We start from the raw sequence: 230,686 nt of genomic DNA on the forward strand, positions 1-230,686 counted from the left end.
AGGCCGCGACCGGCGTGCCGGGAGCTCACCCACGCGGCGGCGAACGCCTCGTCGTCGATGAGCCCGACCTCGGAGAACCGCTCCAGCACGGCGTCGGCCGCCTCCTCGGGCACGTCCCGCTTGCGCAACGCCTCCGCGAGCTGGGCCCGGGTCTTGGGCGCCATCGTCAGCAGCCGCAGGCAGATGGCCCTGGCCACCGCCTCCGGGTCGGCCGGCGGCCCCTCGCTCGCCGCGGTGCCCTCCTGCGGCCCGTCGGGCAGCCACCCTCCGGACCGCTGGCGCGGCTCACCCCTGTCTCCCCGGCTGTCTCCCCGGCGCCGCCTGCCGCGCCCCTGACGCCGGCGTCCGGGCCCGGGATCCTCCCGGCCCGATGCGTCACGCTCCCAGAGACCGCCCCCGCCGGAGCCCGCGGTGTCGTCCCCGGCACCGCCGAAGCCCTCGGCACCGCCCAAACCCCCGGTGTCGCCGAAGCCCTCGGCGCCATCACCACCGCGCCGGCCCGAAGCACCACCGGAGCGCCTGCGGATCTCCGCCCGCAGGGCGGCGATCGTCGCGGACGCGTCCTCGGCGGATCCGGGCGGCTCTTCGGCTGGTCCCCAGGGTCCGGAGTTCCAGTCCCCCGGCCCGATCTCGCCCTCCGGGCGGGGGGACTCCTCACGCCTCATGCCTGCGCTCAGACGTCACCCGGCTTGGGCGTGGCGGCCGCCTTGCCGCCCCGGCCGGCCGCAGCTGCGGGCGCCCGGCCGGACGCGGGAGCGGGCGGCGCCGCCGGAGCGGCGGCGGGCTCGCCCGGCGTGTCGAGCCGCGGCCCGACTCCGAGCTTCTCCTTGATCTTCTTCTCGATCTCGTTGGCGATGTCGGGGTTGTTCTTCAGGAAGTTGCGGGCGTTCTCCTTGCCCTGCCCGAGCTGGTCGCCCTCGTACGTGTACCAGGCGCCGGCCTTGCGCACGAACCCGTGCTCGACGCCCATGTCGATCAGGCCGCCCTCGCGGGAGATGCCGATGCCGTAGAGGATGTCGAAGTCGGCCTGGCGGAAGGGCGGGGCCATCTTGTTCTTGACGACCTTCACCCGGGTCCGGTTGCCGACCGGCTCGGTGCCGTCCTTGAGCGTCTCGATCCTGCGCACGTCGAGCCGCACCGACGCGTAGAACTTCAGCGCCTTACCACCCGTGGTGGTCTCGGGGCTTCCGAACATGACGCCGATCTTCTCGCGGAGCTGGTTGATGAAGATGGCGGTCGTCCGGGTCTGGTTCAGGGCGCCGGCGACCTTGCGCAGGGCCTGCGACATGAGCCGGGCCTGGAGGCCGACGTGGCTGTCGCCCATCTCGCCCTCGATCTCGGCCTTCGGCACGAGGGCCGCCACCGAGTCGATCACGATGATGTCGACGGCGCCGGAGCGGATCAGCATGTCCGCGATCTCGAGCGCCTGCTCACCGGTGTCCGGCTGGGACACGAGCAACGCGTCGACGTCGACCCCCAGCTTCTTCGCGTACTCGGGGTCGAGGGCGTGCTCGGCGTCGATGAAGGCGGCGATGCCGCCGCCCTTCTGGGCGTTGGCCACGGCGTGCAGGGCGACCGTCGTCTTACCGGAGGACTCGGGGCCGTACACCTCGACGATCCGGCCACGGGGGAAGCCGCCGATGCCGAGGGCGACGTCGAGGGCGATCGCACCGGTGGGGATGACCTCGATCGGGGCACGCGCGTCGTCTCCGAGGCGCATGACGGTGCCCTTGCCGAACTGCCGCTCGATTTGCGCGAGGGCGGTCTCAAGGGCCTTCTCGCGGTCGTTGATTGCCATTGGGTGCCCCCTGGAGGGTGGTCGTCTGCTCGGTCACCGAAAAGCTACGGGGTGCCACCGACATTTTCCGGAGCTTCCCGCACACCGCCAGGGAGGCGGGCCGGGAGTCTGCCGCGCCCCGGCGACCTGACGGCGCGCACCCCGGAGGCGACCAGTCCAATATAGCCGAACGACTGTTCGATCACCGGATCATCCGGAGGAAATCCGATCCTTCAGCTTCAGGGGAGGAGTCCGGACCCTGCGAGTGGCGGCCCGGCGAAGCCGGGACAGCCCAGAGCGCCAAGCGCTCATGATTTGCTCCTTCCACTGACAGCCAGGCAAAGCGCTCGTAAAATGCGAACATGCGTACGGCCTACAAGGTGCGGATCTACCCCACCGCCGAACAAGCGACGGCGCTGAACCGCACCTTCGGCTGCCTGCGCCTGGTCTGGACCACCGTCCTGGCGTGGCGGCAGGGCCCGCTACCGCACCGAGGGAGTGAAGACCTCCTATGCGCACACCGACCGGTACCTGACCGAGCTGAAACGCGACGGCGGCCACGACTTCCTGTACGAGGTCTCCAGCGTCCCGTTGCAGCAGGCTTTGCGGCACCAGCACAGGGCGTTCGTGAACTTCTTCGCCGGACGCGCCAAGTATCCGCGGTTCAAGTCACGGCATGGCCGCCAGTGCGCGACCTACACACGCAGCGCGTTCCGCTGGCGCGACGGGCGACTGCACCTGGCGAAGATGGACGGCCCGCTGGAGTTCGTGTGGTCCTGGCCGGAGGTCGACCCCGCCACGATCAACCCGACCACGGTAACCGTCTCCCGCGACAACGACGGCCGCTGGTACGCCTCCCTGACGGTGGAGGCTGCAACCGGACCCGAGCCGCTGCCCGCCGTTGGCGGCCAGATCGGGGTCGACCTCGGCGTGAGCGACTTCGCCGTGCTGTCCACCGGTGAGAAGATTTCCAACCCGCGCCATTTGGAGCGCAAGGCCAAAAACCTGGCCCGCTACCAGCGCAGAATGGCCCGCAAGCAGCGCGGATCGGCCAACCGGGCCAAGGCCAGGGCGAAGGTCGCCCGCGCCCACACCACCCGCGCCGACTTCCTGCACCGAACCTCCACACGGCTGGTCCGCGACCACGACCTGATCGTGATGAAGACCTCAACGTCAAAGGCATGGTCCGCAACCGGCACCTCGCCCGGGCGATCTCCGACTGCGGGTGGGGCGAGTTCCGCCGCCAACTCGAATACAAAACCCAGCGGTACGGGCGGCGCCTGGTCGTGATCGACCGCTGGTTTCCCAGCTCGAAGACGTGCAGCGCGTGCGGGCACCTGCTCGCCGAACTCTCTCTGTCCACACGGCACTGGACGTGCCCGGACTGCGGCACCCGGCACGACCGGGACGTCAACGCCGCCAAGAACATCCTGGCCGCTGGTCGAGCGGTGTCTGCCTGTGGAGCTGACGTAAGTCCGCAAGGGTCCTCCCTCGGCGGTCGGCGGTGAAGCAGGAAGCCCAGCCCGTGAGGGCGGGAATCCAGGTCCTTCAGGGCCGGGAGGAAGTCAAATTCCTGGGCGTTACCTCCCCATGGTTGCCAGCTCGCTGACCTGGGACGATCCTTGTAGCCAAAGCTGGATCTCCCGCTGGAGGGGCCACGTGACGGGCACCGGCGACTACAGCGGACAGCGCCTGATCCACCTCGCGGCGCTCGCGGCGCGGCTCCCCGAACACGGTCTCGCCGCGCGCCTGCTCGGCACGGACGATCCGGTCCTGTCCGTCCGGCACCCGGGCACCGGCAGGCGGACGATCGTCTTCGCGACGCCCGCCAGGGAAGGATGGATGTTCCTGTGGGCCCCGGGCGGCCAGGAGAGCGCCGACGACCCCGGCCGTGCGGCCGAGATGATCAGCCGGACGCTCTCCGGGCACCCCTGACCCTCCCGGGCCCGGCCCGTCAGCGGACGACTTCGCCCAGCTTGACCCGGGCGCCGGTGCGGAGCACCGCCCGCCGGTAGACGCGGGCCGCGCCCAGCAGGACGGCGGCCACGGCCACGACCATGAGCACTCCGGCGATGAGGATCTCCCCCAGCGGCACGTCCGCGGCCGCCGTACGCACCGGCATGACCATCGAGGAGAACGGCGGCACGAGCGACAGGACGCGCGCGAGTGTGCCGGTGGGCTCGAGGGCGGCGAAGTAGGCCGTCACGTAGGTGAGCATCATCAGCGTGGTCATCGGCGTCAGGACGCTGTTGAGCTCCTCCTGCCGCGAGACCAGCGAGCCGAAGGCGGCGGCGAGCGCCGAGAAGAAGGCGTAGCCGAGCACGAACCAGACGATCGCGCTGACCAGGATTCCCGCCATTCCGGGCGGCAGGTCGGCCGTGAAGCCGGTCGCGAAGGACACCGCGAGGCCGACGACGATGATCACGGCGAGATTGATCAGTCCCAGCGCGCCCAGCCCGACGATCTTGCCGCCGAGGAGCTGCCAGGGACGCACCGAGGTGAGCAGGATCTCGACGATCCGGCTGCCCTTCTCCTCCACCACGCCCATGGCGACGTACATCGCGCTGTAGATGAGCAGGAAGAACAGCACCATCACGAGGAGCGTGGCGAGCCCGGTGCGCACGCTCTGGTATTCGGCGTCGGCGCCGACCGACTCCACCTGCAACGGCGTGATCGTGACGCCGGCCGCCTTGATCTGGGCGTCCCGGTGTGCGGCTTCGAGGATCAGCCCGAGCCGCTGGTCGAGTTCGCCGTTCGCGAGGACCTTGCCGCCGTCGATCAGGGCCGCGTCGACGTCCCCGTCGATCACGGCCTTGCGCGCCGCCGCCTCGTCCGGCAACCGGGAGTACGCCAGCTGGGCGACGGGCGCGGGCGCGTTCCCCACGACGCCCACGTCGTAGGTGTCGCCACCGCCCAGGACCTTCGGCAGGAACGCGAGCGCGGCCACCAGGACCGCGCTGACCGCCAGGCTGATCAGGAACGACTTCGTCCTGACGCGCGTGCGGATCTCCCGCTGGGCCACCAGCATCAGCCCGTTCATGCCACCGCCTCCCTGAAGATCTCGGCCAGCGTGGGCTGCCTGCGGCCGAAGTGCTCCACCTTGCCCGCGCCGACGGCCGTACGGAGGATGACCTGGTCGTCGCCCTCCTCGCACAGCAGGACGTCGCGGTCGCCCTCCCGGGTCAGCTCACCGGGCAGCCCGTCGGCCCAGCCGGGCGCGGCGTCCCTGACCACGACACGCAGCACCCCGCGGCCCTCCCGCTCCCGCAGCTCGGCCACCGGGCCGTGTGCCACCATGCGGCCCGCGGAGATGATGCCGACCGAGTCGCAGAGCCGTTCGACCACGTCGAGCTGGTGACTGGAGAAGATCACCGGCACGCCCGCGGCGGCGCGGTCCTTCAGCACCTCCGCGAGCGCGTCGACCGCCAGCGGATCCAGGCCCGAGAACGGCTCGTCGAGGATCAGGACCGCCGGCTCGTGGACGAGCGCGACCGCGAGCTGCACCCTCTGCTGGTTGCCGAGCGACAGCGCCTCGACGGCGTCGTCGCGCCGCTCCACCAGCCCGAGCCGCTCGAGCAGGGCGGCCGTGGCCGCGCGCGCGGCGGACGGGGCGAGCCCGTGCAGCCTGCCGAAGTATTCGACCTGCTCGGCGACCTTCATCTTCTGGTAGAGGCCGCGCTCCTCCGGCATGTAGCCGAAGCCGCGGCGGTCGTCGTACGTCACCGGGTGGCCGTCGACGCGCACCTCGCCGGAGTCGGCGTCGAGCACACCCATGACGATCCGCATCGTCGTGGTCTTGCCCGCGCCGTTGGCGCCGACGAACCCGAACATCTCGCCGGGCCGTACGGTGAAGCCCACCCCGTCGAGTGCGGTCTTGTCTCCGTAGCGTTTACGCAGGCCGTCGAGTTCAAGCACGGGGGGTTGCCTCCACAATTCGTCGCAGGACATTCATGTAGGTCTCGAAGGCCGTACGCCCCCGATCGGTCAGCGAGAGCCACGTGCGCGCCCGCTTGCCGACGAAGGTCTTCTCCACGCGGACGTAGCCGGCCTCTTCGAGCGTGAGGATGTGCTTGCTGAGCAGCGAGTCGCTGACCTCGATGGTGTCGCGGAGGAAGCGGAAGTCGGCCTTCTCGGCCGCGGCCAGGGCCGCCATGATGGACAGCCGCACCGGCGCGTGGATGATCTCGTCGAGCTCGTGGCGCGGGTGGGTGGTCATCGGTTCCTCATCAGGCGGAGCCCGCCGTACACCAGGGGCAGCCCGGCGAGCACCGACAGAGCGACGAGCGCCGCCGTCCAGCCCGCCGTGGGCCTGTCGGGCAGCATCCAGACGCCGGCGACGAACGGCAGCATCATCGTCAGCACGTACGCCGCCGAGACCGGCCCGTTGATCCGTTTCATCAGCCGGTCGTGGACCCGCAGCCGGGCCATGTACACGCACAGGGCGATCGTCAGGACGATCCATCCGATTCCGGCGATCAACGGCAACGGATGGAAGCCGAGGAACATCGCCGGCCAGTAGACCATCGTGGCCAGTCCCACCAGCAGGTACGCCCGTCCGGGCCCGCGCGAGGAATGCCGGACCCGCAGATCCACGCGCCCGATCTCCCGGAGCGCCTCATCCGGGGTGAGGTGGTCTCCGCCCATGTGCTTCCTCCGTATTCATCTGTTCAACACGTTAGCAAGCACTCAACCGTCGTTCAAGTGGATGCCGTCGACGACGAGAGAAGACAAGAATCCGGCGCGAGCAGTGGAGATCACATGCTCCGCTCGGCCCTCTCGTTCCAGAGAGCAAGGCTGGTCCGGGTCTTCACCGTGTTGGGATGCCGTGGGCCGGATACCCGTTCACGTATCGGCAGCAGCGCCGCGAACAGATCGCGGGCCAGGGCCGGATCCCCCGCCTCCCCCGTCCAGTGGGCGAGGTTGGCCCGGACGGTCAACGTGTTGGGATGCTCCGAGCCCGACACCCGCTCACGCACCGGCAGCAGCGCCGCGAACAAGCCGAGCGCCCCGGCCGCGTCCCCCGCCTTCCCCATCCAGTAGGCCAGGTTGGTCCGGGCGATCAACGTGCCCGGATGGTGCGGGCCGAGGGTGTCGTGGAGGGCGGAGACGCGCTGCTGTTGGAAGGCCGTGGCGGCGCGGTAGTCACCGCTGGCCCGCAGGTACTCGATGACGGCGCGCATGCCGGAGGAGCCGGGGTGGAGGACGGCGCGGGCGTGCGGCAGCAGCCGGGCATAGGCGGGCCAGGAGGAGATGTTCCCGGGGTTCGACGGGAGCGCGGCGCACAGCAGGCCGGCCGCGGTGCGGCGAAGTTCCGCCTGCTCCTCGTCGGGCAGGCCGGCGAGCGTGATGGTCTGAACCAGGAGGTGGACGCTTACGGCCAGACGATCGGGAGACCGGCTGATCATGCTGTAGGAGGCCAGCAGGCCCAGGGCGTCGGCCACGCCGGGCGCGTCCGCGCCGTCCAGCCCGGCGAGCACGGTGGGGCAGGTCGTCGGGGGCGTAGCAGGCCAGCACTTGCAGCGCCCTCATGGCCAGGGCGTCGAGCCGGCCGATGCGGTCGCACGTGATGGCCCAGACGCGGCGACGACGTCCTCACCGGCTTGTACGGAGGCACGGCGGCGCGAGTCGGCACTCAGCGCCCTCAGTGGAGCGGTCCGTAGCAACGTCAGGTAAGCGGCGACGGTCATGCCGGGAGTGAGGGCGATGTAGGCGCCGGCCTGCTTGAGCGCCAGCGGCAACCCGCCCAGCTCGTGGGCGAGTTCCCCCACCGCCTCCGTCTCGCCGGCCGCCCCCGGCCCCATCAGGTGGAGAAGGAGCGTGATCGCCGCCGTGTGCGGCAGCGCGTCAAGGCGGATCACCGTGGGGGCCAGTTCCTCCCACCCGACGTCGCGGCGCGTGGTCAGCAGCACGTGCCCCGCGCCCAGCCGACCGGCCACCCGGTGGGCATCGTCGATGTCCTCGACGTTGTCGAACACCACCAGCCACCGGGCCGTGGTGCCGGACAACCAGGCCAGCGCCCACTCCGCGGCCTCCTCCGCCGGTGCCTGCCCGGCAGCCGTCGCGGCGTGCCCGCCGTGCCTGCGGCAGAGCTCGCGGCACAGGCCGGCCATGCCTGCCTGGATCCGCTCGGCGTCCTCGGCCCTCGTCCACCACACCAGGTCGTAGGCGTGCCGACGGGTCTGGGCGTACTGCAGCGCACAGCAGCATGCCGATCACGCTGGCCCGCTTGTCGAGCACGTCCACAACGCCGGTGCCGAGGTGGAGCGGATCGGCGATCAACTCCACCACCCCGGCCGCTGCCAGCAGCGCGGAGAAGACCACCCCCGCTCTCCACCATCCACGCCCACGGCGCTCTCCGGCGGGGCGGGCTGGGGAACCGGGCGCCGGCGAGGGAGTCGGGGAGGGCACGCTCCAAGAGTGCCGTCCGTGGGCGACGCCTCACCGCACCGTCATGAACCCGTTACCGCGAAACACAGCCGTGCGGCGTGCCGCGCCCCGGCGTCGACCCGGATCGCCGCCGCCTGGCGTTCGGCCCGGCGCGGCTTCGCCAGGCGGCGTGGTACGGCGGCGGGGACGAGAGGGGGCGGGGGCGCGGAGAGAGGGGTCAGCGCAGTCTGGGGTCCACGTCGACCTCCTGGCAGACGGCCTGCCAGACCTGCTTGGCCCCCACGCCCTCCGCGAGGGCCTGCTCGACCGTGCGCCCGCCGAGCCCGGCGATCACGTAGTCCTTCGCCCACGACTCCGCGTACGCCTCGCCGAAGTGGCGGCGCATCCTGTTCCAGAAGTCCGTGAGACGCATTCGTTCAGTATGACGCCGCGGCCGGGATGAGCCGTCCCGGCCGCGGCGGCGTCCCCGCGGGAGACGGCTACATCACGCGGCTGCCGTACATCTCGCCGAGCGGGTCGGCGAGCAGCTCCAGCCGGGCTCCGTCCGGGTCCCGGAAGTAGATCGAGCTGCCGCTCTCCACCTGGTACGGCACACCGGCGGCGTCGAGCTTGCCGCGCAGGCGCTCCCACGTCTCCCGCTCCACCGAGATCGCGATGTGGTGGAGCCCCCCGAGGACCTCCTTGTACGGCTCCAGGTCGAGGCCCGGCAGATCGAAGAACGCCAGCAGGTTGCCGTTGCCGATGTCGAAGAAGAAGTGGTTGGACCCGCGGTAGTCGCGGTTCTCGAAGATCTCGGTCAGCGGGAACTCGAGGAGCTCGTGGTAGAAGCGGATCGTCCGCTCGACGTCTGACGAGATCAGTGCGAAGTGGTGCAGGCCCCTCGCGCTGCTGGCGGCGCGGCGCTCGCTCAGGTAGCGCTCGCGGATCCGCGAGCGCTCCGCCTCTATGGCCGCGTAGTCGATTCTCATACTGGGGAAGATTGTCCCGAGCGTGGCGTGTCATGCCAGTCCGGCGTCAGGGAAGCAGCCATTTTCGCCAGCCGATCCACTCCGCACGCTCCGCACGCAGCGCCTCGTACCGGACCCGGCGGGCCTGGCGGGCCTGATAAGCCTGATGGGCGAGGTCCTGCCGGTCGGTGCGGATTCTCCTGGCGAACATGTCGTGTTCCCTCCGTCGTGAATAGGGTCGCGTCGTACGGGGATCAGCCTGGCGGGGCCGGCTTGCCCCGCACTTGCCTCTCACCTGGCGGTGGGATGACTCGCGGCGTTTTCTGTCGGTGGCGCGATGCATGATGGGCAGGTGGGTTCGCTCGACGGCTTCAGCCCGGTGACCAGGCATTGGTTCACCGGCGCCTTCGCGACGCCGACCGCCGCTCAGGAGGGCGCGTGGTCGTCGATCGCGCGGGGCGACAACACGCTCGTGGTCGCACCCACCGGGTCGGGAAAGACGCTCGCGGCCTTCCTGTGGGCCATCGACCGCCTCGCCGTCGAGCACACGGCGAGCCCTTCCGCGCCGGCGGACACGGCGGCGGACGCCGCGACGAGCACGGCGGCGGGCACGGCGGCGGACATGGCGGCGCGGCAGGAGCGCCACGGCGGGTCCGATGCGGGGCGGCCAGGCGAGCGGCACAGCGAGCGGCCGGGTGGCCGACGTGGCGCACGACGCGGCCGGAAGGCGGACGGGGAGCCGCCCCGGCCGTGCCGGGTCGTGTACGTCTCACCGTTGAAGGCGCTCGCGGTCGACGTCGAGCGGAACCTGCGGGCCCCGCTCACCGGCATCCGGCAGACGGCGCTGCGGATGGGGCTGCCCGCGCCCGACATCTCGGTGGCCATCCGCTCCGGAGACACCGCGGCCGAGGACCGGCGCCGGTTCGCCGCGCGGCCCTCCGACATCCTGATCACGACGCCCGAGTCCCTGTTCCTGATCCTCACCTCGCAGGCGCGCGAGGCGCTGCGCGGCGTGCAGACCGTGATCGTGGACGAGGTCCACGCCGTCGCGGGGACCAAGCGCGGGGCACACCTCGCGCTGACGCTGGAGCGGCTCGACGCCCTGCTGCCCGCTCCGGCCCAGCGCATCGGGCTGTCGGCGACCGTACGGCCGGTGGAGGAGGTGGCGACGTTCCTCGGCGGGACCCGCACGGCCACGGTCGTGCAGCCGCCCTCCGAGAAGGTCATCGAGGTCGACGTCGTGGTCCCGGTGGAGGACATGACCGAGCTCGCGCCGCCTCCGCCCGGCGCGGACGGCGAGTCGCCGGAGCACCGCAGGAGCATTTGGCCGCATGTGGAGGAGCACCTTCTCGACCTGATCGAGGCCCATCGGTCCACGATCGTCTTCGCCAATTCGCGGCGGCTGTCGGAGCGCCTGTGCACCCGGCTCAACGAGCTCGCCTGGGAGCGACGGTCCGCACCCGCGCGGAGCGAGGATCAGGGCGCGGGGGATCCGGCCCACTGGTCGGAGGCCTTCGAGGAGTTGCACGCGCAGTGGTCGGACCGGCGCGACCTGCTCGACGCCCCGCGCACGGACACCGGACAGACCGACGCCTCGCCGCCGGATTCGCGGCTCACGGACACCGAGCGCGTGACCACCTCGCCGCCGGACGGCCGGCGCCTGGACGACGAGCATGACGAGCAGGACAAGGCCGGGCGGCCGGACGAGCCACGGCCGGATGCCCGGCTCGCGCAGGTCCAGCGCGGGGACGGACGCGCGGAGGCCTGGCGGGGCGGCCCGGCCGCCATGCCGTCGGAGTACATGGCGCAGGCGGGGGTCTCGGGCGGCGCGATGCCCGAGGTGGTGCGGGCGCACCACGGCTCCGTCTCGAAGGAGGAGCGGTCCCAGATCGAGGAGGCGCTGAAGTCGGGCCGCCTGCCCGCGGTGGTCGCGACCTCCAGCCTGGAACTCGGCATCGACATGGGCTCGGTCGACCTGGTCGCCTGCGTCGAGGCGCCGCCCAGCGTGGCCAGCGGGCTGCAGCGCATCGGCCGCGCCGGGCACCAGGTCGGGGCCGTGTCCCGGGGCGTCATCTTCCCGAAGTACCGGGGAGACCTGGTCCAGACGGCCGTCGTGGCCGAGCGCATGCGGGCGGGGCGGATCGAGGAGATCCGCTATCCGCGCAACCCCCTCGACGTGCTGGCCCAGCAGATCGTCGCGATGACCGCGCTCGACGAGTGGACGGTCGACTCGCTGGAGGCGGTGGTGCGCAGGGCCGCGCCGTACGCCACGCTGCCGCGCGGCGCGCTGGAGGCGACGCTCGACATGCTCGCCGGGCGCTACCCGAGCGAGGAGTTCGCCGAGCTGCGGCCGCGGATCGTGTGGGACCGGGTGACCGGCACCCTCCAGGGCCGCCCCGGGGCCCAGCGCCTGGCGGTGACGAACGGGGGCACCATCCCCGACCGCGGACTGTTCGGCGTGTTCCTGGTGGGCGACAAGGCGTCGCGCGTGGGCGAGCTGGACGAGGAGATGGTCTACGAGTCCCGCGTCGGCGACGTGTTCGTGCTGGGCGCGACCTCGTGGCGCATCGAGGACATCACCGCCGACCGGGTCCTGGTCTCCCCCGCGCCCGGGCAGCCGGGCAAGCTGCCCTTCTGGCACGGAGACGCGCCGGGCCGCCCAGCCGAGCTGGGCCGCGCGATCGGCGCGTTCCTCCGCGAGCTGTCGGCGGCGGGGGCGGGCGGCCGGGGCGACGCGGCGAAGGCGCTCGGGCGGATCCGCGCGGCGGGTCTCGACGACTACGCCGCAGGCAACCTGCTCGCCTACCTGACCGAGCAGCGGGAGGCGACGGGCTATGTGCCCGACGACCGCACGCTCGTGGTCGAGCGGTTCCGCGACGAGCTGGGCGACTGGCGCGTGGTGATCCACTCCCCCTTCGGCGCGCGGGTCCACGCCCCCTGGGCGTTCGCCATCGGGCGGCGGCTGCGCGAGCGGTACGGCGTCGACGTCCAGGCCGTCCACTCCGACGACGGCATCGTGCTGCGCGTGCCCGACACCTTCGAGGAGGCGCCGACCGACGTCGCGGTCTTCGACGCCGAGGAGATCGAGCAGGTCGTGGTCGAGGAGCTGGGCGGCTCGGCCCTGTTCGCCTCCCGGTTCCGTGAGTGCGCCGGGCGGGCCCTCCTGCTGCCCCGCCGTTCACCCGGCAGGCGCAGCCCGCTGTGGCAGCAGCGCCAGCGGGCGGCCCACCTGCTCGGCGTCGCGAGCAAGTACGCCGGGTTCCCGGTGGTGCTGGAGACGATGCGCGAGTGCCTGCAGGACGTCTTCGACGTGCCCGGCCTCGTGGACCTCATGCGGGACGTGGCAGCCCGCCGGGTGCGGGTGGTCGAGGTCGAGACCGCGCAGGCGTCCCCGTTCGCGGCGTCGCTGCTGTTCAACTACATCGGCGCGTTCATGTACGAGGGTGACGCGCCGCTGGCCGAGCGGCGGGCGCAGGCGCTCGCCCTCGACACCGCGCTCCTCGCCGAGCTCATGGGACAGGCCGACCTGCGGGAGTTGCTCGACCCGGATGTCGTGGCCGAGACCGAGCGGGAGCTGGCACGGCTGGACAGGCCGTTGCGTGACGCCGAGGACCTCGCCGACCTGCTGCGCTCGCACGGCCCGCTGCTCGCCCAGGACGTCTCGATCCGCGAGGGCGACCCCTCCTGGCTCGCCGGTCTGGAGCGGGCGCGCCGGGCCATCCGGGTGCGCGTGGCGGGTCTCGAGCAATGGGCCGCCGTCGAGGACGCCTGGCGCCTGCGCGACGCGCTCGGAGTGCCGCTGCCGGTGGGCGTTCCCCACGAGTTCCTCGAAGCGCCGCTCGCAGGCGGGCCCGGCGGACCGGGCGGCACGCACGCCGCCCCCGATCCGCTCGGCGACCTGGTCGCACGGCACGCGCGCACCCGTGGGCCGTTCTCCTCCGGCACGGCCGCCGCGCGCTTCGGCGTAGGCGTCGCGGTGGTGAACGACGCGCTGCGCCGTCTCTCGGCGGCGGGCAGGGTGGTCTCGGGCGAGTTCCGCCCCGGAGGCCGGGGCGAGGAGTGGTGCGACGCCGGAGTGCTGCGGCTGCTGCGGCGCCGGTCGCTGGCGCGGCTCCGCAAGGAGGTCGAACCGGTCCCCCCGGAGACGCTGGCGGCGTTCCTGCCCGCGTGGCACGGCATCGCCTCGCAGAGCGTCAGGCCGACCGGCGGCGGGCCGGGCGGGAACGGCGGCAGGCCCGGGCTCGCGGGGTCCGAGGGGGGGCACGCGGGTCCTGCGCGACAGGAGGGCCACGGCTCCGCGCGAGCCATGGACGCTCTGATCACGGCGATCGAACGATTGCAGGGTGCGGCGGTTCCCGCTTCCGCGCTGGAGTCGCTGGTGCTGCCGGCGCGGGTGCCCGGATACAGCGCCGCCCTGCTCGACGAGCTGACCTCGTCCGGCGAGGTCGTCTGGGCGGGCCAGGGTTCGCTGCCCGGCGGCGACGGATGGGTCGGCCTCTACTTCGCCGACACCGCGCCCCTGCTGCTTCCCACGCCATCGGAGATCACCATGACTCCGCTGCACGAGCAGATCCTGGAGATCCTCGGCGGGGGCGGTGCGCTGTTCTTCCGTGAGCTGTCCAACCGCATCGCGGCGGCGGCGCTCGGCGAGGGCACGGCGCCGTCGGGCCCGGACGCCGCCGCGGCCCGCCGGGCCAGGATCCTCGGCCGCGTCACCGGCCCCACGGGGACGACCGCCGCGCAGCCCGGCACCACGACGCAACCCGGCACCACGACGCAACCCGGCACCACGACGCAACCCGGCACCACGACGCAACCCGGCACCACGACGCAACCCGGCACCACGACGCAACCCGGCACCACGACGCAACCCGGCGCCGCCGGCACGGCGGTGAGCGCCGCCGCCGCGGTGCCGGACGACATGACGCTCGCGGCGGCGCTGTGGGACCTCGTCTGGTCGGGCCGGGTCACCGGCGACACGCTCGCCCCGCTGCGCTCGACGCTGGGCACCGGACGGCCCGCGCATCGCCCGGCCGCGACCAGGCGCCGGCGCGCCGTGCTGCCGACGAGAAGCGGCCCGCCGACCGTGAGCGGCCGATGGTGGCTGCTGCCCGCGCCGTCGGCCGACGCCACCCAGCGGGCCCACGCGCAGGCCGAAGTCCTGCTGGAACGGCACGGCGTGCTGACCAGGGGCGGCATCACCGCCGAGCGCCTGCCCGGCGGGTTCTCCGCCGTCTACCAGGTGCTGCGCGCCTTCGAGGAGAGCGGCCGGTGCCGGCGGGGCTACTTCGTCGAGGGTCTGGGCGCCGCCCAGTTCGCCCTCCCGGGCGCGGTCGACCGCATGCGCGCCATGTCGTCCACACGTCCCGCTCCGGCCGAGGACCTGTGGTCGGTCCCCGCCCCGCCGCCGCCCCGCCGTGCGGTCGTGCTCGCGGCGACCGACCCCGCCAACCCGTACGGCGCGGCCCTGCCCTGGCCGGACCGTACGGACGACGTGAGCCACAAACCGGGCCGCAAGGCCGGTGCGCTGGTGGTGCTCGTGGAGGGCGCACTGATCCTCTACGTCGAACGCGGCGGGAAGACCCTGCTCTCGTTCGGGTCCGAGGAGGACCTGCGGCCCGCCGTGCAGGCCCTGGCCGTGGCGGTGAAGGGGGGAGCTCTGGGGAAGCTGACGGTAGAGCGGGCCGACGGCACCGCCATCACCGACTCCCCGCTCGCGGCGGCGCTCGAAGCCGCCGGCTTCCACCCCACTCCCCGCGGCCTGCGCATCCGCACCTGAGCAGTTCGCGTCCAGCGGGGCGGAGCCGCGGCCACACCTACGCGTGCGCCGGTCATCCACGCGCCGTGTCCCGCACCACTCGGCAGGCGTGCCCCTCGGAGCCTGGAGCGCCGCGCTCACCAAGCAGCGCTCACCCCGCAGCGCTGACCCGTCCGCGCCGCGCTCACCAGGCCGCACTCACCCCGCTGCACCGCACTCACCCCGCAGCGCTGACCCGCCCGCGCCGCACTCACCCCGCAGCGCTTGCCCCGCAGCGCTTGCCCGCCGCGCCGCGCAGGCCGAATCATGGAGAGCGCCGGAGCGCCGGAGCGCCGGCCGACGTCTGACTAGCGCCGGGCCTCCAGCGTCAGTACGACTTTTCCGCGGACGAGGCCGCGCTCGGCTTCGCGGTGCAGGTCCGCCAGGGACTCCAGCGGGCGGACGTCCGCCTCGACGTCCACCAGGCCCTTGTCGATCAGCGCCACGAGCTCGGTCAATTGGTCCGGGTCGTTGCGGGCCACGAACTGGACGGCGCGCGGATGCACGATCGGCTGGGTGATCGAGACGAATTCCTCGGCCAGCTCCGTCACCGAGGAGGGCAGGTCGGGCACCAGGTTGATCAGCACGTCGTTGCCGCCCGGCAGGGCGGCGGTGGTGTAGTCGACGACCTCGTCGGCGCCCAGCGCCCGCACGGCGGCGGCGCTGCGCGGGCTCGCGGTGGCCACCACATGCGCACCCGCGACCTTGGCCAGTTGCACGGCGAACAGCCCGACACCGCCACCGGCGCCGTTGATCAGCACCCGGCTGCCGCGGCCGATGCGGGCATGCTCGAAGACCGCCTGCCACGCGGTGAGCCCGGCCACGGGCACGGCGGCCGCGTGCGCCAGCGGAATCCGCTCCGGCGCCCTGGCCAGCACGCTCGCCCTCGCGACCGCGTACTCGGCCGCGGCCCCGTCGATGAGCCCGATCACCCGGTCGCCGGGGGCGAGGTCACCCGCCCCGGTGACCACCGTGCCCGCCACGTCCCAGCCGAGCGTGTGCGGCAGCGTGACGCCGAGCACGTCCTTCAGCAGGCCCATCCGCAGGCCGGCCTCCGACGGGTTGAACGACGTGGCGGTCACCCTGATGAGCACCTCGCCCGGCCCGGGCTTAGGCACCGGCACCTCCTCCAGCGAGATCACCGAGGCGTCGCCGTACTCGTGGATGCGGGCGGCCCGCATGGTGCCGAGGAAGTCCGCGGCGTGCTCGCTCGCCCACGTCTCGAATGTGCCGGCGGGCGCTCCGGTGACCTCCTCCACGGTCCCGGTGACCGGGCCGGGCTCGGCCATACCGCGCAGCATCGCGTCCACGGCCGGCGCGGGCCACCCGAGCCCGAGCAGCCGTGGTCTGGCCTCCTCCGGAGACTCCTCCTCCCAGCGCACCGGCCGGCCGATCGCGGCGCCGATCGTCCGCGCCTGCTCCCGTCGGGTCAGCGGCCGGGGTCCGGTCAGCGTGTAAACCGCGCCGTGGTGTCCTTCGCCGAGCAGCGCGCGCACCGCGACGGCCGCCACGTCCCGTTCGTGGACGGGTGCGGAGGCCACGTCGCCGTACGGCTGCCGCACGACGCCCGCACGGACCTGGTCGGCCCACCGCAGGGTGTTGGCCGCGAACGCGTGCGGGCGCAGCACCGTCCACTCCCCGGCGGTCGCGGCGATCAGGCGCTCGATCTCGACCTCGTGCGGGCGCGCGGCGGCCGAGGACAGGTAGACCACCCGCCGCGCCCCGATCAGCTCCAGCACCTCGCGGATGCCCTCGGCCGAGGCGAACGGCCACAGCAGGAACACCGCGTCGACACCGTCGAGAGCCGATTCCAGCGCGACCGGATCGGTCAGCTGCCTCGTCACCGTGCGGACGTCGGCGCCCGCCTCTTCGAGTTGGCTCACCAGGGGACGGCCGATCGTGCCGGTCGCCCCGCTGACCAGTACTTTTGTCATACCGTCGACCTTAGGAGCCATAAGTGAGGCGTCCAATGCGCTTCTGTCTGCGATTCATACGCGATCATCTTCCGCAGTAGACTCACACTGTGGACGTGCTGAGCGACGTCGTCGCCTTCATGCGCATGGGCGTGCCCCGTTCGGCGCGTGTCGAGTGGCCCGTGCCGTGGGGGCAGCGGTTCCCGTCGGCGCCCGGCTCGGCGGGTTTCCAGGTCGTGCTGCAGGGCTCGTGCTGGGCGATCCCGCCGGAGGGCGAACCGATCCCGGTCGGGACGGGCGACGTGCTGTTCTTCCCTCACGGGCACGGCTACGCGCTCGCCGACTCGCCCGCCGGCCCCATCGCGGAGCCCGACTGCGACCCCTATGCCCACGCCGAGCTGTTCGCCTCGGCCTCCGTGGAAGGCGCCGGGCCCGTCACCGTGACGCTCTGCGGCGGCTACCAGCTCGACTCCACCCGGGCGCATCCGCTGCTCGCAGGGCTGCCCGCGATGATCCACCTGCCCGCCAGGCTGGGCCACAACACCGAGCTGCGCGCCGCCGTCGAGCTGCTCGGCAGAGAGATCGCCGATCCACGGCCAGGCGCGGACCTGGTGGTCCCGGCGCTGCTGGACACGCTGCTGCTGTACATCCTGCGCGCCTGGTTCGACGTCTCGATGGAGCACTGCAGGGGCGATGGCTGGGCCGCGGCGCTGGCCGATCCGGCCATCAGCGCCGCACTCGAGGGCATCCACCGCGACCCGGCTCACCCGTGGACGGTGGAGTCCCTCGGCCGTCGCGCGGGGCTGTCCCGCGCGGCGTTCTCCCGCCGGTTCACCCAGCTCGTCGGGCAGCCGCCGCTGACCTATCTGACGTGGTGGCGGCTCGGCACGGCCGCGCGCATGCTGCGCGACTCCGACGCCACGCTGAGCGAAATCGCCGGCGCGGTCGGCTACGGCTCGGAGTTCGCCTTCGCCAATGCGTTCAAGCGCGAGTACGGCACGGCCCCCGGCAGATACCGCCGCCTGGGCTGCCCCTCTTCAGGACGACCAGGGCAGGGCAGCTCGCCGTAGGCGGCCTCGTGCTCGGCGCGGGATGGCGAGGCGCGCACGGCGGCCGCGCTGGACCGGGGCCGCACGATCGGCTCATCGTCAAACCGTGTCCGAGAAGACCTCTTCACGCGCTCGGTCCAGTGCCGCGACGATCGCACCCATGAGAACGGGATTGCCCTCCACTCCGGTCGCCACCACTGTGGGGCGGCTCGGGCACACCCGGGCCACCGCCTCCTCGACGCGCTCCGCGAGGTGGACCCCGCCGGCCCTGCCCACGTCACCGCCGAGCACGACGAGTCCCGGGTCGAGGACCACGGCGACCGCCGCGACCCCGACCGCGAGCCGCCCGGCCAGGTCCTCGACGAAAGCCTCGTTGCCGGCGTCGATGGCCGCATGGACCAGACCGGCCACCCCGGGGTCCCGGACGTCCGCGGCGGCGACGCCGTGCGCGCGGGCCAGGTTCCGCAGCGCCTCTCCTCCGACGAGGCGCTGGAAGGAGCCGGTCTGCGGCGCGGTGACCGCGCTCGGCAGCGGCTCCCCGGGGACGGGCAGCCAGCCGATCTCGCCCGCGCCGCCGGTGATGCCGCGGTGCAGCCGGCCGCCGAGCATGACGCCGAGGCCCTGGCCCACGCCCGTCCAGAGGATCACGAAGTCGTCGGCGCCCCGCGCGGCGCCGTACGTCTGCTCGGCGAGGGCCGCCAGGTTGACGTCGTTCTCGATGATCACGCATTCGCCGAGCAGGGTGCGCAGCCCGGCCAGGATGCCGACGTGCCAGGTGGGCAGGTCGACCGAGTAACGCACGTCGCCGGTGACCGGGTCGACCACTCCGCGCGTGCCGATGACGAAGCAGCGCAGCCGGGCCAGTTCTATCCCGGCGGTCCCGCAGGCACGCTGGACGGCCTCGTGGACGATGCGCACGGGATCGCGGGCCTCGGTCGGGTCCACGGTCACCTGGGCGACGACCATGCCGGTGATGTCGGCGACCGCGGCCGTGACGCTGTCCGGCAGCACCTCCAGGCCGGCGACGTACGCACTGGAGGGGTTGACCCCGTACAGCGCGGCGTTGGGGCCGCGTCCGCCGGGGCGCTCCCCCGCGGCCGCGACCAGCCCGCGCGTCTCCAGCCGGGCCAGAAGCTGGCCGGATGTGACCTTGGACAGCCCGGTAAGCTCTCCCAACTCGGCCCTGGTGAGCGGGCCCCTGGAGATGAGGAGTTCCAGTGCCGCGCGGTCGTTGATCTGCCGAAGCAGCCGAGGCGTACCCGGTCGTTGAGGCACCGGCAGGTTCCCCTCTCGTCACGATCCGCTAACGCGGTCTTTTTTATAAGAAAGTTTCTTGTTAGTTTATCGCCTGCCAGCCCGGAGGCAACCGATCAGCCTCGGGACGCCATGAGCGCCGACCGAAAGGAGAGCGCCTTCCAGCAGGTGAGCGGCCCGCCGACACCCCCCATGAGGCGCACCCCCGACGCGAAGCCGGGAAGGGAGAGACCCACCGTGAAGATCGCTAAGATCGCGGCCGCGACCACCGCGACCGCCGCCCTGGCCCTGGGACTTGCCGCTTGCGGAAGCGACGACTCCGGAAGCACGACCGCTCCGGCGGCCTCCGCGGCCGCCAGCGGCCCCAAGTTCGCCGGCCAGACTCTTACCGTGTGGCGACTCGGTGCCCCCACCGACGTCTTCACCAAGTACATGGACGACCTGAACGCCGCGTTCAAGGAGAAGACGGGCGCCGAGGCGAAGGTCCAGTGGGTTCCCTGGCCCGACGCCCAGAAGAAGTGGACCACCGCGCTCGCCGGCGGCGAGGGCCCGGACGTGACCGAGTTCGGCAACGACCAGGTCGCCGCGTGGGTGGCGCAGGACGCGCTCGCGGACATCACCGACGCCGTCAAGAACGACTCCGAGCTCCAGCAGATCCCGCAGAACCTGTGGAGCTACGAGACGATCGACGACAAGGTCTACGCCGTGCCGTGGGGCGGCGGCACCCGCGCGGTGCTGTACCGCAAGGACTGGTTCGACAAGCTCGGCATCGAGGTCCCGAAGACCTGGGACGACCTGCGGGCCGCGGCCAAGAAGATCGTGGACGGGCAGGGCAAGGACGTGGACGGCTTCGCCTTCAACGGCGGCTCCGACGCGAACATGTCCCTGTCGCCGTTCGTCTGGTCCGCCGGCGGCGACTTCGCCACGTTCGAGGGCGGCAAGTGGGTGGGCCAGCTCACCCAGCCGGGCTTCAAGGAGGGCTTCCAGTTCTACACGGACCTGGTCGCCAAGGACGGCGTGTCCGGCAAGGGCCGCCTGACCCAGAACTCGGTCGACATCGCCCAGCGCTTCGCCGCCGGCAAGGTCGGCATGTACGTCACCGGCGGATGGGACATCGCCGCCATCAAGGAGCAGAGCAAGGGCAAGGTCGACGAGTCGAAGATGGGCTTCTTCTCGCTGCCCGCCAAGGACGGCTCCGGCCCGGCCCCGGCCTTCCAGGGCGGCAACGACATCGCCGTCTGGAAGGACGCCAAGAACCCCGAGCTCGCCCTCGAGTACGTCAAGCTCGCCGCGGGCAAGGAGTTCGGCGTCCGGTACGCCAAGGAGGGCGGCCTGCTCCCGCTCTACCCCGACGCGCTCGCGGAGATGGGCGGCGACCCCGCCCAGAAGCCGTTCACGGACACCTTCAAGGTCGCCAAGGGCTTCCCGGCCAGCCCCAACTGGGCGGAGGCCAACGACACCAAGGCCGTGCTGCAGAACGCGGCGCGTGAGGTGATCGAGGGTAAGAAGAGCGTCGACCAGGCTCTCACGGACGCGAACACCGAGCTTGAGACGATCCTCAACCAGTAGATCATGACTCAGACGTCAACCCTCGCCCGGGGCGGAGCCGACACCTCCGCCCCGTCGCGGCGCAGTCGCAAGCGGACGCGCCGATCGGGGCTCTCCCCGAAGGCCGTTCCGTACGTCCTGCTCCTGCCGGGCTTCCTGGTCATCGCGGTGCTGCTGCTCTACCCGATGTACCAGATGGTCGAGATGTCCTTCCACAAGGTCGGGCTCCGGCAGATCAAGGCCATCAATCCCGCGCCGGCCGAGTTCGTCGGCCTGGACAACTACGAGAGCGTCCTCGGCTCGCCGCTGTTCTGGTCGTCGCTGCGCAACACGGTGATCTTCGCCCTCGTCACCGTCGCGCTGACACTCGTCCTCGGCACGCTGGTCGGCCTGCTGCTGAACAAGCTCGGCCGCAAGATGTCCACGTTCGTGGTCGTCGGCATCATGGCCGCCTGGGCGACCCCGCCCACCGCGCAGGCCATCGTCTGGAAGTGGCTGTTCGACTCGGACGCCGGCGTCGCCAACTGGATGCTGAACCTGCTGCCCGACTGGCTGTCGCAGCTGCTGTTCGGCCGCTCGGACTGGAGCGGCCAGCCCTGGTTCAACGACACCTCCACGCTCTACTTCGTGCTCATCGTCGCCGTGGTGTGGGCGTCGTTCCCGTTCATCGCGGTGTCGGTCCTCGCCGGTCTGAAGAGCATCCCGTCGGAGCTGTACGAGGCGGCGAAGATGGACGGCTCGAGCGCGGTCAGCACGTTCAGGAGGATCACCTTCCCGCTGCTCAAGCCGGTGTTCTCGGTGCTGGTCGTGCTGTCGATCATCTGGGACTTCAAGGTCTTCACCCAGCTCTACCTGCTGGCGGGCGGCACCACGAACCGGGACGCGTTCAACCTGTCGCTGTGGAGCTACGCCGAGGCGTTCGGCGGCAGTGCGCCGAAGCTGGGGCTCGGGGCCGCCATCGCGGTCGTGCTGACCGTGATCCTGCTGCTGATCACCCTCGTCTACGTCCGGCAGATCGTGAAGACGGAGGACGACATCCGATGAGCCCGCTGACCCGCAACAAGCCCGGCCGGGTCCCGCCCAACGCGCCCAGAGTCGTGGTGCTCCTCTTCGCGGTCCTCCCGGTTCGCTGGAGGATCACGCCTTTCAAGCCCTGGCTCGCCCGGGTCTCGCTGAACGCGGCCGGGGTCGCGGTGTTCCTCTTCGCGGTCTTCCCCGTCTACTGGATGGTCGCCACGGCCTTCAAGCCGAACGACCAGATCTTCACCACGAGCTTCATCCCGTTCCCCAGCCCGCCGTCGATGGACCACGTGCAGCGGGTCTTCACCAAGGGCGTGGGCGAGCTTCCCATCTGGCAGTACCTGCTCAACAGCGCGATCGTGGCGCTCAGCGCCGTCGTGCTCGGCGCGGTCTTCGCGCTGCTGGCGGCGACCGCGGTGGCGCGGTTCCGCTTCCGCTTCCGCACCTCGTTCCTGATCCTGCTGCTGATCGTGCAGATGGTGCCGGCCGAGGCGCTGCTGATCCCGCTGTTCACCATGGTCAAGCGGATCGGCCTGTACGACCAGCTGCTCGGCCTGATCGTCATCAACGTCGGCCTGACGCTGCCGTTCTCCGTCTGGATGCTGCGCACGTTCGTCGCGGCCGTCCCGAAGGAGCTGGAGGAGGCGTCCTGGATCGACGGCGCCGGCCGGTTCACCACCTTCTGGAGGGTGCTGTTCCCGCTGGTCGCGCCGGGCCTGGTGGCGACGAGCATCTTCGCCTTCATCACCACCTGGAACGAGTTCGTGTTCGCCCTGACCCTGATCAACGACCAGGGCAAGTACACGATGCCGGTCGCCCTGAAGTTCTTCGTCGGCCAGCGGTCGACCGACTGGGGCGGCATCATGGCCGCCTCGACCTTGATGACCATCCCGGTCCTCGTCTTCTTCCTGCTGGTCCAGCGACGGATGGTCTCCGGTCTCGTCGCGGGCGCGGTCAAGGGATAACCCCGCCGCCACTGGCACCTCCCCCTCGTACGGCCGCCTGTACGCCACCGCGCCCGGTGGCCGTACAGGCCGTGCCCGCGCGCCCTCACCCTCACTGTCACCTAAGGAGCCGAGACACCATGTCCGCCACCCGCGACCCCCTTGCGGGGGCCGCCGACCTGTCCACGCGTACCGGCGACCCGGGCCTGCACCGGCTCGCGGCGGGCGCACTGCTGATCTCGTTCCGGGGCACGACCGCGCCGGACTGGGTCACGCGCGGCCTGGAGGACGGCCTGGGCGGCGTCTGCCTCTTCGGATCCAATGTCGCCGGCGGCGAGCAGGTCGCCGCGCTCGTCGCCCGCCTGAACCAGGCGGGACGCCCGATCGTCTCCCTGGACGAGGAGGGCGGCGACGTCACCCGGCTGGCCTACCACACCGGGAGCGCCTACCCGGGCAACGCGGCGCTCGGCGCGGTCGACGACGTGAACCTGACCGAGCGGGTCTACCGCGCGATGGCCGCCGACCTCGTGCGCTGCGGGGTGAACCTCGACATGGGCCCCGTGGCCGACGTCAACACCGCCGACGACAATCCGATCATCGGCACCCGGTCGTTCGGCTCCTCGCCCGGCCTCGTGGCGCGGCACACGGTCGCCGCCGTACGCGGCCTGCAGTCGGCGGGGATCGCCGCCTGCGTCAAGCACTTCCCCGGCCACGGCGCCACCCATCAGGACTCCCACCTGGAGATCCCGATCGTGGACGCCTCCCTCGACCTGCTCAGGGAGCGTGAGCTCGTCCCCTTCCGCGCGGCCATCGAGGCCGGAGCAAAGTCGATCATGACGGCCCACGTGGCGGTCCCCGCGCTGACCGGAGAGCAGCCCGCCACACTCAGCGGGGAGGCGCTCACCCGGCTGCTGCGCCGCGAGCTGGGCTACGACGGTGTCGTGCTGACCGACGCCCTCGACATGCACGCGATCAGCCGGAGCGTGGGGCTCGCGGAGGGCGCGGTGCTGGCCCTGGCGGCGGGCGCCGACATGCTGTGCCTCGGGCCGCTGCCCACGCCCGAGGACGTGCGGCACATGGTGGCCCACATCGTGGACGCCGTCGCCGAGGGCAGGCTCGCGGCCGAGCGGCTGGAGGAGGCGGCCGCGCGGGTGGAACGGCTGCGCGACTGGTTCGAGGCCTCACGCACCAAGGTGGCGGAGGACGACGTCGCCGGTCTCGACGCCGCCCGCCGCGCCGTGTCGCTCACGGGCTCGGCGGGGCCGCTGGTCGATCCGTTCGTGGTCGAGGTCGACACGCCGCCGACGATCGCGGTGGGCGAGGTGCCCTGGGGCGTCGCGCCGTGGCTGCCGCAGGCCGAGATCGTCCGGGTCACGCCGGCGGAGGCCGACGCCGGGGCGCTGCTCGGCCGGGCCCGCGACCGCTCGCTGATCGTGATCGTCAAGGACGCCCACCGGCACCCGGCCAGCCGGGACCTGGTCTCCGCGCTGCTCGCCGCCCGCCCGGACGCCGTCGTGGTGGAGATGGGCCTGCCGATCTGGCGGCCCGGCGCCGGGGCCTACATCGCGACGTACGGCGCGGCCCGCGCCAACGCCCAGGCCGCGGTGGAACTGCTGAGCGGTGGTCCCTTGGCGGTCGGGTAGCCGTCGCCGGCGTCGATCGCGGGTGGCCGTCCGGGACGCGCGCCAGACTCGCACACGTCCCGGACGTCCACACCGGGCGATGGGTTCCTGCCGCCGGTTCAGGACTGGTTGAACAGCGAAAGGGTCAGGGTGGAGTGGTATTCGCCGGCGGCGACGTCGACGGAGGTGCGCAGGGCGAGGTCGGCGTTGACCTGCGAGGTGCCGATCTCGTCGGCGGAGTTGGCGGTCGAGACCAGCAGCTCCTGGCCCTCCAGACCCACGGCGGGGGCTCCGGTGCCGTCGGAGACGACACTGGAGACCGGCTCACCGGCCGACACCGCGCCGGTGGAGGAGTCGCTCAGCAGACGCGGCTTCCAGCCCAGGTATTCGGGGCCGATGGTCTTGGCCGGGTCGTCGGAGGCGACGAACCGGCTCGCCTGGCCCACGACCGCCCAGTACTCGCCGGCGGGGATCTCCTCGGGGGTGCGGGTGTCGGTCACCGTGACCGTCGGCAGGGTGCCGGTGAACTGGCGGGCGGCGGCGTCGGAGCCGTTCTCCTGCAGGGACACCCCGTTGTTGTCGGCCACGGTCATCGACAGCTGACCGGGAGTGGTCGTGGGCTCGATGTTCACCGACACGTCGATGCCGCTGCCGGGGTCGTCGGCCAGCGCGGGAGTGGCCACGCCGACACCGGCGAGCGCGAAGCCGAGCACCGACGCGGCGAGCGCGGTCCTGGGGATTCTCATGTGATCGCTCCATGCATGGGGGGCGGGGCCGACCGGCTCACCGGCCGGCCCCTGTTCACTGCGTTCCTGCGGCGGCGTCCTTAGCGCGTACATCGCGGTCACCGCCGGTGCGGTCAGCGGCAGCTGACCGCCGTTGAACAGCTCAGCCGCAGCTGATCGCGTTGTAGTCGGCCTCGTAGGACGAGGTGACCTTCTTGCCGTCGATGAACGAGGTCCCCGTGACAGTCACCTTGCCCGCGTCGATCTGCTTGGCCCGGGTGTTGAAGGACTGGTAGGCCTGCTTGCCCGGGGCCACGTCGGCCACCGTCTTGGTGCCGAACGGGGTGTTCAGCTCGATCGTGGCCGGGACGTCGCCGTCGTTGACGGCCGTGACCGCCAGGTACGCCGACGTGCCGATGCAGCGGGACGCGGCGGTGACGGTCAGCGGCGTCTTGGCGGTCGGCGGCGCCACGACGACCGTGAACGTGGCGGTGGCGACGTCGGAGGTGTTGCCCGCCTTGTCGGTGGCCCGGTAGCTGACGGTGTGCTCTCCGGGCTGGTCGATCACGAGCGGCTTGGTGTACAGCGCGAACGGCTGCCCGTCGGCCGAGTATTCGATCGTGTCCACGCCGGAGCCGGAGTCGGTCGCGGTGATCGTCAGCGTGGCGGAGCCGACGTAGTTCCAGGCCCAGTCCATGCTGCCGGTGAGCTGCGCCGACACCGTCGGCGGGGTGGTGTCGTCCTGCTTCGGCGCCACCACGGTGAAGGTCACCGACCCCGCCTCCGAGGCATTGCCGGCCTTGTCGGCGGCCCGGTACCGCACCGTGTGCTTGCCGAGCTGGTTCACCGACACCGGAGCCGTGTAGGCCTGGAACGCCCCATCGTCCAGCGAGTACTCCACCTTGTCCACACCGGACTCGGTGTCGGCCGCCGTGATCGTCACCGTGGCGGAGCTCACGTAGTTGCCGTCGGCGTCCTTGGTGCCCGACACCGACGCCGACACCGTCGGCGGAGTGGTGTCCTTCGGCCCCGAGTCCGCGACCGTGAAGGTCACCGATTCGACGTTGGAGGTGTTGCCGGCCTTGTCGGTGGCCCGGTAGCTCACGGTGTGCTTGCCCGGCTGGTTCACCTCGAGCGCCTTGGTGTACAGCGCGAACGGCTGCCCGTCGATCGAGTACTCGGTCGTGTCCACCCCGGACTCGCTGTCGGTCGCCGTGATCGTGACGGTGGCGGAGCCGACGTAGTTGCCGTCGGTGTCCTTGTCACCCGTCACCTGCGCCGACACCTGCGGCGCGGTCTTGTCCTGGGCCGGCGGCGCGACCACCTTGAACGACACCGACGCCACGGCCGAGGCGTTGCCCGCCTTGTCGGTCGCCCGGTACTGCACCGTGTGGGAGCCCACCTGGTTCACCGACACGGGAGCCGAGTACGTCGTGAACGCCCCGCCGTCCAGGGCGTACTCCACCTTGTCCACACCCGACTCGCTGTCGGTCGCCGATACCGTGACCGTCGCGGAACCGACGTAGTTGCCGTCGACGTCCTTCTCGCCCGACACGTTGGCCGACACCTGCGGTGCGGTCGTGTCGGTGGGGCCGCCGGCGGTGACCACGAGCTCGCCGACCATCTCCCCATGACCGGGGATGGCACAGAAGTACCGGTACTTTCCGGGGGTGAGGTTCACCTGAACCTCGTGCCTGCCCCCGTTCGTGTCGAAGGGGCTGGCGATGATGTTGACGTTGACGTCGTGGTTGTAGCCGGGGGTGGAGGCGTCGAACGTCAGCGTGTGAGTCATCCCGAAGGTGTTGCCGGTCGCCGGACTGGTCTCGAAGATGATCGTCGCAGGGCCGGCCGTCGCGGTGGTCGGCGCGGACTTGAACGCGGTGTAGCTGTTGTCGGCGGTCCAGAGAAGCACCTGCGCCGCCGCCTGGTTGATCTTCTGGCTCTGGCTCTGGCTCTGGTTCTGGCTCTGGCTCTGGGCTGAGGCACCGACCGGCAGCCACAACATCGGCAGTGCCACAGCCAACATCACCACGGCCATGCGTCGCACCGTGGCGGGGGTTCTGATTGCCCTCCGCAAACTCCTGAGGAGGGCGGGAAGAGATCCTATGTGCATTAATCTGCACCTCTCATGATCTGAGGCGTAGGTCGACGGAGGTCGCGCTCCGGCCGGAGTTATTCGAGCTGGAGTCACTTTGAGCTGGGGTCACTCGGATGGGGGTGCCGGGCTAGGGGGTTTCCCTCGCCCGGCACCGACCGAATTATCGACCTTGGTCGTGTTCGGCGAACAGTCTCTAGAGCTCCCGGACCCGGATGTCGCGGAACTCGGCCAGGTCGTTGTTGCCGTGGTTCTGCAACCCGACGAACCCGCTGATGAACTGGCGCAGGTCCGTGTCCGGGTCGCCGCTACGGGACGACTTCTTGCCCGGAACGTTGTCGAACTCGTTGATCACCACGCCGTTGCGGATGATCGTGTAGTGCTGTCCGACCGCGCGGATCTCGTAGTCGTTCCACACGTTCTTCGGCGTCGGCTTGGCCTTGTCCAGGCCGACCGGCGCGAAGTTGTAGACCGAGCCGGTCTTCTGGACCTCGCCCGTGTCACCGTCGTAGATCTGGATCTCGTGGCCACAGTAGATCGCGACCCATGCGAGGGACGTACGAGCCGACCCGACCGTGCCGCAACTGCCGGTGGGACGCTTGTCCAGCGGAGTCGTCAGGTTGGGGAACCGAACGAAGACACCAGTGTTGGCGCGGCCCGTCCCGGGCGCGATGTCACGGAACTTCAGCCTCAGCGAGAAGTCGGCGTACGCCTTCTTCGAGTACCACAGCATGCCCAGACCGCCGGACGTACGCATCGAACCGTCGGGCTGCAGGTTGAACTGCCCGGACGGCGCCATACTCCAGCCCTGGAAGGACTGCGGGGTCCCGTCGAAGATGGTCTCGTAGCCGTTGATCTTGCCGATGTCGGACTGGCCCGCCGCCTTGCTGATCGCGGAGGACTCCTTGTCGTCGATGATCCCGTCCGTGCGGAGCTGGCTCAGCACATCGTTGAGGCTGGCCACGAACTTGTCGTGGCTCGGCCACTGGCGCTCGTCGTCGATCAGGTCGTTGATCGTGCAGCCGCCGCCGACCGCACGGTTGGCCACACCGGTGTCGGTGTCCAGCAGCATGACCGTCGGCCGGGCGTCGGGCGCCGGGCAACCGATGGTGACGTCGATCTGCCCGGTCGTCACCTCGCCGTCGGCGTAGGTGACCTTCAGCTTCGCCTTGTAGTCACCGAACTTGGCGTAGGTGTGCGTCGGGTTGGCCTCCGTCGACGTGGCACCGTCGCCGAAGTCCCACTCCCACTTCACGCCGCCGGCCTTGGTGTTGGAGAACGCGATCGTCTTCGGGGTGCTCTCCCGGACCGGCCGCCAGGCGGCCTTGCTCGGGTTCGGCGTCGCCGGGCCACCCTGGTAGGTGATCCGGATCAGCTTCTGGTTGTTGTGGAGGCTGAAGAAGCCGCCGGCGTAGTCGAGCATGTAGAGCGCGCCGTCCGGACCGAACTTGGCGTCCATCCAGGACTGGAGCTGGGTGCCGCCGCTGCCGCCCCTGATGATCTGCCGCAGGTCCTCGGCGAAGGCCGGCGGGCCCTGCTCCGGGACCGTCTTCGGGTCGACGGTCACGGCGATGCGGTTGTTGGCGTTGGACTGGTCACCGATGAGCCACTTGTTGTCCCAGTACGCCGGCCACGCGACGCCGCTGTCGGTGTCGACCTCGGAGCGGTGGTAGGTCGGTCCGGACATGATCGCCTGGCCGCCGCCGCTGAGGTAGGGCTGGGTGAGGGTCTCGTCGCCCAGCTTGTAGGTCGGCAGGCCGCTGTCGTCGGTCCGCTTCGGGTAGACCGGGCCACCGCCCTGCGGCGAGTACCAGATCATGTTGGTGCTGGCCGGCGGGATGTCGACCAGACCGGTGTTGCGCGGCGACTCGTTCTTCAGGTTGTCGCAGTCGTACCAGCCGGCGGGCTGGCTGGCGTCGACGTTGCTGCGGTCCCGGTAGGGCTGCTTGTTGCCCATGCAGTACGGCCAGCCCTGGTTGCTCGCCTTGGTGAGGATCGTCGCGGTCTCGTACTTCGCGGGCCCCCAGGTCTCACTCGGGGCACCGGCGTCCGGACCGACCCATCCGGCGGTCAACCAGTCGTTCTTGTTGTCCCACTGGAGCCGCGCGATGTTGCGGACACCCATGGTGAAGATCTCGGGACGGGTCTTGCCGCCGCCCTCTTCCTTGCCCGTGAACAGGTTGCCCTCGGGGATCGTGTACGTCCCGTCCGGCTCCGGGTGGATCCGGATGATCTTACCGTTCAGGTCGTTGGTGTTGCCGGAGGTCCGGCGGGCGTCCTGGAACGAGATGCCCTTGTAGTCCTGGGTCCAGTTGTTCCCGGAGTAACCGCTCGAGCCACCCGATGAGTTGCTGTCACCGGAACCGACGTAGAGGTTGCCCTCCTTGTCGAAGGCCATGCCGCCACCCGCGTGGCAGCAGCTGTGGATCTGGGTGTCCCACTGCAGCAGGTCCTTGCGGGTGCCCTGGTCGATCGTCTCGTTCTCGAGGTCGTAGGTGAACCGAGAGATCGTCCGCTTGCCGATCCGCTTGTCCCTGTCGATCGACTCGTGCGGCATCCAGTAGACGTAGATCCAGCCGTTCTGCTGGAACTTGGGGTCGGGGACGATGCCGAGGAGGCCTTCCTCGTTCTTGACCAGCTCGTCACCGCTGCCGCGGTTTCCCATCACGGCGAGCGTGGTGAGGAGCTTGACCTGCTTGGTCTTCGGGTCCCACTGGTGGATCGTGCCACAGCCGAGGCCGACCTTGGGGTCGTTCCAGTTGGGGATCGGGCCGGTGGGGCAGGCCGCCTTGCCGACGTAGAAGACCTTGCCGTCGGGGGCGACGGTCAGGCCGTGCGGCTCACCGATCTGGTCGAGCTGGCCCGACTTGTTCTGCTGGGTCAGCCGCTCGGTCACGTAGTTCGACCCGATGGTCGCCTGGCAGTCACCGCGGACCAGGCCGGCTGCCCACTTGATGGCGCCGCCGAGGTGGCTCTGGAACTGCTTGTCGCCGGTGTAGCTCGCCTCGGTGCCACCCATGCCGGTGTAGAACGACCGGCCACCGTCGTAGTCACGGCACCAGGAGATCGGGTGGAACGGGCCGTTGCCGTTCAGGCCGGCCTTGTAGAACCGCTCCTCGACCTGCGCGACCGTGTGGACCTTGCCGAGCGGGTTGGGGGCCCAGTTCATCCACTGGTCGGAGCGCTTGACGGTGACCGGCAGCCCCTCGTTGGCCGGGTGCCGGCGGTCGGTGAAGTCGACCTGCGCCTCCTGCACCTGGGTCTCCGGCGGCGGACCGGCCTCGGGGCCGAACAGCCGCAGCTCGGCCAGCTGGGTCAGCGGCTCACCGCTGTTCGCGGTGATGTCCAGCTTGTACCACAGGTAGGCCGTGCTGTTCTCGAACTTGTATTCCTTGGTCTGGAACCGCTGCGGGAAGGTCTCATTGGACCGCCTGTCCAGGTCGACCCAGGTCTGCCCGTCCTGCGAGCCCTTCAGCGTCCAGTTCTTCGGGTCACGGCCGTCGAAGTCGTTCGCCGAGGTCAGCGCGTAGTGCCCGACCACGACCGGCTTCTCCAGCCGCACCTCGACCCACCCGGTGTTCGCGCGGGTCAGCCACTTGGTGTTGTTGTTTCCGTCGACCAGCTGGGCCTTGCCCTCGTTCGGCGCGTTCTCCCCGCTGGCCCTGATCTCGACGACCTTCTCCGCCGGGGGGATGCTTCCGGCGGCGCGGGTGCCGACCAGCTCGGTGAACCAGGCCGAGTCCGCCTGCGCGCGAACGGCATCGTGGACGCCGACGAAACCGCCGCCGTTCCTGATGAAGGTCTGGAACGCGCCCTCCTGCGCGGCGTTCAGCGTCACGCCCTTGGCCGACAGGAACACCACACCGCGGTAACGCGCGAGGTTGCTGGAGGTGAAGACGGCCGGGTCCTCGGACACCTCGACGGAGAAGCCGTTGTCCTTGCCCAGCTCCTTGACGGCCTCCGCGGCCTTGTCGACCGGATCGTCCTGTTGCTTGGCCGGACCGTGGAACACCAGAACGGTGACCGACTTGTCGGCGTCCTGCTCAGAAGGGGTGGAGTCGGCCTGCGCCTGCAGGGCGGGGAACGCCAGGGCGGATGCGGTCTGCGCCTGCGCGGCGGGGACCGTCGCCAGTCCCAGCGTCAGGGCGGCGGTGGTCGCCGTGATCAGTGCACGGCGCCAGGCTGGTGGTCGAGGGTGTACGAGCAGGTCTCTGCGACCCATCGTTCGCTCCTTCGGGTTGGGGGGTTGGATCAGCACCTTGCGGAGGTCGCTCGGTCGACCGTGGCGGCGACCGGGCACGCGGATGCCGGAGGTCACGGGGTTTCACCGATCCCCTTCTCCTCTCGCTTGCCAATCGGCCCCGACCGGGAGTTCGGGGGAGGCCGCGCGATCACCGCGGCGCTCGTAGGCCGTGCGGCATCGCCGTTCGTCGCACTGTCGCCGCGGGTTTCGCCGCGGGTGTCGTCTCACTGCCGGCGGGTGAGCGCCGCGGAGCACGTCGCGGACGCCCGGCTGATCGCGTGCAGCGGTCGGCGGCCGTCCCGTCGGACGGCGACCGAGATGGGGGTTCGTCTTGCCGGGTTCAGGGCGGGGAGACGTCATGCCGACGACACCCGGCGGCGGTGCCGCCGGGGCGTGTTCCGGCATGTGTGAGCCGCAGGCCCGCCACAGCGGATGGGGGCGGGCCGTGCAGGGCGGATGTCGGCCGTGGGGGGTGTCGCCGAAGCACCGCTGAGCCTTTCGGGAGAGTCTCGGAGGGTTGCGTGGGCGGGACTGGTGATGCTCAAGACGCCGTGGAACGCGGCGATTCGGTTACGTCAAATTGGTGGTTTGTGCTCAACGTAGCAGCCCCACAGAACTTCTTCCAGTCCCGAGACAAAGTTCTCTCGTCCACAACGATAGTTCTTGACTTCACTAAAGAACTATCGCCTACTTCAATCAAAAGCTTTAAACTACGGCGTCGAAAGCCTCCGCTGGCTGGCTCCAACGGTCGGTCCCGGCCGGGTCGCTCCCTCTAGGGCGGGCCGGCATCGAGACGTCACGCCGTTGCGACCGGCCCGCCAGGGCCTGGATCATGAGCAGTTACCGCCTCACGGCTGCGAGGCGTCACGACCGGATTGGGGAACCATGACCGAGGTAGGTAGGGGTACGACGCGAGGCCTGTTCTCCCGGCGCGCCTTCACCACGGCCGCGACGACCGTCGCGGTCGCACCGCTGGTCGGGACGAGCCAGGCCAACGCGGCATTGGGCGACAAGGTCACGGGCGAGCCCCAGAAAAGCGACGTCCGCCGCATGACCCTTTATGTTGAGAAGCTTCCGGGCAACGAGTTGGGCTACGGCCTGGAGCCCGGGAAGGCGACCATCCCCGGGCCGCTCATCGAGATGATCGAGGGTGAGACCCTCGAGATCGAGCTGGTCAACAACACGGACGTGACCGCCAGCCTGCACGTGCACGGCGTCGACTACGAGACAAGCAGCGACGGCACGCGGATGAACGACAGCGTGGTGGAGCCGGGAGGGCGGCGCACCTACGTCTGGCGCACCCACGCCCAGATCGACCGCCCGGACGGCACCTTCCTGCCCGGCAGCGCGGGCTACTGGCATTACCACGACCACGTCGTGGGCACCGACCACGGCACCGGCGGCATCCTGCGCGGACTCTACGGGCCGCTGGTGGTACGCCGGACGGGCGACGTGCTGCCGGACAAGACCTTCACCGTCGTCTTCAACGACATGAAGACCAACAACCTCACGCAGGCACCCGACTTCACCGCCAAGCTCGGCGAGCGAGTGGAGTTCATCGTGATCACCCACGGGAACTTCTTCCACACGTTCCACATCCACGGACACCGCTGGGCCGACAACCGCACCGGACTCCTGGAGGACCCGCAGGACGAGAGCCGGATCATCGACACCAAAACCACCGGACCCGCCGAGTCGTTCGGCTTCCAGGTGATCGCCGGCGAGCGCGTCGGCCCCGGGAAGTGGATGTACCACTGCCACGTGCAGAGCCACTCCGACATGGGGATGGCCGGCGTGTTCACGGTGACCGACGCGGATAAGAAGGTCCCGCTGACCGTCACCGCCTCGTCCCGCTGCGTGGGCACGTCGGCGTACGTGGCGGTGACGGCGGTCAACGACGGCGACGTGCCGGTGACCGTGACGCTGTCGACCCCCTACGGTTCCAAGACGGTGGCCGACGTGGCCCCGGGCAAGCAGGCCTACCAGTCCTTCAACACCCGGACCGGCCGTATCGACGCCGGCACGGTGACCGTGAAGGGGACCGCCACGATCGACGGCAAGCAGGTCACCTCGACCTACGAGGCCGCCTACACCGCGATCAGCTGCGGCTGATCCGGCCTTCGACAGTCCCTTCCACCTGAGCGAATTCCTCCGGACCGACATGCCCAAGCTCCGCAGGCCGGTCTCGAGATCCCAACACCACGCCGTGCCGCCGATTCGCCGCCGGCATCACGGACCCCCCTCAGCTCGCCGCACCCAGGCGAGCGCCGTCACCGATTGGGAACCATGACCGAGAAAAGCACTGATGTGACGCGACGCCTGTTCTCCCGGCGCGCCTTCACCACCACCGCCACCGCCGCGGCGGCCGCCGCCACGATCGCGCCGTTCGTCTTGGCGACTCAGGTCGACGCGGCGTCGGCGGACAAGACCGCGGACAAGACCGCGCGCGAGACCGCGGGCAAGACCGCGGGCGAGCCGGGCGAGGTCCGCCGCATCACCCTCTACGCCGAGAAGCTGCCGGACGGTCAGCTGGCTTACGGCCTGGAGCCCGGGAAGGCCACGATCCCCGGGCCGCTCATCGAGATGATCGAGGGTGAGACCCTCGAGATCGAGCTGGTCAACAACACGGACGTGACCGCCAGCCTGCACGTGCACGGCGTCGACTACGAGACAAGCAGCGACGGCACGCGGATGAACGACAGCGTGGTGGAGCCGGGAGGGCGGTACGTCTATACCTGGCGCACCCACGCTCAGACCAGTCGCCCGGACGGCACCATCGAGCCCGGCAGCGCGGGCTACTGGCATTACCACGACCACGTCGTGGGCACCGACCACGGCACCGGCGGCATCCTGCGCGGACTCTACGGGCCGCTGGTGGTACGCCGGACGGGCGACGTGCTGCCGGACAAGACCTTCACCGTCGTCTTCAACGACATGAAGACCAACAACCTCACGCAGGCGCCCGACTTCACCGCCAAGCTCGGCGAGCGAGTGGAGTTCGTCGTGATCACCCACGGGAACTTCTTCCACACGTTCCACATCCACGGACACCGCTGGGCCGACAACCGCACCGGCATGCTGAAAGACCGGCAGGACCAGAGCCGGATCATCGACACCAAGACCACCGGACCCGCCGAGTCGTTCGGCTTCCAGGTGATCGCCGGCGAGCGCGTCGGCCCCGGGATGTGGATGTACCACTGCCACGTACAGAGCCACTCCGACATGGGGATGGCCGGGATGTTCTACGTGACCGACGCGGACGGGAACGTGCCCGGCCACTCCATGGACGACATGCCGGGCCACTCGATGAGCGGCACCTCGGGCCAGTCGATGGACGGCATGTCGGGCCACTCCATGCACGGCATGTGACGGCGACGCCGTCGTACGTCCGAACCGAGGTTTCGGCGCCTGCCCCGGCCGCAACGACCGACGCCGTGCGGGCTCGGAGAACGTACTTCGCCGGCGGCCGCAGAGGCGAGATCGACCAGATGTCACCCCTTCGGTCAGGACCTGCGGACTTTCACCGCCGGTCCTGACCGATGACATCGTTGGAGCGAGCGTCGACGAACCACGACAACTCCATGCCACCTGGGGTCAGTCCTGCGCCGGTCCGATGCCCGAGGCCGCCTTGGTCACTGCGATCCCGCCCGTGAGGGAGACACTCCCCTATGCCGTGAAGATCTCCTCGCGGGCCTGGTCGAGCGCGGCGAGGACGGCGCCGCGCAGCACCGGGTTGCCCTCCACCCCGCTCGTGACGACCTGCGGCGGAACGGGGCAGATGCGTGCGACCGCGTCCTCCACGCGGGCGGTCAGCGCCGCCCCGCCGGCCCGGCAGACCTCCCCGGCGAGCACCACGAGGCCGGGGTCGAGCACCACGCACACCGACGCCACGCCGAGGGCGAGCCTGGAGGCGACCTCGTCGAGCAGCGACTCGCCCGCGGCCCCGGCCGCGACGGCCGCGGTCACGCAGTCGGCGGCGGTGTCCCCGGCGAAGCCGTGCTGACGGGCCAGCTCGGTGACGGCCTCGGAGCTGACCAGCGACTGCAGGCCGCCCCCGAGCGACGGCAGGCGTCCGGGAACCGCTCTGACGTCGTCGGCGAGCGGCACCCCGGGCACCGGGAGGTAACCGATCTCCCCCGCGCTGCCCGACCGGCCGCGGTGCAGCCGTCCGCCCAGCACGACGGCGAGGCCGATGCCCCGGCCCACCCATACGAGCACGAAGTCGTCCGCCTCCTGTGCGGCGCCCTTCGCGCGTTCGGCGATCGCGGCGAGGTTGACGTCGTTCTCGATCGTGACGTCCCGGCGCAGGTCGCGCGCGAGCGCCTCGTGGATGCCCTCGTGCCACTGCGGAAGGTCGAAGGAAAACCGCACGTCCCCGGTGCGGGGGTCCACGACGCCGGGCGTGCCGATCACGACCCCGCGCAGCCGCGACAGCGCGACCTTCGCGCTCCTGCAGGCCTTCACCACAGCCGTGTGCACGAGCGACACGGGGTCGTCCTGCCCCTCGGGGGAGGCCGTCACCTCGGCCACCACGTCGCCGTGGATGTCGGCGATCGCCGCCGACACCCGGTCGGGGCCCACGTCGAGCCCGGCGACGTACGCGCAGGAGGCGATCACGCCGTACAACGCGGCGTTGGGACCCCGGTTGCCCGCCTGCTCCCCCACGACCTCCACCAGGCCGCGCTCCTCCAGACGCGCCAGCGTCTGGGACGCGGTGACCTTGGACAGGCCGGTGAGCTCGCCGATCTGGCCGCGCGTCAGGGGACCCGAGGCGAGCAGCAGTTCGAGGGCGGCCCGGTCGTTGATCTCCCGGAGCAGCCGGGGCACGCCAGGACGTCGCTCCATGCTCCTGCTTCCCATCGTCTGAGTCTCCGGCTCGCCGTCGTGCGCCCACCCACGCCCCGCCGGTTCGATCGGCCCCCGGTGGCGCTTCGACCATGTGCGCCCGTGAATGAACAACAAGGTTTCCAGCAAGCTTAGCGAGCCGAAGAGCACGGGGAACGACCCAGGTCGAACGTATTGGTAACGCTCCCACTGTTCATGAGGATGCCTCATATGAGGCCCGGAGGGAGCGCCATGACCGAGACGGCCCCGCAGACACACGCCACACCGCGCCGGAGACTGCCCGACCCTCCGTGGGCGCCGGTGGTCATGCTCGTGACGGGCGTCGTGCTGCTGTTCGACGTGGTGCGAGTGTTCCTGCCGTCCCTCATCACCCTGTACGGCAGGGCGGGCGAGACCGACCCCGCGAGCATGGGCGCGTACGCCGCGCTGTGGTTCGTCCTGCCGTTCGCCGCCGTCCCCGCGGCGCGGCTCGCGTCGCCCCGGCTGGTCAGCACGGCGGGCGCGGTGGCGCTCGCCGCGGCCCGGCTCGGTCTGCAGGCCGCCGACGGGGGGACGCCCCAGCTCCTGCTCGCCTCCGCCGGGGTCACGGCGGGCCTGGTCTTCCTGTACGGCTGCGCACGGACGACGGCGGGCACGTGGGTGCCGGCCGGGCTGACCGGCGGCCTGGCCGGCGCGTCGATCGTCCATCTGGCCCTCGACCGGATGGACCTCGTCTGGCGGGACGGGCCGCTGCCCTGGCTCGCCGTCGCCGCGCTCTGCGTCGCCTTCCTGTGGTCCGTACGGCTCTCGCCCATATCGCCCGCCCCCGCACCGGCGGCCGTGTGGTTCGCCTTCGGCCCGATGCTCCTGCTCGCGGGCATGTACTGCGGCGGCCCGGCCATGCTCGCGCAGGACACCGGGCAGCACAGCGCGCCCTTCACCGCCCTGGCCGTCGCGCTCCAGGTCGCGGCGCTGTGCGCGGCCGTCGTGTACACCTGGACGACGTCGTGGGGCTGGACGGCGGGGCTCTTCCTGGTCGCCGGGGTGGCTGCGGCGGAGGCCGGCGTGCAGGGCCTGCCGGCCCTCGTGACGACGGTCGCCCTCGGAGCCTGCGCCGGCGCCGCCGGACTGCAGGCGGCCGACACGGAGAGCGCGGGCCGGCGCGGGGGCGTCGCCGTGCTGGGCGGGATGCTCGTGTTCCTGGTCGCGGCGTTCCTCTACTACGCGGCCTTCGACACCGACCTGGGGTTCCCCAACGCGCTGGTCCCGGTGGCGGCTGCCGCCCTGGTCGCCGCCGTCGCCGTACGCCGGGGCCTGCGGCACCGGACCACCCCGGTACGGCGGGCACCGCGCCGATGGGGCTCGATGGCGCTGTCGATCGCGCTGCTGACCGGCCTCGTCACGTGGCAGCCGCTCCCCGCCGAGCGGCCGATCGACCGGAACGAGTTCACGCTCGTGGCGTACAACATCCGGATGGGCTTCGGGCTGAGCGGGCGGCTCGACCTCGACCGGATCGCCGCGTGGGCCGCGACGCGGCGTCCCGACGTGGTGCTGCTCAGCGAGGTGGACCGGGGCTGGCTGCTGAACGGCGGGCACGACGACCTGGCGAGGATCACCCGCGGCCTGGGCATGCGTTACCACTTCGCCCCCGCCGCCGACCGGCTCTGGGGCGATGCGCTGCTCACCAATCTGCCCGTCGCCGAGATCGGCTCCACCCGGCTGAACCGGCACGGCTATCCGACCGGCGCCCAGGCCCAGTCGATCGTGCTGGAGGTCGGCGACCACGAGGTGGGGATCGTCAACACCCATCTGCAGGAACCGCATGGGCAGGCGCCCGAGGTCGCGGCGATCGCCCGGCGGCTCGCGGCGGCCGCCCTCCCGCCCGGCGTCGGCGTGGCCGACCCGCGACCGGTGATCGTGGCGGGCGACCTCAACACGACGCCGTCCGACCCCCAGATGCGCGTGCTGGAGGCCGCGGGCCTGTCCGACCCGCTGCGGGCCTTCGGCGATCCGCCGACCTCGCCCGCCGAGGCTCCCGTGCGGCGCATCGACCACGTCCTGATCTCGGCGGGGATCACGGCGGTGGCCGCGGACGCGCCCCGCGTGCCGTTCTCCGACCACCTCCCCGTCGTCGTACGGCTGCGCCTGGATCAGGCCCGGCCGGGGCCTTGATGGTGGGTGGGCGTCCTACCGAGGTCAACCAGGCGGGATAATCGACTACATGCGACTTTCTGCCCGTGTCGACTACGCCCTCCGTGCCGCCGCCGAACTCGCCGCGGCGGGTGAGGGCCCCACCACGGTGGGCGAGCTGGCCAAGGAGCAGGAGATGCCCCCCAAATACCTGGAGAACATCCTGCTGCAGATGCGGCGCGCCGGGCTGGTGCGCGGTCAGCGGGGCCCAGAGGGGGGTTATGTCCTGGCACGGCCGGCCAGTCAGATCTCGCTCGCCGACGTGATCCGGGCGGTGGACGGGCCGCTGGCCAACGTGCGGGGCGAGCGGCCCGAGCACGTCGGCTACCAGGGCGCCGCCCAGGCGCTGCAGCAGGTGTGGATCGCACTGCGGGCGAGTGAGCGGGCCATCCTCGAAGAGGTCAACCTGGAGCAGATCGCCAAGGGCGAGCTGCCGCCGCGGGTGACCGAGCTCGCCGCCGACCCGGCGGCGTGGGACTCGCACATGCCCGTGTGAGCCGCCCGTCCCGATCCTCACGGGAGGAGAGCCGTGCCGGAGGGTGACGCCGTCTACCGGACCGCCAAGCGGCTCAGGCAGGCCCTCGACGGCCGGAGGCTGACCCGCAGCGACTTCCGGGTGCCCCGGTACGCCACCGCCGACCTGCGCGGCCGGACCGTGATGACGACGATCTCGCGCGGTAAGCACCTCCTGACCCGGGTGGAGGGCGGGCTCACGGTCCACACCCACCTGCGCATGGAGGGAAGCTGGCGGGTGGGCCCGGCGGGCCGCCCGGCGCCAGGGGGCGACGTGGTCCGGCTGATCCTCGCCAACGCCGAGTGGCAGGCGGTCGGCACGCGGCTGGGGATGGTCGATCTCGTGCCCACCGACCGTGAGGAGCGGGTCGTGGGGCACCTCGGCCCGGACCTGCTCGGTCCGGACTGGGACGCGGCCCTGGCCGTACGGAACCTGCTGCGCGCCCCGGAGCGGACGATCGGGGAGGCGCTGCTCGACCAGCGCGACCTGGCGGGCATCGGGACGATCTGGCGGGCCGAGACGCTGTACGCCGCGCGGGTGTCGCCGTGGCGTCCGGTGGGGTCGATCCCGCCGGACGAACTGGAGGCGCTGGTCTCGATCGCCCACCGTCTGATGGACGCGAGCAAGGACGCGCCGCTTCCGGTGACGACAGGAGACCCGCGCCCGGGGCGGTCGCTGCTCGTGTACGGCAGGGCGCGCCGCCCCTGCCGCCGCTGCGGCGCCCCGATCGGCCGCGGGGAGATGGGACCTCAGCCGTCCGAGCGGCTGATCTACTGGTGCCCCGCCTGCCAGCGGGACTGACCGGCCCCACGGTCCCTCCGCCGCGGTGGCAGGTCAGGTCGCGCGAGCGGGGGTGGAGGCGGAGGCCCCGGACGGGCGTCGGCCGGCGAGCACACGCGTTGGGGCCGCTCGGACCGGGACGGAGGCGGGGCCGCAGTGAAAGGAATCACGGCGCGAACCGCGAACACCGGGACCGCGAACACTGGGACCACGAGCCGGGACCGCGGGCGTGGAGACACCGGGCGGGACGGACGCGACCAGCGGGAAACAATGAGAAAGAGAACGGGAAAGGGCCTGCGAGGGCCAGGCGCCCGCCCGTGGGATCGGGACAGAGCACCCGGGTCCGGGTCGATCCGGACTGCGAGCGCGGGCCACACCTGACCATCAGCCGCCGTGGGCGGACCGGCCAGGCGAAGTCGCGGGGACGCCTCCGCCGGCGGGCGGGGCGGGAAACACGCCGCCTAGGCGGCGACCATGTCCTTGACCTCGGGGAAGCCCTCGAACTCCGGCCCCGCGGGCACGGTCTCGGGGATGGGCAGGCGCTCGTGCTCGGGCACTTCGGCAAGCACGGGGGCGGCCTGCAGTTCGGCCAGCGCGAACTGGTCGGACACCTCACGCAACACCTGGGACAGCGGGACCCCGAGCGCGCCGCAGATCGAGGCGAGCAACTCGGAGGAGGCCTCCTTCTGACCGCGCTCGACCTCGGACAGATAGCCGAGTGAGACACGCGCCAACGTGGAGACCTCGCGAAGGGTGCGATTCTGCCGCACCCTCAGCCGCCGCAGCACGTCACCGAGCAGCTGACGCAGCAGGATCATCTGTCGCTCCCTCCCCAGGGGGGGCGCCTTCACGACGCCTCGCGCGGTGGGCTCATGCCGCCCCTTCTTCATCTGCCCTTCGTACATACGCCTCGCCGTCATCATCGGTTCGCTCGGCCCCTTCGCCGGGCGTGTGCCTGTCTTGCTCCTCGCCGATGGCTCACGGACCTCACTCACAGCTCCACCGTACCTGTAGAGGGCGACACCGCGGCAGACCGAGGCGAGCATGTTCGCTGGGGACGTAACGCGGTAATCACCCTGAATGTTCCCCCAGATTTGCCTTCAGCACACCTTCCAGCAGCTTCAACGCCTCCTGACACGTGGTGTTTCTGATCGAGTCCCTGTCTCCGGTCAAACGCAGGTCTCGATGCCAGACGCGCTCGCCCGGTCCCGACAGCGCGATGTGGACCGTGCCGACCGGCTTGCCGTCCTGCGGGTCGGGGCCCGCGACCCCGGTCACCGCCAGGCCGTAGTCGGCGTCCGTGAGTTTCCGCACTCCGGCGGCCATGGCCGCGGCCACGGCGGGATGCACCGCCCCCTCCCTGTCGAGGAGGCCGGAGGGGACGTCGAGGAGGCTCGCCTTCAGATCCGTGGCGTAGGCGATCACCCCGCCCCGGAACGCGGCCGAGGCCCCCATCGGGCCGGTCATCGTGGCCCCGATCAGGCCGCCCGTGAGCGACTCCGCCACGGCGGCCGTCGCGCCCTGCCGGACCAGCAGGGACAGCACCTCGCTCGCCAGGCCCATCATCAGGTCCGCGCGCTCCTCGCCACCTGCCGCAGCCGCACCGCCCGCACCACGTAGTCGGCTCCGGTCCCCACCGTGACCAGCAGGGCGAGACCCATCGCCGCCCACCTGACCAGGTCGGGCACGCCCGGCACGATGTAGAGGGCGATGGCCGCGATCTGCAACACGGTCTTCACCTTGCCCCCGTAACTGGCCGGGATAACCCCGTGCCGGATCACGAGGAAGCGCAGCAGCGTCACCCCCGCCTCGCGGGCGATGATCACCAGGGTGACCCACCACGGGATCTCGCCGAGGTACGAAAGGCTGAGCAGCGCGGCGCCGATGAGCGCCTTGTCCGCGATCGGGTCGGCGATCTTCCCGAAGTCCGTGATCAGCGCGTACTTCCTGGCGAGCCAGCCGTCGAGCTGGTCGGTGAGGGACGCGAGCAGGAAGACGCCGAGGGCCGCCAGGCGCCAGGCCTCCCCCTCGACGAACAGGAAGACGGTGAAGACGGGGACGATCGCCAGCCGAGCGATGGTCAGGGCGTTCGCGATGTTCCAGGTGCTGACTCGGCGCACCGGGCCCTCTCCGGCGACTCCCGCGGACGGCGGCTCCGGCGCGGTGAGGCCGTCGGCCCGCGGGCCTCCCGCCTGCTCCCCCGTGCCCTCCGGGCGGCCGGCGGGCACGGCGTCAGGCTCCTGGGGAAGGCCGGACCCCGCCTGCGGGGCGGGCGCCGGGGTCGCCACCGGCGCGGCGGCGGGCAGGGCGGCGGGCACGGCGGCGACCGGCGGCGCCGCGGGCTCAGGTGTCACCTCTCCCGGCCCCGCCACGTCCACCGGCGGCTCACCGCGCTCCGTCATGTGCCTGCCTTGATCCGGGCGATGAGGTCGACCCCCTCGGAGTCGACGGCGACCGCCTGGACGATCTGGCCGGGGACCAGGCCGATGCCCTGGACCGTGACCGCCCCGTCCACCTCGGGCCCCTGGTGCGCCGCACGGCCCTCGTAGCCGCCGTCGCCGAGGTCCTCCTCGATCAGGACCTCCAGCTCGGTGCCTATGCGCTCCTCGGCCCGCTGGGCGGTCAGCTCCTCGGCGAGCTCGGTCAGCGTCGCGACCCGCTCGTCGACCACGTCCTGGTCGAGCTTGCCCTCGAAGCCGTACGCCTCGGTGCCCTCCTCGTCGGAGTAGCCGAAGACGCCGATGACGTCCAGCCTGGCCTCCTCGAGGAAGCTCACCAGCTCGTCGAACTCCTCCTGCGTCTCCCCCGGGAACCCCACGATGAAGTTGGACCTGACGCCCGCCTCGGGCGCGCGGTCGCGGATCTGCGCCAGCAGGTCGAGGAACCTCCTGGGGTCGCCGAAGCGCCGCATCCGCCGCAGCAGGGTCCCGCTCGCGTGCTGGAAGGACAGGTCGAAGTAGGGCACGACCCCCTCGGTGGAGGCGATCACGTCGAGCAACCCGGGCCGCAGCTCGGCGGGCTGCAGGTAGCTGACGCGGACCCGCTCGATGCCCTCGGTCGCGGCCAGCGGGGGCAGCAGCTTCTCCAGGGCGCGCAGATCGCCCAGGTCCTTGCCGTACGACGTGGAGTTCTCGCTGACCAGCACGAGCTCCTTGACGCCCTGTCCGGCCAGCCAGGCGGCCTCGGCCAGCAGGTCCTCCGGGCGGCGCGAGACGTACGAGCCGCGGAAGGCCGGGATCGCGCAGAACGTGCAGCGCCGGTCGCAGCCCGACGCGAGCTTGAGGGAGGCGACCGGGCCGCCGGTGAGCCGCTTACGCAGTGTGCGCGGGCCGCTGGCGGGGGCCACGCCCGCGGGGAGCGCGTCGTCCTGGCCGTGGCCGGGGATGTGCGCCCGGGCGGCCGAGCGCTCCACCGGCGTGATCGGCAGGAGCGTGCGGCGGTCCCGGGGCGAGTGCGGGACCAGCGGCCTGCCCGCGAGCACGTCGTCGAGACGCTCCCCGATCTCCGCGTAGTCGTCGAAGGAGATCACGGTCGCCTCGGGCAGGGCGTCGGCGAGCTGCGCGCCGTATCGCTCGGCCATGCAGCCCGCCGCCACCACCTTCGCGCCCGAGTCGGCCGCGGCGAGCAGGGTGTCGATCGAGTCCTTCTTCGCCGAATCGATGAAGCCGCACGTGTTGACGACGACGACGTCGGGATCGTCGTCGCCGGTGTGCCAGCCGGCGGCCTCCAGGCGCGCGGCCAGCTCCTCGGAGTCGACCTCGTTGCGGGCGCAGCCCAGCGTGATCAGCGATACGGTTCGGCGAGAAGACATGATGCGAACTACGGTATCGGCAGTCGGCGATTAACGGGGACTCGGGCCGCCCGCCTCGAAGGTGCGGCGGATCATCTGACCGTCCCTGCCCGGGGTTCCCAGGTCCCTTCCGTTGACCTCCAGGCGGACCGCCCCCGCGTCACCGATGACCATCCGCACCTTGTCCTTGGCCGAATAGGCCGTGGTCTTCCCCTCCGGCAGCGTCCCCCGGAAGATCTCCTTGCCCTTGGCGTCCTTCACGTCGACGTAGGCCGGTTTGCGCGTGGTGACCTTCACGACCACGCGGCCGGGCCCGAAGGCCTCCTCGAGGGTCTTCCTGTCGTGGCCCTTCGCCTGCCTCTCGTGCGCGTGCGGCGCGGTCACCGGAAGCTGGGCGGCCGTCGGGCCCGCCTTCTCGCCGGAGCCTCCGAGCATCCGCGCGACGACGACGACCACGACGATGGCCAGGGCGACCGCGGCGGCCTTCGTCCAGCCGGGGGCCCGGCGGGCCCGCTCGCCCACGTCGCCCCTGAACACGGCCGACGCCCTGACCGGCGACGCGCCGTCGGCGTTCTCCTGCTCGTACTGCCGCAGGACCTCGTCCGGGTCCAGGCCGAGATCGGAGGCGATGGTCCGGATGTGCCCGCGCGCGTAGAAGTCACCCACCGAGAAGTCGTCCCGCTCGAAGCGTTCGATGACGGTCTCGCGGATCCGCGTGCGCTCGCCGAGCTGACGCACGGTCAGCCCGGCGCGCTCACGGGCTTCGGCCAAAACAGCACCTACGCTCATCGTTCCGCCCCCCTGTCTCCAAGCGCACCGTCGTCCAGCTCGCCCCACGATGCGTAGTTAGTCACATTCAATCAGTAACTGACTACGGAGGGTACCCATGGGTGGACCCTGAGCAACTACCCTGTCACCTCCCGGTGTCCACGGTGGTGTCCACGCTGCGCGCGGACAGCGGTGTCGTACGTCGCGCTCGCGGCATGGCGGAACGCGCGACTGGCCCCGGAAGAGCGGTCGATGAATCCTCGTGGACGCGCGGACCGGCCGGGAGGTCGAGCCCGTGGTCGTCGACGCCCACACGGGCGAGCGCGTCGACGGTCCCGGCCATTTCTTCGCCGCCGGGCCCGCCGCCGGGCCGATCATTGGGCAGCGGTACGAGGGCGTGGCGCGCCGGCCTGCCCCCGCGCCGGCGGCCGGATCGGCCTGACGACGGGCGGCGGCCCTACGACTCCCCGCGCAGATCGGCGAGCAGGCCGGGCAGCTCGTCGGGCTTGACCAGCACCTCCCTGGCCTTGGACCCCTCGCTCGGGCCGACCACGTTGCGGCTCTCCAGCAGGTCCATCAGGCGGCCGGCCTTGGCGAAGCCGACCCGCAGCTTGCGCTGGAGCATGGACGTGGAGCCGAACTGGGTCGACACGATCAGCTCGGCCGCCTGGACCAGCAGGTCGAGGTCGTCGCCGATCTCCTCGTCGATCTCCCGCTTCGCGGTGGCGGGCGCGGCGACGTCCTCCCGGTACTCGGCCTGCATCTGGGCCTTGCAGTGGCCGACGACCTCCGCGATCTCCTTCTCGGAGATGAAGGCGTTCTGCAGCCGCATCGGCTTGCTCGCGCCCATCGGCAGGAACAGCGCGTCGCCCTGCCCGACGAGCTTCTCGGCTCCGGGCTGGTCGAGGATGACCCGCGAGTCGGCGAGCGAGGAGGTCGCGAACGCCAGCCGCGAGGGCACGTTCGCCTTGATCAGGCCGGTGACGACGTCCACGGACGGCCGCTGGGTGGCGATGACCAGGTGGATGCCGGCGGCCCGGGCGAGCTGCGTGATGCGGACGATCGAGTCCTCCACGTCGCGCGGCGCGACCATCATCAGGTCGGCCAGCTCGTCCACGATCACCAGCAGGTAGGGGTACGGCTGGTAGACGCGCTCGCTGCCCGGCGGCGGCACCAGCTTGCCCGCGCGCACGGCCTTGTTGAAGTCGTCGACGTGCCGGAAGCCGCTGGCCGCGAGGTCGTCGTACCTCCGGTCCATCTCGCCCACCACCCATTCGAGGGCCTCGGCGGCCTTCTTCGGGTTGGTGATGATGGGCGTGATGAGGTGGGGAATGCCCTCGTACGAGCTGAGCTCCACCCGTTTGGGGTCGACCAGCACCATGCGGACCTCGTCGGGCGTGGCCCGCATCAGGATCGAGGAGATGAGCCCGTTGATGCAGGTCGACTTGCCCGCGCCGGTGGCGCCCGCGATGAGGATGTGCGGCATCTTGGCCAGGTTGGCCACGATCGTGTGGCCCTCGACGTCCTTGCCGAGGCCGACGATCATCGGATGATGTTCCTCCTGGGCCACCTGCGAGCGCAGCACGTCGCCGAGCGAAACCAGGTCCTTGTCGGTGTTGGGGATCTCCACGCCGATCGCCGACTTGCCCGGAATCGGGGACAGGATCCGCACGTCGGCCGACTTCACGGCGTACGCGATGTTCTTGGTCAGCGCGGTGATCTTCTCGACCTTGACCGCAGGGCCCAGCTCGATCTCGTACCGGGTCACCGTCGGGCCGCGGGTGAACCCCACCACCTGGGCGTCGATGCCGAACTGCTCCAGCACGCTGGTCAGCGCGTCCACCACGATCTTGTTGGCCCTGGTCTGCGGCTTGGGCGCGCTGCCCGGCCGCAGCAGCGCGAGGTCCGGCAGCGTGTAGGGCCCCTCCTGGGTGGACAGGAGGAGCTGCTCCACCTTGCGCGGCGCGGGCGTGGGCAGCGGCGGCTGCGGCGCCGTCTTGGGGAGCCGCATCTCCGGCTCGGTCGGCTCGGCCGACTCCACGACCTCGTCCACCAGGCCGGGGACGATCTCCGGCGCGTGGTCCTTCTCCGACAGCACGGGCGTGTCGTACGGCTTGACGCCGTCGCCGCCCTCGGCGGCGTCGCGCCCGCCGCCCTGCTGCTTGCGTGTGCGCTTCCTGGCCGACGCCGGGCTCTTGCGGGGCTCCCCGGTCTCGTCCGGCCGCTGGAAGAGCATGTGCTGGATCTCGGCGAGGCGCTCGGGGATGCGGTGGACCGGCGTCGCGGTGATCACCAGCAGGCCGAAGCCGGACAGCATCAGCAGCAGCGGGATCGTGATGAACGCCGGCAGGATGCTCGACGGCGGAGCCGACACGATGAAACCGATCATGCCGCCCGCCGCCGACACGTTGTCCATGCCGTCGTCGGGCCCGCCCGAGGGGTACGGCGTGCCGTGGGCGACGTGCACGATTCCGAGGATCCCGGCCAGCAGCGCCGTCCAGCCGATGCCCATCCTGCCGGTCTCGGCGTTCTGGTCGGGGTGGCGCAGCAGCCGCCAGGCGAGCAGCGCGAGCAGCACGGGCACCCCCCAGGCGAGCGCCCCCACTGTCCCGCGCACCACGGCGTCGACGAACGCGGCGAAACCCGTCTTGGTGTCCCGCCAGGTCAGGGCGGCGAGCACGATGGCGCCCGCGAGCACCGACAGGCCCTGCCCGTCGCGGCGGTGCACGGGATCGAGGTCGCGGGCGCCCTGGCCGAGCCCTCGCGCCGCCTTGCCCACGCCGTTCGCCACCAGCATCCACATGCTGATGAAGATCTTGCCGATGATGAGGAAGAACCAGCTGACCGGGTCCTGGCCGGTCGCGACCGGCCGCTTGGGCGCGGGCCTGGGCGCCGCCCTGCCTCGGGAACCCGCCGGGGATCGCTTCGGGGAAGCCGTACGGGATCCGGAGCGCGACGCGGGGCGCTTGCCGGACCCCTGTCCGGACGTACGGGTGGCCATGATGCCGAAGTTACCCCGGATGCGGGCGATTACCGGGGCGGCGCGCCGGGCCGCCCCCTACTAGGCGCGCCCGGCGATCCGGTGCAGGAGCAGGGCGAGCCGCCCGGGCGCCGAGATCATGGGCCAGTGCCCGGTCGGCAACGTGTGGAAGCGCCAGTTCGGGGCGGCGCGCAGGGCGTCGACGTCGGCGGCGACGCGTCCGCCGAAGTGTTCCATGGAGCAGACGACGTACGTGGCGCGCTGCTGCGTCAGGGGGCGGGTCAGGACGGCGGGCTCGGCGATGGTGCGGCCGGGATGTCCGACGAGGCGCTCGGCCAGCCACCGCGCCTGCCGCCGGGTCAGGCCCTGCCCCTCGCCCACGACGGCGGCGTCGGGCGCGGGCCAGCGGCCGCCGTTGTCCTCGATGAGCCGCAGCTCCGCGGCGTGCTGGCGCTCGGGGAACGCGTGCAGCATCGACTTGCCGTCGTGCGGCAGGAACGCCTCGACGAACACGGTGTGCGCCACCCGGTCGGCCGCGCGGTCGGCGACCTGGCCGGCCACGATGCCGGAGTAGCTGTGCGCCACGAGGACGACGTCGCGCAGGTCCTCCTCCTCCAGCAGCGACAGCACGGTGCCGACGTGCGTCTCCAGGCCGACGCCCGCGACGTCCCCGTCGGGATCGGCCAGGCCGGGGAGTGTGATCGCGCGGGCGGCATGACCGTAGCCGCGCAGGCGCCGCGCCACCGGCCCCCACGCCCAGGCGCCCATCCAGGGGCCCGGGATCAGGATGAAGCCCTTGTTCACGAGAATCAGCCTTCTTCTGGTCGGCCCGGTGCGGATTCACGCGGCGAGCTGGTCTTCACCCGCCATTGAGCGGCCTCGCACCGGGCGTCGTCAACGCCGCTCACGCGGCCTGGCGTGCCGTCTCGAAGCCGGCGCGCCGGCGCAGGAGCGCGGCGTCCGCCTCGCGGACCGTGATGCCGTGGTCGCCGCCGAGCACCGCGACGACGGCGACGTACCCGGGGCCGGGGTCGAGGGGGTGGATCCGCACCGCCGCGGGCGGCACGTCCAGCGGCCAGCTCAGCAGCGCGGGGCTCTCCCCCGGGCCGGTCACCTCGACCCGGTCCGGGGAGATTCGCAGACCGTGCCCGGTGGCCTTGAGCGCGGCCTCCTTGCGCACCCAGATCCGGGCGAAGCCTTCGTACCGCGCGTGCTCGGGAAGGGCCACGAGGGCGCGGCGCTCGGTCTCGGTCAGCGCGCAGCGCGCGAGGTCGTCCACCGGCGTCGCGGGCACCGCCTCCACGTCTACGCCCAGCGGCCCCACGGCCGTCAGCGCCACCGCGACCCGGTCACCCGAATGGGAGATGGAGACGTGCAGGGTCTCCCCCTCCGTCAGGATGCGGGGCTTGCCGTGGTACCTGTCGCAGTCGGGGCACGTCCGGTCCACCACCACGTCCGCGGGACGGACGCCCAGCCGCTCGGCCGCGGCCTCCCGCAGCAGGCGCGCCCCGGTCAGGAAGCGGCGGCGGTCGGGCTCGCGGCGGAAGCGGGCCGCACGGCGCAACTCGTTCGCGCTGAGGTCCCGCACCAGGGTGTCGATCGTTTCCAGCCGCGGGTCCGCCCACCACACATGGCACTCACCCGCCGCCACAACCGAGGCGATCATCGGTTCGTCTCCTTCGTTAGCGTCCTACTGCCGGGGACCCTCCAGGGGACGGCAGGCGACCAGTTCGAGGTGGCTGACCTCGGGGCTGGTGAGGATCCTCGCCACCTCGGCGCGGACTCCTCCCGCCGTCGTCCCTTCCGCGCGGATTCTGATGACGATGTCGCCGGCGACCTGTTCGAGGTGCTTGTGCCAGCTACCGGGAAGAAGCGCGAGCACCCGGATCCCGTCCACCGGCGAGCCCGGAGCCGCCTGCCCGTCCGTCCGGCGCATCGTCAGCTGAACCAGCATGGCCTCGGCTCCCTCTCCGGCCGCCGGCCTGGCGGCCTCGCGCGCCGCGGCGGCCGGGCCCCGCACGCGGCTCCTCCGGGGAGGCGGGCGCCCGCGGGCCACCGCCTCCGTCCGCTGCCTGTTGTCGTCACACCTTCAATGTGCGGCCGTGGGGGGCGTGGAACCAGGGCTTGCCCAGGCAGCAAGCTGCAGCGGGGTTACCGCATCCTGCCAGCGGAGGCGTCCGGGCACGCGAACGCCCGCCGCCGCCCGGACGGGCGGGGCGGGCGCGGGAATGGGCATCCGAGGGTGGGACGCTTACAGGGGCACGTTCCCGTGCTTGCGCTGCGCCCCCGGCTTGCGCTTGTCGCGCAGCATGGCGAGGCCGCGGGCGACGGCGGAGCGCGTCTGCACCGGGTCGATCACGTCGTCGACCAGGCCGCGCTCGGCTGCGTACTGCGGGTGGACCAGCTCACCGGCGTACCGGGCGAGCAGCTCCGCGCGCAGGCCCGCCGGGTCGGCCGCGGCGGCGAGCTCACGGCGGAAGACGACGTTGACCGCGCCCTCGGCGCCCATCACCGCGATCTCGTTGGTCGGCCACGCAAGCGACAGGTCCGCGCCGATCGACCGGGAGTCCATCACGATGTAGGCCCCGCCGTACGCCTTGCGCAGGATGACCTGGATGCGGGGCACGGTCGCCTCGCAGTACGCGTAGAGCAGTTTGGCGCCGTGCCGAATGATGCCGGCGTACTCCTGGTCGGTGCCGGGGAGGAAGCCCGGCACGTCGACGAGGGTCACCAGCGGGATGTTGAAGGCGTCGCAGAACCGCACGAACCTGGCCGCCTTCTGCGCCGCGTCGGCGTCCAGCACGCCCGCGAGCACCAAGGGCTGGTTGCCGACCACTCCGACCACCGCGCCGTCGACGCGGGCCAGCGCGCAGATCACGTTGCGCGCCCAGCCCTCGTGCAGTTCGAGGAAGTCGCCGTCGTCGACCAGCTCCGCGATCACCTCGCGCATGTCGTACGGCTTGCTGGGCTCGGCCGGAACGATCTCCGCCAGGCGCGGGCGCGTGTCGCGGGACGCGTCGCACGGCGGCGCCGCGGGCGGCGGTTCGAGGTTGTTGCCCGGCAGCATCGAGAGGAGGTAGCGCACCTCCGCCAGGCAGGCCTCCTCGTCGTCGTGCACGAACGCCGCCACGCCCGAGCGGGTGCCGTGGACCTGGGCGCCGCCCAGCTCGGCGTGGGTGACCCGCTGGCCGGTCACCGCCTCGACGACGTCCGGCCCGGTCAGGTAGAGCTGCGAGGTGCCCTGCACCATGAAGGTGAAGTCGGCCAGCGCGGCGGAGTAGGCCGCGCCTCCGGCGCAGGGCCCGAGCACGACGCTGATCTGCGGGATCACGCCGGACGCCTGGACGTTGCGCCGGAAGATGCCGCCGTAGCCGTTGAGGGACATCACCCCCTCCTGGATCCGCGCGCCGCCGCTGTCGTTCAGGCCGATGAACGGCGAGCCGGTGGACATGGCGAGGTCCATCACTTTGTGGATCTTCTCGGCGTGCGCCTCCCCCAGGGAGCCGCCGAAGACCGTGAAGTCCTGGGCGTAGACGAACACCCGCCGGCCGTGGACGGTGCCGGAGCCGGCGACGACGCCGTCGGTGTGCGGGCGCCGCCCGTCCATGCCCAGCCCCTGCGCCCGGTGCCGCCGGTAGATGTCGATCTCCACGAACGAGCCCTCGTCGAGCAGCAGGTCCAGCCGCTCGCGGGCGGTCCGCTTGCCCAGCGCGTGCTGCCGGGCCACGCCGTCGGGACGGCCGGCGACGGTCCGGGCGCGCAGCCGGGCCAGCTCCTCGCGCAGCGCGCCCATCGAACGGGCCGGCCGCTCCGGGGGCGTCCGCGGCGGCAGGTCCGCCGGTGCGACGTCGAGTTCCGAGATGCTCATCAGCGCTCCTCCCCCCGCGGTGCGCGTTGTGCGCGCGCCGGCGTTCCGGGTCACGTGGCCTCAGTCAAAATCTCGCGGGCCCGCGCTGTCACCTCCTCCTTTGCCATGCGGCGCCGGGATGGCAGGAAGCGGTAACGCCGGTGCAGCTTGCTGCACGCCGGACGCCTGGTTCCGGGTCCTGTGGCGCCGCACAGTAGGTAGTGCGAGAACAACCCCTCCGGCAGCGAGAGAAGGCACCGAGATGAAGACCCTGGTCTCCTCCCCCACCGCTTCGTGGAGCACCCTCAAGTGGGCCATCGCCCTGGCGTCCGGCGCCCTCGCGTGCGGGCTCGCGGCGGGCACGGCCGGCATGGCGAGCACGGCGGGAGGCGCAGGCGTCGTGGACGACGGGCCGCGGATCACCGTGCTCGCCGACGGCAACGACGGGAACACCTGGGGCAGCCCGGTGCAGTACGGCAACACGTGGGGGTGAGCGCCGCGCCCCCGCGTGGGCCCCGCACCGAGCTCAGATCCAGTTCTCCTCCTTGGCCCGCAGGGCCGCCTGGAACCGGTTGACGGCGCCGAGCCTGGCCATCAGATCGGCCACGTAGCGCCGGTAGGTCCGCACCGAGACGTCCAGCTCCCTGGCCGCGATCTCGTCCTTGTCCGCCGTGGCCATCACCGCGAGCACCCGCTGCTCCATCTCCGACAGCGCGGGCTCCAAGGTCGTGGGCTCCATGATGTCGCGGAAGTCGGTGGCCGACTTCCACACCCCGTCGAAGTAGATGACGAGCTGGGAGACCAGCCCGGGCTCCCTGACCAGCAACGCGCCCTTCGCGCTCTCCTTGGGGTCGATGGGCACGACGGCGGCGCTCCGGTCGTAGATGAGCATGCGGTCCATCGGCTGATCGGTGACGCGCACCTCGGCGCCGAGGCTGACCAGCTCGCGCAGGTAGGACACCATGAACGGGTCGTCGAGCGCGGCCGGGTGGTAGACGCCCTTGATCGCCAGGCCCCGGCGCAGCGAGCGGGTGTCCAGCGGCAGCGCCGACTCGATCATCACCCGGCTGAACGGGCCGCCCGGATGCAGGCAGAGCGTCTCCTTGTAGGAGAAGAAGGCGAGGTCGTCGATGCGCTGGCGAACCCGCTCGACGCCTTCCACCCGTTCGATGTCGAGGACCGTCGCCGCGCGGTCGCCCTCGTGCTTGTCCTCCATGAAGACGGCGATCGCGTCGCGCGCCGCCAGGACCCGCCGGATCTCGGCGTTGAGCTCGTTGAGGCGCTTTTCCACCAGCCGCTCGATGCCGATGCGCGGCTCCGTCGCCACGACCCTGTGCCGGTCGGCGATGTCGAGCAGGGACAGCCGGCTGAGCGTCTCCACGGCGGCCTCGACGGTGTCCGCGGACAGGCCCAGCGCCTCCGGCACCGAACCGACTCCCTCGCCCTTGCACCGGAGGAAATACCGGTAGATCTCGGCCGCCTCGGGTGAGATGCCGATCACGGAGACGTCCACGGCTCACCTCCCGCGTCTTCGTGGTGCGATCCGCGTGACGGGGTGTGCGACGGGGCGGGGACTAGCGAACCGGACACGGCACCTCGATCCCCGGCCGCTCTCGCCGGTAGCAGGAGGCGCCCGGGCAGACCACCTTGACGGCCTCGCGGGACTCCCCCGCCTCGACGAGGATCGGCTCGTGCCCGAACCGGCGGTAGGCGACGCCCGCCCAGCCGGACGGGACGGGCCCGGCGGGCTCGTCGACGATCCCGGGATCGGCGTCGACGGCCGTGCGCTCCAGGTCCGCCGGGTGACCGTCCTCGTGGCGCCACGCGACGAGGCGGCTCGGCGCGCCCAGGTCCGGGACGGCCTGCCCCGGCTGCGCCCCGGCCGCGACCGCGAGCAGGAAAGCCTCGCGCACCGCCGCGCCGAGCGTGCGCCCGCAGGCGGCGGCCGTGGTCGTGGCCGCGCCGCGCACGCGTACGAGCACGGTCCTGACCTCGCCGGCCGGCAGCACGTACGCCGAGATCGACAGGCCGAGCCCGGAGGCCGCCTCCGCGACCCCGGGTGGCAGCAGTCCGCCGAGGTACGGCGTGATCCGCAGCGGCGGGCGGCGGGACGCGGCCCGCCACCGGAGGACCGCGTCGTGGGCGAGCACGTCGGCGACGCCGGCGGGGGCGCAGTCGTCCACCACGCCGATCGCGGTGGGCTCGACCGGGCCACCGTGCTCCCGCAGCCACACGACCTCGCCCGGCAGCCGGTAACCGGCACCGGTCAGCAGCCCCCTGCCCGCGACGAGCGGGCCGCCGCTCCCGGTGGGGTGCGGCACGGTGGCGTGCGGCACGGCGGCGTGCGGCGCGGCGGCGTGCGGCGCGATGAGCTGCGGCACGGTGGGGTGCGGCACGGTGGGGTGCGGCACGAAATCGGACAGGCGCAGTGCCCTGCCGCCCCCGCCGGGCGTCGCCCGCGGTGCGGGTCCTTCACGCAGCAGGCCCAGGGCCCGGGCGCGGGCCCGTGCCCTGGACAGTGCCGCCTCGGCGGAGAAACCGGCGGCGACCACCGGAAGATCGGCCGCCGACGCCCGCGCGTACGCGAGGTGGACCGTGCCGTCCAGGCAGCCGGCCACCTCTCCCGCCGTCCCCGGCGTCTCCCCCGCCGTCCGGAAGCCCGCGGGTGTGGGCCTCATCGGTTCCTCCTTACTCCGCCTCCCGCTACACGCGCGCGGGAGCGAACTGGCCCGGCCTGCGGCCCTGTCCGGCCGGGCCGCGGTAGGCCTGGGCGATGTCCAGCCAGCGGTCGGCCTCGGCGCCGACGGCCGTGACCGCGAGGTCGTCCCGGTGCCGGCGCCGGGTCACCAGCAGGCAGAAGTCGGCGGCGGGGCCGGAGACCCGCTGCTCGGCGTCCTCGGGCCCGTACGCCCACACCTGACCGGAGGGCGCGGTGATCTCGAAGCGGAACTGCTCGGCCGGCGGCGTGAGGCCGCGCGACAGGTAGCCGAAGTCGCGGGTGAGCACGGCGAACACGACGAGGTGGCCCAGGCGGTCGGTGCGCTCGAGTTCCACTCCCAGCGTGTCGGCGATGTCCTGCCCGTGGGCGAACTGCTCCATGATCCCGGCGCACGCGAGCACGACCGGCGGCAGCGGGTTGACCAGCCAGGGCACGGTCGCGTCCGCGGGCACGGCGGCGAGCGCCTCGACCACCTCCGCGCGCACGGACCGCCACTTGGCGAGCAGTTCGGCCGGCGTGTCGTTCTCGAACATCTTGAGCGCGGCGTTCACCGCCGCGTCGAAGTTCCCCTTGGCCGGGGCGGTCATCGCCTCGAACGCCGCGGGGTCGCTCGCCGCCGTCGCGGCCAGCCGGAAGACGAAGGTGAGGTGGGCGATCTGGTCCCTGACCGTCCATCCGGGCGCGGGGGTGGGCAGGTTCCACTGGTCCGGGTCGAGGCCGGCCACGATGCGGTCGAGCTGCTCGCCCTCCGCGGTGAGGTCCCTGAGCACGGTCTCCAGCTGGGTCATCGGGCAGTCCTCTCACTAGAAGTCGTCGCGGTGTCACGGTCACCAACATGCGGGCGGGCCTCGTGGGCCCAGGCGCCGGCGCGGCGCGCGGCGGACATGGCGGCCCACGCCGTCAGTTCGACGAGCGTCCGGTCGTCCGGCTCCGCGCGCCTGAATTCGTCCACGACTCCCTCGTCCACCTGGTAGGAGGCGAGGGCGGTGAGCAGCGCCAGGCGTCCGGCCGGTCGGTGCCGGTCGGGCAGGACGGACACGGCGCCGGCGACCCACGCGCGGCCCAGGCCGGGAGGCTCGCCGTTCCAGCCGTCGAGCACGTCCGTGACCAGGTCGCGCACCGGTTCCGGCACCGAGCGGCGCCCGGCCTCCTCCACGGCCGCCGCAGCCCGGGCGAATGCCCCGGCGACGTGCGGAACGTCCCGCGCCCAGGACAGGTCGGGCGGCAGCGGCGCGTCCGGCAGCAGGCTCAGCGAGTCGCCCGGGGTCGCCGCCCTGCTCGCCGCCGGGGCCATGAGCAGCCCGAACAGCCGCATGAGTCCCTTGCGGGCCCGTACGGGCACTCCGGGGGGCAGCGGGGAGTCGCCGAGGAAGACGTTGACCATCCGGTTCAGGTACTGGAACGTCACGGCCACCGCGATCAGCTCGGCGGCCTGGTCCGGCGGCACCGGGAGGGCGTGCGAGGCGGCCTCCCCGCGCCGCGCGGCCGCCCGCGCCCACTCCTCGATCCGCGAGGTCCGGGGGTCGGTGGCAGCGCCGCCACGTCTGACGAGGGCGTCCAGCGTGGCCCGGTGCACGTCCACGCAGTACGGGCAGGAGTTGCCCCGCGAGACGGCCGTCGCGACGGCCTCCTTGACCTGCCGGGCGACCGCGCCCCGCGCGAGCAGCGACTCACGCAGCGCCAGCCAGCACGCGGCCAGGACGGGCGGGGCGGGCGAGTGCAGGATCACGGGCGGCGCCAGCATGCCGAAGTCCCGCTCGACCTGCGCGTACACCCGGCGGACGAGGTCCGGCGCCGCGTTCGGGCGCACCGGGGCGACGTGGCGGACCTGCGCCAGCGTGCCCGGCAGCGTGGCGCGGGCGAGGACGGCCCCCATCTCGGCTCCCCCTTACCTTCTCGTCAGGCTCGGCAGCAGGTCGGCGACCCCGCGGCGGCCGCTGGTCCCGCCGTCGGGGGCCGGCGCGCCGTAGGTGACGTCCACGCCCCGGTCCTGCGCGGCCCGGACGATGCCGGGGATCGCGCGCTCGGCGAGCGCCGCGATGGTCATGGCCGGGTTGACGGTCAGCGCGCCCGGCACGGCGGAGCCGTCGGTGACGAAGATGCCCGGGTGCCCGCGCAGCTCGTTCCGGTCGTCGAGGGCGGAGGTCGCGGGGTCGTCGCCGATGCGGCAGGACGACAGCGGGTGCACGGTGTACGCGCCGATCACGTCGTTGGTCCAGGCGGTGACGGTGGCCAGGCCGTCGCGCTCCAGGATCTCCTTGACCTCGGCGTCCGCCATGGCCCAGGCGCGCAGCGTGGTCTCCGCGGGGTCGTACTTGAGGCGCCCGACGCCGAGCATCTGCTGGGACACCCGGTCGGCGTTGCCCTTGGCCGGCGGCGGGCCGAAGACGCCCTCGTTGGCGTCCTCGATCATCTGGAAGATGATCAGCCAGGACTGCCAGCGCCGCAGCATCTCCTTCTTCTTCACGCCGAACCAGGTCGACTCACCCGGGGCGGCGTCGGCGACCTGCGCGAGGATGGTGCCGAGGCCGGGCGGGAAGTAGAGCTGCTCCAGCGAGTAGCGGGTGAACTCGGGCAGCGAGCCGTCGAGCCGGTCCCAGTTCGCCACGGTCGGGCCCTTGCCGATCTGGTTGGCCGCGTACGCGAGGCCGTCGCCCCGGGACAGGCCGAGCACCTCGCGCACCCGGTCCTCGTTGAGCACCGCGGTGTTGAGCCGCTCGCCGTTGCCGGAGAAGTAGCGGCCCACCGCGTGCGGCATGGCGCCGAGCGTCGCCTCGCTGCGCTGCAGGATGACGGGCGTGGCTCCGGCTCCCGCCGCCAGCACGATGATCTTGGCGTCGATCGCCCCGCCGTCGTAGCGGATCCGGTAGTCCTCCTCGTCGATGAGGTCGTAGTGCACGCGGTAGGAGCCGTCGTGGTTGCGCTCGATCCGCTGCACCTCGTGCAGCGGGCGGATCTGCGCGCCGTGGGCGAGCGCCGCCGGCAGGTAGTTGGTCAGCAGCGAGCGCTTCGCGTCGAAGCGGCACCCGGCCATCATCCAGTTGCAGTTGACGCACTTGGCGTTGTCGATCGCCACCGGCACCGGGTTGGCGGTGCGGCCGGAGTGGTCGCAGGCGGCGGCCCACAGCCCGCCCGCGTAGGTGACGTCGTTCCAGTCCTGGGTGGTGACGGGGATGGACTCCGCCACCCGGTCGTACCAGGGGTCGAGGGTGTCGCGGCTGACGGAGGCCGGCCACATCCGGCGGCCGATGGTTCCGTGGCGCTCGAAGACGAAGCGCGGCGCGCGGGGCATGGCGGCGAAGTAGACGACGCTTCCGCCGCCCACGCAGTTGCCGCCGAGCACGCTCATGCCGTCGCCGACGACGAAGTCGAAGGCCCGCGTGTAGGACGAGCCGAGCTTGAAGTCGTGCTCGAAGTCCTGCGCGCCCAGCCACGGCCCCCGTTCGAGCACGACGACGCGCGCCCCGCCCGCGGCCAGGTGGTAGGCCGCGATGGCGCCGCCGAAGCCGCTGCCGACCACGAGGACGTCGGTGCGTTCAGTGCTGGTCATGCGGGGCTCCCTGAGGGGGTCGTGTCCGGGTGCAGGCGGGCCAGGGGCCTGCCGTAGGAGTGGGCGGGGAACCGCCACAGTCCGTCGTCGCCGGGACGGGCGATGCCCATCGCGAGCAGCCCGGGATGCCCGGCGGCGATCGCCTCGGCCGTGCTCGTGTGCGCCGCGGAGTCGTAGGCCATGTTGCTGAACAGCGCGAGCAGGACCCAGAACGCCTTCTCCGGGTGGTCGGGCGCGGTCAGCCGGCGCACCAGGGCGGTCCGGTGCTCGAAGGTGAGGGCGACGAACGGCGGCACCGAGTCGTCCAGCGTGAGCCCGTGCTCCGCCGCGTAGTCGCGGGCGTGGTCGCCGAGCAGGCGGGCGTAGTCGTCCAGGCCCTCCGTGACGCCGGTCGCGTTCCATTCGAGCAGCTCGATGGCGCCGGCCTGCACCGCCCCGGCGCCCTCGGCCGCGCCGGCCACGGCCAGGTCGCCGGGGTACCTCTTCTCACCGGGGACGATCGTGTCCGCGAAGGCTTCCAGTGTCGTCGTCCTGGGATTGTCGTCTGCTGGGGCTCGCGGCGGCATGGGCGTTCCCTCGTGTCTCAGTTCGACTCAGGTCACCTTCATCGTCCGGGCACCGCCGCGCGCGTCGCATCTTCCGCGTTGCGCCGCGCCTCTCCGGCCGTGCCGTCCGAGGCGGCCGTCAGTGCCGTACGCAGGGTGGCCAGCGCGCGGACCGTCTGGCTGCGGACCGTGGAGCCCTCGCTGCCCATCGCCGACGCCGTCTCCTCGACGCTGCGGTCCTCCCAGTAGCGCAGGACGACGGCGGCCCGCTGCCGGGGGCCGAGACCGGCGAGCGCGTTCATCAGCAGGATGCGGTCGACCACGAGCGTGTAGGGGTCGGCCAGGGGTTCGGGCTCGGGCGGCAGCTCGTGCAGGACCTCCCGCGACCACCGGTGCGACCTGCGGTCGCTGTAGACCAGCCGGATCATGATCGCCCGCGCGTACCCGGAGAGCCTGTCGTGCCGCTCCAGCCTGTCCCAGTGGCGGTGGAGGGCGATCAGGGTCCGCTGGACGAGGTCCTCGGCCTCGTGCCAGTCCGACGTGAGCAGGAAGGCCGTGCGCCGCAGCGCCGGCCAGGCCTGTCTCGCGTAGCGCGAGAACCCGTCGTCGCGAGCCTCGGCCATCCGCCCACACTCCCCAACAGGGCCGCGTCCCCTGCCCGCGGGCTGAGAAGCGCTCTCCCGCGGCCTGGGCCAACGGAGCCAGAATTGGCCGCCCCAACCTGGCGTCACAACCCCTATCCGGACCCCCTGTCCCCTATCCGGAAATCTGGGGTCCCATAACCGCCGCGAGCGATTCCCGCGCCCGCCGGATCCCTTTACGATTTCGTCGTGACCGGCTGGCGGACGAAAAATGGAAGACTGCTCGCGATAAGCGACCTCCATGTCGCCCACCCGGAAAACCGGGCGCTCGTGGAATCGCTGCGTCCCGGCGCGCCGGGCGACTGGCTGATTGTCGCCGGCGACGTCGGCGAGCGGATTTCCGACGTCGAATGGGCGCTCGCCACGCTGCGGGACCGTTTCGCGGCGGTTGTGTGGACGCCCGGCAACCACGAACTGTGGACCACGCCCGGCGACCCCGAGCCCCTGCGGGGCGAGGAGCGCTACCGCCGGCTCGTCCAGGTCTGCCGCCGGATCGGGGTGCTCACTCCCGAGGACCCCTACCCGGTGTGGACCGGGGAGGGCGGCCCGGCGACCGTGGTCCCCCTGTTCCTGCTGTACGACTACAGCTTCCGCGACCCGCACACCACCAAGGAGGAGTCGCTCGCCCAGGCGTACCGGCTGGGCGTCGTCTGCACCGACGAGATCCTGCTCGACCCCCACCCGTACCCCAGCCGGGAGGCGTGGTGCCGGGCGCGGCTGCGGGAGACCGAGTCGCGGCTCGAGGCGCGCGACCCCGGACTGCCGACCGTCCTGGTCAACCACTTCCCGCTGCTCCGCGAGCCCACCCGCGTGCTGCGGCACCAGGTGTTCGCCCAGTGGTGCGGCACCGAGCACACGGCCGACTGGCACCTGCGCTACCACGCGTCCGCCGTGGTGTACGGCCACCTGCACGTGCCGCGGACGACATGGCACGACGGCGTGCGGTTCGAGGAGGTGTCGCTCGGCTACCCGCGCGAGCGGCGCCACCACGCCGGGCCGCCGGCGCCGCGGCAGATCCTCCCCGCCGCGGCGTAGCACGGGCACACCGCCGGCGTGCCGCCACACGGCGCGGCGACCACGGAAAGCGACCGGACGACCACCCGAACACAATTCTCAAATTAATTCCCGTTTCCATGCAGCGCCGGACCCCTCCGGCCGCATGTAAAAGAACGAAAGACCGGAACGAGGCGGCCGGAAATCGGAGGGCGCCGCCGTGAATTCCGGGCGACGAGCATTCCACGAAATCCGCGGGCGGCACCATTCGCGCGCGGACCCGCCGATCCGATTCAGGATCGCTCACCAGACGCCTCCGGACACCGGGAGGAGTAATGGACGAAGTAATCGAGCGAGCCGCGCTGAGGGTGATCGAGAACATGCACGAGAACCTCGGCGAACCGATCACCATCGACGACATGGCCCGGGTGGCCATGTTCAGCAAGTTCCACTTCTCGCGGGTCTTCCAGCGGGTCACCGGACTGTCCCCGGGACGTTTCCTGTCCGCCGTACGGCTCCGCGAGGCCAAGAGGCTGCTCGCCTCGACCGTGATGAGCGTGACGAACATCAGCCACCAGGTGGGCTATTCGAGCGTCGGCACCTTCAGCTCGCGGTTCACCAGCAGCGTGGGCCTGTCCCCGAGCAGGTACCGCGTGCTCGGAAGCGTGACGCCGCAGCTGCTCGCGGCCGGGCCTGGCGCCACCCCCTCCGGCGCCACGGCGACGATCGCGGGCGAGATCTCCTCGCCGCTGCCGGACCGGCCGGTCTTCGCCGGGTTGTTCCCCGAGCGGATCCTTGGCGGACGCCCGGTCTGCTACACCCTGCTCGACCGGCCCGGGCCGTACGTGCTGGAGAACGTGCCGCCGGGGCGGTGGCACCTGATCGCGCAGTCGGCCGCCGAGGGGCACGAGGACGCCTTCGGCACCCCCGGCGGCGAGGACGAGGCGCAGTGCATCTCGTGCAGCGGGCCGATCACCGTGCGGCCCGGCGCGGGAGCACAGGTCGCCGACGTCCGGCTCCGGCCGATGCGCCCGCTCGACCCGCCGGTCCTGCTGGCTTTGCGCGACCTGCTGTCGCCGGTCGGCGCCGCCAGGCAGGCCTGCTGAACGGCCGGCCCCGCATCCACGCGGCTCCCACGCGGCTCCTCACGCGAAGACGGCCGGGCGTCACCGCCCGGCCGCTCGCTTTCAACCCGATTCCCCCGCGCGCTGCTCCCTACGCGCGGTGGACGGTCATGGGCAGGCCGCCGCGGACCCGCAGCGACAGCATCGCCTCGGGGACCACGGGACGGCCGGGCACATGGGCCAGCCGCAGCTCGCGGGAGACCATCGCGAGGACGAACGTCGCCTCCATCATGCCCAGGTGGTTGCCGACGCAGAACCGCGGCCCGGCGCCGAAGGGGATGTAGGCGTACCGCGGCCGGCCGTGCGCGCGGTCCGGGTCGAACCGCTCGGGATCGAACCGCTCGGGGTCGGTCCAGTACGCGGGGTGCCGGTGCAGCGTGTACGGGCTGATCATGACGTCCGCCCCGGCCGGCACGTGGTAGCCGCCGACCTCGTCGTCCCGCTGGGCCACCCGGGTCAGCGCCCACACGGGCGGGTAGAGACGCATCACCTCCTCGATCACCATGGCGGTGTACCTGAGCCGGTGCAGGTCGTCGTACACCGGGGGCCGGTCGCCGAGGACCTCCACGGCCTCGGCCCGCAGCCGCTCGCGCACCTCCGGATGCCGGTCCAGCAGGTGGAAGGCCCACGACAGCGTGCTCGCCGTCGTCTCGTGCCCGGCCAGCAGCAGGGTGACCAGGTCCTCGCGCATCCGCCGCCGCGCGGGACGGGGATCGACGCCCGCGGGCGAGGCGAGCAGCCGGGTCACGACGTCGTCCCCACCGTCCGGATGGCCTGCCACCAGGCGGTCGGCGACCCGGTACAGGTCCCGGCGGGCGCGGCGGAAGCGCAGGTGCCCGGGCAGCGGCAGCCACAGCGGCACCATGCTCAGCGACACCATCTCGAACATCGCCTGGTCCTGCATGTCCTCGAAGGCGTGCCCGATCGAGTGGAACCGGTCGAGGTCGGCGCCGAGCAGGGTGCGGCCGAGCACGCCGAGGGCGAGCCGCGTCATCTCCCCCGCCAGGTCGACCGGCGGCCCGCCCACCCGCGCCCGCAGCCGCTCCACCAGGCGCGCCGCCTCGCCGGCGATCACGGCGTCCTGGTGGGCGATCCGCTTGTTCTGGAACATCGGCTGGACCGTCCTGCGCTGGGCGCGCCACACCTCGCCCTCGCTGGTGAGCAGCCCGTCCCCGATGACCCGCTTCGCCTCGGCGAGGCCGATCCCCTTGTGGTACGCCGCGCTGTTGTCGGCCAGCACGTGCTTGGCGTGGTCCGGGTGGTTGAACAGGTAGATGCTCTTGGGCCCGATGGTCAGCCGTACGGCGTCGCCGTACGCCGCGGTGGCCGAGGTGAGCAGCCCCAGCCGGTCGCGGACGAGCTGGAGGAACAGCCGCGGCGTGGCCGTCACCGGGGGGCCGGGCGGCGCCACCTGGGCGCCGCCCTTGCGGGTCCGGGGCGGCGCGAGGACGGCGCGGCGGCTCGTCGCGCTCACGCCGGCACCCCCGGCCGGTCGGTGAGCTCCTGGAACCGGCCGCGGTAGACCAGCAGGCCCTCCCGGTCGGTCTGCTGCTCCATGGACAGCACCTTGCCGAGGAAGATCGTGTGGTCGCCGCCGTCGTAGGTGCGCCACAGCTCGCACTCGAACCTGGCGACCGTCCCGGCGATCAGCGGGACCCCGGTCAGGTCGCCGGGCAGCCACTCGACCTCCTCGAACTGGGCGGCGCCCAGCGCGCGGTAGCGGTTGGCGAAGTGCCTCGCCTCGCTCTCCTGGTGGGCCGCGAGGACCGAGACCCCGAAGAAGCCCGTCATGCTGAGGCACTGGTGCATGACGGCGGCCCGGTCGATGCAGACCAGCACGAGCGGCGGGTCGAGCGAGACGGAGGCGAAGGAGTTGGCGGTCATGGCGTGCGGGACGGACCCGCCCGTCGTCACCACGGTCACACCGGTGGCGAAGGCGCCGAACGCCCGCCGCAGCGCCTTGGCGTCGTTCACCTGGCCGTCCATCTGCAGGGATGATGCCGTTGATTGGTCGACAGTCACGCTGACCTCCTGGGGTTAGGACGCGTACGGTTCGAGCGCCCTGACCAGCGACTCGGGAACCCGGGCGGGCGCGGTGCGGGTGTTCGGCCCGCGCATGCAGGCCACGCGCTGCCTGCCGCGGGCCACGAGCGTCTCGCCCTCGCCCGGGTTGAGCCGCACGTAGTCGAAGCTGAACTCGACCTGCGTCTGGGCGAGATCGACCAGGCGCATCCGGATGGACAGCTCGTCGAACGCGGTGATCTCGGCGAAGAACTCGCAGTCGACCTTCAGCGTGAACAGCTTCAGGTCGTCCTGCAGGTCGGCGAGCACCTCCGGCGCCCGCTCCTTGAGGAACATCTCCCGGCAACGTCCCTGCCACCGCAGGTAGTTGACGTAGTAGACGTTCCCGACGATGTTCGTCTCCTCGAATCCCACGGTGTGGAGGTATTCGTAGTAGTCACTCACGCCCGCGACCGCCCTTCGGTGAGCACCGCGATCACTACCGGCCCCGCGACGTCCCGCAGGGAGGTGACGAGCGTCGCGATCCGCGCGTCCCCGGCGTCGACGACCGCCCACGAGCCGGACACGGTCCCGGCCGCGAGCGGGGTGTCCTCCGGCAGGCCGGCCCGTCGCAGGGACCGCACCCCGGCCAGGACCCGCGCGGCCGCGACCGCGGGGGCCTCGCCGGTGAGGGCGGCTACCCGCTCGGCGACCGCGGCGTTCGGCCCGAGGGCCTCCCGCCACCGCCCGTCCCCCTCGCCGGACGCGGTCACCTCGGCGATCTCGCAGCCCAGCGGCCCGCCGCCGGCGACGCACAGCGTCACTCCGGCCCCGTGTGCCGCCGACACCGCGACGCCGTCGCCGGCCTCGCCGCCGATCTCCGGCTCGCCGCCGGGACCGGACCGCACCTCGACGGGGCGGCCGAGCGCCCGGCCCAGCCCCACGGCCGCGCGGGCGCCGCGCCCGGCGGCGCCGTCCGGCTCGCCCGGCAGGCCGGGTTCGACCACGACGGCCACCCGGTCACCGGTCAGGTCCTCCAGCGTCCGCTCCAGGTAGGAGCCGAGCAGGGGGGCCACCCAGGGACCCGCGCCGCCGTCCTTCTTGCGTACGGCCTGCAGGGTCAGGCCGTCCCACCGCTCCACGACGGTGCCGTCCCCGGTGCGGACCGCGATGTCGTAGACGTAGGTGTCGCCGTCGCGCTCGCGCTCCGTCGCGCAGTACCGCAGCGCGCCCGCCTCCGCGAGGGCGGGGCCGCCGGGACGCACCCGTTCGATCCCCACCGGGAGCAACGTGGCGTCCGGCACGCAGACCTGGTTGCCGTGCATCAGCGCGTCCCGCGTGCCCGGGTCGCCGAGGAGCAGGGTGTCCGGCAGGTAGCGGGCGAACCAGTCCCCGTCGGCCAGCGCGGCCACGTCGGCGTCCACGTGGCGGGCGGCGGCGCGGTGGTAGCGGCGCAGCCGGTGGAACCGGCCGCCCTGGAACAGCAGGTCGCCGTACATCTCCCGGGCCGGGTCCAGCGTCACCGGGGGCAGGCCCTCGGTGACCTGGCCGGGCGGCCCGTCCGCCACGGGCTCGCCGGTGTAGCGCAGCCGGGCGCGGAAGTGGTCCACCTCGAAGCCGGTGTCCGAGCTGCGGATCGCCGCCTCGACCGTGTCGTCGCCGGTGACCGTCGCGGCGATCCGCAGCGTCGTGCTGCCGGCCGGCGGCACCACGATCGGCCGCAGGAACCGCGCGTCCTCGATCGCCGGCGTCTCCCGCCGCCCGGTGGCCGCGTACGCGACCTGGGCCATGGCCTCCATCCCGAAGACGGCAGGGAACAGCAGGTTGCCGTCGAGGAGGTGGTCGGCGAGATAGAGGTCGGTGCCCGCGTTGACCTCGACCTCGGTGACGAGCTCGACGCCGTGGTAGCGGATCAGCGGGCGGTCGACGAAGCGCAGCAGGGGCAGCGGCGGCTCGTCCCTGCGGACCGTGCCGATCCCCTCCGTACGCCCGCTGATCACGACGACGACGGGCGAGGCGGGGTCGGCGACCAGCCTCCGCATGATCTCCACCCCCTGCTCGGGGGTGATCGGGACGATGCCCTTGCGGGTCAGCCCCTCGACCACCGACAGGCGCTCGCCCATGCCGACGTCCGACCAGACCGACCACTCCATGCAGATGGCGCGGCAGCCCGGGTGCTTGTCGGCGACCTCCCTGGTCAGGTCGGCCAGCCACTCGTTGGCGGTCGCGTAGTGCGCCTCGCCGTGCAGACCGGCCCTGCCGATGATGCTGCCGAAGGTGACCAGCAGGCGCAGCCTGCCGGGGTCCACCACGTCGAGCACGTTGCGCAGCCCGCCGACCTTGGGGGCGAACGTCCGGCCGAAGGCGTCGGCGTCGAGGCCGGCGAGCCCGGCGGGCTCGTTGCGGCCGGCGCCGTGCAGGACCGCGGTGACCGGCCCCAGCTCCGCCTCCAGCTCGGCGATTCCCCGGCGCACCTGACCGGGGTCGGTCACGTCGGCCCTGGCGTACCGCACGGTCACCCCGGCCTCGGCCATCCGCCGCAGGGTCGCGGCGAGCTCCGCGTCGCCGGCCGGGTCGGAGCGGCCGAGCACGGCCAGCTTCGCGCCGCTGTCGGTGGCGACCGCCAGTGCGCACTCGGCGGTGATGCCCTTGCCGCCGCCGGTCACCAGCAGGACGTCCTCCGCGCCGAGCGGCGGGACCTGGGTGGCCGGCCGTACCGGCAGGGCGCGCAGCGTCGGCACCCGGCGCACGCCGTCGGCGTCGTAGTACGCCTCGGCGAAGCCGGTGGTCGCCGCAACCTCGGCCACCACGCGGCCGACCGCCTCCGGCACCGCCGGGGTGTGCACGACGGTGGTGCGCAGGTGCGGCGCCTCCAGGTGCAGCGTCTTGGCCAGCCCGGCCGCGCCCCGGTCGTGCTGGACCAGGACGAACCGGGTGCCGGGCGGGCCGGCCAGGGCGGCCTTGGCGCCCAGCAGCGCCTGCTCCAGGTGCTCCTCGGCGCAGTCCGGAGGCAGGCACACCAGCACCCCGGAGCCGACGTTCCCCTCCTCGAGCGCCCGGCGCAGCGGCTCGGCGATCGGGGACGACCCGGCGGCGTACAGCCGCCACCGGCCGCTGTCCCCGGGGCCGGTCCGCGCCGGGAGCGGCACCTCGTCGAGGTCGACCGCGAACGGCCTGGCCCAGTCGGCGGCGCCGGCCACCACGGCCGCCGGTGCGGCGGCCCGGCCCTGCGGCTCCCGCGTGAGCCGGTCGAGCGCCTCGGCCAGTTCACGCAGGCTCGCGGTGGCGAGGTTGGTGGGGGCCTGCGCGGCGGGCACCCCAAGGCGCTGGACGGCCTGGTCGATGATGTGCATGACCGTGACCGAGCTGAGGTGCAGCTCGTCGAGCGGCCTGCTGTCCTCGCTCACCATCTCCAGCGGCAGTTCCGCCCGCTCGGCCGCGAGGCGCCGCAGCAGGTCGATGCTCGACCCGGCCTCGGCCGCGGCGTCGGCGGAGACGACGGGGGCCGCCGTCGCGGCGGGCGGCGCGGCCTCCCCGGCCGCCCGCGCCCGCGTCGCCGCCACGGTGACCCGGGGCGCGGCCTCCGCCGGACTGGCGAAGAAGCTGAACTCCGCGCCGATCTCCAGGGGCCGGACCAGCCGGCCGTGGAAGAGGTCCTCCAGGAGGACGGGGACGCCGGTCACGTAGGCCGCGCCGGCCACCCGCAGCAGCCCGGCCAGCGACTCGTCGTCGGTGTCGAGCGCGACCGCGGGCACCTCCGTCGCCGCCGCGGCCAGACCGGTCAGCACCCGGCCCGGGCCGACCTCGACGAACAGGGCGACGTCCTTGGCCGCCCGCTCGACCGCCTGGGTGAACCGCACCGGCTCGGTGATCTGCCGCCGCAGCAGCTCGCGCAGGTCCGCGACCGGCGGCAGGTCCTCGCCGGTCACGGTGGAGACGATCCGCCGCCCGACCGGGCCGAACTCCTGCCCGGCCAGGTACGCGCCGAACGCCTCGGCCGCGGGCGCCACCAGCGGCGAGTGGAAGGCGTGGGACACCGCGAGCGGGGTCCAGTTCAGGCCCGCGTCGGAGGCCCTGCGCCCCGCCTCCTCCACCGCGTCGGCCTGGCCGGCGACGACGGTCTGGCTCGGGCCGTTGTATCCGGCGATCACCACCGGCAGCCCGGCGATGAGGTCGGTCACCGTCTGCGGGGTCGCCCGGATGCCGGCCATGGTGCCCGAGGAGCTGTGCTCGGTCATGGCCCGGCCGCGGGCGGCGGCCAGGCCGAGCAGCGTGTCCTCGTCCATGGCGCCGGCCCACTGCAGCGCCGACAGCTCGCCGAGGCTGTGGCCCACCGCGACGTCGGCCTCCAGGCCGAGGAGGGACAGCGCGCGCAGTCCCGCCATCGAGCCGGTGACGATGCGCGGCTGGGCGACCGCGGTTGCCACCATGTCCCCCGTGGACGGCAGCGCCGCCCTGGCGTAGATTTCCTCGACCTCGGGGAAGCGGCGGCGCAGGGCCCCGCCGCTGGTGCCGCGGCCCGAGCCCTGCCCGGGGAAGAGGAAGCCGATCCGGCAGGGGCCGTCGGCGTGGCCGAGGAAGGCCCGGCCGTCGGAGGCGAACAGGCTGGTCTCGCCGCCGTCGAGGGCGGTGAGCACCCGCCGCAGCTGCCGCTCGGCGTCCTCGGGCGAGGAGACCACCACCGCCGCCCGGTAGGGCTGGTCCCGCAGCTCGCGCTGCAGGGTGACCGCCAGGTCGGCGAGCTGCGCGTACGACAGCCGGGTCACGAAGTCGGCCAGCGTGGCCACCCGCTCCCGCAGCGCCTGCGGCGAGGCGGCGTCGGCCAGCAGCAGCTCGGCGTCCTGCAGGGAGGAGGCCAGGCTCCTGGTGCGGGCGGGCAGCACGCGCCGCCGCGGCCCGCTCTTCTCCAGCACGACGTGGGTGTTGATGCCGCCGAAGCCCATGGCCGTGACGCCGGCCCTGACCGGGACGTCCTCTGGCCAGGGCTCCGCCTTGCGCAGCGCGCGCAGCGGGGCGTCCTGCTTCGCGAGGATCTGGTGCGGCTCGACGCAGCCGATGGCGGGCGGCAGGACCTGCTCGTGGACCGCCATCGCGGTCTTGATCAGTCCGGCCACCCCGGCCGCGGCCTTGGCGTGCCCGATCATCCCCTTGATCGAGGTGACGGCGGCGGGCGCCGTCGCCGGGGCCGCGTCGGTCCTGGCCTCCGACAGCGCGGTGAGCTCGGTCGCGTCGCCCACCGCGGTGCCGGTGCCGTGGCCCTCGAACAGGCCGACCGTCTCGATGCCGAACCCGGCCCGTTCGTAGGCCCGGCTCAGCGCGAGCCGATAGCCGCTCACCTCGGGCCTGGTCATGCCGCCCCGGCCGTCGGAGGAGACGCCCCAGCCCGCGATGACGGCGTAGATCCGGCGACCGGCCTCGACGGCGTCGGACTCGCGCATCAGCACGACCATCCCGCAGCCCTCGCCCGGCCAGAAGCCGTTGGAGTGCTTGTCGTACAGGCGCATCTCGCCCTTGGCCAGCGCGCCGGTCTTCGCGAAGCCGATGATCTCGAAGGGGTCGATGGACAGGTCGACCCCGCCGGCGACGGCGACGTCCAGGTCGCCGTCGAGCAGCGCCTTGCACGCCGTCGTCACCGACAGCAGCGAGGAGGAGCAGGCGCCGTCCACGGTGTAGCCGCCGCCGTTGAGGTCGAAGTGGTTGCAGATGCGCCCGGCGATGGTGTTCGACAGGCCGCCCGCGAGGGTGTCCTCGTCGACCTCGGGGAACGGGCTCTTGTAGGTGGCCTCCAGGTCCGCGAGGAAGGCGGCCAGCCGTTCGTCGTCCCAGCCCTGGTCCTTCAGCGTCGCCGCGACCGTGCGGCGGACGTACGGCCAGCGCAGGCGCAGGATGTTGGCGCGGGTGAACTCGCCGGTCAGGGTGTTGCCGACGACGACTCCGGTGCGCTCGCGCGGCAGCCCCTCCCCTTCGGGGAAGCCCGCGTCGGCCAGCGCACGGCCCGCCATGTCGAGGGCGAGCCAGTGCGTCAGGTCGGTCGAGCGGTACGTGCTGCCGGCGATCCGGTAGCCGACCCGGTCGAACTCGTAGCCCTCGATGACGGCGGCGGTGCGGGCGTAGAACCGGTCGGGCACCGACGGATCGGGGTCCCAGTAGTCCTCCAGGCGCATCCGCTCGTCCGGGAGCCTGCGGAAGGCGCGCCGGCCGGCCAGCGCGTTCTCCCACAGCTCCCGCGGTGAGGCGGCGTCGGGATATCGGCAGGCCATGCCGACGATGGCGATCCTGGTCGTGCTCATACGGACGCCGCCTCTTTGCCGTTGACCGAGACGGGGCCGGTCACGATGACCGGGGCCGGCGTCTGGGACGGGATGGACGGCGCCTGGGCCTGCGCCGGGGCCTGCGCCTGCTGGCGTGCCTTGTTCACGAAGTGCAGCGCCCAGAAGAAGCCGCCCCGGATCGCGCAGACGCCGGCGGTGGCGAAGAACAGGGCGTACGAGATGTGGACGGCGGTGAGCAGGCCGTACAGCAGGGCGACGCCGGCGCCGAAGGCGATCTGCGAGCCGGGCTTCGACGGCGTCGTGCCCGGGTCGGTGATCATGTAGTTGGTGAACAGGATGAAGGCGACGCCGGTCATCATGGCGAGCGCGGCCGGGATCGAGGTGCCGAAGAAGACGCCGCGCAGGATCGCCTGCAGGGCGAACGCGCCCACCCAGCCGGCGATCAGCGGCATGCGGCCGGTGAGCTTGCCGTTCAGCATCGTGCCGCCGACGATGATGATCCCGGGCACCAGCCAGTCGATCCAGGTGTCGACGTTCTCGGTGAAGTGGTACGGCGGGGCGATGCTGGCCCAGGGGAACAGCAGCAGGATGACGGCGATGCCGAAGTTCGACGGGTTCATGTAGTGGCGCAGGCGGCCCTTCACCGGGGCCCGCAGGACCCACTTGGCACCGACGGCCACCACGACGCCGAAGACGAGCACCAGGACCTGGTCGTTGACGTAGGTCAGCATGTTCATGGCCAGGCTGGTGATGTGCGCCGGGTAGAGGAACTCGATCAGCCCGCGCAGGCCGTTGCCCTTGTAGCGCGGGGGCCGCCCCTCGGCCCGCGAGCCGATCCGCTCCAGGACGATCTCGGTGGTGTACCCGGTGGCGAGGGCGATGAAGGGCCACAGCCAGGGCTGCTCGAAGCCGAGGATCGTGTAGCCGACGATGTTGAAGACCGAAATCGAGATCGCGAAGTTGCGCAGCGCGATGACCACCTTGGGGTCGTGGCGCGGCCCCGCGACGGGCGTGTTCTCAGCCATGTCCGATCACTTCTCCTTGGCCTGCCGGCCGAGCTTGAGCGAGTGCCAGCCCGGGGTGAGCTGGAGATCCTGTTCACGCACCTGTCCGGTGCGGTCACGCCACTGCAGAAGCACCTTCACCGGGCCGGTGACGTTCTGGCCGAGGCCGATGTGCACGTCCGTGGTGCGACGGCCGGAGTGGCCGCTGCTGCCGTCGACCCGGCTGATGAACTTCCGGCCGTCGGGGGTCATGACGCAGACCTGCGCGCCGGTCACCGGCGAGCCGGCCGCGGGCAGGGCGCCGTCGGCGGGCTTCTCGTCGCGGGTCAGGCGCAGCCCGAGGAACGCGCCCTGCGCCGGGCTCTGGTTGTGGTAGAAGATCGGCGCGTCCCACTGGCGGGCCACGGCGAAGTCCAGGCGGCCGTCGCCGTCGGCGTCGCCGGTCGCGATGCCGCGGGTCGGCACCGGCACGTTGAGACCGAGCTGCGGGGCGAGGTCGATGTAACGGCCCTCGGGACCCTTGGCGAAGAAGTGCAGCGTCTGGTTGCCGGCGATGTCGTCCCCGGCGCGGGCGTTCGGCCACCAGGTCGGGTTCTGCAGCATCTGGTCGTTGGCCGTGGCCAGCTCCTGGAGCTGCGGCCAGCGGTCGGTCTGCCCCTTGATGAAGCCGGTCGCCTGGGCGATGGCCGGCTCACCGCTGTTGTTGAAGTCCTCGATCTTGACGTCCCAGCCCCAGCCGGACCAGGCGGTCTGCGCCGGCGCGCTCTCGTCGCGGTACGGCGCCACGCCCTCGCGGAACTTCTCCCGCAGCTCGCTCTGGTTCTTCACGTCGGCGACGAACTGGAAGTTGCTCTCCTCGATGCCCCAGGAGGTGGTGATGTTGCTGACGAACATGTCGTAGATGCCGTCGTGGTTCAGGTCGCCGAAGTCGACGCCCATGCCCTTGAAGGAGTCGTGGCCCACGCTCTTCGACTTGGGGACGAAGGGCGAGCGGACGCCCTCGACCAGGGAGAACTTGAAGTGTCCCGGGGTGGAGCGGTTGTACAGCATCCGGTCGGGGCCGAAGTCGTTGGCCAGGTACAGCTCGGGCAGCAGGTCGCCGTCGAGGTCGTTGGCGGCCGCGCCGAGCTCCCAGCCCCTCGACACCTCCTCGGGCAGCACGTCGTCGAGCTTCTGGTAGGTCGCCGCCGGCTTGTCGCCGCTCTTGGCACCGGTCCAGCGGAAGAAGTAGTTCTCGCCACCGTTGTGGCCGTTCGACATGGAGTGGTTCATGTGCACGCCGCCGGAGACCGTGGGGTCGAGCACCGGTCCGTCGGCGAAGTAGTTGCCGATGAAGATGTCGTCGTGCCCGTCACCGTCGAAGTCGGCCACGGTCGCGGCGTTGGTGTTCCACTGCGGGCCGGTGTACTCACCGTTGGTGACGTTCACGCCCGGCACCAGCTCGGTCGGCTTGTACGTCGTGGCCGACAGCCCCTTCGCGCCCGTCTTGGCGAGGTACAGGATGGGCGTGCGGCCCCACATGTAGACGAGCAGGTCGAGCCGGCCGTCCTCGTTGTAGTCGCCGGGGACGCAGCCCATCGGCGCCATGTGGTCGTTGACCGGCAGCGGGGCCGGGTTCAGCGCGAACGGGGCGTACCGCTCCGACTTGGCGCCCGGCGTCGGCGTGATCACGACCTGGTCGATGCGGGTGTCGACGAGGCACAGGTCGTTGGACAGCCCGTCGCCGTCGAGGTCGTTCATCGCGATCGCCGCCCCGACCGAGGAGATCCAGGCGTCGATGTGCGTGTAGTCCTTGTTGACCTTTCGGATCGACTGCTGGTCGTAGCCGCTCGGCAGGGCGATGGACAGCGGCGTGAACGAGTACTTGCTCGCCGTCTCCGCCGTCTGCGCGGCGGAGTACGAGGGCAGGCGGGCGATCAGGAAGGCGGTCGCGATCAGCACGAGCGCCACGATCCCCGCTGTCTGCCTGCGCAGCCAGCCAAGTGTCGCGGTCACTGGGTAACACCTCCAAGGGAGACGAATTCGTTGGCGATGCACTGACGCCAGAGCTCGTAGGCGGGCGGGTCGCCGTCCCGCAGCGGCTGCGGCGGGCGGACCAGCTGGGTGACCTGGGCCGCCCGGTCCTCGGGCAGGCCGCAGAGGATCTCGGCGGCCAGGCGCGTGTGCGGCACGACCAGGCCGGCACGGACCCGGGCCTCGGCGGCGAAGGCGGCGCCCTGCGCGAGCAGCGGGCGGTGCTCGCCCGCCCGCTCCCGCAGCGTCAGCAGCTCCTCCTCGGCCGCGCCGCCGGCGTAGGTGGCGGCCAGCCCGGCGCCCGCGTACATGTCGGCGCGGCGGGACGGGTCGAACCGGTCGATCAGGTCCGCGCACCGCTCCGCGTCGGTCCCGGCGACGAACCAGATGGCCCGGCCGATTCCCTGGTCGATCGCCCGGTTGGCGTACGGCCGCGTGGCGTCGGCCGGCCAGGGGAAGGCCGGGTCGCGGTACTGTCCGTGGACGTACTGGTCGGTGCGGAAGTAGGCCTGGTGGAAGCCGTAGCCGTCCAGCGCCAGCCAGCGCAGCAGCGGGTCGAGCGACTCGGCCTTCGGCCACAGGAACCTCGGCAGCCGGGCCATCGCCCAGCCGACGCCGACGTAGATCATGTAGTTGTGCCGTCCGCCGCGCCCGGCGAGGAACTCCTCGACCCGCCCACCGCCGAACGGCATCCCGTCGAGGATGGCGAAGGCCATGCCGGCGCCCTCGTAGGCGAAGCCGCGGAACCGGGTGGGCACCTGCTCCAGGCGCTCCTCCGCCTCCGCGACCGTGCACGCCTCCATCGCGTAGCCGTATCCCTTGAGGAAGGTCTCACCGACGGTCTCGAGCAGGTCCCGGGCCTCCGGGCTCTTCACGTGGAAACCCCGGGTGGCGAGCTTCGTCTCCGAGATGTCCGGTGTCATGATTCGGCGTCTCAATGAACGCAGGAAACTCGTCAATTGCCTCTCCGCCCCTCCATAAAATCCCGCATATACGGCTGATTCTGGCGCTATTTACGCATATTCCTCCGGGCCCGGACCACTTCAAAAGTGCCCATCTGTTGCTATTTCCGGGCATGGCGAAAGAAATTGCGGTGAAATTAATTCGACGCGACGGGGAAAACAGGCCGGCGGTCAGGCCACCAGGCGCGCGGCGAAGTGCTCACGGACCCGGCCCCGCCACAGCTCGTACGCCGGCACGGACGCGGACGGGTCCGGCGCGACCTCGCTGTCGTCGGCCAGCGCGACCGCGTCCCGCACGGACAGGCCCGCGAGGGCGGCGGTGGCGACCTCGGTGTGCGCCGGCACGAACCCGGCGTAGCTGCGCGCCTTCGCGGCGAACACCACGCCCTGCGCCACCTCGGGACCGTGCTCGCCGGCCTCGCGGCGCAGCACGGCCAGCGTGTCGGCGTCGCAGCCCCCGGCGAACGTCGCGGCCAGGCCGACGCCGCTCCACAGGTCCGCCTGCCGGTGGCTCGCGAAGCGCCGCACGGCGGTGGCGACGTCCCCCACCCGCGCGCCGTGGATGAACCACAGCGCCCGCCCGAGGCCCTGGTCGACGGCGCGGAGGAAGTAGTCCGGCGAGCCCTCCCAGGGGTAGGGCGACGGGATCCGCTGCTCGTCCACCCAGCGCCGGGTGTCGAAGTAGGCGCGGTCGAAGCCGTAGCCGTCCACCGCCAGCCAGCTCATGGTCGGGTAGTACGGCGAGCCGCCGAGGTCGGGCATCACCTTCCGCCACAGCACCCGGGGCAGCCGGGCCATGGCGAATCCGATGCCGATGTAGGTGAGGAAGATGTGCGGCCGCCCGGGCCCGAGCAGCAGGTCACGGGTGCGGCGGCCACGCCCGCCGCCCATGGCGTCGAGCACCGTGAACGCCATCGTCGCGCCCTCGTAGGCGAAGCCGCGCAGCTCGGGCTCGATCATGTTCAGCCTGCGCTCGACCTCCCACTGGTCGCGGGCGTCGATCCCCCACTCGAAGCCGCAGACGACCGCCTGGGGGATCGTCTCCAGCCGCCGGGTGACCTCGGACGGGGAGCCCGGGAACCCCCGCTCGGCGAAGGTCACATCGAGCAGGGACGGGGCCAGCACCAGCCTGCGGAGCGAACCGGACAACGTCGACATGCCACACCTCTCACTCGTGGTCCCCGGACGGGCCCAGAACGCCGTCGGCACCGCGCCGCCGAAGCCGCATTTCGTCTTCCCGCGATTTCCCCGGACGGCCTCGACGGCACTTTCCTCAGGATGCGTCCGCGGGTCCTTTACGGCTTTTCGTAAAATGCGCGATCGGTGCTCGTGCCCGGCGATTCCTCAGGCGATCCAGTGCCAGCGCACATTCGGAGAAGACCACGCGCCCCGGGCGACCGGCCGGGGGCCGGGGGCGAGCCAGGCGAAGGCGGCCCAGGCCGAGGCCCACGGCGACACCGGCGCGGCGGGCGGTTCGGGTGCGGCCGCGGCGGACCCGGCCCGCGCGGCGACGGCGGCCACGACCGCGACGACCGCCGCGAGTTCCTCGGGCGTCGGGTCGCCGCGTACGACGATCAGATCGGTGCTGTCCTCCACGTGCGCCTCCCGCCTCGACGGTCACACCACGAGAGGCGGGCGGGCAACTCTCCGGTTGCCCGGTGTTTCCGGGTGTCTCCCGGTGTCTCCCGGTGTTTCCGGTGTCTCCGGGTGCCGTGCCGCCGGTGTCAGACCCCGGCCTGCTCGCCGAACTCCAGCACGAGCGGCAGGTCGGAGCGCCGGGTGATGCCGAGCTTGCGGTAGGTGCGGGTCAGGTGCTGCTCCACCGTGCTGACCGTGACGAAGAGCTTGGCCGCGATCTCCCGGTTGGTGCAGCCGGCCGCGGCCAGGGACGCGACCCGGCGTTCGGCGTCGCTCAGCTCGCCGAGCGGCACGGCCGAGGGGCGGGCCGCCGTGGCCGTGGCCCCGCGCTCCGGCCCGCCGCCGGATCCGGTGCTCGACCCACCGTGCGATCCACTGCGCGGGGCGCCGTGCGACTGCTGATGCGCCGGGCTCAGGGACGAGGCCGGCGGCTCGACGCCGCACTCCGCGGCGACGGCCTGCGCCCAGGTGGCGATCGTCCGCGCCCGGCGGTACTCGCCGAGCGCGTCGTAGGTCTCCACGAGGTCGGCCAGCGCGCGGGCCAGCTCGTACCTGTCGCCCGCGGCCTGCAGGCACCCGGTCGCCTGCCGCAGCAGCGCCGGACGGTCGCCCGGGTCGAGGGTGGCGGCCAGCAGCCGCAGGGCGACGCCCCTGCCCCGGGGGTCGTCGGGCACGCACCCGTCCAGCTGGTCCCGGACCAGCTCGCGCGCCTCCTCCACCCGTCCCAGGCGCAGGCACGCCTCGGCGGCGTCCGCCCGCCAGGGGATCAGGCCGGGGGTGTCGAGGTTCCACTCCGTCATCAGGTCGCCGCACCGCCGGAAGTCGCCCAGCGCCAGGGCGGGGTAGCCGGTCGCGAGGCTGTGACGTCCCCTGGCGTGCAGGTAGTGCAGCCCGTAGCGGGTCTGGAACATGACCTCGGGGACCGGCACGTCCAGGTGCTCGCGCACCTCGTCGTACCTCCCCATGGTGGTGAGGGCGAAGATGAGGCTGCCGAGCGGGCCGCCGACGGCGACGCCCCAGCCGCTCATCGGGATGATCTGCAGCGCGGCGCGCGCGTGGCGCTCCGCGGCCGGCATGTCCCCCTGGCGAATCGCGATCTCCGCCCGGATCGCCGCGAGCCTGGCGCGCCTGCTGGGCGCCTGCCGCGCCGACGCCTCGGCGGCGAACATGTCGCACAGCGGGGCCGCCCGCTCCGCCCTCCCGGCGTAGGTCAACGTCAGCAGGGAGTTCTCGACCGTGTCCAGCGACATCTCGTCGAGCCGGGAGTCCTCCAGGATGCGCTCGACGGCGTCGACGTACTCCTCGCGCGGTCCCCGGGTCAGCACCTCCGCGAGCGCGAGCGCCGACTCCAGCCGCCGGCTGACCGACACCGAGACGATGCCGCCCGGCCCCTCCTCCTTCGTCATGTGCCCCAGCGCGGTGAGGAAGGGGGGATGGGCCGCGCGCAGGCAGAGCCGGGCCACGACGAGCTCGGCGCGCGTCTCCTGGTCGGCCGTCCCGCCCGATTCGAGCACCTGCTCCAGCACGTCGCGCGCGTCGTCCACGCGGCCGTGCCACAGCAGCGCCCGGGCCAGCACGACGGCGTCGCCGCCCCGCAGGCTGCCCCGGTGCACGGCCTCGGCGAGCTCGGCGAGGCGGCCGGCGGGCGCGGCCGGGTTGATGCGCCACTCGGCCCGCACGAGCATCGTCATGATCTTCGCCCGCTGCGTGTCGTCCGCGCACGCGCGCCAGGCCAGCCGCAGGTATCCGACCGCGCTGTCGACCTGACCGGCCCGCAGCGCGCTCCTGGCCGCCTCCTCCAGGATCTCGATGCCCCAGGGGGCGTCCACCCGCCCCGCCTCCAGCAGGTGCCGGGCGACCACGGCCGGGGAGGCGCCGACGCCGTACGACAGCTCGGCCGCCCGGCGGTGCAGCTCCGCCCGCTCCCCCGCGTCCATCGCCCCGAGGACCGCCTGCCGGGCGGCCTCGTGGCGGAACGTGCCGAGCGCGGTCAGGCCGGCGGCGCCGAGGGAGTGCAGGTCCTTGTTCACCTCGGCCGCCGGCACGCCCAGCAGGAGGTCGAGGGAGCGGGGCTCGCCGAGGACCGCGAGCCCGCGGGCGGCCCGCGCCACCCGCGCCTCGCCGCGGCTCAGGCACGACAGCACGGCCTGGCCGTACTGCTCTCCGACGACGACCCCCGCCGGGGGCTCCGGCGCCGTACGGGCGGACTCCTCGTAGTCGTCGGCCAGCGCGGTGACCAGGAGGGGGTTGCCGCCGGTGTGCGCGTACATCTCGTCGGCGAGCCGCTCGGCGGCCTCGTCGCCCAGGCGCGCGGCGAGCATCGCCGCCACCCCCGCCCGCGACAGCCGGGTCAGCCTGACGCGGCGGCAGTGCGGCTGGCGCAGCAGTTCGGTCTGGAAGTAGGAGTCGGTGTGCCACGCCTGGTCGGCGTGCCCGAAGATCGCCACGATCTGGGCGAGCCGCACCCGGCGGGCGAGGTAGGCGAGGCAGAGCAGCGACTCGCGGTCGGCGTGGTGGACGTCGTCGACGACGAGCACCAGGGGGCACCGCTCGGACAGGTCGAGCAGGACGCCGCAGAGCGCGTGGACGAGCTGGGCGTCCACCGGCCGGCGCTCGTCCGCGCCCGCGGCGACCGCCTGCGCGCCCTCCTCCAGCAGGGACAGCGCGCGCTCCCGCTCCTGCGGAACCAGCGGCGCGTCCTCGACGAGCTGGCGCAGCACGCCCAGCGGGACGTCCCGCTCCAGCGGCGAGCCCGTCGCGGTGACGGCCAGCGCGCCCAGCTCGATGGCCTGCTCCGCGAACGTGTGCAGCAGCGTGCTCTTGCCCGTCGCCACCGCGCCGCCCACCAGTGCGACCCTGCCCCTGCCCATGACGGCGCTGGCGAGGAGCGCCTCGAGGAGCACGAGTTCCTGTTCCCGTTCGACCATGGCCATCGCCGTGTCGCCGCCCTTCACGTGGTCACCTGCCGGCCGTCACCCGCCGGGAACGCCCGGCGCCCTGGCGTCCGTGCCGCCCGTTCCCCTCCGTGGCCCCCCGGCCGCCGCCCCTGCCATCGCTCCTGCCATCGCCCTGGCCGTCGCCCGTTGCCGGGGCCCGGTCGCGGGCGGCCCTGGCGACGGCGGAACACACCGCGACCAGCGCGGCCCTCTCGACATCCCGCTCGATCCCGGCACCCCAGTAACAGGCGCCGCCCGTGCGGTACTCGGCGTAGACCGCCGCGTCGTCCCGCCCCGCCGCGCCCGCGCCGGCCGCCGGGCGGGTGTGGTGGACGACCCGCACCCTCAGGCCCCGGCGCGCGAGCTCCGCGCGGACCGCCTGGACCGTGTCCGTCCTGGCCGGGCCGGTGCGGAACCAGCCGGCGTCGATGTGCAGGGTGACCGTCCCCCTGGCCTCGACGGACGGCGGGACCGGCAGGGCGGAATCCATGACGTACTCCCGCACGAAGACCTCGAGAACCCGCTCCGGCGCGACCTCCCCGCCCTCGGCGTCCGTCAGCGCCTGCATCCTCATGGCGAAGTCGGCCTGCAGGTCGCGCGGCAGGGTGAGGCCGTGCCAGGCGCTCATCACGTAGGCCAGGCCGCCCTTGCCCGACTGGCTGTTGATCCGCACCACCGCCTCGTACGTCCGGCCGACGTCCTGCGGGTCCAGCGGCAGGTACGGCACCTGCCACGGCAGGTGCGCGGCGTCGTCCCCGGTGCGGACGGCCTCCCTTTCCACGGCGTCCAGACCCTTCTTGATGGCGTCCTGGTGGGAGCCGGAGAAGGCGGTGTAGACGAGGTCGCCGCCGTACGGGTGCCGGGGATGGACCGGCACCCCCGTGCAGTGCTCCACGGTACGGCGGACGCGGTCGAGGTCGGAGAAGTCGACGCCGGGGTCCACGCCCTGCGTGGACAGGTTGAGCCCGAGGGTGACCAGGCACACGTTGCCCGCCCGTTCCCCGTTGCCGAACAGGCAGCCCTCGACGCGGTCGGCGCCCGCCATGACGGCCAGCTCCGCGGTGGCGACGCCGGTCCCCCGGTCGTTGTGCGGATGGACGGACAGGCACAGGTGCTCGCGCCGCGACAGGTTGCGGTGCATCCACTCGATCCGGTCGGCGAAGACGTTCGGCGTGGCGCGCTCGACCGTGGTGGGGAAGTTCAGGACGGTCTCGCGGCCGGCCTCCGGCTGCCACACGTCCATGACGGCCTCGCAGACCTCCAGCGCGAAGTCCGGCTCGGTGTCGGCGAAGTGCTCGGGCGAGAACTGGTAGCCGAGGTCGCAGCCGTCCAGCGTCCGCTCGGCGTACTTCATCACCAGCCGGGTCCCCTGGACGGCGAGGTCCTTGCACTCGTCGCGGCTCATGCCGAACACCAGGCCGCGAAACAGCGGCGAGGTCGCGGCGTAGAGGTGGACGGTGGCGCGCGGCGCGCCCTCCAGGCTCGCCACCGTGCGCTCGATCAGCTCGTCCCTGGCCTGCGTCAGAACGGAGATCCGGACGTCGTCGGGGATCAGGTCGCGCTCGACGAGCATCCGGACGAAGTCGTGGTCGTCCTTGCTGGCCGCCGGGAAACCGACCTCGATCTCCTTGTAGCCCATGTCCACCAGGAGGTCGAACATGATCAGCTTCCGGGCCGGCGACATCGGCTCGGCCAGCGACTGGTTGCCGTCGCGCAGGTCGGTCGACAGCCAGCGCGGGGCCGAGCCGATGGTCGCGTCCGGCCAGGCGCGGCCCTCGAGGGGAACCCGTGGAGAACCGCTGTAGCGTCCGAGATTCACGGTCGGCTCCTTAGGTGAGCGATCCGAAGTAAGCGGAGTAGGAGTACGGCGAGAGCAGCACCTGCAACTGGTAGGAGTCGGTCTCGTCATGCATGCGGAACGTGATCGAGACCTCGGGATAGGCGGCGGTCAGCCCCAGGCCGACGAAGTACGAGTCACTCTCGAAGACGATGCGGTGCAGCCCGCGGTCGAACCTGCGCCCGCGCCACTCCCCCACCCGTCCCTCGTGGTCGGTCTCCGCCTTGACCTCGGCACACCAGAGGCCGTTGTCGCTGCGTTCAAGCCGCACCCGGACACCGGCGGCCGGCCGGCCGTAGAGGCCGTCCAGCGCCTGAAGAGCAATGCCCATCTCACCGCCACACAATCCCGGGACCCCTGCGGCCCGGCTCAACGCTCTCGTCTTCCGACCTTGTGGTGACCCGGGCTTCGCCGCCTGCGTGCGGTTGCCGCCCGGGTTGCTGTCACAGTGGCGCACCCCGTTATCGGCCCGGCATCGCCCCGCTATCGCCCAGGCATCGTCCGGCCATGGCCCGTCACCGCGGGGGCCCGGGCCGCCGCCGGGCCGCACCCCTCAGCCGGCGGCGCAACCCCCCGCATCCCACCGCCCACTACCCCTTCGACCTGCGGTGATGGCATCCCGGAAGCGCGACGATAAGGGCTCGATGGCGGGGGGTGTGAGCGTCGGTCCCGTAAGCGATCGGCGTACGGAGCGCCGCGCACAGGGTGGAGGTATCCAAGTGGCCGGCAGCAACAGCATCGTCAAGCGATTCGCCGTCTCCATCTTCATCGCCCTCACGGCCGCGGCGTCGGCGGGCGCGATGGTCTCGGTGGCGTCGGCTTCCCACGCTCACGCCCGCACCGTCGTCCACCGGAGCGTGCAGCCGCACACCCCCGCGGGCATCCCGTCGCCGAGCCCCACCAACACCCACGTGAACCCCTGGGACTGACGCACCCCCCGAGCGGCCGGAGACCTGGCGTCTCCGGCCGCTCCGCGCTTTTCCCAGGCATTGTCCGGCCGGCCCCGCCGCTTTTCTGACTAAGCGACTTTCAACAGGTAAGGCGTCCTAGCAGATACGCGCGTGCACCGGAGTTCACCTGCCGGACCGCGCATTCGCCTAGCCACCGTCCGTTTCGCGCTGTACGATCCCTGACAACAATGTCAATAGGGGACGCGCGGGCGACTACATGTCAGAACGGCGGCGACCGCACCTGACAGCGTTTCCGCCGGTGTTCACGGCTCCATCGCAAACATTCCGTAAACTGCCATCGCCCAGAGAGAGCCTTTATGTGAGGCCGCAATGCGCATATCGCGGAGAGCGAGCTCCGTAATCCGCACTGTGCAATGGTCCAGCAGTTTCAGAGGGAGATGCATGTGGAGTTTCGCCTGCTAGGAGCCCTCGAAGTCACGGAGGGTGGGCAACGACTCGACCTCGGGGGTGTGCGACAGCACACAGTCCTGGCCGTGCTGCTGCTGGAGGCCAACCGACCGGTCGCAGTCGGCCGTCTCATGGAGGCCATCTACGGGGACGACCCGCCCGCCACGTCGCGGGCCCAGGTGCAGATCTGCATCTCCGCCCTGCGGCGCCTGTTCGGTGCCCGCGGCCACGATCAGATGATCGTCACGCGGTCCCAGGGATACGCTTTACGGACCGACAGCGAGCAGATCGACGCGCACCGCTTCGAGAGCCTCGTGCTGAAGGCACGGCAGGCGCGCGACAACCGGGACGTGGACGAGGCCGTCAGGCAGTACCGTGAGGCGCTGTCCCTCTGGCGCGGCCCCGCGCTCGAAGGCATCGAGAGCAGGATGGTCCAGGCCGCCGCGAGCTGGCTCGACGAGGAGAGGCTCGCCGCGAACGAGGACTGCGTCCAGCTCGAACTCGACCTCGGCCGGCACCACGAGCTGGTGACGGAGCTGCGCAGGCTCGTGGAGGAGCACCCGCTCCGCGAACGGCTGCTCGGCCAGTTCATGACGGCGTTGTACCGTTCCGGCCGGCAGGCGGAGGCCCTGCAGGTCTACCGCGACGCCCGGCGGATGATGATCGACGAGCTGGGCATCGAGCCCAACGAGCGGCTGCAGCAGCTCGAACACGGCATCCTCACCGCGGACGAGAGCCTCGACGCGCCGCCGGAGCGGGATAGCGCGCGGATCTCCGTGGCCGAGCCCGCCGCCCCTCCCCCGGTCCCCGGCATGCTTCCCTCCGGAATCGCCGACTTCATCGGCCGGCACGGGCACCTCGACGAGATACGGCACCGGCTGACGCAGGTCTCCGACGGCATGGCTCGCTTCGCCGTGCCGATCATCGCGATCGCCGGCCGCGCCGGCATCGGCAAGACGACCATCGCGGTCCACGCCGCGCACAGCGTCGCCGACCACTACCCCGACGGTCAGCTCTTCGCCCACATGCACGGCGGGGTCTCCCGCCCGGTCAGCCCCATGCAGGTGCTCGAACGCTTCCTGCGCGCCCTCGGGGTGCCCGGCACCGCGCTCCCCGACGGCCTCGAAGAGCGGGCGGAGACGTACCGGACGCTGCTCGCGGACCGCAGGATGCTGATCGTGCTGGACGACGTGGGCAGCGAGAGCCAGGTCCTGCCGCTGCTGCCGGGCAATCCCGCCTCCGCCGTCATCGTGACCAGCCGCAGCCGCCTCGTGGGGCTGGCCGGGGCCACGCACATCGACGTGGACCTGTTCGACTCGGCCCAGTCGGTGGACCTGCTCGCCCAGGTGGCCGGCGGCGGGCGGGTGGCGTCGGAGCAGAGCTCCGCCGAGGCCCTCGCCGACCTGTGCGGCCATCTGCCCCTGGCCCTGCGCATCGCCGGCGCGCGGCTGGCGGCGCGCCCGCACTGGACCGTCGAACAACTCGTCGACCGCCTCAGGGACGAGACGCGCAGGCTCGACGAGCTGATGCACGGCGAGATGGGCATCCGGGCCAGCCTCTCGCTCACCTACGACAACATCAGCGAGGAGGCGCGGCGGCTGCTGCGGCGGCTGGCGATCCTCGACTCCCACGTATTCTCCGTGTGGACCGGCGCGGCCCTGCTCGACCGCTCGTTCATCGAGGCCCAGGACCTGCTCGACAACCTTGCCGACGCCCACCTCGTCGAGGTGACCGTCGGCCGGGGGACGCACACCCAGTATCGGTTCCACGACCTCGTCAAGGTGTTCGCGCGCGAGCGCCTGGCCGCGGAGGAGCCTGTGGCGGAGCGGAAGGCCGCCTTGTCCCGGGTGCTCGGCTCGCTGCTGTCGCTGACGGACGCGGCCAGGTCGCGGGAGTTCGGCTCCGACGTGCTCGCCCGGATGGAGAGCGTGATCCCCCGGCCGCTGCCGGAAAAGCTCGTCGAGCAGCTCGTCGCCGAGCCGATGGCGTGGTTCGAGCGGGAGCGTCACCTGCTGGTCTCCGGCATCCGGCAGGCGGCGCAGGCGGGCTTCGTCGAGCTGTGCTGGCGGCTCGCCGCGAACGCCGCGATGTTCTTCGAGTCGCGGGTCTACCTGGACGACTGGCGGGAGACCCACGAGCTCGCGCTGGAGGCGGCGCGGCAGGCCGGGGACCGGCGCGGCCAGGCCGAGATGCTGTACACCATCGGCTCACTGTCGTTCAGCGAGCAGCGGTTCGACGACGCCAGGCGCGAGCTGGATGCGGCGGTGCGGCTGTTCGAGGAGGTCGGCGACGAGCTCAGGATCGCCCTGGCGATCCGCAGCATCGCGGTCCTTGAGCGCATCAACGGGCGGTTCGCGGAGGCGGTCGCCAACTACGAGAAGGCGCTGCAGGTGTTCCACACCGCGGGCGACCACGTCTCCGCCGCGCACACCCTGCACAGCCTCGCCCAGGTGCGGCTCGACTGCGACGACCTCGACAGCGCCAAGTCGCTGCTCTCCGAGGCGCTGACGCGGAGCAAGGCCGGGGGCGACCGCAGGGTGACGGCGCAGGTGCTGCACCGGATGGGGCAGGCACACCTGCAGGCGGGCGAGTTCGGCCTGTCCGCCGGCGCCTTCGAGGAGTCGCTGACGGTCGTGCGGGACATCGGCGACTCCATCGGCGAGGCGTTCGCCCTGCACGGCCTGGGCGTCGCCCGGCTGCGCCAGGGCAGGATCACCGAGGCCGGCGAGACGCTGCGCGAGGCCCTGCGGCTCGCGACCAGCTCGCGGCACCGGCTCGCGGAGGCCCGCGTGATGTCGGGGCTCGGCGAGATCGCCATCGCGAACGGCGAGAACGACCAGGCTGCGGCGCACCTGCGCAGAGCGGCCTCCCTGTTCCGCGGGATGCAGATGCCGCTGCTCGAAGCGCAGACCCTGATCATGCTGAGCGACGCGTTGTACGCCACGGGCGACTACGACGAGGCCGACGACGCCATGACCCGCACGCTCGACCTCGCGGACCGGATCGACCCGCGCGCCGGGCGGCAGGTGCGCGACCGGCTTTCCCGTACGCGGCGGGCCCGGCCCGACGCCCGCGGCGGGCTGCGGATCTCGGACGGACTGGGACCGGTGGTCAGGACCTGACCTCGCACTCTGGGAGGTGCCGCGACCCCCGGCGGTTGCGATGCTGTGAGGGCAGCCAGCAGGCAGCAGGACGCCATGCGCGCCATCGTGGACGTTTGGGGAGGACACCGTATGAGTGGCAATCACCCCGGCGAGCTTGTTCTCCCGGTCATCGAGGCCAAGGTCGCGGAGATCTGGAAGCAGGTGCTCGACGTGCCGGACGGAAGTGAGGACGCGACCTTCTTCGACCTGGAGGGCGAGTCGATCGCCGCGGTCCGCCTCGTGTCCCGCATCGAGGAGGAGCTCGGCGTCAGCGTCGACGTCGGCGACGTCTTCGAGGAGGACCCGAACCTCGACGCGCTGGTCCGCATGGTCGCGGGGAAGGCGGCGGTCTCGCCCGCCGCGTGACCGAGCCGGCGCATCGTGGCCGGAGGCGTGTGTCCCACGCCTCCGGCTTTTCCGTCTGCCCGGGCGTTTCGCCCGCCCTCAGGGCACGCCGGAAGGACTCCGGGCACACATACGAAACGGTTCCGCGGCACGTCGTCGGGCCGCGGAACCGTCTCGGCGGAGGGGGTGTGGTCTAGATGTAGAAGGTGCCGGGCTCCTGGCCGCACAGCACCCGGCCGTACAGCTCGGTGTTGGTGTTGGGGTGCATCAGCGCGTGCAGGTTCACCGCGGTGATGTCACGAGCGATCCGCTGGATCGGCACCTGGGTGTAGATCGAGGAGCCGCCGCTGGCCATGGCGAGGACGTCCGCGGCCTCCTTGCCCAGCCGGCACACCGCGCCCATGTCGGCGCGCGCCCTGGCCCGCTCCTCCAGCGTCCACTGCTCGCCCGTCACGCCCTTGCCGTCCACCAGGCCGGTCAGGCGCTGGGCGTGGAACTCCGCCTCGTCGATCTTGAGCGACGCCTCCGCCACCTGCAGGTGGGTCAGCGGGGCCTCGCTCTGGCTCTCGTAGTGCGTGTAGGTGATCTTGCGGTTGGGCAGGCGCTCGAAGAACGCCTCCCTGGCCGCCCGGGCCAGGCCGATCACCGTGCCGACCGAGGACGCGGAGGCGACCGGCAGCAGCGGCGTCCGGTAGATGGGGCTGGCGGCGTTCAGCTTCGACGCGTACTGCCCCATGAGCACCGCGGGCAGCGGAAGCACCCGCTCGGCCGGGATGAACACGTCCTGGGCGACCGTGGTGACGCTGCCGGTGCCCCGCAGGCCGGAGGTGTGCCAGTCGTCCACGATCTGCAGGTCCGACATCGGCACCAGCGCCATGATCGGCATGGGCTCGCCCTCGGGGCCGACCTGGATCGCCACGATCTCCTGCCAGTGGCTGTGCCAGGCGCCGCTGACGAACCCCCACTTGCCGTTGACCACGACGCCGCCGTCCACCGGGGCGGCCATGGCGGTGGGGCTCAGCGTGCCGCACACCCGCACGTCCGGCGTCGAGAACACCTCGTCCTGGACCTCGTCGGGGAACAGGCAGGTCATCCAGGTCGGGATCCAGTAGACCGACGCCGTCCAGGCGGTGGAGCCGTCGGCCCGCCCGAGCTCGGCCGCCACTTCGAGGAGGGTCCGCGTGTCGCACTCGTAGCCGCCGTAGCGGGCGGGCACCCGCATCTTGAAGACGCCGGCGTCGGCCAGGGCCTCGATCGACTCGTCGTGGATCCGCCGGTTCTCCTCCGCCCAGTCCGCGTGGCCGCGCAGCAGCGGCAGCAGTTCGGACGCGCGCCGAACCAGTTCCTCCCGTGTCGGAACCCCGGTCGTCAACATCGTTTCCTCCTCGTGCCGTCGGCGCTGAAGCCGCTCCTCGCGTCCCAGCTCACGGCACATGGCGGCGGGCGGAACGCCCGCGCCCGCGACGCGGCACAGTGCACTGCGGTGCAGCTCCGTGCGGCACAGTGCGCTGCGGTGCGGTGGCCGCCGCTGGGTCTCCTCGACTGTCGCACCGGCCCCGCGGGCGGCACACCTTTCTGGTTGCGCAGCCCGGGCTCCGTCCAGGGTCGGGGGCGCCACCGATCGCCGCCGGTGGGCACTCGGAGGAAGCGCGGTCAGGCCGCGAGGCGCCGGCGGCGTCTCGGGGGCGTCTCGGGGGCGCGGCTCAGGCCGCGAGGGCGCCGGCCCGTGCCGTGTGCTCCGCGCCCCCGCCGACGATGCGCGCGCGGCCGTCGTTGCCCTTCGTGAGCAGGTCGGCGAGCAACTGCCCGCCCTCCGGGTCGCGCAGCGCCGCCGCGGCGGCGGCCAGGTCCCGCGCCACCGCCTCCAGGACGGCGGCGACCGGCTCGGCGTTCTGCCGGAGGATGTCGCACCACAGGCCGGGGGCCCCGCCCGCGACCCGCGTGACGTCCCGCAGGCCCGGCCCCACCAGGGAGAGCGTGGTCTCGTCCGCGCCGGCGAACCTCGCCGCCAGCGCCGCCGAGACCAGGTGCGGCGCGTGCGAGCTCGCGGCGACGGCCAGGTCGTGGACGTCCGGCGCCAGCAGCCGGTGCTCCGCTCCGCACGCCCCCACCAGTTCGGCCACCACGCGCACCGGCCGCAGCGGCGTCGTGGGAAGCGGGCAGAGCGTCCACGGCCGTCCGGCGAACAGGTCCGCCCGGGCGGCCAGGGGGCCCGACGCCTCCGCGCCGGCCATCGGGTGCCCCGGCACGTACGCGGTGAGGTCGCAGCCCGCCCGCTCGGCCTCGGCGACGACGCGGGCCTTGGTGCTGGCGACGTCGGTGTAGACGGCGCCGAGCCCCCTGGCCTGAGCGTCCCGCAGCACGGCGGCCACCGTGGACGGCGGCGTGGCGACGACCACCACGTCCGCCGCGGGAGCGCCGGGGGTCAGTGCGACGCCCGCGCCCATCCGCTCGGCGACGGCCACCGCGTGCGGGTCGCGGTCGGACAGCGCGACCTCGACGCCCGCCTTGCGCAACGCGAGCGCGGCAGAGGCGCCGATCAGACCACAGCCGATGATCGTGACGCGGCGAATCGACGACGAAGTCATCATGCCTCTCCCTTGGTGCGAGTACGGATCTCCGCATCGGCAATCTCGCGCGTTTGCGTGGCACCGGCCAGACAGGGCGGCGGCAGCAAGATGCCCGGGTGGTACAGCTTCCTGCCAGCCCTCGTCCCGGCCCGGGAGGAACTCGTGAGATGACAATTCTTCTGACCTTGAGTCAATTCACGGCGAACGGTCCGGGCCCGTCGCGAGGGGACCACAGGCCGCTCTTTCCCAGGCGGCCCGGCGTTGGCAGGAAACGGCTATCGGCGGGCAACATGCTGCCTTTCATTCGCCTTGTTGGCGACTTACGCCGGGCCGCACAGTTCTGCCATGAAAAACATTTCGCGGTTTCCCCGCACCCTTTCCGCGACGGGCGGGACGACGTGGGACCGGCCGGCCCCCCGCGTTCACTCACGTCGTGCACGTGAAGGAGACGCCTCGGCGAACGCCGCCGCGACCGCCGCCGGGAGCGCGTGATGGTCGCCCTGGTCACCGGCGCCGCGGGCGGCATCGGAGCCGAGGTCGCCCGGGTGCTCGCCGAGGACGGCGTGCCGGTGGCGGCCGTGGACCGCGACGCGGGCGCGCTGCGCACCGTCGTCGGCAAGCTGGTCGCCGACGGGCTGGAGGCGGCCGCGTTCACCGCGGACGTCACCTCCGCGCCACAGGTCGAGGCGGTCGTGGACGAGGTCGAGCGGCGGCTCGGCCCGATCGACCGGCTGGTCAACGCCGCCGGCGTGCTGCGCGTGGGCGAGGCCAGGACGCTGTCGGACGACGACTGGGCCGCGACGTTCGCGGTCAACGTCACCGGCGTCTTCCACGTCTCACGTGCGGTGGTGAACAGGATGGTGCCGCGGCGGGCCGGCGCCGTCGTCACCGTCGCCTCGAACGCGGCGCACACGGCCCGCATCGGAATGTCCGCCTACGGCGCCTCCAAGGCGGCGGTGACGATGTTCACCAAGAACCTGGGCCTGGAGGTCGCCCGCTACGGCATCCGCTGCAACGTGGTGGCGCCCGGCTCGACCGACACTCCGATGCTCACCTCGCTGTGGCACGACGATGACGGTCACCGGGCCTCCATCGAGGGCGCCCCGGACCTCTATCGCACCGGGATCCCGCTGAGAAAGATCGCGCGACCGGCCGACATCGCGGAGGCCGTCGCCTTCCTGCTCTCGGAAAGAGCCGGTCACATCACATTGCAACACCTGACGGTGGACGGCGGCGCGACCCTCGGCGCCTGATAACGAGATCACAAATCACGGCACACAAGAGGATTTCGATGGCAGGAATTCCACAGATCGCACCGTATTCCATGCCGGAGGCCGGAGAACTGCCGGGGAACACGGCGTCCTGGACGGTCGATTCGAGACGGGCCGTGCTGCTGCTGCACGACATGCAGAACTTCTTCCTGGAGCCGTTCCCCGCGGGCCGGCCTCCGGTGGTCGACCTGGTCGGCAACGCGACGGCGCTGCGGAACCGGTGCGCCCGCCTCGGCATCCCCGTGGCGTACACCGGACAGCCCGGAGACATGACGGAGGAGCAGCGGGGGCTGCTCAGGGAGTTCTGGGGCCCCGGCATGACGGCCGAGCCGTCCCACCGGGACATCGTCGCCGCGGTGGCGCCCGCCCCCGGCGACTGGCTCTTCACCAAATGGCGCTACAGCGCCTTCCACAGGACCACGCTGCTGAGCCGGATGCGGGAGAGCGGCCGCGACCAGCTGATCCTCGCCGGGGTGTACGCCCACGTGGGCATCCTGATGACCGCGGTCGACGCCTTCACCAACGACATCCAGCCCTTCCTGGTGGCCGACGCCATCGCGGACTTCACCGCCGCCGACCACCGCATGACGCTCGACTACGCCGCCCGGCGGTGCGGTGTGACCGTCACGACCGAGCAGGTGCTGGCGGACCTGTCCGCGGCGCCGGACCTTTCCCCCACGCCGGGCCTCGCCCCGGTGCCGGGCCTTTCCTCGAGTTCGGAGGGACAGCGATGACGGCCGAACCACTCCTCGACAAGGTGCTCTCCCCGGATCCTCCCGCCTTCGCGCTGCTGCACCGCCCGGGGGCCGGCCGCCGGGGGCTGCTCGACGTCCTCGTGGGCGACATGTCCGCGGTCGGGACGCTCGACGAGCTGCCGCTTCCCGACGGTCCCGGCGGTCCCGGCGGGGAGGCCCGGCACGAGACGCTGGCCGTCATCCCCTTCCGGCAGATCGCCGAGCGTGGCTTCACGGTGGTGGACGACCACGAGCCGCTGCTGGCGATGACGATCGCCGAGCAGGGGACGCTGCCGCTCGCCGACGCGCTGCGGCGGATTCCCGACGCGCCCGTGGTCGCCGGCGGCCGCCGGGTGGACCTGGACGACGACGAGTACGCGGCCGTGGTCCGCAAGGTCGTCGAGGAGGAGATCGGCCACGGCGAGGGCGCCAACTTCGTCATCAAGCGGTCGTTCACCGCCGAGATCTCCGGCTACTCCGTGCGGAGCGCGCTGACGTTCTTCCGCCGGCTGGTGGAACGCGAGGCGGGGACGTACTGGACCTTCGTCATCCACACCGGCGACCGCACGTTCGTCGGCGCCTCCCCGGAACGGCACGTCAGCCTGTCCGGCGGCGTCGCGACGATGAACCCGATCAGCGGCACCTACCGCTACCCCGCGTCCGGCCCGACCCTGCCGGGGCTCATGGACTTCCTCGCCGACCGCAAGGAGGCCGACGAGCTCTACATGGTGGTCGACGAGGAACTCAAGATGATGGCGCGCATCTGCCACACCGGCGGGCGTGTGTCCGGGCCCTACCTGAAGGAGATGGCCAGGCTCGCGCACACCGAGTACTTCATCGACGGACACACCACCCGCGACGTGCGCGAGATCCTGCGCGAGACGCTCTTCGCGCCCACCGTCACCGGGAGCCCGCTGGAGAGCGCCTGCCGGGTGATCAGCCGATACGAGCCGGAGGGACGCGGCTACTACAGCGGCGTCGTCGCGCTCATCGGCAGGGACGCCGACGGCGGCCGCGCGCTCGACTCCTCCATTCTCATCCGCACGGCGGACATCGACAGCGAGGGCCGGGTGCGGATCGCGGTGGGCGCCACCCTGGTGCGTCACTCGGACCCGCTGTCGGAGGCGGCCGAGACGCGGGCCAAGGCCGCCGGACTGCTCGACGTGCTCTGCATGGAGCCGCCGGCGCGCTTCGCCGACCACCCCGACGTGCGCCGGGCGCTCGACTCCCGCAACGACACGATCGCCGGCTTCTGGCTGCGGGAGGACGAGGACCGGGTCCAGTGGACGCCCGGCCTGATCGGCCGGCGGGTCCTCGTCGTGGACGCCGAGGACAACTTCACCTCGATGATCGCCCACCAGCTCCGGTCGCTCGGCCTGCACGTGACCGTACGGCGGTTCGACGAGCCGTACCCGCTGGACGGCCACGACCTGGTGGTCCTCGGACCCGGCCCGGGCGACCCCCGCGACACCGCCCATCCCAAGATCGCCCATCTGCGCGAGGCCGTACGACGGCTGCTGCGGGAACAGCGTCCTTTCGTCGCGGTGTGCCTGAGCCACCAGGTGCTCAGCACGGCGCTCGGGCTGCCGCTGGTGCGCAGGCCCGTGCCGAACCAGGGCGTCCAGCGCGAGATCGACCTGTTCGGCCGCCGGGTCAGGGTCGGTTTCTACAACGCGTTCGCCGCCAGGGCCGACGCCGACGTCGTCGAGATCCCCGGGCTGGCCGCGCCCGTCGAGGTCTGCCGCGACCCGCGCACCGGAGAGGTGCACGCGCTGCGCGGCCCCGGCTTCGGCTCGATGCAGTTCCACGCCGAGTCGGTCCTCACCGAGAACGGCGTGTCGATCCTCCGCGACGCCATCGTCGCGGTGCTCGACCGGCTGCCGGTCCACCAGTGAGGCCGGACCACCAGTGAGAACAGTCCAGCAGTGAGGGGCAGGAGATGACGACCGTACTGATCGCCGGTGGCGGCGTCGGCGGCCTCGCCGCGGCCATCGCCGTCGCCGGCCAGGGGCACCGGGCCGTGGTCCTGGAACGGCGCGAGGAGTTCACCGAGATGGGGGCCGGCATCCAGATCGCCCCCAACGGCTTCCGCGCGCTCGACCGGCTCGGCGTCGGCGACGAGGTCCGCGCCCTCGCCGTGTACATCGAGGAGCTGCGCTTCATGGACGGCACGACCGGCGAGCGCGTGGCCGGCATGCCGCTCACCGAGCGCTACCGCGCCCGGTTCGGCAACCCGTACGCCGTGGTGCAGCGGATGGACCTCTACGGCCCGCTGCTGGCGGCCTGCCGCGAATCGGCCTGGATCGAGCTGCGCGGCGGCGGTCACGTCGTCGGCTACGAGCAGGACGCGGGCGGCGTCAGCGCGGTCCTCGCGAGCGGCGAGCGGGTGCGGGGCGGCGCGCTGATCGGGGCCGACGGCATCCGCTCGGCGGTGCGCGCCCGGCTCGTCGGCGACGGCGACCCGCGGGTGTCCGGGCACACGATCTACCGGTCGGTCATCCCCATGGACCGGGTGCCCGAGGACCTGCGGTGGAACACGGTCACGCTGTGGGCCGGCCCCGGCTGGCACTTCGTCCACTACCCCATCGGCGGCGGCAGGTTCCTCAACCTGGCGGCCACCCGCGACGACGGCGCGCGGCACGTGGTGACGGGCCGGCCCGTCCCCCGCGAACGCGTCCTCGGCGAGTTCCCCGGGCTCGGCGACACCGCCGCGCGCCTCCTGCGGCTCGGCGAGGAGTGGAGGGAGTGGGTGCTGTGCGACCGCGACCCCGTGGACGACTGGACCGACGGCCGGGTGGTGCTGCTCGGCGACGCGGCGCACCCCATGCTGCAGTACGCCGCGCAGGGCGCCTGCATGGCCCTGGAGGACGCGGTCCTGCTCGGCGAGCTGCTCGACTGCGGCGCCGACGAGTTCCCCCAGCGCTTCGAGAAGTACAACGCCCTGCGGCGGGCGCGCACCGCGGCGGCGCAGATCGTCGCCCGTGAGATGGGCCGCGTGCTGTACCACCCGGCCGGCCACGGCGCGCTCGCCAGGAACCGGATGCTGGCCGCGCTGTCCGACGACGAACTGCACGACAAGGTCTCGTGGCTGCACGGCGCCCGGGACTTCGTCGAAGCCCTCCCCCTGAGCTGAACCGACCCTAGAGAGGAAACCCCTGATATGTGCGGCATCGCCGGCTGGGTGAGTTACGCGAGCGATCTGACCGGGCAGACGGAGACGATCTCCGCCATGACCGCCACCCTGGAATACCGGGGACCGGACGCGGGAGGCGTGTGGACCTCTCCCCGCGCCGCCCTCGGGCACCGCAGGCTGGCGATCATCGACCTGGAGGGCGGGCGGCAGCCGATGGCGGCCGGAGACGACGCCCTGCCGGTCATGACGTACAACGGCGAGGTCTACAACTACCGGGAGCTGCGCGCCGAGCTCGAGGCGCTGGGCCAGGAGTTCCGCACGTCGAGCGACTCCGAGGTGGTGCTCCGCGCGTACCTGCAGTGGGGCCCGGCCTTCGCCGAGCGGCTCGACGGCATCTTCGCCCTGGGCATCTGGGACCCCCGCACCGAGGAGCTGCTGCTGGTCCGCGACCGGATGGGGGTCAAGCCGCTCTACTACTACCCGACGCCCGACGGCCTGCTGTTCGGGTCGGAGCCGAAGACGATCCTCGCCCACCCCGAGGCGGAGGCCGTCGTGGACGCCGACGGGCTGCGGGAGATCTTCAGCATCGTCAAGACTCCGGGCCACGCGGTGTTCCGCGGCATGTACGAGGTCCGTCCGGCCACCGTGATGCGTTTCTCCCGCGACAGCGCGTCCGAGGAGTGCTACTGGCGGCTGGAGGCCCGCGAGCACACCGACGACCTGGCCACGACGATCGTCACCGTGCGCCGGTTGCTGGAGGAGATCGTGGAGCGGCAGATGGTCGCCGACGTCACCGTCGGCACGCTGCTGTCCGGCGGCCTCGACTCCAGCGCCATCACCGCGCTCGCCGCCCGCGTGCTCGCCCGCAAGGGGGCCGGGCCGCTCAAGGCGTTCTCGGTCGACTTCCAGGGGCACGAGACGCGGTTCCGGTCGAACGTCCAGTGGGAGGACCCGGACACGCCGTTCGCGATCGAGGTCGCCGAGCACGTGGGGGCCGAGCACATCATCGTCGAGCTGGAGAACGCGCAGATCCTCGACCCCGAGGTGCGCGAGGCCGTCCTGCGGGCCCAGGACCTGCCGGTGTCCACCGGCGACATGGAGTATTCCCTGCTGGTCCTGTGCCGGGCGCTGAAGGAGCGCATGACGGTGGCCCTGTCGGGGGAGGCCGCCGACGAGCTGTTCGGCGGCTACACCTGGTTCCACGACCGCGAGGCCGTCGAGTCCGACACCTTCCCCTGGCACCACCCCTTCGAGAAGGCCGGCGGGATCGGCGCGCTGCGCGCCGTCGGCCTCTGGGACCGGCTGGGGCTCGGCGAGTACGTCAAGCGGCGCTACACCGAGGCGCTCGAGGACGTGCCGCGGCTGCCCGGCGAGACCGGCCTGGAGGCGCGGATGCGGGAGCTGACCTTCCTCAACCTCACCCGGTGGGAGCGTTTCCTGCTCGACCGCAAGGACCGGGTCAGCATGGCCGCGAGCCTGGAGGTCCGCGTTCCGTTCACCGACCACCGGCTGGTCGAGTACGTCTACAACACGCCCTGGGCGATGAAGAACTTCGACGGCCGGGAGAAGAGCCTGCTGCGCGCCGCCATGCGCGGGGTGCTGCCCGACTCGGTGCTGGACCGGAAGAAGAACCCCTACCCCTCCACGCAGGACGAGAAGTACGAGGTGGCGCTGCGTGATCGGATGGAGGAGATCCTCGCCGAGGGCGGCCCGGTGCTCGACCTGGTGTCGGAGTCCGAGGTGCGCATGCTGCTCGACGCGCCCGTCGGCACGTACGCCATGGGCGGGCCGTGGAGCGCCCGCGCGGTCATCGAGAGGCTGATCGAGTTCAACACCTGGGTCCGGATGTACGGCGTGCGCGTCGAGCTGTGACGACGAGGAGGGATGACGACCAGGAGCCGATGACGACCAGGAGCTGATGACGAGGAGCGACCCCCCGGGACGGCCGTGACGCGGCCGTCCCGGCGGCGTTCACAGCGGCGTTCACGGCGGCGTTCACAGCGGCGTTCAAGGGGTACGCGGCGGCGGGTTCAGGAGGCGGCGAGGAAGTGGCTCAGCACCGGTGCGAGCGCGGCGGCCGTCTCCGCGTGGTGCCCCCCGCCGCACACGAAGTCCGCCTCGTCATGGTGATCCCCGCCACCGGCAGAGCGCGCCTCACCATGGTGATCCCGGCCACCGGCCGCAGAGCGCGCCTCGTCATGGTGATCCCGGCCGCCCGGGGGAACCGTCTCGGGGTGGTCCCGCCTGCCGGCGGCACCCGCGAGGAGCCGCAGCCGGGCGCACGGCAGGACGCCGGCGAGCGCTCGCGCGGCGCCCCGCAGGAACGCCGGACCCCCGGCCCGGCCGGTCACGAGCACGGGCGCCGTGACGCAGGCCCAGCGGTGGGCCGGCAGCGGCGCGCCGGACATGGTCGCGCCCATCACGGAGCCGTCGTAGACGAGGGTGTGCGCGGCGGCCTCGAACACGGGCCACGCCGGGGATCGCCGGTGCAGGGCGACGCGCTCCGCGGGCACGTCCGCCGCCCGCGTCAGGAAGAACTCGACCGCGTCCCCCCGCCGGCCGGCGGCCAGCAGCGCGGTGAGCCTCGGGAGGTAGTCCTGTGGCAGCGGGGGACGGCTGTCGCCGACGACGAACGGCGGCTCGACGACGGCCAGGCGCGTGATGCCGGGCAGGCGGCGGGCCGCGTCGAGGGCGAGGACGGCGCCGGAGGAGAACCCGCACACCGCCGCCGCGCCGCCGGCCTCGGCGACGAGGGCCTCGATGTCCTCGATCTCGCGGGCCACGGCGTACGGCGCGGTGTCCCCGCTGCCGCCCCGGCCGCGGCGGTCGTACCTGATCACCGTGAAGGACGGGGCGAGGATCGCGGCCAGCCGCTCCGCGACCGGATCACACGCCCGGTGGCGGAGCGCGCCGCCGACGAGGACGACCGGCGGCCCCCCACCCGCGCGGTTGAACGCGATGGGGGTGCCGTCGGCCGAGGTCACGGTGCTCATCGGGGGCCGGAGCCGGCGGGTGGTCAGCCGGCCGGGGGCACGTTGAGGTTGACGTGGAAGAAGTTGTCCGGGTCGTAGGCCCGCTTCACCTCGCGCAGGCGCCGCCAGTCGTCCGGGGTGTAGGCCGCCTCGGTCCTGGCGGGGTCGTGCAGGAAGTTCAGGAAGGTCCCGCCGTTCACGTGCGGCCGCAGCGCCCGCTCGATCTCGGGGACGTGCGCGTCGATGACGACCGACAGCGGCACCGAGCGGTGGGCCACCGGCCCGGCGTCCGGCCCGGCCGCGGCGATGGCGCCGCCCCAGTGGCGGATCTCGACGGTCGTGACCGGCGAGCCCGGCCGCTCGCCCGCCCGCACCAGCGTCTCGATCACGGGGTCGGGCAGCGTGGGGAGCAGTTCCACGTGCATGGGCGCGGTGCCGCCCATCATGGCGTGCCCGAACGGCGTCGTCCGCATGGTGTCGAGCAGCGCCGGTCCCGCCGCCGCCCACAGGGGCCGCAGGAACCGGCGGGCCTCGTCCGCCTCGCCCGCGTACATGGCCTGGATGCCGATCACCCGCCTGCCGCGCAACTGCGGGGGCAGGCCCGGCTCGTGCGGCATCCGGGTGATCAGGATCGCGGTGCTCAGCTCGTCGGGCGCGCCGGCGATCCAGTCGCGGTAGAACGCGAGCGTCTCCGCGGCCCGGTCGGCGGCGAAGAACGCGGTGCCCGCGTGGACGCGGGCGACCGGGTGGAGCCGGAACTCCAGCGAGGTCACGACGCCGAAGTTGCCGCCGCCGCCGCGCAGGGCCCAGAACAGGTCGGGATGCCGGTCGGGGCCGACCGCGACGATGTGACCCTCCGCCGTGACGACCTCGGCGCGGACCACGCTGTCCGCGGCGAAGCCGTACTTGCGGGCGAGCCAGCCGAAACCGCCGCCGAGCGTGTAGCCGGTCACGCCGACCGACGGGACCGGGCCCGCCAGCGGCGCCAGGCCGAACGGCTCGGCCGCCGCGGTCACCTCCTGCCACATGACGCCGGGGCCGACGCGGGCGATCCGCTGGGCCGGGTCGACCAGCACCGAGCCCATCGCGCCCGTCCTGAGCAGCAGGCCGCCGTCGCACGCGACCTGCGTGCCGTGCCCGGTGGCCTGGACCGCGAAGGGCAGGCCGGACTCGCGCGCCGCCACGATCGCGGCCCGCACGTCCGCGGGGCTCGTCGCCTCGGCGATCAGCGCCGGCCGCGGGTCGATGCTCGAGTACGGCGCCTCCCGGAGCGCGTCGTAGGCGGCGTCGCCGGGGAGGTGCACGGCGCCGGCGAACTCGCGGCGCAGGTCGCGCGCCACGGCCGGTCCGTCGCCGGGCCCGGCCTGCCGGGCCTGGTACGCCTGCCGCTGGACGTGCTGGCTCATCTCGGAAAACCTTCCCTCGTCTCGCGTGTCGACGGCGCGGTCGGGCTGCTGTCCGCCGTGCGCCCCTACTCCTGGCTCCGGATCAGGATCTCCCGCAGACGGGCTCCGGGGCATCCGTGGTGACCACGGATTCACCACGGACGCGCCACGGACCCGGGCGAATGGGTGAAGATGTTGCGGTGACGTCGACGGGGCGCGGTGAGGTGTCCGCACGCGAGGCCGAGGTGCTCGAGGCGCTCGGTGCCCATCTGTCGAACGCCCAGATCGCACGGCGGCTGCAGATCTCGGTGCGCACGGTGGAAAGCCACGTGTCGTCGTTGCTGCGCAAGTACGGCGTCGCCGACCGGCGCGCCCTCGCGGCCGTCTTCGAGCAGGCCGCGGCCGAGCGGGCCGCCGCCGAGCGGCACAAAGCCGAGGGGCACAAAGCCGAGGGGCACCGAGCGGAGGGATCCGGAGCCGAGCGGCACGGTATTGGGGGGCACAGAGCCGAGCAGCACGGAACCGAGCAGCACGGAACCGAGCAGCACGGAGCAGGGGGTCACGGGGCACCGGAAGGGCCGCCCGCCCGGCTGGCAGGCCTGCCGGCGGCCCGGACCTCGTTCGTCGGGCGTGAGCGGGAGCGCGAGGCGGTGCTCGCGGCGTTCGAGACCGCGCGGCTGGTGACCCTGCTCGGACCCGGCGGAGTCGGCAAGACCCGGCTGGCGATGGTGGTGGCCGGGGCGGCCGCCGCCTCGTTCGCCTCCGGCGGCGCGTTCGTCGACCTGGTGCCGGTGAGCGAGGGCTTCGTCGCGCAGGCGGTGGCCACCGCTCTGGACGTGACGGAACGGCCCCGCCAGCCGCTCGACGACGCGGTGACCGAGCGTCTCGGCCGGGACCGGTCGCTGCTGGTGCTCGACAACTGCGAGCACCTTCTCGACGAGGTGGCCGCGTTCGCGGTGCGGGTGCTCGACCTGTGCCCCGGCACTCGGATCCTGGTGACGAGCCGGGCCCGGCTGGGGGTCCCGGGCGAGCGCACGATCCCGGTCGCCCCGCTGCCGCCGACGCCCGAGGCCGAACGGCTGTTCCACGAGCGGGCCGTCGCGGCCGACCCCGACTTCACCGCCGATCCCGCCCTGGTCGCGGAGCTGTGCGCCCGGCTGGACGGCATGCCGCTCGCCATCGAGCTCGCCGCCGCGCGCAGCGCCTCGTTGGGCGCCGACGGCCTGCTGACGGCCCTCGGCGACGTCCTGCGGCTGCTGGTCGGCGGTCGCGGGCCCGACGAGCGGCACCGGTCGCTGCGCACGGTCATCGGCTGGAGCCACGACCTGCTCGGCGAGGACGAGCGGGCGCTGTTCCGGCGGCTCGCCGTGTTCGCCGGCGGCTTCGACCTCGACGCCGCCGTCGCGGTGACGCCCGGCGGCGACACGAGCGAGGTCGCCGACGTCCTCGGGCGGCTGGTCGACAAGAGCCTCGTGGTGCACCTGCGGGGCCGGCCGAGCCGGTGGCGGCTGCTGCGGACCGTGCGCGCCTTCGCCGCCGACAGGCTGTCCGGCAGCGGCGAGGAGGCCGAGATACGGGAGCGGCACCTGACGTGGGCGACGGCGGCCGCCGCGGATCTGGAGAGCCGGCTTCCCGGCGAGTGGCGGGACGGCGGATGGCGCGACGGCTTCGACGCCGTGGCCGACGACCTGCGCGCGGCGCTCGCCGCGGCGCCGCCCGGCCCGGGCGAGCGGCCGCATCGCCTGGCCCGGGCGCTGGGCCATCTCACCTACGCGCGACGGTTCCTCACCGAGTCGCTGCGCCACTACACGGAGGCCGCGCGCCGGGCGCCCTCCCCCGCGGAGGCGGCCCGCGACCTGCGCAGCGCCGCCGACGGCGCGCACGCCATCGCCCCCTCCGGCGACCGGGCCTTCGACCTGCTGCTCGCCGCCGCGGAGCGGGCCCGCGACGGGGACGACGGCGACGGCAGGGCGATCGCCCTCGCCTCCGCCGTCGTCACGGCCAACCGGTTCTCGGCCGGCTTCGCCGAGGAGGTCCCGTACGAACGCCTGTGCGGCCTGCTCGACGAGGCGGTGCGCGCCGGCGACTCCGGCGACCCCGTGGTCGCTGCGGCGCTCGCCGCCGCGGCGGCCTGGAACGCCGGCCCGGAGAAGATGAACCCGGACGCCGCGCTCGCGCGGACGGCGGTCGCGGCGGCCCGCGCCACGGGCGACCCCGTGCTCGTCAGCGCCGCGCTCGACGCGGTGTGCGCCGCGGAGACCACGGCCGGGCGGCTGCGGGAGGCGCACCGGGTAACCCGGGAGCGCTTCGCCCTGCTCGCCGCGATGCCCAGGGACGCCCCCCGGGCGGCCCCGGAGATCGTCGACACCTTCACCATGGCCTCGACGTACGCCGTGGCCACCGGCAACCTGCACACCGCGCTGCTGACGGCGCGCGCCGCCCTGGACGACGACCTCCTGGGCCACCACTCCTATCTGTCCGCGCTCAACCTGATCCTCCCTCTGGTGCTCACCGGGGAGTTCGAGGAGGCCCTGCGCCACGCGCCGGCCGTGTGGGACGGCTGGGAGCGGGCCGGCAGCCCCACCGCCGGCTGGCTGTCCCCCGCGGTCGCCGCGATCGCGCTCGCGCACGGACTGCGCGGCGACGAGCACGGGTTCCGCTTCTGGCGCGCGCGTGCCACCCAGGTCGCGGGCCGGGCCCGCAACCACGCGTCGTTCGCGACGTTCGTCGACGCGCGCATCGCCGTCCACCTCGCGCGGTACGGCGACGCGGCCGCGCTCGTGGACCTCGTCTTCACGGACTTCCCGCAGGGGCGGTACCAGACGTACGCGCGGGCCGCCGGGGCGGAGCTCGCCGTCGCCGCCGGGCTGCCCGACGCCGCGCGGCGGATCGCGGCCGCCGCCGAGGGCAACGAGAACGACTGGGCCGCCGCGTGCCTCGCCCGCGCGACCGGGCGGCTGCACGGCGACCTCGCCGCGCTGGAGGCGTCCGTGCGGGGGTGGGAGCGCGTCGGCGCCCGGTTCGAGCGCGCCTGCACCCTGCTGCTGCTCCCCGGGCACGCCGGCGAGGGGCGTGCCGAACTCGCGGCCCTCGGCTGCCCGCCGCCGCCCCCCGGCGCCTGACGCCGTACGGGAGCGCACGCGCAGAGATGCGTGGTCAGCGGCCCGGTCACGACGATGGGGAGGTGAGTTCCAGCCGTCCAGCGAAGGAACAACGAGCATGAGCGCAACTTCGACGATCAACGACGAGATCGCGGCCCTCCGCGAGGTGCCCGGGCGCATCGTCGCCGCCTGGGCCGGCAACGACGCCGACGCCTTCGCCGCGGCCTGCACGGAGGACGCCACCATGATCCTCCCCGGTGACGTCTTCGTCAGCGGACGCGAGGCGATCCGCGAATTCTTCAAGGCGGCCTACGCCGGGCCGTACAAGGGGACCCGGGTGACCGGCGAGCCGATCTCGGTCAAGTTCATCGGCGCCGACGCGGCCGTGCTGGTCACGCGGGGCGGTGTCCTGGCTCCCGGTGAGACCGAGGTCGCGCCGGAGCGGGCCATCCGGGCCACCTGGGTGCTGGCCAAGCAGGACGGCACGTGGCTGATCACCGCCTACCAGAACACCCCGATCGGCGCGGCGGCCTGATCCGCGCGCGGAACCGGCGACGAGGAGGACTCCGCGGAGTCCTCCTCGTTCCGTTTCCCGGGCCCGTCCTCGGCGGTCAGTGATGCGGACCGGCGGCTCAAGCGGCTCGGGCGGCTCAAGCAGCTCAGCGGCTCGGGCGGCTCAAGCGGCTCAAGCTGCTCGGGCGGTTCAGGCGGAGATCTCCACCCGGGTGTGGTCGCCGACCAGCAGGCGGTGCCGCGCCGCGCCGGGCCGGGTGGGGCCGATCACGGCGCCGCGCCCGATGATCGACCCGTACAGGCCGGGGACGTCGGAGATCGACGCCCCGTCCAGCACGATGGAGTCGGCCAGCCGGGTGCCGCGCAGCACGCAGCCCGCCCCGACGGAGACGTGCGGGCCGAGATGGCAGTCCTCCACCAGCGTGCCGGGGCCGATGATCGCCGGCCCGGTGACGACGGAGCGCACCACGCGGGCGCCGGGGGCGACCAGGACCTGTTCGCCGAGCTCGCCGAGCAGGCGGCGGTTGCACTCCAGGACGTCCTCGGCCTTGCCGGTGTCCTTCCAGTAGCCGCGATACTCGGTGGCCTTCACCGCCGCGCCCCGCGCCAGCATCCACTGGATCGCGTCGGTGATCTCCAGCTCGCCCCGGCGGCCGGGCGGGATGGCCTCGACCGCCTCGTGGATCGCGGCGGTGAAGAAGTAGACGCCGACGAGGGCCAGGTCGCTGAGGGGGTGCGCGGGCTTTTCCACCAGCCGCCGCACCGCGCCCGCCTCGTCGAGCTCGACGACGCCGAACTCGCGGGGGTCCGGCACGCGGTGCACCACCACCTGGGCGGCCGGCCGCCCGGCGCGGAAGTCCCGGGCGATGCCGGCGATCCCGTCCGGGAGCATGTTGTCCCCGAGGTACATGACGAAGTCGTCGTCCCCCAGGAACGGCCGCGCCAGCCGTACGGCGTGGGCCAGCCCGAGCGGCTCGTGCTGCGGGATGTAGGTGACGCGCACGCCGAGGCGGCCGCCGTCGCCGATCACACGCGCGATCTCCGAGCTCCAGTGACCGACGACGAGCCCGACCTCCGTGACGCCGCAGTCGCGGATGTTGCCCAGCACGTGCTCCAGCACCGGCCGGTTCGCGATGGGGATGAGCTGTTTGGGCATGGAGTAGCTGAACGGCCGCAGCCGGGTGCCCGACCCGCCGGACAGCACCAGGGCCTTCACGCGATCATCCCCTTCGGCCGCGCCTGGGCCGCCTGCCGGTTCTCGCGTTCGCGCCGCAGCCGGTCCCGGTCCACCTTGCCACCGGCGGTGCGCGGCAGGTGGCCCACGACGGTGAAGGTCACGGGCGGCATGGCTTTGCCGAACCAGCGGCGCAGCGCGGCGCGCCAGGCGGCCGGCGTCGCCTCGGCGGCGGCCGGAGCGCGCGGGACGACGTAGGCCGCCAGGCTGGCGACCTGGCGGTGCGCGCCCGGCACGGCGACGACGGCGCACTCGGCCACGCTCTCGTGCGCGTTCAGGGCCGCCTCGACGTCGCCGAGCTCCAGCCGGATGCCGTTGAACTTCACCTGGAAGTCGCGGCGTCCCTCGAACTCCAGCACGCCGTCCGCCGTCCACCGGCCCCGGTCGCCCGTGCGGTAGTACCGGCCCCGGCGGGCGGACCCGCGCGGCGGGCGGAAGGCGGACCGCTCCCCCGCCGCGGCGCCGGCGTACCCGGGGGTGAGGTAGGGGCTGCGGATGACGAGCTCGCCGGTGACGCCGGGCGGGCAGTGGCGGTCCAGCTCGTCCAGCACCAGCACCACGCGCCCGGGGATGGGCCGGCCGATCGGCACGCGGCCCTCGGCCGGCTCCGCCACCTCGTGCCAGGTGGCGAGGATCGACTCGGTCGGGCCGTACAGGTTGACCAGCCGGGTCGCGGGCAGGGCGGCGCGCAGGCCGCCGGCCAGCTCGGCGGTGAGCGGCTCGCCCGCCAGCAGGAGGTGGCCCAGCGCGGGCGGGCGCCCCTCCGGTCCGAGGCCCGTGATCGCCTCGAGCAGGCGGCGGGCGAAACTGGGCACGGTCTGCAGGTGCGTGACGCGCTCGGCGGCGAGCCAGTCGGCGAGGCGCTCGGGGTGCGCTCTGATCTTCGGCGGCACGGGGCAGAGCGTCGCGCCCGCGACGAGCGGGGCGAACATCTCCACGAGGCTCGCGTCGTATCCCGGCGCCGCCCACTGGGCCACCCGGGAGCCGGGCCCGATCCCGAACTCCCGGGCGAACCAGGTCACGAACTGCGCGAAGCCCCGGTGGGTCTGCGGGATGCCCTTGGGCCTGCCGGTCGATCCGGAGGTGTAGGCGACGTACATGAGGTCGTCCGGGCCCGCGCCGGACGCGGCGGACGAGACGGCGGGGGGCGGCGCGGGGGCCTGCGCCGGTCCGAGCAGGCCGGCGACGTCCAGGATCGTCCCGCCCAGGGTGCGGCGGTACCAATCGGCGAGCTCGTCGCGCTCTGCCGATTCACCCCCCGCCGCGTCACCTCTCGCCGCGTCACCTCTCGCCGCGTCAGCTCTTGCCGCGTCGCCGGAGACACCGTCGAGCAGCAGCCACGCGGGGCGCAGGTCCTCCAGCACGGCGGCGCCGCGCTGTCCGGCCGCGCCGGGGTCCAGGCAGAGCAGGTGGGCTCCCGCGCTCAGCACCCCGAGCACGGCGGCGGCCTGACGCGGGCCGGGGTCCATCCGCACGGCCACCGGCCGGCCCGCCGCGCCGCCCGCGGTCAGCGCCGCGGCGACCGCGGCCGCCTGCCGCGCCAGCTCGGCGTAACCGACGCCGTGGCCGCCCCGGGCGATCGCGACGTCGTCCGGCCGGGTCAGCGCGTGCCGGAGCACCCGCTCGTGAACCGGCCGGAAAGTGAGCGGTACGCGCATCTCGGTCCCCCTCGGAACGCGGATCGTCTCGTGCGCAACCGGCAGCGCGGCCGGGCGGTCATCCACGTGCCCGCACGAATTCGGTGATGGACGAGACGACGTAGTCGATCATCTCGTCGGTCAGGCCCGGATACACCCCGACGTGGAAGGTCTGGGTGGTGATGATGTCGGTGTTGGTCAGCTCGCCGACGACGCGGTACGGCTGGTCGGCGTAGGCCGGGTGCCTGATCAGGTTGCCCGCGAACAGCCGGCGTGTGCCGATCTTTCGGTTCTCCAGGAAGTCCACGAGCTCGCTCGCCCCGAACGGCGCCTGCGGGTCGACCGTGATGACGAAGCCGTACCAGCTGGGGTCGCTGCGCGGGGTCGCCTCGGGGAGCAGCAGGTGCGGCACGCCGTCCAGGCCCTCGCGCAGCCGCCGCCAGTTGCGCCGCCGCGTCGCGCAGAAGTCGTCGAGCTTGTCGAGCTGGCTGAGGCCGAGCGCCGCCTGCAGCTCCGTCGCCTTCAGGTTGTAGCCGACGTGCGAGTAGATGTACTTGTGGTCGTAGCCCTTCGGGAGCGTGCCCATCTGGTAGTCGAACCGCTTGAGGCAGGTGTTGCTCTCGCCGGGCTCGCACCAGCAGTCGCGGCCCCAGTCGCGCAGCGACTCGACGATCCGGGCCAGCACCAGGTTCGAGGTGAGGACGCAGCCGCCCTCGCCCATCGTCATGTGGTGGGCCGGGTAGAAGCTCACCGTCGCGAGATCGCCGAAGGTGCCGGTGGGCTCGCCGTCGTACAGGGCGCCGACGGCGTCGCAGTTGTCCTCGATGAGGAAGAGGTCGTGCTCGGTCGCGAGCCGGGCCATGTCCACGACGTCGAACGGGTTGCCCACGGTGTGCGCGATCATGATGGCCTTGGTCTTCGGGCCGATCGCCCGCTCCACCGCCTCGATCGTCGGGTTGTACGTGCCGAGCTCGACGTCCACGAAGACCGGCACCAGGCCGTTCTGCAGGATGGGGTTGACCGTCGTCGGGAAGGCCGCGGCGACCGTGATCACCTCGTCGCCCGGCCGCAGCCGCATGTCCTGCAGCCGCTGCGAGGTCAGCGCGGAGACCGCCAGCAGGTTCGCGGAGGACCCGGAGGTGGTGAGGAACGCCTTGCGCCGCTTCATCTTGCGGGCGAACGCGGACTCGAACTTACGCGCCCGCTGACCGGCGGCCACCCGCAGGTCCAGCGCCGCCTCGACCAGGGCCACGCGGTCCTCGACGTCGTGCACCGCGCCGGTCGGCCAGATCTCGGTCACCCCGGGCACGAATTCACCGCCGGTCTGGACATCCTGGTGATACTTGCGGACCTCGTCCAGGATCAGCGCCTTGTGATCGTTCATCTCCGGTCCTTATCGGTCGAGTGGACGGTGCCGGTCGTCTTCCGGCCGGCCACGGGCAGGCCACGGGGGAGCCACGGACGCACCGTCCCAGCATCCGGCGGCGCCGCCCGCCCCGCATCTCCTGGATTGCCGCCCCGGGCGTCGTAATTCGCGCCGTATTACGCGCGGCGTTTTTCCCTTTCGCACGCCGGGAGATGCGGCGGGCGGCGGCCGGGAATGACGATGCGAACGGAGAATCGCGTCAGGATCCGGCGGTACGCCGGAAATATCGACGGGGACGCGCCCGGCAACACCAGGAAACACATTCCATTTCGACTCAGGAGCGTTTCATGCGTTTCCTACCCGACCAGCGGGACCTGAAAGTGGCGGTCGTCGGACTCGGCTACGTCGGCTCGTGCCTGGCGGCGATCCTGGCCGACCGCGGCTGCACGGTCACGGGCGTGGACATCGACACCGCCCTGCTCGCCGAACTGGCCCGCGGGCACTGCCGCTACCAGGAGCACGGCCTGCCCGAACTCGTCGCGGCCGCGGTCGCGTCCGGACGCCTCCGGGTGACCGCCGACTACGCCGGCGTACGGGACGCCGACGTGGTGCTCGTCGCCGTCAGCACGCCCGTCCACCCGGACGGCTCGCTGCTGGACGACCACCTGCGCGAGGCGTGCCGGCGTCTCGGCGCCCACCTGCGCGAGGGCCAGCTCGTGCTGCTCAAGAGCACGGTGCCGCCCGGCACCACCCGGGATCTGGCCCGGCCGCTGCTGGAGCGCGGCGGGCTCGTCGCGGGTGAGGACTTCGGGCTCGCGTTCACCCCGGAGCGGTTCGCCGAGGGCACCGCGCTGCGCGAGCTGCGCTCCCTCCCGATCGCCGTGGGCGGGCTGAACGACGACAGCACCCAAGCCGGGATGGAGTTCTGGCGCCGCGTGCTCGACGTCGCGATCGTCCCGATGGACTCCCCGGAGGCCGCCGAGATCGTGAAGCTGGCGGACAACTGGTGGATCGACCTCAACATCGCGCTCGCCAACGAGCTGGCCAAGTTCTGCGCGCTGTACGACGTGGACGTGCTCGACGTGATCGCGGCGGCCAACACGGTCCCCAAGGGCACGGGGAACGTCAACATCCTGCTGCCGAGCGTGGGCGTGGGCGGGTCGTGCCTGGTCAAGGACCCGTGGATGGTCTGGCACTCGGCCCGCCGGCGCGGCCTGGAGATCCAGACCGCCCCGGCCGGGCGCAGGGTCAACACCGGCATGCCGGAGTACGCGGCGCAGCTGGTCGTCGACACGCTGGTGCGGCTCGGCAAGGACCCCGCCACGGCCACGGTGGCCGTGCTGGGCGCGGCGTTCAAGAACGACACGGGCGACCTGCGGGCGACGCCGGTGGAGGCCTTCGTGACGACGCTGGCCAAGGCCGGGGCCACGGTCCGCGTCCACGACCCGCTGGTGGACCCGGTGCAGGCCGAGGCGCTGTTCGGCGTCGCTCCCTGCGCCGACCTGCGGGAGGCCGTACAGGACGCCGACTGCGTCGCCGTCATGGCCCTGCACCGGCCGTTCAGGGACATCGACTTCGCGGACCTGCCGGTGGCGCCGGACTGCCTGGTGCTGGACGGCCGGGCCTACTACCCGAAAGACAAGATCGCGGAACTGCGCCGGCTCGGTTACGTCTACCAGGGCGTCGGGCGGTGAATTCCGCGCCGGCCGGCCGTATACGGCAATCCAGAATAAGCGTGCCAGGGAAACCCGCTCCTACCATCTGAGCTACCCGCGCGCGCAAACACAGGGCGAAACCGCCTGCTAGCGAAAGGCTTCTGGTGTGAGCGTCTCCGAGATCCCGAACGCGCCGAGCGAGCCGGCGAGCCGGGTGCCCCTCTCTCTCAACCAGGAATTCCTCTGCATTTTCGACGAGGGAGACGATTCCGGGCCTTTCGGCCCCCGATACAACATCTTCTACGCGAGCCGGCTGCGCGGAAAGGTCCACGTCGACACCCTGCGGGCGGCCCTGCACGACGTCGCGGAGCGCCACGAGGCCCTCCGCACGCTGATCGTCCGCGACCCCGAGGACCGCCACCAGCGGATCCTCCCGTCCGGCCCGGTGGAGCTGACGCTGCGCGACCTGTCCGGCGTCGCCCCCGCCGACCGCGACCGCCGCGCGGGCGAACTCGTCAACGAGATCGAGGCGGGCTCCTACAGCGCCCGCGAGGTGCCGCTGCTGCGGGCCGTGCTGGCCCGCTTCGACGACGAGGACGCCGTCCTCGTGCTGATCGCGCACCACACCGCGGCCGACGCGTGGTCGATGCACGTGATCATGCGCGACCTGGCCCACAGTTACGCCGCGCGGCGCGGGCGGCAGGTCGCCGCTCTCCCGGAGGCGCCGCAGTACCGCGACTACACGCTGTGGGAGCAGGAGCGCGCCTCGTCCCCCGCCCTGGACCGCGCGCGGGGGTACTGGCGCGAGAAGCTGCGGGGGGCGAGCATCCTGACGCTGCCCACCGACCACCCGCGGTCGGCCGGGCTGGCCAAGACGACCGGGTGGCACCGGTTCACGCTCGGTCCCGAGCTGAGCGCCGCGACCCGCCGGACCGCCAAGGCGCTGCGCTGCTCCACCTTCATGGTCCTGTTCGCGGCCAACAACATCCTGCTCAACCGGATCACCGGCGTGAGCGACATCGTGGTCCCGACGTTCACCACCGGGCGCACCCAGGAGCGGTTCCACACCACCGTGGGGTCGTTCTTCAACTTCGTCCCGCTGCGTACGGACCTCACCGGCTGTGACAGCTACCAGGAGGCGGTGCGGCGGACCCGCGCGACCTGCCTGGAGGCCTACTCCCACGACATCCCCTTCGCCCAGATCGCCGCCGAGGCGCCGGAGCTGATGGCCCCGGCGGCGGCCGACGACCGCGCGCTGTTCCTCTTCCAGGTCTTCCAGTCGCCCTTCGGGATGGCCGGCGAGGTGGTCGGCGACGTCGAGTACGCCGAGGTGCCGCGGCTCGTTTCACAGCCGGTGGGCGGGGACATCCCGGACGGCTCGCTGTGCGAGCTCAACCTCACCCCGTCGGGGGAGATCATCGGGACTCTGGGCTTCAACACCAACCTGTGGCGGGCCGACACGATGGCCGAGTGGATGACCGAGTTCGACAGCGTGCTGCGAGCGGTGGTCACCACTCCCGACGCCCCCCTGCGCTGAGGCTCGCCGGCGGGGCCGCGGCCCCGCCGGTAGCCGCCGCGTGTGCGGAGCCGGTGAAGAGCGACGCGCGCGCACCCCCACCCGACAATCGCTCGTCGTCGCTCCCCCGCAACGGCCCGGGCGACCAGACGGAAGGACTCCTTCATGCACGCAGGCACCGAATCCGGCCCGGCCGAGCGGGCCGGGCGCAGGGAATGGATCGGGCTGGCCGTCCTGGCCCTGCCCACGCTGCTGCTGTCGCTCGACATGAGCGTGCTGTACCTGGCGCTGCCGCACCTCAGCATCGACCTGGGGGCCGACGCGACCCAGCAGCTGTGGATCACCGACATCTACGGCTTCCTCATCGCCGGTTTCCTGGTCACGATGGGCACGCTCGGTGACCGGATCGGCCGCCGCAGGCTGCTGCTCATCGGCGCGGCCTGCTTCGCCGCCGCCTCGGCGCTCGCCGCGTACGCGTCCAGCCCGGAGATGCTGATCGCCACCAGGGCGCTGATGGGCGTCGCCGGTGCCACGCTGATGCCCTCGACCATGTCGCTGCTCGGCATCATGTTCAAGGACCCCAAGCAGATGGGGATGGCGATCGCCGTCTGGATGAGCTGCTTCATGGGCGGCATGGCGATCGGCCCGGTCGTGGGCGGGATCATGCTCACCAACTTCTGGTGGGGCTCGGTGTTCCTGCTCGGCGTGCCGGTGATGGGGCTGCTCCTGCTGGTCGGGCCGCGCCTGCTGCCCGAGTATCGGGACCCCGAGGGCGGACGGCTCGACCTCGCCAGCGTGGCGCTCTCCCTGGCCGCCATCATGCCGGTCATCTACGGCCTCAAGGAGGTGGCCAGGAACGGCTGGCAGGTGCTGCCCGTCGCCTCCGTCGTGGCCGGCCTGATCGTCGGCGCGGTCTTCGTACGGCGTCAGCGCAGCCTGGCCAGCCCGCTGCTCGACCTGCGGCTCTTCGGCAACCGCGCGTTCAGCGTCGCCCTGGTGATCATGATCGGTGGCGGCGTCATGAGCGGCACCCACCTACTGGTCAACCTGTACCTGCAGACGGTCGAGGGGCTCTCGCCGCTGCAGGCCGGAGGCTGGCTGGTCCCCTCGACGCTCGCGACGATCGCCAGCGTCATGATGGCCCCGGCCATCGCGCGGCGTGTCCGCCCCGCGTACGTCATCGCGGGCGGCCTGGTGGTCACGGCGGCCGGTTACCTGCTGATCACGCAGGTGGGCAGCGCGACGGGCGTCGCCCTGCTCGTGGCCGGTCTGATCGTCAGCTCCGTCGGCGCGGGTCCCATGGGAGCGCTGGGCACCGGCCTCGTCATCGGGTCCGCCCCGCCGGAGAAGGCGGGCTCCGCGTCGGCGATCTCCGAGACCACCGGCGAGTTCGGCATCGCGTTCGGCATCGCCGTCCTCGGCAGCGTCGGCACGGCGGTCTACCAGGGCGCGCTGTCCGGCACCATCCCGGCCGGGGTCCCGGCCGAGGCGGCGGGCACCGCCGGGGAGAGCATCGCCGGGGCCTACGCCGCCGCGCAGCAGCTGCCCGCCCCGCTCGCGACCGACCTGCTGACCACCGCCCGCGAGGCCTTCACCACGGCGCTGAACTCCACCGCCGGCGTCAGCGCCGCCATCGCGCTCGTGCTCGCCACGCTGGCCGCGGTCGCGCTGCGGCACGTTCCCGCGACCGGCGACGCGGAGCAGGACGGCACGGGTGAGGAGGGCGGCGAGCGGCTGCCCGAGCCGGAGGCGGAGGCCGTCCAGGAGCCGGCCGAGGCGGCGCGGATTTCCTGATGCCGTTTCCAAACAACCCGTCGTGAACGAGAGGCGGGAGGCGGGCCCGGGGGCGGCGCGCACGCACCCGGGCCGCGAGCCCTCCGTTTCGCGCAGGCGACGGTGAACACCGAGATTCGCCCGGAGATGGGCCTTGCCGGTTTTATTGGCATACCGGCAGGGCCCATCTTCTGGTGCGGGTGCCCGGCTCAGCGGAAGGACAGGAGCACGTCCCCGAGAGCCAGGTTCTCGTTCCCGGCGCCGATGTAGCAGCTCGTCGTACCGCAGTCCACCGTGCCCAGCGACACGCCGTCGTGCGTCACGGCCTGGTAGCTCTTGTGCACGGGCAAGGTGAACGTGGCCGCGCCGCTCGCGTTGGTGGTGAACGTGGTGGCGGTGCTCCCGTCGCACCCGAACGACGCGCCGATGTTGGCGCACTGCGCGATGCCGTACACCTCGTTCGCGCCGGCGCCGGTCACCGTGACCGTCACGGTGTCTCCGTCGTGCAGGCCGGAGGCCGGCGACACGGAGAACGTGGGCGCGGCGGCCGCCGCGGCCGTCTGGGAGGCGACGGTCAGACCGACCATCATGGCGGCGGCGACACCGAGCTTGGCGAGAACACCGGTCTTGTTCCTCATTTTCCGCATCCTTTCTTCGAGCGGTCAGTGGTGCTTGCAAGAACAAATCTGCTTGATTCGCGACCGGCAATCCAGACAAATCCGTGTCAGCATGTTGCGCGTGACTTGACACCTTTCTGTCAGCGAAGTCATTGATATTCGTCATCAAGTTGATCAAGGACTCCCGGCCGTGCTCCGCACGAGCGAAGATGCGCGTGATCAGGCGGCGATGTGACGCTGGCGGCATGCGAGGTCCCGGCCACGACCGCGGCGTGCCGCTGCTCGCGCGCGTGCCCCGGCCGAGCACCCGCGTCGCCATCGCTCGCCCCACGCCGCCGTGCCCGCCGGGCGGCCCTGAACTCGCGCGGCCGGGTGGGACGCCCCGGCGCTCCCCCGCCGCGGTCCACGTCCCTCACTGATTCAGGAGCCTCGATGAAGGTAATGCTCACGGTCTGGCCGCAGAAGTGCCACCTGTACCCGATCATTCCGTACGCCCACGCCCTGCAGACCGCGGGACACGAGGTCCGCATCGTCTGCCCTCCGGGCGCCGAGGCCGACATCGTGGCGGCGGGCCTCAGCGCGGTCGTCTGCGGCACTCCTGAGGCGACCGCGCAGGGGTGGGCCAGGCCCGACCTCGCGCCCAACCCCGGCGAGATGGACCGTCTCGCCGACGCCGTGAAGATCGGCTCCGCCGACCGCGACAGCTGGGACGTGTTCTTCCAGTTCCTGCTGTCCGCGGCGAAGTACCACCTCCCGCCGGAGCCCAGCACCGACAACGACGCCCTGGTCGCGTTCGCCCGGAGCTGGCGGCCGGACCTGGTCCTGTGGGACCCCTGGTTCCCCGGCGGAGCCGTGGCGGCACGCGCCTGCGGCGCGGCGCACGCCCGGATGCTGATGGGCCCCGACTACAGCGGCTGGGCGACCGAGAGGTTCGCCGAGCAGGCCGGCGGCGCCACCGGCTCGGGCGACGTGCTCAACCCGCTGGCCGAGGCCGTGCGCCCGTTCGCCGAGCGCTACGGCGTCGAGGTCGACGAGGAGCTGCTGCTCGGGCAGTGGACCCTCGACCCGCTGCCGCCCGAGATGCGCCTGTCCCGCGACCTCACCTCGCTGCCCGTCCGCTGGATTCCCTACAACGGCGGCGGCGTCGTGCCGGAGTGGCTGTACGGCAGGCCGGAGCGGCCCCGGATCGCCCTGTCTGTGGGCCTGTCGACCCGGACCTACCACAAGGGCGAGTGGCGGACCCCCAAGATCCTCGAGGCCGTCGCCGACCTGGACGTCGAGCTCGTCGCGACGTTGAACGCCGACCAGCTCGTCGGGCTGCCCCCGCTGCCCCCGAACGTGCGCACGGTCGACTACGTCCCGCTGACCCAGCTGCTGCCGACCTGCTCGGTGAGCATCAACCACGGGTCGAGCGGCACCTTCTGGTCCTCGGTGGCGGCGAACCTCCCGCAGATCATCACCGACACCGACGAGAGCCAGCGGCTGGAGTTCCACGAGGACGGCGGCAGCACGATCCCCGAGCGGCACATCCTCTCGCCGATCGCCACCGCGTTCGTGACCGGGCGCGGAGCGGGACTGCGCCTCGACCACCAGAAGCAGTCGGCCGAGGATGTCCGCGACCTGATCGTCAAGGCGCTGGAGGACCCGTCGATCCGGGCGGGCGCGGACGCGGTGCACGAGGAGTGGCTGGCCAAGCCGAGCCCCTCGGACATCGTCCCCGACCTGGAGAAGCTGACCGGCCAGCACCGGCGGTAGCGCCGGGCCCGCCGAAGCCACGCAAGAGCGAGCGAGCACGAGGAGATGGAATGAAGGAGCGAATCGTCCTCGACGTCTGGGTGCCGGACCTGACCTTCCCCGGGTGGATGGACCGGTGGTACGAGCAGGGCCGGGACTTCGAGAAGGCGCACCCGGAATATCAAGTGAACATCGTGGGCCAGGACTTCTGGACGTTCCCGCTGAAGGTGGCCGAGGCGGCCGCCGAGGGACGGGCCCCGATGGTCGCGGAGATCTACTTCTACATGGGCCAGGCCGCCAGGGACCTGCGCAACAGGGACGGCAGCCCGGTCTTCACCTCGGTGGAGAAGGCCGTCGGGGGACGCACGGAGATCCTCGGCGAGCCCGTCGTGATCGACGACCTGCTGCCGGCCTTCCGCGACTACTACTCCCTGGACGGCGACCTCACCTCGATGCCGTCCGGCGGCACGACCAGCCTGCTGTTCGCCAACGCGAACCTGCTGCGCGCGGCCGGCGTCTCCGAGCTGCCGCAGACGTGGGTGGAGGTCGAGGCCGTCTGCGACGAGATCGCCAAGCTCCGCAACGGTCCCGCGCACGCCATCACCTGGTCGAACCACGGCACGTTCTTCCAGCAGGCGCTCGCCTCCCAGGGCGGGCTGCTGGTGGACAACGACAACGGCCGCTCCGGCCGGGCCACCACGGCCTACCTGGCCTCCGACGAGATGCTCGCCTGGGTCGAGTGGTGGCGGGGGCTGCACCGCAGGGGCCACTACCTCTACACCGGCAAGATCCCCGACTGGGCGGGCACGTTCAGGGCCTTCGCCGACCAGGACGTCGCGATCAGGTTCACCTCGTCCAACGACGTCAACTACATGGTCCAGGCGGCCGAGCAGAGCGGGTTCCCCATCGAGATCGGCATCTTCCCCTACAACGAGAAGGTCCCGTACGTCGGCAACGCGGTGGCGGGGACCTCGCTGTGGCTGGCGAACGGCCTGGACGAGGCCACCCAGGACGGCGCGCTGGCCCTGATCCAGTTCCTGCACAACCCGCGCAACGCGGCCGACCGGCACAAGTTCAGCAGCTTCATCCCGATCACCCGCGCCTCCTACGACCTGCTGGAGGAGGAGGGCTGGTTCGACCAGCACCCCTACCACCGCCTGGCCTACGAGCACGTCAGCCGCTTCCCGAGCGGGGCGACCGTCGACCCCGCCCTGGCCGGCGGCGTGCCGCTCTCCCAGGGCGCGCTGTTCGGCGACTTCGCCGGCAACCAGGACGTCATGACGCGCGCCATGGGCGACGTGCTGGCCCACGGCGCCGACCCGCTGGTCCGCTTCACCGAGGCCACCATGGAGGCCCAGCGGCTGCTGGACGAGTACAACGAGTACGCGCTGCGCACCGGGTTCCGCGACCCGGCCGGCACCCCCGGCCACAGCCTCGCCGTGGAGTCCTTCAGCGAGGCCTCGGCCGGCCGGGACTACTCGGCCGCCGACCTGGAGAAGGTCGTACGGCTCAAGCTCGCCCGCTGAGCCCCCGCCGCACCCAGGGCCGCCGTCCCCCACCGGGGGCGGCGGCCTTCTCCTGTGCGCGCCCCGGGAGAGGCACGCCCCCCACGGACGGCGGAAGGGCCGGCCCGGATGCCCGGACCGGCCCTGACGTACGCCCGCTCAGCCGCGCGGGTGTGCTCTCAGCCGTGTGTTCTCAGCTGTGCTCTCAGCTGTGCTCTCAGCTGGGACGCTCGGCCGTGATGATGACGAAGGTGCCGGGGCCCCGCTCGTCCCGGATCGTCAGCCCCGCCGCGGCCAGCCACGCCTTGATGTCGTCGAGGTCGAACAGCTCCAGCCCGCCCTGGTGCCCCGGGAAGAAGTGGCGGGACTGGAAGTAGCGGGCGATCGGGTCGGAGGGCGTGCGGAACGTCAGGAACGTGAACGTGCCGCCGGGACGCAGGCAGCGGCCCACGTCCGCGATCGCCTCGGCCGCGTCCTCGGGGAACGCCTGCAGGGCGTTCCAGCACATCACCGCGCCGAGCGTCGCGTCGCCGAACGGCAGGCTGCGGGCGTTCGCCATCACGGCCGGCACCTGCGGCAGCCTCCTGCGCAGCGCGGTCAGCATCGGCGGGTACATGTCCAGCGCGATGAGCCGGTCGGCGCCCACCGCGTTCATCAGGGTCTCCGTCCACCGGCCCGCGCCGGCGGCCAGGTCGAGCACCGGCCCGTCCACCGGGCGCACGTGCTCGGCGATGTAGGCGTCCTCGTCGGCGGGCGTCACCGCGGCGCCCCAGTTGGAGCCGGCCAGCCGCAGGAAGTTCGGCCGCGCGTAGGCCTCGTAGAAGTGGCCCATGCTCGGCACCTCGGCCAGCTTGTAGAGGAAGTCGCCGGCGTTGCGCTCGGCGTCCTCGGTGAGGTTGAGGATGCCGCTCGCGATCGGGTACGCCGCCGAGCAGTCGGCGCACCGCACCTCGTCGCCCTCGAAGTTCAGCGCGCCCCGGCAGTGCGGGCAGCGGAACGCGGCGGCGTGCCGTGCGAACAGCTCCGCACCGGCCTCCGGCGGGGGCGGGAGGGTGTCGCGGGGCGGCACGGTCCCGACCTCCACGGGCGTGGGCGCGCCGTTCCCGGCCGCCCAGTACGCCATGGCGCCGAGGTTGCCCAGCACGCTCTGCGTGTCCTTGTCCCAGTTCAGCCGGATCTGCTCGGGCGGCATCCGCTTGATCCAGGAGTTGTCGAAGTCCCGCTCGGCCTCGTCCATCAGCGCCCACACGGCGGGCGAGGGGAAGACCCGCCCCAGCACCGGGTTGTCCGGGTCCAGCCGCTGCAGGGCGCGGTCGAGCTTGGACAGGTCGTACACGTCCAGCCCCCGGCCCTCGGCCGCGGCCAGGACGCGGTCCCGGTCCTCGGGGAAGTGCCCGAGCAGGTAGGCCAGCGCCAGCGACAGCGGCTGCCCGTTCGCGCTGCCGGCCCACAGCTCCAGGTAGAGGTCGAGGCCCTGCCTTACGGCCGCGGCCACCTCGCCGCCCGTGGGGTCGCCGGCCTCCGCCAGCATGCCGAGCAGGACGGCGAGGTGGGCCCCGCCGTCGTCGCCGATCCGCTCCAGCGTCTCCACCAGCAGGGGCACCGCGGGCAGGGCGAGGTCCGTCAGGGCGCCGTCGTGCCACAGCGCGTCCACCAGGCGCCGGAACTCCTCGTCCCGGCGCTCCGGCGGCGCGTCGGCGAACGCGTGCAGGAGATCGGCGACGGCCGGCTGCACAAGGGATGTGGTCATTAGCGCGTCCTTTCGCGGGGGAACTCGCGGGGGGATTGGTCGTTCCGGGGCTTGCGCGCGGAGACGATGACGTAGCCGATCTGGTCCGGCCGGGGGGCGAAGAAGCCCAGATGGCGCTGCGAGAACCGGGTCACGGCCTCCTCGCCGAACCTCCCGGCCACCTCGTCCCGCCGGGCCATCGCGGCCTTGATGTACTTCGACTTCCTGCCGAACACGCGCGGGCCGCACTGGGTGTGCTCCTCCACCGCGAACCCGGCGGCGCGCACGCGGTCGAGCCAGCCCTGCGTGGTGGGCAGCTCGCGCAGCTTGAGGGTGTCCATGAACTTCGCCACCCGTGCGGGCTCGGCCGGCGACTCCAGGCTGAAGTCAGAGAGCGTGAGGCGTCCGCCCGGCCGCAGCACCCGGTGCAGCTCCCCGAGCACGACGTCGAGGTCGGCCGCGTTCTGCAGCGACTCCAGGGCCAGCACGGCGTCGAAGGAGGCGTCCGGGTAGGGCAGGGCCGCGTAGTCGCCGTACTCGACGCTCACCAGGTCGCCGACGCCGGCGGCGCTCACGCGCTCCCTGGCGGTGTCGATCTCGAAGCGGCTCACCGTGACACCGGTGACCCGGACGCCGTAGGTCCGGGCGAGGAAGACGGCCGTCGCGCCCGGCCCGCATCCCGCGTCCAGCAGGTGCTCACCCGGCCGCAGGCCCAGGGTGTCGGTCACCTTGCGGCCGAGACGGTGGATCGCCTCCGCCAGCGGGGTGTCGTCCTCGTCGTCGTACCAGTACCACATGTGGATCTGGCCGTCGCGCAGCACGTCGCCGATGGGCGAGCGCTCGTCGTAGTGCCTGCCGATCTCTGCCGTATCGACGGCTTCGGAACCCACTTCGAAAGCCATGGAGATGTCGCTCCCATCGTGCCGCCCTCATCTGGGCGGACGGGTTCGGACGACTGCCGGGACACAACGCGTCGACGCCATCGTCCGTGGCGGGCGGCGCGGTCACATCTCCCAGAGTGCGGGGGCGCACGGGCCCGGCGGCGGGGCCGCGCATTGCGCACGCTGGGAGACGCGGCGCGCGCGACCGGCGTGCGAGCCTGGGAAACGGCCGAACGCCAGGACACCGGCCTGGCACCGCTGAGCTGGAGGGCACGCCAGTCATGACGATGGTCGGCGAGCAGGGCGTGAGCATCGCGCTGCCGGGAGAGGCGGCCTTCGACGCCGCCACGCAGATCTTCAACCTCGCCGGGCGGGTGCGGCCGGTGGCCGCGACGACCGCCCGCACGGTCGACGAGGTCCGGACCGCCATCCGGTACGCCAGAGCGCGGCGGCTGCCGGTGCGCGTCCACACGACGGGACACGGCGCCCCCGCGGGCCGTCCCGTGCAGGACGCGCTGCTGATCCGCACCGAGCTGGGGGGCGGCGTCGAGGTCGACTCCCACCGCCGGGTGGCGCGCGTCCCCGCTGGCACGCGCTGGGCCGCGGTGGTCGAGGCCGCCGCCGCCCACGGGCTGGCCGCGCCGCACGGCTCGGCCCCGACCGTCGGCGTGGTCGGCTATCTGCTGCGCGGCGGGCTGAGCTTCTACGGCCGGCTGCACGGGCTCGCCGCCAACAGCGTGCGCGCGGTCGAACTGGTCACGGCCGACGGCGAACTGCGCCGCGCTGACGCGGCGTCCGACCCCGAGCTGCTGTGGGCGCTGCGCGGCGGCGGGGGCGGTTTCGGCGTCGTCACCGCGATCGAGATCGACCTGTTCCCGGCGACCCGGGTGATCACCGGGGCGTCCTTCTGGCCCGCCGCGCACGCGCCCCGGCTGCTGGCCGAGTGGCGGCGGTGGACGCTTGACGCCCCCTGGGAGGTGACGACGTCGCTGCGGGTGATGAACCTGCCGGCGCTGCCGGAGATCCCGCCCGCGCTGAGCGCCGGCCCCGTGGTGAGCGTGGACGGCGCCGTGCTCGGCACCGCGGGCGACGACCTGACCGTCGCGCGGCGGCAGGCGGAGAACCTGCTCGCCCCGCTGCGCGCCATCGCCGAGCCGGTCATGGACACCTGGGGGGAGACCGTCCCGGCCGCCGTGCTGGAGGCGCACATGGAGCCCGACGACCCCATCGCCATCGCCGGCGACCACATGCTGCTGCGTGAGATCGGCGACGAGGGCGCCGCCGAGTTCCTCCGGCTGCTCGGGGAGGGGTCCGGCTCGCCGCTGGTGACGGCCGGGCTGCGGCAGCTCGGCGGCGCGTACGCGGTGCCGGACCCGACGGGCGGCGCGCTCAACCACCTCGACGCGGCGTACGCGTACTCCGGCGCGGGCGTCGTCGAGGACGCCGCGAGCCTGGCGGCCATAGAGGAGCACTGCGCGGCCGTGCGCGCCGCGCTGAGCCCGTGGGACACCGGACGGACCGCGCCCTCGTTCGTGGAGAACGTCGAGCAGCCGCAGGGCCACCTCGGCCCCGAGCGGATCGCCGCGGCCGACCGGGTGCGCGAGCGCGTCGACCCGGACGGGCTGTTCCGCGGCGACATCACCCCGAATGCCTCCCGTCTGTAAAACGCGCACCGCGCGCGGGACGGGATTGCGAAGATGACCATGGCGCCGAGGTCCGACGCCCGGCGCGGACGATTCCGAAGGAGGTCCCCCGGATGGGCAACCCGGACGTGGACGAGTACATGAAGACCAGGCTCACGCCCGAGCAGCAGGAGATCGTCACAGCTCTGCGCGAGCTGATGGCCGAGTGCGCGCCGGACGCGGCGGAGGTCATCAAGTTCGGCTCCCCGGCCTGGCAGCAGAAGAAGATCCTGGCGATCATCAGCAGCAGCAAGACCCACATCACCTTCGCCTTCGAGCGGGGCGCGGAGTTCGAGGACGCGCACGGCCTGCTGGCGGGCGTGGGAAAGCAGACGCGGCACGTCAAGATCAAGAAGCCCGACCAGATCAACCACGAGGCGCTGCGCGACTACGTCGCCCAGGCGATCAGGATCGACTCGGCGAACTAGGTCGTGTCTGACAAATCATGGCCCTGCTGCGCGTGGCCCAGGCGGCGCCTCGCTGCGTTCTCGTCGTCGCCCATAGCTCCGCTATGGGCTCCTCCTCGGCCTTGCGATGCATCCACCTGGATCCACGCTCGCGACGGGCAGCATTTGTCAGACACTCCCTAGCCCTTCCCCGGCGACGTCCGCACGCGCCGCCCGGTCACGCCTCCCGCGCGGCCGGGCGGCGTTCCGTGTTCGTGAGAAACGTCCGGGAGAGACGTCGTGCGCGATGTCCACGCGAAATGTCCACGCGCGATGTCCGCGAGGACAGGCAGTGGACGGGCGGTGGACGGGCAGGAGCCCGGCCGGCGTGCGGGCGGCACGCCGGCCGGGCGGCCCCTTCTCAGGTCGTGATCGCGTAGCGGTGCGCGACCTCGCGGGCGACCAGCGCCGCGGGGTCCGGCGCCGACCTGTTGTCCAGGATCCTGGCGGCCTTCCAGCTCACGAACGCCCCGGTGTTGGTCACCGGGTCGAGCTCGGCCTCGACGGTGATGTCCGCGTCCACCCCGGCGAGCCGGCGCAGCCGGGCGGCCACGCCCGCGCCGATGTCGCGCGGGTCACCGCCGATCTCGGGCAGGAGGTCCATGCGCACGGTCACCCTGTCGCCGCCCCCGCCGTCGTCGTCGATGACGATCTGGTAGCCGAGGCAGCCGCGCACGCCGGTGAGCACGGCGGTCTCCAGCTCGGCCGGCTGGAGCACCGCGGCGCCCAGGTGGATCCGGTCGGCGGCGCGGCCGATGACCTCGACGACCGGCCCCGGCAGCGGCGCGCCGTCCGGCGCCGGGGTGATCCGCACGAGGTCGCCGGTGCGGTAGCGGATCAGCGGCTTGATGCCGTCGACCAGCATCGTCAGCACCAGCTCCCCCACACCCTCGTCGCCGAGGACGTCGCCGGTGTCGGGGTCGACGAGCTCCACCAGGTAGTTCAGCTTGGACAGGTGCAGATCGCCGCTGATCGCGCCGGTCGCGATGCACAGCGCCTCCTGCGAGCCGTACAACGCGGGGCGGACGATCGCCTCCGGCCAGAGCGAGGAGACGTTGGCGGCGAAGGCCGGGGTGCAGACCTCGCCCAGCACCAGGAACAGGGAGACGGGCAGCCGGGCCGGGTCGTAGCCGTAGTGCAGGGCCGCCTTCGCCAGGCTGAGGCACATCGCCGGCGCGCAGACCAGGACCTCGATCCCCAGCTCCTCGATCAGGCGCAGCGCCTTGCGGAACCCGACCCGCGGCGACTCCGGCCAGATCTTCACGTGGCACGCGCCGAGGGCGGCCGTGACCGCCGTGAACACGTCGCCGAACGCGTACAGCTCGGAGGGGCCCATCAGCCCGACCACCGGTCTCCGGTCGCCGAAGCGGGCCTCGAACAATCGCCGCCAGGACTCCTCGACCGCCGAGTTGCTGGTCAGGATGTCCTTCGCCCCGCGGGGGCACGGCGTCGACGCGCCGGTCGTGCCCGTCGTCTCGTAGAAGATGGCCGCCTCCGCCGGGCTGCCCGACAGCACGTCGTACATCTCGCGGCGCAGGTCGTCCTTGGTGGTGAAGGGCAGGGTGGACAGGGTGCGCGGGGTGACCCGCTCGACGTCCACTCCGGCCAGGTGGCGGCGGTAGAACGGCGAGCGGGACGTCACGTGCCGCAGCACCGCCGTCAGCCGCTCGCCGTACCAGCGATCCCAGTCCGCCTCCGTCATGCGGCCGTCGTGGAAGGCGCGCAGCGTGCGCCGGTACTCCTGCCAGAACTCGCGCAGCGCGGGCGGGCCGGCCGGCTCGGCCGCGACGGCGTTCACCACCGGCCGGGCCGCGACGGCACTCACATCCGCTCCCGCGCGGCGTCCCAGGTCAGGCCGTCGCGCTCGCTGCGCTCCCGCAGCGGGAGGATCTCCTCCCTGCCGGTCAGCTCGCGGTACTCGTCCAGCAGCTCGATCATGTCGATCATGCGGTCCACCAGCCGGGTCACGTTGATCATGCCCTCCTCGTCGTACGCGGCGTCGCCCTTGTGCAGGGCGTGCACGGTGGCGGGGAACCCGCTGCCGACCACGATCATCCGGTTGAGCAGCGCGTTGGCGGTGAGCTGCGCCCACACCTCTCCCGCGCTGTAGCGGCGCGCGAGCGCGATCACGCCGGCCACCTTGTTGCGCAGGGGCCGGTCGAAGCGCAGGTAGCCGACCCCGGCACGTTCCAGGAACGTCTGCATCAGGCTGCAGGTGCCGAAGCCGTGGACGGGGGCGGCGTAGATGATGCCGTCCGCGGCGCTCATCTTGTCCACCACGCCCGCGACGTCGTCGGTCTGCACGCAGCGGACCACGCGGTCGTTGCAGTCGCCGCACGGCCCGCAGGCCACCATCCGGATGTTCCGCAGGTCGACGGCCTCGAGGTCGACGCCGCGCTTGGCGGCGACCTCCGCCGCGTGCAGCAGGACGTCCACCGTGTTGCCGTCGCGCTCGGAGCCGTTGATGGCGACGATCCGCTTCCGCCGCCCGGTCACGACGCCTCCCGCAACGGGATCTCCCGCTCGCCGCTCCACCGGTGCGAGTAGAACTCGAAGTCGAGGGCCTGCCCGTCGAGCGCCGCGTGCAGCTCCGCCACGGCCACCCGCGCGGCGGCGGCGACGGACGGGACGTCGCACGAATCGGCCAGCTCGTGAAGGGTCGCGTAGCACTCGCGGAGCTGCCGCTCCTGCTTGGGGGACAGCTCACCTGGAGCGTTCATCATGGAACCTCGCCGCTTTCAGTTCGAATCGGGGCAGGCTGCCCGGCTCGGCCGTCTCGACCTCCGGGCGGATGCCGATCTCCTCTTTCACCGCCCTGCTGATGCGCGCGCACAGGTCCGGCGCGTCCAGGCCGGCGAGGTCGTGCGGTTCCACCCGCACGACGATCGTGTCGAGCCCGCGGACGGTACGCAGGATCACCTGGTGCTCGCTCACCTCGGGGAAGCCCCGCAGCACGTCCTCGATCATCACCGGCGTGACGGAGACGCCGCGGATCTTCCGCATGTCGTCGCGCCGCCCGAGGATGCCGCCGTCGAACCAGTCCCAGGTGCGCCCGCAGCCGCACTCGTGCCAGGGCCGCTTCACCACCAGGTCGTCGGTCCAGTGGCGGAACAGCTGCACGCCCTCACGGCCGAGGCCGGTCGTCACCCGGACGCCCTCCTCGCCGTACCCCACGGGCTGCAGGGTCTCGGGGTGCAGCACCTCCTCGATGAGCCCGGACTCGATGATGTGGCAGCCGCCGTTCTGCCAGGGGCACTCGAACATCGACACCGTGCCGAACTCGGTGGTGCCCGCGGCGTTGAACACCCGGGCCCCGAACGCCTCGGATATCGTCCGCGTGGTCGACTCGGGCCGCGGCTCGCCGCCCGCCATGATGATCCGCACGTTGGCGTCCCTGGCGAGGTCGACACCCATCTCGCGGGCCGTCTCGATCAGCCGCATGGCGTAGCTGGGCGTGCAGCCGAGCACCTCGATCTGCTGGTCCACCAGCAGCCGGACGCGTGCCTTCGAGTCGAGCCCGCCCGAGGGGGCGACCCGGCAGCCCATTCTTTCGAGCCCGTAGTGCATGCCCCAGAAGCCGATGAACAGGCCGTAGCCGAAGGCGACCATCCCCCGGTGCCCGGGGCGCACTCCCATGCCGTACAGCACGGTGCACCACAGGTCCACGCCCCAGGTCCAGTCGCGCAGGGTGTCGAACGTGCGCACCGGCGGGCTACCGCTCGTGCCGCTGGTCTGGTGGTGCCGGATTCCGAGCGTGGGATCGGTCGACGGCCAGGCGCCGTACGGCGGAGCCGCCTCCTCCGCGGCGATCAGCTCCGACTTGTGCAGCAACGGGACGGTCGCGAAGTACTCCTCCAGTGAGCCGATCCGCTCGGGCAGCCGTTCCCGCCAGAACGGCGAGTTGCTCCTGGCGTAGTCCAGGGCCTTGGACAGCTTGCGCCACTGCCACTGCTCCAGTTCCCGGCGCGGCATGGTCTCCGTCTTGCGGTTCCAGTACTCGGCGGTCTCCGGGCGGGCCGGTCCGAGCGATGCCATCAAGCCTCCCCTACGACCTCGTCGACAACCGGCTGCGGTGACGGCGCGACAGGCGCCGGCGCGGCACCACGAAACTTGTCGATAAATCCCTGATTACCGTGACATCGTGATCGGGCGGCACTCCACGACGCATCTCTGAAATTGCGGGGAAAACTTCTTTCAGATTGCGCTGTCCTGACAACGCGTTGTCGGACGGCCACCGCGGGCGAGAAAATACGACGGAATGGCCGACGACAAGGGATAAGGACATGAGCGAACTCCAGCGGAAAGTTCAGGAAACCATTGACCAGCTGGTCGAGTCAGGGGCCGAGACCGGTCTGCAGGTCGCGGTCTACCAGGACGGCCGTCAGGTGGTGGACGCCGTGGCCGGCGTCGACGCCGCGACCGGAAGCCCGATCACGTCGGACACCCTGATCTACAGCAGCTCCGCCGGCAAGGCTCTGACCTCGGCCGTGGTGCACGTGCTCGTCGAGCGGGGCGTCTTCGGCTACGACACGCCCATCGCGGAGGTGTGGCCGGAGTTCGCCGCCAAGGGCAAGGACAAGGCGACCATCCGGCACGCCCTGACCCACACCCTCGGCACCCCCGGCGTCCCCGCCGACACCACCCCGGACGACCTGGTCGACTGGGACAAGATGGTCACGGCCCTCGCCGACGCCGAGCCGTGGTGGGAGCCGGGCACCAAGACCGGCTACCACGCCCAGACCTTCGGCTGGCTGCTCGGCGAGACCGTGCGCCGCGCGACCGGCAGGCCGATCTCCCAGGTCCTCAAGGAGGAGGTGGCCACCCCGCTGGGCGTGGCCGACGAGCTGTTCCTCGGCGTGCCGGCCTCCCACCTGGACAAGGTGGCCCCGCTCGTCCAGGTGGGCGACCCGGTCGACCTCGACCAGCTGGAGCAGTGGATGCCCACCTACTTCAAGGCCGTCCCCAAGGCGGTGCAGCTCAGCGTCGAGATGTGCAACCGGCGCGACTACCTCGCCGCCGACATCCCGGCCGGCGGCACCTTCAGCGCCCGGGCGATCGCGAAGCTGTACGCCGCGCTGCTCGGCGAGGTGGACGGCGTCCGCCTGATCTCGCCCGAGCGGCTGCGTGAGGTCTCGGCCGTCGCGGTCGACGGCGTCGACGAGATCTTCGGCCACCCCACCCAGTACGCGCTGGGCTTCGGCCTGGGCCGCCCGGTGGAGAACGGCCCGGACGCGTCGAGCGTGCTCGGCTGGCCCGGCGCGGGCGGCAGCCACGCCGACATGGACCTGTCCAGCGGGACCACGCTCGCGCTGACCAAGACCCGGTTCAGCCCCGGCGACTACTCCGCCGTCGCCGCGGTCTCCGACGTCATCACCAAGGCCGGCGCCAGCGTGTGACAGACGCCGTGTGACCGACGCCGGGATCCTTCCGTCAGGGCTCCCTTTCCGCCGTACCGCGCCAGGCGCGGCGGAGAGGGAGCTCTTGCCGTTACGGGAGAGCGCACGGAGCACTGCGGGAGATGCGGCACGGCGGGCCCCCGGCCGACGATGGCGGGGTGAGGACAGGTCCTCACGCGGCCCGACGACTCCGCCGGCGCCCGAGATCGCATCGCATCAGGCAGCACAGCTTCTACCGAATCAGGTGCACACATGCGTTCATTCCGTGTCGAAATCCCGCAAGCCGACCTGGACGATCTGCAGCGGCGGCTCGCCGCCACCCGGTGGCCGGACGAGCTGCCGGGCGTCGGCTGGGACCGCGGCGTCCCCCTGGCGTACCTCAAGGAACTCGCCGAGTACTGGCGGACGAGCTACGACTGGCGCGCCGCCGAGCGGCGGCTCAACCAGTACCCCCAGTTCGTGACCGAGATCGACGGCACCGACGTCCACTTCATCCACGTGCGGTCGCCGGAGCCCGGCGCCACTCCCCTGATCCTCACGCACGGGTGGCCCGGCTCGGTCGCCGAGTTCCTCGACGTCATCGGCCCGCTGACCGACCCGGCCGCCCACGGGGGCGACCCGGCCGACGCCTTCCACGTGGTGATCCCGTCCATCCCCGGCTACGGCTTCTCCGGTCCCACCGGCCAGACCGGCTGGGACGTGACCAGGGTCGCGCGCGCGTGGGCGGAGCTCATGAACCGCCTCGGGTACGACCGGTACATCGCGCAGGGCGGCGACTGGGGCAAGGTGATCTCGCTGCAGCTCGGCCTCGTCGACCCCGAGCACGTGGCCGGCGTGCACATCAACATGCTGGTGACGTTCCCGCCCGGCGACCCCTCCACGATGGACCTGGACGCGGACGAGCTGGCCCGGCTGCAGCACGGCGGCCACTTCCAGCAGGACGGGGTCGGCTGGCAGAAGATCCAGTCCACGCGACCGCAGACCCTCGCCTACGCGCTCACCGACTCCCCGGTCGGCCAGCTCGCCTGGATCGTCGAGAAGTTCAAGGAGTGGACCGGCTCCGAGAACGCCCCCGAGGAAGCGGTGGACCGCGACGACCTGCTGACCAACGTGTCCATCTACTGGTTCACCGCCACCGCGGGCTCGTCCGCGCAGCTCTACTACGAGTCCAGCTACGGCGACGCGGCCTTCGCACGGACGTGGGGCGGGCCGTGGCCGCTCACCGTGCCCGTCGCGGTCGCGGTCTTCCCCAAGGACGCGACCCGGCCGATCCGCCGCTTCGCCGAGCAGGCGCTGCCGACGATCACGCGCTGGACGGAGTTCGACCGCGGCGGGCACTTCGCCGCGATGGAGCAGCCCGGTCTGCTGGTCGGCGACGTGCGGGCCTTCGCGCGCTCGCTGCGGCCGGCGCCGGTGAACGCCTGACGCCGTAACCGAACCGGACGCCCCGGCCGGGCGGACGGGACCGGAGCCGGTCCCGGCCGCCCGGCCCTTCGGCATGCCCGTGAACAGCCAGTCGACCGCCGGAGCACCGGAGCACTGCGGAAGATGCGCCGCTTCCCGAGGGCGTCTGACGATGACGGGGTGCGAAACGGCGGATCGCCGCACTTTCTGCGCGATCCGGTACACAGGGAGGTAACCCGATGAGCAGTCTCGTGGGAAACCGCGCGGTGGTGCTCGGCGGCAGCATGGCGGGCCTGCTCGCGGCGCGGGTGCTCGCGGACGGCTACGCCGAGGTGGTGGTGGTCGACCGGGACCGGCTGAGCGGCGTGACGACCGCGCGCCGCGGCGTCCCCCAGGGCCGGCACGTGCACGGGCTGCTCGCCCGCGGCCAGCAGATCCTGGAGGAGCTGTTCCCCGGGTTCACCGAGGGGGCGGTGGCCGCCGGCGTGCCCACCGGCGACCTGGGCGAGCTGCGCTGGTACTTCAACGGGGCCCGGCTGGAGCCGGCCCGCACCGGGCTGATCTGCGTCTCCGCCGCCCGTCCCGTGCTGGAGAGCCACGTACGCGCCCGGGTGGCCGCGCTCCCCAACGTCACGTTCCTGGAAGAGCACGACATCGCCGGGCTGGTCGCCACGCCCGACGGCGGCCGGGTGACCGGGGCGCGCGTGCGCCCCCAGGCCGGGGACGGCGACGAGGTCACCATCGAGGCCGACCTCGTGGTGGACACGACCGGCCGGGGGTCGCGGACCCCGGTGTGGCTGGAGGAGTTCGGCTACGAGCGGCCGGCCGAGGAGAAGGTCAAGATCAACCTGACCTACACCACCCGGCACTTCCGGCTGCCCGACGAGAGCATCCTCCACGGCGACCTGTCCATCAACCCCGTCTCCTCGCCCTCGCACCCGCGCGGCGCCTTCTTCTCCAGGATCGAGGGCGGCCGGTGCGTGGTGTCCCTCACCGGCGTGCTGGGCGACAGCGCCCCCGCGACCCCCGAGGGCTTCATGGACTTCGTCCGGTCCCTGCCTGTCCCGGACATCTACGACGTCATCAAGGACGCCGAGCCGCTGGACGACCCGGTCTCCTTCCGCTACCCGGCCAGCGTCCGCCGGCACTACGAGCGGCTCACCCGCTTCCCCGACGGCCTGCTCGTCATGGGCGACGCCGCCTGCAGCTTCAACCCCGTGTACGGCCAGGGCATGACCGTGGCCGCCCTGGAGGCGCTCACCCTGCGCACGCACCTGCGCAAGGGGACCGAGCCCAGGCCGCTCGACTTCCTCCGCGACATCGCCGCCGTCATCGACGTGCCCTGGAACATCTCGGCCGGCGGTGACCTGAGCTTCCCCCAGGTCGAGGGCGAGCGCCCGCTCATGGTCCGGGTGATGAACTCCTACATGGCCAGGCTGCAGAACGCCATGTCCAGGGACGGCGTCGTCACCAGGACGTTCATGCGCGTGGCGGGGCTCGTCGACCCCCCGCAGGCGCTGATGAGCCCCGGCATGATCCTGCGGGTCCTGCTGAAGGGCGGCCGTCCGCAGGCGAGCGCGCCGTGGCGGGCGGAAAGCCGCACCGAATCCAGCATTCCAAAAGATGTGCGCATTTCCGGCTGAACCTGATGATAACGACGCAAGGGGGGTCGATTGGCGTCGCCAAACGATTGCGAACGGATTCACTCCTGATAGGAGCAGGAAAATGGTGGCCACATCCAGCGCGCACGGCGCGAGAGCCGACAGCGGTGAACGAATTCCGCGACTAGAGGGCGTGCGCGGCGTCCTCGCATTGGGAGTGCTCGTCTTCCACGCCGCGTGGCTGGCGGGCGCCACCAGCTTCATGGACCAGCCCGGCAACGGCATCTGGGGATACCTGGCGGACGGCCTCGCGGTCTGCCTGCCGCCCTTCTTCGTGCTGTCGGGCCTGTTCCTCTACCGGCCCTTCGCCCGCGCGGTCCTGGCCGGCACCCGCAGGCCGAACGTGCCGGCGTTCCTCACCCGGCGCGCGTTCCGCATCCTGCCCGCCTACTGGCTGATGCTGGCCGTCGCGCTGCTGTTCATCAACCTCAACGGGATCCACGGCATCCGCGACGTGATCCGGCCGTTCCTGGCGATCCACTTCTTCTGGCAGGAAGGCCAGCCGCTGACCGGCCTGCTGCACACCTGGACCGTCCCGACCGAGCTCACGTTCTACCTGGCCATCCCGCTGCTCGCGCTGGCCTCCAACCGGCTCGCGCGCCGCAGCGCCGACCCGGCCCGGCGGATGCGGCTCATGATGATCACGCCCGCCCTCGTGCTGGCCGGCGGGTTCGCGTGGATCGTCTACACGAACCTGCCCTCGTTCAAGGGCCCGTACGAGTTCTGGTTCTGGCCCTTCTACTACATGACGGCCTTCGCCTGCGGCATGGCGCTGGGCATCCTGCACGCCTACTCCGAGGTGACCGGCCGGGTGCCCGGGCTCTACCGGCTGGCGGCCAGGCGGCCGAACCTGTTCTGGCTCGCCGCGCTGGTCGTCTACCTGGCGTACGCCCCGCAGCCCTTCGGCACCCCGGGCATGGGCGACTGGCCCGCCCTGATCCAGGAGCTGGTCGGCCACACCCTCGTGCTCGTCTTCGGCGTGCTGTTCATCGTGCCGCTGACGCTGCCGGAGGCGAAGTCGCGGTTCATCGACGCGGTGCTGGCCAACCCGGTGATGCGCTACCTCGGGCGCATCTCGTACGGCATCTACCTCTGGCACGTGCTGGTCCAGGAGTTCTACCTGAAGAACGGCAACATCTTCGGGGTGGACCCGCTCGACGCCACCCAGTTCCGGGGCACCGTCGGCTTCTGGGAGACGACGGCCTTCGTGCTCGCGGTGAGCGTGGTCCTGTCCACCGTGAGCTACTACGCCCTGGAGCGCCCGGTGATGAAGCTGTGGAACGTCTGGTTCAGGAAGGACACCAGGGCACGCGTGACGGCCGCGGACCCGGCCCAGCCGGGCGTGCCGGTGGGCGCCGCGTCCACCGGCTCCGACCGCGCCTGACCGCCGCGTCACGGGACGCGCAACCACGACCGCAACGCCGGAGAGCGCCGGACCCCGATGGATCGCCAGCCGCGACCGTCACCGGCCTCTCCGGCATTGCGGTCGAAACACATCTCCACTCCCCCGCGCGGCCGGATCCGGCCACGCGCCACATCCGGCCGGCGCCACCGCTCGACCCCCTCCGCGTGGGAGGGTGCGGGGGCACGGCCGCGAACACGAAGAAGGAGGTCAGCGGATGAGGAAACTCATCGCATCGGTCATGACGTCGCTCGACGGGGCCATCGAACACCCCGAGGTCTGGTCGATGGACTACTGGAGCGACGAGGCGGAGGCCCAGGCCTGCGAGCTGCTGTTCGCGAGCGACGCCCTGCTGCTCGGGCGGGTCACGTACGAGGGCTTCGCCGAGGCGTGGCCCGAGATGACGGACGAGAGCGGGTACGCCGAGCGGATGAACAGCCTGCCCAAGTACGTCGTCTCCTCGACGCTGGAGAAGGCCGACTGGAACAACTCCACCGTCATCGGGTCCGACGTCGCCGGCGAGGTGGCCAAGCTCAAGCAGCAGCCGGGGCAGAACATCCTGACCTTCGGCTGGGGCCGGCTCACCGACTCGCTGCTGAGCCACGGCCTGCTCGACGAGATCAACGTCTGGCTCCACCCCGTTCTGGTGGGCAGCGAGGAGGGGCAGCTCCACCGCAAGGGCGTCGCCTCACCACTGGAGCTCGTGGACAGCAGGACGCTCGCCTCGGGCATCGTCATCCTCAACTACCGGCCCACCGCCCCGAAGGCGCCGGAGGACTAGGAGAACACGGTCGCCCCGCGACGGCCCCCGCGCCGGTCGCGGGCGACCGTCGCGCCATTTCGGATGCGCGCCTGACCAGGCGCGTCGTCGTCTACGGAAGGGATCAGCGGCCGTGGAAAGAGACGCAAGAAGGGTGAATCCGCTGTCACCGCCGCACGGGACGGGCCACCGTCCCTCCCGTGTGGTGGTGACAGGCGGCTCCGGCTTCATCGGCAGCCACCTGGTGGACCGCCTCATCGCCCGGGGGGACGAGGTGACCGTCTTCGACAGCGGCCCGCTGCCGGAGCACCAGCGGCTCGCCCGTGAGCACGCCCGGCTCGTGCAGGGCGACGTACGGGATCCGGACCGGCTCGCGAGGGCGATCACCGCCGGGGTGGACGTGGTCTACCACCTGGCCGCGGTGGTCGGCGTGGACCAGTACCTGGCCCGGCCCCTCGACGTCATCGACATCAACTTCCAGGGCACCCGCAACGTGCTGGAGCAGGCCGTCCGCGCCGGCGCCCGGGTCGTCGTGGCCAGCACGAGCGAGGTGTTCGGCAAGAACCCCGCGGTGCCGTGGACGGAGGAGGCCGACCGCGTGCTCGGCTCCACCTCCGCCGACCGCTGGACCTACTCCACGGCGAAGGCGCTGACCGAGCACCTGACCTTCGCCTTCGCCCGCCAGCACGGCCTGCCGGCGACGGTCGTCCGCTACTTCAACGCCTACGGCCCGCGCCAGCGCCCCGCGTTCGTGCTGAGCCGCGGCATCCACCGCGCGCTGAACGGCCGGCCCATCGTGATGTACGACCGGGGCGGGCAGACCAGATGCTTCACCTACGTGGACGACGCCGTCGACGGCACGCTGCTGGCCGCGGGTCACCCGGCCGCCGTCGGCGAGTCGTTCAACCTGGGCAGCATGGTCGAGACGACGGTCCGCGAGGCCGGCGCGCTGGTCGCCAGGCTGACCGGGGCCGACGCGGCGCAGGAACCGGTCGACACCGTGGACACCCGCCGCGCCCTCGGCTCGGCCTACGAGGACGTCCCCCGGCGCATCCCCGACAGCACGAAGGCGCGCCGCGTGCTCGGCTGGCGGTGCGCCACCTCGCTGGAGGAGGGCGTCGCCCGGACCATCGCCTGGGCCCGCGCCAACCCCTGGTGGCTGGCCCTGCCCGACACCGGCGCGGTCGGCGTGCGCGAGCCCGCCGTGCTGGACAGCGCCGCGTGACAGGAGGCCACGTCGGCCGACGAACAGGAGGGCCGGGCGCCGCCCGGCCCTCCTGCCGTGTGTGACCCGGATGCCCGCGTGTGACCGGATGCCGTGTGACCGGATGCCCGGGCGACGGCAGAGCCCCCCGCACCGGATGGTTCATCCGGTGCGGGGGGCTCTGTGGCCGGGCCGCGAAGGCCGCCGCGCTCAGCGGACGCCGGCGGGCACCGGGGCGGTCAGCCGCACCGGCAGGGCCCGGTGGCCGTTCATGATGAACGTCGGCAGCGGCTGCAGGTCGTCCTTCGAGACGGCGAGGGTCAGCTCGGGAAAGCGCTCGAAGAGGCTGGACAGGCCGATGGTCGCGACCGCCCGGGCGATGCTCGCACCCAGGCAGTAGTGCGGCCCGTGGCCGAACGACAGGTGCTCCTTGTCCGGCCGGGTGATGTCGAAGCGGCCGGCGTCGTCGCCGTGCAGGGCCGGGTCGCGCCCCACCGCGCTGTAGTTGACGAGGATCGGGTCGCCCTTCGGGATGGTGACCCCGTCGAGGTGGATGTCGGTGACGGCGTACCGCAGCGGCAGGTGCACCAGCGGCGACTCCACCCGCAGCGTCTCGTCGATCACGTCGTCCCAGCTCGCGCGGCCCGAGGTGACCAGTTCGAGCTGCTCGGGGTGGGACAGCAGGGCCGTGATGGCGTTGTCGAAGAAGTTGATCGTGGTCTCCGAGCCCGCGCCGAGGATCGCGAAGATGGTGTCGGCCAGCTCCTGCTCGGAAAGGCGCGAGCCGTCCTCGTCGCGCGCGGCCACCAGGTCGCTGGTGATGTCCTCGCCGGGGTTGCGGCGCTTCTCCGCGATGAGCTCCTCCATCGCGCCCCGCCAGCCGCGCAGGATGGCCTGGGCCTGCTCGGGGGTGACGGTGGTGTCCACCATCATGTCGATGACCTTGGCGGTCTCGACCCGGGCGGCCTCGGACATCCCGATCAGGTCGGCGACCAGCATCGCCGGCAGCGGGTAGGCGAAACGCTGCCGGAGGTCGACCACCTCGCCCGGCGGGGTGGCCGCCAGCCCGTCGAGGAGCATGGTGGTCAGCTCGACGATCCGCGGCTTGATCGCCTCGGTCCGGCGCGGCGTGAAGGCCTTGCCGACCAGCCGGCGCAGCCGGACGTGGTCCTTGCCGTACGCCGTGACCATGTTGTCCATGGCGATCCAGCTGATCATCTCCCAGTCCGGGGGGATCTCGCCGTTGATGAACGCGGGCCAGTGGTTCCTGGCGCTCTTGGTGACGTTCGGGTCGGTCAGCAACTGACGGATCGCGGCATGGGTGTTGACCGACCACGCGACCACCCCGCCGGGAAGCTCAACCCGGGTCGCGTGACCCTGTGCGCGCAGGCGGTCGGTCTCCGCGTGGATGTCCCGGCCGGTGGTGTCGAGGACTGGGCAGCGTCTTTCCACGGATGTCTCCAGGGTTTGCTTCGGTGCGTTGGACGAGGAATCGCTCAGTCGGACGAGCCGGCGGAGGCCGCCGACAGGCGCGGCCCCTCGGTCCCGGTCCTGCGGGACCGGCTCCACCGCCGCATGGCGGGCTGCTCGACGAACCGGTAGAGCAGCCATCCCGCGAGCACGTTCACGCCGATCAGCGCGAGGACGAGCAGGGTGCCGCCCACGACGCCGTACTCGGCGCGGCCCAGCACGGCGGGACGCAGCCAGAAGAGCACCACGGCCTGGGTCATGTAGAAGCCGAACGACACGTTGCCCAGCCACACCATCGGCCTGCTGCCCATCACGGTGCGCCGGCCGTTCAGGTTGGCCGCGGCGAACGTGCCGATCGCCAGGCCGAACGGGACCGCCGTCACCAGGACGAGGCTGTACGGCGAGGGCACCCACAGCGTGGCGGCGTACGCGACCGCGAGCAGGACGGCCACAGGGGTGATGCCGATCCGGGGCCACCGGCCGCTGATCACGATCCGGGCGAGGACCATGCCGAGCACGAACTCGAACAGGCGGGCCGGGGGGAACATGTAGACGAACCAGAACTGCGGCAGCGACAGCGGGTCACCCGGGTAGCGCGGCTCGTCGGGGAGCAGCGTGAACGTGACGAGGCAGACCGCGGCCATGCCGATGACGGTGACGCCGGCCCACGCCCACAGGCGGCTCTCCCTGATCTTCCCGATCGGGATCATCAGCAGCGGGAACAGCAGGTAGAACAGCATCTCCGAGCTGAGCGACCACGCCGGCATGTTGGCCCCGCCCCAGTAGTTGGAGTCGGGCGAGAAGGAGTTGACGAGCAGGAGGTTCGGCAGCCCCCACATCGGCGTGTAGGCGGCGGCGAACAGGAGCATCGCGAGCGCCCAGGTCACCACGTGGTTGGGCAGGATCTTCACCGAGCGGCGCCGCAGGTAGGCGCGGACCGAGTCGCCGGGCCGGTAGGACCAGGTGATCACGAAGCCGCTCAGGATGAAGAAGAACGACACCCCGATGGAGCCACCCGGGGAGAAGAACCACATCAGGTTCTGGGTGATGGCGTCGTCCTGGTACGGCGTCGCCGGATCGAGGTCGCCCGCGGTCATCGGGTAGATGACGTGGCTCATGAAGACCAGCAGCGCGGCGATGATCCGCATGCCGGTCAGTGCTGGCAGATCGGGGCGGCGCTCCTCCTGGAGGGCGCCGCGGTGAACGGACGACGTCGCCACGGACACGGTGGGTCTTCCTTTCCACTCGGACTGCCCCTGCCGGCGAACTGGAAAACGCTGGGCAATCTCGGGATGACGCTTTCCGGCGACTCCATCATTCGCATCCGCGGCGCGCCGCCGCATCTCCGCCCGTGCTTATTCCGAATAGCACTCAGACGACGTGGACGTCGGGCACGTAGAGAATCCACCGTCCGCCGCGCTCGGCGAATTCCCGCTCCTTGCGCATGATTTCCCCGGCGTGGTTCCAGGCGAACAGGATCGCGTAGTCCGGCGGGTTCGCCGCGAAAACCTCGGGCGACACGACGGGAATGTGCGAGCCGGCCACCACGCGGCCCTGCTTCGACGGCGTGGAGTCGCAGACGAACGGCACCGTATCGGTTCCGATCCCGCAGTAGTTGGTCACCGTGGTGATCTTGGCAGGGGCGCCGTACCCGGCGATCGTCTTCCCCTCCGCGCGCAGGCTCCGCAGCAGCGCGGTGAGGTCGTCGCGGACGCGCGCGGCCCGCCGGGCGAACTCCTCCAGCGTGGCGTGCTCGCCGAGCCGCTGGGCGGCCTCCCGGGCGAGCCACTCGCCGACCGCGGGGCGGACCTCGCGCGCGCCCGGCTGGCTCAGCGTGTAGCGCATCGAGCCGCCGTGCAGCTCGACGTGCTCGGCGTCCACGAGCTCGAGCCCGTAGCGCTCGGCCGCGGCCTTGATCGCGCGCACCGAGAACACGAAGGAGTGCTCGTCGTAGAGGATGTCGAACGCCGTCTGCTCGACGACGCTGCCCAGGTAGGGCTCCTCGAAGACGAACACGCCACGCGGGCCGAGCAGCAGCTTGACGCCCTTGAGCACCGAGGCGAGGTGCGCGATGTGCGCGATCACGTTGGCGCCGAAGATGACGTCGGCCGGGCCGTGCTCGGCGCGGATCGGCCCCGCCGCCGACTCGTCGAAGAACCGGGACAGGACCCGGACCCCGCGGGCCCGGGACATCTCGGCCACCTGCCGCGAGGGCTCGATGCCGAGGTGCCGCACCCCGGCCCTGGCGATCCGGGCGAGCATGACGCCGTCGTTGCTGCCGATCTCCACGATGAACGGGTCGGGGCCGGTCAGCTCCGTCTCCAGGAACCGCTCGGCGATTCCCTCGAAGTGCCGGCTGTGCACCACGGAATTCGAGGCGTGGTACGGATATTCGTCGTGATATCTGACCTCCTGCGGGATGTCCGCCATGAGCTGGACCATCGTGCACGAGTCACACATTCCGACGATGAGCGGGAAGAAGAACTCGTCCGCGATATCCCCGGGCTTGGGGAACGCGTTTCCACGGGGGTGCGACCCCAGGTCGACCGAGGCCTTGACCGGGCCGCCGCAAATCCGGCAGGAAATATCCATGACTGGACGTTAACACCGCTGTCCGCGGCATTTCTTATCGGCGGTTGCGGTGCGTTCCGCCAATGGCGTGGCGATCACCAGCCGGACCTCACCGTCGCCACGATGTGCTCGCGCTCCTCGTCCGACAGCCACCAGCCGACGGGGATGTTGACCACCCGCTCGTGCACCGCGTCGAGGCCGGGCAGGGCCGTACGCGCCGCGGTCACGCAGCCGTGCGCGTCGTTGCGCCGGCACACCACGCTCACGGTGATCCCGGCGGCGGTCATCTTCCGCATGAAGGCGGCCCGGTCCTCGACCTTGACCGGGTACAGCCAGAAAGACGACTCCAGCCCCGGCGTGCGCGCCGTCGGCTCCAGGCCGGGCACGCCCGCGAGCTCGCGGTCGTAGAAGGCCGCGTTGCGCCGGTGCCGCTCGACCCGGGCGTCCACGTCCGCGAGGTTCGCCAGGCCGATCGCCGCGCCGATCTCGTTCAGGTAGAAGTTGTAGCCCCACTCGGGCACGTCGTAGTCGGCGTTCACCCGGTCGGCGTCGCGGTCGATGCCGAAGAAGCGCAGGCGCCGGGCGCGCTCCAGCGACGGCTCGTCGGGCAGGACGAGCATGCCCCCGGTGCCGCAGCTCAGGTGCTTGGTCGCGTGGAAGCTGTAGGCGCAGTGGTTGCCGTGGTTGCCCAGCGGCCGTCCGTGGCAGACGGCCCCCCACGCCTGGGCACAGTCCTCGATCACCGCGGGGCGGACGCCGTACGCCGCCTCGGCGTCGTCCAGGATGCGCCGCAGCCGGTCGAGGTCCACCGGGCAGCCGCCCCAGTGCACCACCATGACGGCCCGGGTGGCCGGCGAGATCTTATTGGCCAGGTCGTCGAGGTCCATGTTGAGCGTGGCCGGGTCCACGTCCACCCAGGTGATCCGCAGCCCGTTGGCGAGGATGCTCCAGTTGGTGGCCTCGAAGGTGAACGGCGTGGTCAGCACCTCGCCCGGCGGCCCGTCCCACTCCGGCCCGCCCGCCGGTCGCAGCGCCAGATGGAGCGCGAGGTGGAGCGCGGACGTGCCGTTGTTCAGCGCGACCAGGCGAGGGTGGCCGACGCGCTCCGCGAGGGCACGCTCGAACTCCTCCACCCGCGGCCCATGGCCGAACCGGCCGCTGTGCACCACATCGGCGACCAGTTCGGCGGCGCCGGGCGCGACCGCGGACCGGAACAGGGGGATCACCGCCCGCCCCTCCCCCTCACCGGCGCACGCCGAGGAACAGCGAGCGCCCGGCGAGCATGTCGCCCGTCTCCTCCAGGCAGGTCACGTCGAGGCCGGCCCGCCGGAACGCGTCGGCGTACTCCTCCCGGGAGAACAGGCTCATGACCTGGACGTGCTCGAAGTGGCGCACCCCGTCGCCGTCGCCGACGAGGTAGTGGGCCCGCACCTCGACGGTGTCGCCGGCGCGCACGGACCGCGCGACCCGCGCCACCACCCGGTGCTCGTCGCGGACGACGTCGTGCCCGATGTGGCCGTCGGCGAAGCCGTCCCTGAAGTACCACGGCTCGACGATGAGCACACCGCCCGTGGCGACGTGCCTTGCCATGCTGCCGATCGCGGCGTCGAGCTCTTCCGTGCCCGCCATGTAGCCGACCGTGCCGTACAGGCTGCAGACGGCGTCGAAGGACCGGCCGAGGTCGAAGTCGCGGATGTCCCCCGGGTGGACGGCGACGCCGGGCAGCTTGCGCCGGGCCCGCTCCCGCATGGCGTCGGACAGCTCGACGCCCTCGACGTGCTCGAACATCGTCCGCAGCGACCTGAGGTGCTCCCCGGTGCCGCAGGCCACGTCGAGGAGCGTCGCCGCGTGCGGGGCGTGGTCGCGGATCAGACCGGCCACCACGGCGGCCTCCTGCGCGTAGTCCTTGCCGCGCCGCTGGTAGAGGAGGTCGTAGATCTCGCTGACGTCCTCTCCGTAGACGTTGTCGTCCCGCGTTCGGCTGTCGACTGTGGTCACCGCAACTCCCAACCGCCAGGGCGCCCGCCACGCGGACGCCGGGCGCGTCCGGCGTCGCGGGGGCGCCTCGTCCGCTACTTGACCGTCTCCGGGACGGGGAACCGCACTCGGATTCTCTCCGGGGCTCCGGCGCGCTGTCTTATCCCGGAATGCCATGCCCGCACGTCCCGCGATATGGCAGGGCATTTCGGGAGATGCACCGGTCCGGTGGGGGGTGTGACGCTGACCGCGTATCCGTACGCCCACGAGACCGTGAGGAACCGCGCAGCATGGGAGTCATCACCGATCTTCCCGAGCACCGCCTCCCGTCCCCTCCCGAGCCCGGCCTCACGCCCGAGCAGGTGGTCGCGAGGGCCGAGGCCATGGTGCCCCGCCTGGTCGAACGCCAGGCGGAGACCGAGCAGCGCACGTACTACGGCGAGGACGTCCACGAGGAGTTCCGGAAGGCCGGGTTCTACCGGATCCTGGTGCCCCGCCGGTACGGCGGCTACGAGTTCGGCATCGACACGTTCATGCGGGTCGCCATCGCGCTGACCCGGGGCTGTCCCTCGACCGGCTGGATGTTCTGTCTGGGCGCCGCGCACGCGCTCCCTGCCGCCACCGTGTTCCCCCGGGAGGTGCAGGACGAGATCTTCGCCTCCGGCGAGTTCATCTGCCCGGCCACGGTCGTGCCCGGCGGCACGGCGGAGCGCACCGCGGACGGGGACTGGGTGGTCGACGGCACCTGGGGCTACTGCTCCGGCTCGCCGTACGCCACGCACTTCATGGGCCACGCGATGGTCACCCCGGAGGACGGCGGCGAGCCGGAGCCCATGATGTTCATCGCGCCGCGCGACCAGTGGACCCGCCTGGACGACTGGGGTCACGCGCTGGGCCTCAAGGGGAGCGGCTCCCACAGCATCCGCATCACCGGCGGCCGCGTCCCCGACCGCTACACGATCAAGACCCACATGAGCCAGATCGACGTCAGGGAGGGCTCGCCGGGGCGCGCCCTGCACGGCAACCCCGAGTACGGCGGCGGCCAGCTCAGCTTCATGGTCATGGAGGACGCGGTGCTCGCCGTCGGCATGGCCAAGGGCGCGCTCGACGCGTACGAGGACCTGATGCGCACCCGCACCACCCCGTTCCCGCCCATCGTGGTGCGCTCGGAGGACCCGGACTTCCAGCTCAGGTACGGCAAGGCCGCCGGCCTGATCGCCACGGCCGAGGCCGCGACCATGGACGCGATCCGGCAGTGGCGCGAGGCCTGCGCCCAGGGCCCGGCGGCGGTCACCCACGAGCACGAGCTGCGCCTGGCCGCGATCTGCGCCGAGGTGGTGTCGCTGTGCTGGCGCGCGGTCGAGCGCTACCTGTTCCCCACGGCCGGGTCGAGCGCCGTACGGCGGGGCGAGCGGATCGAGCGCGTGTGGCGGGACATGTCGATGTTCGTCACGCACGCCGGCGTCTCGACCTTCCTCGCCACCATCGCCAAGCGCGACCTGGCCCGGGCCCGGTTCGGCGTCGCGGACCACGGGTGAGCCCCGGACGACCGAGAAGGAAGGGACATCTGGCGATGAGAGACCTCCACGACGCGCCGCTCGCGGCGGAGCACGCTCCGCCGCGGAAGACGCGTCCCCTGACCGGCGCCGAGTACGTCGAGAGCCTGCGCGACGACCGCGAGATCTACCTGTACGGCGAGCGGGTCCGGGACGTCACCACGCATCCGGCGTTCCACAACCCCATCCGGATGACGGCGCGGCTGTACGACGCCCTGCACGACCCGGACCGGCGGGACGCCCTCGTCGTGCCGACCGACACCGGCAGCGACGGCTACACCCACAGCTTCTTCACCACCCCGCGCAGCGCCGACGACCTGGTGGCCGACCAGCGGGCGATCGCGGCCTGGGCCCGGATGAGCTACGGGTGGATGGGGCGCAGCCCCGACTACAAGGGCGCGTTCCTCGGCACGCTCGGCGCGAACGCGGAGTTCTACGAGCCCTTCTCCGACAACGCCCGGCGGTGGTACCGCGAGTCGCAGGAGAAGGTCCTGTTCTGGAACCACGCGATCGTGCACCCGCCGGTCGACCGCAACCGGCCGCCGGACGAGGTCGCCGACGTCTTCGTGCACGTCGAGAAGGAGACCGACGCGGGCCTGGTCGTGAGCGGCGCCAAGGTCGTGGCGACCGGCTCGGCGCTGACCCACTACAACTTCATCGCCCACTACGGCCTGCCGATCAAGGACAAGAAGTTCGCCCTGGTCGCGACCGTGCCGATGGGCGCGCCGGGGCTGAAGCTGATCTGCCGTCCGTCCTACTCGGCCATGGCCGCCGTGATGGGCAGCCCGTTCGACTACCCGCTGTCCTCCCGGCTGGACGAGAACGACACGATCCTCGTGCTGGACAAGGTGCTCATCCCCTGGGAGAACGTCTTCATCTACGGGCACCTGGGCAAGGTCCAGCTCTTCACCGGCCGGTCCGGCTTCCCCGAGCGCTTCACCTTCCACGGGTGCACCCGGCTGGCGGTGAAGCTGGAGTTCATCGCCGGCCTGCTGGCCAAGGCGGTGGAGATCACCGGGACCAAGGACTTCCGGGGCGTGCAGAGCCGCATCGGCGAGGTGCTGGCCTGGCGCAACCTGTTCTGGGGCCTGTCGGACGCCGCCGCGCGCAACCCCGTCCCGTGGGTGAACGGCGCCGTCCTGCCCAACCCGGCGTACGGCCTGGCCTACCGGTGGTTCATGCAGATCGGCTACCCCCGGGTCAAGGAGATCGTCGAGCAGGACATCGCCAGCGGCCTCATCTACGTCAACTCCGGCGCCGAGGACTTCCGCAACCCCGACGTCCGGCCGTACCTGGACAAGTACCTGCGCGGCTCGGACGGCATCGACTCGGTCGAGCGGATCAAGGTGATGAAGCTCCTGTGGGACGCCGTCGGCACCGAGTTCGGCGGCCGGCACGAGCTGTACGAGCGCAACTACGCCGGCAACCACGAGAACACGAGGGTGGAGCTGCTGTCGGCGCAGATCGCCAACGGCCAGGTCGACGGCTACAAGGCGTTCGTCGACGAGTGCCTGAGCGAGTACGACCTGGACGGCTGGACGGTTCCCGACCTGTCCTCGTTCGAGGAGCTGCGGCAGGCGAAGAAGAGCCTGTTCGACCTGTGAGCCCCGCCGGGACGGCCACCGCCGCCCCGGCCGCGGCCCCTGCCGAGACCACGACCACCGGCGCGCCGGATCTCCCCCGGGATCCGGCGCGTTCGCCGTTCCCGGCCTCGCGCCACCGGGGCCGGTCCTGCCCCACTCCGCTCGCCGCGCGCCCTCCTCCCCCGCCTCCGCGCCCGTGACGGGCCCATGCCGTGTCCGTACCGCGCCCGTGACGGGCCCATGCCGTGGCCGTACCGCGCCCGTGCCGTGTCCGTGCCCCCGCACGCGGAACGCCCGGGGCGGGAGTCCCGCCCCGGGCGTTCCCCGGCTCTCGGTCCCGCCGTTCCGGCCGGTCGCTCAGCGCAGTTCGAGATCGGCGCGGGCGACCGCGTTGACGAACTCGCCCCGGGACAGCGCGGCGGCGACCAGCTCGATGTCGTCGGCCATGTAACGGTCCCTGTCGAGGGTCGGCACCAGCGAGCGCACCATCTCGTACGCCGCCTTGCCGGCCGGGCTGAGCCCGTCGTACCTGCCCGACAGGTCCACGGCCTGGGCGGCGGAGAGGTACTCCACCGCCAGGATCTTGTGGTTGTTCTCCAGCACCCTGCGGGCGTTGCGCGTGGCGATGAGGCCCATGCTGACGACGTCCTGGTTGTCGCCGTTGGACGGGACGCTCTGGATGCTGGCCGGGCCGATCGTCCGGTTCTCGGCGACCAGCGCGGTGGCGGGGTACTGCGCGCCGGCGAACCCGCTGTTGAGGCCGGGGTCCCCCGCGACCAGGAACTCGGGAAGGCCGTTGCTGAGATGACGGTTGAGCAGCCGGTTGGTGCGGCGTTCGGAGAAGACCCCGAGCTGCGTGAGGGCGATGGTGAGGTAGTCCATCACGAAGGCGACCGGCTGGCCGTGGAAGTTCGCCCCGTGGAAGACCTCCTTGCCCTCGAAGACCAGCGGGTTGTCGTTGGAGGAGTTGAGCTCGATCTCCAGGGTGCCGGACGCGTGGTAGACGGCGTCCCTGACGGCGCCGACGACCTGCGGGATCGCCCGCAGCGTGTACGCCTTCTGCAGGTAGACCTCGGTGCGGTGGACGCCCGCGCCCTCGGCGCCGGGCGACGCCTCCGCGCCGTCCTTGAGCGCCCGCCGCAGGTCGCCGTGCTCCACGGCGAGGCGGCTGCCCCGCAGCAGGGCACGCATGTTGGCGGCGGCGTCGATCTGCCCCCGGTGGGGGCGGGCCACGTCGTGCCCGTCGGCGACGAAGGGGCTGGTGGAGCTCTGCAGGACCTCGCAGATCAGCGCGGTGACGATCTCGGCCTGCCGCACCTGGTCCAGCGCCCTGCTGACGAGCAGGGAGCCGACCCCGGTCATCGCCGAGGTGCCGTTGATCAGGGCGAGCCCCTCCTTGAAGCGCAGCCGCAGCGGCTCGATGCCGAGCTCGCGCAGGATCGGGCCGGTCTCGACCCGGCGGCCGTCGCGCAGGACGTACCCCTCACCGATGACCGTGGACGCGAGGTGCGCCAGCGGGGCGAGGTCGCCGCTGGCGCCCAGCGAGCCGATCTCGGGGATGGCCGGGGTGATCCCCAGGTTCAGGTACAGCGCGAGCCGCTCCAGCAGCTCGGGCCGGACTGCGGAGTAGCCCTTGGCGAGGGCGTTGAGCCGGGCCGCGACGATCGCCCGCGCCTCGTCCTCGGCGAAGGTCGGCCCGACCCCCGCGCTGTGGCTGCGGACCAGGTTGGTCTGCAGCTCCACCTCCTTGGAGGTGTCCACGAGCATGTAGATCATCTCGCCGTACCCGGTGGTCACCCCGTACACCGGGATGCCCTGCCGGACGATGTCCTCGAACTGCCGCCTGTTGGCCGCGGCCTTGGCCAGCGCGGAGGGCGCCACGCCGCACGGCACCTGGTTCTCCGCGACACGCCGTACGGTCGCGATGTCCAGGGTCTCACCGTCGAAATCGACTGACGTCTCGGTCTCGACCAGAGTCATCTCTCACCCCGCCATAGGTTGGGTACGGAAGCGGCCGCTACCGGCACCACGGCGGCGGCTCCGGTCGGGTCGCGGCCGGTGGACCCGTGCAGCGGGAGGCAGCGCGACCGTCACCCCGTCATCGTCACGTCCGGGCTGTGACCCGCGCATCTTCCGGGATGCTCGCCGGATCTTCCCCGGCGGTGCACGCGTTCCCCGGGCGGCGCGCACGCGGACACGGCGAAGCGCCCCGCGGCGTGGCGACACGTCCCGGGGCGCTCGTCGTCCGGTGCGGACGGCTCCTGTGAACGGGCGGCGGGGCGCCGGTCAGTACGCCCGGCGCTGGCGCATGGCGGAGCGCTCGATGCGCTCGCGGGCCTCCAGCAGGCAGGAGGCGATCTCCTTCTCCCGCTCCGGGGTCAGGCGCGGGATCGGCACCGAGCAGCTGATGGCGTCGCGCGGCGGGTCGCTGATGTGCAGCGCGACGCCGAAGCACCGCAGCCCCTCGGTGTTCTCCTCGCGGTCCACCGCGTAGCCCTGCTTGCGCACCCGGCGCAGGTCGACCAGCAGCTCCTCGGCGTCCACGATCGTGTGGGCCGTCAGCGAGGGCAGCTCGGCGGGCAGCAGCGCGCGCACCTCGTCGTCGTCCCTGCTCGCCAGGATCGCCTTACCGAGCGACGTGGTGCTCGCCGGCAGACGGCGGCCCACCCGCGAGAACGGCCGCAGGTAGTGCCGCGAGGCGCGCGTGGCGAGATACACGATGTCGAAGTGGTCGAGCCGGGCGAGGTGCACCGTCTCCCCCGTCACCTCGGCCAGCCAGTCCAGGGCGTCGTGCGCGAGCTGGACCACCGGGTCCCCGTCGATGTACGTCGCCCCGACCAGCAGAGCCCGCATGCCGATCCGGTAGAGCGTGCCGGTGACGTCGGTCTCGATCCAGCCGAGGTCGACCAGCGTGCGCAGCAGGGCGTGCAGGCTGCTCTTGGGATAGCCCAGCTTGCCCTGAAGGTCGGTGAGGCTGTGCAGTCCGGGATACTGCGCGAAGAAGTCGAGCAGCTCGACCGTCCGGAGTGCCGACTTCACGTGCGGCACGGGTTCCGCCATGTGTACCTCCCTGACCCGCCTGTCCACCTCCTATTGTGAGCCGGTTCCCCAGCTGGCCACCGTCCGGGAGGCGATGTAGTCCATATCCAGATCATCCCCCAATCCGGGAGTGTCCGGCATCCGCACCCTGCCGTCGACGAGCGGGTCGACGATCGACCGCAGGTGCGGGGCGGGTGTGTCGTAGTCCGAGTGCGGGTGCAGCAGCCCCCGCTCGTACCACTGCCCGCACAGCGTGGCGCCGATCACGGCCAGCGCGCCGGAGCCGTTGCCGTGGATCTCGCAGTCCATGCCGAACGACTCGGCCAGGTGGACCGCCTTCACCGCCGGGATGATCCCGCCGGATCCGACGACGCCCACCCTGAGGATGTCGCAGGCCCCCGCGGCCACCCACTCCGCCCGGGCCATGTGCTTGCCCCAGGAGGTCTCCGGCCCGAGGATCGGCGTCTTCAGCTGGTCGGCGAGCCATCGGTACGACTGTACCGACGCCTCCTCCATGGGCTCCTCGTACCAGGTGAAGTTCAGCTCGTCGAGGGCCCGGCCGAGGGTCAGGGCCTCGGAGCGGGAGTACCAGTGGTTGCTGTCGAGCATGAGCGCGATGTCCGGCCCGACCGCCTCGCGGACCGCGGCGCACGCCTCGATGTCGCGGTCCACGCCGTACGGCATGGGCGGCATCCAGGTGTGCAGCTTGATCCCGCGGTAGCCGCGGGACACCAGCTCCTTGGCGAAGGCGGCGTAGTCCTCGGGGGTGGCCAGGCCGCCGGGGATGTCGTCGCCGCACATGGTGCTCGCGTAGGCGGGCACCTCGGAGCGGGCGCCGCCGAGGAGCTTCCAGACGGGCAGGCCGAGCTTGCGCCCCGCGAGGTCCCACAGGGCCTGGTCGGCGGCGCTGAGCGCGCGGTCGGACAGGTTGCCCTGGGCGCCCCGCTGCCGGCGGGCGACGCGGTGCCACAGCCGCTCCCGGTCGAGGCTGTCCTGGCCGACCAGTGCGGGGCCGATGTGGCCGCTGATCACCGCCTCCCTGACGGTGTCCGGCGCGGCCAGGCAGTACCCGGTCGCGCCGTCGCTGTCGGTGACGGCCAGCAGCGCCTCCCGCACCTCCCTGGGCGGCCCGGGATGCCGGTGGCCGTGCCCGTCCACCACGGATTTGGTGACCGTGGTGAAGAGCGTGACGATGACGCGTTCGACTACCGCCATGGACTCTTCCCTTTCGTCGGTGAGTTCGGGAGGGACCGTGCCGTCCGGGCCCGGAGGGCCGGTGCGCGGTCAGGGACGCACCGGCCCGGTCCCGGATGCCGGCGGGCTCGATCAGCCGCCGGTCGCCTTCTTCCATTCGGCCTGGGCGTCGGTCAGCTTCTGCGCCAGGGTGTCGAGGAACTCCTGGGGCTTCATCTGGCCGAGCAGGACCTTCTGGAAGAGGGGCTCGGTGTCGGCCTTGGTGATGGAGGAGAACTGCGGCAGGTAGTAGGGCGGGGACACGACCTGGGTGTTCGGGTCGTTCAGCGTTTCGACGGCCGTCTTCACGTGCTGGAGGTCCTGCAGCCAGGAGTCGCCCTGCGCCTCGGTGTTGGCCGGGATCTGGCCGGTCTGCTGGTTCCAGTAGCTGTTGCTGTCGTGGGAGACCAGGAACTCCACGAACTTCCAGGCGGCGTCCTTGTGCTCGCTGTTCTTGAACACCGCGAACCCGTCCACGGGGTTGGCCACGATGGTCCGCTTGCCGCCGGGGCCGGTCGGCAGCGCGAAGGCGGCGATCTTGTCCTTGCCGTGCGCCTTGACGTGGTCGTTGTAGGAGCCCAGGTTGTGGTGCATCATCGCGATCTTCCCGGTGCCGAACGCGGCGACCATCTTCGGGAAGTCGTTGGTGACGTCGGCCTCGGGGGTGTCCTTCTTGTACAGCCCGGCCATCCTGCCGAGGAACTCGACGTTCTTCGGGTCGTTGACCGTGCTCTTGCCCGAGGCGTCGAAGAACTCGCCCACGCCCGAGTAGGAGTACATCTCGGCGAGGATCTGGAAGATCGAGCCGGCGCCGCCGCGGATGGTGTAGCCGTACTCGTCGGGCTTCTTGGTCAGCTCGTCGGCGCTGGTGAAGAACTCGTCCCAGGTGCTCGGCGCCTGCTGGAGCTTGTCCTTCAGGTACCACACCACGTCCATGTTGGAGGTGCCCGGCACGAGGTAGAGCTTGCCGTCGGGCACGGTCTTGCGGACCGAGTCGAGCATCGGCGTGGCCAGCTTGCCGTTCACCGAGCTCTTGGACAGCCAGTCGTCGGCCGGCTCCAGCGCCTGCTGACCGGTCAGGTTGGCCAGGTACGACGTGGTGACGCCGCCGACGTCGGGGGTGTCCCCGCCCGCGATGGCGGTGTCGTACTTCTGCTGGACGGACGCGATCGGGACGCCGACGTACTCGACGTGGATCGAGGGGTTGGCCGCCTCGAACCGCTTGATCAGCTCCTGGTAGATCGGGGTGCGAGTACCCCCGTTGTTGTCCCAGAACGTGATGGTCGTCTTGCCGGAGCCGTCGCCGGAACCCGAGCCCGAGTCCGACCCGCATCCCGTGGCGGTGACGGCGAGAACGGCGAGCGCCGCCCAGGCCACTTTCATTCTCATCTGTGTCCTCCTGCTCTCGACAGGCTGGTCTCTGAATGGGTGGGGGGTGCTATCCCTTGACCGCGCCGGCGCTGATGCCGTGCACGAGATAGCGCTGGACCACAGCGAACACGCAGACCACCGGCAGGGCGGCGACGACGCCCCCGGCCGCTAGAGCCCCGAAGTCGGCGCTGTACTCCCCGATCGTGTAGCTGAGACCGACGGGGATCGTGAAGCTGTCCTGCTTGCTGACGAACATCAGCGCGAACAGGAAGTTGTTCCACGTGTGGATGAACGCGAACGACCCCACGGCGATCAGGCCGGGCCGCAGCTGCGGCAGCACGATCGCGAGGAAGCCGCGGAACCGCGTGCAGCCGTCGACCATCGCGGCCTCCTCCACCGTGAACGGCACGGCCGAGATGAAACCGCTCATGAGGATGATCGACAGAGGCAGGTTGAACACGGTGTCGGCGAGGACGAGGCTCCCCAGGCTGTTGATCAGGCCGAGCGACTTGAAGATCGAAAACAGCGGGATCAGCATCATCGCGCCGGGGATGAACTGGGTGCACAGCAGCACGACCATGAACAGGCTCCGGCCGCGGAACCGGTAGCGCGCCAGCGCGTACCCGCCCATCACCGCGATGACCGTGGTGAACAGCAGCGACCAGACCCCGACGATCACGCTGTTCTTGAAGAAGACCGCGTAGCCGATGTCGTTCCAGACGGTCTCGAAGTGCTCGAACGTGATCGGCCAGGGGACGGGGTCGGTCGATCCCGCCGGCCGCAGGGCGAACACGAGCATCCAGTAGAACGGCACGAGGGTGAAGACCAGATACAGCCCGAGGGGGATGTAGAGCCGCAGCACACGGCCGGGGTCCTTCCTCTTCGAACGACGGCGGCGTGCCCCCGCGGGCACCGCCGCCCGGCTGCGGGGGCGGGTCATGACGTCGGCGCTCATTGCGAAAACCCTCGCCTCTTCATCGGTCTCGGTCCTCCCCGAACCGGTTCAGCCGGAGGTAGAGGATGGAGCAGAACAGCAGGATCACGAAGCCCGCCATCGTCAGCGCCGAGCCGTACCCGAAGTCCTTGGAGTCGACGGCGCGCTGGGCCACGTACAGCGGCAACGTGGTCGTCGCCTGTGCGGGACCGCCGCCGGTGAGCGTGTAGAGCAGGTCGACGTTGTTGAACTCCCAGACCCCGCGCAGCAGGGTGGCCAGCACGATCGCGTCCCGCAGGTGCGGCAGCGTGACGTGGAAGAAGCGCCTCGTCCGGCCCGCCCCGTCCACCGCCGCGGCCTCGTACAGCTCGCCCGGGATGCCCTGGAGGCCGGCGAGCAGGAGGATCGCGAAGAACGGCACGCCGCGCCACAACTCGGTCACCACGACGGCCGGGAAGACCGTGTCGGGGTTGCCGAGGACCGCCGCCTCCGGCTGCCCGAGAAACCGCAGCACTCCGGTGCTGGGGGTGTAGAGCAGGATCCAGATGCCCGTCGTCAGCACCCCGGAGACGGCCCACGGGGAGAAGACCAGCGACCGGGCGAGTCCCCGGCCGATGAAACTTTCATTGACGATGAGGGCGAGCGCGAGTCCGAGGAGCAACTGCAGGCCGACCTCGACGATCACCCACTTTGCGGTGAAACCGAGGCTCTGCCAGAACAGCTCGTCCTCGAACAGCATCCGCCGGAAGTTGTCCAGCCCGGCGAAGCCGTTGGCCCATGGCCTGGTGAGGTTCTGGTGCTGCAGGCTGTAGTACGCGACGCTGCCGATGGGATAGACGAGGAACGCCGCGATGAGCGCGACCGTCGGCGAGATCAGCAGGTACGGCACGGCCCTGCGGCGCATCGTCGTCACCGGCGCATCTCCTCTGTGACTTTTCGAAACTCGGTCAGGACATATTCCTGAACTTCGTTCACAAGCGTGGACGGATCAACGGTGATGTTCGGGCCTCGGTCCTGTCAAGGACCCGTGTCCTTTTCGAAACATTCGCCCTCTTGGGGTGCGCGTCTTGACCACGCGCCGCCGCGCGCCGTACGGTCCCGGTGTTCACGAATATGAATCAGGTTCAGATGGATGACGCAGGAGGATGACGGAGAATGCCGGTGACGTTCGACGGCCTGCTGTTCTTCCCGGTCACGCCGTGCGACGAGGAGGAGCGGCTCGACCTCGAGGTGTTCCGCCGGCACGTACGGCAGGGCGTCGAGGCGGGGTGCGGCGCGGTGTTCGCCTGCTGCGGCACCGGCGAGTTCCCCTCGCTCAGCCTGCGGGACTACGCCGCCTGCGTGGCCGCGGCCGTCGAGGAGGCCGCCGGGCGCGTCCCGGTGGTCGCCGGGACCGGCTACGGCACCGCGATGGCCCTGGAGTTCGCCAGAGCGGCCGAGGACGGCGGGGCCTCGGCCCTGCTCGCGCTGCCGCCGTACCTCGTGCAGGCGGGCCAGCACGGCCTGCGCCGCCACTACGAGGCGATCGCGGACGGCACCCGGCTGCCGGTCATCCTCTACCAGCGCGACAACGCCGTCTTCGAGCCGGAGACGGTCGCGGCGCTCGCGGAGCACCCGGGTGTCATCGGGCTCAAGGACGGCTACGGCGATCTCGGCCTCATGCGCCGGATCATCGAGACCGCCCCGCCCTCCATGCTGTACTTCAACGGCCTGCCGACGGCGGAGCTGTCCCAGGCCGGCTACCGGGACCTCGGCGTGGTCCGCTACTCCTCCGCCGTCTTCTGCTTCCTCCCCGGCCTCGCGCTCGCCTGCTACGAGGCGCTGCGGGACGGTCGCGACGACGTCGCGAACCGTCTGATCGAGGGCTTCTACCGGCCCCTGGTCGACCTGCGCGGCGAGGGCCCGGGATACGCCGTCTCGCTCATCAAGGCGGGCGTACGCCTGCGTGGTCTGGACGTGGGACCCGTCCGCCGGCCGCTGTCCGATCCCAGCCCCGAGCACATCGACAGGCTCGCCGCGCTGATCGACCGCGGTCTCGCCCTTCTCGACGAACTGGAGCGGTCGCCCGATCCGGCCTGAGCGCCGGGCGACGAGTTTCGGGGGAGCGATCGCAGAACGGAGACAGTCATGCCCGGAAGATCCCTACTCCTGTCGGCCGCCCTCGCGGTCGCGGCCGCCGTCCCCGTGCTCGGGGCGGGCCCCGCCGCGGCCGCCCCGCGGCCCGACCTCGGCAGGCAGACGCTGCCCGCGGGCGACGGCTGGGCCTCGGCCGGCACCGGCACCACCGGCGGCGCGGCGGCCCCCGCCGCCAACGTCCGCGTGGTCACCGACCGCGCCGGCCTGGCCGCGGCCCTCGCCTCCCCCGGCCCCCGCATCATCTACGTCAAGGGCGTCGTCGACGTCGACAGGACCTGCGCGGACTTCGCCACCGGCGGTTACACGCTGGCCGGCTACCTCGCGGCGTACGACCCGGCCGTGTGGGGCCGCGACACCGAGCCGTCCGGGCCGCTGGAGGACGCGCGGGCCGCCTCCGCCGCGGCGCAGACGAAGTACATCAAGCTCAAGGTGCCGTCCGGCACCACCATCGTGGGCCTGCCCGGAGCGACCATCCGGGGCGTCAACCTGCACGTGGACAAGGCCGACAACGTCATCATCCGCAACATCCGGTTCGAGGACGCCGCCGACTGCTTCCCCCAGTGGGACCCCACCGACGGCGCCGAGGGCAACTGGAACTCCCTCTACGACAACATCTCGGTCACCGGCTCGACCCACGTCTGGATCGACCACAACACGTTCAGCGACGGGGACAACCCCGACTCGGCGCAGCCGTTCTACTTCGGCCGGCCCTACCAGGTGCACGACGGCCAGGCGGACATCACGGCCGGGTCCGACTTCGTGACCGTGTCATGGAACAAGTTCACGGACCACGACAAGACCATGCTGATCGGCTCGACCAACAACCCCGCGACCGACCGGGGCAAGCTCAGCGTCACCGTGCACCACAACGAGTTCTACAACAACCTCCAGCGGCTGCCGCGCGTCCGCTTCGGCAAGGTGCACGTCTACAACAACTACTACCAGGTGCCCGACGCCGGGCCCTTCGAGTACGCGCTGGGCGTGGGTGTGGAGTCCCAGATCTACGCGGAGAACAACTACTTCCGGCTGAGCCGGAGCGTCGACCCCGCCGACCTGCTCTACAACTGGGGCGGCACGACGCTGACGGCCAAGGGCAACCTGCTGCGGGTCGGCGGCGGGGAGACCCCGCTCGACCTGGTCGCCGCCTACAACGCCAAGAACGACCCCGACCTCGGCTCCGACGCGGGCTGGACCCCGACCCTCCACACGACCATCGACCCCGCCGCGACCGTGCGCAGGGAGGTCTCCCGGCACGCCGGGGCCGGCGAGATCCACTGACGGCCGGCGGCGTGCGGCCCTTCCCCCCGGAGGGGCCGCGCGTCCCCCCGCGTCACACGCCGAGGCGGGCCAGCGGAAGCCCGAGCTGGAGATACAGCTCAAGCTGGTCGTAGAAGACCTGCTGGTCGACGATCAGGCCGCCCTCGGTGCCGAAGAACCAGCAGCACCGTACGCTGACGTACCGCCCGGTGGCCTGGAGGACCTCGCCCGTGGTGATCGGGAACGGCCCGGTGTGCCTGCCGGTCCCCACCGCGGCGACCGCCGTGGTCCCGGCGTCCGCGACCTTCTGCAGCACCGTGGCGTGGACGTCGGGGAAGGCCTGCCAGATGCCGGTGTGGTAGGACGCCACCTCCGAGCGGCCCTCCGCGGGCCCGCCCGGGACGACCGTGACGGGCTTGGCGCAGTAGCACCGCATGACCGCCTCCAGGTCGTGGGCGTTGTACGCGCTGAAATACCGGTCCACCACGTCGGCCATGGCGAGACCCCCGATCCTCACACCTGGAAGTCCAGGTTATCGGGGCGGCGGAGGGCCGGGCCAGGCCGGCAGGACCGGCCGGTCGGGCGGCGCGCCGTCCAGGCCGAGCAGGCGCGTCAGCGCATCCCGTAACAGGCGCCCCGGGAGCGCGGGCAGTTCGCGTGCGCGCCAGGCGACGAAGCCGTCGGGCCGGACGAGGACCGCGCCGGTCTTCGTGATGCCGTAGGCACCGGGGAACCGGTCCTCGGGGTCGCGCAGGCCGGCGCCGATCCGATGGACCTCCAGCCCGGCCTCCCGCGCGGCCGCGGCGGCCCACTCCCCGCCGTCCGGGCCGGTCAGCAGCGTGAAGGCGCCCGTGAACAGGTCGAGCGTGGACAGCCTGATCCCCGCCCGCTCCAGCCACACGTGCGGTGCGCGCAGACCCGGGCGCCCGCTGGGAGCGCGGGGATCCTCGGCCGGCGCCGCGAAGGCCGGTGTCTCTAGGGCCGGTGTCTCGAAGGCCGGTGTCTCCGGGATGATCGCCGCGGAGTCGTACCGGTAACCGAAGATCATCGTCACGTCGTCGACCCCGGTGACGTCCCCTCCCGTGCGGCGGCCGGCGAGGTGCCGCGTCGCGGTCTCCAGCGTCAGCCGCGCGACCGGAAGGCGTTCCCGCTCATAGGTGTCCAGCAGCGCCTGTCCCGCCCGGCCCGCGAGCACGGCGGCGAGTTTCCACGCCAGGTTGTGCGCGTCGGCGATGCCGGTGTTCGCGCCGTACGAACCCGCGGGCGGCACGACGTGGGCCGCGTCGCCCGCGAAGAACACCCGCCCGGCCCGGAAGCGGTGCGCGATCCAGCCGCCGATCGTGCTGCGGGACACCGTTCCCGGCCGCCCCGGCACGGGGGGCACGAGGGTGACGTCGAGGTCCGCCACCCCGGTCGCGAGGCGGGCCAGCTCGGCGCAACGCTCATCCGAGAAGTCGCCCTGGGGCTGCTCCGGATGCGCGGGCACCCCGAGCATCCACCGTCCGTACGTCCGCAGCGGCACCAGGACCGTGCCCGGCGCCGGCCGGTCGAGGTAGGCCAGCAGGAAGCGCCGCCCCCGCAGCACGGCGGACAGATCGGCGTCGAAGACGAAATACGACACGTCGGTGGTGGGTCCGGGCCGGTCCGCGCCGATGCCGAGCCGGTCGCGGACGCCCGCACGGTGGCCGTCGGCGGCGACCAGATAATCGGCGCGGACGCGGCGTGCGGCGCCGGTGGCGAGGTCGCGGACGACGGCCGTCACACCGTCGTCGTCGGCGTCGAAGGAGACCAGCTCGGTGCCGAAGCACACCTCCGCGCCGCCGCCCTCGGCATGGGCGCGCACGACGCGTTCCAGCTCGTCCTGGTCGATCATCGCCCAGTCGGCGGGGCTGACCGCCGCGGGCGGCCGGACGTGCGCGAGCAGGTCGACCCGGAAGCGCTCCCGCCCGGCCAGCGTGTCCGCGCCGATCATCTCCGGAAGACCGGCCAGGATCGACTGACGCCCGCGGATCTCCTCCTCCAGGCCCGCGGCACGGTAGATCTCCATCGAGCGCGGGTTGAACGCCCGCGCCTGCGGCGTGATCGCCGTGGACGGATGCCGTTCGACCAGCATCGGGCGGACCCCCAGACGGGTGAGGAAGAGCGCGGCGGACAGGCCGGTGATGCCTCCTCCCACGATGAGGACGGCGGTCCTGCGGTCGTACGGTCCGGTCATCGCCGCGGCTCCCGTCTGTGCCCGGCGGGGTCGTCCAGAACGCCGGCCCCGCCCCTCCGATAATCAACCGAACCTAAAACTGTGTCAATCGTCCGGTTGATTATGACCGCCGGCTGTACGATCGGGGCGTGCCCACGAAGCCACGCCGGTCTCCCCAACCCCAGGAACGGCAGCGCGACCCGGACCGCACCCGCCGGCTCATCCTCGACGCCGCGACGGTGGAGTTCGCCGCGCACGGGTACGCGGGGGCACGGCTCAGCGCGATCGCCGCCAGGGCCGGCGTCAACCAGCAGCTGATCTCGTACTACTTCGACGGCAAGGAAGGCCTTTATCGGGCCCTCGGGGAACGCTGGCGGGAGCGCCAGAGCGAGCTGGTGACGCCCGGCACGCCGCTGCCCGAGCAGCTCCGCCGGTACGCGCTGGAGGTGCTGCACGACCCGGACGGTGTCCGGCTGCTGGCGTGGAGCGGCCTGGAGTACGAAGGGCCGGCGACCGACCCCGACCAGGCGCCGCGCTCGGAGCGGCTGCGGGGCTACGTGGACGAGGTCCGCGCCCGGCAGGCGGCCGGCCGGCTGCCCGACGAGGTGGACCCGGCCTGCCTCACCGTCATGCTGATGGCCGCCGCGATGGCGACCACGACGCTGCCGCACGTCGTCGAAGGCGTCTGCGGGGTCGATCCCCGCTCCCCCGAGTTCGTCCGGCACTACGCCGACCAGGTCGCACTCCTCGGCCGGCTCCTCGGACTCGATCCCGGATAGGCGTGCGCGCCGCCCCCAAACGGGAGCGGCGCGGAAACCCTAGCGGGAACGGCGCGGAAACCCAGGCGGCGGCGTCAGACGCGCAGGCGGCCGTCCACGCGCTGCGGAACGCCGAGGGGGTTGTCGTCGCGCAGCTCCGGCGGCAGCAGATCCCCCGGCCAGTCCTGGTACGCCACGGGGGTCGTCCAGCGCCTGATCGAGGCCGCGCCGACGGAGGTGTGCGCCGGGGCGGTGGAGGCGGGCCAGGGGCCGCCGTGGTGCATCGCCCAGCAGACGGCGACGCCCGTGGGCCAGCCGTTCCAGATGAGCCGCCCCGCCAGCCGGTTCAGGACCGGCACGAGGTCGCGGGCCTCCTCGGGCGCGGCCGCGTGGACGGTCGCGGTCAGCGACCCGGGCAGCCGGCGAAGCACGGCGGGCAGGTCGCCGGGGTCGCGGTAGCGGACGACGATCGCCGACGGGCCGAAGCACTCCTCCGCCAACTCGGGCAGCCCGTCCGCGAACGCCTCCAGATCGGCGGCGAAGACCTGCGGGGTGATGCCGTCCACCGTGCCCCCGCCGGCCAGCACGGTGAGCCGCTCGGCCAGCCGGCCGGACGCCCGCAGGTAGCCCTCGCGGATCTTGTCGGTCAGCATGGGCCCGCCGCTGGTCGCGCCGACCGCCTCGGCGACGGCCTGCTCGAAGCCTCCGTCCGCGGGGACGAACACCAGGCCGGGGTTGGTGCAGAACTGCCCCACCCCCAGCGTCAGCGACGCCGCGAACCCCGAGGCCACCTCGGCGGGGTCGGCCGAGGGCAGCACGACGACCGGGTTGACGCTGCCCAGCTCGCCGTAGAACGGGATCGGGTCGGGCCGCTCGTCGATCAGTTTCTGGATGGCCGTCCCGCCCGCGACCGAGCCGGTGAAGCCGACCGCCGTGACGAGCGGGTGCCGCACCAGCGGGGCCCCCGTCTCGAACCCGTGCACGAGCCCGAGCAGGCCGGGGTCGGGCAGGGCCTGCCGTACGACGGAGGCGGTCAGGTCGGAGGTGCGGGGGTGCCCCTCGTGGGCCTTCACCACGACCGGGCAGCCGGCCGCGAGCGCCGACACCGTGTCGCCGCCCGCCACCGAGAACGCGAAGGGGAAGTTGCTGGCCGCGAAGACGGCCACGACGCCGAGCGGGTGGTTCATCCGGCGCACGTCGGGACGCGGCGGGGTGGCACCGGGGTCGGGGTGGTCGATCACCGCCTCCACCCACCCGCCGTCCCGCAGGACGTCGGCGAACAGCCGGAACTGCGCGGCCGTACGGGCGATCTCGCCGCGCAGCCGCGCCTCCGGCAGCCGGGTCTCCTCCGCCGCGGCCGGCCACAGCTCCTCGGCGTGCTTCAGCAGGGCGTCGGCGACGCCTTCGAGCACGGCGGCGCGCTCGGCCGGGGGCGTCGCCCGCCACGCCTGCCCCGCCGCGGCGGCCCGCTCGACCGCCGACTGGACGGCATCGTTCACCTGGTCAGTCACCTCAGCTCCCCGCTGTGAGATTCTCGACGTCGTAGCGGGGGCCGCAGAAGGCCCCGCCGACCAGCGAGTGCGGCAGCTCCCCGAGATCGGGCTCGCCGTGCTCGGCGATCAGCTTATCGGCGTAGATTTCCGCGTCGTCCTTGGGCTCGTAGCCGATGGCCCGGCCCTCCTCCAGCGACCACCAGCGGCGCGTGTTGGCCGACACCCCCCACACCACGTGGAAGCCGTCCGCCGCGAGCGACGCCTCGGCCAGCCGCGCGCAGTCGTCCGGCGACAGCCAGGTCGACAGCATGCGCACGTCCCTGGGCCGCTCGAAGCACGAGCCGATCCGCAGGCAGGTGACGTGCATGCCGTACCGGTCGTGGTAGAGCGAGCCGAGTGCCTCCTTGGTCACCTTGCTCACGCCGTAGAAGGTGTCCGGGCGTGGGAACAGGTAGTCGGGGGCCTCGCCCGCGTCGCGCGGGAAGAACCCGACCGCGTGGTTGCTGCTGGCCAGCACGACGTGGCGCACCGCGGCCCGCCTCGCGGCCTCCAGCACCACGTAGGTGCCGTTGATGTTGACCTGCAGGATGTCCGCCCACGGCTGTTCGAGGCTGTGGCCGCCGAGGTGCAGCACCGCGTCCACGCCGTCCATCGCCGCGTCCATCGCCTCCGGGTCGGTGATGTCGGCGGTCACCGCCTCCTCACCCGGCCCCGCCTCCAGCGGGACGACGTCGAGCAGGCGCAGCACGCGCCCTTCCCCGGCCAGCCGGGGTCGCAGCAGGGTGCCGACGCCGCCCGCCGCGCCGGTCATGAGAATTCGCATGTGCCTCCTGTCGGATCGGCCCTGCGGCAAGCGCGGCCCGGGCGCCCGCGCCGTGGGCGGCGCCCCGTGATCGTCCGCGCGGCGTACGGACCGTGTCATTGGCGAACGGCGCCAGTCTCGCAGCAATTCCCAACCGTTCACAAGTACGGGCAAGATTCACATATCTGACCCGAGATAGATTCTTGACGCAACTGTTGCCAATTCTTATCGTTTTTGCTGGCAAGTAAACGCAATTGCAGAGCCAGTTCGAGTACGTGAACAGGTGGTCCGGCCTGACCATCGAGCCGTCGGGGATGACCTCGGTTGACTTTCGCGAGATCACACAGCTAGCGTCGTGGACATATTGAAGAACTTTGTCCATATATATGGACACCAAGGGAGTGGGCGGATGCAGCTCGACGGCGTTCTCTTCTTTCCGGTCACACCGTTCGGCGCGGACGGTGAGCTGGCCGAGGACGTGCTGGCCACGCACGTGACGCGCGGTGTCGCCGAGGGTGCGGGCGGGGTGTTCGCCGCCTGCGGCACGGGCGAGTTCAACGCGCTGGGCATCGACGAGTACACGCGGGTGGTGCGGATCGCCGTCGAGTCGGCGGCCGGGCGGGTTCCCGTCCTGGGCGGCGCCGGCGGCGCGCTCCCGTTCGCCCGCGAGTGCGCGCGCAGGGCCGCGGAGGCGGGCGCGGACGGTCTGCTGCTGCTGCCGCCGTACCTGGTCAGCGCGCCCGCGGAAGGGCTGGTGCGCTACGTCCGCGAGGTCGCGGCCGCCACCGACCTGCCGATCATCGTCTACCAGCGGGCCAACGCCCGTTTCACGGCCGCCGCCGCGGCGGCGCTGACCGAGATCCCCAACGTCGCCGGGTTCAAGGACGGCCTCGGCGACATCGACGCCATGCAGCGGATCGTCCTCGCCGTCCGGGAGGCGACCGACCGCGACTTCACGTTCTTCAACGGGCTGCCGACGGCCGAGATGACCGTGGCCGCCTACCGGGGCATCGGCGTCAGCCTGTACTCCTCCGCCGTGTTCTGCTTCCTGCCCGAGGTGGCCCTGGCCTTCCACAAGGCCGTGACCGCCGGGGACGACGAGCTGGTGCGGCGCCTGCTCGGCGGCTTCTACCGGCCCCTGGTCGAGCTGCGCGACCTCGTGCCCGGCTACGCCGTCTCGCTCGTCAAGGCGGGCGTCGCCCTGCGCGGCCTCGACGTGGGCCGGGTCCGGCCGCCGCTCGTCGACGCGGCCCCCGAGCACGTCGCCCGGCTGGACAAGCTCATCGCGACCGGGCTGGAGCTGGTGGGATGAGGATCCGCGAGATCAACGTCACGCCGGTCGCCTTCCGCGATCCGCCGCTGCTCAACGCCGCCGGCGTCCACGAGCCGTGGGCGCTGCGCACGATCGTCGAGGTCGTCACCGACGAAGAGCTGACCGGTCTCGGGGAGACCTACGGCGACCTCGACCACCTCGTCCGGGTGCGGGCCGCCGCCGAGGCGCTGATCGGCCACGACGTCTACGGCGGCAACGCGATGTACGCCACCGTGGCCGGCCTCGTCGGGGCCGACGTCGTCACCGACCTGCACGGCCTGACCGGCACCTCCTCACGGGCCAAGACCGTCGACCGGATCTTCTCCCCCTTCGAGGTCGCCTGCCTCGACATCCGCGGCAAGGCGGCGGACCGGCCCGTCGTGGACCTCCTCGGCGGCCGGGTGCGCGACGCCGTGCCCTACAGCGCCTACCTCTTCTACAAGTGGGCCGGTCATCCGGGCGCGCCGGACGACGGCTTCGGCGCCGCCCTCGACCCCGAGGGGGTGGTCGAGCAGGCCCGCCTGCTGATCGGCGCGTACGGCTTCCGCTCGATCAAGCTCAAGGGCGGCGTGTTCCCGCCCGACCAGGAGGTCGAGGCGATCCGCGCGCTGCGTGCGGCGTTCCCGGAGCATCCGCTGCGCCTCGACCCCAACGCCGTCTGGAGCGTGGAGACCTCCATCCGGGTCGGCCGCGAGCTCGACGGCGTGCTCGAATACCTGGAGGACCCCACCGAGGGCATCGAGGGCATGGCGCGGGTCGCCGCCGAGGTGCCGATGCCGCTCGCCACGAACATGTGCGTCGTCACCCCCGAGCACATCCCTCCGGCCGTACGCCAGGGAGCCATCGGGGTGCTGCTGACCGATCACCACTACTGGGGCGGTCTTGTGCGCTCTGCGCACATCGCCACGCTGTGCGAGACCTTCGGCATCGAGCTGTCCATGCACTCCAACTCCCACCTCGGGATCAGCCTCGCCGCCATGACGCACCTGGCCGCCGCCACCCCGGCGGTCACCCACGCCTGCGACACCCACACCCCCTGGCAGGACGGCCAGGACGTGGTCGCCCCCGGCGCGCTGAGGTTCGTGGACGGCGCGGTCCCGGTGCCGGACGGCCCGGGGCTCGGGGTGGAGCTCGACCGCGACGCCCTCGCAATCATGAACGAGCAGTATGAAAAGTGCGGGGTCCGCTCCCGCGACGACACGACCTACATGCGGTCCATCGACCCGTCCTTCTCAGCACGGAGGCCACGCTGTTGACTTCCTCCCCCGCCTGAGGGCTGCCAAAGGCGAGGGATTCCCGCCCTCCCGGGCTGGGCTTCCTGCTTCACCGCCGACCGCCGACCGCCGAAGGGAAGACCCTTGCGGACTCACGTCAGCTCCACAGGCGGACACCGCTCGACCAGCGGCCAGGATGTTCTTGGCGGCGTTGACGTCCCGGTCGTGCCGGGCGCCGCACCCCGGGCACGACCAGTGCCGGGTGGACAGGCTGAGTGTGGCAAGCAGGTGCCCGCACGCGCTGCACGTCTTCGAGCTGGGATACCAGCGGTCGATCACGACCAGACGCCGCCCGTACCGCTGGGTTTTGTACTCCAGTTGACGGCGGAACTCGCCCCACCCGGCATCGGAGATCGCCCGCGCCAAGGATCGGTTGCGGACCATGCTCGTGACGTTGAGGTCTTCGATCACGATCAGGTCGTGATCACGGACCAGCCGTGTGGAGGTTCGGTGCAGGAAGTCGGCGCGGGCGTCCCGCACCTTGGTGTGGGCGCGGGCGACCTTCGCCTTGGCCTTGGCCCTGTTGTTCGACCCACGCTGCTTACGTGCCACACGCCGCTGGTAGCGGGCCAGGTTGCGCGCCTTGCGCTCCAGATGGCGCGGGTTGGGAATCTTCTCACCGGTGGACAGGACGGCGAAGTCGCTCACACCGAGGTCGATCCCGGCCTGGCGGCCGGTGCCGGGCAGCGGTTCAGGTCCGGTGCCGGTCTCCACCGCGATGGAGGCGTACCAGCGGCCGTCGGGTTCGCGGGAGACGGTCACCGTGGTCGGGGTGATACTGGTGGGGTCGATCTCGGGCCAGGACCACACGAACGCGATCGGGTCGTCCATCTTCGCCAGATGCAACCGGCCGTCGCGCCAGCGGAACGCGCTGCGGGTGTAGGTCGCGCGCTGGCGGCCGTAACGGGACTTGAACCGCGGGTAGTGGGCGCGTCCGGCGAAGAAGCTCACGAACGCCGTGTACTGGTGCCGCAAAGCTTGCTGCAGCGGGACGCTAGAAACCTCGTACAGGAAGTCGTGGCCGCCGTCGCGTTTCAACTCGGTCAGATACCGATCGGTCTGCGCGTAAGAGGTCGTCACCCCCTCGTCCCGGTAGCGGGCCTGCCGCCACGCCAGGACCCTGTTCCAGACCAGGCGTACGCAGCCGAAGGTGCGGTTCAGCACCGCAGCTTGTTCGGGAGTGGGGTAGACCCGCACCTTGTAGGCCGTACGCATGTTCGCATTTTACAAGCGCTTTGCCTCACCGTCAGGGAAAGCAGCAAGTCACAAGCGGTTCACGCTCTGGGCTGTCCCGACTCCGCCGGGCCATCCCCTGCGAGCTCCAGGTTCCTCCCGGCCCAAAAGGACCGGGCTTCCTCCGGAGGATTCGGTGAACGTCATCTACGCCTACCCCTGGGACATCGTCGGCGACCCCGGCGCCGCCGCGCGCCTCAAGGCGCTCGGCGTCGACGCGGTGGCGCTCGCCGCGTCCTACCACACGACCCGCGCCGCGACCCCCGCCCATCCGGCCCACCGGCTGGTCGACGCCCGGCACGCGGCCTGCTACGTCCCCGTACGCGAGGAGGCGTGGAAGGGCAACCGGCTCGTGCCCGGCACGCCGTCGTGGGTGGACTCGGACGATCCGTTCGGGGAGGCCAGGGACGCCCTGCGCGCCGCCGGCCTGCCGGTTCAGGCGTGGACCGTGCTGACCCACAACACGCTGCTCGGCTCGGCCAACCCCGACCTGGTCGTCACCAACGCCTTCGGCGAGACCTACCCCTACGCGCTGTGCCCGGCGGCGGCCGACGTGCGCGACTACTGCCGCACGCTGGTCCACGAGATCGTCGAGATCGGCGACCCCGACGCGCTGATCCTGGAGGCGTGCGGCGCCCTCGGCTTCCGCCACGGCGGCCACCACGAGAAGACCGACGGCGCCGACTGGTCGCCCGCCCAGATCGCGCTGCTGTCGCTGTGCTTCTGCGCGGCCTGCGTACGCCGCTTCGAGACGGCCGGGATGGACGTAGCCGAGGTCCGCGCGCGGGTGCGGGCGGGCGTCGACGGCGCGCCCGGCTCGGTCGAGGAGGCGCTCGGCGACCTCGCGGACCCGGTGCGCGACCTGCGCACCGGTCTGGCCGGCGAACTGCGCGACCTGCTGCTGGCGCAGGCCCGGGCGATCCGGCCGGACCTGAAGATCGCCCTGCACGCCAACGCCGACCCATGGGCGACCGGCCCGTTCGCGACCGTCCCCCAAGGGGTGGACGTCGACCTGCTCGTCGGCAACTGCTGGAACGCCCCCGAGGTGGACGAGGCCGGGCTGCGCGCCCTGGGCCGGCTCGGCCCCCGCGTGGGCGCGTACGTGCTGGCCCTGCCCCCGCGCCCGGCGGACGGCGCGGCGCTGTCGTTCCTGGCCGAGGCCTACACGGCGGCCGGCGCCGCCGAGATCCACTGGTACCACGGCGGCCTCGCCTCCGCGGCCCGGCTGAAGGCGATCGCGGAGGCGGTCCGCCGCTGAGCCGCACCGCTCCACACCGCGCCTGGCCGGGCGATGCGGGACAATCATGGCCATGCGGTTCGGCATCCTCGGCCCGACGGAGGCGCGGCCCGACGGCGACCACCCGGTGCCGGTCGGCGGGCCCGGGCTGCGCGCGCTGCTCGGCCTGCTGGTCCTCAATGCCGGGAAGGTCGTCACCACCGACCGCCTGATCGACGGCCTCTACGGCGCCGAGCCGCCGTCCGGGGCGACGAACGCGCTGCAGGCCCAGGTGTCGCGGCTACGCCAGCACCTCGGCGACCTGGTCGTGCGGGAGCCGGCGGGCTACCGGCTGGCGGTGGACCCGGACGACGTGGACGCGCCGCGCTTCGAGCGGCTGGCGGCCGAGGGGCGGCGGGCGCTCGACGCGGGCGACCCCGCCCGGGCCGCCGGCCTGCTCGACCAGGCTCTCGCCCTGTGGCGCGGCCCGGCGCTCGCGGACGTGCCCGACGCGCCGTTCGCGCCCGCCCAGGCGGCCCGGCTGGAGGAGCTGCGCCTGTCGGCGGCCGAGGACCTCGCCGAGGCGGGCCTCGCCCTCGGGCGGCACCGCGACCTGCTGCCCGAGCTGCAGGAACGGGTCGCCGCGCACCCGTTGCGGGAACGCTCGCGCGGGCAGCTCATGCGCGCGTTGTACGCCGCGGGCCGCCCGGCGGAGGCACTGGCCGCCTTCGAGGACGCACGGCGGGTCCTCGCCGGCGAGCTGGGCGCCGACCCGTCGGCAGAGCTGTCGGCGATCCACCTCGCGGTGCTGCGCTCCGACCCGGCGCTCGCTCCCACCCCCGCCGCGACCGGCGGACGGCCGGTGCCGCTCACCTCACTCGTGGGCCGCGACGCCGAGCTCGGACGCATCGGCGCGCTGCTCGCCGAGGCCCGGCTCGTGACGCTCACCGGCCCGGGCGGCACCGGGAAGACCCGGCTGGCGATCGAGGCGGCCGCCCGGTGGCCGGGCGAGGTGTGCCTCGTGGAACTCGCCCCGCTCACCGACGGCGCCGACGTGCCGCAGGCCGTGCTCGGCGCGCTCGGGCTGCGCGAGAGCGCCGTGACCATCCCCGGTTCCGGGACTCGGCCGGCCACGGCCGATCCCGTCGCCCGCCTGGTGGCGGCCCTGACCCTGCGGCCGGTGCTGCTCGTGCTCGACAACTGCGAGCACGTCGTGGACGAGGCGGCCCGGCTCACCGACCGGCTGCTCGCGGCGTGCCCCGCCCTGCGCGTGCTGGCCACCGGCCGGGAGGCGCTCGGCATCACCGGCGAGCGCCTGTGCCCCGTCCCCCCGCTGCGGGTCCCGCCGCCCGGCGGCGAGCCCGCGACGCAGGACGCCGTCGAGGACGCCCTCGCCTATCCGGCCGTACGGCTGTTCGCCGAGCGGGCGGCCGCCGTACGGCCCGGCATCGCCTTCGGGCCCGGCGACGTCGGGCACGTGCTGCGGATCTGCCGGGCGCTGGACGGGCTGCCGCTGGCGCTCGAACTGGCCGCCGCCCGGCTGCGCTCGCTGCCCCTGGCCCAGATCGCCGCCCGTCTCGGCACCGACGATCCCGAACCGGAGGGCGACGCCCCCCGCTTCGCGCTGCTGTCGCGCGGCAGCCGTACGGCCCAGCCGCGCCACCGGACGCTGCGCGCGGTCGTCGAGTGGAGCTGGGACCTGCTCGACGAGCCGGAACGCGCGCTCGCGCGGCGGCTGACGGTCTTCGCGGGCGGCGCGACGCTGGAGGCGGCCGAGCGGGTGTGCGGCCTGCCCGACACCGACGGCGTGCTCGCCTCCCTGGTGGACAAGTCCCTCGTCGAGGTGGTGGACGACCGCTACCGGATGCTGGAGACGATCCGCGCGTTCTGCGCCGAACGGCTGGCCGAGGCCGGCGAGAGCGAGTCCACGCGGAAGGCCCACCTCGCGTACTTCCTGGACCTGGCCGCCACGGCCGACCCGCACCTGCGCGGGCCCGACCAGGTCGAGTGGCTGCGCGAGCTGGACGGCGAGCGCGACAACCTGCAGGCCGCGCTGCGCCGCGCCGTACGCGCGGGTGACGCGGCGCCCGCGCTGCGGCTGCTGTCGGCCGCGACCGGCTACTGGCTGCTGCGCGGGCTGCGCGGCGAGGCGGCCAGGCCGGCCGCCGAACTGCTGGCCGGGATCGGCGCCACACCGCCCGAGGGGCTGGAGGAGGAGCACGTCGTGTGCGCCTGCCTCGTGGCCTGGGGCGGAACGGGCGGCCCCGCCGTGGACGCGCTCGTGGCCGAGGCCGTCCGGCGGACCTACCTCCTGCCCATGCCGCCCCGGCAGCCGTTCCTGCTGGTGCTGCAGGCGATGATCAGCGGTCCCCCCGCGCGAGAGCAGCTCCACACGATGGAGGACCTGTTCCGCGTGTTCGACCGCGACCCGTGGACGCGGACGCTCAGCCGCTTCAGCCTCTCCTATCTCAAGGTGTTCGACGGCCGGCTCACGGAGGCCGAACAGGAGCTCACCGGCGCGCTCCGGGAGGCCCGCGCCGTGGGGGACATCTGGCTCCGGGTGATCATGCTGTCCGCCATGGCGGACGTCGCCGACCGGCGGGGCGACCACGAACGGGTCGAAGCGCTGACCAACGAGGCGCTCGACCTGGCCGAGCGGCTGGGCGCCGCGTCGGACGTCGCGGAGACCCTCTGCCGGCGCGCCTGGGCGCGGATGCGCTCCGGACACGCGGACGCCGCCAGATCCGACTTCGAGCGCGGCGCCGAGCTGTCGCGGCGGACCGGCGCCCCGGAGACCCTCGCGGCGGCGCTCCTCGGGCTCGGCGAGCTCGCCCGGCTCGCGGGCGACGTGACCGAGGCCCGGCGCCGCTACGAGGCGGCCCTGGCGGAGTGCACGAGCGCGTGGTTCAGCGTGGAGGAGACCCGCTCGCGCGTCTACCTGGCGCTCGGCTGGGCCGCGCAGATGTCGGGCGCCGCCGCCGAGGCGCTGGCGTGGCACCGGCGCGCCCTCACCACCGTGCCCGGCACCCGCAGCCTCGGGATGACCGGCGCGGTCGCGGAGGGGGTCGCCGGCGTCGCGCTGCTGGAAGGAGACCGCGGGCGGGCGGCCTGGCTGCTGGGCGTGGCCGCCGCCCTGCGCGGCGCACCCGCCGCCGGCGACCCGGACGTCGCCCGCATCGAGGCGGGCTGCCGGACCGTCCTCGGCGGCGACGCCTTCGACCGGGCGTACGCCCAGGGCCGGGCCTACGCACAGGAGCGGGTGCCGGTCGCAGTGGGCATCACGGGGAGCACGGACGCCGCGGCGCTGACCATCGTCGAAGGGCACCTGTCAGCGCTCGGTGGGTGAACGGTCAGCGTCCGGGCGCACGCTGGCGGCCATGAACGACACCTCCCGCAAGTGGGGCACGCTGGTCATCGCCTGCCTGGCCATGCTCCTGCTGTCCCTCGACCTCACCGTGCTGCACCTCGCCCTGCCGAAGCTCGGCGAGGACCTCGCACCCTCGGCCACCCAGTTGCTGTGGATCGCCGACATCTACGGCTTCGCGCTGGCCGCGCTGCTCATCACCATGGGCAACCTCGGCGACCGGATCGGGCGCAGGCGGCTGCTGCTCGTCGGATTGGCCGCCTTCGGCGCGACCTCGGTGCTGACGGCGTACGCGCCGAACGCCCCGCTGCTGATCGCGGCCCGCGCGCTGCTCGGCGTGGCCGGCGCGACGATCATGCCGTCGACGCTGTCGCTGGTCCGCAACGTGTTCCCCGACCCGAAGGAGCGGACCACCGCGGTCGGCGTCTGGAGCAGCGTCGGGGCGGTCGGGTTCGCCCTCGGGCCCATCGTCGGGGGCCTGCTGCTCGACCACTTCTGGTGGGGCTCGGTCTTCCTGATCAACGTGCCCGTCGTCGCGGCCGTCCTGGCCGCCGGGCTCGTCGTGCTGCCCGAGTCGCGCAACCCCCGCCCCGGCAGGCTCGACCTCGTCAGCGTCCCGCTGTCCGCCGTGGGCGTGCTCGGCCTGATCTACGCGATGAAGGAGGCCACGACCGGAGGTGTCGCGCAGCCCTCCGTGATCGCCGCGGCGGTGATCGCGGTAGCCGCGCTGGTCGTGTTCGTCCGCAGGCAGACCCGGCTGGCCGAGCCGCTGATCGACATCGCGCTGTTCCGGCGGCGCGCGTTCGCGGCCACGGTCGGCGCCGAACTGGTCGCGGTCTTCGCGATGCTCGCCATGTCGGTGGTCTTCGCGCAGTACTTCCAGCTGGTCATGGGCTGGTCGCCGCTGACCGCCGGGCTCGCCGGCATGCCGGGCGGCCTGGCCGGGGGCGTCGGCGGCGCGCTGTCCGGGGTGCTCGTGCACCGGTGGGGACGCGGGCCGATCGTCAGCCTCGGGCTCGTGCTGACCGCCATCGGGTTCATCCTGTTCAGCCGGATCGACACCGAGACGCCCTATCTCTACATGCTCGTCGCAATGATCATCCAGGGAGTCGGGATGGGCTTCACGTTCGCGGTGACCGGCGACACGGTGCTCGCCTCGGTGCCCAAGGAGCGGGCCGGCGCGGCGAGTGCGATCTCCGAGACCGCCCACGAGATGGGCGGCGCGCTCGGCATCGCCGTGCTCGGCAGCGTGCTGACCAGCGCCTACCGGAACGGCCTGGCGCTTCCGCCCGGGCTGCCCGAAGGTGCGGCGGCCGAGGCCCGCGACACGCTCGCGGGCGCCCTGAAGACCGCCGCCGCGCTGCCGGGCGACGCCGCGGGGGCCGTCGCACAGGCCGCGCGGCAGGCGTTCGTCGAGGGCATCCACGTCACGGTGCTGACCGGCGCGGCGATCCTGCTCGTCCTCGCGGTCGCCGTGCCGTTCGCGCTGCGCGGCGTGCCCAAGGTGATCCCCGAGTCCGTGGACGAGCCGGTCCCGGTCAAGTGATCCCCGGTCATGTCACTTGGGACAGCCAGCGGTCGTGGGCGCCGCCGAAGGGACCGGTGCGCGCCCCCACGGCCTCCATCAGCCAGGCGGCCGACCGCTCCGCCTGACGGACGATCTCCTCCGGGTACGCGTACCGCACCTGGTGCTCGGCGAACTCGTCCTCGTCGTCCAGGATCAGCCGGCCGTCCCGCATGCGGAGCACGTCGAGGTCGAGGTCGACCATCGTGATCCGGGCGTCGCCACGCACGGGGATCGTCGTGATGTCGCAGTAGATCTCCGCCTTGTGCGGCGGCGCGTTGAACGCCGCCGTCCACCAGGCGTCGCGGGGAAACAGGATGACGGACGCGAAGTCGAACACTGTGGGGCGCTCGTGCCCCCGTTGGGCGATCATCCCGGAGGGACAGCCGACCCAGACGCCGTGCTCGTCCTCGCCCAGCACCCGCGCGTGGTGGTGCCAGTGCAGCGAACCGCCGTACTTGCGGTAAATGATCCTCACCTCGGACACGGGCGGGACGCTACGCCACGCCCGTCTCCGAGTACAACGGGATTGTCCGTCAGACCTCGACGACCACCGGAATGATCATCGGGCGGCGGCGGTAGGTGTCGCTGACCCAGCGCCCCACCGTACGCCGGATGGTCCGGCGGATCTGCATCTCGTCGGCCACCCCCGCCGCCGCGACCTCCTGCAGCGCGGTCTCGAGCTGCGGGATGACCGCGTCGAACGCGTCGGGGTCGATGCCCGAGCCCCGGGCGGTGATCTGCGGCCCGCCGGTGAGCTTCCCGGTGGTGGAGTCCACGACGACGACGATGGAGATGAACCCCTCGTCGCCCAGGATGCGCCGGTCCTTGAGCGCCACGTCGGTGATGTCGCCCACGGAGGTGCCGTCCACGAAGACGTACCCGCAGGGGACCGCGCCGGCGATCCTCGCCTGGCCGTCGACGAGGTCGACGACCACGCCGTCCTCGGCGATCACGATGTTCTCCCGGGGGACCCCGGTCAGCTCGGCCAGCGCGGCGTGCGCCCGCAGGTGCCGCCACTCCCCGTGCACCGGCATGAAGTTGGACGGCTTGGTGAGGTTGAGCACGTACAGCAGCTCGCCCGCGGCGGCGTGACCCGAGACGTGCACCCGCGCGTTGCCCTTGTGGACCACCCGCGCGCCCCAGCGGTTGAGGCCGTTGATGACCTTGCTGACCGCCGTCTCGTTGCCCGGCACCAGCGACGAGGCGAGCAGGACCGTGTCGCCCTCCGCGATCCTGATCGGGTGGTCGCGGTTGGCCATGCGCGACAGCGCCGCCATCGGCTCGCCCTGGGAGCCGGTGCAGATCAGCACCACGTCCTCCGGCGGCCACTCCTCGATCTCCCGGGAGTCCACGAGCAGCCCCCCGGGCACCTTCAGGTAGCCGAGTTCGCGTGCCACGCCCATGTTGCGGACCATCGACCTGCCGATGAGCGCGACCTTGCGGCCGTGCTTCTCGGCCGCGTCCATGATCTGCTGGACGCGGTGGATGTGCGAGGCGAAGCTCGCCACGATGATCCGCTTCGACGCGCTGCGGAAGACGTCGTCGATGACCGGCGCGATCTCCCGCTCGCTGGTGACGAAGCCCGGCACCTCCGAGTTGGTGGAGTCGGACATCAGCAGGTCGACGCCCTCGCCCCCGAGCCGGGCGAACGCCCCGAGGTCGGTCAGCCGCCCGTCCAGCGGAAGCTGGTCCATCTTGAAGTCGCCGGTGTGCAGGACGAGACCCGCAGGGGTGCGGATCGCCACGGCCAGCGCGTCGGGGATCGAGTGGTTCACCGAGACGAACTCGCACTCGAACGGCCCGAACGAGCGCCGCTCGCCCTCGATCACCTCGACCTTGACCGGCTGCATCCGGTGCTCGGTCAGCTTGCTCTCGATCAGCCCGAGGGTCAGCCGCGAGCCGACGATCGGGATGTCGCGCCGCTCCCTCAGCAGGTACGGCACCGCGCCGATGTGGTCCTCGTGGGCGTGCGTGAGCACGAGCGCCTCGATGTCGTCGAGGCGCCCCCGTATGTAGTCGAAGTCGGGCAGGATGAGATCCACGCCCGGCTGGTCCGGCTCGGGGAACAGCACGCCGCAGTCCACCACGAGCAGACGGCCGTCGTATTCGAAGACCGCCATGTTGCGGCCGATCTCGCCGAGACCGCCCAGCGCGACGACGCGCAGGCCGTTTTCCGGCAGCGGCGGAGGCGGCCCGAGCTCGGGATGCGGATGACTCATGCCGCCCCCCTCGCCCCGCGCCGCTCGCCTGCGGCGCGCACGCGTCGTTCCCTATGTTCGTTTTCTCTGTACACGTCGCTCATTCGACTCCATCTGTTGATCTAATCCACAAGCTTGAGACCTCCCGTGATGAGGTCCTCGCGAAGCGCCGCGATCTGTTCCTGGGTGGCGTCCACGAGCGGCGGCCGGACGTACCCGGCGTCCTGGCCCACCAGCGTGAGCGCCGCCTTGACCATGATCGCGCCCTGGGTGCGCGTCATGATCGCCGATACCACCGGCAGGAGCCGACGGTGGACGGCCAGTGCGTTCTCGACATCGCCGGACCGGTAGGAGTCGACCATCGAGGCCAGCTCCGCGCCCGCCACGTGGCCCACGACGCTGACGTACCCGACCGCGCCGACGGAGAGCCACGGCAGGTTCAGCAGGTCGTCGCCGGAGTAGAAGACGAGGTCGGTGGAGGACATCACCTGCGAGGCCGCGAACAGGTCGCCCTTGGCGTCCTTGACCGCGGTGATACGCGGATGCTCGGCCAGCCGGAACAGGGTCTCGGTCGTGATGGGGACCCCGGCACGGCCGGGGATGTCGTACAGCATCACCGGAAGGCCGCTCGCGTCCGCGACGGCCGTGAAGTGCCGGAGCAGGCCCTCCTGCGGCGGTTTGTTGTAGTACGGGGTCACCACCAGGAGACCGTGCGCGCCGGCGCGTTCCGCTGCCCGGGCCAGCTCGACGCTGTGCCGCGTGTCGTTGGTGCCGACGCCGGCCACGACCGTGGCCCGGTCGCCCACGGCCTCGACGACCGCGCGGAGGATGCGGTCCTTCTCCTCGTCGGAGGTGGTGGGGGACTCCCCGGTGGTACCGCTCACGACCAGTCCGTCGTTGCGCTGCTCGTCCACGAGATAGGCAGCGAGCCGCTGGACACCCTCATAGTCGACGGCGCCGTTCGAAGCGAACGGTGTGACCATCGCGGTCAGCGTGCGGCCGAAGGGGGCGTCGGAAGTTCCAGTAGGCGATGCCATAGACCGAACGGTACCCGGATCCGCAGGGGTGATGGACCTCGCCACCCCGTTATGTCCAGTACCGTCCGCGGTGCCGCCGACAGCGGAAGAGGCCGCCGATATGTGCTCGGGGGTACACACATCAGCGACCTCTAACCGGGAATCGCCGCGCCTTACGCGGACGTTACACGCCGCTGGCGAAATTTTTCCGGAAGGCCGCGTACGACCGGTCGTGCCCCCTACGGGCGGAAGATACCCAGGCCGTCAGGCATGGGCCGGGGGCGGATCAGCGAGCCCGCCGCAGATCAGCTAGCCGGCGGCAGATCCGTGAGCCGGAGCGGATCAGGTGAACCCGGGGCAGATCAGGTGAACCCGGGGCAGATCAGGTGGGCCGAGGACGCGATCAGTGGGCCTCCCCCGAGAGCAGCCGCACCCACAGCTCCCGCATCCGGGCGGAGACGAGCCGTTCGCTCTCGCGGATCTCCATCTTCACGCCCCGTTTCGTCCGCCGGATGAACATCAGCCCGCCGGCCGAGCACAGCTCGTAGATCGTCGCCTTGCACTCACACGTGTGCCTGTGCACCCGCACGCGGTCACTGCGGTTGGTGGGTTTCGACCACGCGATTTTCTGGTGCCTGTCCCTCGGAGGGCTGGCATGGATGCCGTGATAGGGCGGCGGGAGGGGAATATCGACACCTGGCCGCTTAGCGGCAATATCACCCATTAGCGGCCCTTTCAGCAGGCAAAGTTGGAGTCACAGGCCATCTCCGTCACTCTCGGTTGCCCGGCGAATACGCCAAGATTTGGAAGACCCGTCACCCCCTCAGGGATGGATTGATGGCAAACTCTGATCCGGTCTACCTGCGCGTAGTCGAGGACATTCGCCGCCAGATCGTCGACGGCACGCTCCCCCCGGGCGCACCGATCCCCTCGCGGCACCAGATCACCCGCAAATACAGCGTCGGAGAGACGGCCGCCCGCCACGCGCTGCGCGTGCTCGCGCAGGAGGGCCTCATCATCGGCCGCGTGGGCTCCGGGCACCGGGTTCGGGAGAAACCGATCCTGCTCCCGCTCAACCGCAGCCGTCTCCCCGAACCGCACGCCGCCTTCGTCGGCGACATGCAGGCGGGCGGGCGGCAACCCAGCTGGAGCTGGCGCAGCGAGCTCGCCGACGCCCCTCCCGACATCGCCCGCCGGCTGCGTATCGGGGAGTGCAGCCCGGTGATCCGGACCCGATACGTCTTCCGCGGCGACGGGCGACCGGTGCAGCTGCTCACGACGTACGAACCGGTCGAGCCCGGGCAGAGTCAGGCGCCCGAGGAGGGCACGTACGAGCGCAGGAGCGCGGCCTTCCGTCTCGCGGCGAGCGGCATGCCGCTCACCGAGATCAGCGAGACCGTGCACGTCCGCGTTCCCCAGCCGACCGAGAGCGACCTGCTGGAGCTGCCCGCCGGTGTCCAGGTGCTCCAGATCGAGCGTACGTACTGGGCCGGGGAGCGGCCGGTGGAGACGAGCGACGCCGTGGTGCCCGGCGACAGGTTCCGCCTGGTCTACGGCATTCCCAGCCCCCTCTGACTGTCGGTGCCCACTGGTACAACCGATCCGGATCCCCCATCCGGAGGTGCCGATGCGCGTCAAGGACATGCCCCTGGCCGACCAGCCGCGTGAGCGGCTGATGGCGTCGGGAGCCGCGGCGCTCGCCGACAGGGAGTTGCTCGCCCTGCTGCTCGGCTCGGGCAGCAGGGGCGTGAGCGCCGTCGAACTCGCCTCCCAGCTCATCGCCCACTGCGGCGACCTCGGCGAGCTGGCCCGATCCGAGGCCCATCGGCTGCTCGCCGTCCCCGGTGTGGGTCCCGCCAAGGCCGCCCGCGTGGCGGCCGCGTTCCATCTCGTACGGCGGGCCCAGGCGGAGCCGGAGCGAAGCCGGATCACCTGCTCGGCCGACATCGCTTCGGCTGCCGCTCCCCTGCTGCACGGACAGCCGCGTGAGCGGCTCGTCGTGGTCGTGTGCGACGGCCGTGGCGCGGTGCTGCGCCGGACCGTGGTCACCGAGGGCGGCAGCGACCACACCCCCGCGCCCGTCCGCGACATCGTCACCACCGTCCTCCTCTCCGGCGGGGCCGCCTTCGGCCTCGCCCACAACCACCCGAGCGGATCGCTCGACCCCAGCCCCGCCGACGTCGAGGTCACGGCCCGCCTCCACGAGGCCGCCGACACCGTCGGCCTCCGCTTCCTCGACCACGTGATCGTCACCGACACCGCCTGGCGCCGAGTGCCGCACGATGAGTAGCAGTGCCGTCACTATAAGTTCTCTCGTCATTGCCGGTCTACCAGCCGTATCTGCCAGGGCTTTAATCTGTAGCATTTTGTGCGAGGATGTCTGTTTCGGTCTATGGTTTGAGCGTGCTCGACCGAGACGGACCCGTACCTGTCTACAAGCAGATCGCCGAGATCCTTCGAGAACGCATCGACAGCGGCGACCTGGCCCCCGGAAATCCCATGCCGAGCGAGGCGCAACTCGAGGCCGAGTACGGCATAGCGAGGACGACGGCACGCCGGGTCGCCCGGGAGCTACGCGAGCAGGGTCTCGTCTACACAGTTCAGGGCGAGGGCACCTTCGTCGGCGATCAGGCCGCTCCGCGTGTGCGCCGAAAGAAAGCCCTCTACCAGGAGATCGCCGAAGAGGTCGCGCAGCGCATCCGGCGGCAGGAGTTCAAGCCGAACCGCGCCATCCCCAGCGAGAAAGCGCTCATGGAGCAGTACGGCGTGGCCAAGGTGACCGTGCGACTGGCCGTCAGGTTCCTCCGGGACCAGGGCTACGTCTTCACCGTCCCCCATCGCGGCACTTATGTGTCGTCTCCGGACAACTGGCCGCAGGACTGACGACGCGCTCGGCAGAAGACGCGTCGCGTCGGCCGTTCCCGCCCCCGACGCGAGGGCGCGTTCGCGCACCGGGCCGGGGCGGTGGACCCGGGCGACCGGAATCCCGACACACAGGAGTCGCGGTTTCACCGTGCGTGATCGCCCCCGCGTCCCTATCCTGTCGGGCATGCCAGAGACCGAGGAACGCATCGACGCCGTAGAGCGGGAGATCGCCGGCATCAGGAGCGATGTCCGGCTGCAGAACGCAATGCTGATCAAGTGCGGCGAGCAGATGAGCGATCTGCGCATTGGTCAGCACGAGCTACAGAAGGGACAGGACGAGCTCTACACCATCACCACCGAGCTGCGTACGGGCCAGGACGAGCTGCGCAAGGGCCAGGACGAGCTGCGCACTATCACGGACGACCTCCGCACGGGACAGGACGACCTGCGGACCATCACCGACGACCTCCGGAAGGGCCAGGAGGAACTGCGCGCCGACACGGCCGCGATCCGCCAGACCCTGGAAGAGTTCCGCGGCGCTTTCGCCGTCGTGCTGGACGAGATCCAGATCCAGAAGGCATGGCGGGAAGAGTTCTCCGACAAACTGGCTCGTGTCATCGCCAAGAGCGAGGGCCTCGACGCGTAGCCGCGAACGCCGGCGGCTCCCCAATCCCCCTCCGCGCTTCCTCGGGCATAAGGGGAGCCGCCTGACGCGTGGCCGGCCGCCGTACCCGCCGCGACCGGCTCAGTTGATGAGGGCCATGGCCTTGTCGGTCAGGCCCGCCGGGGCGGTCTTCGGGCTGCCGGCGTCGAAGGGCGGCCGGGGGTCGTACTCGATCGCGAGCTGAACGGCCTGCGCCGTCTCCTTGTCCCGCATCGCGGCCAGCAGAGTCAGCGCCATGTCGATGCCGGACGACACGCCCGCCGCCGTCACGACCTTGCCGTCGATGACCACGCGCTCGCTGACCGGCTCGGCGCCGAACCCGGCGAGCTGGTCGAGCCACCCCCAGTGGGTCGTCGCCCTGCGGCCCTTCAGCAGCCCCGCCGCGCCCAGCAGGAACGAGCCGCTGCACACCGAAGTCGTCCACCGCGTCCGCTCGTGCGCCCGTGCGATCCAGCTCAGCAACTCCGAGTCGGACAGCGCCTCGATCGTCCCGGGTCCTCCGGGCACGACGACCACGTCCGGCGCCAGCAGATCGCCGTACGACGCGGTGGCCGCGAGGCTCAGGCTGCCCCGGTCGTCGAGCACCGGCCCCGGCTCGGCCGCGACGAACGTGACCGTGCAGCCCGGTGCGAAGGCCAGCACCGTGTACGGCCCGACGGCGTCGAGCGCGGTGAAGCGGGGATAGAGGGGGATCGCGATGTTCATGCTCTACTGCTTTCCTTCGATCGGAACCGGCGACGGTAGTCGCCGGGTGAGACGCGCCAATGGCGGCGGAAGACCCGATAGAGGGTCTCGGGAACGCCGAGTCCCGACTCCCTGGCCACCCTGTCGAGGGGATGGGCGGTGGTCTCCAGCAGCCGCCGCGCCGCGTCGGCCCTGCTGCGCTCGACGTACCTGCCGGGTGAGACCCCGGTCTGCTCGGTGAAGACGCGGGAGAAGTGCCGCTCGCTCATCCCCGCCCGCCGGGCGAGCGCGGGAACGCTCAGGTCCTCGGCGGGGTTGGCGTCGATGAACGCCTGGATCTCGCGCAGCGGCTCGGCGCGTGGGACGGCGGCCCGCATGGGGGCGCTGAACTGGCTCTGCCCGCCCGGACGGTGCAGATACACCACGAGTCCGCGGGCGACGTTCCGGGCGAGGGCGTGACCGTGGTCGTCGGCCACGAGCGCCAGCGCGAGGTCCACTCCCGAGCTGACTCCGGCCGAGGTCCAGACGTTCCCGTCGCGGATGTAGATGGGATCGGCGTCCACCTCGACGTCCGGATAGCGATCGGCCATCTCTCCCGCGACCAGCCAGTGGGTGGTCGCGCGCCTGCCGCTCAGCAGTCCCGCCTCCGCGATGAGGAAGCTGCCGTTGCAGACCGAGGCGACCCGCCGGGCCTCTGCCGCCAGCCGGGCGACGCCCGCGACCAGCTCCCGATCGCGCAGGTGCTCCGGCACCGAAAGCCCGCCCACGACCATCAGCGTGTCGATCGGCCCCGCGACCTCGCCCAGCGGTGTCTCCGCGAGCGTCGCGATCCCGTTCTGGGCCGGTACGGCCCCGGCACGCACGGCAGTCACCTCGACCCGGTAGCCGGGCTCGGGCACGAGCAGGTTCGCCGTGGTGAAGACGTCGGCCGGCCCGGCGAGATCGAACATCTGGAAGCCATCGAAGATCACGATGACCACGCGTCGCTGCATGCCTCAATGCTTGCGAGCAGGCCTTCGTGGCGTCAATGACACGGATATTGCAGATTGCGCCATCGCCTCGTGGTCGAGGACGGCAGCGGCCACCGGTGCGACCGCCGCGGCAAGCCAGCCGAACGCCCGGAACCGAAGCGCTTGTTAGATTTGAAGTAGGTCTCTGCGGTGCTGTCGTATATCGGAGCGCCAAGGAGGTGGCCAGGACGATGCCGAGCGCTCGAGAACTCAAAGACAGACTCTTCGCCGCGATCAACCGTCACGACCTTTATGACGTGCTGGACTGTTACGCGCCCAATGCCGTGTATGTGAGCCCCGCGGGCATCGCGGAGGGCCGTGAGCAGATCGCATGGAGCTACGAGGACCTCTGCAAGGTCTTCCCCGACATTCGCTACACGGCCTGGTACAAGGCCCCCTGCGAAGACCCCGCCTTCACCGAGTACACGATGACCGGCACCCACATGGGCCCGCTCCTGCTGCCAGGCGGCCGGGTGGCGGCCGCAACGGGTCGTCGTATAACTGTCCGGGGCAGTTGTGCCTGCGCGGTCGAGAACGGCAAGATCATCACCGATCGGGACTACTACGACCAACTGGAGCTCTACTCCCAGCTCGGCATCCGCCTCGAACCGCCACCGGACTCCTGACCGGCGCAGCCTGCTCGGCTACGACCTCCCGCCGGCCTCGCTCCGTTGATCTCCACTGCACCGGGCCGAGCCCGGGCCGAGGAGAGACACCGCGAGCGACCGCAGTCCGGCGGCGAGCCGCTCTGATTCCGGTGGACCCCTGGCTTATCTCGTCCCGCCGGCCACGATGGCGCGGCGGATCGTACGGCCAAGAAGAAGATCCGTGCGGCCCGGATACCGTTCAGGGTGCCCGGGGCCGACGAGTTGCCCGGGCGTCTGCCAGGCGTGCTCCAGGTCCTGTACTCGGTCTTCACGGAGGGGTACGCGGCCCGTGCGGGCCCTGATCTACGCGGCCGGATCTCGCCGAGGTGGCCATCCGGCTGGCGCGGATCCTGCGGCGGCTGTTGCCCGTCGCGCTGACCGGCGGTCCGCCCGGGCCGTACGGGGTGCAGGCCGCTATCGCCGCCTTGCACGACGAGGCAACTGATCTGGCGACCACCGACTGGCCGCAGATCGTGGCCCTTTACGAAGTAATGCTCGCGCTGGACCCGTCCCCCGTCATCGCCCTCAACCGGGCGGCGGCCGTGGCGATGCGCGACTGCCCGGAAGCGGCCCTGGCACTGCTCGACGAGCTGACCGACGAGGAGCGGCTGCGTGGGGCTACCCCCCTACCACGCCGCCCGGCGGACCTGCTGCAGCGACTCGGACGACTCGCCGAGGCCGCGGCGGCCTACCGCCGAGCCCTCGATCTGGCCGGCACCGAACCCGAACAGGCCCACCTGCGACGCAGGATCGGCGAAACCGAGTCCCCCGCCCCCAACGGACCGAACCGCGCGATGGACCCCTGACGCCCGGCCTCCCTGCGCGTCGCCGTCGAGCGGACCCGGCTCGCCTGCCGGCGCAACGCCGGTGGTTACCGAGGCGCGAGCTTCGCCTCAGGCGGCAAGCAACTGAGCCACGACGACGACGTTGCCGTACAGGTCGGCGAAGTGCAGGGAGCGGCTGTCGGGGTCCTCACGCTCGTCCCAGATCCGTACGCCGTGCTCGCGCAGCCGCTTGGCGACCACGTCGAGATCGGCGGTGTAGAGGACGAGCAGCGGCTGCCCGCCGGTCTGCCTGCCGACGAGCTCACGCTGCCGCTCGGAGGTGATCGGCATCAGCCACAGCCCCACCCCCTCCTGCCCGGGCAGCCCGATATGCAGAAAGCGATAGCCGCCCTCCACGTAGTCGTGCAGGACGGCGAAGCCGAGCACGTCGCGGTAGAAGGCCAGCGCCTCGTCGGCGTCGTCGACGAGCACCACCATGCGGCCGATCGCGGAGAAGAGAGCGTCATCCGTGGCCATGGGCCGCACCCTAGTTCGCGCCTCCGACATTCCAGCGGTCGGCCGGGACCCGATCACGCGCCGTGGACGTCCCCGAAAGGATCCACGATGGGCCCCACGAGCATCGGGCGGGCGAGCATGTCCTCCGTGAACGGGACCCCGGTGATCTTCGCCGCCAGGGCGAATCCCCTCGGCACGGCGGTGTCGTGGTTGTCCTCCCAGGCGGCGTCCCACGCGGCCTCGTCCTCCGGCCTGTCCAGTCCCATCCCCAGCTCGCGCATGTAGGCGTCGAGCCGGTCGGGGTCGGAGCCGTAGCGCTCGTACGGGTGCCGCGGCCGATACGCGGTGACGATCGTGCCGTCGATCGCGTATTCGAAGCCGTGGTCGGCGGCGTAGTCGTGACGGGTGACCGCCACCACCTCGCAGCCTCGCGACAGCCTGGGCAGCACCTCGTGGAGCGTGACCATCCAGCCGAAGGGCTCGATGGCCACGCACCACTCGCCGGCCTGGAAGACGCCCACATGGCCGCCGCCGTCTCCGCCGTCCGTGTCCTCGACGAACTCGTACACCTTGTCGTCGAGTTCGGCGAAGCCGGACTCCCGGCCGGAGTCCTCGCCACGGCTGAAGCGGCGCACGACCTCCGCCGGGTCGAGCCCGCGGAAGAAGGCCACGCTGAAGATCACGCCCAACGGGCCGCCGCCCTCGCTCTCGGGCACGTTGAGCCATTGGAACGGGGTCAAGGGATCCGTCGTCGTCATGCGAGCCAGGGTGGCAGGTCGTACCGACAGATCCACCTGAGCGAGCGTCACTCCTCGCCGGAGAACCGCTCCCAGGCGGACTGCCGGGTCATGCCGAGCGCCGCGCCGATCCTGGCCCAGGTGGCGCCCCGGTCACGCGCCCGGTGGACCCAGACCCGCAGGTTGTCCTCGACCTGCGCGCTCACCGCGGCGATGCGCGGCAGGAACTCCAGGATCTGCTCGACCGTCATGCTCTCGGTGTAGGAGATGTCCGGCGTCTCGAGGGGCTGAGCCGCCAGGATCTCGGCGCAGAGCCCGACGCACTCGTTGCAGATGTGGACGCCGGCACCGGCGATCATCTTGGCCACGGCGGTCTTCGGCTTGGAGCAGAACGAGCAGCGGATGTCCTGTTCCGCCAGAGAAGGAGCCGGCATGTCACCTCCAAGGGATGTCTTGTCAGGCTGTTCCTGACGATCGGCACCGAGCCTAGGCCGTCAGGAGTAGCCTGACAATAGATCATCTGGAAAGCGATGTTTCCCGCGCCCTCGTCCCCGGGTCAGCTCTTGGGGCCGAAGGCGTGCGGGACCTCTCCCTTGCGTCCGCAGCGCGGGCAGGGGCGGTATCGCCCGGACCACCAGGTGGCCTTGAGCGTGCCGCTACCCTTGCACTTGCGGCATTTGGACAGGTAGTTGCGGACGTAGTCGGAGACGAGCCAGATGCCGAAGAAGGCTGCGACGAGAACGAGAACGGTCTGCGAATCCACCATGGCTCCGTAGTTCGGGGGATGACCGGCGACGAACACGCCGCCGTACGGAAGCCGGTCGCGCGGGGGCGCGGTCACCGTCACTCACCGGCCGGGCGACGCGGTGCGGGAGGCGGTCACGGGTTCTCACCCGCGCCGGCGAGGGAACTCGCATCGCCGCCTCCGTCAGCACTGGTCACACGGGAGAGGACGCCGCACGGCCTCGGGCCGGTGACAACCTGGCCCTGTTTCATTGGAATCACAGGCCGTTGGAGTCACAGGCCGTTGGAGTCACAGGCCTCCGGGTCGCGGCCCTCAGACCCGCTCGGGCTGGAGCGCCGCCGCCTGCTCCACGTCCGCCCGGGGCCGCCGCAGGACGACGAGCGCGACCGCGAAGGCGGAGATCAGCAGGGCGAGGGAGACGGTGAAGGCCAGCCGGTAGCCGCCGGTCAGCGCGACCGCCTCGCTCGCCCCGCCCGCCAGCAGCCCCTCCGTACGGGTGGCGGCGAGCGTGGACAGCAGCGCGACACCGGCGGCCATTCCGGCCTGCTGGGTCGTGTTGAACACCCCCGAGACCAGGCCCGCGTCGTCGGAGCGGGCGGCGGACATGCCGAGCGTGGTCAGCGCCGGAAGCACCAGTCCCCCGCCCATGATGAGCACCATCACGGGGAGCAGATCGGTCAGGTAGCGGGCGTCGACCGGGACGCGGGTGAGCCAGGCCATCGCGCCGATCAGGAGCACCAGTCCGCCCAGCAGTACGGCACGCGCGCCGAACCGGGTGCTGAGCCGCGGGGACACGAACAGCGACACCCCCGCGATGGACAGCGCCGCCGGGAGCATGGCCAGGCCGGTGCCGAGCGCGTCGTACCGGAGCACCTGCTGCATGAACAGCGCGACGACGACCTGGAAGGCGAACATCGCACCCAGCGTCAGGATCTGCACGAGGTTGGCCCCCGCGACGGCCCGCGAGCGGAGGATCCGCAGCGGCATGAGAGGCGTCCGGGCCGTCGCCTGCCGGACGACGAACACGGCCAGCAGCGCGAGCGATACCGCGCCGAACCACAGGGAGCGCGGGCCGAACCGCTCGATCTGGACCACGCTGTAGATGCCCAGCATGAGACCGGCCGTGACGAGCAGGGCGCCCAGACCGTCCGCGCCCGCCGACAGGCCGAGCCCTCGATCGGCCGGCAGCGCCCGGACCGCCAGCGCGATCGTGACGACGCCGATCGGCACGTTGATCAGGAAGATGTAGTTCCAGCCCATCGTGTCGGTGAGGACCCCGCCGAGCACCTGGCCCAGCGACGCCCCGGCGGCGCCGGTGAAGCTGAACACGCCGATGGCCTTGGCCCGCTCCCCCGCGTCCGTGAAGGTCGTCACCAGGATGCCGAGCACGACCGCCGAGGCCATGGCGCTGCCGACGCCCTGGAGGAACCGGGCGCCGATCAGCATCCCCGGCCCGGTGGCGGCTCCGGCCAGCAGGGACGCGGCGGCGAAGACGGCGTTGCCCGCGAGGAACATGATCCGGCGGCCGATCAGGTCGCCCAGACGACCGGCCAGCAGGAGCAGGCCGCCGTACGCGATGAGATAGGCGTTGACGGTCCAGCTCAGCTCGGCGGGCGCGAAGCCGAGATCCCGCTGGATGGCGGGCATGGCCACGGTCACGATGCTGCCGTCGAGGACCGTCATCAGCATCGTGGCGGACAGCACACCCAGCACGAGCCGGCGGGATCGGGATATGCGCGACATGGGGTCGCCTCCTGTTCATGAGGAACAGGACCGACCGTAGCAGATAGTTTTGTTATAGACGATCCTTTACGGACCAATCAGCCGCGCTGGCGTGCTCGCCGGATCGGCCGCGGCGCCTCGACCGGAGCGGCCAGATGCCCCGTGACCAGTCGGTTCAGCGCGCGGACGAGCACCTCCGCCTCCTCGTCGGGCAGCGACCCGAGCGCGGCCCGGTGGACCCCGTCGACGATCTCCTGGCTCCGCTCCGCCATCTCCGCGCCCTTCTCGGTGACCGCGACGATCCGGGCTCGCCGGTCCGTGCTGGACGGGCGCCGCTCGGCGAGGCCGGCCTCCTCCAGGGCGTCGAGGGTGACCACCATCGTGGTCTTGTCCATGTCGCCGAGCTCGGCGAGCTGGATCTGCGTGCGCTCCTCCTCCAGCGCGTGGACGAGCACGCAGTGCATGCGCGCCGTCAGACCGATCTCGGCGAGGGCGGCCGCCATCCGCGTACGCAGCACGTGACTGGTGTGATCGAGCAGGAAGGACAGGTCGGGCTCGTTACGCGACGGTGCCATGGCGGTCATAAGCTCAGGCTACCAATTCGTCCGATTGCGGATTATCTCCAAAGGTCACTGTGTCCGCAGGGCCGCCTCGACCGACGCCGGACTCGCCGGGACGAGCGGGAGCCGTACGGCGGCGGTGGGAATCCTGCCCTGGGCGTGCAGGACGCCCTTCAGGACGGTCGGGTTGGGCTCGGCGAACATGGCCGCCGACATGAGCGACAGCCGGTGACCGAGAGAGCGGGCATGGTCGGCCTCTCCGGCGCGCCAGGCTCGGACGAGCTCCACGAAATCGGCGGTACGCAGGTGGGCGGAGGCGAGGATGCCGCCGGAGGCGCCCAGGGCGAGCAGCGCGGACAGGAACGGGTCGTCCCCGGCGAGCACCGCGAAGTCGGCCGGCGGGTCGGCGAGCAGAGCGACCGTGTCCATGTCGACGCCGCCGACCGCGTGCTTGACCCCGGCCACCATGGGCAGCTCGGCCAGCCGGCGCAGCGTGCCCGCGCCCACGGACTGCCCGGTTCGATAGGGGATGTTGTAGACGACCAGCGGCACCGGGGTCGTCTCGGCCAGCGCCGTGAAGTGGGCGAGCACGCCCGCCTCGGACGGGCGGACGAACGCCGGGACGGTCACCAGCGCCGCGTCCGCCTCCCCCTTGAGAGCGCGCAGCGCCTCGGCCGTGCTCCGCGTGTCGGCCGACCCCGCGCCGACCGTGAGCGTGGCGCCCCGTTCGCGGCAGACCCGGCCGCAGATCTCGATCACCGCACGCCGTTCCTCCTCGGCCAGCGTGACGACCTCCGCCGTGGTACCGAGCGCGACGAGCCCCGACGCGCCGTCGTCGAGCACGGCGTGCGCCAGGGCTTCGAGCGCGTCGACGGCGATCTCGCCGTCCTCGGCGAACGGAGTGATCAACGGGACGTGAACACCGGAAAGAGTCATGCCCACGATCCTTCCGGCGAGCAACCGTGTAGGTCCAGTTCGTGTTTCTGTCGAAACTGTTAAGCTGAACTGATGCTCGATGCGTCCCGAAGCCGTCTGCACTGATGCTCGATGTCCGCAGGCTCCGCCTGCTCCGTGAACTCGCCTACCGGGGCACGATCGCGGCGGTGGCCGAGGCGCTGACGTTCACCCCCTCGGCCGTCTCCCAGCAACTCGCCGCGCTGGAACGCGAAGCGGGGGTCGCCCTGCTGGAGCGCACCGGACGGCGGGTCGCGCTCACCCCCGCCGGGGTGGCGCTGGTGCGGCACGCGGAGGCCGTGCTCGAACGGCTGGAGCAGGCCGCGGCGGAACTCGCGGCGGCCAGGAGCGATCTGTCCGGGATCCTGCGGATCGGCGCCTTTCCCACGGCGACCCGCGCCATCCTCCCCGCGGCCCTGGCGGCGCTCGCGCGGACCCACCCGGGCCTGGACCCGATGGTGGACGAGGTCGATCCGGCCGAGGTCGCGCCCCGGCTGCGCGCCGGCGAGCTCGATGTCGCCCTGGTCCACGAGTACGACTTCGTGCCGGCCGAGCCCGACCTCGCCCTGGACGCCGTCCCCCTCCTCGACGAATTCATGTACCTGGCCACCCCGCACACCGTCGGCGGAGAGGGCGACCCGGCCACGCTCCTCGCCTGCCGCGACGCGCCCTGGATCGCCTCCACCCCCGGCACGCTGTGCCACGCGATGACCGTGCGCGCCTGCCAGGCGGCGGGGTTCTCCCCCCGCGTACGTCACCACATCGACGACTTCGCCACGGTGCTGGCGATGGTCGCCGTCGGGCAGGGCGTGGCGCTCGTGCCGGAGCTGGGAGCCGCCGACCCGCCCGGAGGCGTCACGCTGACCGCGCTGTCCATGCGCCGCCGCACCCGCGTCGCCTTCCGCCGGGGCGCCGGCGGCCATCCCGCCGTCGTCGCCCTGATCGCGGCCCTGCGTTCCGCCGTCCGATAGGAGTCAGAACACCGGGATGATGTCCTCCGGGTCGATCACGTCGACCTCCACGCCGTCGATGTCGAGCTCGGGGATCGCGGGGAACTCGATGCCCCACCGCTCGACAATCGCGCGTACCCGGGCCATCGCCAGCCGCCAGTTGTCGGCCTGCTCCTCGTACGACAGCACGCCGAGGCCGCCCTCCCGCGCGTGGTCCATGAGCACCCGGTGGTTGTGCAGGAAGTACGGCGGAAGCTCCCAGAAGCCCTCGGGCGGCTCCCACAGGATCATCGACAGGAACACGAACCCGGCGCGCAACTGACGCGTGATCAGGCCGCGCACGTCGTCGGTGAGCCCCGGCCACTCGTTCTCCAGGATCGTCATGCAGATCTGGAGGTGGCGCGACTCGTCCCGGCCGATCTTGTGGAACATGTCCGAGAACAGGGGGTGCTCGGTGCCGGAGGCCATCCCCCGGAACAGCGTCGAGGCCGCCATCTCCCCCATCATGAAGCTCGTGAACAGCACGGCGAGCGAATACTTGCCCACGGCCGCGTTGTAGCCGTTCCAGTAGCGCCCGCCGTTGTGGTAGAGCCAGCCGATGTTGTTGTGCGCCGCCCGCTCCAGGTCGCCGGAAGGCTGCCAGTCGAGCGGGCCGCCGGGCCACAGCCGTGCGATCGTCCGCTGGCAGCACTCCTCGTGGTTCATCTCGTCGCGGGTGATCGAGAAGAAGCACTTGCGTACGGGATCCTCCTCGTGCTTCTCGAACGCGTGGATCGTGGCGCGGGCGAAGACGGCGGGGCCGGATGCGTCGAAGTTGGCCAGCACGGAGAACCAGTACATGATCCCCAGCCGCTGCTCGGCCGTGAACTCCCCGGGATCGAGCAGGTTCCACGGCAGGTCGGCGGGGTTCCAGACCATGCGCTTGGACTTCTCGTAGATCGCCGCGAGCTTCTCGGTCTCCACCCGCCACTCCATCGGGTAGATGTTGGGCTGCGGGATCTCGGGAGCCGGCCAGAAACCGCCCTCAGGAACCACGACGTCCGACATCCGTCTCACCCTCCCGCGACTGTGACCCACATCACCATGTAACAGCGTCAGCCTCATCCTGCGCCGTGCCGTCACACCAATCAAGTGCCCACACCGCTCAGGCGCCCACACCTCGCCGTCCGCGGCTGCCCTGCGTGACCGCGACGCACACGAGCACGGCGACGGCCGCCACGATCGTCGCGGCGCCGATCTCCTCGTCCAGCAGCAGCCAGGCCCACACCAGCGTCAGCAGCGGCTGCGCGAGCTGGATCTGCCCGGCGCGCGCGATCCCGCCCATCGCGAGCCCGGCGTACCACGGGATGAACCCGAGGAACATCGACACCAGCGCGACGTACGCGAACCCGGCGAGCGACACGGCCGAGGGCTCCACAGGGGTGGTGACGGCCAGCACCACCGTCACGGGCACGGTGAGCGGGGCCGCCAGCACCAGGGCGTACGAGATGACCCGCCAGCCGGGCGTCTCCCGGGCCAGGCGCCCGCCCTCGGTGTAGCCGACGGCGGCCGACAGCAGGGCGAGCACGAGGAGCACGTCCGCCCCGGCGAAACGGCCGGTCCCCCGGGTCAGCGTGAACACGGTGATCGACAGCGCGCCCGCCGCGCAGGCGGCCCAGAACAGGGGCCGCGGCCGCTCCCCCGCCCGCAGCACCGCGAACGCGGCGGTGGCGGCCGGGAGCAGGCCGATGACGACGGCGGAGTGGGCCGTGCTCGCGCCGCCGTCGAGGGCCAGGCCGCTGAACAGCGGGAAGCCGACGACCACGCCCAGCACGATCATCGCGTACGACCGCAGGTGGGCGCGGGGCGGCAGGAGCGGCGCACCGGCGGCCTTGAGGCAGATCACGGCGGCCAGCGCCGCGATCGCCGCGCGCCCGATCGCGACGAGGTACGGATCGAACCCCCGCATCGCGAACACGGTCGCGGGAAACGACCCCGAGAACGACAGCACGCCCACGCCGGCCAGGAGACTGCCCCGCCACGCGGAACGGCGAGGGGAGTCCGCTATCGGGAGGACGTCGGTAGCGCTATTGTCAATTTTCATGAACGACGATAGCAGTATCGCCCGTCTCGCCGCGATCCTCCGGGAGGAGACGGAGCGGTCGCGGCCGGGCGAGCGGCTGCCGTCCAGCAGGGAGATCATGCGCCGCCACGGCGTGGGCCCGGTGACGGTCTCGCGGGCGATCGCGCAGCTCTCGGCGGAGGGGCGGGTCGTCACCCGGCCCGGCGCGGGGGTGTTCGTGGTCCCGGCCCGGCGGCCGGTCACGGAGGCGCCCGACCTGTCGTGGCAGACCGTGGCCCTGGGCGACCGGGTGGTGGACGACTCGGCGACGGCGAGCCTGCTGGCCCAGCCCGCCGACGGCGTCGTCCCGCTCACCGGCGGCTATCTCAACCCCGAGCTGCGCCCGGTCAGGGCGCTGGCAGCGGCGGCCGCGCGAGCCGTACGCCGGCCGCAGGCGTGGAGCATGCCCCCGTTGAACGGCCTGCCGGAGCTGCGCCGCTGGTTCGCCGCCGAGGTCGGCGGCGCGGTGACGCAGAACGACGTGCTCGTCGTGAGCGGCGGCCAGTCGGCGCTCACCCTCGCGTTCCGCGCACTGGCGGCCCCCGGCTCGCCGATCCTCGTCGAGACCCCCACCTACCCGGGAGCGCTCGCGGCGGCCAAGGCCGCCGGACTGCGGGCGAGCGCGGTGCCGCTCGACCAGGACGGCGTACGGCCCGACCTGCTGGCGGAGGCGTTCGCGATGACGGGGGCGCGGGTGTTCTACTGCCAGCCGACGCTGCACAATCCCACCGGGGCGACCCTGACCCGGGAGCGCAGGGAACAGGTGCTGGCCGTGGCCCGGGCCGCGGGGGCGTTCGTGATCGAGGACGACTACGCGCGATATCTGGCGACCGGCCCGGTCCCGCCGCCCATGGTGAGCGTGGACGCTCACGGCACCGTGGTCCACGTCCTGTCGCTGAGCAAGATCACCTCACCGAGCCTGCGGGTGGCGGGCCTGATCGCGCGGGGCCCGGCCGCGCACCGGCTGCGGGCCGGTCAGGTGGTCGAGTCGTTCTTCGTCGCCCGGCCCCTGCAGGAGACGGCCGTCGAGTTCGTCGGCTCACCCGCCTGGCCGCGCCACCTCGGCACAGTCCGCCAGGAGATCGGCGTACGGCAGGCCGCGCTGCTGGCCGGGCTCGCCCGTCACGCGCCCGCCGCCGAGGTGCATCTGGTGCCCTCCGGCGGCCTGCACGTCTGGGTACGGCTCCCGCCCGGCACCGACGAGGCGAAGGTGGTCGAGGCGGCACAGGCACAGGGCGTGCTGGTGAGCCCGGGGCGCATCTACTACCCCTCCGAGCCCCCGGGCCCACGGCTTCGGCTGACCCACACGGCCGCGGCGGGCCTGCCCGAGCTCGACGAGGGCGTCCGCCGCCTCGGCCCGGTTCTGACGTCCCATGCGGCCCGGCCTCTCGGTTAGTCACAGGAGCCCCAGGAGACAACCTTTGCCCCACCTGAACCGTCTTATCTGTGTCATCCCCCTTGACAGAGGAGAGGCCGTGCACCGCCGCTCTCGTACCTCGGCTCGGATCCCCGTTTCCGAGGGAGGCATCCGATTCGTCAGTGGCGCTCGCGGCCGGATCGGGGCTCTTCTCCGTGCTCTCCACGGCGGGTGGCCCGTGACAGACGCTCGCGGCGCTCGCTGTTCCGCAGCGCCAGATAGGCCAGGTAGCTGAAGCGCATGGGCTCCTCCTCGGAATGGCAAACACCGGCAAAACGCTTACGAAGGTGTTGTTATTCCGCGACCTCCGACTGTCGTACAGTGGTCACGAGGGGTGATCGATCATGACGGGCCCGGCGGAGCTGCTCCGCGACTTCGTGAACACCTACGACGTCGAGGGAGACGCCGACGAACTGGCCTCGCCGGCCGAGCTGTCCGTCTGGCTGCGCGAGCGGGGGCTGATCGGCGACGACGACCGCGCCGCCGACGAGGATCTCGCCGTGGCGACCCAGCTGCGTGAAGGGCTGCGGGCCGCGCTGCGCGGCAACCACGACGGGGGTTCGTACGAGGTGCCGGACGGGCTGGACGCGGCGCTGGCGGGGCTGCCGGTGCGGGTGACGCTCTCGGCGGGCACGCCGGCCCTGGAGCCGGCGGCGCCCGGAGTGGCGGGCGGACTCGCGCGCCTCGCGGCGCTGATCCCGGCCGCCCACGCCGACGGCACCTGGCCGCGGCTGAAGGTGTGCGCCGAGAGCACCTGTCAATGGGCGTTCATCGACTCCTCGAAAAACCGGTCTCGCTCCTGGTGCTCCATGCGCGTCTGCGGAAACCGCACAAAAACCCGGGCATATCGGGCACGACGCCAGGCGGAAGGTACGCCGAGGCCCTCCTGACCAGTACGGTGTTACAGGCTAAGAAAGGAGCCCGCCGAATGGGTGTTAGAGCTGCCCGCCTCGAGGACGTCGACGCGGTGACCAGCACCCAGATCCGGGCGTGGAAGGCTGTCTATCGCGACTTCCTGCCACCGATCCCGCTGGAGCAGATGACCGGGCCGGCGGCGGAGAAGATGTGGCGCCGCCAGTGGGAGGAGGCGATCCTCTCCCCGCCCTCGCCGCGTCACCGCCTGCTCGTCGCCGTCGAGCGGGTGGTGCCCGACACCGACGCGTTCACCGCGCTCGGGCCCGGCGGCATCCTGGCGACCGCGGCGCAGCGTGCCTCCGACCGGGTCGTGGGGCTGGCGTCGCACGGACCCGCCGAAGATCCGGATCTCCATCCCGCCACGACGGCCGAGCTGATGACGTTGCTCGTCGATCCCAACCACATCAGGCGCGGACACGGCAGCAGACTGCTCAACGCCACGGTGGACCACCTGCGCGAGGACGGCTACAGCACGGTGGTCACCTGGGTCTTCGCCGACAACCACCCGATGCTGGGCTTCCTCGAGTCGGCCGGATGGGGCGAGGACGAGGCCGAGCGCGTCCTCGACATGGGCCGCCCGATCAGGATGATCCGCCTCACCACCGACATCCGCTGACACGGCGCCCGTCCCCGCCTCCGGCCCTTCACGGCTTCGGCTGAACACGTCGAAGCCACACCGATCCGTCGCCTTACGTTCCCGTATACAGGGCGCCGACCAGACCGACGATGCCGCGCTTGCCGGAGATCTCGGTATCGCGGCCTGGAAAAGAAAGAGGAGGACAGAAACGGCGGCACATGCTGTTGTGGAAATCCGCTGTCCGCGCTGGGTGCGCATGCTGGGTAGCGGATGGACGCACAGCCGACGCCTTCTCGGTCGCTGAGACCGGGCGTCGAAGTGGCGTCATGCGCGTCCGGTGACCGCGGCTTGCCGGTGCGACGTTGCCCAGACTGGATCCACGGGCCGGAACATGACTGAAGTGCCCCGGAAACAGCGAGAGGCGCCCTCCGAACCGGGCTGATGGAAGTTCTTCAGGCCTCCGGCAGCCCGCCCGGTAGGACGCCTCTGACGTGCGTTTGTTCCCCGGCAAGAGCCAGAGCCGCCGGCAGGACCAGACCTCTGGTGAGAGCTAGACGCGCGAGCGCGTCGACGTCCTGCCCGGCCGCACGGCCGGCACGCGGGAGGTGCTCACGTCTTGATCACGAACGGGTCGCCGGTCGAGCCCGAGTAGTCGATCATGACGTTCTTCACCGTGAGGTAGTCGTCGAGCGCCTCCTCCCCTCGCTCCCGCCCGAAGCCGCTGTCCTTGACACCGCCCGACGGCGCCTGGACGCCGGCCGCCCGATAGCAGTTGACCCAGACGGTCCCGACATCGAGGGCGCGGGTGCACCGGATGGCCCGGTCGACGTCGCGGGTCCATACCGCCGCCGCCAGGCCGTACCGGGAATTGTTGGCGATCGCGATCGCCTCGTCCTCGTCGTCGAAGGGCAGGACGGCCAGCACCGGGCCGAACACCTCCTCCTGGGCCAGCGGCATGTCGGGCGTGACGTCCGTGAAGATGGTGGGCTGCACGAAGAAACCCTGCTCCAGACCGGGACCCGAGGCCCGGCGACCACCGGTGACGAGCCTGGCCCCGGACTGCTCGGCGCCCTCGATCATCGTGAGGATCTTGCTCAGCTGCGGCTCGTTCGCGACGCAGCCCATCTCCGTGGCCGCATCCGCGGGATCCCCGAGGACGATCCGCTCGGCCCGCGTCCGCAGTTCCTCGACCACCTGGTCGTGAATGCTCCGGTGCACCAGCAGCCTGGACCCGGCGACGCAGCTCTGGCCACCGGCCGCGAAGATCCCGGCGACGGCGCCGACCAGGGCACGAGGAAGGTCGGCGTCCTGGAAGACGATGTTCGCCGACTTGCCGCCGAGCTCCAGGGTCACCGGGACGAGGTTGCGGCCGGCCGCGGCGGCGATCTCCCGGCCCACTTCCGGGCTCCCCGTGAAGCTCACCCGTCCGATACGCCGCCCGTCGACGAGCGCCTTGCCGACGCGGCTGTCCCCCGTCACCATGTTCACCACACCTGGTGGGAAGCCGGCCTCCTCGACCAGCCGGCACAGCTCCGCGGTCGTCGCCGACGCGTGCTCCGACGGCTTGATCACCACGCAGTTGCCCGCCGCCAGCGCCGGCGCGAGCTTGTTCGACAGCAGTGACAACGGGGAGTTCCAGGCAGTCACGAGCGCGGCCACACCGATCGGCTCGCGATGGGTGTAGTCGAGGACGTCCGGCCGGTCCAGAGGAATGGAGGAGCCCCACACCTTGTCGGCGTAGCCGGCGTAGAAGCGCAACTGCCGGGCGGCACCGAGCACCTGGGCCCGGGTCTCCCGGATGACCTTGCCGTTGTCGGTGGTCTCCAGCAGGGCAAGCCGGTCGACGTCGCGCTCGACGAGAGAGGCGAGCTCGTGCAGCAGGGTGGCCCGCCGCAGGCCGCTGGTCCTGCGCCACGTGCCCGCGAAAGCCGCATGGGCGGCCTCGACCGCGTCGGCGACGTCCGCCGGGCTGGCCTGCGCGTGCGTGGCCCATGCCTGCCGGGTGTACGGGTTGACGGCCTCGAAGCTCTCCCCCTCCGACCCGGGACGCCACTTCCCGTCGATGAAAAGCCCATAGTTCTCGACTGACATACCTGCTCTCTCTTCTTTCATCCCGGCCATGTGACCGGGCCACACGAGGCACCACCGGGGGCTGGTCGCCATCCGGCACGCGTCGCCCCGATCGTGCCGAGGCCGGCGCGGAGCCGGTAGTTCTCCATCAGCCGAACAGGAAGACCCCCTTTCCGTCGGTCTGCCGCGCGAACAGCTGGTATGCCTCCTCGGCCTGGTCGAGCCGCCACCGGTGGCTGAACAGTTCGTCGACCGGGATGCCGTGATCGACGACGAACTGCGCGCACTCGGCCTGCCCGACGTTCGAGAAGGTCCACGAGCCCATGATCGTGAGCTGCCGGGAGGTGATCGTGCTGACGTTCTCGACCTGCAGCGCCGTGACCCCGGCGACCAGGACGACCGCGCCCCACGGGCGGACCGCCGCGATGGCCTCGGCCCGTGCCGACACGGCGCCGGAGGTCTCCAGAGCGTAGTCCGCCCCGCGCCCCTTCGTGTGCTGCAGGATCGCCTCCACGGAGCTCTCCACCGCCGGATTGACGATCACGTCCGCGCCGAGTTCCCCGGCACGCCGAAGCCGCTCCTCACTGATGTCGAGGGCGATGACGCGGGCGCCCATCGCGGCGGCGAGCTGCGTCGCGGCGAGACCGACCGGGCCCTGGCCGTAGATCGCCACCGTGTCCCTCCCGGACGGCCGCACCCGCATCAGCGCGCCGTAGGAGGTGCCCATGCCGCAGGAGATCGCCGAGCCCGCCTCGAAGCTCAGCTCTTCGGGCAGCGGCACGAGGGTACGGGCGGGGACAGTCATGTACGGGGCGTGGGCACCGTGCGCGCTGATGCCGTAGACCGCCGGGACCTCCCGGGAGCACATCTGCGCCCAGCCCGCCCGGCAGTGCTCGCAGACGCTGCAGCCCCAGTAGTGGTGGACCATGACCCGGTCGCCGACCCTGGCCTCGTTCGCCGTCACCCCGGACCCCACGGCCGCCACCACCCCGCACGGCTCATGCCCCGCGATGATCGGCTCGGTCGGCGGCGGGAGCTTGGGGTGGCGCTTGCTGCCCGGCGCCGCCCGGTAGAGGTTGAGATCGCTCCCGCACATTCCCGACGCCTTGATCTCAACGACGACCTCGCCCGGTCCGGGCGTGGGGTCGGGCAGGTCGACGAAACCGATCACACTGTTTCCGGGGAACACCACTCCGCGCATGCGTCTCCTCCAGTCACGCCGTCTGCGTCATGTTCACGAACCCCCGCGAGATCCCCTGCACGACCCCCTTCGAGCCCCGTGCGAGCCTCGCCGGATGTCGCGTGGACGAGCCCGGCGAGGGGTGCGGGGTGAAGGGGTCCAGGGGGTGAAGGGGCGAGTGGCGAGGCAGGCGTCGATGCGACAGACCTCGCCGTCGATCTTGGGGAAGCCCACCACGCCGCCGCGTGGGAGGACACGAACACGTTCATCGGTCCGACCGCGGGCACCCGGCGGGAAAGGCATCGACTCCTGCTACCCGGCGTGGACCGCACAGCTTTCCTCCAGTCATACGGTTAAGCGTATGACCAGTAGACAGTAACAGGTTCACCTGCGCACGGCAACGAAGTGGACGACCGCGCCCGAACGGTCGAAGCGGTCGAGTCGCAGGCCGGCCTCCTGAAACCATCCCCGCACGTCGGACGCCGTTCCCACGGCTCCGAACACCCCGAACCGGCGCAGCAGGGCGATCATCCGATCGAAGCGCGGCCCGGCCTTCCTGACGATGCAGCACCCCACCAGTCGGCCGCCGGGGGCGAGACAGCGAGCCAGTTCCGCCACCGCGACGCCGGGATCGGGGAGGCAGTGCAGGCCGTTGTAGGACAGGCACCCCCCGAACGCACCATCGGCGAAGGGCAGCGCCCGCACATCGGCGCGGGCGAATCGCGCCGCGGATCCCGGCCCGGCGCGCCGCCGGGCGCGGCTGACCATGGCCGGTGAGATGTCGACGCCGACGTATCCGGGCCCACCGGCGGCGCGCAGCCCGGCGAGCGCGACACCGCTTCCGCACGGTGCGTCCAGGATCAGCACGTCCGACGGCAACCGCGCGAGCTCGCCGATGCCGCGCCGCAGCAGCCGCGTGTCGGTCCCCCACAGCACCCGGCCGGCGACTCGAAAGATCCACTCCCGCTCGGCACCGCCGGCGTACACCGCGCCGACGAACCTCCCCCACGCCCGTCGCGCTCGCCAGGTCCGCACCGGATCGGTCATCCCGCCCCCTCCAACCACACGTCCGCCGATCGTGCGTCCCACCGACCGCCACGCGGACGACACGCGGACGACACGGCGGCATCGGCCGGGCCGGCGGGACGGCCCGGCGTCAGGCGTGGGCCCGCCCGCGTCCTCGTCGCCGGCCGCCGGCCGCCGGCCGCCGGGTCAAAGACGCAGTGCGATCCGGGCCCCGTCCAGCGTGGCGTGCACGATCCTGCGAGGCGCGAGGGCGTCACCGATCCGGTAGAACTCCCCTTCGATGTCGGGGAAGTCCGTCACCTCCTGGGCGGCGGCGAAGACCACCGAGTCGGCGGGGACGAGGTCGGTTCGCCTGGAGAAGGTGTTGTAGACCTGCGGCTTCGGGCCCAGCGTGTCCAGCCTCGTGTTCGCCCTGATGTCCACGCCCTGCTCCAGGCAGCGCTGCGTCAGGAGATGGAGGATCGACGGCTCCGCACCCTGCCCCGGGACGAAGCACTCCGAGATCAGGGTCACCTTCTTGCCTGCCGCGGCGAGGAAGTCCGCCGCCGCCAGCGGTGCGACGTGGTCGTTCAGACCACCGACGACAAGCACGGACTCCCCCAGTTCGGACAGGTCCATGTCGAGGATGTCCAGGGCGCTGAAGGTCCTGATGCCTCCGGCTCCCGGGAGATCCGGGATGGCCGGCATGGCGCCCGTCGCGGCCACCACCGCGTCCGGCGCCAGGGCGGCGATCAGCTCCGGTGTCGCCTCGACCCCGGTGCGGACGTCCACGCCCGCCTGGCGGACCTCCTTCTCCAGCCCGTCGATGAGGGAACGCATCTCCGCACGGCCCGGGTCCAGGCACAGCCGGCGCAGCTTACCGCCGAGCTGGTCCTGCTTCTCCAGGAGTGTGACGCGGTGCCCCCGCTCGGCCGCCGTACGCGCGCACATCAGGCCCGCGGGCCCGGCTCCGACGATCACCACGTGCTTGCCCGCCGGCGGCGCGGGGACGGCCAGCTCGTCCTCTCGCCCGGCCCAGGGGTTCACCGGGCAGGCCGACACCCGGTCGGGATAGTGGCACTCGTTGACGCCGATGCACTTGCGGATACGCCCGGCGTCGCCGCGCTCGGCCTTGCGGAGGAAGTCCGGGTCGGCGATCAGCGCCCGAGTCGTCCCGACCATGTCCGCCAGACCCTCGTTGAGCACCCGCTCCATCAGGGCCGGGTCGTTCATCCGGCCGGTCAGGATGACGGGCACCGAGACCGCGGACTTGACCCGTGCGGCCGAGTCGGCGTTGAACCCGGGCTCGAGGTACGCGGAGGCGACGTAGGGCAGCACGACCCCGTCGTCGAGCGCGCCGATCGTACCCGCCGTGACGTTGACGTACGCCAGGTGCTGCTCGACCGCGCGGACGATCTCCACGACGTCGCCGGTGGACAGTCCCTCAGGGTTCGCCTGCCGGCCGCTGATCCGCATGCCGATCGGGAAGTCCGGACCACAGGTCTCGCGGATAGCGGCGATGATCTCGTCGAGGAAACGGCGCCGGTTCTCCGGGGAGCCGCCGTACTCGTCGGTCCGCTGATTCGTGACCGGGGAGAGGAACTGCTCGACGAGGTAGCCATGGGTGGCGTGCACCTCGACACCGTCGAAGCCGCCGCGCTGGACCCGCGAGGCCGCCCGGGCGAAGAGCCGCACCACCTGCTTCACCTCGTCCGTCGTCAGGGTGTGCGGCTGCGTGCGGACATGCGGATCCTGTTTGCCGCTCGGGGAGACCATGGCCTGGAACGTCTCCGGCAGGCGGATCGAGCCGCGGTTCGCCACCTGCCCGAACACGACGGCGCCGGAGTCGTGGACGATCTTGGCTCGCGCCTCGATCTTCGGCAGCAGCAAGCGGTCGTAGAAAGCCTCGCCCTCCGGGGTCTCGGGGTCGGGACCGGCGTCGATGTCATCGATCGCGACGTGGTCCTGCCATCCGGTCGTCACGAAGTACGGCGTCGAGATGGCCTCGGACAGAACGGGGATGCCGACCAGTCCGACGCCGCCGCGCACGCGCGTCTCGAGGTACTTGAGGTAGCGCCGCTCGCTCATCTTCGGGTTGTGCGTCGTCAGCATGAGACGGTTGCGAACCGTCATCCCGGCGATCGAGATCGGGCTGGAGAGGGTCTCGAACGGGCTCATGGCTTGCTCACTTCCTGGGGGTCGGGCCGGGTGTCCTTGTCGTCGCGTCTGGTGATGGGGGCCCTGGTTCCGTTGAGGAGCATGGCGATCATCGTGTAGAAGCCGACGGTGGAGATGAGCTCGACCATTCCCCGGTCACCGAGGACACGCGACGCGCGCTCGTACACGTCGTCCGGGATGTCCCGGTCCCGGTGCAGGCACACGGCGACGTCGTGGACCGCCCGCTCCGCCGCGTCCTGAGACGCGAAAGCGCCGTCACGCACGCCCGCGACGGCCTCCTCGGACAGGCCGGCCTTGCGGGCCAGCGGCTCGTGGGCGAGCCATTCGTTCTCGCAGCGCCACTCCACGGCGGTGACGAGGATCGCCAGTTCCCGGAGCCGCGGCTCGAGAACCGAACCGAAGCGGACGTAGTTACCGAAGTCGAGTGCCGCCTGAGCGAGCCTGGGGCTGCGGGACCAGATCGCCGTCGGCCCGGTGGGGTTGTGCGGGCCGCTGGTGACAACGTCGTAAACGGCACGTTCGTCGGCCGTGAAGGACCGCGGATCAGGCTCGGCAAGCCGGGAGGTCACGAGTGCATCACTCCGTAATCAGACGACGAATTCGTCGTGGGTCTCGGGGGCGAAGATCTCCTCAGGGCTGACAAGCCGCTGCGTGAGGCCCTGGGCCCGCATGTAGCCGAGGAAGGTGGTGAGGCAGGCCCGGTTCTCCTCGATGCCGTACGGCCAGTGATCCGCTCCCATGAGCTCGCGGACGTGCTCCGCCTGCCGGTACCCCCAGGGTAGGAGATTGGACAGCGCCACGACCTCGGCGAGGGACTCGGCGGCCAGAGCCTTCGCCTCGGAGAAGGCGTTCATCAGGGAGCGGGCCAGCCAGCGGTTGCGCTCGTACACGTCGGAGCGGATGACGACGGTGTGCATGATCGGGAAGATGCCGGTCTGACGGAAGTAGTCGGACTCGACGTCCATCGGCTCGCTCCACAGCCGGCGGATGTTGCTGTCCGGGCCGCCGAAGCCCCGGGGCGTCCGAGCGGTGTAGAGCGCGTCGATCTGGCCGCGCTCCAACATGTCCGACAACGTGGTGCCGGTGGGAATCGGCGCGATGTCGACGCCCGGGACGTCGATCGTGAGCTTCTCGATCCGGCCGGGTTCGAGCAGTCCGCCGGTTCGGTACCTCACCGAGTCGACGGGCAGCCCATGGTGCTCCTGGAGGATGCCGCGAATCCACACCGCCGCGGTCATCTGGTACTCCGGGATGCCCACCGTCTTACCCGCCAGTTGCGACGGGTCGGTGTAGTCGCTGTCACCGCGGACGTAGACGCCGTGGTGCCGGAAGGTTCTGGAGGGGAAGACGGGGATCGCCACGAACGGCCGCCCGCGCAGAACGCTCAGGGTGTACGAGGACAGCGACATCTCCGCCACGTCGAACTCCCCGTGCCGGGCCATCCGGAAGAAGATCTCCTCGGCGCTCAGGGGCAGATAGTTCAGGTCGACGCCTTGCACCCTGACCCGGCCGTCGGCGAGTGCCGCGGTGCGGTCGTAGGGCCCGCACGCCAATGTGATTCGTTCAACCACTTGTTGTCCTCGTTGTCCTTCTCCAGTTCCTTCCGGCGCGGCGTCACGCGCCGTCATCCCGGAAGGACGGGCATCAGTACAGGTTCAGGCTTCTCGGCGGGACGGGGGGCGGGACGCTGCCGTCACCGTAGAGCCACTCCACGAGCTCGTAGTCGTCGCTCGACAGGATCTTCAGAAGATAGTTCCGGACCAGTGCCTCGATGCCCCCGAAGTGGGTGAACTCCCCGAAGAAGCGCGTGTTCATCTGGACGGCGCTGGCGCGCGGGAACCGGACCTCCTCGTAGCGCGCCAGTGCCGCCGGGATGTCGTCCGGCCGCGCGCTGAGGGCTTCGGCGAGAGCGAGAGCGTCCTCGACCGCCTGCCCGGCACCCTGCGCGAGGTACTGCCGCATGGCATGAGCCGCGTCACCCAGGAGCGCGACTCGTCCCTGCGCCCACCCCGCCAGGGGCGCCCGGTCGAACTGCACCCACTTCTTCTCCAGGTCCAGCGTCGGCAGCGCCGCCCGCACGTGGTCGCAGGCCACGCTGAACCGGTCGAACAGCTCCTCCGGCGTGCCCCACTCGTCGCTTCCGGGCTTCCCCTTCGTGCTGCGGAAGGACAGGACGCGGTTGACCATGGCACCCCCCTGGATGGGGTACTGCATCAGGTGCATCTGGTCGCCGGTGTACAGCATCACGGCGTCCTCGATGCCCTCCGGCCGGGGACCGGGCCCGCGGTAGATGACGTACTCGGACATCAGCGGCTCCGAGTCGTCGAGGACGAGCCTGCGCACGATGGAGCGCACCCCGTCCGCCCCGACGAGCACGTCCCCCTGGTACGTCGAGCCGTCCGCGCAGGTGACCCGGACGCCGGTGCTGTCCTGAGCCAGGTCGACGACCTCCTTGCCCGGCAGGGCCTCCACGCGCCCGGTCGCCCTCGCGCCCTCCATGAGCGCGGTGAGCAGGTCGTGACGGTGCATGACCGTGTACGGCGCCCCGTAGCGGCTGGCCAGAACCTCGCCGAGCTTGGCGTGATAGAGCTCGGCACCCGTATAGACGTCCATGATGGCGAACTTCGTCGGCAGCACCGCCGTCTTGAGCACGGCGTCGAGTACGCCGAGGCGCTCAAGGGCCCGGTTGGCGTTGGGACCGAACTGAAGCCCGGCGCCGATCTCCGTGAACTCGGGGGCTCGTTCGAGGACCTGCACCTCCATCCCCCGCAGGGCCAGCGCCAGCGCCGTCGTGAACCCCCCGATGCCGCCACCGACCACGACGACCCGAGGAAGGGCTCGCTGTGCCAAATTCAACTGTCTAGTCCTATCTGCTCTCAACTCGTCCGATCCCTCAGCGCACCTGCTCCCGGTAGAGCCCGAACGGCTCCAGGAGCGGTCGGTCGCTCATCGAGAACAGCGTCACGTCCTCGGTACCGGTGGCGTGGTGCTCGTACCAGGTCCAGGACGGCACCACGAAGAAGTCCTTGTGCTTCCAGTCCATGCGCTCACCGTTGACGACGGTGTAACCCTCGCCCTGGGTGACGCAGAAGACGGTGCTGGACGTGTGCCGGCGCGCCTGGCTCGCGCGGCCCGGAGGGAGCAACTGCATGGCGCAGGCCATCGTGGGCAGCACGGGGCCGCCGGTGAGCGGATGGACGAAGTCGATGGACACGCCGTGCTCCGGGTCACCCTTCACCTCGCGCAGCCGCCGCAGGCTCGCCAGTGTGGAGCCGTACGGATACTTGGTCAGCGGGGAGTGCCTGGTGACGGCGGGCTCGTCCGAGGGGACCACGCCGGAGCCGAAGCGCGACACGCTGGCGTTGTCCGGAACGAGCTTGGGCTGCAGCTGCTTGCCCTCGAAGTCCTCGTAGAACTGGGCGTTCATGCCGCGGACGAACGGGACGTCGAGGCCGTCGAGCCAGACCATCGTCTCGTCTCCGTCGTTGCGGTGGTCATGCCAGGTCCACCCGGGGGTGAGCACAAGGTCGCCCGGCTCCATGAAGACGGCCTCGCCTTCCACCACCGTGTACCCCCGCCCCGACAACATGAGGCGGATCGCGGCAGGGGTGTGCCGGTGCGCCGGGGCGCTCTCACCGGGGAGCACCATCTGGTAGCCGGCCACCATGCTCTGCGTCGTCCCCCAAAGGCGGCCGGGGTTCACGGCGTTGAGCGCCCGCCGGTCGGACTCGCCTCCGAGGTCGAGGGCGCAGGCCTCCTTGAGCAAACCGATGAGCTCGTCGTAGCGCCAGACATGCGGCGACTCCGCCGGCGCGGGCTCCGGCGCGTCCGTCTCCGGGACCCGCCACAGTGCCACGAGGTGCGCCTCGCGAACGCGCTCGTAGTAGGACTCGGCCAAAGCCCCGCGCTTCTCAGTCGATGTCGCCATCGCGTCCTCACTTCCGGCGTCGATGTAGTAGCGCGTGTTCCCGCGCTCGTGGTGCCGGCTGTCCGCCCGGCTGTGCCGAGGGAGCGGACTCTGGGGACCGGCGACCATCACCTGAGAGGCTAATCGCGATTCCGCTGATCCGATATACGATGCCGCCATGAAGAATCGCCCCGACTACGCGGTCTCTTCCGTCGACCACGCGCTCAGGCTCGCCCTCCTCCTTCAGCAGGAGGGCCCGATGCGAAGCTCGGAGCTCGCGAGCCGCCTGAAGATCGCCCGCTCGACGGCACATCGGCTGCTGGCCATGCTCGTGTACCGCGGTTTCGCCCAGCAGAACGAGGACCGCCGGTACGACGCCGGGCCGGCCCTGCGACCGATCGGCCTCAACTCCACCCAGGTCGCGGAGCTGCGCGCCTTCGCGATGCCCCACCTGCAGACGCTGCGCGATACGACCGGTGAGACGGTGAACCTTCAGGTCCTGTCCGGTCTCCACGTCCGGTTCATCGCGTCCGTGGAGTCGACCCACCTGCTCAAGGTCGGCGACCGCGAGGGGCAGCTCTTCCCGGCATGGGACATCTCCGGGGGAAGGGTCCTCCTGGCGGCGCTGCCGCCGGAGGAACTGGTCGAGCGCCTGACCGCGGAGCCGGAGTTCGACCCGTCACAGCTCGACAGCCTGCTCAAGATCCTGGACATGGTGCGGCGGCGTGGGTTCGCGATCAACGATCAGCACAAGCGCACCGAGCGCGGCGTGACCGCGGTGGCGCGCGCGGTCAGACAGCCGAACGAGGAGGTCATAGCGGCCATGTCGCTGGCGATGCCCACGTCCCGGTTCCGCAGGGACCAGCTGTCGAGGCTCAACGCGGAGATCGCGTCGACCGTCGCCGCCGTCGAGCGGGACCTTCGGGGCAGCCCCCGAAGCGGACTGCCTCAGCGCGCCGACGCCGAGTAGATTCCGTCCTCCTGGCCCTCCGCCAGGCGCAGCGAGGCCCGCCACTGGAACATGTCCCCGCGGTACCAGATCCGCGTCACGTCCACCGGGCCTTCCTGCGCGTGGAGCACGCGGCGGGCCAGCAGAACCGGCGAGCCGACGCCGATGTCGAACTCCTCCGCCACCTCGACATCGGCGAGCCGGGCTGACATGGTCTGCTCGACCGCGGTGAGCGGCACACCGCGCCGGCGAAGCAGAGCCATCATGCCGCCCTCCCGGAGCTCCTCCTCGGTGATGAGCGGCTCGATCCCGGGCGACAGGTAGTGGACGGAGTAGACGAAGATCGTGTCTCCGGACTTGCGCCTGCTGCGGACTATGGTCCCGCTCTCGACGCCCGGCGAGAACACCTCGCGGACGTCCTGCGGAAAGCGCACACCCCGCGAGACGCGCACGTCGTGAACGGGCAGATGCGGCGTGCCGGAGATCAGGTCGTCCATGGATCCCACGAAGACGCCGCCTTCCGGCCGCAGGCCCCTGGCGCTGACGTAGGTGCCGCTGCCCTGCCGGCGCACGACGTAGCCGCGGACGACCATCTCGTCGACCGCCTTGCGGATGGTCGCCTTGCTGACCGCGAACTCCTCGGACAGGCGGGACTCCGAGGGCAGGGCCGAGCCCACCGGATACTCTCCTTCCGAGATCCGCTGCAGCAGAACGGCGTACACCCGCTGGTACAGCGGGCGGAGCAACGACGTGTCCGGTGTCGTGTTCATAGGTCCTCAGTCCTCGGCCGACATGTGGCTGTGCAGCCCGGCAGCGCGCTCCATGTGGCAGATGACCGACGTCGAGTCGTCTCGCGGCGAGCCTTCGGCGATCGCACGCGCGAACACCGCACGCACCGCGTCGCCGAGCGGGGTCTCGACCCCGTTGGCCCGGGCCTCGTCCTCGGCCTCGCGCAGGTCCTTGAGCAGCATGCCGATGGCGCCGCCGCGGGAGAATTTCCGCGGAATGACGTTTTCCGGGATCTTCGTCAGGGTCGCGCTGTTCTGGCCCGAACCGCTGTTGACGACGTCCACGATGGCCTTCGGGTTCAGGCCCAGCTTCTGGCCGAGGACCATGGCCTCGCAGGCCAGCGCGAGATTGCCCGCGGAGAGGAAGTTGTTGACCAGCTTCATCCGCTGCGCGTCGCCGGGGTCGGCACTGACGTGCGCCACCTTCGTGGCGAAGGCGTCCAGGTAGGGCCGGACACGCTCGACCGCCTCCACCGGCCCCGCTACGATGGCGGTCAGCGACCCGGCGCGCGCCCGCGGCACGCCGCCGGTGACGGGCGCGTCGACGACCGAAACGGTTGCCAGCGCCGACGCCATCTCCTGCACGACCGGCGCCCCGGACGTCCCGGTGTGCACGAGCACGGACATCCGCTCTCCCAGGCGCAGTCCCTGAGGTCCCAGAACGACCTCCCGGACAGCGTGCGCGTCCGGGAGGCAGAGGAAGACCACATCAGCCCGATCCGCCACCTCCGCCGGGGTGGCGGCCACGGTGACACCGGAAAGAGAAGACGCCGCCGCGGACACGTCGTGGACGACGAGGGGAAAGCCCGCGTCCCGCAGGTGCTCCGCCATCGGCCGCCCCATGGCCCCTAGACCGACGAAGCCGAGTACCTCATTGGATCGCACGGTGCACCTCATCTGCGAGTCTCACGGGCCCGACGGGACGACGTAGGGGCACCCGCCCCCAAGTCGTCTGGTCATACATGATACCGTATCACTTCCCCCCATGATCCCTTCAGCCCCTTCAGCAACCCCAGGAGAGCGCATGCGTTTGGGCGTGTTCGACGACGACCGGCTCGGTGTCATCCACAAGGACGAGGTCCTCGACGTGACAGAGATCGCCGGCGTCCACTCCGCCGGCCGGCAGGGACCGCTGCACGCGCTCATCGCGTGCGGGCAGCTCGAGGCCAGGCTGACCGAGGAAGCCCTGCGCTCGGCTCCGCGCGTGGCGAACCCGCGCTGGAAGGCCCCGCTGCCGCACCCGGACAAGATTCTCGGCGCCCCCGCGAACTACCGGGCGCATGTCGAGGAGATGGGGAACCCGACGACGATCAACGAGTGGGGCCTGTTCCTCAAGGCCAGTTCGTCGGTGATCGGTGACGGCGGCACGGTGGAGCTGCCCTACACCGACGTGCGGACGGACCAGGAAGGCGAGCTCGCGGTGGTCATAGGCCGCGAGGCGCGGCACGTCTCCGCGGGCGAGGCGCTCGACTACGTGTTCGGCTACACCTGCCTGCTCGACATCACCACCCGGTCGACCGAGGACCGCTCGACGCGCAAGTCGTACGACACGTTCACCCCGATCGGGCCGTACATCGTCACCAAGGACGAGATCGCCGACCCCGACGACCTGCGGCTCAGGTGCTGGGTGGGCGATGATCTCCGGCAGGATGCCAGCACCTCGGCGATGATCTTCGGTGTCTCCCAGCTGATCGCCTACGCGAGCTCCGTGATGACGCTGTTCCCGGGCGACGTCATCGCCACCGGGACGCCCGAGGGGGTCGGGCCGCTCAGTGACGGCGACAGGATCGTCGTCGAAATCGAGCAGGTTGGTAGACTTACCGCCACTGTCAGCAGCAATGGCGCGGTGCCGTACGCCGACCGTCCCCAGGCGAAGGTGTGACCGGACCGGACGCCTGACGACCCGGACGGAGACCATGACCTCACCGCGCGAGTGGATCCAGGGCGCCCGCCCCCGGACACTCCCCGTCGCCATGGCCTCGGTTCTGGGCGGAACCGCGATCGCGGCGTTCGCCGGCTCGGCCAGCTGGCCGAAGGCGCTGCTCGCCCTCATCACCGTCGCGGGCGTGCAGGCGGGAGCGAACTACGCCAACGACTACTTCGACGGCATCAAGGGCACCGACACCAACCGGATCGGTCCGGCGCGGCTCGTCGCCTCCAAGGCGGCCGCACCCGCACACGTCCGCACCGCCGCGCTGATCTCGCTGGGCATCGCGGCGGTGGCGGGCGTCGTCATAGCGGTGACGACAGACCTACGCCTGCTGCTACTGGGCGCCCTGTGCCTCCTCGCGGCGTGGACGTACACCGGGGGACCCAGACCGTACGCCTACCACGGGCTCGGCGAGGTCATGGTCTTCCTGTTCTTCGGCCCGGTGGCCGTCACCGGGATCACCTACATCCAGGTCGAGTCGCTCTCGGGCATCTGGATCCCGACACTCGCCGCCGGCACCGGCGTCGGGATCCTCACCGCCGCGGTGATGCTGACGAACAACCTGCGAGACATCGACAGCGATCCGCTGTCCGGCAAACTGACCGTCCCGGCCCTGCTCGGAGACCGTAAGTCCCGGCTCCTGTACGCGGCGGTGCTTGCCGCCGCCGTGCTGTGTCTGGCGGTGGTGGCCGCGACAACGTCTCCGTGGGCGCTACTCGGCCTCGTCTTCCTGGCCGCCGCGGTCCCGGCCGTGTCGACCGTCCTGCGCGGCGCCACCGGCGGGCGGCTGGTGCCGGTGCTGGCACAGACGAGCGTCGCCGAACTGCTGTGGGCGCTCGGCATGTTCGCCGGCCTGGCTGTGGCCGCCTGACACCCCTTCTCTCCCGGTCCCTCACCTCCCGCACCTCCTGGGACGCCCAGGAGGTGTGTGAGCACGCCAGGGCGCGCTCACGGCCGCGGTCAGGGGTCGACCCCCGCTCCGTCGGCCACGGCCGCGGTGACGCGACGACCACGGTGACGCGACGGCCACGCGGCGGCTCCAGGCGGGTGGCGCGCCAGGCCTGCCCGACCGCCCGCCCCACACCACCTGGGCCATCTTCCCCTCCGCGGTGTCGTGCGGGCGGCGATCCGGTCCGGCTCGTGCCGGATCGGCCTGCACCTGTGATGTCCCGCCGATAGGCGGCATCCCCGCCCCCGAGTTCCACCAGGTCGTCACTTCGGCGATCACGGCTTGCCATGCGCCGATCAACGCCCCTTGTTTCCACTCCAGCTCAGCGCTATTCTCTAGTCATCTGGTTTTACGGATGACCTGATGTGCGGAGGAAAGACCAATGACCATCACCACGCAGCCGATCCAGGGGCTGTCCGTCGTTCCCGTGACGGGGATGCTCGGCGCCGAACTGTCCGGAGTGGATCTGTCGCAGCCGCTGGATCAGGCGACGATCCAGACGATCAAGGACGCGCTCAACCAGCACGGCGTCATCTTCTTCCGGGACCAGGACCTCACCCCTGAGCAGTACCTCGAGTTCGGCGGCCACTTCGGGGAGATCAGCGTCAGCAAGGCCCTTCCCACCGTCGCCGGACACCCGCTCATCAATGAGCTCATCCGCCGGCCCGAAGCCCAGCCGGACGTCGTCGGCGGCGTCTGGCATGCGGACCAGACGTACCGGGACGAGCCGACCTACGGGACCATGCTGTACGGCTTGCAGGTGCCCGAATACGGCGCCGACACCGCGTACATCAACATGCAGGCCGCCTACGAATACCTCTCCGAGGGGCTGAAGCAGACCCTGGAGAACCTCAAGGGCGTCCACGTGCACGCGCGCAACCAGAAGAACCGCACGCCGGAGGAGATCGCCGCCCGGCCCGAGGTCGCCGTCCACCCGGTCGTGACGACCCACCCGGAGACGGGGCGCAAGGCACTGTACGTGTCGCCCGGCTACACGGTGCGGTTCGACGGATGGACCGAGGAGGAGAGCACACCGCTGCTCAACTTCCTCTTCCAGCACGCCCTGCGTCCCGAATTCGGCTGCCGCTTCCGCTGGCGGAAGGGCTCCATCGCCTTCTGGGACAATCGTCAGGTCTGGCACTACGCCATCAACGACTCCACCGGCCACCTGCGCGTCATGCACCGGCTCGTGATCGGCTGACCACCGCCGCCCGCCGTCGGCGCATTCGAGCGGCCGTCGCCACACTGTGATCGATCACTGGCGGCGAGAAGCACAGCGAGACGCTCGGCCGGGGTATCCCGGCCGAGCGTCTTTCGTGGTCTGGCGCCGAGTTCAGCTCGCCCACCTCCCGCTCCGCCTCGCGGCGAATCGCGGACACTCGAAGGAGGGCCGGGTGACCCGGCCCTCCTGATCGAACTGAGGGACGCCGCGATGCGGCGACTCACGGCATCGGCTTGAGCGCCCGCACGTCGTCGGGCGCGACGCTGAACCGCACGCTCCCCTGAATCGGCTGGGGACAGTCGCCGAGGTCCCAGGTAAGGACGGTCACGCCGGCGACAGCCACCTTGGTGTCCGTGAAGGAACCGAAGAAGTGCGAGCTCGTCACGACGCCGTCCCAGGAGTTCGGACCCGATGTGCCGCCGCCGAGGCGCACGCGGTCGGGTCTCCAGACAGCGACCGCAGGATCGCCTACGGCCAGTCCCTCCTGCGCGGAGCCCGCGACGACCTCTCCGATGTCCGTCCGCACCGTGACGCGGCCGCCTTCGACCGAGGAGACGACGCCGTCGACCTCGTTCAGCTTGCCCACGAACCGGGCGACCCGGAGATTGGCCGGGGCCAGGTACACCTCCCGAGGCGTACCCAGGTGGGCCACCACGCCATGGTCGATCACAGCGATCCGGTCCGCGATCGCCAGGGCCTCCTCCTGGTCGTGCGTCACGTAGATCGCGGTGAAGCCCAGACGCTGCTGCATGGCACGGATCTCCGTACGGAGCTGGTCACGCACCCGGGCGTCGACGTTCGACAGCGGCTCGTCGAACAGCACGATCTCGGAGCCTCGGACAAGCGCCCGGGCCAGGGCGACCCGCTGCTGCTGGCCGCCACTGATCTGGGCGGGATACTGCTCCGCGAGGTTCTCGATCCCCATCATCCGCAGGACATCGTCGACGCGTTCCCGGATCTCCGTCCGGGAGGGGCGCTTCTTGCCGACGGTGAGTGGATAGGCCACGTTGTCGCGGATGGTCATGTGCGGCCAGAGGGCGTACGACTGGAAGATCATGCTGAGGTCGCGCCGCTCCGGGGGAACCAGCATCCTGTCCTGGGACGAGTACCAGATCCTGCCGTGGCTTTCGATGACGCCGCTGTCCGGTGTCTCCAGGCCGGCGATACACCTCAGGAAGGTGCTCTTTCCGCAGCCGCTGGCACCGAGGAGAACCAGGAGCTCTCCCTTGGCCACATCCATGGTGGTGTCGTCGATGGCGGGCACGTCCTGCCCGCCGGGGCGGTGGAAGACCTTCTTGAGCTGGCGGATGCTCAGCGCCGGCCCGGCGTCGGAATCAGGGGATGTCGCCGGAATCGCGGTCGTGGCGGTCACGGACATGGGGTTCTCCTCAGTGCCGAAGAAATCGGGGCGTGTCACCGGCTTCGCCGGCGCTGAAGTGCTGCGGTGGTGCTCAGCACGATCGTCACCATGGTGATCGAGGTGATCGTGACGAACAGCGCGAGTGCCGCGAGCTCCGCGTAGCCTCCGCTGCCCTCGAAGATCGAGAGCAACTGGAAGCCGATGACGGGCGTCCCGGTGCTGGCGAGCAGGACTGACATCTCGACGTCGGCCATGATCCTGACGAAGATGAGGGTCCAGCCGGCCGCGAGCCCCGGCATCATCAGCGGCAGGTAGACGGACCGGAACGTGCGCAGCGGCGAGGCGCCGGACAGCGCCGACGCATGGCCGAGCTCATGGCCGACCTGCCCGACGGCGGCTTCGGATGTGATGGACGCTTCGGGCATCGCCACGATCAGGAAGCCGAGGATGAGGATCAACGCGGTCCCGCCGAGGAAGAACGGGGGGCCGGCGACCGCGAGCACGATACCGACGCCGATGACGATGGGCGGCACCGCCGCGGGAACCTTGGCGATCGCGGCCGCTACCTGGGACAGACGGCCGGGAGAGGTCACGGCCGCCCACGCCATGCACGCCGAGAGCAGCATGGCGACCGTCGCCACGATCAGCGCGAAGACGAGGCTGTTCTGGACAGCGGCGAAGTTCGCCGGCTTGGACAGGACGTCGAGGAACGGCGCCACAGACAGCTCGGTCCAGCGGATGTTGCCCCAGAAGCCGTTGAAAGAGACGAGCACGAGGGCGCTCAGCGGGAGCACCACCGCGAAGATCAGGTAGGCGAGCATCGCCAGCCGCGCCCAGATCCGCAGCCGGCCGAGGGGTATGCGGCCGGTGCCCGCGCCCTTGCCTCCGAGCATCGCGGAGCGCTGGCTGCGGATCGACTTCTGCTGCAACATCCAGATCGCCGCGAGCGAGACCAGGATCACCAGGCTCAGCCCGATCGCCACCGCCGTCTTCGGCGGATAGGTCTCCGTGAGCATGTGCACGATCCGCACCGAGATGATCTGGATCCCGGCGGGCTCGGCGAGCACCACCGGCACCGAGAAGATCGCGAAGCCGAACCAGACGGCGAGGAAGCTCGCGGACAGGAAGCTCGGCCGCAGCGCCGGCAGAGTCACCCGGCGCAGCGTGGTCAGTGTTCCCGCGCCGCACATCCTCGACTGCTCCTCCAGACGCGAGTCGATGTTGCGCAGCCCCGCCGAGACGACCAGGTAGACGAAGGGGACCAGGGTGAGCGCGTAGACGCCGATCACCGCGTACCAGCTGTGCGCGGAGAGCGGTCCGGACTTCAGGTCCATGCCGAACACCGAGTTGAGCACCGCGCGCAGCACCTTGTTGACGTAGCCCGCCTGCGACGACAGGAGCAGCAGCCAGCCCACCGCGGTGGCGATGCCGGGCATCAGGAAGTTGACGATCGGCAGGACGTCGGTGAGCACCCCCATTCGCGCGTCGGTACGCTCGTTGAGCCACGCGAACAGGGAGCCGACGACGAGCGCGATCGCCACCGCGCTCACCACGACGATCGTCGTGTCGCGCAGCACCACGCCGAGTTCCGGCAGGGCGAGGGTTTCCGTGATGGCCGCCGTGCTGAGGCGCCCGTCCACCCATACGATCCCCGCGAGGACTCGTAACAGGGGATATCCGATCAGGACACTGATCAGCAGGCCGATCACCGCGACCACGACCCTTGCTGGGGTAAATACCTGGCGCCCGCGGGTGTCGGCCGCTGCCACGCTCTCGGGCTTCGGCGCCTGCAGGATGCTCATCCTGGTCTCACTTCCCGATCACGTGGCTCAGTTGCCGGCCATCGCGTCGATGATCTTCTTCTTGCCCGCCTCGGTGTAGTACTCGAAGTTCGGCGGGTTGAAGGTGAACTTGAGGTCGATGTAGGCCGCCGCGAGGGCATCGTTGATCTTCGAGAGACGTTCGCCGGCCTCCTTGGAGGCGACGTACTGGGCGAACAACTTCTGCAGGTGCGGCTTCGCCGGCTCCGGGTTCAGCGTGTACGCGAAAGCGGGGCCCGTCACCCCCTCCTTCGGGTACACGACGTCCACCGGAGCGCCCTTCTGCTTGGCGGCCGCGATGGTCACGGGGCTGGCCAGGGTCTGGATGGCGTACTGACCCGCGCCCAGGGACTCGGTGAGGCTGACCATGCCGCCGGTGTCCCCGAAGATCTCCTGCTTGCTCAGCCCTTCCAGCAGTCCCGGCACGTGGTCCGCGGTGGTTCCGTACATCGGCGCGAAGCCGGAGTTCGTCTTGTCCGGGCCCGTCATCTTGCCGCGCCACTTCGGGTCGGTGATGTCCTGCCACGATGTCGGCCGCTCCGACTGCGGCACCACCTCGGTGTTGACGCCGATTCCGATGCCCTCGGAGATGAAGGGTGTGCCGGTGATCTCGCCGGTGGAGACCACCCACTCCTTCGGGAAGTCGCCGGGCAGGTAGCCCGCCTTACCGAAGGACGTGATGAGGCCCTCCTTGAGTCCCACGGCGATGAAGGGGATGTCGGAGTGCAGGAGGACGTCCGCGGTCTTGGCCCGCGCCTTCTTCTCCGAGGCGTAGCGCGCGGAAAGGTCCGGGCTGGTCACGCGCAGCACGACGACACGGGTCCCCTGGTACTTCTCCTGGAAACCGTCGGCCAGCGCCTTACAGGTGTCCGGAGCGCTGGCGCAGTAGAAGGAGAGCTCTCCCTCTTCCTTGGCCGCGGCGACGAGTTGCTCACCCTCGAGCTTCACCTCGCCCGCCCGGATCACGGTGTCCGTGCCATTGCCACCGCTACCGCAGCCGGCGAGGACCGCCTGGGCCACGACGACAGCACCGATGAGACCAGCGGTTCGACGACCTGCGTTCATTGCCTTTACCTTCCCTTCAGAGTGCGCTCAACGTATGAACATGGTCTGTTCGGCGACAATACCATTCCACCTAGCAGAACGAGATTGCGCCAAGCCATTCCGGCGAAAGGCCGGGGCCATACCGAAAATCTGAAATCGATGCCGGTTGAACTGCGCGAACGCGCTCGCCTCCCGAATCTCGCGGAGACATTGGAAAGATTCCGCCGCACCGGTCGGTCGCGGCGAAGATCACGGAAATGGGGGCATTCGGGTGAAGGTCGCGTGCGCCGGGCGGCGTACTATGCCCGCGCCGAGGACGGGCAGGAAGGCGACGGTGTCCACGGATTTCTGTCGATGCGGCGCAGGATGGCTCAGACGGTGGGTGGCTCTTCGGGTCGTCGCCGCTCCACCAGCCGTAGGCGGCGGGCCCATGCCATCAGCAGAGCCGCCATGACGAGCAGACCGGCGTTGACCAGCCAGCCTACCTGGAAGGCCACGAGGGTCAGCAGCACACCGAACAGACCCGGTCCCACGGCGTTTCCCGTATAGGCGCCCATCTGGATGACGCCGGTCGCGGCGGCGGGAGAGGACGGGTTGGTCCGGACGACGGTGAAGAGCATCAGTCCGGGCCAGGCCCAGCTGATGGAGATGGTCAGCACCGCGCCGAGCACGATCAGCGGGACGACTCCGGTGCCGATCAGGCACAGCCCCACGACGCCGAGCAGGACATGGCCGATGACCACGGCCATGTTGTTGCCCGCCCGGCGGTCCGCGACGAATCCGATGGACACCCTCGCGACGATGCTGCCGACGCCGGCGACCGAGAGCAGGAGGCCGGCGTTTCCCGCGGTCATCCCCGAGTGGTTCGCCCAGATGACGAGGTAGGCCATGAGGCTGCCCATCGCCGCGCTGCCGAAGGCGGTCGCCGTCCCGAGCAGCAGCAGGGGACGCAGGCCGACAAGCCTCGGCCGGGCGCCGTCGCGGCTCGTCGTCCGGTACCGGGCCGCCTCGGCACCGGAGCAGACGCGGGGCACGAGCAGCGCGACCAGCACAGCGAGGACGGCCGCCCCCACGAAGCCCCACCGCCATCCCAGGGATACGCCGACGGTGGGCACGGCGGCACCGCCGATCGCGGCCGCGAGCGGAACGGCGGACTGCTTGACTCCGAAGGCCGCCCCCTGCCGCCGGGCCGGTGTGCCCCGGGCGAGAAGCAGGTTCGACGCTGCCTGGGACATCGAATTGCCGACCGCGCCGAGCACCAGGAACACGGCGAGCATGACCGGCGAGGTGGGCCGTAGGGAGATCCCGACCAGGCTGACAGCCGCGAGCCCCGCGGCCAGCCGGCTGGCCCTGCCGGTCCCGAGCCGCTCGGCCGCACGGCCGGTCGGTATCGAGGAAAGAGCCGACGCGGTGTAGAAAACCGTGACGAGCATGCCCAGCTGCGCATCGGTCAGGCCCAGATCGTCGGTGACGAGCACCGATTGCGCGGTGAGCATGAACACCGGCAGGGTCCCGGTCGTGGCCAACATGACGGCACCGGCCACGACCGGGATCATCCGCACTCCTGAAGATCGGCTGCGTCAGCGGCCGTCGGCACTGGTCAGGCCTTGCGGTAGCGGTCGCCGTGGCGCCGGATGAGCTGCTCGTCGAGGTAGGCGACAGCGGCGGGGTCCATATCCGTGGTCGGCACCGGCTCGTTCTCGAAGGTTCCGTACGGGTCCTGTCCGCGGACGAGGGTCGCGGTGACGGGTTCGTCGTCCTGCCGCGGGAAGGGGCGCATGTACCGGACCGCGAGGCCGATGCGGCGTTCGTCACTCACGCTGGGGCCGGAGCCGTGGAAGATGAACTGGTGGTGCAGGGAGAACTCGCCGGGGAGGAGCTGGATGGCGGTCGCGTCCGCCTCGTCGACCTCGACCGCGATCTCCTGTCCCTGCGAGAGCATGTTGGAGTCGTTGTCGACGAACACGTGCTCCGCCTGCTCCTTGTGGGTGCCGGCGACGACCTTGAGGCAGCCGTTCTCCAGGGTGCTCGGAGCCAGGGCGATCCACGCCGTGAGGATCTCACCACCAGGCGGGATGGCGGAGAACGGCGCGTCCTGGTGCCACGCGATGAACCCGGGGTTGTGCGGGTTCTTGATGAAGAACGAGGAGCCCCAGCAGTAGATGTCGGGCCCGAGGACGCTCTCGACGGCGTCGAGCACCGAATCGAGCCGGATGAGCTCGTTCACCCAGGTCAGCACCAGGTGGGACTTCGAGCGGAGGATGCCGGAAGCGCGCTCGCCGTGCTCGGACTCGAACGCCTCCATCCTGGCTCGGTACTCCGCGGCCTTCTCGGCGGACATGGCCCGCAGAGGAAAGAGGAAGCCGTCCCTCCGGTAGGCCTCCACCTGGTCCCGGCTCAGGCCCGTAGCGATCGTCATGTCTGAATTCCCTTTCGCATAGTGATCGTTGTTCAGCGGGCGGTGAAGCCTCCGTCGACAGGGAGGACGACGCCGTTGATATACGAAGCGGCGGTGGAGGCGAGGAACGTGATCGCGTTGGCGACCTCGGCCGGTTCCGCGAAGCGGCGGTCGAGCAGCCGGTCGCGAAGCGCCTCCTGCGCCTCCCCATGGCCACGCGCGAGGATACGTTCGGTCATCGTGAGCCCCGGGCAGACGACGTTCGCCCGCAGGCCGGCCTCGGAGTATTCGGCCGCCAGCTGCCGGGTGAAGCCGATGAGCCCCGCCTTGGTGGTGGCGTAGCCCGTGGCCCCCGGCTGGCCCCGGAGGGCGTGAACGGACGACACGTTGACCACCGCCCCACCACCCGGCGCCGCCAGGAGTCTCCGCAGAAGAACCTGGGTCAGCCGGAAGGCGCTCGTGAGGTTCAGTGCCAGGGTCTCGTTCCAGTCGGCCTCGGTGACCTCGGAGAACGGGGCCTTCCGGTTCACCCCGACGTTGTTGACGAGGGCTTTGAGCGGCACGCCGGTCCCGGCGACCGCGGCGTCGACACGCGTCGCACTCGCGGGCTCGCGGACGTCGGCCACGACGCTCGTCGCCTGAAGCGACTGCGCCGCGAGCGATTCCACGAGCCGCGCCAGGCCGGTCTCGTCGACGTCGACGGCCACGACGTGAGCGTCCAACTGGGCCAGTTGCTCGGCGACGGCCGCGCCGATGCCGGCGGCCGCGCCGGTGACGACGACGCTGGTTCCGGTGAACCGAAGCTGGTTCAACATGCTGGTGCTCCTCATCGAGACCTTGGGCCGAAGACCGATCCGGACGGTTCAGGATTTCGTCCGATGCCGGACGTCCCCGCCTCCGCGGGGCTGGTGGCGGTGCCGCCGCGCCCCTCTACAACCATGGGGTCAGGGCCGGCGGCGGACCGGACTCGGCTCGTATGCCCTCGCCGCCACGGCCGGTCAGCCAGCTCGCGAGCCGGTGCACCGACCCCGTGACGGTCATCGGGACGCCGTGCCCCTCGACCGTCCACGACCGTCCGGCCTCGTCCCTCAGGAGCAGGGCGGGGTCCTCGCGCAACGAGGAACGACGGCCGGCCACGTCGTCCAGGAGTGCCGCACACAGATCCTCGGCGAGATCCTCGAACGTCACGCCGGCCCCGAGGTCCACGGCGTGAACGCCGACCTCGCGGGTTCGCAGCCACGGCAGCTCCGCGGCCCGCACGGTGCGGCCCTGCACGACGAGCCGGGCCTGCCATTGGTCGTCGTCCAGGCCGTCGAGATCCGCGGCGAGGTCCGCCATGCCGGCGGCCACCAGTTCCCGCAGGCGCTGCCCCTCCCAGCCCGCGGCCTCCTCGATGTCGGCCACACGCTGCTCGGCGGAGGCGTACATCGCCGCGGGCACACCGGTGCGCGCCCAGCCGACCAGCCGCTGCAAGGCCCTGGCGTTCCATCCGACGTGCGCCAGAACATGTCGCCGCGTCCACCCCGGCAGTGCGGTCGGTGCGCTCAGCTCGTCGTCGTCGAGGGAGGACATGGCCAGGAGGAACAACGTGCTGACCTCGTCCATCCAGACTCGCGTGCGGCTCACGGTCGCTCGGCCCGGTCGACGAGCCGTACCGGGCCGCTGAGCTCAGCGAGCCGTCTCGGGGTCGCCGGAGGCTGGTTCGGAGCGTCCGTTGCGACCAGTCGCACCGGGGAGGGCGTCACTTCGGTGATCATCGGGCACTTCCTGAATCTCGCGTGTCCGGATGAGTTTAAGAAGCGTTCTGCGCCTTCGGTCAGGCAATTCTGTTATGAGGAACATCCAGGAAACATGTTGGAGACACGCAGGAGACACGCGGGGACACCGGTGAGAACACCGATGAGAGAAAGGGAGGAGGAACAGGGACACGCCTGCCGATCGACGTCCGGCTTGGCGGGACAAGCCCCGAGGACGGTGAACACGGGCAGGCGTACCCTGGCGCCAGGCTTCATCGGGCCGGGGCGCCCGCGGCGCCCTCCTGCCGCTCGATCCGGCCCTCTGACACGGCCCGGGCGGATCGTCCGCCCGGCGCCGGCTGTGGATGGATTACAGGTCGAGGAGGCGTTCCAGACCCAGGGTGAGGCCGTCGAGCTCCGGCACGCGACGTACGCCCAGCAGGACGCCCGGCGTGAACGACGCCCGGCTCATCGTGTCGTGCCGGATCGTGAGGGTCTCCCCCTCACCGCCCAGGATGACCTCCTGATGGGCGATCAGCCCGGCGAGCCGTACGGCGTGCACGTGCACGTCGCCCACCACGGCCCCGCGGGCGCCGTCGAGGGCGGTGGTCGTCGCGTCGGGAGACGGACCGAGCCCCGCCTCATGCCGCGCCCGCGCCACCAGTTCCGCCGTGCGGCGGGCGGTGCCGGAGGGGGCGTCGGCCTTGTGCGGGTGGTGCAGTTCGACGATCTCGACCGACTCGAAGTGCTTGGCCGCCTGCGCCGCGAAGTGCATCATCAGCACGGCGGCGATGCCGAAGTTGGGGGCGATCAGCGCGTTGGTCCCCGGGTTGGCGGCCAGCCAGCCCCGCACGGTCTCCAGCCGTCCGGCGTCGAAGCCCGTCGTGCCCACGACCGTGTGGATCCCGTGGGAGATGCACCACTCGAGGTTGCCCATGACGACGTCGGGGTGGGTGAAGTCCACCACCACCTCGGCGCCGGTCAGCGCGTCGAGCGGGTCGTCCTTGTCGACCTCCGCCACGAGCTCCAGGTCGTCGGCCGCCTCGACGGCCTTGCACACTTCCACACCCACGCGCCCTCGGGCGCCAAGAACACCGACCTTAATCACGCGCCCAAGGCTATACGTGCCGGCGGGAGCCGGGACGGCGAGGAGCGGCACGACGCGCCCGTGCCCGCGACGGCGGGAGGCGCCGCCGCGGCGAAAGCCGTACCGGGCGGGCGCGGGGCCGGGCCGCGATGAGCGGGCGGCCCGCATGTCGCGGGGACGAAAGAGGCCGCGCGACGCGCGACGGCGCGGGCGCGGCCTCCAACGGCACGGTCAGGCGATGGCGAAGCCGAAGTCCTTGTCGGAATAAGGCCCGATCACCGCGAGCGTCAGCGGCCGGTTGAGGATGTCCTCGGCAACCGCGGCGATCTCTTCGGGGGTGACCCCCTCGATCCGCGCGAGCACCTCGTCGACCGTCATGAGGCGCTCGTACACGAGCTCGCTCTTGCCGATCCTGGACATGCGCGATCCGGTGTCCTCCAGGCCGAGCACCAGTCCGCCGCGCATCTGGCCCTTGCCGCGGGCGATCTCCTCGGCGCTGATCCCCTCGGCGACGACCCTGGCCACCTCGTCGCGGCAGATCTTGAGCACGTCGTCCACCTTGCCGGGCAGGCAGCCCACGTAGATGCCGAACTGCCCGGTGTCGGCGTACTGGGAGGTGTAGCTGTAGGCGCTGTAGGCCAGACCGCGCTTCTCCCGGATCTCCTGGAACAGCCGCGACGACATGCCGCCGCCGAGCGCCGCGTTCAGGACGCCGAGGGCGAAGCGCCGGTCGTCGTTGCGGTGGACGGCGGTCATGCCGAGCACCAGGTTGGCCTGTTCGGTGGGCCGGTCGAGCACCCGGACGCCGCTGCGGACGTCCACGCCGGGACCGCCGAGGCGCGGGGCCGCGGGCTCGACGGAGCCGCCGAGGGCGCCCGCCCGCTCGTACGCCGCCGCGACCAGCGCGACCACCCGCTCATGGTCGACGTTGCCCGCCACCGACACGACCGTGCGGGGCGGGACGTAGAACCGCTGGTAGTACTCGCGGATGCGGTCACGGGTGAGCGCGTTGATCGACTCCTCGTTGCCGAGGATCGGGCGGCCCACCGGCGTGTCGCCGTAGAGCTCGGCGGAGAACTGCTCGTGCACCACGTCCGAGGGATCGTCGTCGTGCATGGCGATCTCCTCCAGGATCACGCCGCGCTCCGACTCCACGTCCTCCTCGGTGATGAGCGAGGAGGTCACCACGTCGGCGAGCACGTCGATCGCCAGCGGCAGGTCCTCGTCGAGCACCCGGGCGTAGTAGCAGGTGTACTCCTTGGCGGTGAACGCGTTGATCTCACCGCCGATGCCCTCGATGGACGCCGAGATCTCCATGGCGTCACGCGTGGGCGTGCCCTTGAAAAGCAGGTGCTCCAGGAAGTGGGTGGCCCCCGTGTGCTCGGGGGCCTCGTCACGCGAGCCGATGCCCACCCACAGGCCGACCGCCACGCTTCGCACGGTCGGCATCGTCTCGGTCACGACCCGCAGGCCGCCGGGGAGGACGGTGCGGCGGATGACCCCCGCACCGTCCTTGCCCGGGAACAGCGTCTCGGTCGTCACGAGTTGCGCTCGTCACGTCCGCCACGGGTGCGGCTGCGGCTGCGGCGCGGCGTCCGCGGCTGGTCCTCCTCCTCCGCCGGAGCGGCGGCGGCCTCGGCCGGAGCGGGCGCGGCCTCACCGTTCTCGGCCGCGGCGTCCTTCTCGGCGGCCTCCTTCTCGACCACCTCGACCGGGACCAGCGAAAGCTTGCCGCGCGAGTCGATCTCGGCGATCTCCACCTGGATCTTCTCGCCGACGTTCATGACGTCCTCGACGTTCTCGATCCGCCGGCCGCCGTGCAGCTTGCGGATCTGCGAGACGTGCAGCAGGCCGTCCTTGCCCGGCAGCAGCGAGACGAACGCGCCGAAGGCGGCGATCTTGACGACCGTGCCCAGGTAACGCTCGCCGACCTCCGGCATGTGCGGGTTCGCGATGCCGTTGATCAGCGTACGGGCGGCCTCGGCGGACGGGCCGTCGGTGGCGCCGATGTAGATCGTGCCGTCGTCCTCGATGGTGATCTCGGCGCCCGTGTCGTCCTGGATCTGGTTGATCATCTTGCCCTTGGGGCCGATGACCTCGCCGATCTTGTCGACCGGGACCTTGATCGTGATGATGCGCGGCGCGGTCGGGTTCATCTCCGCCGGGGCGTTGATGGCCTCCTGCATCACGTCGAGGATCGCCAGCCGGGCGCCCCTCGCCTGCTTCAGGGCCGCGGCGAGCACGTGGGCCGGGATGCCGTCCAGCTTGGTGTCGAGCTGGAGCGCGGTGATCAGGTCCTTCGTGCCGGCGACCTTGAAGTCCATGTCGCCCATGGCGTCCTCGGCGCCGAGGATGTCGGTCAGCGTGACGTAGGCGTCACCCTCGCCGATGAGGCCCATCGCGATGCCGGCGACCATCTGCTTGAGCGGCACGCCCGCGTCGAGCAGGGCCATCGTGGAGGCGCAGACCGACCCCATGGAGGTCGAGCCGTTCGACCCGACCGCCTCCGACACCTGCCGGATGGCGTACGGGAACTCCTCGCGCGACGGCAGCACGGGGATCAGCGCCCGCTCGGCCAGCGCGCCGTGGCCGATCTCGCGGCGCTTCGGCGAGCCGACGCGGCCCGTCTCGCCCGTGGAGTACGGCGGGAAGTTGTAGTTGTGCATGTAGCGCTTGGTCCGCTCGGGATTGAGCGTGTCGATCATCTGCTCCATGCGCAGCATGTTCAGCGTCGTGATGCCGAGGATCTGCGTCTCGCCCCGCTCGAACAGGGCCGACCCGTGCACCCGCGGCACCACGTGGACCTCGGCGTTGAGCTGCCGGATGTCCTTCGGGCCGCGGCCGTCGATGCGGACGCCCTCGCTGATGACGCGCTCGCGCATCAGCTTCTTGGTGAGCGACCGGAACGCGGCGCCGATCTCCTTCTCGCGGCCCTCGAAGTCCGGCAGCAGCTTCTCCGCCGCCAGCATCTTGACGCGGTCGATCTCCAGCTCGCGCTCCTGCTTGCCCGCGATCGTCAGGGCCGAGGCGAGCTCGCTCTTGACGGCGGCGGTGACGGCCTCCAGGGCGTCGTCCTGGTAGTCGAGGAAGATCGGGTACTCGGCGGTCGGCTTGGCGGCGACCTCGGCCAGCTTCGACTGGGCCTCGCAGAGCACCTTGATGAACGGCTTGGCGGCATCCAGACCCTGGGCCACGGCCTCCTCGGTCGGGGCCACCGCGCCCTCGGCGACCAGCTTGAGCGTGTCGCGGGTCGACTCGGCCTCGACCATCATGATCGCGACGTCGCCGTCGGCCAGGACGCGCCCGGCGACGACCATGTCGAACGTGGCGCGCTCGAGCTCGGTGTGGGTCGGGAACGCCACCCACTGGCCGTCGATCAGCGCGACGCGGACGCCGCCGATCGGGCCGGAGAACGGCAGCCCGGCGAGCTGCGTGGACATGCTCGCGGCGTTGATCGCGATCACGTCGTACAGGTGCTCGGGGTGCAGGGCCATGACCGTCGCGACGATCTGGATCTCGTTGCGCAGGCCCTTCACGAACGACGGGCGCAGCGGCCGGTCGATGAGGCGGCAGGTGAGGATCGCGTCCTCGGACGGCCTGCCCTCCCGGCGGAAGAACGAGCCGGGGATGCGGCCGGCCGCGTACATCCGCTCCTCGACGTCGACCGTGAGCGGGAAGAAGTCCAGGTTCTCCTTGGGATGCTTGGACGCGGTGGTCGCGGACAGGATCATCGTCTCGTCGTCCAGGTACGCGACGGCGCTTCCCGCCGCCTGCCGGGCGAGCCGCCCGGTCTCGAACCTGATCGTGCGCGTGCCGAAGGGACCGTTGTCGATAACGGCCTCTGTGCTGTGGACACCCTCCACGGGGGACCTCCTCTTGGGATCGGTCTCCCGCGTCCTCGGTCGCCGGGCTCCCCGTTCAGGTGCAGTGCCGGTCTTCGATCGAAGCGCCCGGTCCGTACAAACGGCTGTCGCCGTGCCGACCGGGGGCCACTACCGAGGACCGGCCCTCTCACGCCGCGGGATCGCGCTGCGGCTTGCTTGCGGACGCGGGGCAGTTGGTCTCGGCTATTCAGTTGTCTCGCTCAGGCCATTGTGGCCCGTTATGGAAAAGGAGCGGCGAAGAATCGCCGCTCCTTCCTCACCTTATCGGCGAAGGCCCAGCCGCTCAATGAGGGAGCGGTAGCGGGTGATGTCCTTGGCCTGCAGGTACTTCAGCAGCCGGCGACGGCGACCCACCAGCAGGAGCAGACCACGACGGCTGTGGTGGTCGTGCTTGTGCGTCTTCAGGTGCTCGGTGAGGTCGCTGATCCGCTTGCTCAGAAGCGCGATCTGGACCTCCGGCGACCCGGTGTCACCCTCGCTGGTGCCGTACTCGCCGATGATGGACTTGGTGGTAGCGGCGTCAAGCGACACTGCTTCTCCGTTCTGGTGAAATGGCACGCGCAACGGTTCCCAGCCCGCGAACGACCGTGCGTGCCTACAGTCGCCGTGACAGGACAGCCGGGTGGCTTACGCCACCTGAACATGGCTGACATACAACCCTACCAGCCCGTAGGACACACCGCGTCACGCCGGCCCTTCAGGACGTGAGCTCCCGCGCCCGGGCCACGTCGGCGTGCATCTGCTCGATCAGCGCCTCGATCGAGTCGAACCTGAGCGTGTCGCGCAGCCGCTCGCCGAAGTCCACCGCCACGTGCGCGCCGTACAGGTCCAGGTCGTCGCGGTCCAGCGCGTACGCCTCGACCGTGCGCTCCACTCCGTCGAACGTGGGGTTGGTCCCGATCGAGATCGCGGCCGGCCAGCGCTCCCCCTCGTACGGCGAGGGGCTCTGCACGCACTGCAGCCATCCGGCGTAGACGCCCTCGGCGGGGATGGCCGTGTGCTGCGGCGACTCGACGTTCGCGGTGGGGAAGCCGAGCGCCCGGCCGCGCTGGTGACCGCGGACCACCACGCCCTCCACCCGGTGGGGGCGGTCCAGCAGGGCGGCCGCGCCCGCGACGTCGCCGGCGGCCAGCCGCTCCCGGATCAACGTGGAGGAGATGGCGTCGCCGTCGCTGACCAGAGGCACGCCCTCGGCCGTGAAGTCGTACTTCTCCCCCAGCGTCCGCAGCGTCTCCAGATCGCCCGACGCCTTGTGGCCGAAGCGGAAGTTCTCCCCCACCACGACCCCCGCGGCGTGCAGCCGGTCGACCAGAGCCGTCTGGACGAACTCGTCCGGCGACATCCGGGAGAACTCCAGCGTGAACGGCAGCACGCACACCGCGTCCACGCCGAGCGTGAAGAGCAGCTCGGCCCGGCGGGTGGTCGTGGTGAGCCGCGGCGGATGACTCCCGGGCCGTACGACCTCGTCGGGGTGCGGGTCGAACGTGACGGCCACGGCCGGCAGCCCCAGATCGCGGGCCATGTCCACCGCGCGGGCCACCATCCGCTGGTGACCGAGATGCACGCCGTCGAACACGCCGATCGTGACGACGGACCTGCCCCAGTCCTGTGGGACCTCGTCCAGCCCGTGCCAGCTCTGCACCTCGACCTCGCTTCTGTGTTCATCTGCCGCGCCTCCGGCAAGGCGCCTGAGCCGCCTCGCGTGGGAAGCGCAGTAGACAAGACTGCCATGCCCCAGGGGGTGCCGGGGAACCAGGGTGCCGGGGAACCAGCCCCGGCGTCAGGAGGCGAAGACCACCAGGGGCCGGGCCGTACCGCCGCGCTCCTCGGCGAGCGCGAGCAGCGCTCCGTCCGGCCCGAAAACGCCGATCGGACCCGGCCCGAGGCCCGCCGCGCGCAGCCTGCCACCGTGCGCGACCAGCCGCGCCTCCTCCTCGCCCACGTCCCTGCGGGGGAAGGCCGCCGCCACCGCGTCGGCCATGGGCATGATCACACACTCCCGGGCGAGGTCCTCGATCGTGCGGGCCGCCTCGATGCCGTACGGCCCGACCCGGGTGCGGCGCAGCCGGGTGAGGTGGCCGCCGACGCCGAGCGACGCGCCGAGGTCGCGGGCCAGCGCCCGGATGTAGGTGCCGCTGGAGCAGGTGATCACGGCGTCCAGGTCCACCGTCTCCGGGGTCCGCCTGATCTCCCCGACCTCGAACGCGTGGATCGTGACCGGCCGGGCGGCCAGCGCCACCTCCTCGCCGGCGCGGGCCAGCTTGTAGGCCCGCTGTCCGTCCACCTTGATGGCGCTCACCTGCGGCGGAACCTGCATGATCTCACCGGTGAGCGCGGCGACGCCCTTGCGCACCTGCTCGTCGGTCACGTGCCCGGCCGGGGTGGTGGCGACCACCTCGCCCTCGGCGTCGTCGGTGTTCGTCGTCACGCCGAGGCGGATCGTCGCCTCGTAGACCTTCTCGGTCAGCGCGAGGTGCCCGAGGAGTCGGGTCGCCTTCTCCACCCCGATCACCAGCACGCCGGTGGCCATCGGGTCGAGCGTGCCCGCGTGGCCGACCTTGCGGGTGCCCGCGACGCCGCGCATCTTGCCCACCACGTCGTGCGACGTCCAGTCGGACGGCTTGTCCACGATGATCAGGCCACTCGGCGGAGGAGTTCTTCTGGGCTGTGTCCTTCTTGGCTGGGCCGGGCTCACGGCCGGCTCCCTTCCGGGGTGAGGTGGGAACGCAGGGCGGCCATCGTGTCCGCCACCGGCAGCGCCGAGGAGAACCCGGCGGCACGCGGGTGGCCGCCGCCGCCGAGCGCGGCGCAGGCCCGCGCCACGTCCACCGCGCCCTTCGACCGGGTCGAGACGTTCCAGCCGCCCTCGTCGTCCTCCTTGAGGACGACCGCGACCTCCGCCTCGTCGACCCGGCGCACGACGTCGATCATGCCTTCCACCTCGTCGTACGGCAGGCCCTCCGCGGCGCGGTCGGCGCGGCTCACGTAGGTCCACACCAGCCCCAGGCCGCCCGCGGCGTCCGGCTCCAGAGCGGCCCGCCCGAGCGCGGTGCCGAGCACCCGCAGGTACGCGAACGGCGAGCGGTCCCACAGCTCCCTGGCGATCTCCTCCGGGCGCAGTCCCGTGGCCAGCAACCGGCCGGCCATGGCGTGGGCGGCCGGAGTGGTGATGGAGTGCCGGAAGGAGCCGGTGTCGGTCGCCAGGCCCGCGTACAGGCAGGTGGCGACCTCTCGGTCCACCGTGAGCCCGAGCCGGCGGATGAGCTCCTCGACGATCATCGTGGTCGAGGCCGCCGTGGGATCCACGAGGTGGACCGTCCCGAAGCGGGTGTTCGACACGTGGTGGTCGATCACGACGAGTTCGCCGGCCTTGCCCGCGTGGGGCGCGAGCAGGCCCAGCCGCTCCATCGTGGAGGCGTCGAAGGTGACCATCAGGTCGGGCTCGGCGGGGTAGGCCGACGGCTCCACCAGCAGCCGCTGCCCGGGCAGGAACCGCAGCAGCCGGGGCACCGCGAAGACCCGGTCGCCGAATGACGCCACGACCTGTCTCCCGGTACGCGCGAGCGCCAGCCCCAGGCCGAGCATCGAGCCGAGTGCGTCCCCGTCCGGGGACACGTGGCAGGCCAGGGCCAGGGAGCCGGCGGCGTCGATCAGATCGGCCGCCCGCCGCCAGTCCGTCTCGCCGATCGCCGTCTCGTCGATCGCGGTCACCGCGCGGGGCGTCCCGCCCGGCCGGAGGACTCGTCCTCGCCCTCCTCCTCGGCCGCCTCGGCGTCGAGGTCCTCCTCGAAGCGGTAGGGGTCGGCGTCCCCGGCGAAGTTCGCGCCCTCCGCCTGGCGGGCGATCTCGGCGTCCTTGGCCTTGGCGAGCGCGAACAGGTCGTCCATGTGACGAGCGTTGTCGGGGAGGGGGTCGTGCACGAACGTGAGGCCGGGGGTGTGCCGCAGGCCGGTCTGCCGGCCGACCTCGGACCGGATGATGCCCTTGGCGCTCTCCAGGGCGGCGGCCGTGTCGGCCCGCTCCGCCTCGGAGCCGAACACCGTGTAGTAGACGGTCGCGTCGCTCAGGTCAGCGGTGACCTTGGCGTCGGTCACCGTCACGAACCCCAGCCGCGGATCCTTGATCCGCCGCTCCAGCATCTCCGCGACCACCTGCTGGATGCGGTCGGCCAGTTTTCTGGCACGCGCTGCGTCCATGCTCACGCTCCCTCGTATCTGTACGGCTGACGCGCGGGCCGGGCCGTCTATTCCTCGTGGTCGTTGAAGAGCCGCCGCCGCGCGGACAGCAACTCGATCTCGGGATGGTAGGCGACCAGGCGTTCGCAGGCGTCCAGCACCTCGTCGCAGTTGGCCGCGGACGCCGACACGACGGCCACGCCGATCTCGGCGCGCCGGTGCAGGTCGAGGTGGCCCGCCTCCGCGACGGCGACGGCGGGGTACTTGCGCTGGATCTCGGCGATGAGCGGCCGGACCAGCGAGCGCTTCTGCTTCAGCGAATGGACGTCGCCCAGCAGGATGTCCAGAGTAAGAGCACCGATGAACATGGGTTCTCACCACGTCCCGAACGCCCGGCCGCCGCCCCCGCGCGTGGCGGGGGCGGCGGCACGGTGCGTCAGACGCGCGGCTTCTCCTGCATCTCGAACGTCTCGATGACGTCGTCGAGCTTGATGTCGTTGTAGCCGACACCGATACCGCACTCGAAGCCCTCGCGGACCTCGGTCGCGTCGTCCTTGAAGCGGCGCAGCGACGAGACGGTGAGGTTGTCGGCCACCACGACGCCGTCGCGGATGAGCCGGGCCTTGCTGTTGCGGGTGATCACGCCCGAGCGGACGATCGAACCGGCGACGTTGCCGATCTTCGGGACCTTGAAGACCTCGCGGATCTCCGCGGTGCCGGTCCTGACCTCCTCGAACTCCGGCTTGAGCATGCCCTTGAGGGCCGCTTCGATCTCCTCGATCGCCTGGTAGATGACCGAGTAGTAGCGGATGTCCACGCCCTCGCGCTCGGCCAGGTCCCGCGCCCGCACCTCGGGCCGGACGTTGAAGCCGATGATGACGGCGTTGTCGTCGCCCATCGCCAGGTTGACGTCGTGCTCGGTGATGGCGCCGACCGCGCGGTGGAGCACCCGCAGGCGCACCTCGTCGCCGACGTCGATCTTGAGCAGCGCGTCCTCCAGGGCCTCGACGGAACCGGAGACGTCACCCTTGATGATGAGCTTGAGCTCGTCGACCTGACCCTTCTCGAGGTCCTTGAACAGCTCCTCGAGAGTGCGGCGGCGGCCGGACTTCGCCATGTCGGCGATCCGCTGCCTGGCCGCCCGCTGCTGGGCGATCTGGCGGGCCATCCGGTCGTCGGTGACGACGATGAAGTTGTCACCGGCGCGCGGGACGGCCGTCAGACCGAGGACCAGGACCGGACGCGACGGGTCGGCCTCTTCGACCGTCTCGCCGTTGTCGTCCAGCATGGCGCGGACGCGGCCGAACGCCTCACCACAGACGATCGAGTCGCCCACCCGGAGCGTGCCGCGCTGCACGAGCACGGTCGCGACCGGGCCGCGGCCCTTGTCGAGGTGCGCCTCGATCGCGAGGCCCTGGGCGTCCATGTCCGGGTTGGCCCGCAGGTCCAGCTCGGCGTCGGCGGTCAGCAGGATGGCCTCGAGCAGGTTGTCGATGCCGATGCCCTGCTTGGCGGAGATGTCGACGAACAGGGTGGAGCCACCGAACTCCTCGGCCACCAGGCCGTACTCGGTGAGCTGGGCCCGCACCTTGGTCGGGTCCGCACCCTCCTTGTCGATCTTGTTGACCGCCACCACGACCGGGACGTTCGCCGCCTGGGCGTGGTTGAGCGCCTCGATGGTCTGCGGCTTCACACCGTCGTCGGCCGCGACCACCAGCACCGCGATGTCGGTGGCCTGCGCACCGCGGGCACGCATGGCGGTGAACGCCTCGTGACCCGGGGTGTCGATGAAGGTGATCTTCCGCTGCTCGCCCTCGTGCGTCGTCGCCACCTGGTAGGCGCCGATGTGCTGGGTGATGCCGCCGGCCTCGCGGGCCACCACGTTGGTGTGGCGGATCGCGTCGAGCGTCTTGGTCTTACCGTGGTCGACGTGACCCATGACGGTCACGACCGGCGGGCGCGGCGCGAGGTCGGCCTCGTCGCCCTCGTCCTCGCCGAACTCGATCTTGAAGGACTCGAGGAGCTCGCGGTCCTCCTCCTCCGGGCTGACGACCTGGACGTCGTAGTCCAGCTCGGCGCCGAGAAGCTGGAGCGTCTCCTCGCTGACCGACTGGGTCGCGGTCACCATCTCGCCGAGGTGCAGCATGATCTGCACGAGCGAGGCCGGGTTCGCGCCGATCCTGTCGGCGAAGTCCGACAGGGACGCGCCCCGCGGCAGGCGGATCGTCTGCCCGCCGCCACGCGTGACCTGCACGCCGCCGATCGCCGGGGCCTGCATGTTGTCGAACTCCTGGCGCCTCTGGCGCTTGGACTTGCGGCCACGGGTCGGACGGCCTCCGGGACGCCCGAACGCGCCCGCCGTGCCGCCACCGCGGCCACGGCCGCCACCGCCACCCGGACGGCCGGCGAAGCCGCCGCCGCCACCGCCCGGACCGCCGCCGGGACCACCGGGGCGACCGGCACCCGTGGCGCCGCCGGGACGCGGACCGCCGAAGCCCCCACCGGGACGACCGCCGCCGCCACCCGGACGACCGCCACCGCCACCGGGACCACCGGGACGGCCACCGCCGCCACCGGGACCACCGGGACGGCCACCGCCGCCCGGCGCCGCCGGACGGCCCTGCGGCATCATCATCGGGTTCGGACGCGGACCGCCGGGACGCGGGCCACCGGCGCCGGGGCCGGGGCGCGGACCGCCCATGCCCGGTCCGGGACGCGGGCCACCGGGCCCGGGACGCGGGCCGCCGGCGCCCGGAGCGCCGGAACGCGCGGCCGGCGGACGCGGCATGGCGCCGTCGCGGCCGCCGTCACGGCGCGGCTCGCGCGGACCACCGTCCGTACGCTCGGGACGGTCGCCGCGGTCGGGACGACCGCCGTCGCGGCCGCCGGGACGCGCGGGCCGCTGGCCCATGCCGCTGGCGTTCGAGGAGAACGGGTTGTTGCCCGGACGCGGACCGCGCGGGCCCGGCTTGGGCCCGCCGGGGCGCGGAGCGCCGCCGGTGGGCGCACCGGGACCGGCGGGTGCGCCGCCCGGGCGCGGGGCCGGGGCCGGCCTGGGGCCGGGCTTCGGCGCACCGGCACCGGGGGCACCCGGCCTGGGGCCCGCGGCCGCTGGACGCGGGGCCTCCGCACGCGGGGCCTCCGCACGCGGCGCCTGCGGACGGGCGGCCTCGGGGCGCGCCGCGTCCGGCTGGGACACCGGCGCGTGAGGCATCGGAACCGGACGCGGAGCGGGCCGCGGACCGGGCTTCGGGCCCGGCTTGGCCACCGCGCCGGTGGACTGGGAAACGGGCGCCTGCGGGGCGCCCCCGTTGGCCTGGCTCTCAGCCGGCCTCGGCGCAGGCTTCGGCTGCGCCGGACGGGCGGGCCTACCCCCGCCCTTGGAGGCGTCACCCTTGAACGCCTCGGTCAATTTGCGGACGACCGGCGCCTCGATAGTTGAGGACGCCGACCTCACGAACTCGCCCATTTCGGTGAGCTTGGCCATGACGACCTTGCTCTCGACTCCGAACTCCTTGGCGAGCTCGTATACGCGGACCTTCGCCACTGCACTCCCTAACTCGGCCCGGGAGGCTTGCAGTGCCGCCGGACCGTCGCTACCTGAACGTACTCATCGCCGCGTGCTCATCAGGCGCTCATAGCAATCTGACTCCGCCCATCAACTCGGCGTCCTACATGACAATTTCGTCGTGCCCTGGCTCCCGGAGCCGATACCGAGGGCCAGCGGTAACCATTCACCCGGACCGCCCCGGCGTCAACCCCTCCACGTGAGCCCGCAAGAGCGACGTGTCAAGCGGCCCCTCCACGCGGAACGCGCGAGGGAACGCCCGGCGACGCTCGGCGAGCTCCAGACAGCGCGGGGACGGGTGCAGCGACGCACCGCGTCCCGGAAGCCGTCCTGTCGTGTCGGGGACGATCACGCCCTCGGCCACGACCAGGCGGAGCAACTCGGACTTTACCGTGCGAACCCGGCAGCCCACACACGTTCTCAGTGGGGCTGCCCGGTAACCATATTCCAGCTTACCTCGCCGACGCATCAGCGGGATCAGCAGGTGCCTGCTCGGTGTCCGGCCGGATGTCGATCCGCCAGCCCGTCAGACGGTTGGCGAGGCGGGCGTTCTGCCCTTCCTTGCCGATCGCCAGGGACAACTGGTAGTCGGGCACGATCACCCGCGCGGTGCGGCTGTCGGCGTCGACCACCTCGACACGGGAAACGCGCGCGGGCGACAGGGCATTCCCGACGAACTCGGCCGGATCCTCCGACCAGTCGATGATGTCAATCTTCTCGCCGTGCAGCTCCGTCATGACGTTGCGCACGCGCGAGCCCATCGGGCCGATGCAGGCGCCCTTGGCGTTGACGCCGGGCTTGCGCGACCTCACCGCGATCTTGGTGCGGTGGCCGGCCTCGCGCGCGATGGCCGCGATCTCCACCGTGCCGTCGGCGATCTCCGGAACCTCCAGCGCGAAGAGCTTCTTCACGAGGTTGGGATGAGTGCGCGACAGCGTGACCGACGGGCCCTTGGGCCCCTTCTTCACCTGCACGACGTAGCAGCGGATGCGCTCGCCGTGCGCGTACTCCTCGCCCGGGACCTGCTCGTTGTGCGGCAGGATCGCCTCGATCTTGCCGAGGTCGACCAGCACCACCCGCGGGTCCTTGCCCTGCTGGATGACGCCCGCGACCAGCTCGCCCTCGCGGCTGGCGAACTCACCGAAGTTGATCTCGTCCTCGGCGTCGCGCAGCTGCTGGAGGATCACCTGCTTGGCCGTCGTGGCGGCGATCCGGCTGAAGTTGGACGGGGTGTCGTCGTACTCCCGCACGACGTCGCCGTTCTCGTCCAGCTCGGCCGCCCAGATGATCACGTGGCCCGTGTCGCGGTCCAGCTCGGCGCGCGCCTTCTGCGCCGCGCCCTCCGTCCGGAAGTACGCGATGAGCAACGCGTCCTCGATCGCCTTGACGACCAGGTCGAAGGAGATGTCCTTCTCCCGCTCCAGGCTGCGCAGGACGCTCATGTCAATGTCCACAAGGCTCCCCCTAGCCCTCGTCGTCGGCGTCGTCGATGTCTTCGTCGACATCGAGGTCCTCATCAAGTTCGTCGTCGAGCCCGGCGTCTCGCCGGTTGAACTCGACCTGCACCCGGCCACGCACCAGCTCGCCGTACGCGAGGCGGCGCGTGCCGTCCAGCTCCACACCGGTCTCGTCGGCCTCGGTCACACGGCCCTCCGCGGCGGTGCCGTCACGCAGCTCCGCCTTCACCAGCCGCCCGCGCGCCCGGCGCCAGTGACGCGGCTCGGTCAGCGGCCTGTCGACGCCGGGAGAGGTGACCTCGAGGACGTACGGGCTGCCGCCGAGGACGTCCACCTCGTCCAGCCGCTTGGAGACCGACTGACTCACGTCGGCCACGTCGTCCAGGCTCACGCCGCCGTCCCGGTCCACCACGACGCGCACCAGCCGCCGGCGACCCGCCGGTGTGACCGTCACGTCCTCCAGGTCGAAGCCCTCGGCGGCGACCACCGGGCCGAGCAGTTCAACCAGGCGGCCGCTTCGAGCGTCGCTGCCCATGCCGACCTCCCTATGACCGTGTGGCTGTGACCGTGTGCCTAGCCCGATGTGCCAACAGCCTATCGACACCGGGAGGTGGAAACAGCGCCACACCCGAGCGGCGCTCCGACACGTGCACGATCATCGTGGTCACGGGGCGATGACCACTGGGCGGCGCGCCGTACGATGCTGTGTCGTGAGACACAGCGGCGGGGCACGGGTGACGAGACGCGTGTTGCTGGGCTCCGCCGCCGCGGCCGGTCTGGCCGCGGTCGGCTGCTCCTCGGGCCCGCGGCGACCGGCCGCGCCGGCGTCGCCGGACCCGCAGGCCGTGCTGCTCACCTCGCTGATCGCCGGCAAGGAGCAGCTGGTGTCGTTGTACGGGCGCGCGACCGCCGCCCTGCCGGACCGGGCCGCGGCGCTGGAGCCGTTCCGTCAGCGTCACGTGGCCCATCTGCAGGCCCTGCGCGTGCTCCTGCCCGCCGCGAACGGCACGGGAACGTTCCCCGCGAGCCCCGCGCCCCCGTCCCCGCCCTCGTCCTCCGCGTCGCCGGCGGAAGGGCGGTCGGCGGTCTCGGTGCAAGCGCTCAGGGACGCCGAGCGGCGCGCCGCGTCGGCGCGCCCGGCGCAGATGGCCGCGGCCGCCCCCGCTCTCTCCCAGCTCCTGGCGAGCATCGGGGCGTGCGAGGCCGTCCACGTCGTCGCCCTGGGGAGGGTGCGTGACTGAGAGCCCGACCGGGCCCACCGGGTCGCCGGCCGACGACGTGCTCGGCCGTGTCCTGTCCGCCGAGCACGCCGCCGTGTTCGCGTACGGAGTGATCGGCGGGAAGACGAGCGGTGCGCTGCTCAGGCGCGCCATGGCGGGGTTCGACGCCCACCGGGCGCGGCGCGACCAGCTTCGCGCGTTCATCACCGAGCGGGGCGGCACGCCCGCTGAGCCGGGCCCGACCTACCGCCTGCCCTTCGAGGTGCGCAAACCGGCCGACGCGGTGCGCCTGGCGGTGCTGGTGGAGCAGCGGATGATCACCGCCTACCTGGAGCTGGCCGCCGACCCCGACCCCGGCCTGCGGCGGATCGCGGCGCTGACCGCGCAGGAGTGCGCGACCCGGGCGTACGGCTGGCAGCCGAAGATCGGTGACCCGTTTCCGGGCATGGGCCGGGACGGCGCCGACTTCGACGCCGCCATCCCCACTCAGGAAGCCGAATCCTCCGCGCCGGACTCCCCCGTCGTGGACAGCTCCGAATCCGACGTCTCCGCGGAGACGTCCGGTCAGGAGGCCCAGCCGGAGCCGTCCGCGCCCGACGGCCAGTAGGCGGCGCGGGTCACGACCCCGCGTTCAGCGAAAAGGGCAGCGCCGCCGCCCCGCGTAAGTCATGTGCGGGGGACGGCGGCGCCGTGTGTCCGGCGATCAGGCCCGGCAGGCGGTCAGCACCCGCTCGACGGCCTCGTCCAGCGGGATCTCCTCCTTGGTCCCGGTGACCCGGTCGCGCAGCTCGACCACGCCGTTGGCCAGGCCCCGGCCGACGATCAGGACGGTGGGCAGGCCGAGCAGCTCGGAGTCCTTGAACTTGACACCGGGTGACACCCCGGGACGGTCGTCCACGAGCACCCGCAGCCCCCGCGCCTCGAGGGTCTCGGCGAGCGCGCTGGCGACCTCGATCTGGTTCTCCTTGCCGGTGCCGACGATGTGCACGTCGGCGGGCGCCACCTCCCTGGGCCACACCAGGCCCAGCTGGTCGTGGCGCTGCTCGGCGAGCACGGCCACCGCCCGGGAGACGCCGACGCCGTACGAGCCCATCGTGATGCGGATCGGCTTGCCGTCGGGCCCGAGCGCGTCGAGCTGGGCGGCGTCGGCGTACTTGCGGCCGAGCTGGAAGATGTGGCCGATCTCGATGCCCCGGTCGATCGACAGCGGGTGCGCGCAGCGGGGGCAGGAGTCGCCCGCCCGCACCTCGGCGGCCTCGATCGTGCCGTCGGGCTGGAAGTCGCGGCCCGCGACCACGTGCGCGGCGTGCCTGCCCGGCTCGTTGGCGCCCGTCACCCAGGCCGAGCCCTCGACCACGCGCGGATCGACCAGGTAGGTGATCCCCAGGTCCCTGAGCACCTGCGGGCCGATGTAGCCGCGCACCAGGCCGGGGTGACGGGCGAAGTCCTCGGCCTCGAAGATCTCCGGCACGCCGGGCGAGAGCGCCGCCTCCAGGCGCTTGAAGTCGACCTCGCGGTCGCCGGGCACACCGACGATCACCGTCTTGACCTCGTCGGAGCCCGGCGTGCGGACCTTGACGACGAGGTTCTTCAGCGTGTCGGCGGCGGTGATGCCGAGACCGTGGTGCTCGTTGACGTACGAGACGAGCGACTCGATCGTCGGGGTGTCGGGCGTGTCGAGCACCCGCATGGGCGGTTGCGTGGCGGTGACGGCGGGCGGCGCGGGTGTGACGACGGCCTCGGCGTTGGCCGCGTAGCCGCAGTTGTGGCAGGCCACGAAGGTGTCCTCACCGGTCGGGCAGGGGGCGAGGAACTCCTCGGAGGCCGACCCGCCCATGGCGCCCGACATCGCGAAGCAGATCTTGTAGTCGATGCCGAGGCGCTCGAAGATGCGGATGTACGCCTCGCGGTGCATCTCGTAGGACCGCTTGAGACCGTCGTCGTCGAGATCGAAGGAGTAGGAGTCCTTCATGACGAACTCGCGGCCCCGCAGGATGCCCGCGCGGGGCCGGGCCTCGTCGCGGTACTTCGTCTGGATCTGGTACAGGGTGACGGGGTAGTCCTTGTAGGAGGAGTACTCCCCCTTCACCATGTCGGTGAACATCTCCTCGTGGGTCGGCCCCAGGAGGTAGTCGGCGCCCTTGCGGTCCTTCAGCCGGAACAGCGTGTCGCCGTACTCGGTCCAGCGGCCCGTGGGCTCGTAGAAGTCCCTGGGCAGCAGCGCGGGGAAGAGCACCTCCTGCGCGCCCATCCGGTCCATCTCCTCGCGGACGACCCGCGCGACGTTCTCCAGCACGATCTTGCCGAGCGGCAGCCAGGAGTAGATGCCGGGCGCGACCCGGCGAATGTAGCCGGCGCGGACGAGCAGCTTGTGGCTCGGCACTTCCGCGTCCGCCGGATCCTCACGCAGGGTGCGCAGGAACAGGGTCGACATACGCAGCAGCACGGCTACTCCTTGCTCGTGAGAGGTCTCGCCGGCGGCGCCTCCTCGGGGCCCGCGACGCGGAGCTACTCGCGGATCCTCGGAGACGACCTGAGAGACGAGACGAAGACGATGTGCTCTCAAGGCTATCGACTCCGGGGCCCTCACCGCCTCACTTGAACGGCGACCGGTCCGGCTCAGCCGCCGAGCAGTTCCTCCCAGTGCCGGCGCGACCGCCCTCCCGTGCCGACCGGGCCGCCGTCCAGCGCCGCCGACAGCCGCCACAGACCGGCCCTGGTCCGGTGCCGCTCCATGCCGGAGGGGTCGATGGCCCGCAGCACGAAGGTCACGCCCATCACGTTCAGCATCGCCGTCGACGTGGTCGCCGGGCCCGCGGGGGCCGCCGGCACGGTCTCCGGCCCCGGTTCACCCAGTCGCTCCATGAGCAGCGCCGCCACCTCGGCCGCGTACGGGCCGTCGCGCCACTCGATGTGCCAGGACCGGCCGGTGCCCCGCCACCAGGTGAGGTCGCGGCACGCCTCGAGCGTCTCGGCCTCGCCGGACAGGGCGGCCATGACCCGTCCCAGCGCCTCGTACCTGAGCCCGTCCGGGCCGGAGCCGTGCGGCGGCGCGTCGTCGCCGTCGTCCTGACCGTTCTGCGGGCCGTAGACCGTGGCCGGTGAGGCCCCGGGCTCGTCCCGCCCCCCGCGGAGTCCCCTCATGTCAGGGAGGGTGCCACCGCCCGGCCTTCTCGTCCGCGGGTTTCCCCGTCTTTTAGCCCCAGAGCCCACGGGCATCACTTTGATCGCGGCCGCCGCTCCCCCGCAACCCCGCGAATCATCACAACACGGATCCGCATGGGGTGCACGGCATGGCGTACCACTGGCAGGGCGTGCTGGCGATGATAAAGAATCACAGGTAGAAGCTCCGCCTGCGCCTGGAGGCCATGGTGACACTGCGCGTCGCGATCGTCGGGTCGGGCCCGGCCGGCATCTACACGGCCGAGGCGCTGGTCAAGCAGTCGCCCGATCCCGTCGAGGTGGACGTCCTCGAACGCCTGCCCACGCCGTACGGGCTCGTCCGGTACGGCGTCGCGCCCGACCACACGTCGATCAAGTCGATCGCCGGCTACCTGCGCAGGGTGCTGGAGACCCCGGGGGTCCGCTTCCTGGGCGGCGTCGAGCTGGGCGCGGACCTCTCCGCGGACGACCTGCTGTCCTGCTACGACGCCGTCGTGTACTGCACGGGGGCGATGGTCGACAGGCACCTCGGCGTCCCGGGCGAGGACCTGCCGGGCAGCGTCGCCGCGACCGACTTCGTCAACTGGTACTGCGGCCACCCGGACGTACCGCCGGACGCCTTCTCCCTCGACGTGGAGGACGTCGTCGTCATCGGTGTCGGCAACGTCGCCGTGGACGTGGTGCGGATCATGGCCAAGAGCGCCGGCGAGCTGCGCGGCACCGACGTGCCCGAGGAGGTGCTCGACCGGCTGGCCGCCTCGCGGGTCAAGCGCATCCACATGGTCGGCCGGCGCGGCCCCGAGCACGCGAAGTTCACCCTGAAGGAGCTGCGCGAGCTCGGCGAACTGCTGAACGCCGACGTCCTCACCTTCCCCGACGAGATCGCGGTCGCCGACCTGACCACGCTGTCGCGGCAGGTCAAGGGCAATGTGGACGTCCTGCGGTCGTGGTCGGAGCGCAAGCCGGCCGACCGGCCTCGCCGCCTGGAGGTGCGTTTCTGGCTGCGTCCCGTGGAGATCCTCGGTGTGTCACGGGTCGAGGGCGTACGGCTGGAGCGGACCCGGCTGGAGGATGGGCGGGTCGTCGGGACGGGCGAGTACGAGACGATCCCGGCGGACATGGTGATGCGCTCGGTGGGCTACCAGAGCGTGGCGCTGCCCGGGGTGCCGTTCGACCCGAAGACGATGACGGTGCCGAACGTCGCCGGCAGGGTGACGGACCGGCAGTACGTCTCGGGCTGGCTCAAGCGGGGGCCGACGGGCGTGATCGGGACCAACAAGTCCGACGCCGCCGAGACCGTGCGCACCCTGCTCGCCGAGGCGGTGCCGGGCACCGCGACCACCCGGCTGGACGATCTGCTCGCCGCGCGCGGGCTGAGCCCGGTGACGTACGAGGACTGGCTCGCGATCGAGGCCGCGGAGGCCTCGCTGGCCGGCAGTCTGCGGAGGGGCGAGCGGGTGAAGCTGGTGGGCAGGGACGCGATGCTGGGCGCGTGCGGCCGGCTCGCCCGGCCGGGGAGCGCGTCCTGACGGTTGTCCCGGTCAGGACCAGTGGGCCGGCCGGTGGTAGCGCGCGCCGTCGCGGCCGGGCACGACTTCGGGAAGCTGCGACTGCCGGATGAGCGCGTCGCCGAGGGGGAACCAGGCGTCACTGGCGAGGCGCAGGCCGTCGGAGCGTCTGCCGGGCGGGAAGACGGCGACGACCCGGGTCTTTCCGCCGCGCCGGGCGTCCACCTGGCGCACCGCCTCGATGGCCGCGCACAGGTCGGAGTCGGCCGACAACAGCAGCACCGTGTCCACCAGGTCGAGGGCGACGTCGCCGACCATCGCGGCGGCCAGCGCGACGTCGGACTGCTTCTCCTCGTAGGTCTTCCAGGAGACGCCGCAGGCCCGGCAGGAGGCGCGCTGCTCCTGGAACCGCCCGAGCACCACCTCGACCCCCAGGGTCTCCAGGGCCGCCTGATAGGTCTGCTGGCGGGCGAGGGCACGAGCGTCACCTCGGACGGGAGCGGTGAAGTAGCGGACGGCGGTCAGCGTCTGCCCGGTCCTGAGCAGCCGAAGGGCCAGCGCCTGTAGATCGAGCCAGAGATAGCGCCGCCCCCGCAGGGAGCGCAGCCCGTAGTAGAGGTTGAACCCGTCGACGTAGACCCCGACACGCACGACGTGGGGAACGGGGTTGTCGCGCACCGCCATCATCTCCTAACATGGAGTCACCGCGCCCGCGGCTACGTCCCCGGGCTCTACGGCCCCCGACAGGGGGCCGTTTCTTTTTTCGCTCACCTGTTCGATCGGCTGTTCGAGGAAAAGAATAGCCAACGGATCGTGCTCACGCAGCGACGTTGCGTGATGACGTCGCCGTGGCGGGGGCGTCTGCGAGGATCGTCCCCATGGAGACGACGCTGACCGGCCCGGACGGACCGCTCGACGGACTGCTCGACGGCTTCGCCGGCACCTACGACGAGCAGCTCACCCGGTTCCCCGAACGGGAACCCGCGTGGCAGCCGGTGCACACCGTGTACGTGCCGGCGGACCGGGTGACGGCGGAGATCGTCCAGCAGTGGCGGCACGCCGCGACCGACCTGCTCCACCGGCTCCTGTTCACCCCCGCCGAGCTGGCCGCATTGTTCGGTCTCGACCCCGAGCTGGCCCAGCCCGTGCACGACCGCGTACGCAGGAAGCTGCACGCCGAGCCCATCGAGGACCTGCGGATCGACTTCGAGGACGGGTACGGCCGGCGCCCCCACGAGGAGGAGGACCGGCACACCGAGTCGGCCGCGGCGGCCGTGGCCGCGATGCACGCGGCGGGCACGCTGCCCCGCAGGTGGGGGCTGCGGGTGAAG

192 protein-coding genes and 1 pseudogene (2 of these 193 only partly in view) are annotated in these 230,686 nt (G+C 71.7%); 68 read left to right on the forward strand and 125 right to left on the reverse strand.

Translation table 11 applies throughout. From position 1 onward, the window contains the following. Together recX and recA are read right to left on the reverse strand one after the other, a co-directional pair. Positions 1-665: the 5' portion of a recombination regulator RecX gene (gene recX / locus HHX30_RS03685; RefSeq protein ID WP_249349538.1), read on the reverse strand. The gene continues 289 nt to the left of window position 1, outside the view; only the first 665 of its 954 coding nucleotides appear in the window; the start codon lies at positions 663-665; the stop codon falls past the left edge of the window. A gap of 8 nt (positions 666-673) precedes the next feature. Beyond that, the gene (recA, locus tag HHX30_RS03690; protein ID WP_169979296.1) at positions 674-1,798 is read right to left on the reverse strand and encodes a recombinase RecA; all 1,125 of its coding nucleotides are present in this window, start codon (positions 1,796-1,798) and stop codon (positions 674-676) included. 341 nt (positions 1,799-2,139) lie between these two features. Between recA and HHX30_RS03695 the strand changes: the two are divergent. Continuing rightward, a pseudogene (locus tag HHX30_RS03695) lies at positions 2,140-3,386 on the forward strand (RNA-guided endonuclease InsQ/TnpB family protein). Between the two features lie 50 nt (positions 3,387-3,436). Beyond that, on the forward strand, positions 3,437-3,712 hold the full coding sequence (locus tag HHX30_RS03700) for a hypothetical protein (protein WP_169979298.1): 276 nt from the start codon (positions 3,437-3,439) through the stop codon (positions 3,710-3,712). A gap of 19 nt (positions 3,713-3,731) precedes the next feature. Here HHX30_RS03700 and HHX30_RS03705 read toward each other — a convergent pair whose 3' ends face one another. The 9 genes from HHX30_RS03705 to HHX30_RS03745 form a co-directional block, all read right to left on the reverse strand. Continuing rightward, the gene (locus HHX30_RS03705; protein ID WP_169979300.1) at positions 3,732-4,817 is read right to left on the reverse strand and encodes an ABC transporter permease; all 1,086 of its coding nucleotides are present in this window, start codon (positions 4,815-4,817) and stop codon (positions 3,732-3,734) included. Beyond that, positions 4,814-5,692, reverse strand: coding sequence for an ATP-binding cassette domain-containing protein (locus HHX30_RS03710; protein WP_310741691.1), 879 nt, complete (start codon positions 5,690-5,692; stop codon positions 4,814-4,816). Before HHX30_RS03710 ends, HHX30_RS03705 begins: the two co-directional genes overlap by 4 nt. After that, positions 5,685-5,993, reverse strand: coding sequence for a transcriptional regulator (locus HHX30_RS03715; protein WP_169979304.1), 309 nt, complete (start codon positions 5,991-5,993; stop codon positions 5,685-5,687). Before HHX30_RS03715 ends, HHX30_RS03710 begins: the two co-directional genes overlap by 8 nt. Next, positions 5,990-6,421: a hypothetical protein gene (locus HHX30_RS03720; protein WP_169979306.1), complete on the reverse strand. Its 432-nt coding sequence runs from the start codon at positions 6,419-6,421 to the stop codon at positions 5,990-5,992. Before HHX30_RS03720 ends, HHX30_RS03715 begins: the two co-directional genes overlap by 4 nt. A gap of 110 nt (positions 6,422-6,531) precedes the next feature. Beyond that, complete coding sequence (locus HHX30_RS43135) at positions 6,532-7,254, reverse strand: tetratricopeptide repeat protein (RefSeq protein WP_169979308.1); 723 nt, start codon at positions 7,252-7,254, stop codon at positions 6,532-6,534. A gap of 48 nt (positions 7,255-7,302) precedes the next feature. Next, a complete protein-coding gene (locus HHX30_RS03730) occupies positions 7,303-7,932 on the reverse strand; it encodes a hypothetical protein (protein ID WP_169979310.1) in 630 nt (209 codons plus the stop codon). A 449-nt stretch (positions 7,933-8,381) separates the two neighbouring features. Beyond that, entirely contained in the window at positions 8,382-8,576 is a 195-nt protein-coding gene (locus HHX30_RS03735) for a DUF3046 domain-containing protein (protein ID WP_169979312.1), read from the reverse strand. A 67-nt stretch (positions 8,577-8,643) separates the two neighbouring features. Beyond that, on the reverse strand, positions 8,644-9,132 hold the full coding sequence (locus HHX30_RS03740; RefSeq protein ID WP_169979314.1) for a VOC family protein: 489 nt from the start codon (positions 9,130-9,132) through the stop codon (positions 8,644-8,646). 46 nt (positions 9,133-9,178) lie between these two features. Further along, entirely contained in the window at positions 9,179-9,322 is a 144-nt protein-coding gene (locus HHX30_RS03745) for a hypothetical protein (RefSeq protein ID WP_169979316.1), read from the reverse strand. Positions 9,323-9,448: 126 nt separating this feature from the next. Between HHX30_RS03745 and HHX30_RS03750 the strand changes: the two genes are divergently transcribed. Then, positions 9,449-14,890 carry a DEAD/DEAH box helicase gene (locus HHX30_RS03750; protein ID WP_169979318.1) on the forward strand — a complete coding sequence of 1,814 codons (5,442 nt, stop codon included), beginning with the start codon at positions 9,449-9,451 and terminating at the stop codon, positions 14,888-14,890. Between the two features lie 326 nt (positions 14,891-15,216). Here the strand turns inward: HHX30_RS03750 and HHX30_RS03755 are convergent, their stop codons facing one another. Beyond that, complete coding sequence (locus HHX30_RS03755) at positions 15,217-16,842, reverse strand: alcohol dehydrogenase catalytic domain-containing protein (protein WP_169979320.1); 1,626 nt, start codon at positions 16,840-16,842, stop codon at positions 15,217-15,219. Between the two features lie 89 nt (positions 16,843-16,931). On the opposite strand from HHX30_RS03755, the gene HHX30_RS03760 reads away from it, so the two are divergent. Beyond that, a complete protein-coding gene (locus HHX30_RS03760; protein WP_169979322.1) occupies positions 16,932-17,891 on the forward strand; it encodes an AraC family transcriptional regulator in 960 nt (319 codons plus the stop codon). A 78-nt stretch (positions 17,892-17,969) separates the two neighbouring features. Here HHX30_RS03760 and HHX30_RS03765 read toward each other — a convergent pair whose 3' ends face one another. Next, complete coding sequence (locus tag HHX30_RS03765; protein WP_169979324.1) at positions 17,970-19,145, reverse strand: ROK family protein; 1,176 nt, start codon at positions 19,143-19,145, stop codon at positions 17,970-17,972. A 216-nt stretch (positions 19,146-19,361) separates the two neighbouring features. Between HHX30_RS03765 and HHX30_RS03770 the strand changes: the two genes are divergently transcribed. The 4 genes from HHX30_RS03770 to HHX30_RS03785 all read left to right on the forward strand — a co-directional run bounded on the left by HHX30_RS03770 (position 19,362) and on the right by HHX30_RS03785 (position 24,279). Further along, complete coding sequence (locus HHX30_RS03770; RefSeq protein ID WP_169979326.1) at positions 19,362-20,693, forward strand: sugar ABC transporter substrate-binding protein; 1,332 nt, start codon at positions 19,362-19,364, stop codon at positions 20,691-20,693. 3 nt (positions 20,694-20,696) lie between these two features. Beyond that, positions 20,697-21,716 (forward strand): carbohydrate ABC transporter permease, encoded by a 1,020-nt coding sequence (locus HHX30_RS03775; protein WP_169979328.1) that lies wholly within the window; start codon positions 20,697-20,699, stop codon positions 21,714-21,716. Then, positions 21,713-22,657, forward strand: coding sequence for a carbohydrate ABC transporter permease (locus tag HHX30_RS03780; RefSeq protein WP_169979330.1), 945 nt, complete (start codon positions 21,713-21,715; stop codon positions 22,655-22,657). The genes HHX30_RS03775 and HHX30_RS03780 overlap by 4 nt, the downstream gene beginning before the upstream one ends. A 119-nt stretch (positions 22,658-22,776) precedes the next feature. Beyond that, on the forward strand, positions 22,777-24,279 hold the full coding sequence (locus HHX30_RS03785; protein WP_169979331.1) for a glycoside hydrolase family 3 protein: 1,503 nt from the start codon (positions 22,777-22,779) through the stop codon (positions 24,277-24,279). A gap of 98 nt (positions 24,280-24,377) precedes the next feature. Here the strand turns inward: HHX30_RS03785 and HHX30_RS03790 are convergent, their stop codons facing one another. From HHX30_RS03790 to HHX30_RS03800, 3 genes are all read right to left on the reverse strand, one after another. Continuing rightward, the gene (locus tag HHX30_RS03790) at positions 24,378-25,004 is read right to left on the reverse strand and encodes a hypothetical protein (protein WP_169979333.1); all 627 of its coding nucleotides are present in this window, start codon (positions 25,002-25,004) and stop codon (positions 24,378-24,380) included. A gap of 142 nt (positions 25,005-25,146) precedes the next feature. Further along, positions 25,147-27,021 carry an OmpL47-type beta-barrel domain-containing protein gene (locus HHX30_RS03795; RefSeq protein WP_211591460.1) on the reverse strand — a complete coding sequence of 625 codons (1,875 nt, stop codon included), beginning with the start codon at positions 27,019-27,021 and terminating at the stop codon, positions 25,147-25,149. A gap of 253 nt (positions 27,022-27,274) precedes the next feature. After that, positions 27,275-31,300, reverse strand: a complete 4,026-nt coding sequence (locus tag HHX30_RS03800; protein WP_169979334.1) for a ThuA domain-containing protein — start codon at positions 31,298-31,300, stop codon at positions 27,275-27,277. 906 nt (positions 31,301-32,206) lie between these two features. Here HHX30_RS03800 and HHX30_RS03805 point away from each other — a divergent pair. Further along, the gene (locus HHX30_RS03805) at positions 32,207-33,433 is read left to right on the forward strand and encodes a multicopper oxidase domain-containing protein (RefSeq protein ID WP_169979336.1); all 1,227 of its coding nucleotides are present in this window, start codon (positions 32,207-32,209) and stop codon (positions 33,431-33,433) included. Positions 33,434-33,628: 195 nt separating this feature from the next. Then, a complete protein-coding gene (locus HHX30_RS03810; RefSeq protein WP_211591461.1) occupies positions 33,629-34,690 on the forward strand; it encodes a multicopper oxidase domain-containing protein in 1,062 nt (353 codons plus the stop codon). A gap of 297 nt (positions 34,691-34,987) precedes the next feature. On the opposite strand, the gene HHX30_RS03815 is transcribed toward HHX30_RS03810, so the two are convergent. Further along, the gene (locus tag HHX30_RS03815) at positions 34,988-36,166 is read right to left on the reverse strand and encodes an ROK family transcriptional regulator (protein ID WP_169979340.1); all 1,179 of its coding nucleotides are present in this window, start codon (positions 36,164-36,166) and stop codon (positions 34,988-34,990) included. Between the two features lie 231 nt (positions 36,167-36,397). Here HHX30_RS03815 and HHX30_RS03820 point away from each other — a divergent pair, with 231 nt between their 5' ends. The 3 genes from HHX30_RS03820 to HHX30_RS03830 are packed head-to-tail and all read left to right on the forward strand — an operon-like array spanning position 36,398 to position 39,650. Next, positions 36,398-38,317: an endonuclease/exonuclease/phosphatase family protein gene (locus HHX30_RS03820; protein ID WP_169979342.1), complete on the forward strand. Its 1,920-nt coding sequence runs from the start codon at positions 36,398-36,400 to the stop codon at positions 38,315-38,317. 49 nt (positions 38,318-38,366) lie between these two features. Continuing rightward, complete coding sequence (locus HHX30_RS03825) at positions 38,367-38,831, forward strand: Rrf2 family transcriptional regulator (protein WP_169979343.1); 465 nt, start codon at positions 38,367-38,369, stop codon at positions 38,829-38,831. 33 nt (positions 38,832-38,864) lie between these two features. After that, complete coding sequence (locus tag HHX30_RS03830) at positions 38,865-39,650, forward strand: Fpg/Nei family DNA glycosylase (protein ID WP_169979345.1); 786 nt, start codon at positions 38,865-38,867, stop codon at positions 39,648-39,650. A gap of 440 nt (positions 39,651-40,090) precedes the next feature. Here the strand turns inward: HHX30_RS03830 and HHX30_RS03835 are convergent, their stop codons facing one another. The 5 genes from HHX30_RS03835 to HHX30_RS03855 all read right to left on the reverse strand — a co-directional run bounded on the left by HHX30_RS03835 (position 40,091) and on the right by HHX30_RS03855 (position 44,190). Beyond that, positions 40,091-40,447 carry a helix-turn-helix domain-containing protein gene (locus tag HHX30_RS03835; RefSeq protein ID WP_139576123.1) on the reverse strand — a complete coding sequence of 119 codons (357 nt, stop codon included), beginning with the start codon at positions 40,445-40,447 and terminating at the stop codon, positions 40,091-40,093. A gap of 253 nt (positions 40,448-40,700) precedes the next feature. Beyond that, positions 40,701-41,195 (reverse strand): CinA family protein, encoded by a 495-nt coding sequence (locus HHX30_RS03840; protein ID WP_169979347.1) that lies wholly within the window; start codon positions 41,193-41,195, stop codon positions 40,701-40,703. Beyond that, positions 41,195-42,031 carry a CDP-diacylglycerol--glycerol-3-phosphate 3-phosphatidyltransferase gene (gene pgsA, locus HHX30_RS41250; RefSeq protein ID WP_211591462.1) on the reverse strand — a complete coding sequence of 279 codons (837 nt, stop codon included), beginning with the start codon at positions 42,029-42,031 and terminating at the stop codon, positions 41,195-41,197. Before pgsA ends, HHX30_RS03840 begins: the two co-directional genes overlap by 1 nt. Continuing rightward, a complete protein-coding gene (gene rimO / locus HHX30_RS03850; RefSeq protein ID WP_169979348.1) occupies positions 42,028-43,440 on the reverse strand; it encodes a 30S ribosomal protein S12 methylthiotransferase RimO in 1,413 nt (470 codons plus the stop codon). Before rimO ends, pgsA begins: the two co-directional genes overlap by 4 nt. 30 nt (positions 43,441-43,470) lie before the next feature. Continuing rightward, the gene (locus HHX30_RS03855; protein WP_169979350.1) at positions 43,471-44,190 is read right to left on the reverse strand and encodes a helix-turn-helix domain-containing protein; all 720 of its coding nucleotides are present in this window, start codon (positions 44,188-44,190) and stop codon (positions 43,471-43,473) included. A 259-nt stretch (positions 44,191-44,449) separates the two neighbouring features. Between HHX30_RS03855 and HHX30_RS03860 the strand changes: the two genes are divergently transcribed. Further along, positions 44,450-44,629, forward strand: a complete 180-nt coding sequence (locus tag HHX30_RS03860; RefSeq protein WP_211591463.1) for a hypothetical protein — start codon at positions 44,450-44,452, stop codon at positions 44,627-44,629. 15 nt (positions 44,630-44,644) lie between these two features. Here HHX30_RS03860 and HHX30_RS03865 read toward each other — a convergent pair whose 3' ends face one another. From HHX30_RS03865 to HHX30_RS03885, 5 genes are all read right to left on the reverse strand, one after another. Continuing rightward, positions 44,645-47,188, reverse strand: a complete 2,544-nt coding sequence (locus HHX30_RS03865) for a DNA translocase FtsK (RefSeq protein WP_169979352.1) — start codon at positions 47,186-47,188, stop codon at positions 44,645-44,647. A gap of 60 nt (positions 47,189-47,248) precedes the next feature. Then, on the reverse strand, positions 47,249-47,971 hold the full coding sequence (locus tag HHX30_RS03870; RefSeq protein ID WP_169979353.1) for an alpha/beta fold hydrolase: 723 nt from the start codon (positions 47,969-47,971) through the stop codon (positions 47,249-47,251). A 100-nt stretch (positions 47,972-48,071) separates the two neighbouring features. Further along, positions 48,072-48,833, reverse strand: a complete 762-nt coding sequence (locus HHX30_RS03875) for a 4'-phosphopantetheinyl transferase superfamily protein (protein ID WP_169979355.1) — start codon at positions 48,831-48,833, stop codon at positions 48,072-48,074. Positions 48,834-48,857: 24 nt separating this feature from the next. Then, positions 48,858-49,187, reverse strand: coding sequence for a hypothetical protein (locus HHX30_RS03880; RefSeq protein ID WP_311922062.1), 330 nt, complete (start codon positions 49,185-49,187; stop codon positions 48,858-48,860). Between the two features lie 231 nt (positions 49,188-49,418). Continuing rightward, the gene (locus HHX30_RS03885) at positions 49,419-51,035 is read right to left on the reverse strand and encodes an acyl-CoA carboxylase subunit beta (RefSeq protein WP_169979357.1); all 1,617 of its coding nucleotides are present in this window, start codon (positions 51,033-51,035) and stop codon (positions 49,419-49,421) included. Between the two features lie 241 nt (positions 51,036-51,276). On the opposite strand from HHX30_RS03885, the gene HHX30_RS03890 reads away from it, so the two are divergent. Then, complete coding sequence (locus HHX30_RS03890) at positions 51,277-51,507, forward strand: hypothetical protein (RefSeq protein ID WP_169979359.1); 231 nt, start codon at positions 51,277-51,279, stop codon at positions 51,505-51,507. A gap of 33 nt (positions 51,508-51,540) precedes the next feature. On the opposite strand, the gene HHX30_RS03895 is transcribed toward HHX30_RS03890, so the two are convergent. The 7 genes from HHX30_RS03895 to HHX30_RS03925 form a co-directional block, all read right to left on the reverse strand. Further along, positions 51,541-52,527: a helix-turn-helix transcriptional regulator gene (locus HHX30_RS03895; protein WP_169979360.1), complete on the reverse strand. Its 987-nt coding sequence runs from the start codon at positions 52,525-52,527 to the stop codon at positions 51,541-51,543. Positions 52,528-52,588: 61 nt separating this feature from the next. Further along, positions 52,589-53,692, reverse strand: a complete 1,104-nt coding sequence (locus tag HHX30_RS03900) for a hypothetical protein (RefSeq protein ID WP_169979362.1) — start codon at positions 53,690-53,692, stop codon at positions 52,589-52,591. Positions 53,693-53,717: 25 nt separating this feature from the next. After that, positions 53,718-54,521 (reverse strand): TIGR03084 family metal-binding protein, encoded by an 804-nt coding sequence (locus HHX30_RS03905; protein WP_169979363.1) that lies wholly within the window; start codon positions 54,519-54,521, stop codon positions 53,718-53,720. Next, a complete protein-coding gene (locus HHX30_RS42485; RefSeq protein ID WP_169979365.1) occupies positions 54,518-55,609 on the reverse strand; it encodes a carboxymuconolactone decarboxylase family protein in 1,092 nt (363 codons plus the stop codon). The genes HHX30_RS03905 and HHX30_RS42485 overlap by 4 nt, the downstream gene beginning before the upstream one ends. A 12-nt stretch (positions 55,610-55,621) precedes the next feature. Further along, positions 55,622-57,283, reverse strand: a complete 1,662-nt coding sequence (locus tag HHX30_RS03915) for an FAD-dependent oxidoreductase (RefSeq protein WP_169979367.1) — start codon at positions 57,281-57,283, stop codon at positions 55,622-55,624. Beyond that, complete coding sequence (locus HHX30_RS03920; RefSeq protein ID WP_169979369.1) at positions 57,280-57,849, reverse strand: DUF5987 family protein; 570 nt, start codon at positions 57,847-57,849, stop codon at positions 57,280-57,282. The genes HHX30_RS03915 and HHX30_RS03920 overlap by 4 nt, the downstream gene beginning before the upstream one ends. Before the next feature lie 38 nt (positions 57,850-57,887). Continuing rightward, positions 57,888-58,451 (reverse strand): SigE family RNA polymerase sigma factor, encoded by a 564-nt coding sequence (locus HHX30_RS03925; RefSeq protein ID WP_169979371.1) that lies wholly within the window; start codon positions 58,449-58,451, stop codon positions 57,888-57,890. A 207-nt stretch (positions 58,452-58,658) separates the two neighbouring features. Here HHX30_RS03925 and HHX30_RS03930 point away from each other — a divergent pair, with 207 nt between their 5' ends. Beyond that, the gene (locus tag HHX30_RS03930; RefSeq protein WP_169979373.1) at positions 58,659-59,504 is read left to right on the forward strand and encodes a metallophosphoesterase; all 846 of its coding nucleotides are present in this window, start codon (positions 58,659-58,661) and stop codon (positions 59,502-59,504) included. A gap of 293 nt (positions 59,505-59,797) precedes the next feature. Next, positions 59,798-60,568 (forward strand): AraC family transcriptional regulator, encoded by a 771-nt coding sequence (locus HHX30_RS03935; RefSeq protein ID WP_169979375.1) that lies wholly within the window; start codon positions 59,798-59,800, stop codon positions 60,566-60,568. 109 nt (positions 60,569-60,677) lie between these two features. Here the strand turns inward: HHX30_RS03935 and HHX30_RS03940 are convergent, their stop codons facing one another. The 12 genes from HHX30_RS03940 to HHX30_RS03995 all read right to left on the reverse strand — a co-directional run bounded on the left by HHX30_RS03940 (position 60,678) and on the right by HHX30_RS03995 (position 79,580). Beyond that, complete coding sequence (locus tag HHX30_RS03940) at positions 60,678-62,060, reverse strand: cytochrome P450 (protein WP_311922063.1); 1,383 nt, start codon at positions 62,058-62,060, stop codon at positions 60,678-60,680. Beyond that, complete coding sequence (locus HHX30_RS03945; protein ID WP_311922064.1) at positions 62,057-62,608, reverse strand: flavin reductase family protein; 552 nt, start codon at positions 62,606-62,608, stop codon at positions 62,057-62,059. Before HHX30_RS03945 ends, HHX30_RS03940 begins: the two co-directional genes overlap by 4 nt. Positions 62,609-62,623: 15 nt before the next feature. After that, the gene (locus tag HHX30_RS03950; protein ID WP_169979377.1) at positions 62,624-63,052 is read right to left on the reverse strand and encodes a thioesterase family protein; all 429 of its coding nucleotides are present in this window, start codon (positions 63,050-63,052) and stop codon (positions 62,624-62,626) included. After that, complete coding sequence (locus HHX30_RS03955; RefSeq protein ID WP_169979379.1) at positions 63,049-68,877, reverse strand: type I polyketide synthase; 5,829 nt, start codon at positions 68,875-68,877, stop codon at positions 63,049-63,051. The genes HHX30_RS03950 and HHX30_RS03955 overlap by 4 nt, the downstream gene beginning before the upstream one ends. After that, complete coding sequence (locus HHX30_RS03960) at positions 68,874-69,884, reverse strand: enediyne biosynthesis protein (RefSeq protein WP_169979381.1); 1,011 nt, start codon at positions 69,882-69,884, stop codon at positions 68,874-68,876. The genes HHX30_RS03955 and HHX30_RS03960 overlap by 4 nt, the downstream gene beginning before the upstream one ends. 6 nt (positions 69,885-69,890) lie before the next feature. Next, positions 69,891-71,858 (reverse strand): CRTAC1 family protein, encoded by a 1,968-nt coding sequence (locus HHX30_RS03965; protein ID WP_169979383.1) that lies wholly within the window; start codon positions 71,856-71,858, stop codon positions 69,891-69,893. Then, complete coding sequence (locus HHX30_RS03970; RefSeq protein WP_169979385.1) at positions 71,855-72,835, reverse strand: DUF1702 family protein; 981 nt, start codon at positions 72,833-72,835, stop codon at positions 71,855-71,857. The genes HHX30_RS03965 and HHX30_RS03970 overlap by 4 nt, the downstream gene beginning before the upstream one ends. Before the next feature lie 174 nt (positions 72,836-73,009). Continuing rightward, positions 73,010-73,996, reverse strand: a complete 987-nt coding sequence (locus HHX30_RS03975) for a DUF1702 family protein (RefSeq protein ID WP_169979387.1) — start codon at positions 73,994-73,996, stop codon at positions 73,010-73,012. Positions 73,997-74,182: 186 nt separating this feature from the next. Beyond that, entirely contained in the window at positions 74,183-74,434 is a 252-nt protein-coding gene (locus HHX30_RS03980; protein ID WP_182904361.1) for an acyl-CoA carboxylase epsilon subunit, read from the reverse strand. A gap of 128 nt (positions 74,435-74,562) precedes the next feature. Beyond that, positions 74,563-77,430 carry an AAA family ATPase gene (locus HHX30_RS03985; RefSeq protein ID WP_311922065.1) on the reverse strand — a complete coding sequence of 956 codons (2,868 nt, stop codon included), beginning with the start codon at positions 77,428-77,430 and terminating at the stop codon, positions 74,563-74,565. Between the two features lie 4 nt (positions 77,431-77,434). Then, positions 77,435-79,231 carry a 2-isopropylmalate synthase gene (locus tag HHX30_RS03990; RefSeq protein WP_311922066.1) on the reverse strand — a complete coding sequence of 599 codons (1,797 nt, stop codon included), beginning with the start codon at positions 79,229-79,231 and terminating at the stop codon, positions 77,435-77,437. Between the two features lie 10 nt (positions 79,232-79,241). After that, the gene (locus HHX30_RS03995) at positions 79,242-79,580 is read right to left on the reverse strand and encodes a hydroxyisourate hydrolase (protein ID WP_169979391.1); all 339 of its coding nucleotides are present in this window, start codon (positions 79,578-79,580) and stop codon (positions 79,242-79,244) included. A gap of 388 nt (positions 79,581-79,968) precedes the next feature. On the opposite strand from HHX30_RS03995, the gene HHX30_RS04000 reads away from it, so the two are divergent. From HHX30_RS04000 to HHX30_RS04010, 3 genes are all read left to right on the forward strand, one after another. Next, complete coding sequence (locus HHX30_RS04000; protein ID WP_169979393.1) at positions 79,969-80,178, forward strand: hypothetical protein; 210 nt, start codon at positions 79,969-79,971, stop codon at positions 80,176-80,178. A gap of 491 nt (positions 80,179-80,669) precedes the next feature. Then, positions 80,670-83,729, forward strand: coding sequence for a BTAD domain-containing putative transcriptional regulator (locus tag HHX30_RS04005; RefSeq protein ID WP_311922067.1), 3,060 nt, complete (start codon positions 80,670-80,672; stop codon positions 83,727-83,729). 111 nt (positions 83,730-83,840) lie between these two features. Beyond that, a complete protein-coding gene (locus HHX30_RS04010; protein ID WP_169979396.1) occupies positions 83,841-84,116 on the forward strand; it encodes an acyl carrier protein in 276 nt (91 codons plus the stop codon). 172 nt (positions 84,117-84,288) lie between these two features. On the opposite strand, the gene HHX30_RS04015 is transcribed toward HHX30_RS04010, so the two are convergent. Further along, entirely contained in the window at positions 84,289-85,470 is a 1,182-nt protein-coding gene (locus HHX30_RS04015) for an acyl-CoA dehydrogenase family protein (RefSeq protein WP_169979398.1), read from the reverse strand. A gap of 328 nt (positions 85,471-85,798) precedes the next feature. Beyond that, entirely contained in the window at positions 85,799-86,839 is a 1,041-nt protein-coding gene (locus HHX30_RS04020) for a prephenate dehydrogenase (protein WP_396703219.1), read from the reverse strand. Between the two features lie 317 nt (positions 86,840-87,156). On the opposite strand from HHX30_RS04020, the gene HHX30_RS04025 reads away from it, so the two are divergent. Genes HHX30_RS04025 through asnB form a run of 5 tightly spaced genes read left to right on the forward strand, consistent with a single transcriptional unit; the run spans position 87,157 to position 93,675 of the window. Then, positions 87,157-87,918 carry a 2,3-dihydro-2,3-dihydroxybenzoate dehydrogenase gene (locus HHX30_RS04025; RefSeq protein ID WP_169979402.1) on the forward strand — a complete coding sequence of 254 codons (762 nt, stop codon included), beginning with the start codon at positions 87,157-87,159 and terminating at the stop codon, positions 87,916-87,918. Between the two features lie 38 nt (positions 87,919-87,956). Beyond that, positions 87,957-88,670: an isochorismatase family protein gene (locus HHX30_RS04030; protein WP_169979404.1), complete on the forward strand. Its 714-nt coding sequence runs from the start codon at positions 87,957-87,959 to the stop codon at positions 88,668-88,670. Further along, positions 88,667-90,565, forward strand: coding sequence for an anthranilate synthase family protein (locus HHX30_RS04035; RefSeq protein WP_169979406.1), 1,899 nt, complete (start codon positions 88,667-88,669; stop codon positions 90,563-90,565). Before HHX30_RS04030 ends, HHX30_RS04035 begins: the two co-directional genes overlap by 4 nt. 44 nt (positions 90,566-90,609) lie before the next feature. Further along, positions 90,610-91,803 carry an FAD-dependent monooxygenase gene (locus HHX30_RS04040; RefSeq protein ID WP_169979408.1) on the forward strand — a complete coding sequence of 398 codons (1,194 nt, stop codon included), beginning with the start codon at positions 90,610-90,612 and terminating at the stop codon, positions 91,801-91,803. A 27-nt stretch (positions 91,804-91,830) separates the two neighbouring features. Beyond that, complete coding sequence (gene asnB / locus HHX30_RS04045; RefSeq protein ID WP_169979410.1) at positions 91,831-93,675, forward strand: asparagine synthase (glutamine-hydrolyzing); 1,845 nt, start codon at positions 91,831-91,833, stop codon at positions 93,673-93,675. 158 nt (positions 93,676-93,833) lie between these two features. On the opposite strand, the gene HHX30_RS04050 is transcribed toward asnB, so the two are convergent. Together HHX30_RS04050 and HHX30_RS04055 are read right to left on the reverse strand one after the other, a co-directional pair. Next, a complete protein-coding gene (locus HHX30_RS04050; protein WP_169979412.1) occupies positions 93,834-94,796 on the reverse strand; it encodes an alpha/beta fold hydrolase in 963 nt (320 codons plus the stop codon). Positions 94,797-94,819: 23 nt separating this feature from the next. Further along, the gene (locus HHX30_RS04055; RefSeq protein WP_169979413.1) at positions 94,820-96,181 is read right to left on the reverse strand and encodes an FAD-binding oxidoreductase; all 1,362 of its coding nucleotides are present in this window, start codon (positions 96,179-96,181) and stop codon (positions 94,820-94,822) included. 179 nt (positions 96,182-96,360) lie between these two features. Here HHX30_RS04055 and HHX30_RS04060 point away from each other — a divergent pair, with 179 nt between their 5' ends. Next, complete coding sequence (locus tag HHX30_RS04060; RefSeq protein ID WP_169979415.1) at positions 96,361-99,282, forward strand: LuxR C-terminal-related transcriptional regulator; 2,922 nt, start codon at positions 96,361-96,363, stop codon at positions 99,280-99,282. A gap of 97 nt (positions 99,283-99,379) precedes the next feature. Beyond that, positions 99,380-99,796 (forward strand): SgcJ/EcaC family oxidoreductase, encoded by a 417-nt coding sequence (locus HHX30_RS04065; protein WP_169979417.1) that lies wholly within the window; start codon positions 99,380-99,382, stop codon positions 99,794-99,796. A 168-nt stretch (positions 99,797-99,964) separates the two neighbouring features. Here HHX30_RS04065 and HHX30_RS04070 read toward each other — a convergent pair whose 3' ends face one another. The 3 genes from HHX30_RS04070 to rfbH are packed head-to-tail and all read right to left on the reverse strand — an operon-like array spanning position 99,965 to position 104,029. After that, a complete protein-coding gene (locus HHX30_RS04070; protein ID WP_169979419.1) occupies positions 99,965-100,990 on the reverse strand; it encodes a glucose-1-phosphate thymidylyltransferase in 1,026 nt (341 codons plus the stop codon). Further along, positions 100,987-102,666 (reverse strand): amino acid adenylation domain-containing protein, encoded by a 1,680-nt coding sequence (locus HHX30_RS04075; RefSeq protein WP_169979421.1) that lies wholly within the window; start codon positions 102,664-102,666, stop codon positions 100,987-100,989. Before HHX30_RS04075 ends, HHX30_RS04070 begins: the two co-directional genes overlap by 4 nt. 58 nt (positions 102,667-102,724) lie before the next feature. Further along, a complete protein-coding gene (gene rfbH, locus HHX30_RS04080) occupies positions 102,725-104,029 on the reverse strand; it encodes a lipopolysaccharide biosynthesis protein RfbH (RefSeq protein ID WP_169979423.1) in 1,305 nt (434 codons plus the stop codon). Positions 104,030-104,358: 329 nt separating this feature from the next. On the opposite strand from rfbH, the gene HHX30_RS04085 reads away from it, so the two are divergent. The 3 genes from HHX30_RS04085 (at position 104,359) to HHX30_RS04095 (ending at position 108,976) form a co-directional block, all read left to right on the forward strand. Next, positions 104,359-105,705 (forward strand): nucleotide sugar dehydrogenase, encoded by a 1,347-nt coding sequence (locus HHX30_RS04085; RefSeq protein ID WP_169979425.1) that lies wholly within the window; start codon positions 104,359-104,361, stop codon positions 105,703-105,705. Positions 105,706-105,832: 127 nt separating this feature from the next. After that, positions 105,833-107,203, forward strand: coding sequence for a condensation domain-containing protein (locus HHX30_RS04090; RefSeq protein WP_311922068.1), 1,371 nt, complete (start codon positions 105,833-105,835; stop codon positions 107,201-107,203). A 144-nt stretch (positions 107,204-107,347) separates the two neighbouring features. After that, positions 107,348-108,976, forward strand: coding sequence for an MFS transporter (locus tag HHX30_RS04095; RefSeq protein WP_169979426.1), 1,629 nt, complete (start codon positions 107,348-107,350; stop codon positions 108,974-108,976). 188 nt (positions 108,977-109,164) lie between these two features. On the opposite strand, the gene HHX30_RS04100 is transcribed toward HHX30_RS04095, so the two are convergent. After that, entirely contained in the window at positions 109,165-109,593 is a 429-nt protein-coding gene (locus tag HHX30_RS04100) for an enediyne antibiotic chromoprotein (protein WP_169979427.1), read from the reverse strand. A 411-nt stretch (positions 109,594-110,004) separates the two neighbouring features. On the opposite strand from HHX30_RS04100, the gene HHX30_RS04105 reads away from it, so the two are divergent. Together HHX30_RS04105 and HHX30_RS04110 are read left to right on the forward strand one after the other, a co-directional pair. Beyond that, the gene (locus HHX30_RS04105; protein WP_169979428.1) at positions 110,005-111,327 is read left to right on the forward strand and encodes a nucleotide disphospho-sugar-binding domain-containing protein; all 1,323 of its coding nucleotides are present in this window, start codon (positions 110,005-110,007) and stop codon (positions 111,325-111,327) included. Positions 111,328-111,377: 50 nt separating this feature from the next. Beyond that, positions 111,378-112,832 carry an extracellular solute-binding protein gene (locus HHX30_RS04110; protein WP_169979429.1) on the forward strand — a complete coding sequence of 485 codons (1,455 nt, stop codon included), beginning with the start codon at positions 111,378-111,380 and terminating at the stop codon, positions 112,830-112,832. Between the two features lie 196 nt (positions 112,833-113,028). Here the strand turns inward: HHX30_RS04110 and HHX30_RS04115 are convergent, their stop codons facing one another. Further along, the gene (locus HHX30_RS04115; protein WP_169979430.1) at positions 113,029-114,561 is read right to left on the reverse strand and encodes a class I SAM-dependent methyltransferase; all 1,533 of its coding nucleotides are present in this window, start codon (positions 114,559-114,561) and stop codon (positions 113,029-113,031) included. Then, complete coding sequence (locus tag HHX30_RS04120) at positions 114,561-115,442, reverse strand: class I SAM-dependent methyltransferase (protein WP_169979431.1); 882 nt, start codon at positions 115,440-115,442, stop codon at positions 114,561-114,563. The genes HHX30_RS04115 and HHX30_RS04120 overlap by 1 nt, the downstream gene beginning before the upstream one ends. Before the next feature lie 260 nt (positions 115,443-115,702). Here HHX30_RS04120 and HHX30_RS04125 point away from each other — a divergent pair, with 260 nt between their 5' ends. Next, a complete protein-coding gene (locus HHX30_RS04125; RefSeq protein ID WP_169979433.1) occupies positions 115,703-117,085 on the forward strand; it encodes an FAD-binding oxidoreductase in 1,383 nt (460 codons plus the stop codon). Positions 117,086-117,177: 92 nt separating this feature from the next. Then, positions 117,178-117,531 carry a DUF1801 domain-containing protein gene (locus HHX30_RS04130; RefSeq protein WP_169979435.1) on the forward strand — a complete coding sequence of 118 codons (354 nt, stop codon included), beginning with the start codon at positions 117,178-117,180 and terminating at the stop codon, positions 117,529-117,531. Between the two features lie 379 nt (positions 117,532-117,910). On the opposite strand, the gene HHX30_RS04135 is transcribed toward HHX30_RS04130, so the two are convergent. The 4 genes from HHX30_RS04135 to HHX30_RS04150 are packed head-to-tail and all read right to left on the reverse strand — an operon-like array spanning position 117,911 to position 121,584. Next, positions 117,911-119,374 (reverse strand): AMP-binding protein, encoded by a 1,464-nt coding sequence (locus HHX30_RS04135; protein ID WP_211591465.1) that lies wholly within the window; start codon positions 119,372-119,374, stop codon positions 117,911-117,913. Further along, on the reverse strand, positions 119,371-120,045 hold the full coding sequence (locus HHX30_RS04140) for a flavodoxin family protein (RefSeq protein ID WP_169979437.1): 675 nt from the start codon (positions 120,043-120,045) through the stop codon (positions 119,371-119,373). Before HHX30_RS04140 ends, HHX30_RS04135 begins: the two co-directional genes overlap by 4 nt. After that, positions 120,042-120,272, reverse strand: a complete 231-nt coding sequence (locus HHX30_RS04145; RefSeq protein WP_169979439.1) for a DUF6052 family protein — start codon at positions 120,270-120,272, stop codon at positions 120,042-120,044. Before HHX30_RS04145 ends, HHX30_RS04140 begins: the two co-directional genes overlap by 4 nt. Beyond that, on the reverse strand, positions 120,253-121,584 hold the full coding sequence (locus HHX30_RS04150) for a phenylacetate--CoA ligase family protein (RefSeq protein ID WP_169979441.1): 1,332 nt from the start codon (positions 121,582-121,584) through the stop codon (positions 120,253-120,255). The genes HHX30_RS04145 and HHX30_RS04150 overlap by 20 nt, the downstream gene beginning before the upstream one ends. A 248-nt stretch (positions 121,585-121,832) precedes the next feature. On the opposite strand from HHX30_RS04150, the gene HHX30_RS04155 reads away from it, so the two are divergent. The 6 genes from HHX30_RS04155 to HHX30_RS04180 all read left to right on the forward strand — a co-directional run bounded on the left by HHX30_RS04155 (position 121,833) and on the right by HHX30_RS04180 (position 129,397). Next, on the forward strand, positions 121,833-122,945 hold the full coding sequence (locus HHX30_RS04155; RefSeq protein WP_169979443.1) for a serine hydrolase: 1,113 nt from the start codon (positions 121,833-121,835) through the stop codon (positions 122,943-122,945). 252 nt (positions 122,946-123,197) lie between these two features. Then, on the forward strand, positions 123,198-124,370 hold the full coding sequence (locus HHX30_RS04160; protein WP_169979445.1) for an epoxide hydrolase family protein: 1,173 nt from the start codon (positions 123,198-123,200) through the stop codon (positions 124,368-124,370). 218 nt (positions 124,371-124,588) lie between these two features. Continuing rightward, positions 124,589-125,992: an NAD(P)/FAD-dependent oxidoreductase gene (locus HHX30_RS04165; RefSeq protein ID WP_169979447.1), complete on the forward strand. Its 1,404-nt coding sequence runs from the start codon at positions 124,589-124,591 to the stop codon at positions 125,990-125,992. A gap of 82 nt (positions 125,993-126,074) precedes the next feature. Beyond that, positions 126,075-127,394: an acyltransferase gene (locus tag HHX30_RS04170; RefSeq protein WP_169979449.1), complete on the forward strand. Its 1,320-nt coding sequence runs from the start codon at positions 126,075-126,077 to the stop codon at positions 127,392-127,394. 235 nt (positions 127,395-127,629) lie between these two features. Beyond that, positions 127,630-128,193 (forward strand): dihydrofolate reductase family protein, encoded by a 564-nt coding sequence (locus HHX30_RS04175; RefSeq protein ID WP_169979450.1) that lies wholly within the window; start codon positions 127,630-127,632, stop codon positions 128,191-128,193. Positions 128,194-128,380: 187 nt separating this feature from the next. Next, complete coding sequence (locus tag HHX30_RS04180; RefSeq protein WP_311922069.1) at positions 128,381-129,397, forward strand: NAD-dependent epimerase/dehydratase family protein; 1,017 nt, start codon at positions 128,381-128,383, stop codon at positions 129,395-129,397. A gap of 189 nt (positions 129,398-129,586) precedes the next feature. Here the strand turns inward: HHX30_RS04180 and HHX30_RS04185 are convergent, their stop codons facing one another. The 5 genes from HHX30_RS04185 to HHX30_RS04205 form a co-directional block, all read right to left on the reverse strand. Continuing rightward, positions 129,587-130,828 carry a cytochrome P450 gene (locus tag HHX30_RS04185; RefSeq protein ID WP_169979452.1) on the reverse strand — a complete coding sequence of 414 codons (1,242 nt, stop codon included), beginning with the start codon at positions 130,826-130,828 and terminating at the stop codon, positions 129,587-129,589. Between the two features lie 44 nt (positions 130,829-130,872). Further along, positions 130,873-132,072: an acyltransferase gene (locus tag HHX30_RS04190; protein WP_169979454.1), complete on the reverse strand. Its 1,200-nt coding sequence runs from the start codon at positions 132,070-132,072 to the stop codon at positions 130,873-130,875. Between the two features lie 145 nt (positions 132,073-132,217). Continuing rightward, a complete protein-coding gene (locus tag HHX30_RS04195) occupies positions 132,218-133,438 on the reverse strand; it encodes a class I SAM-dependent methyltransferase (RefSeq protein ID WP_169979456.1) in 1,221 nt (406 codons plus the stop codon). Between the two features lie 74 nt (positions 133,439-133,512). Beyond that, entirely contained in the window at positions 133,513-134,643 is a 1,131-nt protein-coding gene (locus tag HHX30_RS04200) for a DegT/DnrJ/EryC1/StrS aminotransferase family protein (protein WP_169979458.1), read from the reverse strand. A gap of 16 nt (positions 134,644-134,659) precedes the next feature. Next, a complete protein-coding gene (locus HHX30_RS04205) occupies positions 134,660-135,415 on the reverse strand; it encodes a trans-aconitate 2-methyltransferase (protein ID WP_211591467.1) in 756 nt (251 codons plus the stop codon). 269 nt (positions 135,416-135,684) lie between these two features. Here HHX30_RS04205 and HHX30_RS04210 point away from each other — a divergent pair, with 269 nt between their 5' ends. Together HHX30_RS04210 and HHX30_RS04215 are read left to right on the forward strand one after the other, a co-directional pair. Beyond that, positions 135,685-136,932 carry an acyl-CoA dehydrogenase family protein gene (locus HHX30_RS04210; RefSeq protein WP_169979462.1) on the forward strand — a complete coding sequence of 416 codons (1,248 nt, stop codon included), beginning with the start codon at positions 135,685-135,687 and terminating at the stop codon, positions 136,930-136,932. Positions 136,933-136,967: 35 nt separating this feature from the next. Continuing rightward, the gene (locus HHX30_RS04215) at positions 136,968-138,554 is read left to right on the forward strand and encodes a 4-hydroxyphenylacetate 3-hydroxylase family protein (RefSeq protein ID WP_169979464.1); all 1,587 of its coding nucleotides are present in this window, start codon (positions 136,968-136,970) and stop codon (positions 138,552-138,554) included. A 336-nt stretch (positions 138,555-138,890) separates the two neighbouring features. Here the strand turns inward: HHX30_RS04215 and cmdF are convergent, their stop codons facing one another. The 6 genes from cmdF to HHX30_RS04245 all read right to left on the reverse strand — a co-directional run bounded on the left by cmdF (position 138,891) and on the right by HHX30_RS04245 (position 146,014). Next, a complete protein-coding gene (gene cmdF / locus HHX30_RS04220) occupies positions 138,891-140,513 on the reverse strand; it encodes a tyrosine 2,3-aminomutase (RefSeq protein WP_169979466.1) in 1,623 nt (540 codons plus the stop codon). Positions 140,514-140,819: 306 nt separating this feature from the next. After that, positions 140,820-141,593: an IclR family transcriptional regulator gene (locus HHX30_RS04225; RefSeq protein ID WP_169979468.1), complete on the reverse strand. Its 774-nt coding sequence runs from the start codon at positions 141,591-141,593 to the stop codon at positions 140,820-140,822. 30 nt (positions 141,594-141,623) lie between these two features. Then, complete coding sequence (locus tag HHX30_RS04230; protein WP_169979470.1) at positions 141,624-142,787, reverse strand: enolase C-terminal domain-like protein; 1,164 nt, start codon at positions 142,785-142,787, stop codon at positions 141,624-141,626. 111 nt (positions 142,788-142,898) lie between these two features. Beyond that, on the reverse strand, positions 142,899-144,194 hold the full coding sequence (locus tag HHX30_RS04235) for a sugar ABC transporter substrate-binding protein (RefSeq protein WP_169979472.1): 1,296 nt from the start codon (positions 144,192-144,194) through the stop codon (positions 142,899-142,901). A gap of 49 nt (positions 144,195-144,243) precedes the next feature. Continuing rightward, positions 144,244-145,131: a carbohydrate ABC transporter permease gene (locus HHX30_RS04240; RefSeq protein ID WP_169979474.1), complete on the reverse strand. Its 888-nt coding sequence runs from the start codon at positions 145,129-145,131 to the stop codon at positions 144,244-144,246. A gap of 19 nt (positions 145,132-145,150) precedes the next feature. Continuing rightward, the gene (locus HHX30_RS04245) at positions 145,151-146,014 is read right to left on the reverse strand and encodes a carbohydrate ABC transporter permease (RefSeq protein WP_169979830.1); all 864 of its coding nucleotides are present in this window, start codon (positions 146,012-146,014) and stop codon (positions 145,151-145,153) included. Between the two features lie 251 nt (positions 146,015-146,265). Between HHX30_RS04245 and HHX30_RS04250 the strand changes: the two genes are divergently transcribed. Together HHX30_RS04250 and HHX30_RS04255 are read left to right on the forward strand one after the other, a co-directional pair. After that, the gene (locus HHX30_RS04250; protein WP_169979477.1) at positions 146,266-147,189 is read left to right on the forward strand and encodes a 5-dehydro-4-deoxyglucarate dehydratase; all 924 of its coding nucleotides are present in this window, start codon (positions 146,266-146,268) and stop codon (positions 147,187-147,189) included. Positions 147,190-147,237: 48 nt separating this feature from the next. Then, on the forward strand, positions 147,238-148,524 hold the full coding sequence (locus HHX30_RS04255; RefSeq protein WP_169979479.1) for a polysaccharide lyase family 1 protein: 1,287 nt from the start codon (positions 147,238-147,240) through the stop codon (positions 148,522-148,524). 52 nt (positions 148,525-148,576) lie between these two features. Here HHX30_RS04255 and HHX30_RS04260 read toward each other — a convergent pair whose 3' ends face one another. Then, on the reverse strand, positions 148,577-149,020 hold the full coding sequence (locus HHX30_RS04260; protein ID WP_169979480.1) for a nuclear transport factor 2 family protein: 444 nt from the start codon (positions 149,018-149,020) through the stop codon (positions 148,577-148,579). Positions 149,021-149,035: 15 nt separating this feature from the next. Continuing rightward, the gene (locus HHX30_RS04265; RefSeq protein WP_169979482.1) at positions 149,036-150,718 is read right to left on the reverse strand and encodes an FAD-dependent oxidoreductase; all 1,683 of its coding nucleotides are present in this window, start codon (positions 150,716-150,718) and stop codon (positions 149,036-149,038) included. 128 nt (positions 150,719-150,846) lie between these two features. Between HHX30_RS04265 and HHX30_RS04270 the strand changes: the two genes are divergently transcribed. After that, entirely contained in the window at positions 150,847-151,476 is a 630-nt protein-coding gene (locus HHX30_RS04270; RefSeq protein WP_169979484.1) for a TetR/AcrR family transcriptional regulator, read from the forward strand. A gap of 74 nt (positions 151,477-151,550) precedes the next feature. On the opposite strand, the gene HHX30_RS04275 is transcribed toward HHX30_RS04270, so the two are convergent. Both HHX30_RS04275 and HHX30_RS04280 read right to left on the reverse strand, forming a co-directional pair. Next, positions 151,551-152,966: an aldehyde dehydrogenase (NADP(+)) gene (locus HHX30_RS04275; protein ID WP_311922070.1), complete on the reverse strand. Its 1,416-nt coding sequence runs from the start codon at positions 152,964-152,966 to the stop codon at positions 151,551-151,553. 1 nt (position 152,967) lies between these two features. Continuing rightward, positions 152,968-153,771 (reverse strand): NAD(P)-dependent oxidoreductase, encoded by an 804-nt coding sequence (locus tag HHX30_RS04280; protein WP_169979486.1) that lies wholly within the window; start codon positions 153,769-153,771, stop codon positions 152,968-152,970. A gap of 388 nt (positions 153,772-154,159) precedes the next feature. On the opposite strand from HHX30_RS04280, the gene HHX30_RS04285 reads away from it, so the two are divergent. Together HHX30_RS04285 and HHX30_RS04290 are read left to right on the forward strand one after the other, a co-directional pair. Then, on the forward strand, positions 154,160-155,062 hold the full coding sequence (locus tag HHX30_RS04285; RefSeq protein ID WP_169979488.1) for a 5-dehydro-4-deoxyglucarate dehydratase: 903 nt from the start codon (positions 154,160-154,162) through the stop codon (positions 155,060-155,062). Then, positions 155,059-156,318: a glucarate dehydratase family protein gene (locus HHX30_RS04290; protein WP_169979490.1), complete on the forward strand. Its 1,260-nt coding sequence runs from the start codon at positions 155,059-155,061 to the stop codon at positions 156,316-156,318. Before HHX30_RS04285 ends, HHX30_RS04290 begins: the two co-directional genes overlap by 4 nt. Here HHX30_RS04290 and HHX30_RS04295 read toward each other — a convergent pair. Beyond that, positions 156,295-157,551 (reverse strand): RNA-guided endonuclease TnpB family protein, encoded by a 1,257-nt coding sequence (locus HHX30_RS04295; RefSeq protein WP_169979492.1) that lies wholly within the window; start codon positions 157,549-157,551, stop codon positions 156,295-156,297. The two genes, HHX30_RS04290 and HHX30_RS04295, sit on opposite strands and share 24 nt — an antisense overlap. Before the next feature lie 154 nt (positions 157,552-157,705). Here HHX30_RS04295 and HHX30_RS04300 point away from each other — a divergent pair, with 154 nt between their 5' ends. Genes HHX30_RS04300 through HHX30_RS04310 form a run of 3 tightly spaced genes read left to right on the forward strand, consistent with a single transcriptional unit; the run spans position 157,706 to position 163,695 of the window. Next, positions 157,706-158,827 carry a hypothetical protein gene (locus HHX30_RS04300; RefSeq protein ID WP_169979493.1) on the forward strand — a complete coding sequence of 374 codons (1,122 nt, stop codon included), beginning with the start codon at positions 157,706-157,708 and terminating at the stop codon, positions 158,825-158,827. A 52-nt stretch (positions 158,828-158,879) separates the two neighbouring features. Then, positions 158,880-162,131, forward strand: a complete 3,252-nt coding sequence (locus tag HHX30_RS04305) for a BTAD domain-containing putative transcriptional regulator (protein ID WP_169979495.1) — start codon at positions 158,880-158,882, stop codon at positions 162,129-162,131. A 31-nt stretch (positions 162,132-162,162) separates the two neighbouring features. Next, positions 162,163-163,695, forward strand: a complete 1,533-nt coding sequence (locus HHX30_RS04310; RefSeq protein WP_169979497.1) for a DHA2 family efflux MFS transporter permease subunit — start codon at positions 162,163-162,165, stop codon at positions 163,693-163,695. A 7-nt stretch (positions 163,696-163,702) separates the two neighbouring features. Here the strand turns inward: HHX30_RS04310 and HHX30_RS04315 are convergent, their stop codons facing one another. The 4 genes from HHX30_RS04315 to HHX30_RS41265 form a co-directional block, all read right to left on the reverse strand. Further along, a complete protein-coding gene (locus tag HHX30_RS04315) occupies positions 163,703-164,200 on the reverse strand; it encodes a DUF402 domain-containing protein (RefSeq protein WP_169979499.1) in 498 nt (165 codons plus the stop codon). Positions 164,201-164,249: 49 nt separating this feature from the next. Continuing rightward, on the reverse strand, positions 164,250-165,935 hold the full coding sequence (locus HHX30_RS04320) for a ribonuclease J (protein WP_169979500.1): 1,686 nt from the start codon (positions 165,933-165,935) through the stop codon (positions 164,250-164,252). A gap of 101 nt (positions 165,936-166,036) precedes the next feature. Continuing rightward, entirely contained in the window at positions 166,037-166,951 is a 915-nt protein-coding gene (gene dapA / locus HHX30_RS04325; RefSeq protein ID WP_169979502.1) for a 4-hydroxy-tetrahydrodipicolinate synthase, read from the reverse strand. 382 nt (positions 166,952-167,333) lie between these two features. Further along, positions 167,334-167,519: a hypothetical protein gene (locus tag HHX30_RS41265; protein ID WP_249349542.1), complete on the reverse strand. Its 186-nt coding sequence runs from the start codon at positions 167,517-167,519 to the stop codon at positions 167,334-167,336. Between the two features lie 248 nt (positions 167,520-167,767). Between HHX30_RS41265 and HHX30_RS04335 the strand changes: the two genes are divergently transcribed. The 4 genes from HHX30_RS04335 (at position 167,768) to HHX30_RS04350 (ending at position 170,441) form a co-directional block, all read left to right on the forward strand. Further along, on the forward strand, positions 167,768-168,505 hold the full coding sequence (locus HHX30_RS04335; protein WP_169979506.1) for a GntR family transcriptional regulator: 738 nt from the start codon (positions 167,768-167,770) through the stop codon (positions 168,503-168,505). A 52-nt stretch (positions 168,506-168,557) separates the two neighbouring features. Continuing rightward, positions 168,558-169,220, forward strand: coding sequence for a RadC family protein (locus HHX30_RS04340; protein WP_169979508.1), 663 nt, complete (start codon positions 168,558-168,560; stop codon positions 169,218-169,220). A 113-nt stretch (positions 169,221-169,333) separates the two neighbouring features. Then, a complete protein-coding gene (locus HHX30_RS04345; protein ID WP_311922073.1) occupies positions 169,334-169,813 on the forward strand; it encodes a GntR family transcriptional regulator in 480 nt (159 codons plus the stop codon). A 166-nt stretch (positions 169,814-169,979) separates the two neighbouring features. Next, positions 169,980-170,441: a hypothetical protein gene (locus HHX30_RS04350; RefSeq protein ID WP_169979512.1), complete on the forward strand. Its 462-nt coding sequence runs from the start codon at positions 169,980-169,982 to the stop codon at positions 170,439-170,441. Positions 170,442-170,540: 99 nt separating this feature from the next. On the opposite strand, the gene HHX30_RS04355 is transcribed toward HHX30_RS04350, so the two are convergent. Both HHX30_RS04355 and HHX30_RS04360 read right to left on the reverse strand, forming a co-directional pair. Beyond that, positions 170,541-171,164, reverse strand: coding sequence for a DJ-1/PfpI family protein (locus HHX30_RS04355; protein WP_169979514.1), 624 nt, complete (start codon positions 171,162-171,164; stop codon positions 170,541-170,543). Next, positions 171,161-172,135: a GlxA family transcriptional regulator gene (locus HHX30_RS04360; RefSeq protein WP_169979516.1), complete on the reverse strand. Its 975-nt coding sequence runs from the start codon at positions 172,133-172,135 to the stop codon at positions 171,161-171,163. The genes HHX30_RS04355 and HHX30_RS04360 overlap by 4 nt, the downstream gene beginning before the upstream one ends. Positions 172,136-172,344: 209 nt before the next feature. On the opposite strand from HHX30_RS04360, the gene HHX30_RS04365 reads away from it, so the two are divergent. Together HHX30_RS04365 and HHX30_RS04370 are read left to right on the forward strand one after the other, a co-directional pair. Further along, positions 172,345-172,779 carry an ester cyclase gene (locus tag HHX30_RS04365; RefSeq protein WP_169979518.1) on the forward strand — a complete coding sequence of 145 codons (435 nt, stop codon included), beginning with the start codon at positions 172,345-172,347 and terminating at the stop codon, positions 172,777-172,779. Positions 172,780-173,126: 347 nt separating this feature from the next. Then, positions 173,127-173,606, forward strand: coding sequence for a hypothetical protein (locus HHX30_RS04370; protein ID WP_249349543.1), 480 nt, complete (start codon positions 173,127-173,129; stop codon positions 173,604-173,606). An 87-nt stretch (positions 173,607-173,693) separates the two neighbouring features. Here HHX30_RS04370 and HHX30_RS04375 read toward each other — a convergent pair whose 3' ends face one another. From HHX30_RS04375 to HHX30_RS04405, 7 genes are all read right to left on the reverse strand, one after another. Beyond that, positions 173,694-174,101: a VOC family protein gene (locus tag HHX30_RS04375; protein WP_169979520.1), complete on the reverse strand. Its 408-nt coding sequence runs from the start codon at positions 174,099-174,101 to the stop codon at positions 173,694-173,696. 53 nt (positions 174,102-174,154) lie between these two features. Then, entirely contained in the window at positions 174,155-174,838 is a 684-nt protein-coding gene (locus tag HHX30_RS04380) for a DUF6461 domain-containing protein (RefSeq protein WP_169979522.1), read from the reverse strand. 47 nt (positions 174,839-174,885) lie between these two features. Beyond that, a complete protein-coding gene (locus tag HHX30_RS04385; protein WP_169979524.1) occupies positions 174,886-175,251 on the reverse strand; it encodes a ClpX C4-type zinc finger protein in 366 nt (121 codons plus the stop codon). 122 nt (positions 175,252-175,373) lie between these two features. After that, entirely contained in the window at positions 175,374-175,658 is a 285-nt protein-coding gene (locus HHX30_RS04390) for a hypothetical protein (RefSeq protein ID WP_169979526.1), read from the reverse strand. A 216-nt stretch (positions 175,659-175,874) separates the two neighbouring features. Further along, the gene (locus HHX30_RS04395; RefSeq protein ID WP_169979528.1) at positions 175,875-177,305 is read right to left on the reverse strand and encodes an MFS transporter; all 1,431 of its coding nucleotides are present in this window, start codon (positions 177,303-177,305) and stop codon (positions 175,875-175,877) included. Positions 177,306-177,382: 77 nt separating this feature from the next. Beyond that, on the reverse strand, positions 177,383-177,868 hold the full coding sequence (locus tag HHX30_RS04400) for a MarR family winged helix-turn-helix transcriptional regulator (RefSeq protein ID WP_169979530.1): 486 nt from the start codon (positions 177,866-177,868) through the stop codon (positions 177,383-177,385). Between the two features lie 45 nt (positions 177,869-177,913). Next, positions 177,914-178,780 carry a 4-hydroxy-tetrahydrodipicolinate synthase gene (locus tag HHX30_RS04405; protein WP_169979532.1) on the reverse strand — a complete coding sequence of 289 codons (867 nt, stop codon included), beginning with the start codon at positions 178,778-178,780 and terminating at the stop codon, positions 177,914-177,916. Between the two features lie 104 nt (positions 178,781-178,884). On the opposite strand from HHX30_RS04405, the gene HHX30_RS04410 reads away from it, so the two are divergent. Continuing rightward, positions 178,885-179,769 (forward strand): LysR family transcriptional regulator, encoded by an 885-nt coding sequence (locus tag HHX30_RS04410; protein WP_169979534.1) that lies wholly within the window; start codon positions 178,885-178,887, stop codon positions 179,767-179,769. Between the two features lie 3 nt (positions 179,770-179,772). Here the strand turns inward: HHX30_RS04410 and HHX30_RS04415 are convergent, their stop codons facing one another. Then, a complete protein-coding gene (locus tag HHX30_RS04415) occupies positions 179,773-180,795 on the reverse strand; it encodes a hypothetical protein (RefSeq protein ID WP_169979536.1) in 1,023 nt (340 codons plus the stop codon). A gap of 97 nt (positions 180,796-180,892) precedes the next feature. Then, positions 180,893-181,831 (reverse strand): DMT family transporter, encoded by a 939-nt coding sequence (locus tag HHX30_RS04420; RefSeq protein WP_169979537.1) that lies wholly within the window; start codon positions 181,829-181,831, stop codon positions 180,893-180,895. Here HHX30_RS04420 and HHX30_RS04425 point away from each other — a divergent pair. Beyond that, positions 181,830-183,245: a PLP-dependent aminotransferase family protein gene (locus HHX30_RS04425; RefSeq protein WP_169979539.1), complete on the forward strand. Its 1,416-nt coding sequence runs from the start codon at positions 181,830-181,832 to the stop codon at positions 183,243-183,245. The genes HHX30_RS04420 and HHX30_RS04425 overlap by 2 nt on opposite strands. Positions 183,246-183,385: 140 nt before the next feature. Here the strand turns inward: HHX30_RS04425 and HHX30_RS42490 are convergent, their stop codons facing one another. After that, complete coding sequence (locus HHX30_RS42490; protein WP_259401502.1) at positions 183,386-183,508, reverse strand: hypothetical protein; 123 nt, start codon at positions 183,506-183,508, stop codon at positions 183,386-183,388. A 102-nt stretch (positions 183,509-183,610) separates the two neighbouring features. Between HHX30_RS42490 and HHX30_RS04430 the strand changes: the two genes are divergently transcribed. Next, positions 183,611-184,156, forward strand: coding sequence for a CGNR zinc finger domain-containing protein (locus HHX30_RS04430; RefSeq protein WP_169979541.1), 546 nt, complete (start codon positions 183,611-183,613; stop codon positions 184,154-184,156). A gap of 38 nt (positions 184,157-184,194) precedes the next feature. Further along, positions 184,195-184,797 (forward strand): GNAT family N-acetyltransferase, encoded by a 603-nt coding sequence (locus HHX30_RS04435; protein WP_169979543.1) that lies wholly within the window; start codon positions 184,195-184,197, stop codon positions 184,795-184,797. A 570-nt stretch (positions 184,798-185,367) separates the two neighbouring features. On the opposite strand, the gene HHX30_RS04440 is transcribed toward HHX30_RS04435, so the two are convergent. The 8 genes from HHX30_RS04440 to HHX30_RS04475 all read right to left on the reverse strand — a co-directional run bounded on the left by HHX30_RS04440 (position 185,368) and on the right by HHX30_RS04475 (position 195,119). Further along, complete coding sequence (locus HHX30_RS04440) at positions 185,368-186,849, reverse strand: aldehyde dehydrogenase (protein WP_169979545.1); 1,482 nt, start codon at positions 186,847-186,849, stop codon at positions 185,368-185,370. Between the two features lie 127 nt (positions 186,850-186,976). Next, positions 186,977-188,029 carry a zinc-binding dehydrogenase gene (locus HHX30_RS04445; RefSeq protein ID WP_169979547.1) on the reverse strand — a complete coding sequence of 351 codons (1,053 nt, stop codon included), beginning with the start codon at positions 188,027-188,029 and terminating at the stop codon, positions 186,977-186,979. Between the two features lie 363 nt (positions 188,030-188,392). Then, the gene (locus HHX30_RS04450; protein ID WP_169979549.1) at positions 188,393-189,055 is read right to left on the reverse strand and encodes a class I SAM-dependent methyltransferase; all 663 of its coding nucleotides are present in this window, start codon (positions 189,053-189,055) and stop codon (positions 188,393-188,395) included. Between the two features lie 165 nt (positions 189,056-189,220). Further along, the gene (locus HHX30_RS04455; protein WP_169979550.1) at positions 189,221-191,191 is read right to left on the reverse strand and encodes an FAD-dependent oxidoreductase; all 1,971 of its coding nucleotides are present in this window, start codon (positions 191,189-191,191) and stop codon (positions 189,221-189,223) included. Further along, positions 191,188-191,760 carry a carboxymuconolactone decarboxylase family protein gene (locus HHX30_RS04460; protein WP_169979552.1) on the reverse strand — a complete coding sequence of 191 codons (573 nt, stop codon included), beginning with the start codon at positions 191,758-191,760 and terminating at the stop codon, positions 191,188-191,190. The genes HHX30_RS04455 and HHX30_RS04460 overlap by 4 nt, the downstream gene beginning before the upstream one ends. Before the next feature lie 18 nt (positions 191,761-191,778). Further along, positions 191,779-192,762 carry a hypothetical protein gene (locus HHX30_RS04465; RefSeq protein ID WP_211591468.1) on the reverse strand — a complete coding sequence of 328 codons (984 nt, stop codon included), beginning with the start codon at positions 192,760-192,762 and terminating at the stop codon, positions 191,779-191,781. 73 nt (positions 192,763-192,835) lie between these two features. Beyond that, positions 192,836-194,041, reverse strand: coding sequence for an FAD-dependent monooxygenase (locus HHX30_RS04470; RefSeq protein ID WP_169979554.1), 1,206 nt, complete (start codon positions 194,039-194,041; stop codon positions 192,836-192,838). Between the two features lie 43 nt (positions 194,042-194,084). Continuing rightward, entirely contained in the window at positions 194,085-195,119 is a 1,035-nt protein-coding gene (locus HHX30_RS04475; RefSeq protein ID WP_169979556.1) for a cupin domain-containing protein, read from the reverse strand. Positions 195,120-195,276: 157 nt separating this feature from the next. Between HHX30_RS04475 and HHX30_RS04480 the strand changes: the two genes are divergently transcribed. After that, positions 195,277-196,068 (forward strand): IclR family transcriptional regulator, encoded by a 792-nt coding sequence (locus HHX30_RS04480; RefSeq protein WP_169979558.1) that lies wholly within the window; start codon positions 195,277-195,279, stop codon positions 196,066-196,068. Here the strand turns inward: HHX30_RS04480 and HHX30_RS04485 are convergent. Both HHX30_RS04485 and HHX30_RS04490 read right to left on the reverse strand, forming a co-directional pair. Then, positions 196,047-196,817, reverse strand: coding sequence for a GntR family transcriptional regulator (locus HHX30_RS04485; protein ID WP_169979559.1), 771 nt, complete (start codon positions 196,815-196,817; stop codon positions 196,047-196,049). The two genes, HHX30_RS04480 and HHX30_RS04485, sit on opposite strands and share 22 nt — an antisense overlap. A gap of 6 nt (positions 196,818-196,823) precedes the next feature. Next, a complete protein-coding gene (locus HHX30_RS04490) occupies positions 196,824-197,732 on the reverse strand; it encodes an NAD(P)-dependent oxidoreductase (protein ID WP_283246664.1) in 909 nt (302 codons plus the stop codon). Between the two features lie 127 nt (positions 197,733-197,859). On the opposite strand from HHX30_RS04490, the gene HHX30_RS04495 reads away from it, so the two are divergent. The 3 genes from HHX30_RS04495 (at position 197,860) to HHX30_RS04505 (ending at position 200,915) form a co-directional block, all read left to right on the forward strand. Next, positions 197,860-198,717: a fumarylacetoacetate hydrolase family protein gene (locus HHX30_RS04495; RefSeq protein ID WP_169979563.1), complete on the forward strand. Its 858-nt coding sequence runs from the start codon at positions 197,860-197,862 to the stop codon at positions 198,715-198,717. A gap of 34 nt (positions 198,718-198,751) precedes the next feature. Continuing rightward, a complete protein-coding gene (locus HHX30_RS04500; RefSeq protein ID WP_169979565.1) occupies positions 198,752-199,636 on the forward strand; it encodes a 1,4-dihydroxy-2-naphthoate polyprenyltransferase in 885 nt (294 codons plus the stop codon). Positions 199,637-200,096: 460 nt separating this feature from the next. Then, positions 200,097-200,915, forward strand: a complete 819-nt coding sequence (locus tag HHX30_RS04505) for a TauD/TfdA family dioxygenase (RefSeq protein ID WP_211591470.1) — start codon at positions 200,097-200,099, stop codon at positions 200,913-200,915. Between the two features lie 241 nt (positions 200,916-201,156). Here HHX30_RS04505 and HHX30_RS04510 read toward each other — a convergent pair whose 3' ends face one another. The 20 genes from HHX30_RS04510 to rimP form a co-directional block, all read right to left on the reverse strand. After that, positions 201,157-202,314: an ABC transporter ATP-binding protein gene (locus HHX30_RS04510; protein ID WP_169979567.1), complete on the reverse strand. Its 1,158-nt coding sequence runs from the start codon at positions 202,312-202,314 to the stop codon at positions 201,157-201,159. Positions 202,315-202,349: 35 nt separating this feature from the next. After that, entirely contained in the window at positions 202,350-204,098 is a 1,749-nt protein-coding gene (locus tag HHX30_RS04515; RefSeq protein WP_169979569.1) for an iron ABC transporter permease, read from the reverse strand. 27 nt (positions 204,099-204,125) lie between these two features. Beyond that, entirely contained in the window at positions 204,126-205,181 is a 1,056-nt protein-coding gene (locus tag HHX30_RS04520) for an ABC transporter substrate-binding protein (RefSeq protein WP_169979571.1), read from the reverse strand. A 350-nt stretch (positions 205,182-205,531) separates the two neighbouring features. After that, positions 205,532-206,716 carry an MFS transporter gene (locus HHX30_RS04525; RefSeq protein ID WP_169979573.1) on the reverse strand — a complete coding sequence of 395 codons (1,185 nt, stop codon included), beginning with the start codon at positions 206,714-206,716 and terminating at the stop codon, positions 205,532-205,534. 44 nt (positions 206,717-206,760) lie between these two features. Beyond that, on the reverse strand, positions 206,761-207,579 hold the full coding sequence (locus HHX30_RS04530; RefSeq protein ID WP_169979575.1) for a phytanoyl-CoA dioxygenase family protein: 819 nt from the start codon (positions 207,577-207,579) through the stop codon (positions 206,761-206,763). 32 nt (positions 207,580-207,611) lie between these two features. Continuing rightward, entirely contained in the window at positions 207,612-208,373 is a 762-nt protein-coding gene (locus HHX30_RS04535; RefSeq protein WP_169979577.1) for an SDR family NAD(P)-dependent oxidoreductase, read from the reverse strand. Between the two features lie 115 nt (positions 208,374-208,488). Then, complete coding sequence (locus HHX30_RS04540; RefSeq protein WP_211591471.1) at positions 208,489-209,184, reverse strand: maleylpyruvate isomerase family mycothiol-dependent enzyme; 696 nt, start codon at positions 209,182-209,184, stop codon at positions 208,489-208,491. Positions 209,185-209,664: 480 nt separating this feature from the next. Then, the gene (gene dapB / locus HHX30_RS04545) at positions 209,665-210,402 is read right to left on the reverse strand and encodes a 4-hydroxy-tetrahydrodipicolinate reductase (protein WP_182909168.1); all 738 of its coding nucleotides are present in this window, start codon (positions 210,400-210,402) and stop codon (positions 209,665-209,667) included. 210 nt (positions 210,403-210,612) lie between these two features. Then, entirely contained in the window at positions 210,613-211,923 is a 1,311-nt protein-coding gene (locus HHX30_RS04550) for a pitrilysin family protein (protein ID WP_169979581.1), read from the reverse strand. Further along, on the reverse strand, positions 211,920-214,244 hold the full coding sequence (locus HHX30_RS04555; protein WP_169979583.1) for a polyribonucleotide nucleotidyltransferase: 2,325 nt from the start codon (positions 214,242-214,244) through the stop codon (positions 211,920-211,922). The genes HHX30_RS04550 and HHX30_RS04555 overlap by 4 nt, the downstream gene beginning before the upstream one ends. Positions 214,245-214,526: 282 nt before the next feature. Then, on the reverse strand, positions 214,527-214,796 hold the full coding sequence (gene rpsO, locus HHX30_RS04560) for a 30S ribosomal protein S15 (RefSeq protein ID WP_030510715.1): 270 nt from the start codon (positions 214,794-214,796) through the stop codon (positions 214,527-214,529). 166 nt (positions 214,797-214,962) lie between these two features. Further along, positions 214,963-215,907 carry a bifunctional riboflavin kinase/FAD synthetase gene (locus HHX30_RS04565; protein WP_169979585.1) on the reverse strand — a complete coding sequence of 315 codons (945 nt, stop codon included), beginning with the start codon at positions 215,905-215,907 and terminating at the stop codon, positions 214,963-214,965. 138 nt (positions 215,908-216,045) lie between these two features. Next, on the reverse strand, positions 216,046-216,960 hold the full coding sequence (gene truB, locus HHX30_RS04570; protein WP_169979586.1) for a tRNA pseudouridine(55) synthase TruB: 915 nt from the start codon (positions 216,958-216,960) through the stop codon (positions 216,046-216,048). Next, positions 216,957-217,976, reverse strand: coding sequence for a bifunctional oligoribonuclease/PAP phosphatase NrnA (locus HHX30_RS04575; RefSeq protein ID WP_311922077.1), 1,020 nt, complete (start codon positions 217,974-217,976; stop codon positions 216,957-216,959). Before HHX30_RS04575 ends, truB begins: the two co-directional genes overlap by 4 nt. Beyond that, positions 217,973-218,461, reverse strand: a complete 489-nt coding sequence (rbfA, locus tag HHX30_RS04580; RefSeq protein ID WP_169979588.1) for a 30S ribosome-binding factor RbfA — start codon at positions 218,459-218,461, stop codon at positions 217,973-217,975. The genes HHX30_RS04575 and rbfA overlap by 4 nt, the downstream gene beginning before the upstream one ends. 47 nt (positions 218,462-218,508) lie before the next feature. Next, positions 218,509-218,808 carry a DUF503 domain-containing protein gene (locus tag HHX30_RS04585; protein ID WP_169979590.1) on the reverse strand — a complete coding sequence of 100 codons (300 nt, stop codon included), beginning with the start codon at positions 218,806-218,808 and terminating at the stop codon, positions 218,509-218,511. A gap of 68 nt (positions 218,809-218,876) precedes the next feature. Further along, a complete protein-coding gene (gene infB, locus HHX30_RS04590) occupies positions 218,877-221,987 on the reverse strand; it encodes a translation initiation factor IF-2 (protein ID WP_169979592.1) in 3,111 nt (1,036 codons plus the stop codon). A 187-nt stretch (positions 221,988-222,174) separates the two neighbouring features. Then, positions 222,175-222,477 (reverse strand): YlxR family protein, encoded by a 303-nt coding sequence (locus tag HHX30_RS04595; protein ID WP_169979594.1) that lies wholly within the window; start codon positions 222,475-222,477, stop codon positions 222,175-222,177. Next, positions 222,461-223,450: a transcription termination factor NusA gene (nusA, locus tag HHX30_RS04600; RefSeq protein ID WP_211591473.1), complete on the reverse strand. Its 990-nt coding sequence runs from the start codon at positions 223,448-223,450 to the stop codon at positions 222,461-222,463. The genes HHX30_RS04595 and nusA overlap by 17 nt, the downstream gene beginning before the upstream one ends. A gap of 22 nt (positions 223,451-223,472) precedes the next feature. Further along, positions 223,473-224,000: a ribosome maturation factor RimP gene (gene rimP / locus HHX30_RS04605; protein WP_169979598.1), complete on the reverse strand. Its 528-nt coding sequence runs from the start codon at positions 223,998-224,000 to the stop codon at positions 223,473-223,475. Between the two features lie 175 nt (positions 224,001-224,175). Here rimP and HHX30_RS04610 point away from each other — a divergent pair, with 175 nt between their 5' ends. Both HHX30_RS04610 and HHX30_RS04615 read left to right on the forward strand, forming a co-directional pair. Next, a complete protein-coding gene (locus tag HHX30_RS04610) occupies positions 224,176-224,706 on the forward strand; it encodes a hypothetical protein (RefSeq protein ID WP_169979601.1) in 531 nt (176 codons plus the stop codon). Then, the gene (locus tag HHX30_RS04615; protein WP_169979603.1) at positions 224,699-225,292 is read left to right on the forward strand and encodes a ferritin-like domain-containing protein; all 594 of its coding nucleotides are present in this window, start codon (positions 224,699-224,701) and stop codon (positions 225,290-225,292) included. The genes HHX30_RS04610 and HHX30_RS04615 overlap by 8 nt, the downstream gene beginning before the upstream one ends. A 96-nt stretch (positions 225,293-225,388) precedes the next feature. On the opposite strand, the gene HHX30_RS04620 is transcribed toward HHX30_RS04615, so the two are convergent. Further along, the gene (locus HHX30_RS04620) at positions 225,389-227,131 is read right to left on the reverse strand and encodes a proline--tRNA ligase (protein ID WP_169979605.1); all 1,743 of its coding nucleotides are present in this window, start codon (positions 227,129-227,131) and stop codon (positions 225,389-225,391) included. Positions 227,132-227,304: 173 nt separating this feature from the next. Continuing rightward, entirely contained in the window at positions 227,305-227,829 is a 525-nt protein-coding gene (locus HHX30_RS40505; RefSeq protein ID WP_211591474.1) for a hypothetical protein, read from the reverse strand. Positions 227,830-228,053: 224 nt separating this feature from the next. Between HHX30_RS40505 and HHX30_RS04630 the strand changes: the two genes are divergently transcribed. After that, complete coding sequence (locus HHX30_RS04630; RefSeq protein WP_169979607.1) at positions 228,054-229,376, forward strand: FAD-dependent oxidoreductase; 1,323 nt, start codon at positions 228,054-228,056, stop codon at positions 229,374-229,376. Between the two features lie 12 nt (positions 229,377-229,388). Here HHX30_RS04630 and HHX30_RS04635 read toward each other — a convergent pair whose 3' ends face one another. Then, a complete protein-coding gene (locus HHX30_RS04635; protein ID WP_169979609.1) occupies positions 229,389-230,033 on the reverse strand; it encodes an NYN domain-containing protein in 645 nt (214 codons plus the stop codon). A 200-nt stretch (positions 230,034-230,233) separates the two neighbouring features. Here HHX30_RS04635 and HHX30_RS04640 point away from each other — a divergent pair, with 200 nt between their 5' ends. After that, positions 230,234-230,686, forward strand: the start of a protein-coding gene (locus HHX30_RS04640; protein ID WP_169979611.1) for a DUF6986 family protein. It continues 738 nt past the right edge of the window; 453 of the gene's 1,191 nt are visible here — the first part of the coding sequence; the start codon lies at positions 230,234-230,236; its stop codon lies off the right edge, out of view.

The organism is Microbispora sp. H10836 (assembly GCF_012999525.1).
Classification (GTDB): domain Bacteria; phylum Actinomycetota; class Actinomycetes; order Streptosporangiales; family Streptosporangiaceae; genus Microbispora.

Bases quoted from the DNA above. Each gene is read 5' to 3' on its own strand.
- recA (WP_169979296.1), bottom strand. From the start codon at position 1,798: ATGGCAATCAACGACCGCGAGAAGGCCCTTGAGACCGCCCTCGCGCAA.
- HHX30_RS03705 (WP_169979300.1), bottom strand. From the start codon at position 4,817: ATGAACGGGCTGATGCTGGTGGCCCAGCGGGAGATCCGCACGCGCGTC.
- HHX30_RS03715 (WP_169979304.1), bottom strand. From the start codon at position 5,993: ATGACCACCCACCCGCGCCACGAGCTCGACGAGATCATCCACGCGCCG.
- HHX30_RS03720 (WP_169979306.1), bottom strand. From the start codon at position 6,421: ATGGGCGGAGACCACCTCACCCCGGATGAGGCGCTCCGGGAGATCGGG.
- HHX30_RS03735 (WP_169979312.1), bottom strand. From the start codon at position 8,576: ATGCGTCTCACGGACTTCTGGAACAGGATGCGCCGCCACTTCGGCGAG.
- HHX30_RS03740 (WP_169979314.1), bottom strand. From the start codon at position 9,132: ATGAGAATCGACTACGCGGCCATAGAGGCGGAGCGCTCGCGGATCCGC.
- HHX30_RS03745 (WP_169979316.1), bottom strand. From the start codon at position 9,322: ATGTTCGCCAGGAGAATCCGCACCGACCGGCAGGACCTCGCCCATCAG.
- HHX30_RS03750 (WP_169979318.1), top strand. From the start codon at position 9,449: ATGCATGATGGGCAGGTGGGTTCGCTCGACGGCTTCAGCCCGGTGACC.
- HHX30_RS03755 (WP_169979320.1), bottom strand. From the start codon at position 16,842: ATGACAAAAGTACTGGTCAGCGGGGCGACCGGCACGATCGGCCGTCCC.
- HHX30_RS03775 (WP_169979328.1), top strand. From the start codon at position 20,697: ATGACTCAGACGTCAACCCTCGCCCGGGGCGGAGCCGACACCTCCGCC.
- HHX30_RS03780 (WP_169979330.1), top strand. From the start codon at position 21,713: ATGAGCCCGCTGACCCGCAACAAGCCCGGCCGGGTCCCGCCCAACGCG.
- HHX30_RS03785 (WP_169979331.1), top strand. From the start codon at position 22,777: ATGTCCGCCACCCGCGACCCCCTTGCGGGGGCCGCCGACCTGTCCACG.
- HHX30_RS03790 (WP_169979333.1), bottom strand. From the start codon at position 25,004: ATGAGAATCCCCAGGACCGCGCTCGCCGCGTCGGTGCTCGGCTTCGCG.
- HHX30_RS03795 (WP_211591460.1), bottom strand. From the start codon at position 27,021: ATGGCCGTGGTGATGTTGGCTGTGGCACTGCCGATGTTGTGGCTGCCG.
- HHX30_RS03800 (WP_169979334.1), bottom strand. From the start codon at position 31,300: ATGGGTCGCAGAGACCTGCTCGTACACCCTCGACCACCAGCCTGGCGC.
- HHX30_RS03805 (WP_169979336.1), top strand. From the start codon at position 32,207: ATGACCGAGGTAGGTAGGGGTACGACGCGAGGCCTGTTCTCCCGGCGC.
- HHX30_RS03815 (WP_169979340.1), bottom strand. From the start codon at position 36,166: ATGGAGCGACGTCCTGGCGTGCCCCGGCTGCTCCGGGAGATCAACGAC.
- HHX30_RS03820 (WP_169979342.1), top strand. From the start codon at position 36,398: ATGACCGAGACGGCCCCGCAGACACACGCCACACCGCGCCGGAGACTG.
- HHX30_RS03825 (WP_169979343.1), top strand. From the start codon at position 38,367: ATGCGACTTTCTGCCCGTGTCGACTACGCCCTCCGTGCCGCCGCCGAA.
- HHX30_RS03835 (WP_139576123.1), bottom strand. From the start codon at position 40,447: ATGATCCTGCTGCGTCAGCTGCTCGGTGACGTGCTGCGGCGGCTGAGG.
- HHX30_RS03840 (WP_169979347.1), bottom strand. From the start codon at position 41,195: ATGATGGGCCTGGCGAGCGAGGTGCTGTCCCTGCTGGTCCGGCAGGGC.
- pgsA (WP_211591462.1), bottom strand. From the start codon at position 42,031: ATGACGGAGCGCGGTGAGCCGCCGGTGGACGTGGCGGGGCCGGGAGAG.
- rimO (WP_169979348.1), bottom strand. From the start codon at position 43,440: ATGTCTTCTCGCCGAACCGTATCGCTGATCACGCTGGGCTGCGCCCGC.
- HHX30_RS03865 (WP_169979352.1), bottom strand. From the start codon at position 47,188: ATGGCCACCCGTACGTCCGGACAGGGGTCCGGCAAGCGCCCCGCGTCG.
- HHX30_RS03875 (WP_169979355.1), bottom strand. From the start codon at position 48,833: ATGATCGCCTCGGTTGTGGCGGCGGGTGAGTGCCATGTGTGGTGGGCG.
- HHX30_RS03885 (WP_169979357.1), bottom strand. From the start codon at position 51,035: ATGAGCATCTCGGAACTCGACGTCGCACCGGCGGACCTGCCGCCGCGG.
- HHX30_RS03890 (WP_169979359.1), top strand. From the start codon at position 51,277: ATGAAGACCCTGGTCTCCTCCCCCACCGCTTCGTGGAGCACCCTCAAG.
- HHX30_RS03900 (WP_169979362.1), bottom strand. From the start codon at position 53,692: ATGAGGCCCACACCCGCGGGCTTCCGGACGGCGGGGGAGACGCCGGGG.
- HHX30_RS03905 (WP_169979363.1), bottom strand. From the start codon at position 54,521: ATGACCCAGCTGGAGACCGTGCTCAGGGACCTCACCGCGGAGGGCGAG.
- HHX30_RS42485 (WP_169979365.1), bottom strand. From the start codon at position 55,609: ATGGGGGCCGTCCTCGCCCGCGCCACGCTGCCGGGCACGCTGGCGCAG.
- HHX30_RS03915 (WP_169979367.1), bottom strand. From the start codon at position 57,283: ATGACCAGCACTGAACGCACCGACGTCCTCGTGGTCGGCAGCGGCTTC.
- HHX30_RS03920 (WP_169979369.1), bottom strand. From the start codon at position 57,849: ATGCCGCCGCGAGCCCCAGCAGACGACAATCCCAGGACGACGACACTG.
- HHX30_RS03925 (WP_169979371.1), bottom strand. From the start codon at position 58,451: ATGGCCGAGGCTCGCGACGACGGGTTCTCGCGCTACGCGAGACAGGCC.
- HHX30_RS03935 (WP_169979375.1), top strand. From the start codon at position 59,798: ATGGACGAAGTAATCGAGCGAGCCGCGCTGAGGGTGATCGAGAACATG.
- HHX30_RS03955 (WP_169979379.1), bottom strand. From the start codon at position 68,877: ATGAGCACGACCAGGATCGCCATCGTCGGCATGGCCTGCCGATATCCC.
- HHX30_RS03960 (WP_169979381.1), bottom strand. From the start codon at position 69,884: ATGGCTGAGAACACGCCCGTCGCGGGGCCGCGCCACGACCCCAAGGTG.
- HHX30_RS03975 (WP_169979387.1), bottom strand. From the start codon at position 73,996: ATGTCGACGTTGTCCGGTTCGCTCCGCAGGCTGGTGCTGGCCCCGTCC.
- HHX30_RS03995 (WP_169979391.1), bottom strand. From the start codon at position 79,580: ATGGGCATTGCTCTTCAGGCGCTGGACGGCCTCTACGGCCGGCCGGCC.
- HHX30_RS04010 (WP_169979396.1), top strand. From the start codon at position 83,841: ATGAGTGGCAATCACCCCGGCGAGCTTGTTCTCCCGGTCATCGAGGCC.
- HHX30_RS04015 (WP_169979398.1), bottom strand. From the start codon at position 85,470: ATGTTGACGACCGGGGTTCCGACACGGGAGGAACTGGTTCGGCGCGCG.
- HHX30_RS04025 (WP_169979402.1), top strand. From the start codon at position 87,157: ATGGTCGCCCTGGTCACCGGCGCCGCGGGCGGCATCGGAGCCGAGGTC.
- HHX30_RS04030 (WP_169979404.1), top strand. From the start codon at position 87,957: ATGGCAGGAATTCCACAGATCGCACCGTATTCCATGCCGGAGGCCGGA.
- HHX30_RS04035 (WP_169979406.1), top strand. From the start codon at position 88,667: ATGACGGCCGAACCACTCCTCGACAAGGTGCTCTCCCCGGATCCTCCC.
- HHX30_RS04040 (WP_169979408.1), top strand. From the start codon at position 90,610: ATGACGACCGTACTGATCGCCGGTGGCGGCGTCGGCGGCCTCGCCGCG.
- asnB (WP_169979410.1), top strand. From the start codon at position 91,831: ATGTGCGGCATCGCCGGCTGGGTGAGTTACGCGAGCGATCTGACCGGG.
- HHX30_RS04050 (WP_169979412.1), bottom strand. From the start codon at position 94,796: ATGAGCACCGTGACCTCGGCCGACGGCACCCCCATCGCGTTCAACCGC.
- HHX30_RS04055 (WP_169979413.1), bottom strand. From the start codon at position 96,181: ATGAGCCAGCACGTCCAGCGGCAGGCGTACCAGGCCCGGCAGGCCGGG.
- HHX30_RS04065 (WP_169979417.1), top strand. From the start codon at position 99,380: ATGAGCGCAACTTCGACGATCAACGACGAGATCGCGGCCCTCCGCGAG.
- HHX30_RS04075 (WP_169979421.1), bottom strand. From the start codon at position 102,666: ATGCGCGTACCGCTCACTTTCCGGCCGGTTCACGAGCGGGTGCTCCGG.
- rfbH (WP_169979423.1), bottom strand. From the start codon at position 104,029: ATGAACGATCACAAGGCGCTGATCCTGGACGAGGTCCGCAAGTATCAC.
- HHX30_RS04085 (WP_169979425.1), top strand. From the start codon at position 104,359: ATGCGTTTCCTACCCGACCAGCGGGACCTGAAAGTGGCGGTCGTCGGA.
- HHX30_RS04095 (WP_169979426.1), top strand. From the start codon at position 107,348: ATGCACGCAGGCACCGAATCCGGCCCGGCCGAGCGGGCCGGGCGCAGG.
- HHX30_RS04100 (WP_169979427.1), bottom strand. From the start codon at position 109,593: ATGAGGAACAAGACCGGTGTTCTCGCCAAGCTCGGTGTCGCCGCCGCC.
- HHX30_RS04105 (WP_169979428.1), top strand. From the start codon at position 110,005: ATGAAGGTAATGCTCACGGTCTGGCCGCAGAAGTGCCACCTGTACCCG.
- HHX30_RS04110 (WP_169979429.1), top strand. From the start codon at position 111,378: ATGAAGGAGCGAATCGTCCTCGACGTCTGGGTGCCGGACCTGACCTTC.
- HHX30_RS04115 (WP_169979430.1), bottom strand. From the start codon at position 114,561: ATGACCACATCCCTTGTGCAGCCGGCCGTCGCCGATCTCCTGCACGCG.
- HHX30_RS04120 (WP_169979431.1), bottom strand. From the start codon at position 115,442: ATGGCTTTCGAAGTGGGTTCCGAAGCCGTCGATACGGCAGAGATCGGC.
- HHX30_RS04125 (WP_169979433.1), top strand. From the start codon at position 115,703: ATGACGATGGTCGGCGAGCAGGGCGTGAGCATCGCGCTGCCGGGAGAG.
- HHX30_RS04130 (WP_169979435.1), top strand. From the start codon at position 117,178: ATGGGCAACCCGGACGTGGACGAGTACATGAAGACCAGGCTCACGCCC.
- HHX30_RS04145 (WP_169979439.1), bottom strand. From the start codon at position 120,272: ATGATGAACGCTCCAGGTGAGCTGTCCCCCAAGCAGGAGCGGCAGCTC.
- HHX30_RS04150 (WP_169979441.1), bottom strand. From the start codon at position 121,584: ATGGCATCGCTCGGACCGGCCCGCCCGGAGACCGCCGAGTACTGGAAC.
- HHX30_RS04155 (WP_169979443.1), top strand. From the start codon at position 121,833: ATGAGCGAACTCCAGCGGAAAGTTCAGGAAACCATTGACCAGCTGGTC.
- HHX30_RS04160 (WP_169979445.1), top strand. From the start codon at position 123,198: ATGCGTTCATTCCGTGTCGAAATCCCGCAAGCCGACCTGGACGATCTG.
- HHX30_RS04165 (WP_169979447.1), top strand. From the start codon at position 124,589: ATGAGCAGTCTCGTGGGAAACCGCGCGGTGGTGCTCGGCGGCAGCATG.
- HHX30_RS04170 (WP_169979449.1), top strand. From the start codon at position 126,075: ATGGTGGCCACATCCAGCGCGCACGGCGCGAGAGCCGACAGCGGTGAA.
- HHX30_RS04175 (WP_169979450.1), top strand. From the start codon at position 127,630: ATGAGGAAACTCATCGCATCGGTCATGACGTCGCTCGACGGGGCCATC.
- HHX30_RS04195 (WP_169979456.1), bottom strand. From the start codon at position 133,438: ATGGATATTTCCTGCCGGATTTGCGGCGGCCCGGTCAAGGCCTCGGTC.
- HHX30_RS04210 (WP_169979462.1), top strand. From the start codon at position 135,685: ATGGGAGTCATCACCGATCTTCCCGAGCACCGCCTCCCGTCCCCTCCC.
- HHX30_RS04215 (WP_169979464.1), top strand. From the start codon at position 136,968: ATGAGAGACCTCCACGACGCGCCGCTCGCGGCGGAGCACGCTCCGCCG.
- cmdF (WP_169979466.1), bottom strand. From the start codon at position 140,513: ATGACTCTGGTCGAGACCGAGACGTCAGTCGATTTCGACGGTGAGACC.
- HHX30_RS04225 (WP_169979468.1), bottom strand. From the start codon at position 141,593: ATGGCGGAACCCGTGCCGCACGTGAAGTCGGCACTCCGGACGGTCGAG.
- HHX30_RS04230 (WP_169979470.1), bottom strand. From the start codon at position 142,787: ATGGCGGTAGTCGAACGCGTCATCGTCACGCTCTTCACCACGGTCACC.
- HHX30_RS04235 (WP_169979472.1), bottom strand. From the start codon at position 144,194: ATGAGAATGAAAGTGGCCTGGGCGGCGCTCGCCGTTCTCGCCGTCACC.
- HHX30_RS04240 (WP_169979474.1), bottom strand. From the start codon at position 145,131: ATGAGCGCCGACGTCATGACCCGCCCCCGCAGCCGGGCGGCGGTGCCC.
- HHX30_RS04245 (WP_169979830.1), bottom strand. From the start codon at position 146,014: ATGCGCCGCAGGGCCGTGCCGTACCTGCTGATCTCGCCGACGGTCGCG.
- HHX30_RS04250 (WP_169979477.1), top strand. From the start codon at position 146,266: ATGCCGGTGACGTTCGACGGCCTGCTGTTCTTCCCGGTCACGCCGTGC.
- HHX30_RS04255 (WP_169979479.1), top strand. From the start codon at position 147,238: ATGCCCGGAAGATCCCTACTCCTGTCGGCCGCCCTCGCGGTCGCGGCC.
- HHX30_RS04265 (WP_169979482.1), bottom strand. From the start codon at position 150,718: ATGACCGGACCGTACGACCGCAGGACCGCCGTCCTCATCGTGGGAGGA.
- HHX30_RS04280 (WP_169979486.1), bottom strand. From the start codon at position 153,771: ATGCGAATTCTCATGACCGGCGCGGCGGGCGGCGTCGGCACCCTGCTG.
- HHX30_RS04285 (WP_169979488.1), top strand. From the start codon at position 154,160: ATGCAGCTCGACGGCGTTCTCTTCTTTCCGGTCACACCGTTCGGCGCG.
- HHX30_RS04290 (WP_169979490.1), top strand. From the start codon at position 155,059: ATGAGGATCCGCGAGATCAACGTCACGCCGGTCGCCTTCCGCGATCCG.
- HHX30_RS04295 (WP_169979492.1), bottom strand. From the start codon at position 157,551: ATGCGTACGGCCTACAAGGTGCGGGTCTACCCCACTCCCGAACAAGCT.
- HHX30_RS04305 (WP_169979495.1), top strand. From the start codon at position 158,880: ATGCGGTTCGGCATCCTCGGCCCGACGGAGGCGCGGCCCGACGGCGAC.
- HHX30_RS04310 (WP_169979497.1), top strand. From the start codon at position 162,163: ATGAACGACACCTCCCGCAAGTGGGGCACGCTGGTCATCGCCTGCCTG.
- HHX30_RS04320 (WP_169979500.1), bottom strand. From the start codon at position 165,935: ATGAGTCATCCGCATCCCGAGCTCGGGCCGCCTCCGCCGCTGCCGGAA.
- dapA (WP_169979502.1), bottom strand. From the start codon at position 166,951: ATGGCATCGCCTACTGGAACTTCCGACGCCCCCTTCGGCCGCACGCTG.
- HHX30_RS04335 (WP_169979506.1), top strand. From the start codon at position 167,768: ATGGCAAACTCTGATCCGGTCTACCTGCGCGTAGTCGAGGACATTCGC.
- HHX30_RS04340 (WP_169979508.1), top strand. From the start codon at position 168,558: ATGCGCGTCAAGGACATGCCCCTGGCCGACCAGCCGCGTGAGCGGCTG.
- HHX30_RS04350 (WP_169979512.1), top strand. From the start codon at position 169,980: ATGCCAGAGACCGAGGAACGCATCGACGCCGTAGAGCGGGAGATCGCC.
- HHX30_RS04355 (WP_169979514.1), bottom strand. From the start codon at position 171,164: ATGAACATCGCGATCCCCCTCTATCCCCGCTTCACCGCGCTCGACGCC.
- HHX30_RS04360 (WP_169979516.1), bottom strand. From the start codon at position 172,135: ATGCAGCGACGCGTGGTCATCGTGATCTTCGATGGCTTCCAGATGTTC.
- HHX30_RS04365 (WP_169979518.1), top strand. From the start codon at position 172,345: ATGCCGAGCGCTCGAGAACTCAAAGACAGACTCTTCGCCGCGATCAAC.
- HHX30_RS04375 (WP_169979520.1), bottom strand. From the start codon at position 174,101: ATGGCCACGGATGACGCTCTCTTCTCCGCGATCGGCCGCATGGTGGTG.
- HHX30_RS04380 (WP_169979522.1), bottom strand. From the start codon at position 174,838: ATGACGACGACGGATCCCTTGACCCCGTTCCAATGGCTCAACGTGCCC.
- HHX30_RS04385 (WP_169979524.1), bottom strand. From the start codon at position 175,251: ATGCCGGCTCCTTCTCTGGCGGAACAGGACATCCGCTGCTCGTTCTGC.
- HHX30_RS04395 (WP_169979528.1), bottom strand. From the start codon at position 177,305: ATGTCGCGCATATCCCGATCCCGCCGGCTCGTGCTGGGTGTGCTGTCC.
- HHX30_RS04400 (WP_169979530.1), bottom strand. From the start codon at position 177,868: ATGACCGCCATGGCACCGTCGCGTAACGAGCCCGACCTGTCCTTCCTG.
- HHX30_RS04405 (WP_169979532.1), bottom strand. From the start codon at position 178,780: ATGACTCTTTCCGGTGTTCACGTCCCGTTGATCACTCCGTTCGCCGAG.
- HHX30_RS04410 (WP_169979534.1), top strand. From the start codon at position 178,885: ATGCTCGATGTCCGCAGGCTCCGCCTGCTCCGTGAACTCGCCTACCGG.
- HHX30_RS04415 (WP_169979536.1), bottom strand. From the start codon at position 180,795: ATGTCGGACGTCGTGGTTCCTGAGGGCGGTTTCTGGCCGGCTCCCGAG.
- HHX30_RS04425 (WP_169979539.1), top strand. From the start codon at position 181,830: ATGAACGACGATAGCAGTATCGCCCGTCTCGCCGCGATCCTCCGGGAG.
- HHX30_RS04420 (WP_169979537.1), bottom strand. From the start codon at position 181,831: ATGAAAATTGACAATAGCGCTACCGACGTCCTCCCGATAGCGGACTCC.
- HHX30_RS42490 (WP_259401502.1), bottom strand. From the start codon at position 183,508: ATGCGCTTCAGCTACCTGGCCTATCTGGCGCTGCGGAACAGCGAGCGC.
- HHX30_RS04430 (WP_169979541.1), top strand. From the start codon at position 183,611: ATGACGGGCCCGGCGGAGCTGCTCCGCGACTTCGTGAACACCTACGAC.
- HHX30_RS04435 (WP_169979543.1), top strand. From the start codon at position 184,195: ATGGGTGTTAGAGCTGCCCGCCTCGAGGACGTCGACGCGGTGACCAGC.
- HHX30_RS04440 (WP_169979545.1), bottom strand. From the start codon at position 186,849: ATGTCAGTCGAGAACTATGGGCTTTTCATCGACGGGAAGTGGCGTCCC.
- HHX30_RS04445 (WP_169979547.1), bottom strand. From the start codon at position 188,029: ATGCGCGGAGTGGTGTTCCCCGGAAACAGTGTGATCGGTTTCGTCGAC.
- HHX30_RS04450 (WP_169979549.1), bottom strand. From the start codon at position 189,055: ATGACCGATCCGGTGCGGACCTGGCGAGCGCGACGGGCGTGGGGGAGG.
- HHX30_RS04455 (WP_169979550.1), bottom strand. From the start codon at position 191,191: ATGAGCCCGTTCGAGACCCTCTCCAGCCCGATCTCGATCGCCGGGATG.
- HHX30_RS04475 (WP_169979556.1), bottom strand. From the start codon at position 195,119: ATGGCGACATCGACTGAGAAGCGCGGGGCTTTGGCCGAGTCCTACTAC.
- HHX30_RS04480 (WP_169979558.1), top strand. From the start codon at position 195,277: ATGAAGAATCGCCCCGACTACGCGGTCTCTTCCGTCGACCACGCGCTC.
- HHX30_RS04485 (WP_169979559.1), bottom strand. From the start codon at position 196,817: ATGAACACGACACCGGACACGTCGTTGCTCCGCCCGCTGTACCAGCGG.
- HHX30_RS04490 (WP_283246664.1), bottom strand. From the start codon at position 197,732: ATGAGGTGCACCGTGCGATCCAATGAGGTACTCGGCTTCGTCGGTCTA.
- HHX30_RS04495 (WP_169979563.1), top strand. From the start codon at position 197,860: ATGCGTTTGGGCGTGTTCGACGACGACCGGCTCGGTGTCATCCACAAG.
- HHX30_RS04500 (WP_169979565.1), top strand. From the start codon at position 198,752: ATGACCTCACCGCGCGAGTGGATCCAGGGCGCCCGCCCCCGGACACTC.
- HHX30_RS04505 (WP_211591470.1), top strand. From the start codon at position 200,097: ATGACCATCACCACGCAGCCGATCCAGGGGCTGTCCGTCGTTCCCGTG.
- HHX30_RS04510 (WP_169979567.1), bottom strand. From the start codon at position 202,314: ATGTCCGTGACCGCCACGACCGCGATTCCGGCGACATCCCCTGATTCC.
- HHX30_RS04515 (WP_169979569.1), bottom strand. From the start codon at position 204,098: ATGAGCATCCTGCAGGCGCCGAAGCCCGAGAGCGTGGCAGCGGCCGAC.
- HHX30_RS04520 (WP_169979571.1), bottom strand. From the start codon at position 205,181: ATGAACGCAGGTCGTCGAACCGCTGGTCTCATCGGTGCTGTCGTCGTG.
- HHX30_RS04525 (WP_169979573.1), bottom strand. From the start codon at position 206,716: ATGATCCCGGTCGTGGCCGGTGCCGTCATGTTGGCCACGACCGGGACC.
- HHX30_RS04530 (WP_169979575.1), bottom strand. From the start codon at position 207,579: ATGACGATCGCTACGGGCCTGAGCCGGGACCAGGTGGAGGCCTACCGG.
- HHX30_RS04535 (WP_169979577.1), bottom strand. From the start codon at position 208,373: ATGTTGAACCAGCTTCGGTTCACCGGAACCAGCGTCGTCGTCACCGGC.
- rbfA (WP_169979588.1), bottom strand. From the start codon at position 218,461: ATGGACGCAGCGCGTGCCAGAAAACTGGCCGACCGCATCCAGCAGGTG.
- HHX30_RS04585 (WP_169979590.1), bottom strand. From the start codon at position 218,808: ATGTTCATCGGTGCTCTTACTCTGGACATCCTGCTGGGCGACGTCCAT.
- HHX30_RS04595 (WP_169979594.1), bottom strand. From the start codon at position 222,477: ATGCGTCGGCGAGGTAAGCTGGAATATGGTTACCGGGCAGCCCCACTG.
- nusA (WP_211591473.1), bottom strand. From the start codon at position 223,450: ATGAGCGTCCTGCGCAGCCTGGAGCGGGAGAAGGACATCTCCTTCGAC.
- rimP (WP_169979598.1), bottom strand. From the start codon at position 224,000: ATGGGCAGCGACGCTCGAAGCGGCCGCCTGGTTGAACTGCTCGGCCCG.
- HHX30_RS40505 (WP_211591474.1), bottom strand. From the start codon at position 227,829: ATGAGGGGACTCCGCGGGGGGCGGGACGAGCCCGGGGCCTCACCGGCC.
- HHX30_RS04630 (WP_169979607.1), top strand. From the start codon at position 228,054: ATGGTGACACTGCGCGTCGCGATCGTCGGGTCGGGCCCGGCCGGCATC.